185 protein-coding genes, 1 tRNA gene and 2 riboswitches (1 of these 188 cut by a window edge) are annotated in these 190,651 nt (G+C 71.9%); of the genes, 96 read left to right on the forward strand and 90 right to left on the reverse strand.

Annotated features, from left to right (window positions below; genetic code table 11):
- Positions 1–884, reverse strand: the 5' end (the start) of a protein-coding gene (locus AB4K12_RS22590; protein ID WP_368435926.1) for a sacsin N-terminal ATP-binding-like domain-containing protein. Its footprint begins 2,344 nt before the window's first position; the window shows 884 of its 3,228 coding nt (coding positions 1–884); the start codon lies at positions 882–884; the stop codon falls past the left edge of the window.
- A 571-nt stretch (positions 885–1,455) separates the two neighbouring features.
- Positions 1,456–2,349, reverse strand: coding sequence for a DUF3027 domain-containing protein (locus AB4K12_RS22595; protein WP_368435927.1), 894 nt, complete (start codon positions 2,347–2,349; stop codon positions 1,456–1,458).
- Between the two features lie 326 nt (positions 2,350–2,675).
- Between AB4K12_RS22595 and AB4K12_RS22600 the strand changes: the two genes are divergently transcribed.
- Genes AB4K12_RS22600 through AB4K12_RS22615 form a run of 4 tightly spaced genes read left to right on the forward strand, consistent with a single transcriptional unit; the run spans position 2,676 to position 6,146 of the window.
- Positions 2,676–4,058: an MFS transporter gene (locus AB4K12_RS22600; RefSeq protein WP_368435928.1), complete on the forward strand. Its 1,383-nt coding sequence runs from the start codon at positions 2,676–2,678 to the stop codon at positions 4,056–4,058.
- Between the two features lie 26 nt (positions 4,059–4,084).
- Positions 4,085–4,561, forward strand: coding sequence for a DUF2771 domain-containing protein (locus tag AB4K12_RS22605; protein ID WP_362253280.1), 477 nt, complete (start codon positions 4,085–4,087; stop codon positions 4,559–4,561).
- 11 nt (positions 4,562–4,572) lie between these two features.
- Positions 4,573–5,298: a futalosine hydrolase gene (locus AB4K12_RS22610; protein ID WP_368435929.1), complete on the forward strand. Its 726-nt coding sequence runs from the start codon at positions 4,573–4,575 to the stop codon at positions 5,296–5,298.
- Positions 5,295–6,146, forward strand: coding sequence for a 1,4-dihydroxy-6-naphthoate synthase (locus tag AB4K12_RS22615; RefSeq protein ID WP_368435931.1), 852 nt, complete (start codon positions 5,295–5,297; stop codon positions 6,144–6,146). The genes AB4K12_RS22610 and AB4K12_RS22615 overlap by 4 nt, the downstream gene beginning before the upstream one ends.
- Before the next feature lie 25 nt (positions 6,147–6,171).
- Here AB4K12_RS22615 and AB4K12_RS22620 read toward each other — a convergent pair whose 3' ends face one another.
- A complete protein-coding gene (locus tag AB4K12_RS22620) occupies positions 6,172–6,555 on the reverse strand; it encodes a cold-shock protein (protein WP_190064580.1) in 384 nt (127 codons plus the stop codon).
- A gap of 227 nt (positions 6,556–6,782) precedes the next feature.
- Between AB4K12_RS22620 and AB4K12_RS22625 the strand changes: the two genes are divergently transcribed.
- Positions 6,783–7,031, forward strand: coding sequence for a hypothetical protein (locus tag AB4K12_RS22625; RefSeq protein ID WP_190064579.1), 249 nt, complete (start codon positions 6,783–6,785; stop codon positions 7,029–7,031).
- Here the strand turns inward: AB4K12_RS22625 and AB4K12_RS22630 are convergent.
- Positions 6,998–7,663 carry an HAD family hydrolase gene (locus AB4K12_RS22630; RefSeq protein WP_368435932.1) on the reverse strand — a complete coding sequence of 222 codons (666 nt, stop codon included), beginning with the start codon at positions 7,661–7,663 and terminating at the stop codon, positions 6,998–7,000. The two genes, AB4K12_RS22625 and AB4K12_RS22630, sit on opposite strands and share 34 nt — an antisense overlap.
- Positions 7,664–7,791: 128 nt before the next feature.
- On the opposite strand from AB4K12_RS22630, the gene AB4K12_RS22635 reads away from it, so the two are divergent.
- The 3 genes from AB4K12_RS22635 to AB4K12_RS22645 are packed head-to-tail and all read left to right on the forward strand — an operon-like array spanning position 7,792 to position 10,717.
- Positions 7,792–8,826 (forward strand): FecCD family ABC transporter permease, encoded by a 1,035-nt coding sequence (locus AB4K12_RS22635; RefSeq protein ID WP_368435933.1) that lies wholly within the window; start codon positions 7,792–7,794, stop codon positions 8,824–8,826.
- Positions 8,823–9,908, forward strand: a complete 1,086-nt coding sequence (locus AB4K12_RS22640) for a FecCD family ABC transporter permease (protein WP_368435935.1) — start codon at positions 8,823–8,825, stop codon at positions 9,906–9,908. The genes AB4K12_RS22635 and AB4K12_RS22640 overlap by 4 nt, the downstream gene beginning before the upstream one ends.
- Entirely contained in the window at positions 9,905–10,717 is an 813-nt protein-coding gene (locus AB4K12_RS22645; RefSeq protein ID WP_368435937.1) for an ABC transporter ATP-binding protein, read from the forward strand. The genes AB4K12_RS22640 and AB4K12_RS22645 overlap by 4 nt, the downstream gene beginning before the upstream one ends.
- Positions 10,718–10,758: 41 nt before the next feature.
- Here AB4K12_RS22645 and AB4K12_RS22650 read toward each other — a convergent pair whose 3' ends face one another.
- Positions 10,759–11,730, reverse strand: coding sequence for a hypothetical protein (locus AB4K12_RS22650; protein ID WP_368435938.1), 972 nt, complete (start codon positions 11,728–11,730; stop codon positions 10,759–10,761).
- 100 nt (positions 11,731–11,830) lie between these two features.
- Between AB4K12_RS22650 and AB4K12_RS22655 the strand changes: the two genes are divergently transcribed.
- Positions 11,831–14,281: a helicase-associated domain-containing protein gene (locus AB4K12_RS22655; protein ID WP_368435939.1), complete on the forward strand. Its 2,451-nt coding sequence runs from the start codon at positions 11,831–11,833 to the stop codon at positions 14,279–14,281.
- 57 nt (positions 14,282–14,338) lie between these two features.
- Here AB4K12_RS22655 and AB4K12_RS22660 read toward each other — a convergent pair whose 3' ends face one another.
- The 3 genes from AB4K12_RS22660 to AB4K12_RS22670 form a co-directional block, all read right to left on the reverse strand.
- Positions 14,339–15,754, reverse strand: coding sequence for a PTS transporter subunit EIIC (locus AB4K12_RS22660; RefSeq protein ID WP_368435940.1), 1,416 nt, complete (start codon positions 15,752–15,754; stop codon positions 14,339–14,341).
- A gap of 32 nt (positions 15,755–15,786) precedes the next feature.
- A complete protein-coding gene (murQ, locus tag AB4K12_RS22665) occupies positions 15,787–16,722 on the reverse strand; it encodes an N-acetylmuramic acid 6-phosphate etherase (RefSeq protein WP_368435941.1) in 936 nt (311 codons plus the stop codon).
- A gap of 93 nt (positions 16,723–16,815) precedes the next feature.
- Entirely contained in the window at positions 16,816–17,721 is a 906-nt protein-coding gene (locus AB4K12_RS22670; protein ID WP_368435942.1) for a MurR/RpiR family transcriptional regulator, read from the reverse strand.
- Between the two features lie 54 nt (positions 17,722–17,775).
- On the opposite strand from AB4K12_RS22670, the gene AB4K12_RS22675 reads away from it, so the two are divergent.
- The gene (locus AB4K12_RS22675) at positions 17,776–18,147 is read left to right on the forward strand and encodes a hypothetical protein (RefSeq protein WP_368435943.1); all 372 of its coding nucleotides are present in this window, start codon (positions 17,776–17,778) and stop codon (positions 18,145–18,147) included.
- Complete coding sequence (locus AB4K12_RS22680) at positions 18,144–18,419, forward strand: DUF4031 domain-containing protein (protein WP_368435944.1); 276 nt, start codon at positions 18,144–18,146, stop codon at positions 18,417–18,419. The genes AB4K12_RS22675 and AB4K12_RS22680 overlap by 4 nt, the downstream gene beginning before the upstream one ends.
- Before the next feature lie 22 nt (positions 18,420–18,441).
- On the opposite strand, the gene AB4K12_RS22685 is transcribed toward AB4K12_RS22680, so the two are convergent.
- Entirely contained in the window at positions 18,442–19,092 is a 651-nt protein-coding gene (locus AB4K12_RS22685) for a hypothetical protein (protein ID WP_362253320.1), read from the reverse strand.
- 58 nt (positions 19,093–19,150) lie between these two features.
- Here AB4K12_RS22685 and AB4K12_RS22690 point away from each other — a divergent pair, with 58 nt between their 5' ends.
- Entirely contained in the window at positions 19,151–19,849 is a 699-nt protein-coding gene (locus AB4K12_RS22690) for a copper homeostasis protein CutC (protein WP_368435945.1), read from the forward strand.
- A 203-nt stretch (positions 19,850–20,052) separates the two neighbouring features.
- Here AB4K12_RS22690 and AB4K12_RS22695 read toward each other — a convergent pair whose 3' ends face one another.
- Positions 20,053–22,119: an ATP-binding domain-containing protein gene (locus tag AB4K12_RS22695; RefSeq protein WP_368435946.1), complete on the reverse strand. Its 2,067-nt coding sequence runs from the start codon at positions 22,117–22,119 to the stop codon at positions 20,053–20,055.
- A 282-nt stretch (positions 22,120–22,401) separates the two neighbouring features.
- Here AB4K12_RS22695 and AB4K12_RS22700 point away from each other — a divergent pair, with 282 nt between their 5' ends.
- Both AB4K12_RS22700 and AB4K12_RS22705 read left to right on the forward strand, forming a co-directional pair.
- Positions 22,402–22,542 carry a hypothetical protein gene (locus tag AB4K12_RS22700; RefSeq protein WP_368435947.1) on the forward strand — a complete coding sequence of 47 codons (141 nt, stop codon included), beginning with the start codon at positions 22,402–22,404 and terminating at the stop codon, positions 22,540–22,542.
- A 93-nt stretch (positions 22,543–22,635) separates the two neighbouring features.
- Positions 22,636–23,016: a hypothetical protein gene (locus AB4K12_RS22705; RefSeq protein WP_368435948.1), complete on the forward strand. Its 381-nt coding sequence runs from the start codon at positions 22,636–22,638 to the stop codon at positions 23,014–23,016.
- A 48-nt stretch (positions 23,017–23,064) separates the two neighbouring features.
- Here AB4K12_RS22705 and AB4K12_RS22710 read toward each other — a convergent pair whose 3' ends face one another.
- The 5 genes from AB4K12_RS22710 to thrC all read right to left on the reverse strand — a co-directional run bounded on the left by AB4K12_RS22710 (position 23,065) and on the right by thrC (position 29,272).
- Positions 23,065–24,714, reverse strand: coding sequence for a DNA repair helicase XPB (locus tag AB4K12_RS22710; protein ID WP_368435949.1), 1,650 nt, complete (start codon positions 24,712–24,714; stop codon positions 23,065–23,067).
- Positions 24,715–24,888: 174 nt separating this feature from the next.
- A complete protein-coding gene (groL, locus tag AB4K12_RS22715) occupies positions 24,889–26,511 on the reverse strand; it encodes a chaperonin GroEL (RefSeq protein ID WP_086568505.1) in 1,623 nt (540 codons plus the stop codon).
- A gap of 430 nt (positions 26,512–26,941) precedes the next feature.
- The gene (locus AB4K12_RS22720; RefSeq protein WP_004929928.1) at positions 26,942–27,145 is read right to left on the reverse strand and encodes a cold-shock protein; all 204 of its coding nucleotides are present in this window, start codon (positions 27,143–27,145) and stop codon (positions 26,942–26,944) included.
- A gap of 489 nt (positions 27,146–27,634) precedes the next feature.
- The gene (locus AB4K12_RS22725) at positions 27,635–27,910 is read right to left on the reverse strand and encodes a MoaD/ThiS family protein (RefSeq protein ID WP_368435950.1); all 276 of its coding nucleotides are present in this window, start codon (positions 27,908–27,910) and stop codon (positions 27,635–27,637) included.
- 66 nt (positions 27,911–27,976) lie between these two features.
- Entirely contained in the window at positions 27,977–29,272 is a 1,296-nt protein-coding gene (gene thrC, locus AB4K12_RS22730; protein WP_368435951.1) for a threonine synthase, read from the reverse strand.
- Positions 29,273–29,289: 17 nt separating this feature from the next.
- A riboswitch (SAM riboswitch) is annotated at positions 29,290–29,433 on the reverse strand.
- A gap of 234 nt (positions 29,434–29,667) precedes the next feature.
- On the opposite strand from thrC, the gene AB4K12_RS22735 reads away from it, so the two are divergent.
- Together AB4K12_RS22735 and AB4K12_RS22740 are read left to right on the forward strand one after the other, a co-directional pair.
- Positions 29,668–30,615: a glucosyl-3-phosphoglycerate synthase gene (locus tag AB4K12_RS22735; protein WP_368435952.1), complete on the forward strand. Its 948-nt coding sequence runs from the start codon at positions 29,668–29,670 to the stop codon at positions 30,613–30,615.
- A 41-nt stretch (positions 30,616–30,656) separates the two neighbouring features.
- The gene (locus AB4K12_RS22740) at positions 30,657–32,132 is read left to right on the forward strand and encodes a trehalose-6-phosphate synthase (RefSeq protein WP_368435953.1); all 1,476 of its coding nucleotides are present in this window, start codon (positions 30,657–30,659) and stop codon (positions 32,130–32,132) included.
- 78 nt (positions 32,133–32,210) lie between these two features.
- Here the strand turns inward: AB4K12_RS22740 and otsB are convergent, their stop codons facing one another.
- The 3 genes from otsB to AB4K12_RS22755 form a co-directional block, all read right to left on the reverse strand.
- The gene (otsB, locus tag AB4K12_RS22745) at positions 32,211–33,050 is read right to left on the reverse strand and encodes a trehalose-phosphatase (RefSeq protein WP_368435954.1); all 840 of its coding nucleotides are present in this window, start codon (positions 33,048–33,050) and stop codon (positions 32,211–32,213) included.
- Between the two features lie 119 nt (positions 33,051–33,169).
- On the reverse strand, positions 33,170–33,388 hold the full coding sequence (locus AB4K12_RS22750) for a DUF3263 domain-containing protein (RefSeq protein WP_086568521.1): 219 nt from the start codon (positions 33,386–33,388) through the stop codon (positions 33,170–33,172).
- 199 nt (positions 33,389–33,587) lie between these two features.
- A complete protein-coding gene (locus AB4K12_RS22755) occupies positions 33,588–34,853 on the reverse strand; it encodes an extracellular solute-binding protein (protein ID WP_368435955.1) in 1,266 nt (421 codons plus the stop codon).
- 227 nt (positions 34,854–35,080) lie between these two features.
- Between AB4K12_RS22755 and AB4K12_RS22760 the strand changes: the two genes are divergently transcribed.
- From AB4K12_RS22760 to AB4K12_RS22780, 5 genes are all read left to right on the forward strand, one after another.
- A complete protein-coding gene (locus tag AB4K12_RS22760) occupies positions 35,081–36,103 on the forward strand; it encodes an SIS domain-containing protein (RefSeq protein WP_368435956.1) in 1,023 nt (340 codons plus the stop codon).
- Between the two features lie 70 nt (positions 36,104–36,173).
- Positions 36,174–37,166, forward strand: a complete 993-nt coding sequence (locus AB4K12_RS22765; RefSeq protein ID WP_368435957.1) for an ROK family protein — start codon at positions 36,174–36,176, stop codon at positions 37,164–37,166.
- Positions 37,166–38,320, forward strand: coding sequence for an N-acetylglucosamine-6-phosphate deacetylase (gene nagA / locus AB4K12_RS22770; RefSeq protein ID WP_368435958.1), 1,155 nt, complete (start codon positions 37,166–37,168; stop codon positions 38,318–38,320). The genes AB4K12_RS22765 and nagA overlap by 1 nt, the downstream gene beginning before the upstream one ends.
- 125 nt (positions 38,321–38,445) lie before the next feature.
- On the forward strand, positions 38,446–39,375 hold the full coding sequence (locus AB4K12_RS22775) for a 1-phosphofructokinase family hexose kinase (protein WP_368435959.1): 930 nt from the start codon (positions 38,446–38,448) through the stop codon (positions 39,373–39,375).
- Positions 39,376–39,465: 90 nt separating this feature from the next.
- The gene (locus AB4K12_RS22780; RefSeq protein WP_368435960.1) at positions 39,466–40,314 is read left to right on the forward strand and encodes a class II fructose-bisphosphate aldolase; all 849 of its coding nucleotides are present in this window, start codon (positions 39,466–39,468) and stop codon (positions 40,312–40,314) included.
- On the opposite strand, the gene AB4K12_RS22785 is transcribed toward AB4K12_RS22780, so the two are convergent.
- Both AB4K12_RS22785 and cdgB read right to left on the reverse strand, forming a co-directional pair.
- Positions 40,295–41,278, reverse strand: a complete 984-nt coding sequence (locus AB4K12_RS22785; protein WP_368435961.1) for a carbohydrate-binding protein — start codon at positions 41,276–41,278, stop codon at positions 40,295–40,297. The genes AB4K12_RS22780 and AB4K12_RS22785 overlap by 20 nt on opposite strands.
- 179 nt (positions 41,279–41,457) lie before the next feature.
- Positions 41,458–43,263, reverse strand: coding sequence for a diguanylate cyclase CdgB (gene cdgB, locus AB4K12_RS22790; RefSeq protein WP_368435962.1), 1,806 nt, complete (start codon positions 43,261–43,263; stop codon positions 41,458–41,460).
- 466 nt (positions 43,264–43,729) lie between these two features.
- Between cdgB and AB4K12_RS22795 the strand changes: the two genes are divergently transcribed.
- Positions 43,730–44,281 (forward strand): flavin reductase family protein, encoded by a 552-nt coding sequence (locus tag AB4K12_RS22795; protein ID WP_362253379.1) that lies wholly within the window; start codon positions 43,730–43,732, stop codon positions 44,279–44,281.
- Between the two features lie 210 nt (positions 44,282–44,491).
- Here the strand turns inward: AB4K12_RS22795 and arfB are convergent, their stop codons facing one another.
- Positions 44,492–44,920 (reverse strand): alternative ribosome rescue aminoacyl-tRNA hydrolase ArfB, encoded by a 429-nt coding sequence (gene arfB / locus AB4K12_RS22800; RefSeq protein WP_086567008.1) that lies wholly within the window; start codon positions 44,918–44,920, stop codon positions 44,492–44,494.
- A 198-nt stretch (positions 44,921–45,118) separates the two neighbouring features.
- Here arfB and AB4K12_RS22805 point away from each other — a divergent pair, with 198 nt between their 5' ends.
- Positions 45,119–45,694 carry a TerD family protein gene (locus AB4K12_RS22805; RefSeq protein WP_086567006.1) on the forward strand — a complete coding sequence of 192 codons (576 nt, stop codon included), beginning with the start codon at positions 45,119–45,121 and terminating at the stop codon, positions 45,692–45,694.
- 86 nt (positions 45,695–45,780) lie between these two features.
- On the opposite strand, the gene AB4K12_RS22810 is transcribed toward AB4K12_RS22805, so the two are convergent.
- From AB4K12_RS22810 to AB4K12_RS22820, 3 genes are all read right to left on the reverse strand, one after another.
- Positions 45,781–47,343: an MFS transporter gene (locus AB4K12_RS22810; RefSeq protein WP_368435963.1), complete on the reverse strand. Its 1,563-nt coding sequence runs from the start codon at positions 47,341–47,343 to the stop codon at positions 45,781–45,783.
- Between the two features lie 71 nt (positions 47,344–47,414).
- Complete coding sequence (locus AB4K12_RS22815) at positions 47,415–48,122, reverse strand: tRNA-dependent cyclodipeptide synthase (RefSeq protein ID WP_086567003.1); 708 nt, start codon at positions 48,120–48,122, stop codon at positions 47,415–47,417.
- A 7-nt stretch (positions 48,123–48,129) separates the two neighbouring features.
- Positions 48,130–48,912, reverse strand: coding sequence for a 2OG-Fe(II) oxygenase (locus AB4K12_RS22820; protein ID WP_368435964.1), 783 nt, complete (start codon positions 48,910–48,912; stop codon positions 48,130–48,132).
- 252 nt (positions 48,913–49,164) lie between these two features.
- Here AB4K12_RS22820 and AB4K12_RS22825 point away from each other — a divergent pair, with 252 nt between their 5' ends.
- The 5 genes from AB4K12_RS22825 to AB4K12_RS22845 all read left to right on the forward strand — a co-directional run bounded on the left by AB4K12_RS22825 (position 49,165) and on the right by AB4K12_RS22845 (position 53,148).
- Positions 49,165–49,545, forward strand: coding sequence for a hypothetical protein (locus AB4K12_RS22825; protein ID WP_368435965.1), 381 nt, complete (start codon positions 49,165–49,167; stop codon positions 49,543–49,545).
- 301 nt (positions 49,546–49,846) lie between these two features.
- Positions 49,847–50,365 carry a hypothetical protein gene (locus tag AB4K12_RS22830; protein ID WP_368435966.1) on the forward strand — a complete coding sequence of 173 codons (519 nt, stop codon included), beginning with the start codon at positions 49,847–49,849 and terminating at the stop codon, positions 50,363–50,365.
- A 90-nt stretch (positions 50,366–50,455) separates the two neighbouring features.
- A complete protein-coding gene (locus AB4K12_RS22835; RefSeq protein ID WP_368435967.1) occupies positions 50,456–51,298 on the forward strand; it encodes a DUF4097 domain-containing protein in 843 nt (280 codons plus the stop codon).
- A 78-nt stretch (positions 51,299–51,376) separates the two neighbouring features.
- Positions 51,377–52,360: an ATP-binding cassette domain-containing protein gene (locus tag AB4K12_RS22840; RefSeq protein ID WP_368435968.1), complete on the forward strand. Its 984-nt coding sequence runs from the start codon at positions 51,377–51,379 to the stop codon at positions 52,358–52,360.
- Positions 52,357–53,148 (forward strand): ABC transporter permease, encoded by a 792-nt coding sequence (locus AB4K12_RS22845; RefSeq protein WP_368435969.1) that lies wholly within the window; start codon positions 52,357–52,359, stop codon positions 53,146–53,148. The genes AB4K12_RS22840 and AB4K12_RS22845 overlap by 4 nt, the downstream gene beginning before the upstream one ends.
- Before the next feature lie 23 nt (positions 53,149–53,171).
- Here AB4K12_RS22845 and AB4K12_RS22850 read toward each other — a convergent pair whose 3' ends face one another.
- Complete coding sequence (locus AB4K12_RS22850) at positions 53,172–53,378, reverse strand: DUF397 domain-containing protein (RefSeq protein ID WP_368435970.1); 207 nt, start codon at positions 53,376–53,378, stop codon at positions 53,172–53,174.
- On the reverse strand, positions 53,362–54,213 hold the full coding sequence (locus AB4K12_RS22855) for a Scr1 family TA system antitoxin-like transcriptional regulator (RefSeq protein ID WP_368435971.1): 852 nt from the start codon (positions 54,211–54,213) through the stop codon (positions 53,362–53,364). Before AB4K12_RS22855 ends, AB4K12_RS22850 begins: the two co-directional genes overlap by 17 nt.
- Positions 54,214–54,324: 111 nt before the next feature.
- Between AB4K12_RS22855 and AB4K12_RS22860 the strand changes: the two genes are divergently transcribed.
- Positions 54,325–54,675, forward strand: a complete 351-nt coding sequence (locus AB4K12_RS22860) for a hypothetical protein (RefSeq protein WP_368435972.1) — start codon at positions 54,325–54,327, stop codon at positions 54,673–54,675.
- A 119-nt stretch (positions 54,676–54,794) separates the two neighbouring features.
- On the opposite strand, the gene AB4K12_RS22865 is transcribed toward AB4K12_RS22860, so the two are convergent.
- Positions 54,795–54,980, reverse strand: coding sequence for a hypothetical protein (locus AB4K12_RS22865; protein WP_368436094.1), 186 nt, complete (start codon positions 54,978–54,980; stop codon positions 54,795–54,797).
- Positions 54,981–55,147: 167 nt separating this feature from the next.
- Entirely contained in the window at positions 55,148–55,450 is a 303-nt protein-coding gene (locus tag AB4K12_RS22870; protein WP_368435973.1) for a hypothetical protein, read from the reverse strand.
- Positions 55,451–55,669: 219 nt separating this feature from the next.
- On the opposite strand from AB4K12_RS22870, the gene AB4K12_RS22875 reads away from it, so the two are divergent.
- Positions 55,670–55,861: an antitoxin gene (locus tag AB4K12_RS22875; RefSeq protein WP_368435974.1), complete on the forward strand. Its 192-nt coding sequence runs from the start codon at positions 55,670–55,672 to the stop codon at positions 55,859–55,861.
- A 7-nt stretch (positions 55,862–55,868) separates the two neighbouring features.
- Here the strand turns inward: AB4K12_RS22875 and AB4K12_RS22880 are convergent, their stop codons facing one another.
- Positions 55,869–56,315, reverse strand: a complete 447-nt coding sequence (locus tag AB4K12_RS22880) for a GNAT family N-acetyltransferase (protein WP_368435975.1) — start codon at positions 56,313–56,315, stop codon at positions 55,869–55,871.
- Positions 56,316–56,796: 481 nt separating this feature from the next.
- On the opposite strand from AB4K12_RS22880, the gene AB4K12_RS22885 reads away from it, so the two are divergent.
- Together AB4K12_RS22885 and AB4K12_RS22890 are read left to right on the forward strand one after the other, a co-directional pair.
- A complete protein-coding gene (locus AB4K12_RS22885; protein ID WP_368435976.1) occupies positions 56,797–58,413 on the forward strand; it encodes a M4 family metallopeptidase in 1,617 nt (538 codons plus the stop codon).
- A 79-nt stretch (positions 58,414–58,492) separates the two neighbouring features.
- On the forward strand, positions 58,493–58,987 hold the full coding sequence (locus tag AB4K12_RS22890) for a hypothetical protein (RefSeq protein ID WP_368435977.1): 495 nt from the start codon (positions 58,493–58,495) through the stop codon (positions 58,985–58,987).
- A gap of 36 nt (positions 58,988–59,023) precedes the next feature.
- Here the strand turns inward: AB4K12_RS22890 and AB4K12_RS22895 are convergent, their stop codons facing one another.
- Entirely contained in the window at positions 59,024–59,728 is a 705-nt protein-coding gene (locus tag AB4K12_RS22895; RefSeq protein WP_368435978.1) for a pentapeptide repeat-containing protein, read from the reverse strand.
- Between the two features lie 173 nt (positions 59,729–59,901).
- Here AB4K12_RS22895 and AB4K12_RS22900 point away from each other — a divergent pair, with 173 nt between their 5' ends.
- The 3 genes from AB4K12_RS22900 (at position 59,902) to AB4K12_RS22910 (ending at position 63,163) form a co-directional block, all read left to right on the forward strand.
- Complete coding sequence (locus AB4K12_RS22900; RefSeq protein ID WP_368435979.1) at positions 59,902–60,912, forward strand: zinc-binding dehydrogenase; 1,011 nt, start codon at positions 59,902–59,904, stop codon at positions 60,910–60,912.
- Positions 60,913–61,043: 131 nt separating this feature from the next.
- Complete coding sequence (locus AB4K12_RS22905; protein WP_368435980.1) at positions 61,044–62,603, forward strand: DHA2 family efflux MFS transporter permease subunit; 1,560 nt, start codon at positions 61,044–61,046, stop codon at positions 62,601–62,603.
- Between the two features lie 71 nt (positions 62,604–62,674).
- On the forward strand, positions 62,675–63,163 hold the full coding sequence (locus AB4K12_RS22910) for an N-acetyltransferase family protein (RefSeq protein ID WP_368435981.1): 489 nt from the start codon (positions 62,675–62,677) through the stop codon (positions 63,161–63,163).
- 39 nt (positions 63,164–63,202) lie between these two features.
- Here AB4K12_RS22910 and AB4K12_RS22915 read toward each other — a convergent pair whose 3' ends face one another.
- On the reverse strand, positions 63,203–64,306 hold the full coding sequence (locus AB4K12_RS22915; RefSeq protein WP_368435982.1) for an aminopeptidase P family protein: 1,104 nt from the start codon (positions 64,304–64,306) through the stop codon (positions 63,203–63,205).
- Positions 64,307–64,546: 240 nt separating this feature from the next.
- Between AB4K12_RS22915 and AB4K12_RS22920 the strand changes: the two genes are divergently transcribed.
- A complete protein-coding gene (locus AB4K12_RS22920) occupies positions 64,547–66,721 on the forward strand; it encodes an MMPL family transporter (protein ID WP_368435983.1) in 2,175 nt (724 codons plus the stop codon).
- 91 nt (positions 66,722–66,812) lie between these two features.
- On the opposite strand, the gene AB4K12_RS22925 is transcribed toward AB4K12_RS22920, so the two are convergent.
- Positions 66,813–66,886: transfer RNA gene (locus tag AB4K12_RS22925), tRNA-Thr, on the reverse strand.
- 216 nt (positions 66,887–67,102) lie between these two features.
- Between AB4K12_RS22925 and AB4K12_RS22930 the strand changes: the two genes are divergently transcribed.
- From AB4K12_RS22930 to AB4K12_RS22945, 4 genes are all read left to right on the forward strand, one after another.
- Entirely contained in the window at positions 67,103–68,497 is a 1,395-nt protein-coding gene (locus AB4K12_RS22930; protein ID WP_368435984.1) for an RNA-guided endonuclease InsQ/TnpB family protein, read from the forward strand.
- 356 nt (positions 68,498–68,853) lie between these two features.
- Positions 68,854–69,978: an ABC transporter ATP-binding protein gene (locus tag AB4K12_RS22935; protein ID WP_368436086.1), complete on the forward strand. Its 1,125-nt coding sequence runs from the start codon at positions 68,854–68,856 to the stop codon at positions 69,976–69,978.
- A 212-nt stretch (positions 69,979–70,190) separates the two neighbouring features.
- Positions 70,191–70,607, forward strand: coding sequence for a hypothetical protein (locus tag AB4K12_RS22940; protein ID WP_086575080.1), 417 nt, complete (start codon positions 70,191–70,193; stop codon positions 70,605–70,607).
- Between the two features lie 53 nt (positions 70,608–70,660).
- Positions 70,661–71,383, forward strand: coding sequence for an NDP-sugar synthase (locus AB4K12_RS22945; RefSeq protein ID WP_368435985.1), 723 nt, complete (start codon positions 70,661–70,663; stop codon positions 71,381–71,383).
- A gap of 105 nt (positions 71,384–71,488) precedes the next feature.
- Here the strand turns inward: AB4K12_RS22945 and AB4K12_RS22950 are convergent, their stop codons facing one another.
- The 3 genes from AB4K12_RS22950 to cysS all read right to left on the reverse strand — a co-directional run bounded on the left by AB4K12_RS22950 (position 71,489) and on the right by cysS (position 75,681).
- Positions 71,489–73,105, reverse strand: a complete 1,617-nt coding sequence (locus tag AB4K12_RS22950; RefSeq protein WP_368435986.1) for a DoxX family membrane protein — start codon at positions 73,103–73,105, stop codon at positions 71,489–71,491.
- Positions 73,106–73,260: 155 nt separating this feature from the next.
- Positions 73,261–74,214 carry a 23S rRNA (guanosine(2251)-2'-O)-methyltransferase RlmB gene (rlmB, locus tag AB4K12_RS22955; RefSeq protein ID WP_368435987.1) on the reverse strand — a complete coding sequence of 318 codons (954 nt, stop codon included), beginning with the start codon at positions 74,212–74,214 and terminating at the stop codon, positions 73,261–73,263.
- Between the two features lie 75 nt (positions 74,215–74,289).
- Positions 74,290–75,681, reverse strand: coding sequence for a cysteine--tRNA ligase (cysS, locus tag AB4K12_RS22960; RefSeq protein ID WP_368435988.1), 1,392 nt, complete (start codon positions 75,679–75,681; stop codon positions 74,290–74,292).
- A 245-nt stretch (positions 75,682–75,926) separates the two neighbouring features.
- Between cysS and AB4K12_RS22965 the strand changes: the two genes are divergently transcribed.
- Positions 75,927–77,084: an acyltransferase family protein gene (locus AB4K12_RS22965; protein ID WP_368435989.1), complete on the forward strand. Its 1,158-nt coding sequence runs from the start codon at positions 75,927–75,929 to the stop codon at positions 77,082–77,084.
- Between the two features lie 217 nt (positions 77,085–77,301).
- Positions 77,302–78,453, forward strand: a complete 1,152-nt coding sequence (locus tag AB4K12_RS22970; protein WP_368435990.1) for an acyltransferase family protein — start codon at positions 77,302–77,304, stop codon at positions 78,451–78,453.
- A 202-nt stretch (positions 78,454–78,655) separates the two neighbouring features.
- Here AB4K12_RS22970 and AB4K12_RS22975 read toward each other — a convergent pair whose 3' ends face one another.
- The 4 genes from AB4K12_RS22975 to AB4K12_RS22990 all read right to left on the reverse strand — a co-directional run bounded on the left by AB4K12_RS22975 (position 78,656) and on the right by AB4K12_RS22990 (position 81,323).
- A complete protein-coding gene (locus AB4K12_RS22975) occupies positions 78,656–79,063 on the reverse strand; it encodes a PPOX class F420-dependent oxidoreductase (RefSeq protein WP_368435991.1) in 408 nt (135 codons plus the stop codon).
- A 216-nt stretch (positions 79,064–79,279) separates the two neighbouring features.
- Positions 79,280–79,780: a 2-C-methyl-D-erythritol 2,4-cyclodiphosphate synthase gene (ispF, locus tag AB4K12_RS22980; RefSeq protein ID WP_368435992.1), complete on the reverse strand. Its 501-nt coding sequence runs from the start codon at positions 79,778–79,780 to the stop codon at positions 79,280–79,282.
- Complete coding sequence (gene ispD / locus AB4K12_RS22985) at positions 79,770–80,555, reverse strand: 2-C-methyl-D-erythritol 4-phosphate cytidylyltransferase (protein WP_362261683.1); 786 nt, start codon at positions 80,553–80,555, stop codon at positions 79,770–79,772. The genes ispF and ispD overlap by 11 nt, the downstream gene beginning before the upstream one ends.
- 285 nt (positions 80,556–80,840) lie before the next feature.
- Positions 80,841–81,323: a CarD family transcriptional regulator gene (locus tag AB4K12_RS22990; RefSeq protein WP_003953493.1), complete on the reverse strand. Its 483-nt coding sequence runs from the start codon at positions 81,321–81,323 to the stop codon at positions 80,841–80,843.
- 611 nt (positions 81,324–81,934) lie between these two features.
- On the opposite strand from AB4K12_RS22990, the gene AB4K12_RS22995 reads away from it, so the two are divergent.
- Positions 81,935–82,606, forward strand: coding sequence for a DUF461 domain-containing protein (locus AB4K12_RS22995; protein WP_368435993.1), 672 nt, complete (start codon positions 81,935–81,937; stop codon positions 82,604–82,606).
- A 78-nt stretch (positions 82,607–82,684) separates the two neighbouring features.
- Here the strand turns inward: AB4K12_RS22995 and AB4K12_RS23000 are convergent, their stop codons facing one another.
- Positions 82,685–83,365, reverse strand: coding sequence for a response regulator transcription factor (locus tag AB4K12_RS23000; protein ID WP_086575133.1), 681 nt, complete (start codon positions 83,363–83,365; stop codon positions 82,685–82,687).
- 91 nt (positions 83,366–83,456) lie between these two features.
- The gene (locus AB4K12_RS23005; protein WP_368435994.1) at positions 83,457–84,782 is read right to left on the reverse strand and encodes a sensor histidine kinase; all 1,326 of its coding nucleotides are present in this window, start codon (positions 84,780–84,782) and stop codon (positions 83,457–83,459) included.
- A 230-nt stretch (positions 84,783–85,012) separates the two neighbouring features.
- Between AB4K12_RS23005 and phoU the strand changes: the two genes are divergently transcribed.
- Entirely contained in the window at positions 85,013–85,708 is a 696-nt protein-coding gene (gene phoU, locus AB4K12_RS23010) for a phosphate signaling complex protein PhoU (RefSeq protein WP_368435995.1), read from the forward strand.
- A 326-nt stretch (positions 85,709–86,034) separates the two neighbouring features.
- Here the strand turns inward: phoU and AB4K12_RS23015 are convergent, their stop codons facing one another.
- Complete coding sequence (locus AB4K12_RS23015; RefSeq protein WP_086571261.1) at positions 86,035–86,796, reverse strand: phosphoglyceromutase; 762 nt, start codon at positions 86,794–86,796, stop codon at positions 86,035–86,037.
- A gap of 138 nt (positions 86,797–86,934) precedes the next feature.
- On the opposite strand from AB4K12_RS23015, the gene AB4K12_RS23020 reads away from it, so the two are divergent.
- A complete protein-coding gene (locus AB4K12_RS23020) occupies positions 86,935–88,215 on the forward strand; it encodes an MDR family MFS transporter (protein ID WP_368435996.1) in 1,281 nt (426 codons plus the stop codon).
- 31 nt (positions 88,216–88,246) lie between these two features.
- On the opposite strand, the gene AB4K12_RS23025 is transcribed toward AB4K12_RS23020, so the two are convergent.
- Positions 88,247–88,750 (reverse strand): YbjN domain-containing protein, encoded by a 504-nt coding sequence (locus AB4K12_RS23025; RefSeq protein ID WP_368435997.1) that lies wholly within the window; start codon positions 88,748–88,750, stop codon positions 88,247–88,249.
- Entirely contained in the window at positions 88,743–90,104 is a 1,362-nt protein-coding gene (gene mshA / locus AB4K12_RS23030; protein ID WP_368435998.1) for a D-inositol-3-phosphate glycosyltransferase, read from the reverse strand. The genes AB4K12_RS23025 and mshA overlap by 8 nt, the downstream gene beginning before the upstream one ends.
- 246 nt (positions 90,105–90,350) lie before the next feature.
- Between mshA and AB4K12_RS23035 the strand changes: the two genes are divergently transcribed.
- Complete coding sequence (locus tag AB4K12_RS23035; RefSeq protein WP_368435999.1) at positions 90,351–91,148, forward strand: class I SAM-dependent methyltransferase; 798 nt, start codon at positions 90,351–90,353, stop codon at positions 91,146–91,148.
- Positions 91,149–91,188: 40 nt separating this feature from the next.
- Here AB4K12_RS23035 and AB4K12_RS23040 read toward each other — a convergent pair whose 3' ends face one another.
- The 7 genes from AB4K12_RS23040 to mshD form a co-directional block, all read right to left on the reverse strand.
- Positions 91,189–91,623 (reverse strand): NUDIX hydrolase, encoded by a 435-nt coding sequence (locus AB4K12_RS23040; RefSeq protein ID WP_368436000.1) that lies wholly within the window; start codon positions 91,621–91,623, stop codon positions 91,189–91,191.
- Complete coding sequence (locus AB4K12_RS23045) at positions 91,620–92,792, reverse strand: CHAD domain-containing protein (protein WP_368436001.1); 1,173 nt, start codon at positions 92,790–92,792, stop codon at positions 91,620–91,622. The genes AB4K12_RS23040 and AB4K12_RS23045 overlap by 4 nt, the downstream gene beginning before the upstream one ends.
- Entirely contained in the window at positions 92,752–94,989 is a 2,238-nt protein-coding gene (locus AB4K12_RS23050; RefSeq protein ID WP_368436002.1) for an RNA degradosome polyphosphate kinase, read from the reverse strand. Before AB4K12_RS23050 ends, AB4K12_RS23045 begins: the two co-directional genes overlap by 41 nt.
- 353 nt (positions 94,990–95,342) lie before the next feature.
- On the reverse strand, positions 95,343–96,401 hold the full coding sequence (locus AB4K12_RS23055) for a hypothetical protein (RefSeq protein ID WP_368436003.1): 1,059 nt from the start codon (positions 96,399–96,401) through the stop codon (positions 95,343–95,345).
- Positions 96,398–97,339, reverse strand: coding sequence for an ABC transporter ATP-binding protein (locus AB4K12_RS23060; RefSeq protein ID WP_368436004.1), 942 nt, complete (start codon positions 97,337–97,339; stop codon positions 96,398–96,400). Before AB4K12_RS23060 ends, AB4K12_RS23055 begins: the two co-directional genes overlap by 4 nt.
- Complete coding sequence (locus AB4K12_RS23065) at positions 97,336–97,764, reverse strand: GntR family transcriptional regulator (RefSeq protein ID WP_368436005.1); 429 nt, start codon at positions 97,762–97,764, stop codon at positions 97,336–97,338. The genes AB4K12_RS23060 and AB4K12_RS23065 overlap by 4 nt, the downstream gene beginning before the upstream one ends.
- A 161-nt stretch (positions 97,765–97,925) precedes the next feature.
- Positions 97,926–98,849, reverse strand: a complete 924-nt coding sequence (mshD, locus tag AB4K12_RS23070) for a mycothiol synthase (RefSeq protein WP_368436006.1) — start codon at positions 98,847–98,849, stop codon at positions 97,926–97,928.
- 148 nt (positions 98,850–98,997) lie between these two features.
- Here mshD and AB4K12_RS23075 point away from each other — a divergent pair, with 148 nt between their 5' ends.
- Positions 98,998–100,818: a bifunctional UDP-sugar hydrolase/5'-nucleotidase gene (locus AB4K12_RS23075; RefSeq protein ID WP_368436007.1), complete on the forward strand. Its 1,821-nt coding sequence runs from the start codon at positions 98,998–99,000 to the stop codon at positions 100,816–100,818.
- 61 nt (positions 100,819–100,879) lie between these two features.
- On the opposite strand, the gene AB4K12_RS23080 is transcribed toward AB4K12_RS23075, so the two are convergent.
- Positions 100,880–103,543 (reverse strand): hypothetical protein, encoded by a 2,664-nt coding sequence (locus tag AB4K12_RS23080; RefSeq protein ID WP_368436008.1) that lies wholly within the window; start codon positions 103,541–103,543, stop codon positions 100,880–100,882.
- Between the two features lie 164 nt (positions 103,544–103,707).
- On the opposite strand from AB4K12_RS23080, the gene AB4K12_RS23085 reads away from it, so the two are divergent.
- Positions 103,708–103,908: a hypothetical protein gene (locus tag AB4K12_RS23085; RefSeq protein WP_368436009.1), complete on the forward strand. Its 201-nt coding sequence runs from the start codon at positions 103,708–103,710 to the stop codon at positions 103,906–103,908.
- 78 nt (positions 103,909–103,986) lie between these two features.
- Positions 103,987–104,529 carry an N-acetyltransferase family protein gene (locus AB4K12_RS23090; protein ID WP_368436010.1) on the forward strand — a complete coding sequence of 181 codons (543 nt, stop codon included), beginning with the start codon at positions 103,987–103,989 and terminating at the stop codon, positions 104,527–104,529.
- A gap of 42 nt (positions 104,530–104,571) precedes the next feature.
- Here AB4K12_RS23090 and AB4K12_RS23095 read toward each other — a convergent pair whose 3' ends face one another.
- Positions 104,572–105,213 carry a TetR/AcrR family transcriptional regulator gene (locus AB4K12_RS23095; protein WP_086573128.1) on the reverse strand — a complete coding sequence of 214 codons (642 nt, stop codon included), beginning with the start codon at positions 105,211–105,213 and terminating at the stop codon, positions 104,572–104,574.
- Positions 105,214–105,322: 109 nt separating this feature from the next.
- On the opposite strand from AB4K12_RS23095, the gene AB4K12_RS23100 reads away from it, so the two are divergent.
- Both AB4K12_RS23100 and AB4K12_RS23105 read left to right on the forward strand, forming a co-directional pair.
- The gene (locus AB4K12_RS23100) at positions 105,323–105,712 is read left to right on the forward strand and encodes a VOC family protein (RefSeq protein ID WP_368436011.1); all 390 of its coding nucleotides are present in this window, start codon (positions 105,323–105,325) and stop codon (positions 105,710–105,712) included.
- 186 nt (positions 105,713–105,898) lie between these two features.
- Positions 105,899–106,795 carry an MBL fold metallo-hydrolase gene (locus AB4K12_RS23105; protein ID WP_368436012.1) on the forward strand — a complete coding sequence of 299 codons (897 nt, stop codon included), beginning with the start codon at positions 105,899–105,901 and terminating at the stop codon, positions 106,793–106,795.
- Positions 106,796–106,832: 37 nt separating this feature from the next.
- On the opposite strand, the gene AB4K12_RS23110 is transcribed toward AB4K12_RS23105, so the two are convergent.
- Positions 106,833–107,696: a LysR family transcriptional regulator gene (locus AB4K12_RS23110; RefSeq protein WP_368436013.1), complete on the reverse strand. Its 864-nt coding sequence runs from the start codon at positions 107,694–107,696 to the stop codon at positions 106,833–106,835.
- A 68-nt stretch (positions 107,697–107,764) separates the two neighbouring features.
- On the opposite strand from AB4K12_RS23110, the gene AB4K12_RS23115 reads away from it, so the two are divergent.
- Positions 107,765–108,673, forward strand: coding sequence for a DMT family transporter (locus AB4K12_RS23115; RefSeq protein WP_368436014.1), 909 nt, complete (start codon positions 107,765–107,767; stop codon positions 108,671–108,673).
- A gap of 51 nt (positions 108,674–108,724) precedes the next feature.
- On the opposite strand, the gene AB4K12_RS23120 is transcribed toward AB4K12_RS23115, so the two are convergent.
- Entirely contained in the window at positions 108,725–109,156 is a 432-nt protein-coding gene (locus AB4K12_RS23120; protein ID WP_368436015.1) for a hypothetical protein, read from the reverse strand.
- Between the two features lie 388 nt (positions 109,157–109,544).
- Here AB4K12_RS23120 and AB4K12_RS23125 point away from each other — a divergent pair, with 388 nt between their 5' ends.
- Entirely contained in the window at positions 109,545–110,828 is a 1,284-nt protein-coding gene (locus AB4K12_RS23125) for a DUF2993 domain-containing protein (RefSeq protein WP_368436016.1), read from the forward strand.
- A 126-nt stretch (positions 110,829–110,954) separates the two neighbouring features.
- Here the strand turns inward: AB4K12_RS23125 and AB4K12_RS23130 are convergent, their stop codons facing one another.
- From AB4K12_RS23130 to AB4K12_RS23160, 7 genes are all read right to left on the reverse strand, one after another.
- Positions 110,955–112,349 (reverse strand): sensor histidine kinase, encoded by a 1,395-nt coding sequence (locus AB4K12_RS23130; RefSeq protein ID WP_368436017.1) that lies wholly within the window; start codon positions 112,347–112,349, stop codon positions 110,955–110,957.
- Positions 112,346–113,080 (reverse strand): response regulator transcription factor, encoded by a 735-nt coding sequence (locus AB4K12_RS23135; RefSeq protein WP_368436018.1) that lies wholly within the window; start codon positions 113,078–113,080, stop codon positions 112,346–112,348. Before AB4K12_RS23135 ends, AB4K12_RS23130 begins: the two co-directional genes overlap by 4 nt.
- An 85-nt stretch (positions 113,081–113,165) precedes the next feature.
- Positions 113,166–114,170, reverse strand: coding sequence for a S1C family serine protease (locus AB4K12_RS23140; RefSeq protein ID WP_368436019.1), 1,005 nt, complete (start codon positions 114,168–114,170; stop codon positions 113,166–113,168).
- Positions 114,171–114,286: 116 nt separating this feature from the next.
- The gene (locus tag AB4K12_RS23145; protein WP_086569311.1) at positions 114,287–115,312 is read right to left on the reverse strand and encodes a LacI family DNA-binding transcriptional regulator; all 1,026 of its coding nucleotides are present in this window, start codon (positions 115,310–115,312) and stop codon (positions 114,287–114,289) included.
- A 24-nt stretch (positions 115,313–115,336) separates the two neighbouring features.
- Positions 115,337–116,176, reverse strand: a complete 840-nt coding sequence (locus AB4K12_RS23150) for a response regulator transcription factor (RefSeq protein WP_368436020.1) — start codon at positions 116,174–116,176, stop codon at positions 115,337–115,339.
- Positions 116,177–116,578: 402 nt separating this feature from the next.
- Positions 116,579–118,483, reverse strand: coding sequence for an ABC transporter ATP-binding protein (locus tag AB4K12_RS23155; protein WP_368436087.1), 1,905 nt, complete (start codon positions 118,481–118,483; stop codon positions 116,579–116,581).
- 119 nt (positions 118,484–118,602) lie between these two features.
- Positions 118,603–120,336: an ABC transporter ATP-binding protein gene (locus AB4K12_RS23160; RefSeq protein WP_368436021.1), complete on the reverse strand. Its 1,734-nt coding sequence runs from the start codon at positions 120,334–120,336 to the stop codon at positions 118,603–118,605.
- 165 nt (positions 120,337–120,501) lie between these two features.
- On the opposite strand from AB4K12_RS23160, the gene AB4K12_RS23165 reads away from it, so the two are divergent.
- The 7 genes from AB4K12_RS23165 (at position 120,502) to AB4K12_RS23195 (ending at position 125,036) form a co-directional block, all read left to right on the forward strand.
- Positions 120,502–120,789 carry a MoaD/ThiS family protein gene (locus tag AB4K12_RS23165; protein ID WP_368436088.1) on the forward strand — a complete coding sequence of 96 codons (288 nt, stop codon included), beginning with the start codon at positions 120,502–120,504 and terminating at the stop codon, positions 120,787–120,789.
- A 10-nt stretch (positions 120,790–120,799) separates the two neighbouring features.
- On the forward strand, positions 120,800–122,131 hold the full coding sequence (locus AB4K12_RS23170) for a hypothetical protein (RefSeq protein ID WP_368436022.1): 1,332 nt from the start codon (positions 120,800–120,802) through the stop codon (positions 122,129–122,131).
- A gap of 181 nt (positions 122,132–122,312) precedes the next feature.
- On the forward strand, positions 122,313–123,023 hold the full coding sequence (locus tag AB4K12_RS23175; protein WP_368436023.1) for a DUF2993 domain-containing protein: 711 nt from the start codon (positions 122,313–122,315) through the stop codon (positions 123,021–123,023).
- A 199-nt stretch (positions 123,024–123,222) separates the two neighbouring features.
- Positions 123,223–123,303, forward strand: a complete 81-nt coding sequence (locus AB4K12_RS23180; protein WP_356454418.1) for a putative leader peptide — start codon at positions 123,223–123,225, stop codon at positions 123,301–123,303.
- A gap of 184 nt (positions 123,304–123,487) precedes the next feature.
- Positions 123,488–124,330, forward strand: a complete 843-nt coding sequence (locus AB4K12_RS23185) for a sulfurtransferase (RefSeq protein ID WP_368436024.1) — start codon at positions 123,488–123,490, stop codon at positions 124,328–124,330.
- Positions 124,331–124,362: 32 nt separating this feature from the next.
- Positions 124,363–124,653 (forward strand): DUF1416 domain-containing protein, encoded by a 291-nt coding sequence (locus tag AB4K12_RS23190; protein ID WP_368436025.1) that lies wholly within the window; start codon positions 124,363–124,365, stop codon positions 124,651–124,653.
- A gap of 110 nt (positions 124,654–124,763) precedes the next feature.
- The gene (locus tag AB4K12_RS23195; RefSeq protein WP_190064484.1) at positions 124,764–125,036 is read left to right on the forward strand and encodes a DUF3099 domain-containing protein; all 273 of its coding nucleotides are present in this window, start codon (positions 124,764–124,766) and stop codon (positions 125,034–125,036) included.
- Between the two features lie 72 nt (positions 125,037–125,108).
- On the opposite strand, the gene AB4K12_RS23200 is transcribed toward AB4K12_RS23195, so the two are convergent.
- On the reverse strand, positions 125,109–125,474 hold the full coding sequence (locus tag AB4K12_RS23200) for a DsrE family protein (protein ID WP_362261819.1): 366 nt from the start codon (positions 125,472–125,474) through the stop codon (positions 125,109–125,111).
- A 259-nt stretch (positions 125,475–125,733) separates the two neighbouring features.
- On the opposite strand from AB4K12_RS23200, the gene AB4K12_RS23205 reads away from it, so the two are divergent.
- From AB4K12_RS23205 to AB4K12_RS23230, 6 genes are all read left to right on the forward strand, one after another.
- Entirely contained in the window at positions 125,734–126,330 is a 597-nt protein-coding gene (locus AB4K12_RS23205) for an FABP family protein (protein ID WP_368436026.1), read from the forward strand.
- A 23-nt stretch (positions 126,331–126,353) separates the two neighbouring features.
- Positions 126,354–126,437: riboswitch (cobalamin riboswitch) on the forward strand.
- 133 nt (positions 126,438–126,570) lie between these two features.
- Positions 126,571–127,593, forward strand: a complete 1,023-nt coding sequence (locus AB4K12_RS23210; RefSeq protein WP_368436089.1) for a FecCD family ABC transporter permease — start codon at positions 126,571–126,573, stop codon at positions 127,591–127,593.
- The gene (locus AB4K12_RS23215) at positions 127,593–128,360 is read left to right on the forward strand and encodes an ABC transporter ATP-binding protein (RefSeq protein WP_368436027.1); all 768 of its coding nucleotides are present in this window, start codon (positions 127,593–127,595) and stop codon (positions 128,358–128,360) included. The genes AB4K12_RS23210 and AB4K12_RS23215 overlap by 1 nt, the downstream gene beginning before the upstream one ends.
- A gap of 7 nt (positions 128,361–128,367) precedes the next feature.
- Complete coding sequence (locus AB4K12_RS23220; protein WP_368436028.1) at positions 128,368–129,417, forward strand: ABC transporter substrate-binding protein; 1,050 nt, start codon at positions 128,368–128,370, stop codon at positions 129,415–129,417.
- Between the two features lie 19 nt (positions 129,418–129,436).
- Positions 129,437–129,874 (forward strand): Fur family transcriptional regulator, encoded by a 438-nt coding sequence (locus AB4K12_RS23225; protein ID WP_086569287.1) that lies wholly within the window; start codon positions 129,437–129,439, stop codon positions 129,872–129,874.
- 10 nt (positions 129,875–129,884) lie between these two features.
- Complete coding sequence (locus tag AB4K12_RS23230; RefSeq protein WP_368436029.1) at positions 129,885–130,865, forward strand: folate-binding protein YgfZ; 981 nt, start codon at positions 129,885–129,887, stop codon at positions 130,863–130,865.
- A gap of 36 nt (positions 130,866–130,901) precedes the next feature.
- Here the strand turns inward: AB4K12_RS23230 and dtd are convergent, their stop codons facing one another.
- A complete protein-coding gene (dtd, locus tag AB4K12_RS23235; RefSeq protein ID WP_368436030.1) occupies positions 130,902–131,327 on the reverse strand; it encodes a D-aminoacyl-tRNA deacylase in 426 nt (141 codons plus the stop codon).
- A 207-nt stretch (positions 131,328–131,534) separates the two neighbouring features.
- Between dtd and AB4K12_RS23240 the strand changes: the two genes are divergently transcribed.
- From AB4K12_RS23240 to AB4K12_RS23255, 4 genes are all read left to right on the forward strand, one after another.
- Positions 131,535–132,107, forward strand: coding sequence for an AmfC protein (locus tag AB4K12_RS23240; protein ID WP_368436090.1), 573 nt, complete (start codon positions 131,535–131,537; stop codon positions 132,105–132,107).
- Positions 132,108–132,158: 51 nt separating this feature from the next.
- Positions 132,159–133,166, forward strand: coding sequence for an asparaginase (locus tag AB4K12_RS23245; protein WP_368436031.1), 1,008 nt, complete (start codon positions 132,159–132,161; stop codon positions 133,164–133,166).
- Positions 133,167–133,306: 140 nt separating this feature from the next.
- Positions 133,307–134,557, forward strand: coding sequence for a GNAT family N-acetyltransferase (locus AB4K12_RS23250; protein ID WP_368436032.1), 1,251 nt, complete (start codon positions 133,307–133,309; stop codon positions 134,555–134,557).
- Positions 134,558–134,615: 58 nt separating this feature from the next.
- Positions 134,616–135,206 (forward strand): NADPH-dependent FMN reductase, encoded by a 591-nt coding sequence (locus AB4K12_RS23255; RefSeq protein ID WP_368436033.1) that lies wholly within the window; start codon positions 134,616–134,618, stop codon positions 135,204–135,206.
- A gap of 72 nt (positions 135,207–135,278) precedes the next feature.
- Here the strand turns inward: AB4K12_RS23255 and AB4K12_RS23260 are convergent, their stop codons facing one another.
- Positions 135,279–136,040: an SDR family oxidoreductase gene (locus AB4K12_RS23260; RefSeq protein ID WP_368436034.1), complete on the reverse strand. Its 762-nt coding sequence runs from the start codon at positions 136,038–136,040 to the stop codon at positions 135,279–135,281.
- 85 nt (positions 136,041–136,125) lie between these two features.
- On the opposite strand from AB4K12_RS23260, the gene AB4K12_RS23265 reads away from it, so the two are divergent.
- The 3 genes from AB4K12_RS23265 (at position 136,126) to AB4K12_RS23275 (ending at position 141,363) form a co-directional block, all read left to right on the forward strand.
- The gene (locus AB4K12_RS23265; protein WP_368436035.1) at positions 136,126–139,377 is read left to right on the forward strand and encodes a BTAD domain-containing putative transcriptional regulator; all 3,252 of its coding nucleotides are present in this window, start codon (positions 136,126–136,128) and stop codon (positions 139,375–139,377) included.
- Positions 139,378–139,389: 12 nt separating this feature from the next.
- On the forward strand, positions 139,390–140,331 hold the full coding sequence (locus AB4K12_RS23270; RefSeq protein ID WP_368436036.1) for an LAETG motif-containing sortase-dependent surface protein: 942 nt from the start codon (positions 139,390–139,392) through the stop codon (positions 140,329–140,331).
- 231 nt (positions 140,332–140,562) lie between these two features.
- Entirely contained in the window at positions 140,563–141,363 is an 801-nt protein-coding gene (locus AB4K12_RS23275) for a putative protein N(5)-glutamine methyltransferase (protein WP_368436037.1), read from the forward strand.
- 91 nt (positions 141,364–141,454) lie between these two features.
- Here AB4K12_RS23275 and AB4K12_RS23280 read toward each other — a convergent pair whose 3' ends face one another.
- A complete protein-coding gene (locus tag AB4K12_RS23280; RefSeq protein WP_368436038.1) occupies positions 141,455–141,949 on the reverse strand; it encodes a cupin domain-containing protein in 495 nt (164 codons plus the stop codon).
- A gap of 184 nt (positions 141,950–142,133) precedes the next feature.
- Here AB4K12_RS23280 and AB4K12_RS23285 point away from each other — a divergent pair, with 184 nt between their 5' ends.
- The 3 genes from AB4K12_RS23285 to AB4K12_RS23295 all read left to right on the forward strand — a co-directional run bounded on the left by AB4K12_RS23285 (position 142,134) and on the right by AB4K12_RS23295 (position 143,612).
- On the forward strand, positions 142,134–142,529 hold the full coding sequence (locus AB4K12_RS23285; protein ID WP_086568554.1) for a helix-turn-helix domain-containing protein: 396 nt from the start codon (positions 142,134–142,136) through the stop codon (positions 142,527–142,529).
- Positions 142,530–142,545: 16 nt separating this feature from the next.
- Positions 142,546–143,166: a hypothetical protein gene (locus tag AB4K12_RS23290; protein WP_368436039.1), complete on the forward strand. Its 621-nt coding sequence runs from the start codon at positions 142,546–142,548 to the stop codon at positions 143,164–143,166.
- Positions 143,167–143,267: 101 nt separating this feature from the next.
- Positions 143,268–143,612, forward strand: coding sequence for a DUF2516 family protein (locus AB4K12_RS23295; RefSeq protein WP_368436040.1), 345 nt, complete (start codon positions 143,268–143,270; stop codon positions 143,610–143,612).
- Between the two features lie 22 nt (positions 143,613–143,634).
- Here AB4K12_RS23295 and AB4K12_RS23300 read toward each other — a convergent pair whose 3' ends face one another.
- A complete protein-coding gene (locus AB4K12_RS23300; protein WP_368436041.1) occupies positions 143,635–144,897 on the reverse strand; it encodes a PP2C family protein-serine/threonine phosphatase in 1,263 nt (420 codons plus the stop codon).
- Positions 144,898–145,177: 280 nt separating this feature from the next.
- A complete protein-coding gene (locus tag AB4K12_RS23305; protein WP_368436042.1) occupies positions 145,178–146,374 on the reverse strand; it encodes an NlpC/P60 family protein in 1,197 nt (398 codons plus the stop codon).
- Positions 146,375–146,850: 476 nt separating this feature from the next.
- On the opposite strand from AB4K12_RS23305, the gene pstS reads away from it, so the two are divergent.
- From pstS to pstB, 4 genes are all read left to right on the forward strand, one after another.
- Positions 146,851–147,981 carry a phosphate ABC transporter substrate-binding protein PstS gene (pstS, locus tag AB4K12_RS23310; protein WP_368436043.1) on the forward strand — a complete coding sequence of 377 codons (1,131 nt, stop codon included), beginning with the start codon at positions 146,851–146,853 and terminating at the stop codon, positions 147,979–147,981.
- 127 nt (positions 147,982–148,108) lie between these two features.
- The gene (pstC, locus tag AB4K12_RS23315) at positions 148,109–149,095 is read left to right on the forward strand and encodes a phosphate ABC transporter permease subunit PstC (RefSeq protein WP_368436044.1); all 987 of its coding nucleotides are present in this window, start codon (positions 148,109–148,111) and stop codon (positions 149,093–149,095) included.
- Between the two features lie 11 nt (positions 149,096–149,106).
- Complete coding sequence (gene pstA, locus AB4K12_RS23320; protein ID WP_368436091.1) at positions 149,107–150,174, forward strand: phosphate ABC transporter permease PstA; 1,068 nt, start codon at positions 149,107–149,109, stop codon at positions 150,172–150,174.
- Between the two features lie 32 nt (positions 150,175–150,206).
- Positions 150,207–150,986 (forward strand): phosphate ABC transporter ATP-binding protein PstB, encoded by a 780-nt coding sequence (gene pstB, locus AB4K12_RS23325; protein ID WP_086568564.1) that lies wholly within the window; start codon positions 150,207–150,209, stop codon positions 150,984–150,986.
- A gap of 112 nt (positions 150,987–151,098) precedes the next feature.
- Here the strand turns inward: pstB and AB4K12_RS23330 are convergent, their stop codons facing one another.
- Positions 151,099–152,097, reverse strand: a complete 999-nt coding sequence (locus AB4K12_RS23330; RefSeq protein WP_368436045.1) for an anion permease — start codon at positions 152,095–152,097, stop codon at positions 151,099–151,101.
- 6 nt (positions 152,098–152,103) lie between these two features.
- On the reverse strand, positions 152,104–152,724 hold the full coding sequence (locus AB4K12_RS23335; protein ID WP_086568540.1) for a DUF47 domain-containing protein: 621 nt from the start codon (positions 152,722–152,724) through the stop codon (positions 152,104–152,106).
- A 289-nt stretch (positions 152,725–153,013) separates the two neighbouring features.
- Here AB4K12_RS23335 and AB4K12_RS23340 point away from each other — a divergent pair, with 289 nt between their 5' ends.
- Positions 153,014–153,388 carry a metal-sensitive transcriptional regulator gene (locus AB4K12_RS23340; protein WP_086568539.1) on the forward strand — a complete coding sequence of 125 codons (375 nt, stop codon included), beginning with the start codon at positions 153,014–153,016 and terminating at the stop codon, positions 153,386–153,388.
- A gap of 3 nt (positions 153,389–153,391) precedes the next feature.
- Here the strand turns inward: AB4K12_RS23340 and AB4K12_RS23345 are convergent, their stop codons facing one another.
- Together AB4K12_RS23345 and AB4K12_RS23350 are read right to left on the reverse strand one after the other, a co-directional pair.
- Positions 153,392–153,580 (reverse strand): hypothetical protein, encoded by a 189-nt coding sequence (locus AB4K12_RS23345; RefSeq protein ID WP_086568537.1) that lies wholly within the window; start codon positions 153,578–153,580, stop codon positions 153,392–153,394.
- A 111-nt stretch (positions 153,581–153,691) separates the two neighbouring features.
- A complete protein-coding gene (locus AB4K12_RS23350) occupies positions 153,692–154,732 on the reverse strand; it encodes a hypothetical protein (RefSeq protein ID WP_368436046.1) in 1,041 nt (346 codons plus the stop codon).
- 88 nt (positions 154,733–154,820) lie between these two features.
- Between AB4K12_RS23350 and AB4K12_RS23355 the strand changes: the two genes are divergently transcribed.
- Positions 154,821–154,997 (forward strand): hypothetical protein, encoded by a 177-nt coding sequence (locus AB4K12_RS23355; RefSeq protein WP_179198844.1) that lies wholly within the window; start codon positions 154,821–154,823, stop codon positions 154,995–154,997.
- 135 nt (positions 154,998–155,132) lie between these two features.
- On the forward strand, positions 155,133–156,674 hold the full coding sequence (locus AB4K12_RS23360; protein ID WP_368436092.1) for an FAD-binding oxidoreductase: 1,542 nt from the start codon (positions 155,133–155,135) through the stop codon (positions 156,672–156,674).
- A gap of 30 nt (positions 156,675–156,704) precedes the next feature.
- Here the strand turns inward: AB4K12_RS23360 and AB4K12_RS23365 are convergent, their stop codons facing one another.
- Both AB4K12_RS23365 and AB4K12_RS23370 read right to left on the reverse strand, forming a co-directional pair.
- Complete coding sequence (locus AB4K12_RS23365; RefSeq protein WP_368436047.1) at positions 156,705–157,457, reverse strand: phosphatase PAP2 family protein; 753 nt, start codon at positions 157,455–157,457, stop codon at positions 156,705–156,707.
- Between the two features lie 193 nt (positions 157,458–157,650).
- Positions 157,651–158,661: an NlpC/P60 family protein gene (locus AB4K12_RS23370; RefSeq protein ID WP_368436048.1), complete on the reverse strand. Its 1,011-nt coding sequence runs from the start codon at positions 158,659–158,661 to the stop codon at positions 157,651–157,653.
- Positions 158,662–158,868: 207 nt separating this feature from the next.
- On the opposite strand from AB4K12_RS23370, the gene AB4K12_RS23375 reads away from it, so the two are divergent.
- Entirely contained in the window at positions 158,869–159,090 is a 222-nt protein-coding gene (locus AB4K12_RS23375) for a DUF397 domain-containing protein (RefSeq protein WP_368436049.1), read from the forward strand.
- A 27-nt stretch (positions 159,091–159,117) separates the two neighbouring features.
- On the opposite strand, the gene AB4K12_RS23380 is transcribed toward AB4K12_RS23375, so the two are convergent.
- The gene (locus AB4K12_RS23380; RefSeq protein ID WP_368436050.1) at positions 159,118–160,575 is read right to left on the reverse strand and encodes a serine/threonine-protein kinase; all 1,458 of its coding nucleotides are present in this window, start codon (positions 160,573–160,575) and stop codon (positions 159,118–159,120) included.
- A 327-nt stretch (positions 160,576–160,902) separates the two neighbouring features.
- Between AB4K12_RS23380 and AB4K12_RS23385 the strand changes: the two genes are divergently transcribed.
- The 7 genes from AB4K12_RS23385 to AB4K12_RS23415 all read left to right on the forward strand — a co-directional run bounded on the left by AB4K12_RS23385 (position 160,903) and on the right by AB4K12_RS23415 (position 169,704).
- Positions 160,903–161,214 (forward strand): hypothetical protein, encoded by a 312-nt coding sequence (locus AB4K12_RS23385; RefSeq protein WP_086568524.1) that lies wholly within the window; start codon positions 160,903–160,905, stop codon positions 161,212–161,214.
- Positions 161,215–161,441: 227 nt separating this feature from the next.
- Positions 161,442–162,317 (forward strand): hypothetical protein, encoded by an 876-nt coding sequence (locus AB4K12_RS23390; protein WP_368436051.1) that lies wholly within the window; start codon positions 161,442–161,444, stop codon positions 162,315–162,317.
- Entirely contained in the window at positions 162,307–163,686 is a 1,380-nt protein-coding gene (locus AB4K12_RS23395) for a hypothetical protein (RefSeq protein WP_368436052.1), read from the forward strand. Before AB4K12_RS23390 ends, AB4K12_RS23395 begins: the two co-directional genes overlap by 11 nt.
- Before the next feature lie 2 nt (positions 163,687–163,688).
- Positions 163,689–165,245 carry an SCO6880 family protein gene (locus tag AB4K12_RS23400; protein WP_086567085.1) on the forward strand — a complete coding sequence of 519 codons (1,557 nt, stop codon included), beginning with the start codon at positions 163,689–163,691 and terminating at the stop codon, positions 165,243–165,245.
- A 10-nt stretch (positions 165,246–165,255) separates the two neighbouring features.
- Positions 165,256–166,683 carry an ATP-binding protein gene (locus AB4K12_RS23405; protein ID WP_368436053.1) on the forward strand — a complete coding sequence of 476 codons (1,428 nt, stop codon included), beginning with the start codon at positions 165,256–165,258 and terminating at the stop codon, positions 166,681–166,683.
- Between the two features lies 1 nt (position 166,684).
- On the forward strand, positions 166,685–168,163 hold the full coding sequence (locus AB4K12_RS23410) for a type IV secretory system conjugative DNA transfer family protein (protein WP_368436054.1): 1,479 nt from the start codon (positions 166,685–166,687) through the stop codon (positions 168,161–168,163).
- A gap of 149 nt (positions 168,164–168,312) precedes the next feature.
- Positions 168,313–169,704 carry an amidohydrolase family protein gene (locus AB4K12_RS23415; RefSeq protein ID WP_368436055.1) on the forward strand — a complete coding sequence of 464 codons (1,392 nt, stop codon included), beginning with the start codon at positions 168,313–168,315 and terminating at the stop codon, positions 169,702–169,704.
- Here the strand turns inward: AB4K12_RS23415 and AB4K12_RS23420 are convergent.
- The 12 genes from AB4K12_RS23420 to AB4K12_RS23475 all read right to left on the reverse strand — a co-directional run bounded on the left by AB4K12_RS23420 (position 169,701) and on the right by AB4K12_RS23475 (position 182,559).
- A complete protein-coding gene (locus AB4K12_RS23420; protein WP_368436056.1) occupies positions 169,701–170,921 on the reverse strand; it encodes a zeta toxin family protein in 1,221 nt (406 codons plus the stop codon). The genes AB4K12_RS23415 and AB4K12_RS23420 overlap by 4 nt on opposite strands.
- Before the next feature lie 24 nt (positions 170,922–170,945).
- Entirely contained in the window at positions 170,946–171,413 is a 468-nt protein-coding gene (locus AB4K12_RS23425; RefSeq protein WP_368436057.1) for a hypothetical protein, read from the reverse strand.
- Positions 171,414–171,445: 32 nt separating this feature from the next.
- Positions 171,446–172,627 (reverse strand): zeta toxin family protein, encoded by a 1,182-nt coding sequence (locus AB4K12_RS23430; protein ID WP_368436058.1) that lies wholly within the window; start codon positions 172,625–172,627, stop codon positions 171,446–171,448.
- Positions 172,628–172,648: 21 nt separating this feature from the next.
- Positions 172,649–173,131: a hypothetical protein gene (locus AB4K12_RS23435; RefSeq protein ID WP_368436059.1), complete on the reverse strand. Its 483-nt coding sequence runs from the start codon at positions 173,129–173,131 to the stop codon at positions 172,649–172,651.
- 35 nt (positions 173,132–173,166) lie between these two features.
- A complete protein-coding gene (locus AB4K12_RS23440; protein ID WP_368436060.1) occupies positions 173,167–173,781 on the reverse strand; it encodes a hypothetical protein in 615 nt (204 codons plus the stop codon).
- On the reverse strand, positions 173,778–175,607 hold the full coding sequence (locus tag AB4K12_RS23445; RefSeq protein ID WP_368436061.1) for a type IV secretory system conjugative DNA transfer family protein: 1,830 nt from the start codon (positions 175,605–175,607) through the stop codon (positions 173,778–173,780). The genes AB4K12_RS23440 and AB4K12_RS23445 overlap by 4 nt, the downstream gene beginning before the upstream one ends.
- Entirely contained in the window at positions 175,604–177,193 is a 1,590-nt protein-coding gene (locus AB4K12_RS23450) for an ATP/GTP-binding protein (protein ID WP_368436062.1), read from the reverse strand. Before AB4K12_RS23450 ends, AB4K12_RS23445 begins: the two co-directional genes overlap by 4 nt.
- 91 nt (positions 177,194–177,284) lie before the next feature.
- Entirely contained in the window at positions 177,285–178,823 is a 1,539-nt protein-coding gene (locus AB4K12_RS23455) for an SCO6880 family protein (protein ID WP_368436063.1), read from the reverse strand.
- Positions 178,813–180,261, reverse strand: coding sequence for a hypothetical protein (locus AB4K12_RS23460; protein WP_368436064.1), 1,449 nt, complete (start codon positions 180,259–180,261; stop codon positions 178,813–178,815). The genes AB4K12_RS23455 and AB4K12_RS23460 overlap by 11 nt, the downstream gene beginning before the upstream one ends.
- On the reverse strand, positions 180,261–181,034 hold the full coding sequence (locus tag AB4K12_RS23465; protein WP_368436065.1) for a hypothetical protein: 774 nt from the start codon (positions 181,032–181,034) through the stop codon (positions 180,261–180,263). Before AB4K12_RS23465 ends, AB4K12_RS23460 begins: the two co-directional genes overlap by 1 nt.
- Positions 181,035–181,075: 41 nt before the next feature.
- A complete protein-coding gene (locus AB4K12_RS23470) occupies positions 181,076–181,333 on the reverse strand; it encodes a hypothetical protein (protein ID WP_362262163.1) in 258 nt (85 codons plus the stop codon).
- Positions 181,330–182,559 (reverse strand): DUF6668 family protein, encoded by a 1,230-nt coding sequence (locus AB4K12_RS23475; RefSeq protein WP_368436066.1) that lies wholly within the window; start codon positions 182,557–182,559, stop codon positions 181,330–181,332. The genes AB4K12_RS23470 and AB4K12_RS23475 overlap by 4 nt, the downstream gene beginning before the upstream one ends.
- 207 nt (positions 182,560–182,766) lie before the next feature.
- Between AB4K12_RS23475 and AB4K12_RS23480 the strand changes: the two genes are divergently transcribed.
- From AB4K12_RS23480 to AB4K12_RS23495, 4 genes are read left to right on the forward strand one after another with little or no spacing between them, the layout of a single operon-like run.
- Positions 182,767–182,973 (forward strand): helix-turn-helix domain-containing protein, encoded by a 207-nt coding sequence (locus AB4K12_RS23480; protein ID WP_368436093.1) that lies wholly within the window; start codon positions 182,767–182,769, stop codon positions 182,971–182,973.
- 5 nt (positions 182,974–182,978) lie between these two features.
- A complete protein-coding gene (locus tag AB4K12_RS23485) occupies positions 182,979–183,995 on the forward strand; it encodes an NlpC/P60 family protein (protein ID WP_368436067.1) in 1,017 nt (338 codons plus the stop codon).
- Positions 183,992–184,618 carry a hypothetical protein gene (locus AB4K12_RS23490; protein ID WP_368436068.1) on the forward strand — a complete coding sequence of 209 codons (627 nt, stop codon included), beginning with the start codon at positions 183,992–183,994 and terminating at the stop codon, positions 184,616–184,618. Before AB4K12_RS23485 ends, AB4K12_RS23490 begins: the two co-directional genes overlap by 4 nt.
- The gene (locus AB4K12_RS23495) at positions 184,615–186,225 is read left to right on the forward strand and encodes a PQQ-binding-like beta-propeller repeat protein (protein ID WP_368436069.1); all 1,611 of its coding nucleotides are present in this window, start codon (positions 184,615–184,617) and stop codon (positions 186,223–186,225) included. The genes AB4K12_RS23490 and AB4K12_RS23495 overlap by 4 nt, the downstream gene beginning before the upstream one ends.
- A 27-nt stretch (positions 186,226–186,252) precedes the next feature.
- Here the strand turns inward: AB4K12_RS23495 and AB4K12_RS23500 are convergent, their stop codons facing one another.
- From AB4K12_RS23500 to AB4K12_RS23510, 3 genes are all read right to left on the reverse strand, one after another.
- Entirely contained in the window at positions 186,253–187,599 is a 1,347-nt protein-coding gene (locus AB4K12_RS23500; RefSeq protein WP_368436070.1) for a serine hydrolase domain-containing protein, read from the reverse strand.
- A 176-nt stretch (positions 187,600–187,775) separates the two neighbouring features.
- Positions 187,776–188,429: a response regulator gene (locus tag AB4K12_RS23505; RefSeq protein ID WP_368436071.1), complete on the reverse strand. Its 654-nt coding sequence runs from the start codon at positions 188,427–188,429 to the stop codon at positions 187,776–187,778.
- Positions 188,426–189,619 carry a sensor histidine kinase gene (locus AB4K12_RS23510; protein ID WP_368436072.1) on the reverse strand — a complete coding sequence of 398 codons (1,194 nt, stop codon included), beginning with the start codon at positions 189,617–189,619 and terminating at the stop codon, positions 188,426–188,428. Before AB4K12_RS23510 ends, AB4K12_RS23505 begins: the two co-directional genes overlap by 4 nt.
- A gap of 26 nt (positions 189,620–189,645) precedes the next feature.
- Between AB4K12_RS23510 and AB4K12_RS23515 the strand changes: the two genes are divergently transcribed.
- A complete protein-coding gene (locus AB4K12_RS23515) occupies positions 189,646–190,629 on the forward strand; it encodes a hydroxyacid dehydrogenase (protein WP_368436073.1) in 984 nt (327 codons plus the stop codon).
- The last annotated feature ends 22 nt before the right edge of the window (positions 190,630–190,651 follow it).

Raw genomic sequence — 190,651 nt, forward strand, 5'->3', positions numbered from 1 at the left:
CAGGTCACCGACCAGTGGGGGCGCAGCCGCTCCTCGACGGGGCGGTCGGCCAGCAGCGCGGCGTCCAGCGGGCCGCCGGCCTGCTCCACGCGCCAGCGCGTAGGAGCCGGGCGGGCGGAGTCGTCGATGACGACGTACGGGCCCTCCTGGCGGCGCGTCAGCGTACGGACGACGCCGTCCGGCGTCTCGACGACGACCTCGGCCAGCCCCGGCAGGGTCAGCAGCAGCGCGTCGTCGACGCCCGCGAGCAGGCGCGCGGTCAGATCCTCGGCCGCGCCGTCGCGCAGCGGAAGGACGACGACGGTGTCATAGCCGTCCGGCGCCGTGCCCTCGGCCGGGAAGGGCATGCGCAGCAGCGGCACATGGCCCTCGCGGCGACGCAGCTCGCCCCCGAGTCCCGGGCTGCCGAACGCCGCGTCCTCGGCGAGGGCGCGGGCCTCGGTCAAGGACCAGCGGACGCCGCCGGTGCGGCCGACGATCGCGGGTTCGTCACTGACCGCCAGCACGGCGGCGAAGCCGACGCCGAAACGGCCCACAGCCCGGCTCTCGTCGTCGCGCTTGGCCGACGCGCGCAGCGTGGACAGCGACTCGACGCCCGTGGCGTCCAGGGGCACGCCGGTGTTGGCGGCGGCCAGGGTGGCGGGCGCTCCGGCGCCCGCCGCGTGCAGCGTGAGGCGCAGGCGACCGGGCACGCCGGCACGGGCCGCCGCGTCCGCGGCGTTCTGCGCGAGCTCCACCACGAGGCGGTCGCGGTACCCGCCGAGGGCGAGATCCTCCTCGGCGTTGGCGTCCTCCCGGAACCGCGCGGGCGAGGTCACCCACGCGTCCAGCACGCCGCGCCGCAGCCGCGCGGTCCCGAACGGATCCACTCCGGTGCCGGTCACGTCTTGTCGTCTCCCTGTGGAGTGGGGTGCCGTTTGCCTTGCGGCTGAACGTACAGCGCGGGTGGGGGTGCGTGGTGGGGCGGGGCCGGGTCGGTGTGGGCCGGGCCCTTCCGGGGCTGGATTATTTACGGCCCGGAGCCCCTGACGCATCGATCACCCCGCACTTGGGCCGCAAATAACCCTTACGCCCCTACCAGGGCCCGTCCCACCCCGCCCCGGCCCCTCACGCACCACGCGGGGGGAGGGGAAGGGGCCCAAGTCCAGGTCACCGCTCCAGTGCGTACCCGGAGGCCCCTGGTCGGTGACCGGCCCGCCCACCCTGGGGACCGGACCTCCCGCCCGCCCTGGGGACCGGCCCACCCCACCCTGGTGGCCGGCCCGCACCGGGTCGGCGACGTGACGGGAGGGGGCCGGGGGCGCAGGAGGGTGTTCCGGAATGCTGCCGGATATTTGTGGGCCCAATGTGAGGGCACGCATCACGTGAGACGGTGCCGGGCCCGTAAATATCCGATTCCGGAACACCCTCCGGAGCCCCCGGCCCCCGCACCACGCACGACGGCGATCAGACGACTCAGGCGTGCCCGAGGTCGTCCTCGTCCTCCGCCTCCGACGGCGCGGATTCCCGCAGCGGAAACTCGTCCACCAGCGTCTCGTCCACAACCGGCGGCGCCGGCCGCGGCGCCTTCGGCATCACGGCCGCCTCCGAGTGCCCACCGCACCCGTACGCCAGGGACACCACGTGCCCGTCCGCCGGACCGAACTCGTTGCCGCAGATGCCGAACGCCTGGCCGAGGGAGCCCCCGATCGGCACGAGGAAGCCGCAGCTGACGCAGGGGGCCGGGGCGGCCTGGGCCATGGCGGTCTTGGTGCCGTGGGTCTCGTCCCAGCGGTCGGCGGCCGTGTGCAGTCCGTAGCGGGAGAGGACCCGGGCGCGGCGCAGGCCCAGTTCCTCGGCGAGGGCGGTGATGGAGCCGCGCGCGGGGGCGGTCGGCTGGGCGGAGGGCGGGCCGGCGGAGACCTCGGCGTCCTCGGAGTCGGCGAGCGCGGCCATCTCGTCGGAGACGGCGGAGTTCGGCGGCGGGGTCTCGTCGCCGGTCCAGCCGGGTTCCAGGCGGGGGTCGTCGGCCTGGGTGGGCAGGAGGTCGCCGGGGCCCATGTCGCCGGGGCGCAGGCGTTCGCTCCAGGGCACCCATTCGGGGGCGAGGAGGGCGTCGGAGCCGGGCAGCAGGACGGTCTCGTCGAGGGTGACGTGCTTGGCGCGGGAGGCGCGGGCGACGGTGACGGCCCAGCGCCAGCCGCGGTAGCCGGGGTCGTCGCAGGCGAAGTAGTGGGTGACGACACGGTCCCCGTCGGCGACGACCTCGATGTGGTCGCCGACCTTTCCGGGCAGCGCGGCTTCCTCGGCCGCCGCCCGGGCGAGTTCGACCGCCTCGGCGCACAGGCGGTCCGGGGTACGGCTTCGCATCGCAGCACTCACAAGAATCGATTCTCTCTTCCACGCCGTCTCACGAGTGCGCCAGCCGAACGGTCGGGGCCGCGGACGGAGCGGACCGGGGGACCGCGTCGACGTCCGCGCCCGAACGGCCTCGGGCGCACCTGTCATCACCCATTCTGCGGGATCTGGACTCGGGGTGCGGCCAAAGCGGCGACCGGTGGCGCGCTACGCACGCTACCCCGCGCGGCCGCCCGGGGGATACCCGGGCTTCGGCGAGCCCCCGACAAGGTGCCGGGCACGCCCCGCTGATACCCCGAAAGTGCCCTGCCCGGTGCCAGTTGGGGCAGTATGGCGTGGTGGGAGCCATCCGGTCAGCCGAAGGCGGTCCGCTCCGCCGTACGGTCCGGGGCGTCGGCCGGGTGCTGCGCGCGCCCTTCGCGGGGGCGGCCCGGGGGGTCCGCCGGGCGACGCACGCGCATGGCGCGGGCGAGTCCGGGCTGGGGAAGCTGATCGAGCTGCACGCCGTGAATTCGGCGGGCGACATGATGATCACCATCGCCCTGGCCTCGACGGTCTTCTTCTCGGTGCCGACGGACCAGGCGCGCGGGCGGGTGGCGCTGTACCTGGCGGTGACGATGGCGCCGTTCACGCTGCTGGCGCCGGTGATCGGCCCGCTGCTGGACAGGATCCCGCACGGCCGCAGGGCGGCGATGGCGGGCTCGATGCTGACGCGGGCGCTGCTGGCGCTGATGATGTCGGGCGCGGTGGCGAGCGGTGGGCTGGAGCTGTATCCGGCGGCGCTGGGCGTGCTGGTGGCGTCGAAGGCGTACGGGGTGGTGCGCTCGGCGGTGGTTCCGCGGCTGCTGCCGCCGCGGATCGCGCTGGTGAAGGCGAATTCCCGGGTGACGCTCGGGGGCCTGCTGGCCACGGGCGTGGCGGCCCCGCTGGGTGCGGGGCTGCATCAGCTGGGGCCGGCGTATCCGCTGTACGGGGCGTGCGCGGTGTTCGCGTTCGGTACGTATCTGTCGTTGTCGCTGCCGCACAAGGTGGACTCGGCGAAGGGTGAGGCCCGGGCCCGGCTGACGGCGGACGGGCCGGCGCGGCAGCCGGCCCGGCGGCGCAAGGCCGGCAGGCGGCCGCGGCCGGGGCTGCGCACGGTGGGGTCGTCGGTGCTGCACGGGCTGCAGGCGAACAGTTCGCTGCGGATGCTGTCGGGGTTCCTGACGTTCTTTCTGGCGTTCCTGCTGCGGGTGCATCCGCTGGGCGGGCTGAGCCCGGCGTTCTCGCTGGGGGTGGTCGCGATCGCGGCGGGCGCCGGCAACGCCCTGGGCACGGCGATAGGGGCGCTGCTGCGTTCGCGGGGGCCGGAGAAGATGATCGCGCTGGTGCTGACGGCGGCGCTGGGGACGACGATAGTGGCGGCCGTGCTGTACAGCGCGTTCTTCGTGGTGGTGGTGGCGGCGGTCGCGGGGATCTCGCAGGCGCTGGGCAAGCAGTCGCTGGACGCGTTGATCCAGCGGGATGTGCCGGAGGAGGTACGGACGTCCGCTTTCGCCCGTTCGGAGACTTTGCTGCAGATGTGCTGGGTGGTGGGCGGGGCGATCGGGATCCTGCTGCCGCTGAACGGCGTGGTGGGGATGTCGGTGGCGGCGGGCTTCCTGGCGCTCGGCGCGGCCACTGCCGTACGGGGCCTGCTGACGGCGGCCCGGCGCGGCTCGCCGCACCCGCGCGTGGCCTGAGCGGAGGGGCCCGATAGCCTGCCCGCATGACCGCTGCGATTTTCCGGGGCAAGCGCCGCCGCGCCACTGCCGCCGTCGGTGCCGTGACCTTCGGGCTCATCGCCCTCTCCGCCTGCGACAAGCCGACTCCGCTGGCGACCGTGACCGTCGGTTCGACGACGGTGACCTCCGAGGCGGCCTGCTACAACGAGGGCGAGGCCGTGGCCAACGACAAGATCATTGGCTGCATGAAGGAGGACTCCGGCAAGACCGTCAAGGCGGCCTTCGAGGACAAGGTCCGCTTCGGCGTCGACCCGAAGATCGCCGAAGAGGGCTGGACGATCTTCATCAACGGCCAGCCGGCCGAGCAGGAGCCCAACAAGAAGACCTACCGGACGATCCCGGCCAGCGCCTTCTTCTCCGGCGGCCAGGGCGGCGCCACCAAGGAGACCAAGGTCAGCATCGTGGAGACCAACTCGGGCAAGGCCCTGGGCGTCTGGAACTTCACCCTCGAGCGCGACTGACGCCGCCGCTGATGCGTGTTCTCGTCGTCACCGCCGTCCCGGCCGAACGTGACGCCGTGACGGCCGTGGCCGGACCGCCTCCCCGGGAGGTCCGGCTGCCCGGTGGCACCCTGCTGCACCGGGTGCGGCCGGGCGACGCCGACGGGCCGGTGCTGGACGTGCTGGCCGCGGGCGTGGGCCCCGCCGCCGCCGCGGCCGGGGCGGCGACGGCGCTGACGGCCGCCGCGGTGACCGGCGAGCCGTACGAGCTGGTGATCGCCGCCGGCATCGCGGGCGGCTTCGCGCCCCGCGCGGCGCTGGGCGCCGTGGTGGTCTCCGACACGATCGTGGCCCCGGACCTGGGCGCGCAGTCGAGCGACGGCGGTTTCCTGTCCCTGGACGAGCTGGGCTTCGGTGTGATCGAGCACCGGGTGCCCGAGCGGCTCGCGCGAACGGTGGCCGAGGCGACCGGCGGAGTGCGCGGCGCCGTGCTGACCGTGACGTCGGCGACCGGCACCGCCGAGCGGGCCGCGGAGCTGACGGCACGCCACCCGGACGCGGTGGCCGAGGGCATGGAGGGCTTCGGCGTGGCCGAGGCGGCCGTGGCGCACCGGGTGCCGGTGGTGGAGCTGCGCGCGGTCTCGAACGCCGTGGGGCCCCGTGACCGGGGCGCGTGGCGGATCGGCGTGGCGCTGACCGCGCTCACCGGCGCCTTCCGCCGGCTCTCCCCCGTACTCGAACCGGAGGTGCTGACGTGAGCGACCCGATCAAGATCGCTTATTCGCCCTGTCCGAACGACACGTTCGTCTTCGACGCCTGGGCGCACGGCCGGGTTCCGGGCGCTCCGGAGCTGGACGTGACGTTCGCCGACATCGACCTCACCAACGGGATGGCCGAGCGCGGCGAGTTCGACGTACTGAAGGTGTCGTACGCCGTCCTGCCGTGGGTGCTGGACGAGTACGCGCTGCTGCCGTGCGGCGGGGCGCTGGGACGGGGCTGCGGGCCGCTGGTGCTGACCCGTGAGGCGGCGAGCCCGGCGGATCTGGCCGGGAAGACCGTCGCGGTGCCGAGCGAGCGCTCGACGGCCTATCTGCTGTTCCGGCTGTGGGCCGCGGCCGAGGTGCCGGGCGGTGTCGGCGAGGTCGTCGTGCTGCCGTTCCACGAGATCATGCCGGCCGTGCGGGACGGCAAGGTGGACGCGGGCCTGGTCATCCACGAGGCGCGGTTCACGTATCAGGACTACGGGCTCACCCGCCTCGCCGACATGGGCGAGCACTGGGAGGACACCACCACGCTGCCCATTCCGCTGGGCGCGATCATCGCCAAGCGGTCGCTGGGCGATGAGACGCTGCGCGAGCTGGCCCGGGCGGCGCGGACGTCCGTACGGATGGCCTGGGACGATCCGGAGGTCTCCCGCCCGTATGTGCTGGCGCACGCGCAGGAGATGGATCCGGCGGTCGCGGACGCGCACATCGGGCTGTACGTCAACGAATTCACGGCCGACCTCGGCGAGGCCGGCTACGCCGCGGTGCGCGGGCTGCTGACCCGCGCCGCGGCCGAGGGGCTCGTACCGCCCCTCGGGCCGGGCGCGCTCGGCTTCGTCTGACGGTCTAGGACCGTCCTGAACGGTCCTAGACGTCCAGCTGGTCGGCGACCGCGCGCAGCATGCCGGCGATCTTCGAGCCGTGGGCCTTGTCGGGGTAGCGGCCGCGCTCCAGCTGCTGGGTGACGTTCTCCAGGAGCGTGGTGAGGTCCTGGACGATGGAGGCGAGTTCGTCGGGCTTGCGGCGCTGGGCGGCCGCGACCGACGGAGTGGGGTCGAGCAGAGTCACCGTCAGCGCCTGGTCACCGCGCTGGCCTGCCACGACCCCGAACTCCACGCGCTGGCCGGGCTTGAGGGCGTCGACCCCGTCCGGGAGCACCGAGGAGTGCACGAAGACGTCTCCGCCGTCGTCGCGGGAGAGAAAGCCGAAGCCCTTCTCGCTGTTGAACCACTTGACCTTGCCGGTAGGCACGTCTGTCCTCGTCCTCGTGTCTCGTCGGAATACCGAAAAAGCGAAAATTCTGCAATCAACAGAAAAACTGCTCTGGATAGCACTACAGCGGGCCGCAAGACCCGCCACCCCCAAGGCTAATGGTCCCGGGCCCGGTGACAAGACGTCCTCGGGCCGTACCGCCGCGCGTCCGGTCCGCCGCCGTCAGCCGGACGCCATACCGCCGCCCAGGGATCTACCCTGGTCAGGTGAGTAGCGAAACGCCCCGAGCCGGGGATCTGCTGGTACGGGCCGGTGCCGTCGTGTTCCTGGTGGGCGCGGTGGCCACGCTGGCCACCGTCGCGCCGCTGTTCCTGGGGGCCGATCCGCTGCCGCCCGCGGCCTACTTCGTGTGCATGCTGATGGGCGTCGGATTCCTGGTCTCCGGGGCCGGAGTGCTGCGCTCGATCGCCGAACAGCGCCGTCAGGCGCGTGGAACGGCGGATTCCGCGGCATAGCCGGCGCGGTGGGCGCGCAGCCAGGCGGGGAATTCCGCCAGGCCGCCCTCCAGCACCACGTCCGCCCCTTCCGCGCGGAGTTCCGCCGCGTCGTACGGGCCGGTGGGCACCGCCACGGCGACCGCTCCGGCGGTGCGCGCCCCGCGCACGTCCCCGACGTGGTCGCCGACGTACACCGACGCGCCGTGCTCGCGCAGCGCGACCGCCTTGGCCTCAGCCCACAGGTCGCCGACCAGCTCGTCGGCCCGGATGTCGAGGTGTTCGAGGTGCAGACGGGCGTTGCGGGGGTTCTTGGCCGTCACCACGATGGCCCGCCCGCCCAGTTCGCGTACGGCCGCGACGGCCTCGCGGGCGCCGGGCATGGCGGGCGAGGGCAGGATGCCGTGCTCGGGGTAGCCGGCCAGGTAGACGGCGTTGGCCCGCTCGACGTCCTCCTCCGGGAACCAGTTGCGCAGCTCCTGCTTGAGCGGCGGGCCGAGGCGGCCGATGACGAGGTCGACGTCGATGGGGGTGCCGGTGGCGGCCACCAGCGCCTCGTACGCCGCCCTGATGCCGGGGCGGGAGTCGACCAGCGTCAGGTCGAGGTCGAAGCCGACCGTGAACCGGTGGTCCGTGCGCGCGAGCGGGGTCATGCCCCACATTGTGCCTGCCACCCCACCCGTACACTTAGGCTTGCCTCACCACGGCTTGATCCCGCAGGAGCGGCTTGTTCCGGCCGTAGTCACGCGCCGCAACCGCAGCCGTCGCCGAAGTGGAACTCATGCAAGCCGCCGTCCCGACCAGCAACCCGAGAACGCCTTCGGGCGCCCGCCGCCGCGTCGGCTGGACGGTGGCCGCGGTCGCCGCCCTGCTGCTGGCGGCCCTGCTCAGCCTGGCGGTCGGCAGCCGGCCCGTGGCGCCCTCGCAGGTGCTCCACGCGCTGCTGCACGACGGCGACGACCCGGCGACGACCATCGTGCGGAGCATGCGACTGCCGCGCACGGTCGTCGGGCTGATGGTCGGCGCCGCGCTGGCCATGGCGGGCACGGTCATGCAGGGCATCACCCGCAACCCCATCGCCGAGCCGGGCATCCTCGGCATCGGCCAGGGCGCCGCGCTGGGCGTGGTGCTCGCCATCACGGTGGCCGGGACGCACGGGCCCGGCGGCTATGTGTGGTTCGCCTTCGCCGGCGCCGCCCTGGCGTCGGTGGCCGTCTACGCGATCGCCTCGCGCGGCCGCGGCGGGGCCTCTCCCATCAAGCTGGCGCTCGCGGGGGCCGCGCTCAACGCCCTGATCACCTCCGTCGTCAACGGCGTGCTGACCACCCACGCCGCCACCCTGGACGAGTTCCGCTTCTGGCAGATCGGCTCCATCGCCGGGCCGGGCGCCGGCACGGCCTGGAAGATCTGGCCGTTCCTGCTGGCGGGCACGGTGCTGGTGCTGTCGGTGGCCCGCGGCCTGGACGCGCTGGCGCTCGGCGAGGACGTCGCCCGGGGGCTGGGGCAGAACGTGGGGCTCGTACGGATCGTCGGCGGCGTCGGCGCGACCGTGCTGACCGGCGTCGGGGTCGCGGCCGCCGGGCCCATCGTCTTCCTGGGCCTGGCCGTCCCGCACCTGGCCCGCGCGCTCGTCGGCACCGACCACCGCTGGGTGCTGCCCATGGCGGCGCTCCTCGGCCCGGTGATGCTGCTGGGCGCCGACGTCCTCGGCCGGGTGCTGTACGAGGGCAGTGAGGTGCCGTCCGGCGTGATGACCGCGCTGATCGGCCTGCCGTTCCTCGTCACGCTCGTCCGCCGCAAGGCGGTGGCGGCGTGAGCGCGATATCCCCGGCGAGGACCGCACCCCCGGCGAAGACCGCCGCGCGACCGGCCGGCTACGCCCTCGTCCGGGCCGGGCGCGGGTCGTTCCTGGTCCACCGGCGCGGCGCGGCCGTCGCGGCCGGGCTGGTGCTGCTGCTGGCCGCCGCGTGCCTGACCTACCTGTGCGTCGGCACGACGTACACCGCGCCCGGCGAGGCGCTGAAGGTGCTCTTCGGGCAGCCGTCCGCGGAGGAGTTCACCGTGGGCACCGCGCGGCTGCCCCGGATGACCGTCGGTCTGCTGGCCGGCGCGGCCTTCGGCGTCGCGGGGGCGCTCATCCAGACCGTCGCCCGCAACCCGCTGGCCAGCCCCGATGTCATCGGCGTCAGCCAGGGCGCGAGCGCGCTGACGGTGGGCGCGATGACCTTCGGGGTCACCTCCTACGCCGCCCTGCCCTACGTGTCGGTGGCCGGCGGCCTGCTGGCCGCGGCCCTCGTCCACGCCTTCGCCTGGCGGGGCGGGCTGCGGGCCACCCGCTTCGTGCTGATCGGCATCGGCTTCGCGGTGGCGCTGCGCTCGGTCACCCACCTCTTCCTGACCAAGGGCGACTACCTCGTCGCCCAGCAGGCGAAGGTGTGGATGACCGGCTCGCTCAACGCGCGCGGCTGGGACGAGGCGGCCCCGCTGGCGTGGACGCTGCTTCTGCTGGCACCGTTCGTGTGCTGGGCGGCGCGCGCGCAGCGCACGGTGTCCATGGACGACGACACGGCCACCGCGCTGGGCGTGCGCCTGGGGCGGGTGCGGGTGGGGCTGGCGCTGCTCGGCGTCGTCCTGGCCTCGGTCGCCACGGGCGCGGCCGGGCCGGTGGACTTCGTGGCGCTGCTGGCCCCGCAGATCGCCCGCCGGATGACGCGGACCGCGCAGATCCCGCTGCTGTGCTCGGCGCTGCTGGGTTCGGTGCTCGTGGTCGTGGCCGACCTGCTGGCCCGCAAGCTGTTCGAGCCGACCGAGCTGCCGGTGGGCGTGCTGACCGCCGCCGTCGGGGCCCCGTATCTGATCTGGCTGATCGCCCGCGGCCGTACCGGAGGAAAAGCGTGACCGTCGAAACCGCCGCCGGCAGCCGGCTCGGCGCCCGTGACCTGACCCTGTCCTACGAGGAGCGCACGGTCGTCGAGGGCCTCGACCTGGACGTCCCCGACGGCGAGGTCACCGTGATCGTCGGCCCGAACGCGTGCGGCAAGTCGACGCTGCTGCGCGCGCTCGGCAGGCTGCTGCGGCCCGCGCGCGGCGCGGTGCTGCTGGACGGCGAGGAGCTCGCCCGGATACCCACCCGGCGCGTCGCCCGGTCGCTGGGGCTGCTGCCCCAGACGCCCGTCGCGCCGGAGGCCATCACGGTCGCGGACCTCGTGGCGCGCGGCCGCCAGCCGCACCAGCGGTGGTGGCGGCAGTGGTCGGAGGAGGACGAGCGGGCGGTGGCCGAGGCCATGGCCCGCACCGACGTCGCCGCCCTCGCCGACCGGGCGGTGGACGAGCTCTCGGGCGGTCAGCGGCAGCGCGTGTGGATCGCGATGGCCCTCGCCCAGGACACGGACCTGCTGCTCCTGGACGAGCCGACCACCTACCTGGACATCTCCCACCAGGTGGAGGTCCTCGACCTGTGCCGCCGGCTCAACCAGGAGCGGGGCCGGACGGTGGTGGCGGTGCTGCACGACCTGAACCAGGCGGCGCGCTATGCGGACCACCTGGTGGCGATGAAGGCGGGCCGGATCGTGGCGCGCGGCCGGCCGGCGGACGTGGTGACGGCCGAGCTGGTGCGCGAGGTCTTCGGGCTGGAGTCGGTGGTGGTCGCCGACCCCGTGACGGGCGGTCCGCTGGTGGTCCCGGGGAGGCCGTGGGAGGCGGCGTAGCGCCTCCCCGAGCGTATGCGCGTACGCGCGCGTACGGGCGCTCAGCCCGGGCGGCGGGCCCGCCACAGGACGAACGCCGCCGACGCGACGGCCGCGGCCTTGACCACCACCGGCCAGGTGTCGGCCAGCGCCCCGGCCATCTCCCCCGGCGGTATCGGGTCGCCCCAGCGCCCGTTGAACCGGCCCCACAGCCACACCACTCCCCCGGCCGCCGCGAGGCCCGGGACGCCCATGACGGCCCACTTCGACTCCGCCTGGGTGAGCCGGCGGGTGACGTAGGCCAGGGCCCAGCCCACCGCGAGGACGATCCAGTTGCCGAGCACGGCTCCGGCGACGAGGAGGACGGCCACGATCAGCAGCAGCGGGCTCATGGGGACGCCGGCGCGGGAGCGCCAGAAGCTGAAGCGGGGCTCGGCGGAGCCGTTCTCCGCGCCCGCGTCCTTGTCCGCCTCCTTGGCAGGCCCCTTGGCAGGCTCCTTGGACGGCTTGTCCCCCCGCGTCCCCCCGCCGTCCTCCGTCCGCGGGACCTCGGGGGCGGGGGGCGGCGGAGGCTTGAGCATGTCGGGGATCTCGATGCCGCCCGTGAACCCGTGCACGGCGTCGCCCGCCGTGGCCGGCGCCGGCCCCACGCTCCACCAGCCGGCCTCGCCGCCGCCGCGCGGCCGCAGCTCCTCCTCGGTCGCCAGGTGCGGCGGCGACGCGGCCCAGGGGGCGCGGGCGGCGGCCGCCGGAAGGTCGTCGCGGCGCTGGACGGGCACCCGCCCGGCGGCCTCGGCGGCCCCCAGGACGCCGTCCGCGTCGGCGACGGCCTCGGCCGGGGTGCCCAGGCCGTCCAGGATGCGCTGGACGGCGGCCGGGGTGTCGGCCGCCTCGGCCGCCCGGCGCCGCTCGATCTCCGCCCGCAGCCGGGAGACCAGCCGCATCCGGTCCCCTGAGGTGAGCGACTGTCTCTGGGCGAGGTCGCCGACCCTGCTCAAATAGTCGTAAACAAGCTGATCGCTCTCGATCCCCACCAGAACCCCCAAGGCCACACGAGCCGCCGAACCCCACCGAAGGTACCGAACCCGGGCCGAAGCCGGGGCCCATCCGCACCGACCCGGTACCGTAAGCAGAATGACCACTTCGCGGGAGACCGGCAGTACGGGCGGCGGCACCGCCGCGGAGCCGCGCACGCTCGCCGAAGAGCTGCGCGCCAGCCCCGACGACGCCCTCGCCGGACTGCTGCGCGCACGCCCGGACCTGCTCAACCCCGTGCCGGGCGACCTCACCCAGCTGGCCACCCGGGCCGCCACCCGGGCCTCGGTGGTGCGGGCGCTGGACCACCTCGACCGGTTCGCCCTGCAGGTCGCCGAGGCGCTCGCGGTGGCCCCGGACCCCTGCCCCTACGGCACCCTGGCCGCGCTGATGACGGGCGACGAGCCCGCCGGCGCCGAGGGCGCCGCCATCGCCGCCGAGCTGCCGCGCGCCGTGGCCGCCCTGCGCGACCAGGCCCTGGTCTGGGGCGGCGAGGACCGGCTGCGCCTGGTGCGCACCGTCCGCGAGCTGCTCGCCCCCACCGCGACCCGCCCCTCGCCCACCGGCCTGGGGCCCGGCGTCGCCGAGACCACGGCGGGCATGTCGCCGGGCCGGCTGCAGGAGATCATCGCCACGGCGGGGCTGCCCGCCACCCACGACCCGGTGACGGCCGTCACCGCCCTGACCGAGCTGTTCGAGGACCGTCGGCGGATGACGGCGCTGCTGGCCGGCGCGCCCGAGGAGGCCACGGCCGTCCTCGGCAGGCTGCTGTGGGGCCCGCCGCACGGCACGGTCACCGCCGAGCCCGCGGCCCACCTGCGCTGGCTGCTCGACCGGGGCCTGCTGCTGCCCACCGGCCCGGGCGCCGTGGTGCTGCCCCGCGAGGTGGCCCTGCACCTGCGCGCCGGCCGGGCGCACCGCGCGCCGGAGCCGCTGGCCCCCGAGCTCGCCCCGGTCACCGCACACGAGCCCCGGACGGTCGACGCGACCGCCGCCGGGCAGGCCTTCATGGCGCTGGCGACGGTGGAGGACCTGCTGCGGGAGTGGGAGAGCGCGGGCCCGCTCGTCCTGCGGGCCGGCGGCCTGAGCGTGCGGGACCTCAAGCGCGCCGCGACCGTCCTCGAGACCACGGAGGCTGCCGCCGCCTTCTGGGTCGAGCTCGCCTACGCGGCCGGGCTGCTGGCCTCCGACGGCGACGTCGACGAGCGCTACGCCCCCACCCCCGCCTACGACGAATGGCTGCTGCTGCCCGCCGAGCGGCGCTGGACCGCCCTGGCCACGGCCTGGCTGACGGCCACCCGCACCCCGGGGCTGGCCGGCGGGAAGGACGCGAAGGGCCGCACGCTGGCGGCGCTGGGCCCGGACCTGGACCGCGGCCCCGCCCCCGAGGTGCGCCGCCGGGTGCTGGACCTGCTCGCCGAGCTGCCCGAGGGCTCCTCCGTGCCCGCCGACGCCCTGCTGGAGCGGCTGCGCTGGGAGCGCCCGCCGCGCTCGGCCGCCGACGACCTGCGCACGCGGCTGGCGACCTGGACGCTGGCGGAGGCCGAGCAGCTGGGCGTCACCAGCCGGGGCGCGCTCTCGGCGCACGGCCGCGCCCTGCCGGCTGACCCGGAGGCCGCCGCGGCGGCCCTGGCGCCCCTGCTGCCCGAGCCGCTGGACCACGTCCTGTTGCAGGCCGACCTCACCGCCGTGGCGCCCGGCCCGCTGCGCCGCCCGCTCGCGCAGCTGCTCGGCGTGCTCGCGGACGTCGAGTCCAAGGGCGGCGCGACCGTCTACCGCTTCACGCCGGAGTCCGTACGCCGCGCCCTGGACGCCGGCCGCACCGCCGCCGACCTGCACGCCTTCCTCGCCGAGCACTCCCGTACGCCCGTTCCGCAGCCGCTGGCCTACCTCGTCGACGACGTGGCCCGGCGGCACGGCCGGCTGCGGGTGGGTGCGGCGTCGTCGTACGTCCGCTGCGACGACGAGGCCCTGCTGGCCGAGATCCTCGCCGACCGCCGGTCGGCGCCGCTGCGGCTGCGCCGCCTGGCGTCGACGGTGCTGGCGGCGCAGGCGGCGCCGGACACGCTCCTCGAGGTGCTGCGCGCGATGGGCTACGCGCCCGCCGCCGAGTCGGCGGAGGGCGACGTGGTCGTCGCGCGCGCCGACGCCCACCGCACTCCGCCGCGCACCGCCCCGGCCCCGGTGCCCGAGGGCCCGCCGGTGCCGGACGCCACGCTGCTGGGCGCGGCCGTGCGCGCCGTCCGGGCCGGTGACATGGCCTCCACGGCCCAGCGCAAGCCGGTCGCCGATCCCGCCCCCACCAGCGGCGGTCTGCCCCGCACCTCCTCGGCCGACACCCTGGCCACGATGCAGGCGGCGGTGCTGACGGGGGCGGCCGTGTGGATCGGCTACGTCAACGCCGAGGGGGCCGCCAGTCAGCGCGTCATCGCCCCGATCCGCGTCGAGGGCGGTTTCGTGACGGCGTACGACCACACGGCGGACGAGGTCCGCACCTATCCGTTGCACCGGATCACGGGAGTGGCGGAGCTGGCGGACGACCTGGCGTGAGGCACGCGTGCGTGAGGCGTACGGGCGTGGGGCGTACGAGCTGAGGCGCCCGGGCGTTCACCCCGCCCGGGCCGCCGTCTCCTCGTTCACTCCGAAGAGGTACGTCGCCACGAACCCGACCACGTACCCCACGAGCAGCCCCGCCCCGTAGACGGCCGCCGCCCGGAGGGGCCCGTGGCCGCCGTGCAGCAGGGGGAAGAGGGCCCAGCCGGAGGGGCCGATGGCCGTGGCGCCGACCGTGTCGCCGAGCTGGCCCATGAGGCCCACGAACGCGCCCCCGGCCGCGCCGCCCGCGCACGCGGTGACGAACGGGCGGCCCAGCGGCAGGGACACGCCGTAGATGAGGGGTTCGCCGATGCCCAGCACGCCGGCCGGCAGCGCGGACCGGATGGTCCGGCGGATCGAGGTGGCGCGGGCGAGCCGCAGGTAGACGGCGAGGGCGGCCCCGACCTGGCCGGCGCCCGCCATGGCGAGGAGGGGCAGCAGGACGGTGTGGCCCTGCTCGGCGATGAGGGTGGTGTGGATGGGGATCAGCGCCTGGTGCAGTCCCAGCATCACCAGCGGCAGGAACAGGCCGCCCAGCGCCAGGCCCGCCGGCGCGCCCCCGCCGTCCAGCAGCCCGTCGGCGAGGCGCCCGATGGCGGTGGAGACCGCGCCGGCCGCGTACATCAGCCCGTACAGCGTCACCAGGCCCGGCAGCAGCACCGTCAGGAACGGTGTGACCAGCGCGTCCAGCGCCTCCGGCACCACGCGCCGGCAGCCCTTCTCCACGGACACCGCGAGCAGTGCGGCGGCCAGCGCGCCCAGCACCCCGCCCTGGCCCGGGGAGAGTTCGAGGCCGAAGGCGTCCACTCGGGCGACGCCGGGGTGGACGACGACGGCCGCGACCGCGCCGCCCAGGATGGGCGTGCCGCCGAACTCCTTGGCCGTCGCGTAGCCGACGAACACGGCGATCAGCGACATGAAGCCGCCGGAGATCGCCCCGAGGGCCGTCACCAGCGAGGGCGCCCAGCGCAGGTTGGCGAGCAGGCCGGCGAGGCCGGCGACGATGCCGCAGCCGATCAGGGCGGGGATCAGCGGCACGAAGACCTGGGCGACGCGGCGCAGGAGGAGTTTGCCGGGGGTGGCGTTGCGGGCCCGCTGCCCGGCCCGCAGCGCGGCCCCGCGCTCGGCGAGGGTTCCGGCGGCGGGCGCCGCCTCCCGCATGCGCTCGAGCTCCGGCGCGACCCGGGCCACGACGCCCGGTCCCAGCACGATCTGGTACGCCGCCGGGGTGGACGCGGCGTCCTCCACCAGGCCCAGCACGCCGGGCACCGCCCGCAGCTCGGCGCCGCGCACGAGCGCGCTGTCGCGGACCTCCACGCGCAGGCGGGTCATGCAGTGGGCCACGGAGGCGAGGTTGGCCGCGCCGCCCAGCAGGGGCAGCAGGGCGGCGGCCGTCGCGGCGGGCTTGCTGTCGTCTGCCGGTGGCATGAGGCCGTGCTTCATCAGTGCATGACGGTATGTCAGCCGGAGGCCGCGCGCAGGGCGGCGCGCAGGTGGCCGTGGGACTCGGCGAGCAGCCGGGCGGCGGTCGGTCCGTCGACGTCGCCGAGGAGCACGAGGATGGCGTTCTTCACCTCGCCCCCGGTCTCGGCCAGCGCGGCCTCGATCTCGCCGTCCGCCGCGCCGGTGGCGTGGGCGACGATGCGCCGCGAGCGGGCCCGCAGCTTCTCGTTCGAGGCCCGGACGTCGACCATCAGGTTCCCGTACGTCTTGCCGAGGCGGATCATCGTGATGGTCGAGAGCATGTTGAGGACGAGCTTCTGCGCCGTGCCGGCCTTCAGCCGGGTGGAGCCGGTGAGCAGTTCGGGGCCCACGACGACCTCGATGGCGTGCTCGGCCGCCTCCCCGAGCGCCGAGCCGGCGTTGCAGGACAGCCCGATGGTCAGCGCCCCGGCGGCGCGGGCGTGCCGCACGGCGCCGACGGCGTAGGGGGTGCGGCCGGAGGCCGAGACGCCGACGACGGTGTCGTCGGGGCCGACGCCCAGCGCCGCCAGGTCGGCCGCCGCCAGCTCCTCGCTGTCCTCGGCCCCCTCCACGGCCCGCACCAGCGCCTCGGGGCCACCCGCTATCAGCCCGACGACCCTCCCCGGGTCGGTGTTGAACGTCGGCGGGCACTCGCTGGCGTCCAGCACGCCGAGGCGGCCCGCGGTGCCGGCGCCCGCGTAGACCAGGCGGCCGCCGCGGGCCATGCGGTCGGCGGTCGCGTCGACGGCGGCGGCGATCTCGGGCAGCCGCTCGGCGACGGCGGCGGCCACCGTCGCGTCCTCGGCGTTCATGATGTTCGCGATGGCCCGGGTGGGCAGCCGGTCGATGTCCGCGAGGTCGGCGCGGAACTCCTCGGTGGTGAGCGTCGCCAGCTGGGCTCGCAGTGCGGCGAAGGCGGCGGTCGAGGTCATGGCGGGCGGCCCTTTCCGTCAATGTTCCGTCGGTTTCCGTCGGCTGGGGCAACGAGGTCGGGGTCTGCGAGATCGGGGTCTGCGAGGGTCGGTTCAGCGCCGGTCGCGCGGGGCGTGCCGGTGCGCCAGCGCCTCGTACGAGGCGGACAGGGCGGGTGCCGCGCTCGCGTACGTGCGCTGGGCGACGCCGATGAACAGGCAGTCCACCACGAGGAGCTGGCTGGTGCGGCTCGACATGGCCGCGGGCCGCAGCTCGCTCTCCCGTGCGGAGGACGTGGCGAGGATGTGGTCCGCGTACTGGACGATGTCCCCGTCCGGCCGCCCGGTGACCGCCACCGTCGTCGCGCCGTGCTCGAAGGCGACCCGCAGCGGCTCGATGACGTCGGCGGTGCGGCCCGAGTGGGTGATGGCGACGGCCACGTCCCCCGGGCGCAGCTGTACGGCGTTGGTGACGGCCAGGTGGGGGTCGGCGGGCGCGTGCGCGATCAGGCCGATGCGCAGCAGCTTCTGGGTCAGGTCCTGGGCGACGAGGTTGGAGGCGCCGATGCCGTAGACGTCGACGCGCCGGGCGGCGGCGAGCGCGCCGGCGGCCGCTTCCAGGGCGGCCGTGTCCAGCCCGGCGGCGGTGTCCGCCAGGCACTGCGCCTCTTCCTGGGCGAGCTTGGCGACGACGCCGTCCATGGGGTCGTCCACGGTGATGTCGGCGGTGACGGCGGGCGCCCGGCCGGCGGCCTGCTCGGCCGCGAGGGCGGCGAGCGCGAGGCGCAGGTCGCGGTAGCCGGGGTAGCCCAGGACGCGGGCGGTGCGCACGACGGTGGCCTCGCTGGTGCCGGTGCGTTCCGCGAGTCCGGTGACCGTGAGCGCGGCCGAGCCCGCCGGGTCGTCGGCCACCGTCTCGGCCACGCGCTGCATGGATCGCGTCATGGAGGGGGCGAGCGTACGGACCTTGGCGGCCAGCGCGGCCGGGGAGCCGAAAGTTTCCTTCGCGGTGCCGCTCACATGCTGAAAGGTATTTTCGGGCTGGTGTGCCGTCAACCCTCCACGCCCCCGACAATGGATGCCATGGAGCTCGAACAGGCACTGCACACGGCACGGGCGCTCGTCCTCGCCGACCTCGTCGCCGGCGACGTCGCGGAGGCCGACGTGGTCTCCCTGGTGGAGGACGCGGTCGCGCACCGGCGGTGGTGGGTCGAGCAGTGGCCGGAGGGTGCCGGGTTCCTTCCCGGGCTGGTCGCCCAGGACGTCCAGGACGCCCTGCTGGACCGGCACGGCCGCTGGCCGCTGTGCCCCGTCTGCACCGACGGCGGCGACCCGCACGCCCTCGAGGTCGAACCGGAGCTGGGCCCCGACCCGCACTGGGCCTGCACCAAGCAGGCGGTGTTCGTGGCGCGGGTGGGCTCCCTGGGGACGGCGCTCGGCCGATGACGCTGTACATCGACCCGCCCAACTGGCCGGGCCACGGCCGGATGTGGTCCCACCTGGTCAGCGACGTGTCGTTCGACGAGCTCCACGCCTTCGCGGCCCGCATGGACGCGCCGCCGAGGGCGTTCGACGGCGACCACTACGACATCCCCTCGACGTCGTACGAGGCCGCCGTGCGGCTCGGGGCGCGCGAGGTGAGCAGCCGCGAGGTGGTCCGCCTGCTGAAGGCGGCGGGGCTGCGCCGCCCCAAGCACCCCGTCCGCCGCGCGGGCTGAAACCCTTCCCGGACCCTCGTCCTCATCCTCGGGCGGTGAGCAGCTCCAGCTCCGTGGTCAGGTTCCGGCGCGCGAGCAGCTCCCAGCGGTCGTGCCCCTGCGGGGAGCGGAACAGCCGCGGCAGCTCCAGCAGCCGGCGCAGCACGTCGGCCCGCCCCTCGCGGAACGCGTCGTCGGGCACGAACCCGTACTCCTCGCGGACCGCCGCCGCGTAGCGCGCGTACTCCTCGGGCGTGCCGCCCAGCACGGCCAGGTCGGCGTCGCACAGCACCTCGCCGTCCCGGTCGCCGGGCCCGGGGTCGTGGCTGACGGTGAGCCGCACCAGCCGGGCGACCTCGGCCGTACGCCCCCGGTCGACGCCCAGCTCGGGCAGCGCCCGCTCGGCGAGGTGCGCGGAGCGTTCCTCGTTCTCCGAGCGGTCGGGGCGGTAGACGGCGTCGTGGAACCAGGCGGCGAGGCGGACGGTGTCGATGTCGTCGGCGTGGGCGGCCAGCGTGTCGAGGTGCCCGAGGACGGCGGCCAGGTGCGCGACGGTGTGATAGCGGCGCTGCGGCTCGGACCACCGGGCCAGCAGGTCGTCGGCGTAGGGGCCGGGATCGGGTACGGGGACGCCGCGGACCCGGTCCACGGTCTGCTGCCAGCGGGCGCGGAGGTGCTCGGGCGTGACGACCATGCGTCCAATTGTGGGGCACGGCTTCGTGCGGGGCGGCGGGTGTGGCAGGCTTGACTACATGTCTAGACCAATTCTTGAGGTGATCGCCCTCGACCCCGAGGACGCCGTGGCGGCGCAGGCCGGAGGTGCGGACCGGCTCGAACTGGTCAGCGACATGGCCGCCGACGGCCTCACCCCCTCCCTCGAGACCTTCGCGGCGGTACGGGCCGCCGTCGGCATCCCCCTGCGGGTGATGCTGCGCGCCGCGGACGGCTTCGCCGCCGGGGGCGCCGCCGCGCTCGAGGCGCTGTGCGAGCGGGCGCGGGCGCTGCGGGCGGAGGGCGCGGAGGAGTTCGTCCTCGGCTTCCTCACCGACGACGGGCGCGCCGACCTCGCGGCGGTGGCCGCCCTGACCGACGCCGTCGGGCCCACCGCGCGCTGGACCTTCCACCGCGCCATCGACCGGGCCGCCGACCGCGACGCCCTGCGCAAGCAGCTCGCCGACCAGCCGGGGCTGGACACCTACCTCACCGCCGGCTCCGCCTCCGGCGTCGACGACGGCATCGCCACGCTCCTGGCCGAGGCGGCGCGCGCCGACGAACCCGGCTACGAGCCGCGGATCCTCGTCGGCGGCGGCCTCGGACTCAAGCACGTCCCGGTGCTGCGCGCGGCCGGCATCTCCGGCTTCCACATCGGCGGCGCGGCGCGACCGGCGGGATGGGACGCGCCGGTGGACGCCGCGGCCGTACGGGCCTGGCGCGAGGCACTGGACGGGTAGGGGCCGAGGCCGTGCCCGGGGCTCGCCCGGGCAGGCGGGGGCCCTGGGGGCCCGGGGGCTCGCCCCCGGTTACGGGAAGGGGCGGGACCGGGGAAGACACCCCGCCGTGACGGCGCGCGACCCCCACCGGCGATCCCGGCGGTGCCGCACCACCCCGGCCGTGCCCGCCGCCCCGGCAGCGCCGGCCACCCCGGCCGTGCCCGCTACCCCAGCAGCTGCGCGGGAAGCGGCTGCGCGTGGACGATCGTCAGCCCCGACACCGCCCGCGTCAGCGCGACGTACAGCCGCCGCAGGCCGGTCCGTTCGTCCGGTTCCCCGGCCACCACCGCGGCCGGCTCGTCCAGCACGACGTGGTCGTACTCCAGGCCCTTGGCCAGCGGCGCGGGGACCAGCGTCAGCCGCGCCTCGGCCGACGTCTCCTCGCCCGGGTGGAGCCAGGGCAGACCGGCCGCCGCCAGCGCCGCGGCCAGCTCCCCGAACCGGTCGTCCGCCGCGATGAGACCGATCGAGCCCTCGTACGACAGCGCCCGCCGGCACGCCTCGACGACCGCCGCGTCCAGGGCGTCCGCCGCCACCTGCCGCACCGCGAAGTCGCCCGGCGACTCGCGGACCGACGTCGCCGCCGCCAGGCCGGGCGCGATGGCCGGCAGCAGCCGCGAGGCGTAGGCGATCACTTCGCGCGGCACCCGGAAGCCCAGCGTCAGCTCCTCCACGGCCGCCTCCGGCTTGCCCAGGTGGGCCAGCGCCTCCCGCCAGCTGCTCGTCGCCCACGGCGTGGTGCCCTGCGCGAGGTCACCCAGGATCGTCGCCGACCCGGTCGTACAGCGGCGGCCCACCGCGCGGTACTGCATGGGCGACAGGTCCTGCGCCTCGTCCAGCACCACGTGCCCCAGCGAATGGGTGCGGGCGACGAGGTCGGACGCCTCGTCGATCAGCACCGCGTCGGCGGCGGACCACTTCGCCGTCCGCACCGACCGCGCGGGCTTCGCCCAGCGGATCTCCCGCTGCTCGGCCGGCGAGAGCACCCCCTCGGCGTGCTCGGCCAGGAACTCCTTCTCCGACAGCAGCCGCAGCACCAGCTTCGCCGGGTCGACCGCCGGCCAGATCGCCTTGACCGCCACCTTGACGGCCGTGCTGCGCGCGACGGCGTCCTGCACCCGGTCGTCGGGCGCCTCGCCGGCCTCCTCCATGCGCACGAGCACGGCGTGCGCGATGCGCTGCGGCAGGGCCTCGCGCGCGGCCCCGTAGCGGATGTCGCGGGCGAGCAACTCCCGCACCATCTCCTCGATCTCGTACGCGGGAACCCGCCAGCGCCGCGAGCCGCGCACGACGACCACCGCCTCGTCCGGCATCGTCACCCCCGACCGCACCGCGCGCCGCAGCACCTCGGCCATACGGGCGTCGCCCTTGATCAGGGCGGCGGCGGGCGAGTCGTTCCCCCACACGTCGACGTGCGCGACGAGGTCGTCGACGGTCGCCTGGGCGACGTTCAACTCGCCCAGGGCGGGCAGGACTTGCTCGATGTAGTGCAGGAAGGACCGGTTCGGGCCGACGACCAGCGTGCCGGTGCGGGCCAGCCGCTCGCGGTGGGCGTAGAGGAGATACGCGACGCGGTGCAGGCCGACGGCCGTCTTCCCGGTGCCGGGGGCTCCCTGGACGCACACCGTGCCGCCGATCCCGGCGCGCACGATCTCGTCCTGCTCGGGCTGGATCGTGGCGACGATGTCCCGCATCGGGCCGACGCGCGGCCGTTCGATCTCGCTCTGCAGCAGCCGGCTCGCCTGGTCGTCGCCGGCGGCGTCGGTCAGGTCCTCGTCCTCGTAGGCGGTCAGCTCCCCGCCCGTGTAGCCGAACCGGCGACGCAGACCCACGTCCTGCGGGTCCTTCTTCGACGCCCGGTAGAACGGCTGCGAGACCGGGGCACGCCAGTCGATGACCATCGGATCGCCGTCGGCGTCGTGAACGTGCCGCCGCCCGATGTAGAACTGCTCGCCCTCGGCCCCTTCCGCCCCCTCCACGCCCGGCGCGTGCAGATAGTCGAGGCGGCCGAAGAACAGCGGGGTGTGCGCGAGATCGGCGAGCGCGGCGATGCGGTCCTCGATCTGCGACTGGAGGACGACGGCGTTGACCCAGTTGGCGGTGACGTCCTTGATGTCGAGGGCCTCGACATCGGCCCGCATCGCGCGCAGCGCGGAACGGGAGGCGGCGAGGTGGGCGCGCTCCCGCTCGAGGGGGTCGTGGGGGTGCGGGGGCGGTACGGGCGCGGGCACGGCAAGTCCTCCTGGCGTACGGCGTGCTGAGCGGTGAGCCGTCCGGTTACCGACCGGGCGGCGGCGCTCCCGTAGGCGAAAGCGGGAGGCGGCGGGAAGGGGGGATTCTAGTCAGCCGAAAAGGGGCGCGCGAATGGTTTTCCCGCGCGCCCCCGGGGGTCCTCGGGGTCGCCGTCCACCTCCCGTAGGGGACGCCATGATCCTTGGGTCGTACGGCCGCACCCACCCGTTTACACCGGCAGACCGATGCCCGGGGCGCTTCCGCCGACCATCATGGAAGACATGACCTCAGCATCCATCTCCCCGGACGGCTCCCCGGCCGCCTCGCCCCTCGCCACCGCCCTCCGGGCGATCAAGGCCTTCGCCGGTGCGGCCGTCAGCGTCGTCGTCCTCGGCGAGTACGCCGACAAGCGCACGGCCTGAGCCTTCACGCTCCGCACCTGAGTACCCGGACGGCCCCGGAATGAGTACGCGCCCCGAGGCCCGCCCGCCCCGCCGGCTGGTTCGCTGGCGACCATGAAGAACTCCGCACCCACCGCCTGGCAGCCGGGCGCCCTCCCGCCGCCGCGCGACCCCGCCACGTACGACCGCCGGGCCGGCCTCCTGCGCGGCGTGGCCACCGTCGTGATGGTGCCGCTGCTGATGATCGACCTGTTCTTCCTCGGGCTGTCCCCCATGGCGACCGACAGCTGCGGGCCCGACCACTGCTCGGCCGCGCTGAACCGGTCCCTGGCGACCGCGCCGGTCGTCTGGCTCGTCTCCGCCGTCCTGTTCATCGCGACCTGGGCCCTGCCCGCGCGCCCGCGCTTCCGTCAGGCGCGCGCCTGGACCTTCGTCGCCGCGCTGGTCTCGGGCCTGATGGTCATCGCCATCCTGGCCGACCTGCCGACGGGCTGACCCGCCGAGCGTGCTGACGATGCGGCGTCCGGCCGCCGGGGCGGACCGTCAGGCGTCCTCGCCCGCCAGCAGCGAGTCCGCGTCCACGATGCGGTACGCGTACCCCTGCTCGGCCAGGAAGCGCTGCCGGTGCGCCGCGAAGTCCTGGTCGACCGTGTCGCGGGCGACCACGGAGTAGAAGCGCGCCTCATGGCCGTCGGCCTTCGGGCGCAGCACCCGGCCCAGCCGCTGGGCCTCCTCCTGGCGCGAGCCGAAGGTGCCCGACACCTGGATGGCGACCGTCGCCTCCGGCAGGTCGATGGAGAAGTTGGCGACCTTGGAGACGACCAGTACGGAGATCTCCCCCTGCCGGAAGGCGTCGAAGAGCTTCTCGCGCTGCGCGTTGGTCGTCTCGCCCTTGATGACGGGCGCGTCCAGGTGCTCGCCGAGCTCGTCGAGCTGGTCGATGTACTGGCCGATGACCAGCGTCTGCTCGCCCTGGTGCTTGCGCACCAGCGCCTCGGTGACCTTCCGCTTGGTGGCGGTCGTGGAGCAGTAGCGGTACTTGTCCTCCGTCTCGGCCGTCGCGTACGTCAGCCGCTCGGAGTCGGTGAGGTTCACGCGCACCTCGACGCAGTCGGCCGGGGCGATGTAGCCCTGGGCCTCGATCTCCTTCCAGGGCGCGTCGAAGCGCTTGGGGCCGATGAGGGAGAAGACGTCGGACTCCCGCCCGTCCTCGCGCACCAGCGTCGCGGTCAGCCCCAGCCGCCGCCTGGCCTGCAGGTCGGCGGTGAACTTGAAGACGGGCGCGGGCAGCAGGTGCACCTCGTCGTAGACGACCAGGCCCCAGTCGCGGGAGTCGAACAGCTCCAGGTGCGGGTAGATGCCCTTCCGCTTGGTCGTCAGCACCTGGTAGGTGGCGATGGTGACCGGGCGGATCTCCTTGCGCGTACCGCTGTACTCGCCGATCTCGTCCTCGGTCAGCGAGGTCCGCTTGACCAGCTCGTGCTTCCACTGGCGCGCGGAGACGGTGTTGGTGACGAGGATCAGCGTGGTCGCCTTGGCCTGCGCCATGGCGCCCGCGCCGACGAGCGTCTTGCCGGCGCCGCACGGCAGCACGACCACGCCGGAGCCGCCGTGCCAGAACCCGTCCACGGCCTGCTTCTGGTACGGCCGCAGCGCCCAGCCGTCCTCGCGCAGATCGATGGGGTGGGCCTCGCCGTCCACGTACCCGGCCAGGTCCTCGGCCGGCCAGCCCAGCTTCAGCAGCGTCTGCTTGATCTGGCCGCGCTCGGAGGGGTGCACGGCGACGGTGTCGGGGTCGATCCGGGCGCCCACCAGCGGCTGGATCTTCTTCGAGCGGAGGATCTCCTCCAGCACCGGCCGGTCGGTGCTCTCCAGCACCAGCCCGTGCGTGGGGTGCTTGACCAGCTTCAGCCGCCCGTAGCGGTCCATGGTCTCGGCGATGTCGACGAGCAGGGCGTGCGGCACGGGGTAGCGGGAGTACGACACCAGCGCGTCGACGACCTGCTCGGCGTCGTGCCCGGCGGCGCGGGCGTTCCACAGGCCCAGCGGGGTCACCCGGTAGGTGTGGATGTGCTCCGGCGCCCGTTCCAGCTCGGCGAACGGCGCGATCGCCCGGCGGCACGCGTCCGCCCGGTCGTGGTCCACCTCCAGCAGCAGGGTCTTGTCGCTCTGGACGATGAGGGGTCCGTTCACGCCTCGGCCTTCCGCTCGCATCGGTCCCGTCCGTGTGCGGGACAAGCTTCCAGTGTCCCTCATGCACCGCCGTACGTGCCGTCCCGCCCGGAAAACGCCACCGGGGCGGCACCCCCCGTGAGGAAGGTGCCGCCCCGGTGTCCAAGAGGACGGTTGATCAACCCGAGGGGTCGATCAGAAGTCCATCTCACCGCCCGGCATGCCGCCCGGAGCGGCCGCGGCGGCCTTCTCCGGCTTGTCGGCGATGACGGCCTCGGTGGTCAGGAAGAGCGCGGCGATGGACGCGGCGTTCTGCAGGGCGGAGCGGGTGACCTTGGCGGGGTCGATGATGCCCTCGGCGATCATGTCGACGTACTCGCCGGTCGCGGCGTTCAGGCCGTGGCCCACGGGAAGGTTGCGCACCTTCTCGACGATGACGCCACCCTCGAGACCACCGTTGACGGCGATCTGCTTGAGCGGGGCCTCCAGGGCCAGCTTCACGGCCTTGGCACCGGTGGCCTCGTCGCCGTCCAGCTCGAGCTTCTCGAAGACCGCGGAGGCCTGCAGCAGGGCCACGCCACCACCGGCGACGATGCCCTCCTCGACGGCCGCCTTCGCGTTGCGAACGGCGTCCTCGATGCGGTGCTTGCGCTCCTTGAGCTCGACCTCGGTCGCGGCACCGGCCTTGATGACGGCCACGCCGCCGGCCAGCTTCGCGAGGCGCTCCTGGAGCTTCTCGCGGTCGTAGTCCGAGTCGCTGTTCTCGATCTCGGCGCGGATCTGGTTGACGCGGCCCTGGACCTGGTCGCTGTCACCGGCACCGTCGACGATGGTCGTCTCGTCCTTGGTGATGACGACCTTGCGGGCGCGGCCGAGCAGGTCGAGACCGGCGTTCTCGAGCTTGAGGCCGACCTCCTCGGAGATGACCGTGCCACCGGTGAGGATGGCGATGTCGCCCAGCATGGCCTTGCGGCGGTCGCCGAAGCCCGGAGCCTTGACGGCGACGGACTTGAAGGTGCCGCGGATCTTGTTGACGACCAGCGTGGACAGGGCCTCGCCCTCGACGTCCTCGGCGATGATCAGCAGCGGCTTGCCGGACTGCATGACCTTCTCGAGGAGCGGCAGCAGGTCCTTGACCGAGCTGATCTTCGAGTTGACGATCAGGATGTACGGGTCGTCGAGCGACGCCTCCATACGCTCCATGTCGGTGGCGAAGTACGCCGAGATGTAGCCCTTGTCGAAGCGCATACCCTCGGTGAGCTCCAGCTCCAGACCGAAGGTCTGGGACTCCTCGACGGTGATGACGCCTTCCTTGCCGACCTTGTCCATGGCCTCGGCGATGAGCTCGCCGATCTGGGTGTCGGCGGCGGAGATGGAGGCGGTGGAGGCGATCTGCTCCTTGGTCTCCACGTCCTTGGCCTGCTCGAGCAGGGCGGCGGAGACGGCCTCGACGGCCTTCTCGATGCCGCGCTTCAGCGCCATCGGGTTGGCGCCGGCGGCCACGTTGCGCAGACCCTCGCGGACCAGCGCCTGGGCGAGGACGGTCGCGGTCGTCGTGCCGTCACCGGCGACGTCGTCCGTCTTCTTCGCGACCTCCTTGACCAGCTCGGCGCCGATCTTCTCGTACGGGTCCTCGAGCTCGATCTCCTTGGCGATGGACACACCATCGTTGGTGATCGTGGGGGCGCCCCACTTCTTCTCGAGGACGACGTTGCGGCCCTTGGGGCCAAGGGTGACCTTGACGGCGTCGGCGAGCTGGTTCATCCCGCGCTCGAGACCGCGCCGTGCCTCCTCGTCGAACGCGATGATCTTGGCCATGTGAAGTGGTCCTCCCAGGACGGGGTGGAGACTGCTCCGGACCGCGCTGGCGCCCGCGACGGACGGCCCGTGCACCGCGCGGTTCCTTGCCCCGCTTGGCTCCCGGACCTCACCGACGGTCCAAATCTGTCACTCTCACCAGGAGAGTGCTAAGCCCAATGATTAGCACTCGACCACCTCGAGTGCAAGCGGTCCACGAGGTACACGCCTCAGGTGGCAGCAGGGGCACCTCCCGGCGACAGCCGGGGGCGCAGGCCAACCCGAGGCATGCCCAAGTTCGCGAGGGTGCATGCGCGGCCGCTCCCCCGAACCGCGCATCCACCCTCTGACCCGCGCGTACGCACGCGCCCGCCCGGGCACGCGCGAGGGGCCCGCACCGGTGACGGTGCGGACCCCTCGGCGAGCCGATCGAGCCGGTCGATGCGTGCGATCAGGCGCTGAGCCTCACCATGTCCGCCTGCGGCCCCTTCTGGCCCTGCGAGATCTCGAACTCGACTCGCTGCCCCTCCTCGAGGGTGCGGTAGCCGTCCATCTGAATCGCGCTGTAGTGGACGAAAACATCCGCACCACCGTCGACCGCGATGAAGCCGTACCCCTTCTCCGCGTTGAACCACTTGACGGTGCCCTGAGCCATGCCTAACTCCCCTATTACTGGCCCTTGCACAGGACCGCACTTCGCGGACCCGGGTCAGACCTCACCCCCAGACAGGATGGGAGTGTGCGCCGGAACGCGTCGACCGCGGCTGAATGTATCCGCACGGATGCCGTCTGCAACAGGTCAGTCGGACGAGAATTCCAGGTGCGGCCGATCGGTTATTCGTACCGATTTCCGCAGCTTCCCGGGCAAGTCGGACCGGGCATAACGCAACCAACCCGACAATTCGTGCACATGTTTCGCGCACAACTTGACGGGTTCTCATATGCGTTCGGTGCTGACACCGGAGGGGGAACGCCCCAACTGTATCGCGCTTCAACAGACGGAATAGCCCCGTCCGTTTTACGGGCGGGGCTATTCCGGGGACATGCACAGGAACGCTGAGAAAAGCTCAGGCCATTGATTAACGGTCCATCGACGGCCTGTCGACGCCTGTCGACGCCTCTCGACGGTCCGCCGCAGGCCGGCTCAGCCGCCGGCGACGGCCGGAATGATCGAGACGCCGGCCCCCTCGGGCGTGGCGGCGTCCAGCCCGCCCTCGAAGCGGACGTCGTCGTCGTTGACGTACACGTTGACGAACCGGCGCAGCTTGCCGGCGTCGTCGAGCACCCGCGCGGCGATGCCCGGGTGGTTCTGCTCGAGGGAGGCGATGACCTCGGCGAGGGTGGCGCCCTCGGCGGGGACCTCGGCCCGGCCGCCGGTGTAGGTGCGCAGGATGGTGGGGATGCGGACGGAAACGCTCATGGTGACGTCACCTCATGGGTCGGTGAAGGAGTGCGGGCTACGGGCTGCGGGCTGTGGATCTACGAGCTATTGCTCGCGAAGCCCGGCGGCGCGGAACGCCTCGAGCGACGGCCGGATCGTCGCCGTCGGCCCGGCCGCCACGGCGTCGAGCGTCTTGAGCCCGTCCCCGGTGTTGAGCACGACCGTGGTCAGCGCCGGGTCGAGCACCCCGTTCTCCAGCAGCTTGCGCGTCACGCCCACCGTCACGCCGCCCGCGGTCTCGGCGAAGATGCCCTCGGTGCGCGCCAGCAGCCTGATCGCGTCCACGATCCGCTCGTCGTCGACGTCCTCGACGGCCCCGCCCGTGCGCCGGGCGATGTCCAGCACGTACGGCCCGTCGGCCGGATTGCCGATCGCGAGGGACTTCGCGATCGTGTCGGGCTTCACCGGGCGCACCACGTCGTGCCCGTCCTTGTACGCCCGCGAGACCGGCGAGCAGCCCTGCGCCTGGGCGCCGAAGATCCGGTACGGCCGGTCCTCGACCAGCCCCAGCGCGATGAGCTCCTTCAGCCCCTTGTCGATCTTCGTCAGCTGCGACCCCGACGCGACCGGCACCACGATCTGGTCCGGCAGCCGCCAGCCCAGCTGCTCGCAGATCTCGTACGCGAGCGTCTTGGAGCCCTCGCCGTAGTACGGGCGCAGGTTGACGTTGACGAAGCCCCAGCCCTCGCCCAGCGGGTCCCCGATCAGCTCGCTGCAGAAGCGGTTGACGTCGTCGTACGTTCCCTCGATGCCCACGAGGTCGCCGCCGTAGACGGCGGCCATGACGACCTTGCCGGCCTCCAGGTCGTGCGGGATGAAGACGCAGGAGCGGAAGCCCGCGCGGGCCGCCGCCGCGCCGACGGCCCCGGCGAGGTTGCCGGTCGACGAGCAGGACAGGGTGGTGAAGCCGAAGGCGCGGGCGGCCTCGACGGCGATGGCCACGACGCGGTCCTTGAAGGAGTGCGTGGGGTTGCCGGAGTCGTCCTTGACGTACAGCTCCCCCGTCACGCCCAGTTCGGCGGCGAGGTTGTCGGCCTTGACGAGCCGGGTGAGACCGGGTTCGAGGTTCGGCCGGTCCGCCACGTCGGCGGGGACGGGCAGCAGCGGCGCGTAGCGCCAGATGTTCGCCGGCCCGGCCTCGATCCGGCGGCGCAGCGCCTCCGGGTCGCCGGCCGGCAGCTCGTACGCGACCTCGAGCGGACCGAAGCAGGAGGTGCAGGCGAAGGAGGGACCGAGTTCGAAGCGCTCGCCGCACTCGCGGCAGGACAGCGCGACGGCGGGTCCGAAGGGGGCGGCGGCAGACGGTACGGAGGTACGACTTTCAACGGCTTGGACAGCCATGGAGGCGAGGCCCTTTCTCCTCATCTTCCTCGCGGCGTACGTCGCCACGAGACGGAATTGGCACCTTCCCCGCCGGGAGCCTCGCCGAATGAACGGTGAGACCGGCTGGAGGGTTGCCGGGGCTTCAACGGGCCGTGTCCCTCTGCCCCTCTGGATGAGCGGTATGGCGCTGGGCGGGGCCCAGGCGTTTGTGCGCGCGACGACCCCGACATGCATCGGGCGCCTGCGTTGTTCAAGACTGTAACGGAAGGGATGGCCGCGTTGGAGGGCCGTCCCGCACCGCGAGACATGGCCCGGCGACGACCGGAACGGTCCCGTCGGCGAGCGACATGCCGGTCGACGTGCCGGTCAACATGCCGGTCAACACTGACGAACAACACTGAGGAGTCGTACACGTGCTGGAAGAGGTGGAGCGCTGGCTCGCCCGGCGGTCCTGGTCCGCCACCGACCGTCCGCTCGACCAGCTGCTCGCCGCGAAACGCGGCGCGGGCACCACCGTCAGCGTGGTGCTGCCGGCGCTCGACGAGGAGGCGACGGTCGGCGCCATCGTGGCGACGATCCGGCGTGAGCTGATGTCGGACGCCGTCCCGCTGGTGGACGAGCTGGTGGTGGTGGACTCCGGCTCCACGGACCGCACCGCCGAGGTCGCGGCGGCGGCCGGCGCCCGGGTGGTGCACCGCGACGAGATCCTGCCGCGGCTGCCCGCGCTGCCCGGCAAGGGCGAGGTGCTGTGGCGGTCGCTGCTGGTCACGACCGGCGACGTCGTCTGCTTCGTGGACGCGGACCTGAAGGACTTCTCCGCCGACTTCGTCTCGGGGATCGTCGGCCCGCTGCTGACCGACCCGGACGTGCACTTCGTCAAGGCGATGTACGACCGTCCGCTCGGCGAGGCGCCGGGGCAGGGCGGCCGGGTGACGGAGCTGGTGGCCCGGCCCCTGCTCAATCTGCACTGGCCGCGGCTGGCGGGCTTCGTCCAGCCGCTCGGCGGCGAGTACGCCGCCCGCCGCGAGCTGCTGGAGCGGCTGCCGTTCCCGGTGGGGTACGGCGTCGAGCTGGGCCTGCTGGTGGACGCGCTGCACACGGTGGGCCTGGACGCGCTCGCCCAGGTGGACGTGGGCGTCCGGCGGCACCGGCACCAGGACGGCCGGGCCCTGGGCCGCATGGCGGCCGCGATCTACCGCACCGCCCAGCTCCGGCTGGCCCGCGGCCATCTGGTGCGCCCGGTGCTCACCCAGTTCGAGCGGACCGAGGAGGGATTCGTGCCGCGTACGTACGCGGTGGACACCGAGGAGCGGCCCCCGATGGCCGAGATACCGGAGTACGCGCAGCGGCATGCCGCGTAAGCGTACGTTTGAGCGGTTCTTCGAAGGGCAAGGCTGCCGTCATGGTCGTTGAGCACACGCACCACGCACCGGAACCGGACGCCGCGCCGATCGTCGTGGCCTCCAACCGGGGGCCCGTGTCGTACCGCCGGGGCGAGGACGGCTCACTGCTGGCGGGGCGGGGCGGCGGCGGGCTGGTCTCGGGGCTGAGCGCCATAGGCCAGGACGCCGGCGCGGTGTGGGTGTGCGCGGCGCTCGGCGACACCGACCGCGAGGCGGCCCGGCTCGGCGGCCGGCGGCTGCCCGAGGCCGACACCGGCGGCCACCGGGTGCGGATGCTGGACATCGACCCCGCCACGTTCGCCGCCGCGTACAACGGCGTGGCCAACTCCGTGCTGTGGTTCGTCCATCACATGCTGTGGCAGACGCCGCTCGAGCCCGTCTTCGACGGCGCGTTCCGGGCCCAGTGGGAGGCGTACGAGGCGTACAACACCGCCTTCGCGGACGCCATCGCCGAGGAGGCCGCGGAGGGCGCCTCCGTCCTGGTCCAGGACTACCACCTCGTCCTCGTTCCCGGCCTGCTCCGCGCCCGCCGCCCCGACCTGCGCATCGGCCACTTCTCCCACACCCCCTGGGCCCCGCCGGACTACTACCGCCTGCTGCCGGACGACGTCGCCGGGCAGGTCCTGCGCGGCATCCTGGGCGGCGACCGCGCGGGCTTCCTGACCCGGCGCTGGGCGGAGGCGTTCGCCGCGTCCTGCGAGGTCGTGCTGCCGGGCGCGGAGGTGGCGCGCGAGGACGGGGTCGCCACGTCGGTGACCTTCGAGGGACGGACGACCCGGCTCGGCGTGCACGGACTGGGCGCGGACGCGGAATTCCTGCGGGAGCGGGCGCACCGCCCGGACGTCGAGGAGCGGCTGGCGGCGCTGCGGCGGCAGATCGGCCCGGGCCGCCGGACGATCGTGCGGGTGGACCGCACCGAGCTGTCGAAGAACATCGTCCGCGGCCTGCTCGCCTACCGCCGCCTGCTGGAGGACCACCCCCACTGGCAGGGCGAGGTCGTGCACATCGCGTTCGCCTACCCCTCCCGGCAGGACCTCGCGGTCTACCGCTCGTACATGGCCGAGGTCGGCCGGGTCGCCCACGAGATCAACACCACGTTCGGTACGGCGGACTGGACGCCGGTCGCCCTGCAGATGGAGGACGACTTCCCCCGCTCGCTGGCCGCCTACCGGCTGGCCGACGTGGCCCTGGTCAACCCGATCCGCGACGGCATGAACCTGGTCGCCAAGGAGGTCCCCGTCGTCTCCGACCACGGCTGCGCGCTGGTCCTCTCGCGCGAGGCGGGCGCGGCGGCCGAGCTGGGCGAGGACGCCCTGACGGTCAACCCCTACGACGTGGCGGACACCGCCCGCGCGCTGAACGCCGCCCTGCTGATGGACCCCGCCGAGCGCCTGGAGCGCACGAAGCGGCTGGCCGCCGCGGCGACGGCGCTGCCTCCGGCCCGGTGGTTCGTGGACCAGCTGCACGCGCTGTGACGGGTGGGCCCGCCGCCGCTTCGGCGGGCCCCGCACGGGCCGCGGCGCGGGTGAGAGCGTACGTCCGGGCGCGCGTGGTCAGCCGAGCTTGTCGGCCAGGGCGGACAGCAGGCCCACCACGCCCGCCGGCCCGTCCACGACGAGGTCGGCCCGTTCGGCGAGCGCGGTGACCTCGGCGCTGCCGCTGCACACGAGCGTGCCGGGCACGCCCTCGGCGCGCAGCTTCTCCACCGCGGCGAAGGCGGCGAGGTCACCGAGGTCGTCGCCGGCGTAGAGGACGGATCCGGCGCCGGACTCGCGGACGTACGCGGCGAGGGCGACGCCCTTGTCCATGCCCGGCGGGCGCAGCTCCAGCACCAGCCGACCGGGCTCGACGATCAGGCCGTGCCGGGCGGCGAGGCCGGCGAGCGGGGCCCGCAGGGCCTCGAAGGCGCGCTCGGGGTCGTCGGCGCGGCGGGTGTGGACGGCCACGGCCCGGCCCTTGTCCTCGACCCAGGTGCCGTGCCAGGCGCCCGAGTCGTCGAGCACGCCGGGGAGTTCCGCGCGGACGGCGGCGACGCCGGGGTGCGGGGCGGGGGCGCGCACGGTGCCCGTCACGGCGTCCCAGCGCTCGGCGCCGTAGTGGCCGAGGACGACGAGGCGCTCCAGTCCGGGGGCCCCGGCGAACCCGCCGAGGCGCACCGCGGCCCCGGCCGGGCGGCCCGTGATCACGGCGACGGAGCCCAGGCGCGGCGCCAGCCGGGCGAGGGCCTGGACGGCGCCGGGGTGGGCGCGGGCCCGTTCGGGGTCCGGGACGATGGCGGCGAGGGTGCCGTCGAAGTCGAGTGCGACGACCGCCCGTTCGGGTCGCGCGAGCAGCGCGGCCAGTCCGTCGCGGCCGGCGGCGGTCACGGGTTCCGGGAGGGGGTGGCTGCCCATACGGCCGACCCTACCGGGGCGTCCGCCGCCGGGACGGGCAGTTGTACGGGTTCGCAACGTCGGCCCGGATCTCGCCTGGCCCGGATCTCAGCCGGCCCGGATCTCAGCCGGCCCGGATCTCAGCGGCGCGCGCGCCGCTCGTCCCGCAGCCGCCGCAGCCGGTTGACCGTGACGGGGTCGTGGGCGAGGGCGCGCGGGTCGTCGAGGAGGGCGTTGAGCAGCTGGTAGTAGCGGGTCGGGGTGATGCCGAGGCGCTCGCGGACGGCGCGTTCCTTGGCGCCGGGGCCGGGCCAGGACTGCCGCTCGAGGGCGAGCACGGCACGGTCCGCCTCGGGCAGCCCGCCGGACCCGGCGTCGGCCGGGGCGTCGGCCCCGGCCTCGTACTCGGCCTCGTGCTCGGCCTCGTGTCCGGCCTCATGTCCGGCCTCGGCCTCATGCCCGTGCCGGGGCTCGTCCTCATGCCCGTGCCCGGGATGCCCGTGCCCGGGCTCGCGCTCGTCCTCGCGCCCGGGCTCGTCCTGTGCCATACCGGCCAACCTAGCGGTCCGAGCGGTCCGCGAGCTCGGTGGCGTTCGCCTCGCGCTGGATCTCGCCGAGCACGGCGGCGGGGTCGCCGCCCTTCTGCACGGCCGCGCCGATCTTCTCCTTGACCGTCTTGCTGACCGAGGCCCAGGAGGTCTTGCTGACGGGGTAGAGCTCGGCGGCCTGGCGCAGCGGCTTGAGGAACTGCCACAGGTCGCTGTTGGCGCGGCTCTCCTCCATCGCGTCGGCGGCACTGGTGGTCACCGGCAGCAGCTTGTACTGCGTGGTGAACGACAGCACGTTGTCCTTGCTGAAGATGAAGTCGAGGAAGGTGCCGATCTCGTCGCGGTGGCCGTTCTTCTTGAACGCCATGATCCAGTCGGCGACGCCCATGGTCGACTTGGAGGGGCCCTTGATGCCCGGCAGCGGCGCCATGTCGAATTCGATGTGCCCGGCCTGGGCCTGCTGCATCAGGGTGGGGTGGCCGTTGAGCATGCCGACCTCGCCCTTGCAGAAGGCGTCGAAGACCTCCTGCCGGTTGGTGCGCGCGGGGTTGCCGGGGCCGGTGAGGCCCTGGCCGACCATCTCGTCGCGCAGCCAGGTGAAGGCCTTGACGTTCTCCGGCGAGTCGATCAGGTAGGAGCCGTTCTGGTCGGTGTAGCCACCGCCCGCGCTCAGCATCCACATCATCGCCTCGGCGGGCGCCTCCTCGGGGCCCAGCGGCAGGCCGAAAGGTATCTTCACGCCGAGCGCCTTGAGCTTCTTCGCGGCGGACTGGATCTCGTCCCAGTTCTCCGGCGCCTTGGCGATGCCGGCCTTGGCGAACAGCTTCTTGTTGAAGAAGAGCAGGCGGGTGCTGGAGACGAACGGGATGCCGTACTGCACCCGGTGCACCTCGCCGGCCTTGGCGAGGGAGGCGATGATGTCGGCCTGGGTGGGGATGGAGAGCATCTGGTCGGCGCTGTAGAGCTTGCCGGCCGCGGCGAAGTCGGCGTACGCGCCGATCTGCGCGAGGTCGGGGGCCTTGCCCTTGGCCACCATGTCGGCGACCCGCTTGTCGACCTCGGTCCAGCTGTAGACCTCGACGTCGACCTTGATCTTGCTGTGCTTCTTCTGGAACTCACGGACCAGGCTCTCCCAGTACTTCCGGGAGCTGTTGGCTTCCTTGTCGCCGTAGTCGGCGGCCACGAGCTTCAGCCGCGTGTCGCCACCGGGAGTGTCGGTCCCGCACCCGGTCAGCACCGGTGCCAACGCCGTCGTGGCGGCTCCCGCCGCCGTCATGCCCAAGAACCGCCGCCGCTGCACTACTGCTACCCACCTTGTGGTTCGTGTGTTCGTGTGTTCGCCCGTGGAGACCGTGAGTCTCTCCCGCGCGCCACCTTACGGTCTACGCCGACGGGGTTGCGCTTCGGTATCGCCGTAGGGCTCTTCCCCCAGGTCACAGGCGACTGCTATGCACGGGGCGACCGCTTTCGTCGCACGACCGCACCGCGAGGAGCACCCAGCGCATGAAGCCGTCCCCTTCTCCGGCCTCTTCTCCGTCACCTTCTCCGGCCCCTTCCTCCTCCCCCTCCCTGACCGCCCGGGAGCTGGCCACCCAACCCGGCAGCTGGCGCCGCGCCGCCGAGGCCGCGGCGAGCGCCCCGGGGCTGCCGCGCCCGGACGAACGGGTCGCCGTGACCGGCTGCGGCACGTCGTGGTTCATGGCGCAGGCCTACGCGGCGCTGCGCGAGGCGTCCGGGCAGGGCGAGACGGACGCCTTCCCCGCCTCGGAGTTCCCGGTCTCGCGCACGTACGACCGGCTCGTGGTGATCACCCGGTCCGGGACGACGACCGAGGTGCTCGACCTGATCGACGAGGTGCGCGAGCGGTGGGAGGTGCTGGCGCTGACCGCCGACCCCGCGACGCCCGTGATGCGGGCGGCGGACGACGTGGCGGTGCTGGACTGGGCGGACGAGGAGTCCGTCGTGCAGACGCGCTTCGCGACCACCGCGCTCGCCTTCCTCCGCGCGGGCCTGGAGAGGGACGGCCGGCTGCCGGCGGGTGTGCGGACGGTGACCGAGGCGGCGGACGAAGCCGAGCGCGCCCTCGCCGAGGCGCTGCCCGCCGCCGCGCTCGCCGCCGAGCAGTGGACGTTCCTGGGCGCCGGCTGGGCGTACGGGCTCGCGCAGGAGGCGGCCCTGAAGATGCGCGAGGCGGCGGGCGCGTGGACGGAGGCGTACCCGGCGATGGAGTACCGCCACGGCCCGGTGGCGATCAGCGCCCCGGGGCGGGTGACCTGGGCGTTCGGCCCGCTGCCGGACGGGCTGGCGGACGACGTCGCGAAGGCGGGCGGCACGCTGGTCGGGGGCACGACGGTCCGGGGCGCGACGGTCGGGGGCACGACGGTCGGCGGGGGTGCCGACGACGCCGAGGACCCGATGGCGTCGCTGGTCCGCGCCCAGCGCCTGGCGGTGGCCGTCGCCGAGGCCCGCGGCCTGAACCCGGACGCGCCCCGGAACCTGACCCGCAGCGTGATCCTCACCCCCTAGCGCCACCCGCCGCGCCGCCCACCGGCGAGTGGACTAGACCTTTCGCGCCCCGACGGGCGAGACTACCGGGGTGAAACACGTCATCGCCCTCGATGTGGGCGGAACCGGAATCAAGGCCGCCCTCGTCGGCGCCGACGGCGCGCTCCTGCACGAGGCGCGCCGCCCGACCGGCCGTGACCGGGGCCCCGACGCCGTCGTGGCCGGCATCCTCGACTTCGCGGCCGAGCTCCAGGCGCTCGGCCGCGAGCGCTTCGGCACCGCCGCCCGCGCCGCCGGCGCGGCCGTCCCCGGCATCGTGGACGCCGCCACCGGCACGGCGGTCTACTCCGCCAACCTCGGCTGGCGCGACCTGCCCCTGCGGGACCTCCTCGCCGCCCGGCTCGGCGGCATACCCGTGGCGCTGGGCCACGACGTGCGCACCGGCGGCGTGGCCGAGGGCCGGATCGGCGCCGGCAAGGGCGCCGACCGCTTCCTGTTCGTCCCCCTGGGCACCGGCATAGCGGGCGCCATCGGCATCGACGGCCGCATCGAGGAAGGCGCCCACGGCTACGCGGGCGAGATCGGCCACATCGTCGTACGCCCCGGCCCGGACGGCGCCGCCTGCGGCTGCGGCGGCCGCGGCTGCCTGGAGACGCTCGCCTCCGCCTCCGCCGTCTCCCGCGCCTGGGCGGCGGCGAGCGGCGACGCCCACGCCGACGCCGCCGACTGCGCCCGGGCCGTCGAGTCCGGCGACCCGCGCGCCCGCGCGGTCTGGCAGCACGCGATCGACGCCCTCGCCGACGGCCTGGTCATCGCCGTCAGCCTGCTGGACCCGCGCACGCTGATCATCGGCGGCGGGCTCGCCGAAGCCGGCGAGACGCTGTTCGCGCCGCTGCGCGCGGCGGTCGCGGAACGCGTCACCTTCCGCAAGCTCCCCCACATCGTCCCCGCGGCCCTCGGGGACGCCGCCGGCTGCCTGGGCGCGGGCCTGCTCGCTTGGGACCTTCTCGCCACGCGCACGACGGCCTCGCGCACGACGACCACGCACACAACGGCCACGCACACAACGGAGGTATCCCCCTGATGGTCGAACGAACGGTTCTCGCCGGCGCCCGCGTGGTGCTGCCGACCGGCGTCGCGGAAGGGGGCCGCGTCACGATCGAGGGCGGGCGCATCGCGCACGACGCGCCGGCGGAGGCCCCCACGCTGGACCTCACCGGCCACACGATCGTCCCCGGTTTCGTCGACACCCATGTGCACGGCGGCGGCGGGGCGTCCTTCTCCGCCGGCACGGCCGAGGAGGCGCTCACCGCGATCCGTACGCACCGCGCGCACGGCACCACCACGATGATCGCCTCCACCGTCACCGGCGACCTGGACGACCTCGCCCGGCAGGCGGCGGTCCTCTCCGAACTGGCCGAGCAGGGCGACCTCGCGGGCATCCACTTCGAAGGCCCCTTCATCTCCCCCCACCGCTGCGGCGCCCACCAGCCGGGCCTCCTGCGCGACCCGGACCCGGCGGACGTGCGCAAGCTCGTCGACGCGGCGCGCGGCGCGGCCCGCATGATGACGCTCGCCCCGGAGCTGCCCGGCGGCCTGGACTCCGTCCGCATGCTCGCCGACCACGGCGTGATCGCCGCCGTCGGCCACACCGACTCCACCTACGAGGCGACCCTCGAGGCCATCGACGCGGGCGCGACCGTCGCCACCCACCTCTTCAACGCCATGCCCGCGCTGCAGCACCGCGCCCCCGGCCCCATCGCGGCGCTGCTGGAGGACGAGCGCGTCACCGTCGAGCTCATCAACGACGGCACCCACCTCCACCCCTCCGTCCTGGAGCTGGCGTTCGCCCGGGCCGGCGCCGACCGGGTCGCGTTCATCACCGACGCGATGGGCGCGGCCGGTATGAACGACGGCATGTACTTCCTCGGCCCCATGGGCGTGGAGGTCAAGGACGGCGTGGCCCGCATCGCCGACGGCCCGACGGCCGGCTCGATCGCCGGCTCGACGCTCACCCTGGACACGGCCTTCAAGCGCGCCGTGACCGTCGACCGGCTCCCGCTCGAGGACGCGGTACGAGCGCTGTCCACCACTCCCGCGCGCCTCCTCGGCCTGTCCGACCGCATCGGCTCGCTCGAGCCGGGCAAGGACGCCGACCTGGTCGTCCTCGACGACTCGTACGACCTGGTGGGCGTCATGCGCAAGGGCGAATGGCTGGTCGGTCCCGAAGTGCGGTGATTGTCCCCCGATTTGGGGCACGGCGGCAGGTCCGGAGGTCTGGGCCTGCCGCCGCTGTTTTGGCATGATCGCTGGCGCGGTCCGTCCCGTGACCCCATGTCCCCCGGTCGAGAAAAGAGGCGCCGATGATCCTCACGGTCACCCTCAACGCCGCGCTCGATCTCACCTACCGCGTACCGCACCTGCGCCCACAGGCCGAGCACCGCGTCCCGCCCGCCGTCGAACGCCCCGGCGGCAAAGGCCTGAACGTCGCCCGCGTCCTGGCCTCGCTGGGCCACGAGACCGTGGCCACCGGCCTCGCCGGCGGCGCGACCGGAGAGACCGTCCGCACACTGCTCGCCGAGACCACCGTCACCGACGAGTTCGTCCGCATCACCGGCCCCACCCGCCGCACGGTCGCCGTCGTCGACGCCTCGGCCGGCGACACCACCCAGCTCAACGAGACCGGCCCCGACGTCACCCCCGCCGAATGGGCCGCCTTCGACGACCGCTACACCCATCTCCTGCGCGACGCCCGGGCCGTGGCCCTGTGCGGCAGCCTCCCGCCGGGCGTTCCCGTGGGCGCGTACGCCCACCTCGTACGCGCCGCCCGCGCCCGGCGCATACCGGTGCTGCTGGACACCAGCGGCGAACCGCTGCGCCGCGGCATCGCCGCCCGCCCCGACGTCGTCAAGCCCAACGCCGCCGAACTCGCCGCCCTCACCGGCACCACCGACCCCCTGCGCGCCGCCGTCGCCGCCCGCCGCCGGGGCGCCCACGCCGTCGCCGCGTCCCTGGGCCCCGACGGCATGCTCGCCCTCACCCCCGACGGCACCTGGCGCGCCACCCCACCGAAGCCCTTGCCGGGCAACCCGACGGGGGCGGGCGACTCGGCGGTGGCGGGCCTGCTCTCGGGCTGGGCCGAAGGCCTCCCCTGGCCCGAACGCCTGGCCCGGGCCGTGGCCTTGTCGGCGGCGACGGTGGCCGCACCGGCGGCGGGCGAGTACGACGCGACGATGTACGAGAGGCTGCTGGGGCAGGTGAAGGTCAGCCCCCTTAGCCCGTCCGGCGCCTGACCATTTAGCCCGTCCGGCGTTTGAGGACAAAGGGGGTCCGGGGCGCAGCCCCGGTTACGGGAAGGGGCGGGGTGGGGGAAAGAAACCCTCATGCCACTCACCCGCACCGCAGACCTCATGACCGCCGCCCGAACCGCAGGCGAAGCCGTCGCGGCCTTCAACGTCATCACCCTCGAACACGCCGAGGCAATCGCCACCGGAGCCGAAGCCGCAGGCGCCCCGGCCATCCTCCAGATCTCCGAGAACGCCGTCCGCTTCCACGGCGGCGACCTCGCCCCCCTCGCCGCCGCCACGGCCGCGGTGGCCCGCGCCTCGAGCGCCCGTCTCGCGCTCCACCTCGACCACGTCGAGAGCACGGACCTGCTGCACGCCGCATCGGCGCACGACTTCGGCTCGGTGATGTTCGACGCGTCGAAGCTCCCGTACGGAGACAACGTCAAGGCCACGGCGGCGGCGGTCCGTTGGGGCCGTGAACGCGGCATCTGGGTCGAGGCGGAACTGGGCCGCATCGGCGGCAAGGCGGGCGACGCCCACACCCCGGGCGTACGCACGGACCCGGCCGAGGCGGCGGCCTACGTCGCGGACACCGGCGTGGACGCCCTGGCCGTGGCGGTCGGCAGCACCCACGCGATGACCGAGCGCACGGCCACCCTCGACCACGCCCTGATCACCGCCCTACGCGAGGCGGCCGGCGTACCGCTCGTCCTCCACGGCTCCTCGGGCGTACCCGAGGCCGAGCTCCGGCGCGCGGTGGCGGCCGGCATGACGAAGATCAACGTCGGCACGGCCCTGAACACGGCGTACACGACGGCGGTACGGGCCCACCTGGCCGCCCACCCCACCACGGTCGACCCGCGCAGGTACCTGGTCCCTGCGCGGGAGGCGATGGCGGAGACGGTGGCGGCCTACCTGGAGGCCGTCAGGCTCCGCCCTTGGTGAGCCAGAGCTGGTCGAGGTGTACCTCGCACGCGTTGCCCGGCTCACAGGAGACCTTGATGGTGTTGGTGCCCTTGTTCAGCCTGATGACGGACCAGGTGTTCTTCCACCCGGCCTCCCAGTCGCCATCCTTCGTGCCACCGAAGTTCTTCATGCTGATCGGCCGGGTGTCGCCCTTGCCGTTGGTGGAGATGGTGAGGTTGGCGTCCTTGCCGGGCACGCCGTACCGGGCGTTCAGGCGGTACTCGCCGGCCGAGTCGACGTCGACCGTCCACTCCACGGCGGCACCGACCGTGTTCATGTTGGTGATGTACAGCCCGTCGTCGGCCTCCGCGCCCTTCACCGTCTTCTCGGTGGTGGCGCCCCCGCTCAGCCGCAGGCTGGCCGCGTCGCGCTTCTTCAGCCCGTTGGCGGAGGGATTCTTCGGCTGGTCGTCCTTCTTTTCTTTTTCCTTCTTCTTCTCGGAGTCGTCGGGCTTACCCGAGTCGTCCGTGACGACCTTGCCGCTGTCAGCGCCGGCTTTGGCGCCCTTGTCGTCCGAGCTGTTGGTCATGACCGCCACGCCGATGCCGCCGGCCACGACCGCGACGACGGCTATCGCCGCTATCAGCAGCCCGCGCCGCTTGGGCCGGTCGGACGCGCCGTGGCCGCCGTGGGAGCCACGGCCGGTGCCCGCGCCCGCGCCGGTGCCCGGGCCGGAGGGGGCGGGTGCGCCGCCCGGCAGGGTCTCGGGGGCGGAGTAGTGGGGGTGCGACTGCTGGGCGCGCTGCGCGGCGGGCTGCTGGCCGTACTGGCGGGAGCCGACCGGGCGTACCTGGTTGTACGACGTGCGCGGGACACCCGGCTGGCGGGCGGCGGTCTGCTGCTGGCCGCCCTCGGTGGCCCCGTCGCCGCCTTCCGAGCGGTACAGGTAGCCGAACGGGTCGTCGTTCTCCGGCGTACCGGTGCCGTTGTTACCGGCCGTCATCCCCTGTCACTCCCCACATGGTGTGCCCATCGGCGCCCACGCTCCTGTGCGCCGAAACCGTGGCTTTCGAGGCCGGGGCGGCGACCACGGTCGGCGGCGGTGCCGCATCGGCGCAGCCTACCTCGAGCCGACGGGATCACGCCGTGGTCCAGACCTCACGAAGAGGTGCAAACCAGCCCTCACCCGGCGCGTCTGCCCGCCTTCGCACGCGACCGTTTCTCTATGTACATCCGCTGGTCGGCGGAATGCAGCACCTCGTCGGCGGACATTCCGCAACCGGCCCAGCCGATTCCGAAACTCGCCCCCACCCGGACGGCCCGCCCGTCGACCCTTATGGGTGGAATGATCGCGTTGCGCAGCCGGGCCGCGAGGTCCTCGGCGTCGGCCTGGCCCAGGCCGTCGGCCAGCACCACGAACTCGTCGCCGCCGAGACGCGCCACCGTGTCGCCGTCGCGGACGCCGTTGCTCAGCCGGTGGGCCACCTCGATCAGGACGGCGTCGCCGGTGTGGTGCCCGAAGCGGTCGTTGATCGACTTGAAGCCGTCGAGGTCGCAGAAGAGGACGGCCAGCCCCTTGGCGCCGTCGTCGGTACCCTCGTCGGGGGCGATGGTGTGCTCGTGGTGGTCGTACGCCCCTGCGGTCATCCCGGGCAGGCTTCCGAAGTCGTCCGGCACGAAGTCGGGACCGGTGTCGGAGCCGAAGCCGTGCCCGTGCGGTACGGGGCCGTGCCCATGCGGTACGGGCTCGCCGACGCGGCCGAGGGCGGAGGCGGGGGCGGCGTGTCCGGCGTGGGCGTGCCCGGCGTAGGCCGCCACGCCCGCGGCGCTCTCCACCTCCGCGAAGGCGTCCAGGTGGCCGTACGGGCCGACGGCCGCCGTGGCGTGCGCCTCGCTGCCGGGCGGGCGGGCGCACAGCCGGCTGCTGAGGCGGGAGCGCAGCTCGGCGCTGTTGGGCAGGCCGGTCAGGGAGTCGTGGCTGGCGCGGTGGGCGAGCTGCAGCTCGTGCCGCTTGCGCTCCTCGATGTCCTCGACGTGGGTGAGCAGGAAGCGCGGCCCGTCGGCGGCGTCGGCGACCACGGAGTTGCGCAGCGAGACCCAGACGAACGTGCCGTCGCGGCGGGCCAGGCGCAGCTCCGCGCGCCCGCCCTCGGCCGAGGTGCGCAGGAGGGTGCCGACGTCCTCGGGGTGGACCAGGTCGGAGAACGAGTAGCGGCGCATCTGGGACGCCGAGCGGCCGAGCAGCCGGCACAGGGCGTCGTTCGTGCGGTGCAGCCGGCCGTGCTGATCGCCGCCCAGTTCCGCGATCGCCATGCCGCTGGGCGCGTACTCGAATGCCTGGCGGAAGCTTTCCTCACTCGCGCGCAGCGCCTGCTGTTCCCGCTCGAGTCGGACCAGAGCGCGTTGCATATTTGCGCGTAGACGAGCGTTACTGATCGCAATCGCGGCCTGCGACGCATACATCTGGAGAGCCTCTCGCCCCCAGGCCCCCGGCCTGCGGCCGTTGGTCGGTTTATCGACCGAGATCACGCCGAGCAGCTCTCCGCCGGACGGCCCGGTCGTGTACATCGGGGCGAACAGGCGGTCCATCGGATGCCACTCGTGGACGAAGCGCGGGGCGCTGCCGCCGGTGTGCCACTGAGGCACGTCGTCGTCGTCGAGGACCCAGCCCTCGGTGTACGGAATGAACCGCAGATCGCCCCAGTGCTCGCCCATCGCCAGGCGCCGCTCCCAGGACACCCGGGAGCCCACCCGGCCCGCCATCAGGGCCTCGGCGCTGGCGCTTCCCGCCACCGCCGCCACGACCAGATCACCGTCCGGTCGTACGAGATTCACGGCCGAGAGCTCATAGCCGAGCCCGGTCACGATGCCGTCGGCAACGGTCTGCAGTGTGTCCGCGAGGCTGCGCGCGGTGTTCAGTTCCGCGATCGCCCGGTGCACCTGTCGCAAGGTCGCCAGGCGGACGTACGGCTCCGACTCGGTCTCCATAGCTCGCTCTCCCCCGAGACCTCGACAGCAACTCCAGGCTTCTTGTTCGTCCGTTTACCGGGCCACTGAATCACAGCGAGCTGACCACTCGGTACACAGGGTCAACAATTACCGCCCTCTGTGACTCATGTCACATGATGTGATGGTGTTCCAATACTGGCGTTCGACTGCAGCTCTATGCTTCCTGAACGCAAATCCGGCGGCCCATTGATGTCACTTCCGGGGCGATTTCCTGATCCATTCGCAGCAGTTCGACGGCACCTTACCGGCGGTTCCCAGCCGCTTTCCCGCCGCTTTCCGGGGCCTTGTTGGCCTCCTCGCGACCGCTCGGCCCGGCTTCCCGATCATTTCCGCAGGTAACGGACGCCTCGCCGCGCTCCGCCGCCGTACGGTGCCTGCGACCTAGGACCCGTCTGGTCCCCCAGCCCGATGCGGGCCGCACCCGGGTGCGGCTAGCGTGCTGAGCGTGTTGCAGACGACTTCGCCCACAGAGACCGGCATAGCTCATCCTGAAGGGGTGACCGCCGACGAATTCCGTGCCGCCCTCGCCCGCCTCGCCGCGGGCGTCGTGCTGGTGACCGCGCACGACCCCGAGGACGGTCCGCGCGGCGAGGACGTCGGCATGACGGCCACCGCCTTCCTGTCCGTCTCCCTCGACCCGCCGCTGGTCATGGTGAGCGTCCGCGACGGCTCGCGCATGGACGACCTCCTCGAGCGCCAGGAGCTGTGGGGCGTCTCGGTGCTCTCCGAGAGCCAGCGCCACATCGCGGGCCGCTTCGCCATGAAGGGCCGCATCAGCGACCGGCTGCTCTTCGAGGACATCCCCTACGAGCGCGGCAAGGAGACGGACGCGCCGCTGGTGCGGGGTGCGCTGTCGGTGCTGGAGTGCCGGACCGAGCAGCGGGTGGCGGCCGGGGACCACACGCTCGTCATCGGCCGGGTGCTGCGGGCGGACACGCCCAGCACGGAGAGTGGGCCGCTGACGTACTTCCGGGGGCGGTACCGGCAGTTGGGCTGATCGCCGTTGTCGTGGTGCGGGGGCCGCGGGCTCCGGAGGGTGTTCCGGAATCGGATATTTACGGGCCCGGTGCCGTCTCACGTGATGCGTGCCCTCACATTGGGCCCACAAATATCCGGCAGCATTCCGGAACACCCTCCTGCGCCCCCGGCCCCCTCCCGTCACATCGACCAGACGGTGCGGGTGGGACACCAGGGCTTGGGGTGCGCCCTAGCCCCAGTCGCGTCCCGTGCGGCCTCGCTTCGTCTCGCCGCGGGCCTTCTTCTCGCGGAGACGTCGTTCGTTGATGCCGCGCGGAATCTTCGTGGGGCGCCGCGGCTTCGGCGGGGGTGCCGTCGCCTCGGCCAGCAGGGACGCCAGGCGTACGGCCGCTGTCTCGCGGTTGCGCCACTGGGAGCGGTGCTCCGAGGCCCGTACGGTCACCACGCCGTCGACGAGCCGGCCGGCGAGGCGCTCGAGCGCGCGCTCCTTCCATACCGGCGGGAGGGCTTCCGTGGCGGCGAGGTCGAAACGCAGCTCGACCTGACTGTCGCTCGTGTTCACGTGCTGTCCGCCGGGCCCGGAGGAACGCGAAAAACGCCACATGAGCTCCGCCTCGGGAAGCGAGACGGAACCGCGGATGACGTGGGGACCGGACATGCCCCCATGATCCCGCGCCCCGGGCGGCCCCGTCACCTCGATTTATGGGGCGGGTGCCACGGCCGGCGTCAGGAATGAGCAAAGAAAGTAAAGGGAGCTGGAACCCTCCCTCCCCTTGTTCGCGTTATCCGGGGTGACTGTAACTTCGAGTGCGCGAGCCGCCAGCGGGCTCGCGAACCGACGAAAGGGACACATCCGATGGCTGTAAGCCTGTCCAAGGGCGGCAACGTCTCCCTCACCAAGGAGGCCCCGGGCCTGACGGCCGTCACGGTCGGCCTCGGCTGGGACGTGCGCACCACCACGGGTACGGACTTCGACCTCGACGCCAGCGCCATCGCGGTCAACGGCGGCGGCCGGGTCTACTCCGACTCGCACTTCGTGTTCTTCAACAACAAGTCCACCCCGGACCAGTCCATCGTGCACACCGGTGACAACACCACCGGCCAGGGCGAGGGCGACGACGAGCAGATCAACGTCAACCTGGCCGCGCTGCCCGGCGACATCGAGAAGATCGTCTTCCCGGTCTCCATCTACGACGCCACCGCGCGCTCGCAGAACTTCGGCCAGGTCCGCAACGCCTACATCCGCATCATCAACCAGGCCGGCGGCGCCGAGATCGCCCGCTACGACCTGAGCGAGGACGCCGCCACCGAGACCGCCATGGTCTTCGGCGAGCTCTACCGCCACGGCGCGGAGTGGAAGTTCCGCGCGGTCGGCCAGGGCTACGCCTCGGGTCTCGCGGGCATCGCCCAGGACTTCGGCGTCAACGTCTGAGCCACGCAGGCTCGGTAAACGCGTGCGTGGGGGCCGCCGGGATTCCGGCGGCCCCCACGCGTCGTATCAGGCGGTCCGTGTCGTCGTCAGACGGTCTCCTTCGTCACCGCGGCTTCGGGGGCGGCGCCGGTCGTGGCCGCGGCTCGCCGGCCGGCGAGGCCCAGCAGTCCGACGACTATGAGCGCGGCGAACGAGGTTCCGGCCACCATCCACATCGCGGCCTGGGTGCCGTCCGAGAACATCCGGTCGAAGACCTCGCCGACCTGTCCGGAGGTCAGCGACGTGTGCTCCCGCAGCAGATCGGCCGCCCGCTCCGGGTCGGCCACCACGTCGTGCGTCCAGTCCCCGGCGGGCGCGTGCAGCCGGGCCAGCGCCGAGGTCAGACCGTCCTCCGCCTGGGCGCGGTAGAGGACGATGCCCACCGCGAGGCCGATGGCCCCGCCGAGGTTGTGGAACGTCCACGAGGACCCCATCGCGAGCCCCGCCTGGCGTTCGGGCACGGACGACAGCGCGGACACCGTGGCCGGACCCAGGATGCAGGCCCAGCCGAGCCCCATCGCCACCAGCGCGACGGCGACGTACGCGAGCGACGTGCCGCCCTCCAGGCGGGTGAGCAGCAGCGCCGAGACCGTGAACGCCGCGAAGCCCACGAGCAGGAGGCGGCGCGGGCCGAAGCGGTCGGTCAGCCGGCCCACGAACGGCGACAGCACGGCCATGACGGCGGTGCAGGGCAGCAGCAGCGCGCCGGTCGCGTAACCGCCGTAGCCGTGCACCTCGTGCAGGTAGAGCGGCATCAGGAAGAGGACGGTGGTGTAGAAGCAGGCCAGCGCGAAGTCGGAGACGATGGCCGTGAGGAACGAGCGGTGCCGGAACAGCCGGAAGCTGATGATGGGGTCGGCGGCGCGGCGCTCCACCGCGTAGAAGGCGATCAGGACGACGAGCGCGAAGGCCAGCAGCCCCAGCGTGCGTCCGCTCGACCAGCCCCATGAGCCGCCGAGGGTGAAGGCGAGCACGACGGCCGGGATGCCGAGGCTGATCAGGACGAGGCCCGGCCAGTCGACGCCGGGTCCGGCGTCCTCGTTACGGGACTCGCGGACGCTGAACGAGCACAGGGCCAGCGCCAGCGCGACGAGCGGGACGTTCACCCAGAACACCCAGTGCCAGCCCAGGGCGGAGACGATGACGCCGCCGAGCAGGGGGCCGATGGCGAGGCCGACGCCGTTGACGCCGTAGAGGGCGCCGATCGCGCGGCCGCGCTGGGACTCGGGGAAGGCGTTCTGCACGATGGCGCCGGTGGAGGTGTACAGGATGGCGCCGGCCGCGCCCTGGAGGAAGCGGAAGGCGATGAGCCAGCCCGTGCTGTCCGCGAACCCGGCCCCCAGCGAGGCCAGGCCGAAGACGACCGTCCCCGCGTAGAGGACACGACGCCGCCCGTACGCGTCGGCCAGTCGGCCCATGGTCACCATGAACATCGACAGGGCGACGATGAACATGTTGACGATGAGCTGCAGGTCGGTCACGGAGGCGCCCAGATCCGACTGGATCTGGGGGGCGGCGGTGTTGACGATGGTCAGGTCGATACAGCCCAGGAAGCTGATCAGCCCGACCCCGGCGAATGCCCACCATTTACGGTCGGTTGATGTCGTCACAGTTCGTGTCCTCTACACGTATAGCGGCGTTGCTAAGCGGGGGGATGTGCGATGCCCGCTGAGTGCCGTGTTTATGCCGCGGCTTCGGGCACGGCGGCCCGCTTCTTGAACCTCAGGGACAGCCACCCGCCCTTCCCGGGGTATTCCCCGGTGACGAACTGTCGCTGCGTTTCAGCCATCGCGGTGGTCATGGGCTGGGGATATATGACGTAGTCGTACCCCTGATGAGCCCACATCGGCATGATGATGGGACATTCCTCGATGAGGTAGGACAAGCAGTTCCTGAAGGCGAGTTCGGTATCGGCCTCCGGGTCACGGGCGGTGAGCCGGTCGATGAACTTGCCGATGGTCGCGTCGACCGCCGCCCGATAGCCGGGATCCTCGGCGTAGGCCCGCTCCACCCGCTCCCGGAACGCCCCGTACTCGGGATCCTGCAGCGTCTCGTCCCAGCGCAACACCTCATTGCTCACGGACAACTGTCCGAGAACCTTTTCGTTGCGTTCCAGCCATTCGTCGCCCTCCCTGAGAGCCCTTTCGTAGGCCTCCTCGGGAGAGAGGTGCAGGTAGTTGGTGCGCTGCAGGGTGTCGGCGACGGCGATGGTCAGCTGCTTGAATCCGCTGCGGTTGACCAGTTCCACGGTCGCCCGCAGCTTGTCGCCCTCGTGATAGCGCTGGCCGACGCTCACCAGCAGAATGGCCCGGGTTCCGGCCAGCGTCAGCTTCTTGGCCTCCTGACCGAAATTCGCCTTGGTCCGGCCGTCGATGATGTAGTCGTTCATCAGGGTGTCAGCTCCACAGCTCGAGGGGCCGGTCGGTGCCGTAGTAACCGATGAAGTGCCCCAGCGTGATGCGCGGTTCGTCGCCGGACGGCCGTACGGCGTGGATCTGCCGCGGGTTGAGCAGCAGCAGATCGCCGGGCTCCGGCTTGATGACCTCGACGGGCGGGCCGAGCTTCTCGCGCTCTATGCCCCAGACCCGCTCGCCCTTGAGCTCGTTGTAACTCTCCTCGCCCGGCTCGGTCCCCCACAGCTCCAATTCGCCGCCGACCCGGGGAATGTTGACGTAGATGTTGACCGAAAGCTGCGCCGTGAGCCCCTGCGCGTGGTCGGGCGGCAGGTTGCGCTCGAGAGCGTCGGTGTGCGGGTTGAGGTCGACGTCCTTGTGCTGATAGCGGCAGATGCCGATGAAGGCCTTTCGGCCATCGACGTGCATCAGGTTCGCGCCGGCGTTCCAGGTCTCCTCCAGCAGCAGCCGGAGAACATCACTGGGCGAGGCGTAGGGCGCGAACAGATCCCGCATCCGCTGGATATTGGCGCGCGCCTCGGAGTGATAACGGTCCCTGGACCGCTCGTCGCTGATCTCCGAGTAGGCGAAGCCGACCCGCTGGAACGCCGTGTCCTGGCTCAGTCCGCCCCGATCGGGGTGGTCGTAGAGCTGGGCGCGTGCGGACGCCAAGGCTTCCGGATGAATAAAGCCGGGTATGTGCACGGCCAATGCGGTGCCTTCGACGATGGCAAGGATGTCGTCGTGGGACAGCTCGGCCGCACTTTTTCTCGTGATGACAGTCATAAGACCTTCTCCGTATGCAGGTGGGCAGGCAAAAGAGACCGCCGGCACATCCGAGACGCACCTCGGGACGATCGGTGGCCACTACATCCGTGTTAACGCGTTAAGGTCAAAGGCAGTTGATCGGCAAAGCGTTGAGTTTCGGCAAGCCTGGCTCGAAGGCTTCCCCGCCCGTCGAGGGCGTCTGTCGGGGCCGCGCGCATCTGAGTACGCGTACGGATGCGCGACGCCCCCACGCCCGTCGACGCTGGCCTCATGACGACAGCGGACGCAGGCCAGAAGCGGGACCAGGACGGTACGGCGGGTGGGCAAGGGCCCTACATCGTGGCCATGCTCGTCCTCACCCTGATCTTCCTGAGCCCGGCGATCTGGCTCTGGACACTGCAGCTGCAGACTGTCCGGAACCCATCGGGTTCGGACTGGGCGGGCAACCACGAGGCCAACGTCCACTTCGCCCAGCTCACAGGCCTCATCGCCGGCGTCCCCGTCGCAGGCGGCTTCCTGGGCGCCATACTGGCGGCGGGCTTCCGCCGCCACGCGGGCGCGGGCGCGGCGACCGGCGCCTTCCTGGCCGCGGTCGGCCTCATCGCCTTCGGCGTCTACGAGTTCGCCGTCCACTTCCAGCTGGCCCCATAAGGCCCGAAGGGCCGACACCCGGAGGACCGACACCCGGAGGACCGGCGGCCGAACGGCCCGGGCAGGGAGCCGCATGGCATCGCTTGGCGTCACGTGGCGCCGGGTGGTGCCACGTGATGCCACGTGATGCCACGCGGTGCCATTTCTCGCTCCGGGAAGCGCGCGGGCGGGCGTGGCGCCACAGTGACTCAGGTCGATTTCTTGGCGTTTGCACAGGTCAGGGCGGTCAGCGTCGCGCACGCCACACGCATGGCGCCACCCGGGCTTGCAGGTGGCGCCACCGTGGTGCCATCATGGCGTCATGGACTTGACCCCGTATGTCGACACCCTCCGCCGCGAACTTGCGGTGGCCGCCGAAGCCGGCGGGGAGGAAGCTCGTGAGCTGGCCGAGCGGCTCACCGCTCCTTTGGAGTCGGCGACCCGTCTGACCATGCTCAATGTGCTCTCCGCCGCGATGGACGAGATCACCCGCGAGCTCGCCCCCGGCTCCGTCGACGTACGGCTGCGCGGGCTCGACCCCGACTTCGTGGTGACGCCGCCGCCCGCCGGCCCCGGCGCCATGGAAGTGGCCGCCGCGCCCGCCGAACTGCTCAAGGCGCACGCGCCCGCCGAAGGCGACGAGGGCGGCACCGCCCGCGTCAATCTGCGTCTTCCCGCCCACCTCAAGGCGCGCGCCGAGGAGGCCGCGAGCCGCGAGGGCCTGTCGGTCAACGCCTGGCTGGTACGAGCCGTGTCGGCCGCGGTCGACGGCGGCACCCGGCCGCGTACGCCGGAGAAGACCCGCACCGTCGGACAGAGCTTCACGGGCTGGGTGCGCTAGCCGCGCCCCCGCCCGCCCACGAAAAGCGCGGCACCCACACCACGTCCCACCTGCGGGGACGACCCGAAGACCCAAGAGGACGGTACAGCCATGCCTTCTTTCGACACTCCCGAGCCGATTTCGACCACCGCCCGCGTGGAGGCCGGCTCCATCCAGTTCATCGCGAGCGACCGCCTCGACACGGTCGTCGAGGTGCGGCCCCGCGATCCGAAGAAGGACCTGGACGTGCGCACGGCCGGCCAGACCGAGGTCAGCTACGCGAGCGGCGTTCTGGCGATCAGGACGCCCAAGTCCAACCTCTTCGGGCGCACCGGCGTCGTCGACGTGACGGTCGAACTGCCCACGGGCTCACACATCGACATGACCGGCGCCTGGACCCAGGTGCTCGGCGAGGGCCGGCTCGGCGAGGTCCGCATGAAGACCTCGTCCGGTGACGTCCGCCTCGACGCGACCGGGCCGCTGAACCTGACCGCCTCCCACGGCTCGATCACCGTCGACCGCATCGAGGGCGCGGCCGAGATCACCACCAGCACCGGCAGCCTGCGCGTCGGCACCGTCAACGGCTCCGCCGTCCTGAAGAACTCGCACGGCACCACGACCGTGGGCGCCGCGACCGGCGACCTGCGGGTGAGCGGCGCCCACGGCGACATCGACATCGCGCGCGCCGAGGGCTCGGTCACCGCCACCACCGCCCACGGCACGGTGCGCGTCGCCGACGTCGCGCGCGGCACAGTGCAGCTGGAGACCTCCTACGGCGCCATCGAGGTCGGCATCCGCGAGGGCACCGCCGCCTGGATCGACGCCAACTCCGGCTCCGGGCAGGTGCGCAACAGGCTCACCCCCTCCGAGACCCCCGAGCAGACCGAGGACACCGTCGAGGTTCGCGCCCGGACCCGCAACGGCAACATCGACGTGCTCCGCGCCCGCGTCTGAGCACCGGCCCCCGCCAACTCCTCCACTCCCCCAGCCACTTCAGCCTTCGAACGGGAGGGCCCCATGCGGTCTCTTGTCATGCCCACATCCAAGCGGAGCGGTCCGCAGTCCCCCACCGCCGTCTCCACCATCGGTCTGCGCAAGTCCTACGGCGACAAGACCGTGCTCGACGGCATCGATCTGCACATCCCGGCCGGATCCGTCTTCGCACTGCTCGGCCCCAACGGCGCCGGCAAGACCACCACCGTGCAGATCCTCTCCACCCTCATCTCCGCCGACGCCGGGCAGGCCCAGGTCGCCGGTCACGACGTCGCCACATCACCGGACGGCGTACGCGCCGCGATCGGCGTCACCGGACAGTTCTCCGCCGTCGACGGCTTGATCACCGGCGAGGAGAACATGCTCCTCATGGCGGACCTGCACCACCTCTCCAAGCGCGAGGGGCGGCGGGTCACAGCAGATCTGCTGGAGCGGTTCGACCTCACCGAGGCGGCGAAGAAGCCCGCCTCCACCTACTCCGGCGGCATGAAGCGCCGCCTCGACATCGCGATGCCCCTGGTCGGCGATCCGCGCATCATCTTCCTCGACGAACCCACCACCGGCCTCGACCCGCGCAGCCGCCACAACATGTGGCAGATCATCCGCGAGCTCGTCTCCGACGGCGTCACCGTCTTCCTCACCACCCAGTACCTGGACGAGGCCGACGAACTCGCCGACCGCATCGCCGTGCTCAACAACGGCAAAATCGCCGCCGAAGGCACCGCCGACGAACTGAAGCGGCTCGTCCCCGGCGGACACGTCCGGCTCCGCTTCACCGACCCGGCCGCGTACCAGGCCGCCGCCTCCGCCCTGCGCGAGGCCACCCGGCACGACGAATCCCTCACGCTCCAGATCCCCAGCGGCGGCAGCCAGCGCGAACTGCGCTCCATCCTCGACTGGCTGGACGCTGTCGACGTCGAGGCCGACGAGCTCACCGTCCACACCCCCGACCTCGACGACGTGTTCTTCGCCCTCACCGGCGACGCCGACACCCCCGAACAGCCCAAGGAGATTGCCCGATGAGCTCCCTGTCCCTGGCCCTGCGCGACTCGTCCACGATGCTGCGCCGCAACCTCCTGCACGCCCGGCGCTACCCGTCCCTCACCCTGAACCTGCTGCTCACGCCAATAATGATGCTGCTCCTCTTCGTCTACGTCTTCGGCGACGTGATGAGCGCGGGCATCGGCGGCGGCGGTGCGGACCGCTCCGCGTACATCGCGTATCTCGTCCCCGGCATCCTGCTCATGACCATCGGCGGCACCGTGGTCGGGACCGCGGTCTCCGTCTCCAACGACATGACCGAGGGCATCATCGCCCGCTTCCGCACCATGGCGATCCACCGCGGTTCAGTGCTCGTCGGGCACGTCGTCGGCAGCGTGCTGCAGTCGATCGCGAGCGTGGTCCTCGTCGGCGCCGTCGCCGTGGCCATCGGCTTCCGGTCCACCGACGCCACACCCCTGGAGTGGCTCGCGGCGTTCGGACTGCTCGTGCTCTTCGCCACGGCGCTCACCTGGATCGCGGTCGGCATGGGCCTGATCAGCCCGAACGCCGAGGCCGCCAGCAACAACGCGCTGCCGATGATCCTGCTGCCGCTCCTGTCCAGCGCCTTCGTCCCGATCGACTCCATGCCCGGCTGGTTCCAGCCGATCGCCGAGTACCAGCCGTTCACACCCGCCATCGAAACCCTGCGCGGCCTGCTCCTCGGCACCAAGATCGGCAACAACGGATGGCTCGCCGTCGCCTGGTGCCTGGGCCTCGCCGTCCTCGGCTACTTCTGGTCCACCGCGAAGTTCAACAGCGACCCGAAGTAAACCGCGTAACCGCCATGCGGCCTCTACGCCTTCACGTCGGCGACGAAGGCCGCCCAGGCAGGGGCCGTGAAGGTGAGGGTGGGGCCGGTGAGGCGCTTGCTGTCCCGGACAGGGACCAAGGTGGGTATGTTGTCGGCGACTTCGACGCAGTCGTCAGTGCCACCAGCGCCGGGACCGCTGTACGAGCTCTTGCGCCATACCCAGACGCCAGGATCATTCTCGGTTGCCATCCGCGTACTCCTCCGCAGCCGCTTCGATCAAGGTGAGCGAGGAGTCGCGCGGCAGTGCGGCGGCCCTCGCGAAATCGTAGGCACGCTGCAGCTTGGCAACGAGGGCGGGACCGTCCATCAAGCTGCCGCTCATGGCGCCTTCCGAGTAGGCGACGGGCGGAGCGTCGTCAAAGGTCATGAGCTTCAGCATCCCGCCGAGCACAGGAGCACCGGAACTGTACGGCAGGACCTGCACGACCAGGCGATCGCTGCGCGCCAGTGATGCCAGGTGCTCCAACTGCTCCCGCATCACAGCAGCTCCGCCGGTGGGGCGCCGGATCACATTTTCGTCGATGACCACCCACAACAAGGGCGTTGTTGGCTGCGCGACGATGCATTGTCGCTCGAGCCGCGCGGCTACCCAGGCGTCGATGTCGTCATTCGGGGCCAGCGGAAAGCCACCCTTGAACACCGCCCGCGCGTAAGCCGCAGTCTGCAGCACTCCCGGCACGAACATCGGCGCGTACGCATGAATCTCGGTGGCGATTCCCTCGAGGTAGGCCACGTCCGCAAAGTAGGGGACGTTTGTCGTGCTGTTGATGAGCTCCTCGCACATCCGCGCGAAGAACCCGTCCGTCCCCAGCTCCGCGTCGATCCGCTCGGCGACATCCAGCTGCGGTTTACGCACCCCGGTCTCGAACTGTCCGATGTACGTGCCCGAGCAGAACACGCGTCTGCCCAACTCCTGCTGTGACAGCTCGGCAGCCTCCCGTCGCCGCTTCAGTTCCGAGCCGAAGAACTCCCAGCCCACCTTCGACTGCCCGTAGCGGCCCGAGCGACGTGAATCCTTGGCCACGGCATAACTCCCTTTAACAACAGGCGTTTTGCGGCGGGGCACCCCCTCCCGAAGCCTAGCCCCGCACGGTCACGCTCTCTGTACAGCCAGTGAAAAAGCGAAGGGAACGCCGTGCGCGACAACACCCCCACCCCGCCGGAGGCGATGACGTACCGCGAGGGCACCTACGTCGTCGACACCCGCAACGCGACGCTCGCTCAAGTCATGGGCACCCTCGGCCCCCACGTACAGGTACGACGTCCCGGTGGCGGCCGGGAGTGGGAGGTGCCGCCGCAGACGTTGCGGCTGGCGACGCGGGAGGAGCGGGCGGCGGCCGTTCGGGGGCCGGCGTGCGAGGAGTGCGCCAGGCTGCAGGCGGCGCAGCGGGCGGCGGTGGACGGGGGCCGCAGGGATCAGGCGGTCGCGGCGACCGTGAGCCTGCGCACCCATGTCCGTAAGACCCACCTGGGGCGTACGTCATGACCGTCTTCACCACGGGCCGTATGCGGGCCGACTGTCGTCATCAGGCGGGCTGGACGCACGCCGGCGGGATGTCGACATGCCGGCGGTGCGGGGTGCGGCGGTTCACGGAGTACGGGGCACTACGGCCGCCCGGCCTGCCGCAGGCCGTGGCTGTCGGGGCAGAAGGCGAGCCAGTAGACCAGGAAGACGAAGACCGCGATGAAGGGCGAGGCCAGCAGCAGGTTCCACTTCCTGGTGCCTCGTCGGGATCGTTTGATGCCGTCGGCGATCGCCCGTTCCAGATCCCGCTTCTCGCACCAGTCCATGCGCCGCTCGCCCACTCGCACAACCCGTCGGCTACAAGGAACCGCACGGTAGCGCCGCCGGCTCCGACGCTCAAACGATATTGCCCCGGCCGGCGGTGCTCGCCGAGGCGGCCGGGTTCAGAGGCCGGTGACACCGTCCACGTACTCGCGCCGGTCGGGACACCCCCTCAGCCAGGGGCGTCCTGGCCGATCGCCCGGATGACGTCGGCAAGCCACACCAGGTGGTAGCCCAGGGCCCGGTCCTGGTGAGCGAGCAGGTCCTCAATGCGCTGCCATGACTCCGACAGCTGCCCGATCGTGAGTGTCTTCGGCTCGTCGAGGACGTCGTAGAGCTCATCGCCCGGGACGGACCAGAAGTACTCCTCGTCGAGCGTCACGGTGGGGCCGGCGGACGCTTCCACCTGACGGAGCACCACATCGAAGGCGTGGCGAAGTCGATCGAGCGGGATGCGCAGGGGTTCACCGGTCATGAGCGAGATTGTCACAGCCGCCCTGAGGTCGGACTCACCGGACAGGCACGGGGGCGGGCACCGGGGCGGCCTCGGGGCATCGGTCATGCGCGCGGTTCGTTCCGCCTGGGCCGCGCCACGCGCCCCCTGGGGGCTCCCGCGCGCCCCCGGCCTGGGATGCGGACGGACGTGATGGCGGCGATGCTGAGGGGGTCAGGCGTTCCCCCAAGGAGGACGAACATGTCCATGCTCGACAAGCTCAAGGGCCTGATCAAGGGCCATCCGGACCAGGCCAGGCAGGGCGTGGAGAAGGCCGGCGACGCGTTCGACGCGAAGACGCAGAACAAGTACCAGAGCCAGGTCGACGCCGTGCAGCGGAAGATGAACGAGCAGATCGACGCGGACCGTCCGCCCACCGACGAGCAGCGCTGACCCGCTCTCACCAGAGCCGGTCGATCTCGCCCGGGTACAGCGCGATGCGGCTGCGCCGGAACTCGGCCGCGTGCCGCGTCGCGCGCTCGGTGAAGAAGCCGGCCATGGTGACCTTGTCGAAGCCCGGCTGGTCGCTGGGGAAGGGGGCGTGCGGGGTACCGCCGATCAGGGCGGTCCCGTCCAGGTGCTCCCATCCCGCGCTCTCGTAGAAGGCCCGCAGCGGACGGTCGCAGGTGAAGAGCGCCAGGTCCGCCTTCGGCATCGGGTTGGCCTTCGGCGCGGACGGAAGCGATCCGCTTCCCGCGATCAACTCACGGGCGGCAGCCACGAGCTGTCGCCCGTTTCCCTTGCCCCGGTGGGCCGCCGCCGTGACGACGGCGCTCAGTCCGGCCGCCCGGTAGGAGCGTCCGGCATGGGTGATGTCCTTGCTGAGAATGTCGAGTGCGGCGGTCACGACGCCGTATTCGACTCCCCCTGTCGCGGAGGGGGTTACCAGTAGTACGGTCACAGGACTCAGTAGCGGATCATGGGCGTCATCGCCCGCTCCCGGCCATGCCTCGTCGCGCAATGCGTCGACTTGTGCGCGAAGTTGTTTCGGAACTTCCGCTTCCGGGTAGTGCCTGATCTTCATGCGCTTAGCCTCATCTCCGGCCCCATTAATGCCGTTTCGCCGCACCCGGAAACCTTCCGTGTGCGATCCGGTGGGCCAACACGCCCTGGCGAACAGTTGAACACCTCTTCGATTCTGCTCAACTCGCCGCATAGCGGACTCAATCCACCGGTCATCGGTTACCGGCAAGTCAATTCCTTGTTGCGCCCCTGTCAAAGTCGATCGATCGATGGCACTCTCTCCTCAATTCACTCCTGCACAACTCCTGCATCAACGGGCGGCCTCACTCCAGGGTTGCCCGTAACCCCCCTCATAGGAGACTGAGTTGAGAAGCTTCACCGCCACCTCCCGCAAGAACTCCCTGCGTGCCGCCGCCCTGGTCGCCTCGGCCACCATGGTCGTGATCGGTGTGCAGACGGGCTCGGCGAGCGCCTCGGCCACCAAGAGCGACGGCGGGCAGCAGCTCGCGCTCTCCGCCGGGCAGCGGGCTTCCGCGATCAAGGACGCGCAGGGCGCGACCTCCTCCGTCGCCTCGAAGATCGGCCTCGGCGGCAAGGAGAAGCTGGTCGTCCGTGACGTCGTCAAGGACGCGGACGGTACGGTGCACACGCGCTACGAGCGCACGTTCGACGGCCTGCCGGTCCTCGGCGGCGACCTGGTCGTGCACCAGAAGAAGAACGGTGACCGCGACGTCACCAAGGCGACCGACGCCGACATAGCCGTGCCCAGCACGTCGCCCTCGCTGGCGCCCTCCGCCGCGAAGAAGAGCGCGCTCGGCGTCGCCGCCGACCAGAAGACCGCCAAGGCGGACGCCGGCCAGGCGCGCAAGGTGATCTGGGCCGCGCAGGGCAAGCCGGTCCTGGCGTACGAGACGACCGTCACCGGCGTCCAGAAGGACGGCACGCCGAGCAAGCTGCAGGTGATCACCGACGCGAACACCGGCAAGAAGCTCTTCCAGAACGAGACCATCCACACCGGCTCGGGCACCAGCACCTACAGCGGCACCGTTCCGCTGACCACCACGCAGTCGGGCTCGAGCTACACCCTCACCGACGGCGCCCGTGGCGGCCACAAGACGTACGACCTGAACCAGGGCACCGACGGCACCGGCGCGCTCTTCACCAACTCCAGCGACGTCTGGGGCGCGGGTCGCCAGAAGGCCGCCGTCGACGCGCACTACGGTGCGGCCGTCACCTGGGACTTCTACAAGAACGTGCTCGGCCGCACCGGCATCAAGGGCGACGGCGAGGGCGCGTACTCGCGGGTCCACTACGGCAACGGCTACGTCAACGCCTTCTGGGACGACGAGTGCTTCTGCATGACCTACGGCGACGGCGAGAACAACGCCAACCCGCTGACCTCGCTCGACGTGGCGGCCCACGAGATGAGCCACGGCGTCACCTCGCACACCGCCAACCTGCGCTACAGCGGTGAGTCGGGCGGCCTCAACGAGGCCACCTCCGACATCTTCGGCACCGCCGTCGAGTTCTACGCCAACAACTCGACCGACGCGGGCGACTACCTCATCGGCGAGAAGATCGACATCAACGGCGACGGCACCCCGCTGCGCTACATGGACAAGCCGAGCAAGGACGGGTCCTCGCGCGACTACTGGTCCTCGTCGCTGGGCAGCGTGGACGTCCACTACTCGTCCGGCCCCGCCAACCACTTCTTCTACCTGCTGTCCGAGGGCAGCGGCAGCAAGGTCCTGGGCGGCGTGAGCTACAACAGCCCGACCTACAACAACTCCAAGATCGCGGGTATCGGCCGGGACAAGGCCACCAAGATCTGGTACAAGGCGCTGACCACGTACTTCACCTCCACCACCAACTACAAGGCCGCCCGCACCGCCACCCTGAAGGCGACCGCGGACCTCTACGGCTCCACCAGCAACGAGTACAAGACGGTCGCCAACACCTGGACCGCGATCAACGTGAAGTAACCCCCTCACGGGTCTGCACCCGGTGCCCCCGCCGCCCCTGTGGCAGCGGGGGCACCGTTGTCGTACGTACCATCGAGACGTGATCGACCTCGGCTACTCCCTCTCCCGCCGCTTCCCCGACCCCCCGCAGACGGACTACCGCACCGCGGACGTCCACACGCTGCGGCACGACCTCTTCTGCGGCGACGTCTACCTCGCCGACGTCAAGGAAGACCGGGAACTGTCCACAGCCTGGGGATGGGTGCCGGTGCTCGACTTCGCCTGGGCCCTGTGCGACATCGTCGAGAAGGTCGACCAGGACCCCCGGGGCAGCCGTTCGGCGGCCACGCAGTTCGCCGAGCTGGACTTCACCGAGTCCACCGACTGCCTGGTCTTCGAACGCCGCTTCGGCTGGGTGGACGTCACCGCCGACTGGGCGCCGGACGAGCCCCCGCTCACCTTCGACCACCGGGCGCTGCGCCGCGAGGCGCGCGACTTCCTGCAGGACCTGATCGCCGACCTGGCCGACATGCACGAGGGCCTCGCCGACAACCCCGTCATCTGGGACCTGCAGAGCCGCTACCCGCGCGTGTGACCACGGAGGCGCCCGGGCGCCGGGGCCCCGCCGGCGTCAGTCCGCCGGCGGCGCCTCGACCCGGATGCCTATCGCCGCCGCGAAGGCCGGGGCGAGATCGAGGAGTTGGGCGGGGCTGACGATCGCCCCCGACAGCCGCTCGACGCCCCGGGCGATGTCCAGCTCCGCGACCGCCCGCAGGTCCACGTCCTTCATCTGCGTCCCCGTGAAGTCCACCCCGCGCAGCACGCAGTCACGGAAGACCACCCGCTCCAGCCGGGCGCCGCCGAAGTCGGCCTCGGACAGCACACAGCCGTCGAACGTGACGTCCTTGAGCACGGCCTTGCGCACGTTCAGATAGTCAATCTTTCCGCCCTTGACGAGGACCCGCTCCAGGACGGCGCCGTGCAGCTGCACGCCGCCGAACCGGCCGTCGCGCACCTCCACGTCGCGCAGCGACGCCCCCGCCAGGTCCGTGCCCACGCCGCGCACGCCCTCCAGCACGCAGTCCACCATCCGCACCCGGCTCAGCAGGGCCTCGTCCAGCACGCAGCGGTACAACCCGCAGTCGCCGAAGTACGCGCCCTCCCCGCTGCGGCCGGTGAAGTCCGCGTCCGTGAACGCGAGCCCGTCGTAGTCCCCCTCGGGCTCCGGCTCCCCGCCCTCGAACGGCCGCAGCTCCGGCAGCCGCACCTCCGGCAGCCTGGCCACCGGCCCCGCCTTGCCCGCCTGCCGCCGCCCGCCGCCTCGCGTCGTCCCCATGACACCCGCACCCGCTTCCCCGTAGCCACCCGTCGACCCGCCGGACCGTCACTGTCCGTGAACACACACTGGCACACCCCACTGACAACCGCCCCGGAACGCCTTGACCTCAAGCGCGGTTCAGGTTGAAGACTCAAGGTCATCGGCATCACCGACCCGCCCTGGAGCCCGCCATGCACGCCGTCCGACTGCACGCCTTCGGCCCCGCCGAGAACCTCGTCCACGAGCGGACCGGCGACCCCGTCCCCGCCCCCGGCCAGGTACGGGTCGCCGTCGCCGCGGCGGGCGTCCACCTCGTCGACGCCGCCCTGCGCTCCGGCGACCCCAACGGCCCCTACGGCCTGCCCGAGCTGCCCACGATCCCCGGACGGGAGATCTCCGGCACCGTCGACGCGCTCGGCGAGGGCACCGACCCCCGGTGGCTCGGGAAGCGCGTCGTCGCCCACATGGGCCCCGACAACCCCGGCGGCTACGCGGAACTCGCCGTCGTCGACGCCGACCGGCTGCACGAACTCCCGGAAGGGCTGGCCGAGGACCAGGCCATCGCCATGATCGGAACGGGCCGCACCGCACTCGGCATCCTCGGCTTCACCGAGCTGACCGGCGACGACGTGGTCGTGGTGCTGGCGGCGGCCGGCGGCATCGGATCGCTGCTCGTGCAGTACGCCAAGCGGGCCGGGGCCACCGTCGTGGGCCTGGCGGGCGGCCCGGCCAAGGTCCGGCACGTCCGCACGCTCGGCGCGGACGTCGCACTCGACTACGACGACCCGGCCTGGGCCGACGCCGCCCGTACGGCCCTGGACGGGCGCGCCGCCACCCTCGTCCTCGACGGCGTCGGCGGGCCGGCCGCGCGGGCCGCCGTCGACCTGCTCGGGCCCGGCGGCCTCCACCTCGTCTACGGCTGGTCCTCACAGGGAGTCACCGGCGGCGGGCCGCTGGACCTCACCCCCGAGGAACTCGCCGAGCGCTCGATCACCTCCCGGGGCGTGCTGGGCCCGGCCATGCTGGAACGATTCGGCGGCGGCCGGACCGGCCTTCGACGGCTCGAGGAGGAATCCCTCGCCCACGCCGCCGCCGGCCACGTCGTCCCCGCCGTACAGCGCTTCCCGCTCACCGAGGCCGCCGCCGCCCACCGGGCGCTCGAGACGCGCGGCACGATCGGCAAGGTCGTCCTCGTCCCCTGAGGCCCGTCACCGAAGAACCCCCCTCCCGCCAGGGGGCGCGCATCACCCGCCGGGCCTACCCTGGACTGCGAGTTTCTGCACGCTATCGGCCCGCCGCGCCCCCCGCGGCGGCCGCGAGGAGCAGATGCACCATGAGCTCGACGAGCGAGCCCTCGACGGCACCCGCGGCACCCCCTCCCCCCGCCGACCCACGCCGCTGGTGGGGGCTGGTGATCATCGCCCTCGCGCAACTGATGGTCGTCCTCGACGCCACCATCGTGAACATCGCCCTCCCCTCGGCGCAGCGCGAGCTGCACATGTCCGACGCCAACCGCCAATGGGTGATCACCGCCTACAGCCTCGCCTTCGGCGGCCTCCTGCTGCTCGGGGGCAGGATCGGCGACCTCGTCGGGCGCAAACGCACCTTCATGATCGGCCTCGTCGGCTTCGCATGCGCCTCCGCCCTGGGCGGCGCCGCCCACAGCCAGGGAATGCTGTTCGCCGCCCGCGCCCTGCAAGGCGCCTTCGCCGCCGTCCTCGCCCCGGCGGCGCTGTCCCTGCTGACCACCACGTTCACCGACCTCAAGGAACGCAGCAAAGCCTTCGGGATCTACGGCGCCATCGCCGGCGGCGGCGCCGCCATCGGCCTCATCGCCGGCGGCGTCCTGACCCAATACCTCGACTGGCGCTGGTGCCTCTACGTGAACGTCCCCATCGCCCTCATCGCCCTGCTCGGCGCCACGTGGCTGCTCCACGACCGCCGCCCCGCAGCCGCCGAACGGCCCAGCCTCGACCTCCCCGGAGTGCTGCTCGGCTGCGGCGGCCTGGTGGCCATCGTCTACGCCTGCAGCGAGGCCGTGCCACGCGGCTGGAGCGACGCCCTGGTACTCGGACTGCTGTGCGGCGGCGTCGCATTGCTCGCGGTCTTCGCCTGGTGGCAGAGCCGTACCACCAGCCCCCTGCTGCCCCTGCACATCATCCGCAACCGCAACCGCGCCGGCGCGCTCATCGTCATGGCACTGGCCGTCGTGGGCATGTTCGGCATGTTCCTGTTCATGACCTACTACCTGCAGGTCGTCCTCGGATACTCACCGCTCAAAGCCGGACTGGCCTTCCTGCCGATGACGGCCGCCATCGTCCTGTCCTCCACCCAGCTCTCCGCACGGCTCATGAACCGCCTGCCCCCGCGCCTGCTCATGACACCCGGCGCGGTCGTGGCCGCCACCGGCCTGTTCCTGCTCACCTTCCTGACCGTCGACCCCGCCTACGCCTCCCACGTACTGCCCGCCATGATCCTCCTCGGCCTCGGCATGGGCCTGGTCTTCATGCCCGTCGTCAACGTCGCCACCAGCGGAGTCGACCAACGCGACTCCGGCGTCTCCTCCGCCACCGTCAACACCGCCCAGCAGGTCGGCGGTTCCATCGGCACCGCACTGCTCAACACCATCGCCACCTCCACCAGCGCGACCTACATCGCCGCCCACCTGCAGGCCGCGGCCGCCGCCGGCACCACCGGACCGGCCGTACGGGACAGAGTCGTCAAAGAAGGCGTCGTCCACGGCTTCGGCATCGCCATAGCCTGGGGCACGGGCATCATGCTCCTCGCGGCCGTCGTCGCCTGGACCATGGTCACCGCCCGCGCCCCCGAACACGGACCCGTCGCCCCCGAATACGCCCCCGCCTACGACCCCCACCGCATGCGGGCCGTGTGAGGGCGCGCCCGTAGGCCGCCGGAGCGGAAAACCGGTGGCGGCCCCCGCACCCCCCGGCCATGCTGACGCCCATGCCGATCAGAACCGCCCACGCGGACGACTGGGCCTCCATCTGGCCCTTCTTCCACACCATCACCGCCGCCGGGCAGACCTACACCTACCCCCGCGACCTCACCTCCGAGCAAGGCCGCGGCATGTGGATGCTCACCGCACCCGCCCGCACGGTCGTAGCCGTCGACGACGACGGAACCGTCCTCGGCAGCGCCAAGATGAACCCCAACCAGATGGGCCCGGGCGCCCACATCGCCAGCGCCAGCTACATGGTCGCCCCCGAACACGCCGGCCGCGGCATCGGCCGGGCCCTGTGCGAGCACACCCTGGACTGGGCACGCGCCGAGGGCTACCACGGCATGCAGTTCAACGCCGTCGTGGAATCCAACACCCGAGCCGTCTCCCTCTGGCGCTCATGCGGCTTCACCATCGTCGGCACCGTCCCCGGCGCCTACCGCCTGCCCGACGGCACGTACACCGGGCTCCACATCATGCACCAGGCCCTCTGAGCCAGGACACCGCCCGCCTACCAGGACACCGTCCGCCTCCTAGGACACCGTCCGCAATTCCCGCGCCGTGTTGTTCAACCGCCGGGCCCCGGAATCCGTACAGGCCACAATGTCCTCGATACGCACCCCGAACCGGCCCGGCAGATAAATCCCCGGCTCGATCGAGAAACACATCCCCGGCACCAGCGGCAAATGCTCGCCCTCCACCATGTACGGCGGCTCATGCGTGGTGACACCGATCCCATGCCCCGTGCGATGGATGAAGTACTCGCCGTACCCCGCCTTACGGATCACCTGACGCGCCACCCGGTCGATCTCCTGACACGCCACCCCCGGCCGCACCGCCTCGAACGCCGCCTGCTGCGCCTCACGCACCAGATCGTGCACCTTGCGCTCCTCCGGCGTCGGCTCACCCACGTGCACCGTGCGCGTCGTGTCGGAGCCGTAGCCGCCCTTCAGGCCGCCGAAGTCCAGGACGACCATGTCGCCCTCCTCGATCATCCGGTCGCCCGCCTCATGATGCGGGTTGGCGCCATTGGGGCCCGATCCGACGATCGTGAAATCGACCTGGCTATGCCCGTTCTCGCGCAGCAACCGCGCCAGGTCCGCCGCCACCTCGGCCTCCCGGCGCCCCGCGAACGGCAGTTCGACGATCGCCTCGTACGTGGCATCCGCCGCCGCCCCCGCCGCCGCCAACCGCTCCAGCTCGTACGCGTCCTTCACCGCACGCAGCATCGGCATCGCCTCCGTCAGCGCCGCATACGCCGAACCGGGAAGCGAACGCTGCAGCGCCAGCAGATGCAGCGCCCAGGCGTTGTCCGAGACGCCGTAACGACCCCGCGGATCCAGGGCCTTGACGATCTCCGCATACGGATTCTCGCCGTCCGCCCAGCCGGTGATCCTCAACGCACCCGCGCCCGGCGCCTTTTCGGCGTCCGGCCGCTCCAAGTTCGGGACGACCAACCACGGTTTGCGATCCGGGAGCAGCAACAGCGCGGTCAGGCGCTCGGTGGTCACCGGCTCATAACCGCACAGCCATACGAGGTCGGGGCCCGGCGCGACGACCAGACCCGCCAGCCCCTCCTGCACCGCCGACCGGACGGCACGATCCATGCGCGCGGCATGGAAATCCACATCGCTCATGGGGGCAGAGTAATCCCGACGAGGGCGGTCGGCAGGGCGGCCTCTACCCCACGGGTGAGAAGGCCCTCCTCCCCAGGGCTGAGAGGCCCCCCACCCCAGGACCGATTTCCCCCTGACTCCCCCGGAAATCGTTGTGCCCGCGGAACTCCGATGCCTAGCGTGTTCATGCCCGTGCCGAACGCCCGCACGACATCCTCCCCGCGTCCGACGCCTGAAACACAGCGAAGTTGAAGGAGCACCATGTTCCGACGAGTCGGGCGGTTCGCCGTCCACCGGCCCTGGCTCACGATCGCGGGCTGGATCATCGCAGCCGTGGCCCTCGCCATGCTGGCACCGGGACTGAAGTCCACCACCGACGAAACCGAATTCCTGCCCTCGCACTACGAATCCGTACGCGTCGGCAAACTCCAGCAGAAGGCCTTCCCGCAGACCGAACAACCCGCCGCCATCGCCGTCTTCCAACGCGCCGACGGCGGCAAGCTCTCCCCCGACGACCAACGGGACATCGCCAAGGTCGCCGCCGGACTCGAGAACAAGCACCGCGAGAAGATCGGCAAGGTCGTCACCGGCCCCCAGGCCGTATCGCCCAACGGCGAGATAGCCCTCGCCAACATCATCGCCACCACCAAGAACTCCTACGACGACAAGCTGCCCGCCTCCGTCAAGAAGCTCCGCGAGGACGCCAAACCCCTCCTCAAGGACACCCATCTGAAGATGGGCATCACCGGCCAGGCCGCCAGCAACCTCGACTCCCAGGAGTCCTCCGGCGACACCGACGCCGTGATCATGATGGCGACGCTGGTCCTCATCGTCGTCCTGCTGCTCGTCATCTTCCGCAGCCCGCTCATCGCGATCCTGCCGGTCCTGATCATCGGCGTCGTCTTCTCCGTCGCCCTCGGCCTCATCGGCACCGCCGCCGACCTCGGCGGAATGAAGGCCGACAGCTCCATCTCCGCGATCCTCATCGTCGTCCTCTTCGGCGTCGGCACCGACTACATCCTCTTCCTCCTCTTCCGCTACCGCGAACACCTGCGCAACGGCCAGGAACCCAAGCAGGCCCTCGTCGACGCCGTCGCCAAGGTCGGCGAAACCATCGCCTCCGCCGCCGGCGCCGTCATCGTCGCCTTCCTCGCCCTCCTCCTGTCCACCATGGGCATGATGCGCGCCATGGGCCCCTCGCTGGCCATCTCCGTCGCCGTCACGCTCGTCGCCGCGCTCACGCTCGTACCCGCCGTCTTCTCCCTCCTCGGCACCAAGGCCTTCTGGCCCTCCAAGGCCTGGAAGAAGACCCCCAGGAACCGCTTCGCCAACGCCGTCGGCGGCGTCGTCGCCCGCCGCCCCGCCCTGGTCGCGGTCCTGTCCACCGCCGTACTCGCCGTCCTCGCCGTCGGCACCTTCAGCTTCCGGGCCGAGTTCGACACCTCCAGCCAGATGCCCCAGAAGCTGGAATCAGTCCAGGCCATGAAGGACATGCAGCGCGGCTTCTCCGCCGGCCAGTCCGACCCGGCGATGGTCTACCTCAAGTCCAAGGACGGCTCCCGCCTCGACAAGACCGCCCTCGAGACCTACCGCACCCGCCTCGAGGCCGTCGAAGGCGTCGGCAAGGCCGCACCCGCCGTCACCAACCCCGACGGCTCCGTCGCCCAGTACAGCGTCGTCCTCAAGTACGGCCCCACCGCCGACAAGGCCATCGCCCTAGCCGGCGGCCCCCTGCGCGACAACGCCCACAAGGCCGCACCGGCCGGCACCGAAGCCCTCGTCGGCGGCACCTCCGCCGTCCTGTCCGACGTCAAGGACGCCGTCGCCCACGACTACCGCGTCGTCTTCCCCGTCGCCGGACTCGCCATCATGATCATCCTGGGTCTGCTGCTGCGCAGCCTCGTGGCACCCCTCTACCTGATGATCGCCGTGGCCCTCGGCTTCGGCGCCACCCTCGGCTCCACCGTCTGGCTCTTCCAGGACTACAAGGGCGAGAGCGGCCTGCTGTTCATGCTGCCGGTCATCGTCTACCTCTTCGTCGTCGCCATCGGCACCGACTACAACATCCTCATGGTCGCCCGCCTCCGCGAAGAGGTCCGCCGCGGCATCCCGCCCCGCGAGGCCATCCGCACCGCCGTGGCCCAGTCGGCCCCCACCATCGCCTCCGCCGCGATCATCCTCGCCGGCACCTTCGGCGTCCTGATGCTGGCCGACAACTCCATGCTCCAGCAGATGGGCTTCGCCGTGGCCTTCGGCATCCTGCTCACCGCCTTCGTCATGGCGATGCTGCTCGTCCCCACGGTCACCTCGCTCCTGGGCCACAAGGCCTGGTGGCCGGGCCACCAGGACGCCCCCTGGCAGCCGGCCGTGGCGGCGGACCCGCAGGGCGCGGACACGGTGACGTGGAGCAAGGAGGGCGAGGAGGCGCGGCGATAGCCGTACGACCTGTTCGCCAGAGCAAAAACGTAACGGCCCTCCGGGATCGCTCCCGGAGGGCCGTTACGTGCGCTGAGCTGCGCTTTTACCGAGCCGCCTGTCGGAATCGAACCGACGACCTGAGTATTACAAGTACTCCGCTCTAGCCAACTGAGCTAAGGCGGCAGCGCCCACGGGTTGATGCCCGTAGAGGCGAGACCACTCTACACAGGGCCCAGTTCCACCATCCACAAAGCAGGCGAGCGGCCATCGCGCCCGGCCCCGGAATGCACTGCCCCATTTATGCCGAGAAAATGACTTAGCCCTTCATCCGTGTCTTTATCAGCTCTTCGCCGTTGACACTGATGTGCTGGTCCGATCGTCAGCACATGGGAGGGGTTGATGGCAGGGCAGGAGGGATCGCCCGCCGAGCGGCCGACCAGGGTCACCGGCGACGAGGCGCGGCGCATCAAGCGTGAAGATCTCGGGATACCCGGGCGCAGCAAGCACGAGAAGCGGGCCGCTGGGCCCATGAGGGGGCGTACGAAGGCGGCGGGCACGCGGGAGCGTACCTATCGTTTCCGTTTCTATCCGAGCCCTGGTCAGGCGGATCAGTTGGTGAGGACCTTCGGTGCCTGTCGGTGGGTCTACAACCGGGGGTTGGACCTTCGCCGGGAGGGTTGGGAGCGGCATCGTGTGTCGATCGGTTATGCGGAGACGTGCCGGGCTTTGACGGGGTGGCGGCGGGCCGAGGAGACGTCGTGGTTGCGGGAGGTGTCGTCGACGGTGTTGCAGCAGTCGTTGCGGCATCTGGACGGTGCGTTCAAGCGATTCTTCCGGGAGGCGGCCAGGTATCCGCGGGGGAAGAAGAAGGGCCGGTCGAGGGATTCGGCTACGTATGTGCGGACGGGGTTTCGTTGGGTGGAGGACCCGGAGCGGCCCGGTACGGGGCTGGTGACGCTGGCCAAGCAGTCCGAGCCGTTGGATGTGCGGTGGTCGCGTGCGCTGCCGTCGGGGGCGCATCCGGTGAAGGTCACGGTGACGCGGGACAGGGCGGGGAGGTACTTCCTGTCGGTTCTCGTCGAGGAGAGCGTCTCCCGGCTCTCCCCTGTCGTCGGTAAGGCCGTCGGCGTGGATGTGGGGATCACGTCGCTGGTGACGCTGGACGACGGCAGCAAGGTCGACCATCCGCGTCTGCTGCGGCGCTACCGCGCCCGGCTGGCGCGGCTGCAGCGGCAGTTGCATCGCAAGCGGAGGGGGTCCAGGAACCGCGAGAAGGCGCGGCTGGCCATCGCCCGCCTGCATGCCCGTATCGGTGACGTACGCAGAGATCTGCTCGATCAGCTCACCACCCGCCTCGTGCGCGAGAACCAAGTGCTCGTGGTGGAGGGTTTGGACATCGAGGGGTTGAAGCGTCGTCGGTCCGGCATGGACAAGCGGCTGCGGGCCAGGCTCAACGAGGGGATCACGGATGCGGGCTGGGGTGCGTTGCTGCGCCGGCTCGCCTACAAGGCCGAGTGGTACGGCCGGACGCTGGTCGTCGTCGACCCGCGTTATCCGTCCACGAGGATTTGTTCTCATTGCCGAGCCGTGGAAGGCCCAACCGATTTGTCGGTACGCATCTGGGCCTGTGCGGCATGCGGTGCGACTCACGACCGGGACGGGAACGCGGCGGTGAATCTCCGGGAGGAGGGGCTGCGCCTGTATCGCCTGGTGGTGGGTGCCGAGCCGGGCGAGCGGGCGGCACCGCCCCTGATCAGGGCCGTGGACCTCGCCACGTACGGGCAAGCAGTTTGAGATAGACACTCCGCACCGGACCGACGGGCCGTCGGCCGTAACGCCTGTGGAGCCTGCGCAAGACCAGCCGGGGCATTCCTCAAGGATGCCGCCGCGAGCGGAGAATTCCGCTCGTTGCTGGCTGCGGGCGGAAAGCACCCCATTGCGGGTGAAGGAAGCAGGAAGCCCAAGCCAGTGAGGGCACGGTCAAAAAGCCGTTGCTCTACCTCCATCTCCACCCACATCGTGACCCGTCACCTGCTGACAACCGCCCTTCGCGCGGGTACCGTCACCAGCACCCCAGCCCAGATGGACTGGACCACTCCCTCTACTTCGGATCGTCCGGCACGTTCCTGCCGGTGAAGGGACTCATCACCATGGCCACGGTCACGTACGACAAGGCAACCCGCATCTACCCGGGTTCCGACATGCCCGCCGTCGATCAGCTCGACATCGCGATCGAGGACGGCGAATTCCTCGTCCTGGTCGGCCCCTCGGGCTGCGGCAAGTCCACCTCGCTGCGGATGCTGGCGGGGCTCGAGGACGTCGACGGCGGGGCGATCCGCATCGGCGACCGCGATGTGACGCACCTGCCGCCCAAGGACAGGGACATCGCGATGGTGTTCCAGAACTACGCGCTGTACCCGCACATGACCGTCGCCGACAACATGGGCTTCGCCCTGAAGATCGCGGGCGTCAACAAGACCGAGATCCGGCAGAAGGTCGAGGACGCGGCCCGCATCCTGGACCTCACCGAGTACCTGGGCCGCAAGCCCAAGGCGCTCTCCGGCGGTCAGCGTCAGCGTGTGGCGATGGGGCGTGCGATCGTCCGTGAGCCTCAGGTGTTCCTGATGGACGAGCCGCTGTCGAACCTGGACGCGAAGCTGCGCGTGCAGACCCGTACGCAGATCGCGGGGCTGCAGCGGCGGCTCGGCATTACGACGGTGTACGTCACCCACGACCAGGTCGAGGCGATGACCATGGGCGACCGGGTGGCGGTGCTCAAGGACGGGCTGCTGCAGCAGGTGGACTCGCCGCGCAACATGTACGACCGCCCGGCCAATCTCTTCGTGGCGGGTTTCATCGGCTCGCCGGCGATGAACCTGGTGGAGGTGCCGATCACGGACGGCGGCGTGAAGTTCGGCAACAGTGTGGTGCCGGTCTCGCGCGAGGCCCTGGCGTCCGCCGCCGACAAGGGCGACCGGACGGTCACGGTCGGCGTCCGGCCCGAGCACTTCGACCTGGTGGAGGGCGCCGGCTCGGTGGGTTCGCTGAGCAAGGACGCTCCGGCTGGCGTGGCCGTGACCGTGAACGTGGTCGAGGAGCTGGGCGCCGACGGCTACGTGTACGGGACCGCCGAGGTCGGCGGCGAGGACAAGGACATCGTGGTCCGCGTCAACGGGCGGAACGTCCCGGCGAAGGGTTCCGTGCTGCACGTGGTGCCGCGGCCGGGCGAGCTGCATGTGTTCTCGACGTCCTCGGGCGAGCGTCTGAGCGACTGATCGCGGGGCGGTCCGGGCGGCCGGCGCACGGGGGCCGGAGGTGAGTGGGGCGGTGCTGTCGCGGGGGTTTCCGCTTGGGCGGTAAATACCCCGGCAGACCCCTCATTTCGACTCCCGTGCGTCAACCCGGTACCTGCATACGGGCGCGGCGGCATCACTCGACCGGGTGACTAGATGTCGCCGCGTCATTACGCCTCGCTACCATCTGCGGCATGAACCAGGCCGCCCGCCGCATCGGCAGAACCCTCGCTCTCGTCCTCCCGGTCGTTCTTGTGCTCTCGGGGACTCTCGCGGTGACGCGCGTCCCCTGGGCGGCGCCGAACGCCGAGTCGCAGGTGCTCACCGCGTCCTCCGACAACGCCTCGACCGTCGCCACGGCGCGCGCGCCGCACGAGGTGCTGCGCGACCGGCTGCTGAGCGAGCTCCAGGAGAAGAACCCCGGCGTCGCGCTGACGCATCTGCAGGAGGCGACCAACGGCCGCCCCTCGCTGGCCCGTCACTGCATGGACATCGCTAAGGCGCTGGGTCAGGCCGCGGTCCGTAAGTACCGTTCGGCCAAGGTGGCCAACGCCTACTCCCGCCCGGTCTGCGACACGTCCTTCGCCACGGGTGTCGCCCAGGGTCACTGACGGGGCGTCCACCGGCCGCACCTCCGCTCGCGGCACGGCATATCGTGCGGAGCATGACCGGCACCCAGCCCTCTCCGTACCCCGCGCAAGCCGTGATCCTGGCCGGAGGCCAGGGGTCGCGGCTGCGCCCGTACACCGACGACCGTCCCAAGCCGATGGTCGAGATCCCCGGTACGGGGGTCCCGATCATCGGCCATCAGCTTGCCTGGCTGGCCGCCGAGGGCGTCACGGACGCCGTGGTCTCGTGCGGCCATTTGGCCGAGGTGCTGCAGGAGTGGCTCGTGTCGGCCGATCTGCCGCTGCGGGTGACCACGGTGGTCGAGAAGGAGCCGCTCGGCCGTGGTGGCGGTCTGCGGCACGCCGCCGCCTCGCTGCCGCGCCCGGACGAGCCCTGGTACGCCACGAACGGCGACATCTGGACGCGGTTCTCGCTGCGCGAGATGGCCGCCTTCCATCATGAGCGCGACGCCACGGCGACGCTGGCGCTGGCCCGGCCGCGGATCCCTTGGGGTGCCGTGGAGACGGACGAGTTCGGGCATGTGCTGGACTTCATCGAGTCGCCGCCTTCGCCGTATCTGATCAACGCGGGCGTGTATGTCTTCTCGCCGGGGTTCACGGCTCTGCTGCCGGAGCGCGGGGACCATGAGCGGACGACGTTTCCGCGGCTGGCGCGGGAGCGGCGGCTGGCGGGCTTCCCGCTGCCTCAGGGGGCGTACTGGCGGGCCATCGACACGGCCAAGGACCTGACGGAGGCCGCCCGGGAGCTGGGGCGTTAGAGCCGACGTTGGAGCGGGCGGTAGAGCGGGGACGGGAGAACGGGGCGGGTGGGCTGCGGTCGCAGCCCACCCGCCCCGTTCGTCGCGGTCGGAGAGGTGTCGGCTCTACCCCAGGAGGCCGCCGAGGGCGCCGCCGCCCGAGGAGCCGCCCGAGGAGCCGCCGGACGAGCCGCCCGAGCCGCCGCCGGTGCCGCCGCCCGTGGAGCTGCCCGTCGACGAGCCCGAGGAGCTGTGCGGCGGGGCCGCGGGCGCCTGGCGGGGGGTGTGGGGGGCGGGGCGGACGCTGCCCGTGCCGCTGCTGGACTGTCCCGTGCCGGCGGTGGCGGCGGGGGTACGGGCGGTGCCGGCGGGCGCGGAGGGGGTGGCGCCGGGGATGGGTGCCTTGTGGGTGGAGGCGCTGGGCTTGGGGGTGCCCGCGACGGCGGGGCCGTGGGAGCCGCGGGGGGTGGAGGAGGAGGGCCGCTGCGGGAGCGGGGAGCCGGGGAGGCTGTTGGCGGGCGGGGTGGGGATTCCGGGGGCCTGGGCGACCCGGGAGGAGCGGACGGCGCCGCCGAGCATGGAGCCGGTGATGAGGGAGAGGCCGATGAGGACGGTCGCCATGACCGTTCCGCGGCGCAGGACGCGGCGGCGCAGGGCCCACAGTTCGGCGCGGGGGCCGAGGCGTCGCCAGGCTTCGCCGGCGAGTCGGCCGTCGACGCTGTAGAAGGGGGCGCCGGCGATGACCAGCGGGCTCCAGGCGGCGAGGTAGATGAAGTCGGGGGCTTCGTAGACGGGGACGCTGTGCCAGCTGACGGTGACGATGAGGACGGCGGAGAGCAGCGCGCCGATGGAGGCGGCGAGTCGCTGCCAGAGGCCGAAGATGGTGAGGATGCCGACGACGACCTGGAGGAAGGCGACGGTGAGTCCGGCGCCGACGGGGTGGGCGAGGGCGAGATCGCGCAGCGGTGCGGCGGCGGACCAGGGGTGGAGCTGGGTGAGCCAGGCGACCATGGAGCCGCGTTTGCCGCCGTCGAAGTAGACGGGGTCGCAGAGCTTGCCCATGCCGGCGTAGATGGAGATCAGGCCGAGGAAGATGCGTGGCGGGAGGAGGACGACGCCGAGGTTCATCCGGCGGCCGGGGTAGTAGGCGTGGCGGACGGAGTCGCCGCGGCGGTCCGCGGTGTCGTCCTCGTCGTCCTCGAGGTCGTGGTCGTCGTAGGCGTCGTACTCGGGGTCGTCGGGGTCGTCGTCGTACGCGCCGCGGGCGGGGCGTACGCCTTGGAGGAGCCTGTCGCCGGGGTGGGTGTCCTCGGCGGGGCCGCGGGGGGCGATGACGGTGGTGGGTGGGCCGTCGTCGACGGCGATGCGGGGCAGGACCTGGGTGGCGCCGGCGTCCCCGCCTCCGGTGGCCGTGTGCAGGGGTGCGGCGGTGCCGTTGTCCCTGACGGCCTGGAGGAGTTGGGTGGAGGCCGAGTCGCCGGGGCCGGTCCGCCCGCTCCACACCAGAGGGGCGCGGCGCTTGGCCGCGCTCTTGACCGTGGGCAGCTGGGCCGTGTCCGCTCCGCCGGCGTAGTGCCGGGAGGTGCGTGGGGGCCGGGCGAGCTGCACCCGGAAGCTCAGGTGGTTGACGATGACCTGCGCCGGGTCCGAGGGGACCTTCACCGTACTCAGCGCGGGCTGGTCGTCGTACCCGGAAGAGCTTCCCCCCGTAGGTGTGCGGGGTGTTCTGGTGTCCACACTCATCTAACCGAGTGACCGGAGATTAGGACACTGCCTTGACCGGTTCGATGTGTCCGAGACCCGTCAAGATCACCAAGTGAACGTCCGATGGCCGGGGTTGATCACCCCGGCCATCGGACGAATCGTTTTGCGTCGGAACGTGTCGGACGCCTCGGGCGTCACGCCCGGCGGCGCGCCGCCTCGTAGAGGACGACACCGGCGGCGACGCCGGCGTTGAGGGACTCGGCGCCGCCCGGCATCGGGATGCGCACTCGGAAGTCGCAGGTCTCGCCGACGAGGCGGGACAGGCCCTTGCCCTCGCTGCCGACGACGATGACGACCGGGCCCTCGAGGGCCTCGAGCTCGTGGAGCTCGACGTCGCCGTCCGCCGCGAGGCCGACGACCATCAGGCCTTCCTTCTGGTACGCCTCGAGCATGCGCGTCATGTTGGTGGCGCGGGCGACGGGCGTGCGCGCGGCGGTGCCGGCGGAGGTCTTCCAGGCGCTGGCGGTCATGCCGGCCGCGCGGCGCTCGGGGACGACCACGCCGTGGCCGCCGAAGGCGGAGACGGAGCGGACGACGGCGCCGAGGTTGCGCGGGTCGGTGATGCCGTCGAGGGCGACGATCAGCGGGTCCTCGGCGTTGTCGGCCGCGATCGCGGTGAGGTCCTCGGGGTGGGCGTAGTCGTACGGCGGCACCGACAGGACCAGGCCCTGGTGGTTGAGGCCGTTGGTCATGCGGTCCAGCTCGGGGCGGGGGGCCTCCATGAGGTTGAGGCCCTTTTCCGTGGCGAGCTGGAGCGCCTCGCGCACGCGCTCGTCGTTGTCCAGGAACTGCTGGACGTAGAGCGTGTTCGCGGGCACGCCCTCGCGCAGCGCCTCGACGACCGAGTTACGGCCGACGACGAGCTCGTTGGTGCCCTTGGGGCCGCCGCGGCGGGGGGCGGGGCGGCGGCTCTCGGTCCGCCGGGCCTGGGCGGCGGCGACACGGTTCTTCTTGTGTCCCTTGCGCATGCTCGCGGGCGGGGTCGGGCCCTTGCCCTCCAGGCCTCGGCGCCGCTGGCCGCCGCTGCCGACCGTCGCGCCCTTCTTGTTGGACGTGCGGCGGTTCCTGCGCTGGCTGTTGCCGGCCATGGGGGTCACCTATCTCTTTACTGCTCAGAACCGCATGGGGTGCGGCTCAGTAAACGTACGTACGAAAAGTGTCCCTCAGGACAGGGACCAGCGCGGGCCGGACGGGGTGTCCTCGATGGCGAGGCCGGAGTGCTGGAGCTGGTCGCGGATGGCGTCGGCGGTGGCGTAGTCCTTGCGGCCGCGGGCCGCCTCGCGCTGTTCGAGGACCAGCCTGACCAGCGAGTCCACGACGCCGTGCAGGTCCTCGCCGCGGCCGTCGCCGCCGGTCCACCGCTCGTCGAGCGGGTCCAGGCCCAGCACGCCGAGCATGGCGCGCACCTCGGCCAGCCGGGCGACGGCGGTTTCCTTGTCGTCGGCGGTCAGCGCGGAGTTGCCCTGGCGGACGGTGGTGTGGACGATCGCGAGGGCCTGCGGGACGCCCAGGTCGTCGTCCATGGCCTCGGCGAAGGCCGGCGGCACCTCGGCGGCGGGTTCGACCGGTCCGGCCTTCTCCACCACCCGCTGGATGAAACCTTCGATGCGGGCGAAGGCGGACTCCGCCTCGCGCAGGGCTTCCTCGCTGTACTCGATCATCGAGCGGTAGTGCGGGGTGCCCAGGTAGTAGCGCAGGACGATGGGGCGCCAGTGCTTGACCATCTCGGAGACGAGGACGGAGTTGCCGAGCGACTTCGACATCTTCTCGCCGCTCATGGTGACCCAGGCATTGTGGGCCCAGTACGCGGCGAAGTCGTCGCCGAAGGCCTTGGCCTGGGCGATCTCGTTCTCGTGGTGCGGGAAGATCAGGTCGATGCCGCCGCCGTGGATGTCGAAGGCCTCGCCCAGGTACTTGTGGGCCATGGCCGAGCACTCCAGGTGCCAGCCCGGGCGGCCGCGGCCCCAGGGGGTCTCCCAGCTGGGCTCGCCGGGCTTGGAGGCCTTCCACATGGCGAAGTCGCGGGGGTCGCGCTTGCCGGTCTCGCCCTCGCCGGAGGGCTGCAGGAGGTTGTCGAGCTCCTGGTTGGACAGGCTCAGGTAGCCGGGGAAGGAGCGCACGTCGAAGTAGACGTTGCCGTCGGCGGCGTAGGCGTGGCCGCGCTCGATCAGGCCGCGCATCATTTCGATCATCTCCGGCACATGGCCGGTCGCGCGCGGTTCGACGGTCGGGCGCAGGCAGCCGAGGGCGTCGTACGCGGCGTTGAACGCGCACTCGTTCTCGTAGCCGATCGACCACCACGGGCGGCCCTGCTCGGCGGCCTTCGTGATGATCTTGTCGTCGATGTCGGTGACGTTGCGGACGAACGTCACGTCGTAGCCGCGGTAGGTGAACCAGCGGCGCATGATGTCGAAGTTGAGGCCGGAGCGGATGTGGCCGATGTGCGGTGCGGCCTGCACGGTGGCACCGCACAGGTAGATCGAGACGCAGCCCGGCCGGAGCGGGGTGAAGTCGCGGATCTGCCGGGCGCTGGTGTCGTACAGGCGAATGGTCACGGCACAAGGGTAGTGGCCCGAAGAGGGTGCCACCGCAATCGCCCGGCTTCAATCATTCACCAGCTGGCGGAGGGCGAGATTCCGCAGGGCACCCTGGGCGAGCACGGTCGCCGGGGCGGCACGTTTTGCTCCTTATTTGCTTTTTGCACGATAAATACCATCGCTTCTGGTAGCTTCCCCGGCACAGCCCGGCCGGGGCCCGCCGTCCCCGCGCCGGGACGCCGCGGAACCCCAGGAGAGGCGCGTTGCACTCCACTCTGCCGGTACAGCAGGAGCACCCGGGACAGCTGCCCGCCCCCGCGGACGACAGAGCCGGGGACGGCGGCGCGCGGACCGGGGGCGACGGCGGGCGGCGGGACCGGCTCGCGGCGCTGGACGGGCTGCGGCTGGTGGCCGCGCTGATGGTGGTGGCCTACCACTACGTCGCCTTCGACAGCGGCGCATGGAGCGTTCCGGCGCGGACCCTGTTCCCCACCGCCCACCTGCCCGCCTCCTACGGCTGGCTCGGGGTGCAGCTGTTCTTCCTGATCAGCGGCTTCGTGATCTGCATGAGCTGCTGGGGCAAGAGCGCCGGGGACTTCGCCCTGGCGCGCGTGGCGCGGCTGTACCCGGCGTACTGGTTCGCGGTCCTGGGCGTCGCCCTGGTCGTGCGGCTGTGGCCGTCGGTGAACGACGCCCCGGCCCTGCGGAGCGTGGCCGTCAACCTGACGATGCTCCAGGACCCCCTGGGGGTGGAGCCGGTCGACGGGGTCTACTGGACCCTCTGGGTCGAGCTGCGCTTCTACCTGCTGTTCGCGCTCGTCGTCCACCGGGGGCTGACCTACCGGCGGGCGGTGGGCTTCTGCGTGGCCTGGGCCTTCGCCGCGGTCGTCGCCGAGGCGTCGGGGAACGGCACGCTCCGGCAGATCCTGATGCCGGACGACTGCTGGTACTTCATCGCGGGCATCGCCTTCTATCTCATGCACCGCTTCCGCCCCAATCCGGTGCTCTGGCTGCTCGTCGGCGGCAGTCTGTTCATCGCCCAGTACGACCTGATCGCGGCGCAGGCGCGGGCCGAGGTGCACATGGGACACCGGGTGCCGCAGTGGCCGACGGCGGTGCTGGTGACGCTGTTCTTCCTGGCGGTGATGGCCATCGCGCTCGGCTGGACCCGGCGCGTGGACTGGCGGTGGCTGCCGGTGGCGGGAACGCTGACCTATCCCCTCTATCTCCTCCACGAGCGCGTCGGCTGGGTGGTCATCAAGCACGCCGACGGCCGGGTGCCGCCCCACGTCCTCCTGCCCGCTCTCGTCGCGGCCATGCTGCTGGCCGCCTGGCTGGTTCACCGCTGTGTCGAGCGGCCGCTGGCGCGGAGGATCAAAGACGGTATGCGCCGGGCAGTGAGGGAGATCCGTAATGGGTGAGATGGAGGAATTAAAAAGAAAATCGCAGCGGAAGAGAGAACCGTCACGGCCCGCGGACGGCATTTATGTGTCAGCATCTCTGCGCGAACGCCCCGCGTAGGATGAGCCGACTAGGGCAATGGGAGAGGACGACATGCGCTTCGCCAGACGAGGTGACCTCGATGGCGGCCGGACAGCCGTCCGGCAGAAGTCGGCAGCCAGGCCCAGACTCTACGTATTGGACGCGCTTCGTCTCGTAGCCGCGCTGATGGTCGTGGCCTTCCACTACACCGCCCTCAAGGGCGGCTGGGGCCGCAGCCCCAAGCAGGTCTTCCCCAACCTGGAGATCGTCACCCGGTACGGCTGGACGGGCGTCGAGGTCTTCTTCCTCATCAGCGGATTCGTCATCTGCATGAGCACCTGGGGACGCACGCTCGGCGACTTCGTCGTCTCCCGGGTCACCAGGATCTATCCGGCCTACTGGGTCGCGATCTTCCTGACGGCCGGCGTCGTGGCGCTGTGGCCGCAGGTGCGCACCGTGAAGAACTGGGACGTCGTGCTCACCAACCTCACGATGCTCCAGCAGGGCATGGGGGTGTGGGACGTCGACGGCGTCTACTGGACGCTGTTCGCCGAGCTCAAGTTCTATGTGCTGTTCGCGGTCGTGGTGGCCACGGGCGTCACGTACCGCAAATGCGTCCTGTTCTGCGGCGTGTGGACGGTCGCGGCGGTCACCGCTCCGTCCGTCGACAACGAGATGCTGACCCTGTGGGCGATGCCGTTGTTCGCGCCGTACTTCATCGCGGGCATCGCCTTCTATCTCATCCACCGGTTCAAACCCACGGCGCTGCTGTGGGGCATCGTGATCATGTCGCTGCTGCTGGCCCTGCACAGCGTGCCCAAGCGGGTGCACGACAACGCCGAGGGCGTCATACCGACCTGGCCGGCCACGCTGATCGTCTTCATCGCGTTCGGGCTCATGGCCCTGATCTCGACGGGCGCCTTCGACCGCGTGCAGTGGCGCTGGCTGGCGACGGCGGGGGCGCTGACGTACCCGCTGTACCTGCTGCACCAGTACATCGGCATGACGATCATCTACGCGCTGCGGGAGCGGGTGACCTCGGGATGGCTGGTGAGCGGCCTGATGGTGGTCATGCTGGGGGCCGCCTACGTGATGAACCGCTGCGTGGAGCGGCCGCTGGGCAAGCGGCTGCGGAGCGCGCTGCAGAAGGGCGTGGAGGAGATGCGGCGCCACTCGGTGGCGCCGGAGCCCGCCGGGACGGCCCGCAAGCCGGTGACGTCCGCGCTGCCGCTGATGAAGGAAGCGCGCCGCTACGAGCCGGAGCCGGACCGCGTGGGCGCGGCCGCGAAGTCCTCCGACGGCGCCTGAGCCCGGGTGCCCCCGGCGACGGGGGCACCCGGGCCCCGGGCTAGGGCGTGTCCGATGGGTCGGCGCGGGCCCCGCGGCGTCTGGCGCGGTGCATCGCAAGGCGGAGCATCTCCCTCGGACTGGGCGTCCTTGGGTGATGCGACAACGCGGCGAGGTGCCGTGCCAGGCGTCGTGGGGTCTGTGCTGACCCATCGGACACGCCCTACAGCGATCCCACCGTCCTGCGCGGGCTGACGCGCACCACCACGCGCTGGGCGTCCTGGCCCGCCGCCGGGTTGAAGTCGGCGTAGTCCTTGCCCGTGTACTTGCGCGAGAGCTCGTCGATGAGCTCGTTCCCGCCCTCGGTGGTGATGTCGGCGGTGCCGCGCACCTCGACGTAGGTGTAGGGCGCGTTCGGCGGGTTGATCATGATCGTGGCGCGTGGGTCGCGGCGGAGGTTGCGCTCCTTGCGGCGGCCCACCGTCGTCGAGATCAGCAGATCGTCCCCGTCGCGCTTGATCCAGGTGACCGACAGCTGGGGGCTGCCGTCGGGCTGGACCGTCGCCACGGTCGCGAAGACGGGGTTGTCGTCGATGTACTTCTTCAGGTCCTCGGACAGCTCGGCTGACACGGTCGGTCCCTTCCCTCGGCTCGGTACGGCGCGCCCCCTAGGGCGTGTCCGATGGGTCGGTGCGGGTCCTGCGGTGTCTGGTGCGGTACATCGCAAGGCGGAGCGTCGCCCTCGGACTGGGCGTCCTTGGGTGATGCGACAACGCAGCGAGGTGCCGTGCCAGGCGCCGCAGGGCCCGTGCCGACCCATCGGACACGCCCTAGCACCGTACTGCGGCTACGCGCCGGGCGCGGGGAGGACCAGGGCCGTGGCGACGGCCGCCAGGCCCTCCGCCCGGCCGGTGAGGCCCAGGCCGTCGGTGGTGGTGCCGGAGACCGACACGGGGGCGCCGACGGCCGCGGAGAGGGCCTTCTGGGCCTCCTCCCGCCGCTTGCCGATCTTCGGGCGCACGCCGATCACCTGGATGGCGACGTTGCCGATCTCGAAACCGGCCCCCCGTACGATCCGGGCCGCCTCGGCCAGGAGGGTGACGCCGGACGCGCCGGACCACTCGGGCCGGTCGGTGCCGAAGTGCGCGCCGAGGTCGCCGACGCCGGCGGCGGAGAACAGCGCGTCACAGGCGGCGTGCGCGGCGACGTCGCCGTCGGAGTGGCCGGCCAGGCCGTGGCTCTCGCCCTCCCACAGCAGGCCCGCGCACCACAGCTCGCGGCCCTCCTCGAAGGCATGCACGTCGGTGCCGATGCCGACCAGGGGCAGCGGCGGGCGGTCAGAAGCCATCGTTGGCCCTCCTGCGGGCGAGTACGGCCTCGGCCAGGACCAGGTCCAGGGGCCGGGTCACCTTGAAGGCCTCTTCGTGGCCGGGGATGAGGACGACGGGGACGCCGAGCCGCTCGACCATGCCGGCGTCGTCGGTGGCGCCCTCGCCCTCCAGGGCGACCTTCTCGTGCGCCTCGGCGAGCGTGTGCCGGTCGAAGCCCTGCGGGGTCTGCACGGCGCGCAGCACGGCGCGCTCGGGCGTGGCCACGACGGGCTCCGGCTCGCCGGCCCGTTCGCCGGTGCGGGGCTCGACCTGCTTGACGGTGTCGGCGACGGGGAGCGCCGGTACGACGGCGGGGGCGCCCTCCCGGACGGCCGCGGCGACGGCGTCGACGGTGTCGACGGGCACCAGGGGCCGGGCGGCGTCGTGGACGAGGACGGCGGTGATGTCGTCGGGCAGGGCCGCCAGGCCGAGCCGTACGGACGCCTGGCGGGTCTCGCCGCCGGGGACGACCACGACGTCGGTGCGGGTGCTGTCACGGTCGGCGAGGGGGTACTCGTCGAGGAGGTGGCGGACGTCCGCGGCGCCGTCCGGCGGGGCCACGACGACCACGAGGGAGACCGCGCGGGAGGCGGCCATGGCCCGTACCGCGTGGACGAGCATGGGCGTGCCGCCGATGGCCCGCAGGGCCTTGGGGGCGCCGGGGCCGAGCCGTACGCCGCGGCCCGCGGCCGGGATGACGGCGGCGGTGCGCGAGGGGGCTCCGGAGGCCGGTGCGGTGGCTCGATCAGACATTGGTTTGGCGTTCAGGTTTGCTTCCTCGGCCGAATTGGGTATGGCCTCAGCGTGCCGGGCACGATGCCCCGACCAGCCCCTTCCGTGACGACTGGTCGGGCCGGCTGCCCGGGCCCGGCACGCCAAGTACGGCGTGTCACCGGAGCCAGAGATGCCGCAGCGCCCGGCGGATGACGATCGTCACCCCGCGGGCACCGCGGCACTTCTTTACGTCCGGTCGCGGCCGACTGCCGGTGTCCGGAGTTGTTCTTCAGGACTTCGGCGAAACGGCCGGCACCTGTTGCGTCAGGACGCGAGAACCTCGTCGAGCAGGGCCTCGGCCTTGTCCTCGTTGGTGTTCTCCGCGAGAGCCAGCTCGCTCACCAGGATCTGCCGCGCCTTGGCGAGCATGCGCTTCTCACCTGCGGAGAGACCGCGCTCACGCTCGCGCCGCCACAGGTCGCGAACGACCTCGGCGACCTTGATCACGTCACCGGACGCGAGCTTCTCGAGATTTGCCTTGTAGCGACGGGACCAGTTCGTCGGCTCTTCCGCATAGGGTGCGCGCAGCACCTCGAAGACCCGGTCAAGCCCGTCCTGGCCGACCACATCGCGAACTCCGACGAACTCCGCGTTGTCCGCCGGCACCCGAACCGTCAGGTCACCCTGGGCGACCTTCAGCACCAAGTAGGTCTTGTCCACGCCTTTGATCTGGCGAGTTTCGATGGCCTCGATCAGCGCGGCCCCGTGATGGGGATAGACCACGGTGTCGCCAACCTTGAACGTCATGTGACAGGTACCCCTTCCGTGGCTATCCAGTCTAACACGGGGCCCGACCGTTCTGAATGGCGTTTCCGCAGGTCAGGGCATATCTCGGGGCTTGACAACAGTAACCGGAACGTGCTGCGGAAGGCTTCCGGAAGCAGGTATTCGCAGGTCGGAGCGGTTGTCCGGGTGGGGTGAAACGCGCACGTTACACGTGTCGGACAGGCCCCGCGAGCGGCCGATCGTCCCGTTTTGCCGGGGTCCGGTCGGCGCGGTTCCGGTACTCCGTTCGGGGCGCATGGGGCTTGTGTGCTCTCATTCCGGAATTGATCAAGTCGAACTTGATCAATTCCGGAACGCGTTCCCGCGCGAGCGCGCCGCATTCATTCCGATAATCCCCCGCGCGCCGGGTCTCCGCTGTTCTCGGACGGTTCATGATCAACGGAAGGCGCGCGCGGGACCGGTGGGTGAGCGGGGGGTGACGGAGAGCCGAGTTGACCATGGGGGCGGGTCGGGTGCGGCGCCCTGACGGCGGCTCGGTAACCTAAGCCCGCTGACGCAACCCTTATCCCGTACGTACCCCAAGTGATCTCGTACGCTCCGCGTACCACCTCGTCCAAGGAGATGCCGCCGCCGTGAGCAGCAGCCTTCGACGCGGCGTTCTCGCCGCTTCCGCCCTCGTGCTCTCGATCGCCTCGCTCTCCGCCTGCGCGGCGGGCAACAGCGCTCAGACGCTCGAGGTCAAGCCGGACAACGCCGCCACCTCGGTCGGCGACATCAAGCTCCAGAACATCAACGTGATCACCCAGCCGGACCAGAAGACCGAGGGTCCGGCCGTCATCACGGGCCGGGTGTTCAACAACGGCCGCACGGACCAGGAGCTGCGCTCCATCACGCTGGCCGGCAAGAACGTGCCCGTGAAGCTGTCCGGTGCCAAGGGCGCCGGCAAGATCGTCGTGCCGGCCGGCGGGGCCGTGACGCTGGGCGGCAAGGACAACGCGTCCGCCGTGCTGCCCAAGGGCCGCGAGGGCCTGAAGGACGGCGAGTCCCAGAACCTGTCGTTCGGCTTCAGCTCCACGGGCGAGGTCAAGATCTCCGCCTACGTCGTCCCGGCGAAGAGCTACTTCAAGGAGTGGGGCCCCAGCGCGGCCGCCTCCCCCGCCCAGCCGGCCGGCAACGCCAAGCCGGGCGCCTCCGCGCCCGCGTCGCCCGCGAACCCCTCGGGCGCGCCCGCGAAGCCCGGCGCCACGCCGGCCGCGACCGGCTCCCCGGCCCAGAACGGCCAGCAGCAGCCCGCGGGTCACTGAGCACGCGCGAGGGGCCCGGAAGCATCCGCTTCCGGGCCCCTTCGCACATCACCGTCGCGACGATCGCGGCTTGTCGGCCTACGGCTCGAACTTGTAGCCCAGGCCGCGCACGGTGACCAGGTAGCGCGGCGCGCCCGGGTCCGGCTCGATCTTGGCGCGCAGGCGCTTGACGTGGACGTCCAGGGTCTTGGTGTCGCCCACGTAGTCGGCGCCCCAGACGCGGTCGATCAGCTGCATGCGGGTCAGTACGCGGCCCGCGTTGCGCAGCAGCATCTCCAGGAGGTCGAACTCCTTCAGCGGCAGGTCCACCTTGGCCCCGGAGACGGTGACCACGTGCCGGTCAACGTCCATGCGGACCGGGCCGGCCTCCAGCGCGGCGGGGGTGACCTCCTCCGGCTCGCCGCGGCGGCGCAGCACGGCGCGGATGCGGGCGACCAGCTCGCGGGAGGAGAAGGGCTTGGTGACGTAGTCGTCGGCTCCTATCTCCAGGCCGACGACCTTGTCGATCTCGCTGTCCTTGGCGGTCACCATGATCACGGGCACGTTGGAGCGGCCGCGCAGCTGCCGGCAGACCTCGGTGCCGGGCAGGCCCGGCAGCATCAGGTCGAGCAGGACCAGGTCGGCGCCGTTGCGCTCGAACTCGTCCAGCCCGTCGGGCCCGGTGGCCGCGATGGCGACCTCGAAGCCTTCCTTGCGGAGCATGTAGGACAACGCGTCGCTGAAGGATTCCTCGTCCTCGACGACGAGCACTCGGGTCACGGGTCGACCTCCGGTCGGGTCTCAGGGTTGCACAGCGGGTGACGCGGCACGGTTGAGCGAGGGGCCGCGGTCCCGGCCGGGCCGGCGCCGGTCACGGAAGGACCTGCCGGGTGGGACGGGCGGGGAGGGATTCGTCGGGGTAGGTCTCGTCGGAGTGGGTCTCGTCGTCCTCGCGGTCGTCCGGCTCGCGGTCGTCCGGGCCGATCAGCGGGTGGTGGCGGTCGCGGGCGTTCCGCGCGCGGTCGCGTTCACGGTCGCGGTCGCGGCCCGCGCCCGCCTCCGGCAGGCGCAGCGTGAAGGTGGAGCCCTGGCCCTCGGCGCTCCAGACGCTGACCTCGCCGCCGTGCGAGGCGACCACGTGCTTGACGATCGACAGGCCCAGGCCCGTACCGCCGGTGGCGCGCGAGCGGGCGGGGTCGACGCGGTAGAAGCGTTCGAAGACGCGTTCGCGGTCCTTCTCGGAGATGCCGATGCCCTGGTCGGTGACGGCGAGCTCGATGAGGTCGCCGCCGGGCGCGGCGACGCGGCGGGCCGCGATGCCCACGCGCGTCCGGGCGGAGCTGTAGTTGACGGCGTTCTCCACGAGGTTGCCCAGGGCGGCGGCGAGCTGGCCGCGGTTGCCCCAGACGCGCAGGTCGGCGGTGCCTCCGGCGGCCATGGTGATCTGCTTGGTGCCGGCCTGGTGCCGGCAGCGGTCGATGGCCTCGGCGACGAGTTCGTCGACGCGGATGGGCTCGGCGTCCTCCAGCGGGTCGTCGTTCTGCACCCGGGAGAGGTCGATGAGCTCCTGGACGAGGTTGGTCAGCCGGGTGGCCTCGACCTGCATGCGGCCGGCGAAGCGGGTGACCGCCTCGGGGTCGTCCGAGGCGTCCATGACGGCCTCGGAGAGCAGGGACAGGGCGCCGACCGGCGTCTTGAGCTCGTGGCTGACGTTGGCGACGAAGTCGCGGCGGACGGCCTCGATGCGGCGGGCCTCGGTGAGGTCCTCCACCAGCAGCAGGACCAGCCGCGAGCCCAGCGGGGCGACTCTGGCGGAGACGGCGAGCGCGTCGCCGCGGCCCGTGCCGCGCCGCGGCAGGTCGAGCTCGACCTGGCGTATCTCGCCGTCCCGGCGGGTGTCGCGGGCCATCTGCAGCATCGGCTCGACGGCGAGCTTGCCGCCGCGCACCAGGCCCAGGGCGTACGCGGCCGAGCTGGCCTTGACCACGGCGTCGGCCTCGTCGAGGACGACGGCCGAGGAGCGCAGGACGGACAGGACGGTGTCCACGCCGGGCGGCAGGACGGCGTCGGTGTGCAGGGAGCTACGGGTGGGGCGGGCCTGGTCACGCTCGCTCCAGCGGAACGCCAGCATGGCGATGACGCCGGTGCACACTCCGGCGATCGCGGCCGCTGCGGCGAGGGCCGCGTCCAGGTTCATGTCTCCAGGTTATGCGGGTGAACGGTCCCGGCCACAGCCAAATGGGTACCGCCTCGAACATACGTTGCCGAGAGTTCACCTTGAGGTCGGCGCCGGTTCACTCCTGCGGTCTTCGGCCGTCGGGTTCCGGCCGGAACGTGGAGACTACGGGGAAGGCTGCCGGACGAACCACGGACGCAGCCCTCTCCACGGCAGTACCGGTAGTACTCGAAGCGAGAGAAGGTCGACCAATGCGGGACGCGTACCACGAGGAGCTCGATTCGATCGGCGAAGGCCTGGTCGAGATGGCCCGGCTCGTCGGCTCCGCGATCGGGCGCGCCACCACGGCGATCCTGGACGCGGACCTCAAGCTGGCGGAATCGGTGATCGCCGCGGACACCAAGGTCGACGACCTGCAGCGGGACCTCGAGGCGCGGGCGATCGCGCTGCTGGCCCGCCAGCAGCCGGTCGCCACCGACCTGCGGATCGTCGTGACGTCGCTGCGCATGAGCGCGGACCTGGAGCGCTCGGGCGACCTCGCCCAGCACGTGGCCAAGCTGGCCCGGCTGCGCTTCCCCGAGACGGCGGTCCCGCGCGACCTGCACGCCACGATCCTGGAGATGGGACAGCTGGCGCAGCGGCTGATGGCCAAGGCCGCCGAGGTGATCATCACCAAGGATGTCGACCTGGCGCTGCAGCTGGAGCACGACGACGACGCGATGGACCTGCTGCACCGGGCGCTGTTCCAGCACCTGATGGACGACCGCTGGCAGCACGGCATCGAGACGGCCGTCGACGTGACGCTGCTGGGCCGCTACTACGAGCGCTTCGCCGACCACGCGGTCTCGGTCGCCAAGCGCGTGGTCTACCTGGTCACCGGCGAGCACGCGGACGAGCTCATCCAGGACGGCGGCCGCCCGGGGGCGGGCCAGACGGAGCCCGCGTAGCGGCGCGCGCCCCCGTCGCCCGGGACGAATGCTCCAACGCGCCCCCGGCGCGCCCGTACATGCGTACGCGAGGGGCATTGACGGTCGGAGCGAGCGGTCCTTGACTGGTGGTCAGGCAGACACCCTTCTAGGAGGTAACCGAATGAGCGGCTGTCAGTGTGGTCCCGGGTGCTCGTGCGGCTGCCAGAGCGGCGGCTCCTGCCAGTGCGGCGGCAGCTGCCACTGACGCTTGACGCATGTCACTCACGGGCAGGGCCCCCGACCGGTAGCGCACCGGCCGGGGGCCCTGTCCGTCCACGCGGCGGCACGCACGCCGCCCGCGGGGACTACTTCTTCTTGCCCTGGTTCTTCACGGCCTCGATGGCGGCCTTGGCGGCCTCCGGGTCGAGGTAGGTGCCGCCGGGGACGACCGGGCGGAAGTCGGCGTCGAGCTCGTAGGCGAGCGGGATGCCGGTGGGGATGTTCAGGCCCGCGATGTCGGCGTCGGAGACGCCGTCGAGGTGCTTGACCAGGGCGCGCAGGCTGTTGCCGTGCGCGGCGACGAGGACCGTGCGGCCGGCGAGCAGGTCCGGGACGATGCCGTCGTACCAGTACGGCAGCATGCGGACGACGACGTCCTTGAGGCACTCGGTGCGCGGGCGCAGCTCGCTGGGGATGGAGGCGTAGCGCGGGTCGTCGCTCTGCGAGAACTCGGTGCCGTCCTCGAGCGCCGGCGGCGGGGTGTCGTAGGAGCGGCGCCAGAGCATGAACTGCTCCTCGCCGAACTCGGCCAGGGTCTGGGCCTTGTCCTTGCCCTGCAGGGCGCCGTAGTGGCGCTCGTTCAGGCGCCAGGAGCGGTGGACCGGAATCCAGTGGCGGTCGGCGGACTCCAGGGCGAGCTGCGCGGTGCGGATGGCGCGCTTCTGGAGGGACGTGTGGACCACGTCCGGGAGCAGGCCGGCGTCCTTGAGCAGCTCACCGCCCCGGACTGCCTCCTTCTCGCCCTTCTCGTTGAGGTTGACGTCCACCCAGCCGGTGAACAGGTTCTTTGCGTTCCACTCGCTCTCGCCGTGGCGGAGGAGGATCAGCTTGTACGGTGCGTCGGCCATGCCCTTGAGCGTAATCGACGCGCCGAGACGCCCGCGCCCGGGACGGTTGACGGCATTCGTCAATTCATTGGCGTGCACACGCCCACGTGAGTAAGTTGCGGAGAGTTAGAGAGCCACTTACACCCGGGGGGCCGCGGAATGTCCGTAGCAAGCGTCAGACAGGCCGTGAGAAGGAGCGTCGCGGGGCTGCCCCGCGAGTTCTGGTGGCTGTGGACCTCCACGCTGATCAACCGGATGGGCGCGTTCGTCGCCACCTTCCTGGCCCTCTACCTCACCCTCGAACGCGGCTACTCGCCCGTCTACGCCGGCCTCGTCGCGGCCCTCCACGGCCTGGGCGGGGTGATCTCCTCCCTCGTCGCCGGCGTGATGACCGACCGGCTGGGGCGGCGGCCCACGCTGATGATCTCCCAGCTCTCCATGGCCGTCACCGTGGCGCTGCTGGGCTTCATGGAACACCCGGTGGCCATCGCGGCCGTCGCCTTCCTGGTGGGCATGGCCAGCACCTCCTCGCGCCCGCCCGTGCAGGCGATGATGGCCGACATCGTCGCCCCCAAGGATCGGGTACGGGCCTTCGCCCTGAACTACTGGGCCATCAACATCGGCTTCTCCATCTCCTCGCTCGTCGCCGGCCTCGTCGCCGAGCACAGCTACCTGATCGGCTTCCTCGGCGAGGCCACGCTGACCTTCGCCTGCGCCCTCCTGGTCTTCTGGAAGCTGCCCGAGTCCCGGCCGGAGCCGACGGCCGGCAAGGACGACGCCGCGGCGGACGAGGAGCCCGTCAGCCTGATGACGGTGCTGCGCGACCGGCGCTACATGGGCGTGGTGTTCCTGTCGTTCCTGATGGCCTTCATCTTCATGCAGCACTCGGTCGCCCTGCCGATGGCCATGGGCGCCGACGGCTTCTCCCCCGGCGACTACGGCACCGTCATCGCGGTCAACGGCGTGCTGATCGTGGCCCTGCAGATCCCCGTGACCCGCTTCATCGAACACCGCGACCCGCGCACGCTGCTGATGCTCTCCGCGCTGCTCGCGGGGTACGGCTTCGGGCTCACCGCCTTCGCCGGATCGGTCGGCGTCTACGCGCTGACCATCGTCGTCTGGACGCTGGCCGAGATCATCAACTCCCCCACCCAGATGGGCCTCGTCGTGCGGCTCTCCCCGGCCCAGGGCCGCGGGCGCTACCAGGGCATGTTCTCGCTGTCGTGGCCGGCGGCCGCGCTCGTCGCCCCGCTGGTGGGCGGCTGGCTGATCGATCAGTACGGGGCGGACACCCTGTGGGCGACGTGCGCCGCCGTCGGCACCGTCGCCGCCGCCGGGTACTGGCTGCTGATGCGCGACCTTCCGCCGGCCGACGCCGCTGCGGGCGACACCACCGAGAGCCCGGCCGCCGCGGGGGAGGCGGAGCCGGCGGCGGTCTGAGCCGCCACGCCGTACGAGGAGGGCGACGGGCCTACGCCCCGTCGCCCTCCTCGCGCGTCAGGCGCGCGAAGGCGTCCAGGTTGCGCGTCGACTCGCCGCGCGCCGTACGCCACGCGTACTCCTTGCGGATCGCGCTCGCGAAGCCCATCTCCAGCAGGGTGTTGAAGCTGCCGTCCGCGTGCTCGAGCACCTGGCCCAGGATCCGGTCGATCTCCGGCGCGGTCACCGCGGCCAGCGGCAGACGGCCCACCAGGTAGATGTCACCGAGCCGGTCGACGGCGTAGGCCAGGCCGTAGAGCCTGGTGTTGCGCTCCAGCAGCCAGCGGTGCACCGCCTCGTGGTTCTCGTCGGGCCGGCGCACGACGAAGGCGTTGACGGACAACGAGTGCTTGCCGACGACCAGGGAGACGGTCGTCGAGAGCTTGCGCGTGCCGGGGAGCTTCACGACGTACGTGCCGTCGGCACCGGCCGGGCTCTCCCACTCGAGCCCCGCCTCCTCCAGCGCGTGCTCGATGGTGGTCTTCGCGTCAGACATGAGCCGAGCGTAGGCGACGCCGCCGCTCGGCCATCGCCGCGGTGTACACCTCGGCCGTCCCGGCGGCCGCCGTGTCCCAGCCGAAGGAGCGCGCGTGCCGGGCGGCCGCGTCGCCCATCCGGTCCACGAGACCGGGCTCGTCGGCGAAGCGGCCGAGGGCGGTCGCGTAGTCGGCGGGGTCGTGCCCCTCGACGAGGAAGCCGCTCACCCCGTCCCGCACGGCCACGGGCAGGCCGCCGACGGCCGCCGCGACGACCGGCGTGCCGCAGGCCTGCGCCTCGGCCGCCACCAGCCCGAAGGACTCGCTGTGGGAGGGCATCACCAGCACGGACGCGGCCCGGTACCAGTCGGCGAGCCGCTCCTGGCCGACCGGCGGGCGGAAGCGGACGACGTCGGCGATGCCGAGCCGGGCGGCCAGCTTCTGCAGGCCCTCGGGCCTGGCGAGGCCGCTGCCGCTGGGGCCGCCGACGACGGGCACCACCATCCGCGCGCGCAGCTCGGGCCGCCGGTCCAGCAGCTCGGCCGTCGCGCGCAGCAGCACGTCGGGGGCCTTGAGGGGCTGGATGCGGCCGGCGAACAGGGGGATCAGGGCGTCGGCCGGCAGCCCGAGCCGCTCGCGGGCGGCGGCGCGGCCGTCGGCGGGACGGAAGCGGTCGAGGTTCACGCCGGGGTGCACCACGGCGACCCGGGCGGGGTCGGCCTGGTAGTGGTGGACGAGCTCGGCGGCCTCGCCGTCGGTGTTGGCGATGAGCCGGTCGGAGGCGCGGACGATCTGGGTCTCGCCGATCACCCGGGCGGTGGGCTCGGGGGTGTCGCCCTCGGCGAGGGCGGCGTTCTTGACCTTGGCCATGGTGTGCATGGCGTGGACGAGCGGCACGCCCCAGCGCTCGGCGGCGAGCCAGCCGACGTGGCCCGAGAGCCAGTAGTGCGAGTGCACGAGGTCGTAGTAACCGGGCCGGTGGCCGGCCCAGGCCCGCATCACGCCGTGCGTGAAGGCGCACAGCTGGGCGGGCAGCTCCTCCTTGGCCAGCCCCTCGTACGGGCCCGCGTCGATGTGCCGCACGAGCACGCCGGGGGCCAGCTCCACGGTGGGCGGGAGGGCGCCGGTGGTGGCGCGGGTGAAGATCTCGACCTCGATGTCGATCGCGGCGAGCCGCTTCGCCAGCTCCACGATGTACACGTTCATGCCGCCCGCGTCGCCCGTACCGGGCTGGTGCAGGGGCGAGGTGTGGACGCTGAGCATCGCCACCCGCCGAGGGCGGCGGTGACCGCCCAGACGCAGCAGCTGGGGCTTGGGGAAGGGGCCGAGCGTACGGCCGCGGCGGGCGCCGAGCCGGGTTGCGTACTGGCTCACCGTGCGTATCCTCCGTCCACCGTCGAGGGCTCTTCCGCCCCTGGGGACGTGCTCTGGCCGTGCTGCGTGCTGGGTACTGCCTGCTCTCCACCCTGCCAACACGACGAGGGCGGGTGCCATTTCCACTTTGCCAAAGCGTGATGAAGCCCGGCGCACCGGCCGCCCCTACGGCCCTCCCGGCGGCCCTCCCGGCGGAGGCCGTCCGGCGCGACGAGGGGCCGTCCGGAGGCCCGGTACGGTGTTCGCATGATGTCCGTCCGGTCCCGCCCGATCGGTTCCGCCACCCGGGGGACCACCAACCCCAACCGGCTCCGTCGCATGGACCGCTGGATCGCCGCCGCCCACGCGGGCGTGCTGCGACGGGCGGCCGACCCGGTCGCCGTGGACCTCGGGTACGGCGCCGCGCCCTGGACGGCCGTCGAGCTGCTCGGGCGGCTGCGGACCGTCCGGCCGGACGCCGAGGTCGTGGGTGTCGAGATCGACCCGGCCCGGGTCGCGGCGGCCAAGCCCTACGAGCGGGACGGCCTGTCCTTCGCGCACGGCGGCTTCGAGGTACCGCTGCCGGCCGGTCGGCGACCGCTGCTGATCCGGGCCGCGAACGTCCTGCGGCAGTACGACGAGGACCAGGTCGAGGAGGTCTGGGCGCGGCTGTGCGCGCGCCTGGCACCGGGCGGCCTGGTCGTCGAGGGCACCTGCGACGAGATCGGCCGCCGCCACGTATGGGTGGCGCTCGGCCCGGAGGGCCCCCGCACCCTGACCTTCGCGGCACGCCTGGGCTCCCTCGGCACCCCCTCCGACCTGGCCGAACGCCTGCCGAAGGCGCTCATCCACCGCAACGTCCCCGGCGAGCCCGTGCACGCCTTCCTGCGCGACTTCGACCGGGCGTGGGCGGCGCTGGCCCCCTACGGGGCGCTCAGCGCGCGGCAGCGGTGGATACGGACGGCCGCCACGCTGCGGACCGACTGGCCCGTCGTGGACGGCCCCCACCGGTGGCGCCAGGGGGAGCTGACCCTCCGCTGGGACGCGCTGGCGCCCAGAAGCTGAGGCCGGGGACCAGGCGGGAGCGCCGGGGCCGGGCGAGGGCTCAGCCCAGCTCGGCCAGCAGCGCGTCGACCAGCGGCCGGTCCCGGTCGTGGGTGAGCCGCAGCCGCGCGTCGGCCGGCGGCAGCCACACCACCTCGTCCACCTCCTTGTTCGGGGCGAACGCCCCGCCCACCGCCTCCGCCAGCCAGTAGTGGACCTCCTTCGGCCGCCCGTCCACCATGTACCGCGACGTCTCCAGGGCCGCCCCCGGCACGCACCGCATGCCGGTCTCCTCCAGCACCTCCCGCACCGCGCCCCGCAAGGGGTCCTCGCCGCGCTTGAGCTTGCCTTTCGGCCAGGACCAGTCGTCGTACTTCGGCCGGTGCACCAGTGCCACCTCGACCGGGTGCCGCTCGCCGCGCCGCCACAGCACGCACCCCGCCGCGCGCACCACGTCGCCGCCCGGCCCGGGCGGCTCGCGCCGTCGTCCGTTCACGGCGTCACCCGCTGCCAGATCCGCCCGAAGGCGTAGCGCGCCGACTCCACCTCGTGCCGCTGGTCGGCGTGCAGCACGCCGAGGGCGTACGCGGTGGCGGGGGCGATGCGCGGGGTGCGGGCGGCGGACGCCGCGGCCGCGGCCGCCTCGGCGGCGTCGCGGTGCCGGTCCAGCGCCTGCCCCGCGCCCAGCAGCCGTACCGACAGCGAGGGCTCCGCCTCGCCCTGCTCGTGCTCGTCGAGCACCTCCTGGGCGTAGCGGCGCAGCCGTACCAGCCGTCGGGCCTGGTGCCAGGGCGCGTCCTGGCGGGACTCGGCGGGCGGCGAGTCGGCGGCCCGCGTCGCCGCCAGGCCGTGCGCGAGCGCCTCCGCGTTGTACGGCCGGCCGGCCACCCCCAACGGCAGCGTCTCCACGGCGTCGGTCAGCCGCCGGTGCGTCTGCTCGACCAGGCAGGGCAGCGCCTCCCGGGCGAGCAGGTCCCGGGCCGCCGGGTCCAGCGGCACCTCGGAGGCCAGCACGGCGACCGCGTCGGCCAGGGCGTGGAAGCGGGAGGATCCCAGGGCCTGCAGGGCCGCCGAGTGGGAGCGGGTACGGGCCAGGCTGAGCTGCCGGTCGAGCAGGGCTCCGGCCCGGGCAGCCCCCACCGTCAGCGATCCGGTGCCCTCCGGCTCCCCCTCCGCCCGCGACAGCCGGTGCAGCGCGCCCCGCAGCCGCGCGAGCCGCGCCGCGTAAGCGTGCTCGTGACCCAGCACGCCGGTCAGCCACACCAGTTCGGTGCGGAGCTGGTCCGTCCACGCGGTGTCGGTGAGCGGGCGGTAGACCTGCAGCACCCCGGCGACGCGGCGCGCGGAGCGGCGCAGCAGCCGGGCGGCCTCGCCGGCGTCCTCCGCGTCCGCGCCGCTCTCCGCGTGCAGCCGCAGGCTGCGCAGGAAGTCCGTCGCCTGCCCGTGCAGATATCCCGCGAGCACGTCCCCGGCGGTCGCCGTGCCCACGGCCACGGACACGGACACGGACACGGGTACCCCCACCGGCCCGGCCGGACCGGACGGATTCGTCATCATCATTTCCTGCCCCCCAGCGGCAGCGGCCGGTACGGCGACCGTAACCGGCGCGTCATGAACCGGCGGGTCATGAGGTCGCTGAGCCACGCCGGCGCCTCCGGGCGTCAATGAGCATCTCCTGCACGTTCCGCAGCGGCTGCCCGTCGGCGTCCGTGGCGTGCCGCGTCCAGTTGCCGTCCGGGCCCAGGTGCCAGGAGGCGGTGCTGTCGGACACCCCGAGCTCCAGCAGCTTGCTGAGCGAGGAGCGGTGCGCGGGGTCGGTGACCCGCACCAGCGCCTCGATGCGCCGGTCGAGGTTGCGGTGCATCATGTCCGCGCTGCCCAGCCACACTTCGGGCTCGCCGCCGTTGCCGAAGGCGAAGACGCGCGAGTGCTCCAGGAACCGTCCCAGCACGCTGCGCACCCGGATCTTCTCCGACAGCCCCGGCACGCCCGGCCGCAGCGCGCAGATGCCGCGCACCCAGATGTCCACCGGCACCCCGGCCCGCGCCGCGCGGTACAGGGCGTCGATCACGGCCTCGTCCACCATCGAGTTGACCTTGACGCGCACGTAGGCGGGCCGCCCGGCCCGGTGGTGCGCGACCTCTTTGGCTATCCGGGAGACCAGCCCGTCGCGCAGCGACCGGGGCGCGACCAGCAGCCGCCGGTAGGTCTCGCGCCGCGAGTAGCCGGAGAGCCGGTTGAACAGGTCGGAGAGGTCGGCGCCCACCTGCGCGTCGGCGGTCAGCAGGCCGAAGTCCTCGTAGAGCCGGGCCGTCTTGGGGTGGTAGTTGCCCGTGCCGACGTGGGAGTAGCGGCGCAGCGTCTCGCCCTCTTGCCGCACCACCAGCGACAGCTTGCAGTGCGTCTTGAGGCCCACCAGTCCGTAGACCACGTGACAGCCGGCCTCCTCGAGCTTGCGGGCCCACTTGATGTTGGCCTGCTCGTCGAAGCGCGCCTTGATCTCGACGAGGACGAGGACCTGCTTGCCGGATTCGGCGGCGTCTATCAGCGCGTCGACGATCGGCGAGTCGCCCGAGGTGCGGTACAGCGTCTGCTTGATCGCCAGTACGTCCGGGTCGGCCGCGGCCTGCTCGAGGAAGGCCTGCACGGAGGTGGAGAAGGAGTCGTAGGGATGGTGCAGCAGCACGTCCCGCTCCCGCAGCGCCGCGAAGATGTCCGGCGCGGAGGCGGACTCGACCTCGGCGAGGTCACGGTGCGTTCCGGCCACGAACTTGGGGTACTTGAGCTCGGGCCGGTCCAGCGAGCCGATGGCGAAGAGCGCGGTGAGGTCGAGCGGCCCGGGCAGCGGGTAGACCTCGGCGTCGGAGATCTTCAGCTCGCGCACCAGCAGGTCCAGGACGTACGGGTCGATGGTCTCCTCGACCTCCAGCCGCACGGGCGGGCCGAAGCGGCGGCGCATGAGCTCCTTCTCCAGGGCCTGCAGGAGGTTCTCGGCGTCGTCCTCCTCGACCTCGAGGTCCTCGTTGCGCGTCACCCGGAACATGTGGTGCGCGAGCACCTCCATGCCGGGGAAGAGCTCCTCGAGATGCGCCGCGATGACGTCCTCCAGCGGGACGAACCGCTGCGGGGAGGTCTCCAGGAAGCGCGGCAACACCGGCGGCACCTTCACGCGCGCGAAGTGGTCGTGCCCGCTGACCGGGTTGCGCACGACGACCGCGAGGTTGAGCGAGAGCCCGGAGATGTACGGGAAGGGGTGGGCCGGGTCGACGGCCAGCGGCGTCAGCACGGGGAAGATCTGCTGCCGGAACAGCGTGAAGAGCCGGCCCTGCTCCTTGTCGGTCAGCTCGGGCCAGCGAATCAGGTGGATGCCCTCCTCGGCGAGCTCGGGGGCGACGTCCTGGTGGTAGCAGGCGGCGTGCCGGGCCATGAGCTCGCGGGAGCGGGTCCAGATCAGCTCCAGCACCTCGCGCGGCTGCAGCCCGGAGGCGGAGCGGGTGGCGACGCCGGTGGCGATGCGGCGCTTGAGTCCGGCGACGCGGACCATGAAGAACTCGTCGAGGTTGCTGGCGAAGATCGCCAGGAAGTTGGCCCGCTCGAGGAGGGGGGTCGCCGGGTCCTCGGCCAGCTCCAGCACCCGCTCGTTGAAGGCCAGCCAGCTGCGCTCGCGGTCCAGGAAGCGCCCCTCGGGCAGCGCCTCGGCTGGCCGGTCCTCCCCCGGGGCCGCGCTCTTGAGTTCGTACGCGTCCAGCTCGTCCCCCAGCTGTGGCACGCCCGCCACGACAGCCGCGTTCGGCCGGTGGGCCGCGATGAACCCTACCGAGTCGGTGTTGTCGTGCGCACGTGCGCCGGACGACCGGTCCATGTCTTCATTGTTCCGCGCCGCGGGCCGCACCGGCGCGTCGGGCGAGAACGCGGGGGCGGCGCGAAGCCGTCGTTCGGTCGCGCGAGACGTTGCGGGCTGCATTGGGCAAGGCTCGCAACCGAGGTTGAATCACGGGTAACGCGCACGTGACGTGGAGGAATCGTCGGACGGGCGGACGGGCCGGACGCGGGCCCCCAGAGGCCCGTTCCGGCGACCGGGCGGGCTGCGGCGCCCCCGGAGGCCCGTGCGGCGCGCCAGGGGCCCTCCAGCGCCTCAAAGGCCTCCAGCACCTCAGGCCCGTCCGGCGCGCCAGGGGCCCGTCCAGCGCGCGTTCACGGGCGCGTGCGGGCGCCTCAGGGGTACGTCCGGCGGATCAGCCACATCGCGGCTCCCGCCGCCAGCGCGGCGAGCGCCAGCGCGATCGCGGCCTCCGTCCATTGCAGGGTCCACAGGTGCGAGGACGGGTGGTAGTCGAGATACCACCCCGTGGCGTCGTGCTGCTCGGCGCACCGCTGGGGGCTCACGCCCACCTTGCAGTCCGGCTCGGGAACGCGGCCTCCCGACCGGGCGATCAGGCCGCGCTCGAGGATCCAGGCATCCCCCTTGATCAGGCCCGGCATCTCCGGGGAGAGCTCGGTGACCGGGCCGGTCAGCCGGGGCCGCAGCGACTCCAGGCCCCCCGCCAGCACGAGGTACGTCACGAGCGTGCCGCCCATGGCCGCCAGGGTGCGCTTGAGCGCCAGCCCCACCAGCGCGCCCACGGTCAGCGCGAGCAGCGCGTGGGCGACGGGGACGGCCCCGAGCATGTCGTACGACCGGGACCACCACTCCTCCGGCAGCGTCCGCGCGGGCACGGCCCGCCAGGTCCAGGTGTAGGCGGCGGACAGCAGCGAGAGCCCGGCCAGCGCGGCCACGGCCGGCACCGCCATCCTGACCGCGAGCCAGCGCCCCGGCGAGACGGACTGGGTCCAGGCGAGCCGGTACGTACCGCTCTCCATCTCCCGCCCGATCATGGGTCCGGCGACGAACAGCCCGACCAGCAGCGGCAGCAACTCGACGAACAGGCCGATGAAGTGCAGCGGATCGCCGAAGTCGGCGCGGAAGGTGTTGACGGCGTCGTTCGAGAAGCCGCAGCCCGACTCCTCGGCGCAGGCGGCCTCGAGGCCGTGGGAGCGGACGTAGCCGGTGATCGCCGCCCGCAGGAACCCCAGCGTCACCAGGAGTGCGACCAGCACGCCCAGGGCGGTCCACGCCGTGGCGCGGTGCCGACGCAGCGTCAGCCGGACGAGCCCGGCCGTCCCGGAGCCCCCGTCGCCGCCGGTGCCCGTCCGTACGCCCGGGGAGGACTCGCCCGGGGACTCGCCCGGGGACTCGCCCGGGGAGGACGCGCCCGGTTCGGCCGCCGCCCTCATGCCGCCCACCTCGAGACCGGCATGCGCGGCTCGGCGCTCGGCGCGAGGAGCGCGGGGGCCCCGGGCGCGCGCAGATGGCCGAGGAGCAGCTCCTCCAGGGACGGTTCGGTGATCTCCCACGTGCCGCTGATGGGGCCCTCGGGGCGTATGAGCGCGGTGAGCTGACGGCCCGTCGTGCGCGCCTCGACGATCGTGTGCGCGGCGAACTCCCGTGGTGTGCCGACGTCCTCGTAGCGGCCCATGACGAGCCGGTGCACGGAGATGAGGTCCTCGACCTCGCCCGCGAGCCGGACGCGCCCGTCGGCTATCAGCAGCAGGTAGTCGCAGACGCCCTCGAGCTCGCTGAGGATGTGCGAGGCGATGACGACGGTGGTGGCGCGCTCGGCGGCCTCGGCCATCAGGGCGGCCATCATCCCGTGCCGCACGAGCGGGTCGAGGTCGCTCATCGGCTCGTCCAGCAGGAGCAGTTCGGGCCGCTTGCCGAAGGCGAGGGCCAGGGCCACGCACGTGCGCTGGCCGCCGGAGAGGGTGCCCACGCGCGCGTCGGGCGAGAGGTCCCCCTGGCGCACCAGCCGCTCGGCGACGGCCTGGTCCCAACGGCCGGGGTTCAGGGCGGCGCCCATGCGCAGGGTCTCGGCGATCGTGAAGTGCGGGTAGAGCGGCTTGTCCTGGGCGACGTAGGCGACGCGGGGGCGGACGGCGGGGTCGCCCGGGGCCCCGCCGAGGACGCGCAGTCGGCCTCCGGAGGAGCGGCGCAGCCCGGCCGCGAGGGTGAGCAGGGTGGACTTGCCCGCGCCGTTGGGGCCCACCAGGGCGCACACCCGGCCGGCCGGTACCCGGAACGTGCATTCGCGCAGCGCCTCGCGCCGCCGGTGCCTCGCCCGCAGCCCGACCGCCTCCAGGGCGGTCCGGTCGGGGAGGAAGGTCAGTTCGTTCATGCAGTCCCCTCAGTCGCATGGTGGTCCGCCGGCGCGTGGTCCCCGAAGGTCTCGGCCAGGACGGCGGCGGCCAGCGCGGCCACGTCCTCCCGGTCGAGCCCGGCCGCGCGGGCGCGTGTCATCCAGTCGGCCAGCTCGGCGCGCAGCGGGGAGTCGGCGGCCGCGCCCGGGCGTGCCAGCGACTTCCGTACGAACGTTCCCAGTCCGGGACGCGCCTCGACCAGACCCGCGCGGTCCAGCTCGCGGTAGGCCTTCAGGACGGTGTTGGGGTTGATGGCGGTGGCCGCGACGACCTCTTTGGCGGTGGGCAGCTTGTCGCCGGGGGCGAGCAGGCCCAGGCGCAGGGCCTGCTCGACCTGGTGCACGATCTGGAGGTAGGTGGCGACTCCACTGCGCCGGTCGATGCGGAACTCGACCACGCACATCACCCTTTCACTACTTGACTAGTGAAAGGGTGATGGAGGGGGGATGGGCCTGTCAATCAGCGTCCGCGGCGCGCCCCTTCGGCCCGGGGCGCGCCGCTTCGGCCCGGGGCGCGCCGCTTCGGCCCGGCGCGCGGAGTCAGCTCTCGGCCCGGGGCGGAGGCTCAGCTCTCGGTCCGGTACATCAGGTCCGTCTCGTGCGTCGTGAAGCCCAGCCGCTCGTAGACGCTGACGGCCGCGGAGTTGTCGGCGTCGACGTAGAGCATCGCCGTCGGCAGTCCCTTGTCCGCCAGATGCCGCAGCCCGATCGTGGTCAGCGCCTTGCCGAGGCCGCCGCCCTGGGCGCCGGGCCGCACGCCCAGCACGTAGACCTCGCCCAGGCCCTCGTCCGCGTGCACCTTCGTCCAGTGGAACCCGACGATCTCCCCGCCCTTCTCGGCCAGGAAGAAGCCGTCCGCGTCGAACCAGCCCTCCGCCTTGCGGTCGTCGAGGTCCCGCTGCGTGAGCGACCCCTGCTCCGGGTGGTGCGCGAACGCGGCCGCGTTCACCGCCAGCCACGCCTCGTCGTCCTCGCCGGGCCGGAACGCCCGTACGGTCACGCCCTCGGGCAGCGCCGGCTCGGGCAGCGCCAGGTCCGTCAACGGCCTGCGCATCTGGCGCAGCTCACGGAACAGGCTCAGCCCGAGCACCTGCGCCAGGTGCCGGGCGGCCGGGTGACCGCCGTGCGCCCACACCCGCAGCCGCTTGCCGGACTCGGTCAGCAGGGCGTTGCCCAGCGCCCGCCCGTGCCCGTGCCCCCGGTGGTCGGGGTGCACCACGAGCTCGCCGGCCGGCGCCTCCACCGGGTCGTTCGCCTCCAGCTGGCCGTACCCCACCAGCTCCTTGTCCATGGCGCGCAGCAGGACGTGCAGCACGCCCGCGCGCCGCCCCTTGAGCTGCAGGCGCCCCTGCTCCGAGACGGCCGGCTGCCCGTCCGCGGCGGCGGCCTCGCCGATCAGGCGCAGCACGTCCTCCGCCTGTCCGGGCGCCAGCTCCTCCAGCACCTCGATGCGCCGCTGTCCGCTCACGTCGTTCACCACGTCACTCATGAGGCGAGCCTACGACCTGTCCGCGGCAGGGGATGCGGCACAAGTCACCCTTCCTTTACCTCACCCCTCCTGCCGGGCTACGCGCGTCAACCGTATGCTGCGCCCGACCTGATACACCCCCAGCACATTGACCGAAAAAGGGGAACACATGCCCGCGAAGCCGCCGCCGCGCAAGCGCAGCACCATCAGACGGCTGACCGCCACCACCGCCGTGCTCGCCGCCACCGCCGGCGTCCTGACCGCCGGAACGGCCCCGGCCGGCGCCTCGGACGCGTACGGAAAGCGCCACGGCCGCACGGTGGACGTGCAGCTGCTCTCCTTCAACGACCTGCACGGCAACCTCGAGCCCCCGCAGGGCTCCTCCGGCACCGTGACCGAGAAGCAGGCCGACGGCACGACGAAGGTCATACCCGCGGGCGGCGTCGAGTACCTCGCCAACTCGCTGCGCACGGCCCGCAAGGGCCACGAGTACTCCATCACCGCGGCGGCCGGCGACATGATCGGCGCGAGCCCCCTGATGACCGGTCTCTTCCACGACGAGCCGACCATCGAGGCCCTCAACAAGATCAAGCTGGACGCGACCTCCGTCGGCAACCACGAGTTCGACGAGGGCCGCGCCGAACTGCTGCGCATGCAGCGCGGCGGCTGCCACCCCAAGGAGGGCTGCTTCGAGAAGGGCAAGACCTTCAAGGGCGCCGACTTCCCCTACCTCGCCGCGAACGTCGTCGACGAGAAGACCGGCAAGCCGATCCTCAAGCCGTACACGATCTGGCAGCACAAGGGCGTGAAGATCGGCATCATCGGTCTCACCCTCGAGGGCACCCCCGACGTCGTCACGGCCGAGGGCGTCAAGGGCCTGAAGTTCCGCGACGAGGTCGAGACGATCGACAAGTACGCCAAGGAGCTCGACCGCCAGGGCGTGAAGTCGATCGTCACCCTCGTCCACGAGGGCGGCATGCCGGCGTCCGGCTCGTACAACTACGACTGCGACACCCCCGGCGCCGGCGCGGGCATCTCCGGCCCGATCGTCGAGATCGCCAAGAAGGTCACGCCCAAGGTGGACGCCTTCATCACCGGCCACACCCACCAGGCCTACGCCTGCACCATCCCCGACCCGTCGGGCGCCCCGCGCACGGTGACCTCGGCCGCCTCCTTCGGTCGCCTCTACACCGACACCACGCTGACGTACGACCGTCGCACCAAGGACATCGTCCGCACCAGCGTCAAGGGCCCCCGCGCCACCAACCACGTCGTGAACCGCGAGCAGCCCAAGGCCGCGGACATGACCCGCCTCATCGACCGCTGGAAGACCCTCGCGGCCCCCGTCGCCAACAAGCCCGTCGGCTACATCAGCGCCGACATCAACGGCCGCGGCTCCGAGGACTACGAGAAGCCGCTCGGCGACGTCATCACCGACGCCCAGCTCGAGGCCCTCGCCCCGAAGGACAAGGGCGGCGCCCAGATCGCCTTCATGAACCCCGGCGGCATCCGCTCCGACCTCGCCCACAAGGCCTCCGGCAACGAGGGCGACGGCGTGGTGACCTACGGCGAGGCCTTCACGGTCCAGCCCTTCACCAACCTCATGCAGCTCAAGGACCTCACCGGCGCCCAGGTCATCGCCGTCCTGCAGCAGCAGGTCAGCGGCCCCAACGAGCCCAGCCCCAAGATCCTGCAGGTCAGCAAGGGCCTGACCTACACCCTTGACCTGACGAAGAAGGGCGCCGACCGCGTCGTCGCCTCCTCCGTCAAGCTGAACGGCACCCCCATCGACCCGGCCAAGACCTACCGCGTCGCGGGCAACGAGTTCCTGATGGGCGGCGGCGACGGCTTCCCCGCCTTCAAGGAGGGCACCAACAAGCTCGTCGCGGCCTCTGACCTCGACGTCTTCGTCGCCTACCTGCAGGCCCACTCCTCCAAGGAGTCCCCGCTGGCCCCGCCGAAGGCGGAGCGCATCACGGTGGTGAAGTAGCACCAAGTAGCGCCGTGAGGTGCCCGCTCGCCGCGCGCGCGGCGAGCGGGCACCTCACGGTTCAGGAGGCGGTGAGGCCGTACGCGGCCCACCGCGGCCTCCGGAGGTCCTTCAGCGCCCGGTGAAGGACCAGGGGGTCCTTGTCCGGGTCGAGCTGGTCGTCCAGAGCGCGCCATGCGCATTCGTAGTCCCGGCACACCACCTGCCAGGCCGCCCGCCGCGTCGGCAGCCGGGAGACGGCCTGGTCCTTCCTGACGGCGGCGTACCACTCCTCGCTGCGCCGGATCGGGGAGAGCTCGGGCGCCCAGGACCTGTCCCCGTCCACGGGCTCCAGGTCCCATCTCACGTATTCCAGGCGCCGCTCCGTCGCCTCACTGGCGGTCCGGACGCGTTCCTTGCTCCCGACCGGGGCGACCCATGCGGCCTCGTCCAGGAGGTCGTCCAGTTCGGGCAGACCGGGCGGCAGACCGTGCCGGACCGACAGGTCGGCAGCCGCGATGTCCCGCAGCACCCGCAACAGTCTCTCCCGGTCACGCCAGTCGTTGCCCCCGTTCTTGACGACCTGGTAGACGCACTCCCAGGCCTCGCGGTCGCCGCTGAACCACTGGGCCACCGTGTCCTCTCCGCTGAGCAGCTGATTCCCCCTGTCGCGCCAGGTGTGCTCCATGACCCGTGCCGCGTTCTGGAGAAGCCGACGGTGATAGGCCCTGAGTTCGGCCGGCACGGAGTGCTGCGGACGGTGGCGATCGGGAAAGGCGTGGGGGTAGGTCTCACGCTCGAACCGAATGAATCGCGGATGAGGGCGCAGTGCGTTCAGGTCGGGGTCCTGGATCAGCAGCCACGACCGCTTGAGGGAGTACGAACCGCTCCCGCCCGTTCTCGCCGCGTCCTCGAGTTCCCCCACCGCCAGGGCCGCGAGCCGATCGGCTTCCTGCGAGAAGTCCGGGTGGCTCATGGCGGCGGCGTAGACGCAGGCCGCGTTGTAGCTGTCCTGCCACGGCCTGCGGGGGCGCGGGAGTCGCCGCTTCACCCAGTGGGGTATCGGCCGGTCGAGGACGTGCTGGACACGCTGGTCGAGCCTGCGCGCGTCGCCGATCCACGACGGCGCCGGTGGCATCGCCGCCAGGGGCACGTTCTCCCCGTCCGGGCCGCTGGGCCCATCCCTGTCGGAATCCGCCCAGGACAGCCGCAGAGGCGCCAACACCTTGACGTTGAGCCGGAGCGAGGCCCGGGTGAGGGTTCCCCGGGAGCGCGCGCCCACGAAGGGGAGCAACGTGGCCCAGGGCGAGTCCCGGGCGAGCTGTCGCATCTCCTCGAGGCAGGCGCGCTGGAAGATGAGGCGTACGAGCCATATCTTCCGCTCCTTCTGGAGGGCTTCCATCAGCCAGGCCGTGATCCTTTCCCTTTCGGTCGCCTCCGTCCGGCCGCTGGTCCACCCCTTGAAGGCCCGCCAGTAGCGGTCGGCGAAGGCCGGCGCCATCGCGGCGCGGATCTGGTCACGGGCGCAGGCCCGCCGTGGGAAGTGGCCGTTGTCCGAAGAACTCACGCACCACTGCCGGGCGGTCTGTTCGCCGACACCGAGGACGACGGCGTAGCGGTACCGGACCTCCAACAGGCCTTTGCTCCACCACCGGTACCGTCTCCGGAAGAATCGCCGGGGGTCGCCGTATCTCATCGCCAGACGCGCTTCCCGCTGCCGATTCGTGCACCCGTCCAACAACATCGCGCCGTAGTACGTCTCGAGAGCGTCGAGGTGCAACCAGAGCTTCTCCTGTATGCCCGCGATCTGAGTGCGCAGGTACAGGTTCGAGGGGTCGAGCCGGAGAGCGGTGTAATAGCGGTCCAGGGCGTCGTCGAACTTCCGTTCCCTGCTGAGGCGACGCCCCTCCTGATAGGCGGCGAACAACTCGGGATCCAGGTCCCGCCCGTGCCACTCCTGCCAGGGCGGCCGTCTGCCCGCCCGTGTCACGGGCACGATCGCGGCCATGACCCAGTTCCCGCCCGACCTCACCACGTCGTCCCACGTATCGCCCCACAGCGTCTCCGTGCGGCTGCCCCGCATGGCATAGGACGTGACCGTGATGGTCATCCCGCAGCGCGGCTCGCCGGCCCGGGCCCGCAACACCCCGCGCACCGTGTAGGCGACCTTGGGCCGAAGCCGGCTGAAGAGCCGGAGCAGACTCGTGCCGAACTTCTTCGGTTCGAGGTCCACGTCCCCGAGCAGGTCGATGAAGTTCTCGGCGGGGGTTTCGGCAGGCAGGGCGCTCGGCGGATAGAGGTTGGTCTCCGAGAGATATTTGCGCAGCTGGGCGGTCAACCCCTCGAGTTCCTGCTCGACTTCCGGGCTGGACGCGACGAGCTTCTGCACATCGACCGGACCGGGCCGGTACGCGTTGCGGGCGAGCATCCACCGACGCCAGAACACGAACGTGAGCAGGAGGAGCAGCAGACAGCCGAGGCGCACGCTCAGCGGCGCCCCGTCCTTGCTGGTGGTCACCAGGCGCGCCACCCCGGCGACGCACTGCATCACGAACGCGAAAAGCCCCTCGAAAGGCCCCCACCAGTCACCCGTGACGTGCCAGGCGGGCTTCCGCATCCCGACGGCGTGCACCGCGAGCAACAACGCCAGTGCCGCGAGCCCCGTCAGAACCGCCGTCCGCTTCACATGCGGAACCGGCAGCAACGAAGCCTCGGTGGCGGCGTGTCTCTCCGGCCGAGAGGACATGTCGACCCCCAACTCACCCGGGTCGACCGCTCGGGTCGTCACTTCCAGTCTTCTACGGATCCCCGCCCCGGCAAGTCGGCTGCGGCGGGGCGCGTGGGGGTGCGGGGTGGCGCTCGTGCGCGGAGGAGGCTTGGGAGGGGTTCCACGCCGGTAGAGAGCACCGCATGAAACTCTTCCACCGCGCCCTGACCACCCTCACCGCGACCGCCCTGCTCTGCGTGGCCGGCGCCATGCTGGCGGCACCGGCCCAGGCCGACGTCGACCTGCACCTGGTCCTGGTGGACGCCCACGCCGACGGCACCATCGATCTCGACGTGGCGGGGAGCCGGGTGATCTCGATTCCGGACCCGGTGGATCTCGGATGACCGCCCGCGATGCCCGACACGTACGTGTAACAGGCTCCCGGTAGCGTCCAGCGCCAGGTCCAGGGCAAGGGAGCACCGATGCGCGACAGCACCGACAGCACCACGGCGATACGGGTCCGGCCGGGGGCGCACGACGACCTCGTCGCCCTCACCGGCATCTACAACCACTACGTGGTCCACACGCCCGTCACCTTCGACATCGCCCCCGTCGACGTCGACGCCCGCCGCGCATGGCTGGACGCCCACCCCGCGACCGGCCGCCACCGGCTCCTGGTCGCCGAGGAGGCCGGCACGGTCCTCGGCTACGCCACGAGCGGCCCCTTCCGCGACAAGCAGGCCTACGAGACCTCGGTCGAGACCAGCGTCTACCTCGCCCCCGGCCATACGGGCCGAGGCCTCGGCGGTCTGCTCTACGACGCCCTTTTCGAGGCCCTCGCCACCGAGGACGTCCACCGGGCGTACGCCGGCATCACCCAGCCCAACGCGGCGTCCATGCGACTGCACGAACGATTCGGTTTCCGCCCGGCCGGGGTGATGGAGCAGGTCGGGCGGAAGTTCGGCGCGTTCTGGGACGTGGCCTGGCTGGAGAAGCGGCTCGGCCGGCCGGAACCGGGCAGGTAGCCGGAACCGGGCGGGATCAGGGTCGTTCCGGCCTCGGACGGATCACTCGGCCCGGGTGGCGTAGTGGGCGAGGGACGGCTCGAGGAGCCCGAAGACCCGGGCGGCGTCCGCGGCGACGTGGACGGCGATCCGGGCGTTGTCGCACCCGGCGAGGGTGAGTTCCTGGATCCGCTGGAACAGGACCCGGTGAGCGGCGCCGAGTTGGGCCGCCGCGGCCCTGGGGACGATGTCGCCGGGGTCGGCGCCGGTGGCGGCCGCCAGGGCCTGGGCGAGGGCTTCCTCGCGTTGGTCGTGGAGGTCGCGAACCCGTGCCGTGAGGGTCGGGCTGTCGGCGATCATGCGGGAGAAGTCGGGGCCGGCGAAGCCCGCGACGGGGTCCTGGTCCTGGACGGCGCCGTCGAAGGCTCGGCGCAGCGAGTCCAGTGCCGATTCGCCGGGGTCGCGGTCGGCGACGGCCTGGGCCAGGCTCGTCACGAACTCCTCGTGGTGGTCGAGGGCCAGGTCCTCCTTGCGCGGGAAGTAGTTGGTGACGGTCTTCTTCGCGACCCGGGCGGCGGCGGCGATCTCGGCGATGGTGGTGCTCTCGAAGCCCTGCTCGATGAAGAGCCTGGTCGCGTGAGCGGAGATCGACTGCCTGGTCTCCTGCTTCTTGGACTCCCGGAGGCCCATGGGTTCGCTGCGCATGGAGAAATCTTACATCCGACGTATCTTTTCGCTTGACGCACTCACTGCGCTTGGCTTAAGTTTACGTCGGTAGCAAGTTTGCTCAGCATGTACGAATCCGAGGAGCCGCATGAACATCACCGCTTCCGCCGTGTCCCTGACCGTCGACGACGTGGCCGCCTCCCGGGACTTCTTCATCACGCACTTCGGCTATGCGGAGGTCATGGCCGCGGACGGCTTCGTCTCGCTGTCCCGCGAGGACGCGGCCGTCGACCTGGTCCTGCTGCGGCGCGGCATACCCGTACTGCCCGTCGAGCAGCGCGACCAGCGCGCCTCCGGCCTGATCGTGGTGTTCACCGCGACCGGCATCGAGGAGCAGGAGCGCCGGCTGCGCGCCGAGGGCGTCACCATCACGATGCCACTGCGCGAGGAGCCCTGGGGCGAGCGGCTCTTCCAGGTCACCGACCCCAACGGAGTCGTGGTCCAGCTCGTCGAATGGGTGACGCCGGCCGGTGCCTGACCGGCAGCCCGGGCCGATCACGGCCGATCGGCCACTGATCGGCGGCTGATCTGCGGCTGATCGGAGAGAGACGACCGGGGCGTAAAGCACAAGGCGGGCCACTCTTCCTCTTTGCGGGCGGCGGGAGTTATCACTGAATGGCGCGTGCGGCCACCCCGCGACCCGCACGCCGAGGAGGAGCTTCCCGTGGACATCGAGTCAGCCCCGGCCACCGGCTGGTACGTCGACTCCCGCTGCACCAACTGCGACGTCGCCCGGCAGCTCGCGCCGGACCTCATCGCGGAGGTGGACGGGCGCGCCGAAGTGGTCCGTCAGCCGCGCACCGAGGAGGAGGTGCGGCAGTTGCACACGGCGGCGTACGCCTGCCACACCCGTTCCATCCGCCACACCGAACACCGCCTCGACCCCGCCCTGGACCCGTTCCCCCTCGCCCTCGACGACACCGTCTCCCTCTGCGGGCACAACTCGCCCCACACCGCCGCCGCGAACGCGTATCTGCTGCGGCGGCCGTCCGGCACCACGATGATGATCGACACCCCGCGCTGGAGCGCCACCCTGGCGGACCGCTACGAGGCGGCGAGCGCCGGGCCCATCACCGACGTCCTGCTCACCCACCGGGACCACGCGGCGCACGGACGCCAGTACGCGGATCGGTTCAGCGCCCGGCTGTGGATCCATGAGGGCGACCTCGACGCGTCCCCCGACGCCGACCACGTTCTGCGCGGGACCGATCCCGTCGAGATCGCCGAGGGGGTGGTGGTCCACCCGCTCCCGGGGCACACGCTCGGCAGCGTGCTCTACGTGGCCGACGAGCGGTACTGCTTCACCGGCGACAGCATCTACTGGTCGCGTACGACGGGCGACCTCGAGGTGGCGGAGAGCGTGGTCTGGTACTCGATCACCGAGCTCGCCGCCTCCCTGGCCCGTACGGCCGAGAGGCTGCGCTTCGAGTGGGTGCTGCCGGGCCACGGCGACCGCAAGCGACTGCCCGCGCCGGAGATGGCCCGGCGGCTGCGGGGCCTGACGGCGCGTACCCAGGCGCTCGAACCCCAGCCCGTCGACTTCACCGCCCTGCGCTGGTAGCGCGCCACCACGACAACGCGCCACCAGCACAAGAGGCTCAGGGCTTTCCCGTCGCGAGGATCCGGTGTGCGAGGGCCACCAGGTCGGGGAGGGCCGGGTGTCCCAGCCCCTCGCGCCAGGCGAGGACGACGGGGACGGTCGGCGCGTCCGCGAGCGGGCGGTAGACCAGCGAGGGGTGCATGTGGTTGCTCGGGGTGGCCGACGTGGAGACCCCGACCGCGCGGCCGGCGGCGATGACCATGAGCCACTCGTCGGTGTTGGTCACCTCGATGGTCGCGACGGGCCGGGCCGCCGGCGGCCAGAGGTCCATGGTCGTGGTGCCGGAGACGGTGTTGAGGGCGATCGGACGGTCGGCGAGGTCCGCCAGGGTGACCTCGGGGAGCGCCGCCAGCGGGCTGCCGGCCGGCATGACCACCACCCGCGTCTCCGACAGCAGCGGTTCGGTGCGCAGCCCGGGCGAGGTGACCGCGCCGCGCAGCAGGGCCGCGTCGACCTTTCCCTGGGTGAGGCCGGCCGTGCGGTCGTCGACGCGGAGCAGTTCCAGCGCGATGCCGGGGTGCGTCTCGTCCCAGCGGCGCAGCAGGGGGACGGTGTGATCGCCGAGCGCCGCCCAGGTGTGGCCCAGGCGCAGGGGCCGGTCGGTCAGCCCTCGGGGGTCGAGGGCGGTCTCGACGGCGGAGAGGGCGGCTTGGGCCCGGTCGCGGAAGGCGCGGCCTTCGGCGGTCAGTTCGAGGTGGTGCGTGGAGCGGTCGACGAGGCGGGCGCCCAGGTGGTCCTCGAGCTGGCGCAGGGTGCGGGAGAGCGCCGGCTGGGTGAGGTGGAGGCGGGCGGCGGCGCGGGTGATGGTGCCCGCCTCGGCGATGGCGACGAAGGCCCGCAGGTGCCGCAGCTCGATGGTCATGCCTCCGAAGCATAACCGCACGGCAAAAGGCATTTCCCACGGCGTTGCCGGGTTTCTAGCGTGGGGGCATGACATCCACCGCGCACGCCCACACCTCCTCCGCGACGGCGGCGGAGCCCGTCGTTCTTCGCCATGCCGCCGGGCGCGGCACGCTCGGCGGCGTCGGCCTCGTCCTGGCCGGGACGGTGTCCGTCCAGTTCGGGTCGGCCTTCGCCGCGCTGCTGTTCCCGCGGGCCGGGGCGCTCGGCACGGTCGCGCTGCGGGTGACGCTGGCCGCGGTGGTGCTGCTGGTCGTCACCCGGCCCCGGCTGCGGGGGTACTCGCGCGCGGACTGGGCGGTGGCCGGCGCGTTCGGCCTGGCCCTCGGCGGCATGAACATCCTCTTCTACCAGGCGATCGACCGTATCCCGCTGGGGGCGGCGGTCACCCTGGAGGTGCTCGGGCCGCTGCTGCTGTCGGTCGTCGCCGCGCGCCGCGTCGCCGGCCTGCTGTGGGCGGCCCTCGCGCTGGCCGGGGTCTTTCTGCTGGGCCGCGGCGGCTTCGGCGAGCTCAACGCCGGGGGCGTGGCCTTCGCGCTCGGCGCGGGGGCGATGTGGGCGGCGTACATCGTGCTCAACGCCCGTGCGGGCGCCCGGTTCCCGCGGCTGGACGGTCTGGCGATCGCGATGACCGTGGCCGCGCTGGTCGCCCTGCCGCCCGGCGTCGGCGCATCGGGCGGGACGCTGCTGGAGCCCGCGGTGCTCGGCCTGGGCCTGGCGATCGCGGTGATGAGTTCGGGCGTGCCCTACGCCCTGGAGCTGCTCGCCCTGCGCCGGCTGCCCACCGCGACGTTCGCGGTGCTGACGGCCCTGGCGCCGGCCGTCGCCGCGCTGGCGGGCTATCTGGTGCTGGGCCAGGGGCTGTCGCTGCCGCAGTGCGCCGCGATCGCCATGGTGATCACGGCGAGCGCGGGCGCGGTGCGTACGGGCAGGCGGTGAGCGAATCGCCCGGAACCGCCCGCCCATGGCTACAGGGCGACAGGGCGACGGCTACAGGGTGACGACCTTGTCCTGCTTGAAGGAGATGAAGCCGTCGCCGTCGAAATAGAAGACGGTGAACTTCACCCGGTCGCCCTTCGCGAACCGCGAGCCGGTCTGCGTGCGCAGCGTCACCGTGGTGCTGTGGCGGGTGTAGTCGCAGGTGAGCTTGTCGGCCTTGATGAGTCCCGCGGCGTTCGACTCGTCGTGGCCGGTGACGTTGAGCTTGGTGGCGTTGACGACGAGCGCGTTGTCGTTGTGCTCGTCGCAGGAGTACGTGACCTTCGCCGCCAGGGCGTTCTGCCCGGTCAGCGAGCCGCTGTCGAACGCCAGGTCGTAGCCCTTGGCGGCAGCCGGAGACGCGCTGGTCAGCGCGGCGGCGCCGGCCAGGACGACGGCGGCCGCGGCACCCGCGGCGCGACGACCGAAACGGGATGACGTCATCAGGATTCCCTCCCCCTGCGCCGCCGTCCCGGCCCGCCTCGTCGGGGTCTACGACGATTCGGGCGACAACGGCGTTCGCGAGTTATTGATCTTGATGTGGAATCCTATGGGGTGCTCGCGCAGAGATTCGAGCACATTCGAGCCTTCATTCGGGCCCACCGCTACCGCACATGTCGCGTGGTCGTCGCGACTCCCCCGAGCGCGTGTCATGGGGCCACGCTAGAGGGCCCGGTCGGCCGAGGGGAAAAACCCCGGCCCAACGGCCGAAAACCGCCCCGCTTTTTGCTCGTATTGATGCTAAGACGCACGTTCGAACCGGTGCAAGTAATCCGCAAGTACCAGGAGTAACCCTTGCGTTCGAGGGCATTCACCGTGTTGGGATAGAGCGATGCGGACCCCCACCGGCATATCCGCCCACCCCACCGGCCACCACGATGACCTGGTGTCATTCGCCGACCCCGAGTACGAGCAACCCGCCGAACCACCCCTCTTACTCGACGAAGTCGCCGATCCGGCCCTCGAACCGGCCCTCGAACCGGTCCCCGAAACACCCCCCGGCCACCGCCACCGCCACCGTCGCCGGCGCCCCAGCCCCCGCCGGCACGCCGCCCGCAGGCAACGCCGCGGTCGCGGCCGCCGCCGCCCGCCCAGCCCCCTGCGGACCTACCGCCGGGCCACCAAGCTCCTCCTCGCCCTCCTCTTCGGCACCGCCTTCCTCCTCCTCGCGGACCGCTGCGCGGTGATGTACGCCGAGAAGAAGGCCCAGCAGAAGCTGCAGCAGGCGCTGCACCTCGAGGCCCAGCCGCAGGTGGACATCCGGGGGTTCCCCTTCCTCACCCAGGTGCTCACCAAGCGCCTGCGGCAGGTCGACGTCACCGTCCCCGACGTCGCCGCCGACCGGGTCTCGCTCGCCAAGGTGCGGGCGAGCGCCCGCGACATCCGGCTCACCGGCAGCCTGCCGGCCGGCATCCACGGGGCCGTCGTCGGCCGGCTCGAGGGCAACGTCCTGCTGGCCTTCGACGACATGAACCGCGAGCTCGGCGCCTCCCAGGTCAGATTCAGCGACCTCGGCGGCAACACCATCGGCGCCAAGGGGCGGCTGTCCGTCGCCGGGCAGGAGCTGGTCCTGCGGGCCCGGGCCCGGCTGCGGCGCGACGGCGACCGGGCCGTCTCCACCGCCGTCGAGGACATGAGCCTGGACCTCCCCCGCGTCGCCACCTACCGGCCCGGTCCGGGCGAGGGCCGCACGCTCACCCTGCATCCCGAGGCGGCCGAGCTCCTCAGCCGCGACGCCGCCCGGGTGAAGGCGCTGCTGTCCGTGCCGGCGATCGCCGCCCGGCTCGGGGTGAGCGAGGAGGACGTCGCGCTCGCCCTGCGCAGCGAGGAGCGGCTGCACGAGCTGACGGGCGCGCCACGCTTCGTCGAGCGGCTCACGAAGGTCAACCTGGTCGACGTGGTGCTCGACAACCCCTGGCTGCTGGAACGGCTCGGCATCGACCCGCAGTTGATCACCGCCCTGACCCGTCTCCAGCCGCCCGCGCTCGCCGACCGGCTCGCGCTGTCCTTCCGGCTCCCGAAACAGGCCGACGATCTGCACCTGCACGCGGTGTCGGTGCGGAGCGACGGCATCCGGGTGGAGCTGACGGCCGCCGGGCTGCCGATCGGCACATGAGGCGAAGGCGGCCCCCGCCACCGCCCCACGGCTCACCCGCCACGGCTCACGGCCAGGCCGGCTCACAGCCGGGGCGGCTCACAACCGGGCCGGTTCATAGCCAGGCCGGCTTACAACCAGGCCGGCTCACAGCCGGGGCGGCTCCGTCGCCGCGCCCGGCAGCCGGACGGAGGCGATGGTGCCGCCGTCCTCGGCCGGGGCCAGCGTGACCTCGCCGCCCGCCTGCCGGACCGTATGGGCGACGATGGCGAGCCCCAGGCCGCTGCCGGGCAGGCTGCGGGCGGTCGGCGAGCGCCAGAAACGGTCGAACACGTGCGGGAGTTCGTCCGCCGGAATGCCCGGTCCGTGGTCCCGAACGGTCAGTTCACCATTCACCAGGCGCACCTCGATCACACCACCCGGAGAGCTGAACTTCACGGCGTTGTCCAGGAGATTGACCACCGCCCGCTCCAGCGCGGCCGGTTCGGCGCGTACGTACCAGCTGCCGAGCTCCGCGTCGATCGAGAGGTCCGCTCCGGCGGCACGCAGCCGGGCCCGGCCCAGCGCCCGCCCGACGGCCTCGTGCAGCGCGATCACCTGCAGCGGGCCGCCGCCGCTCGGGCCGTCCGGACGTGAGAGTTCCTGCAGGTCGCCGATCAGCCCGGCCAGCTCGGCCATCTGCGCCGTGACGCTCTCCAGCAGTTCCTTGCGGTCCTCCGCCGGGATCGCCCGGCCCGTCGCCTCGCTCCGCACCAGCAGGTCGATGTTCGTCCGCAGCGACGTCAGCGGGGTGCGCAGTTCGTGCCCGGCGTCCGCGATGAGCTGCTGCTGGCGGTCGCGCGAGGAGGCGAGGGCGGCGGTCATGGCGTTGAAGGACGCCGAGAGCCGCGCGATCTCGTCCTCGCCCTCGACGGGGATGCGGACGGCCAGGTCCTCCGTGCGCGCGATGTGCTCGACGGCGCCGGTGAGCCGGTCCACGGGCTTGAGCCCGGCCCGGGCGACCCACAGGCCGGCCGTCGCGGCCCCCAGGGCCCCGAACCCGCCCACTGCCGCCAGCACGATGGCCAGCGCGTTCAGCGGCCGGTCGATCTCGCTGAGCGGCTGTGCGATGGACACGGCGGTGCCGGGCACCGGTCCCGGGGACGTGGCGACGCGCATCGAGGTGCCGTCGTTCGCCCGGGCGTCGTGCAGCGCCTGCCCCCGCTGCTGCCGGGCGACGAGGAGGTCGTCGTCCTCGACCTTGATCGGGGAGGTGCCGACCGTGCTGCAGATGAAGCCCTCGCTCGTGATGATCTGCACCGTGTAGGGGCGGAAGAGGGCGGACGGGCCGGTGGGCGCGGTGCCGCAGCTGCGCAGCAGCCCCTTCACGGTGGTGTCGTCCGCCCGCACGCTGGTCAGCGTCGTGTCCCGCTGGTGCTCCAGCTCCTGCCGGGTGACCAGCCAGCACGCGATCGCCGCGACGGCGACCGCGACGGCCACGGCGGCGGCGGTCAGCAGCGCCAGCCGCGAGCGCAGCGGCAGCCGCCGGAATCTTGTGATCATTCGGCTCCGCCGTCCGCTCGCAGGACGTATCCCACCCCGCGCACGGTGTGCACCAGTCGTGCCTCCCCGCCCGCCTCCGTCTTGCGGCGCAGGTACATCACGTACACGTCCAGCGAGTTGGACGAGGGCTCGAACTCGAAGCCCCACACCGACTTCAGGATCTGCTCCCTGGTCAGCACCTGCCGGGGATGGGCCATGAACAGCTCCAGCAGCGTGAATTCCGTGCGCGTCAGCCCCACCGGGCGTTCGCCGCGCGTCACCTCGCGGGTCGCCAGGTCCATCCGCAGGTCGGCGTAGGCGAGCGTCCGGGCGTCGGCCGTGGCCGGGGCGGGCGCCGCGTAGGAGCTGCGGCGCAGCAGGGCGCGGATGCGGGCCAGCAGCTCGTCCAGGTCGAAGGGCTTGACCAGGTAGTCGTCAGCGCCGGCGTCGAGTCCGGTGACCCGGTCCCCCACGGTGTCGCGTGCGGTCAGCATCAGGATCGGTACGGTCACCCCGGAGGCGCGCAGCCGGCGGGCGGCGGTGAGGCCGTCCATGCGCGGCATCAGCACGTCCAGGACGATCAGCTCCGGGTCGTACGTCCCCACCTTCTCGACCGCGTCCAGCCCGTCGACGGCGGACTCCGTCGCGTAGCCCTCGAACACGAGGCTGCGGCGCAGCGCCTCGCGGACGGCGGGCTCGTCGTCCACGATCAGGATGCGGGCGGGCTGGTCGCCGTGCTCGGCGGGGCTCATCGGCGGTACCTCACGGGTGTACGTCATGGGCGGCGGACGCTCTCAGCGTCGCACGCGACCGGTCGGCGGGAACGGGTCCGGCGGCTCAGCCGCCGACGCCGCCCGCCCGGAGCTTGGCCAGGTCCGCCTTGACGGTGTTGACCGGGATGGCGAAGCCGAGCCCCACGCTGCCCGCGGAGTCGCTCGAGCCGCTGCCCGAACCGGAGGCGTACATCGCCGAGTTGATGCCGATGATCTCGCCGCTCATGTTGATGAGCGCGCCGCCGGAGTTGCCGGGGTTCAGCGAGGCGTCCGTCTGGATGGCCTTGTACGTCGTCTTGGACGAGCCCGTGTCGCCGTTGTACTGGTTGCCGCCGAACTCGAACGGCCACTGCGGGACGCCGCGCTGCTGCTTGCCGCGGCCCTCCTCCTTGGAGACGGTGACGTCGCGGTTGAGGGCGGAGACGATGCCGCTGGTCACGGTGCCGGTGAGGCCCTCGGGGGAACCGATGGCGACGACCTGCTCGCCGACCTTGAGCCTGCCGGAGTCACCGAGGGTGGCGGCTTTGAGGCCCTTGCCGCCCTGGATCTTGATCAGGGCGAGGTCCTTGTCCGGGTCGGTGCCGACGACCTTGGCGGTCTTCGCCGTGCCGTCGCTGAGCGTGACCTGGACGGTGTCGGCGCCGGAGACGACGTGGTTGTTGGTGACGACCTCGCCGTCGCCGGTGACGATCACGCCGGAGCCGGTGGACTGACCGGTGCCGGTGGCGGCCTTGATCTCCACGATGCTGGGGCTGACGGCGCCCGCCACGGCCGCGACGCCGCTGCCCTTGGCGGAGACGTTCTGCACGGGCGTGGCCCGGTCGCCGCCGTGGGAACCGCCGGTCAGCTCGCCGACGAGCGCGGCGGAGCCGCCGCCGACCAGGGCCGCGACGAGGGCGCAGGCCGCGATCAGCGTCACCGGGCGGCGGGCCCGGGGTGCTCGGTGGGCGTGGGGCTCCGGCGCCACGGCCGGTGCGGGCCCGGCGACGTGGGCGTACGGGGCGTACGCCGGGGGCGCCGGGTAGGGCCGTGGCTGCGGCTGCTGGTGGGCGTCAGGGGTTTCCGTCATGTCTATGACTGTGCTCCGGGTTCATGAGAACAGTCTGAGTGCGCCCTGAAAAGGTGAGCAAAAGCGCGTTCGTACCGGATAAACACCGTCCTGCTCCCCCTGCCCGGCGGGCGGCGTCAGCCGCCGCAGCCGCAGGACCTGCGGATGACCAGCCGGGACGGGAACTGCTTCAGGCGCTCGCGCCTGCTGCCGGCCACCCGCAGCCCGTCGTCCAGGACCAGGTCCACCGCCGAGCGGGCCATGGCCTGGCGGTCCGAGGCGACGGTGGTCAGGGGCGGGTCCGTCAGGGCCGCCTCCTTCACGTCGTCGAACGCGGCGACGGCCAGCTCGCCCGGCACGTCGATGCGCAGCTCGCGGGCGGCGCGCAGGACGCCGATGGCCTGGTCGTCGGTGGCGCACATCAGGGCCGGCGGCCGGTTGGGTCCGGCCAGCAGCTCGAGGGCGACCTTGTAGGCGTCGTAGCGGTTGTACGGGGCGGGGAAGAGCCGGCCCTCGATGGACTTTCCGGCCTCGCGCATGGCGCGCCGCCAGCCCTCGACGTGGTCGGTGACGGGGTCGCCCACCGTGGGGGTCTCCTCCGTGCCACCGAGGCAGGCCACGTAGGGGTGGCCGTGCTCGAGGAGGTGGCGGGTGGCGAGCTGGGCGCCGCCGACGTCGTCCGTGACCACGGCCACGTCGTCGATGGCGTCGGGCCTGCGGTGCATCAGGACCACGCGGGCGTCCCAGGCGTCGATCTCCAGCGCCGCGGTCTCGCTCGGTCCCTGGCTGATCAGGATCAGGCCCGAGACGCGCATGCCCAAGAAGGCGCGCAGATAGTGCACTTCGCGCTCGTCGAGGTAGTCGGAGTTCCCGACGAGGACCATCTTCCCGCGCTCGGCCGCCGCCTGCTCGACCGCGTGCGACATCTCCGCGAAGAAGGGCTGGCGCGCGTCAGGGACGATCAGGCCTATGAGGTCCGTCCGTCGCGACGCCATCGCCTGGGCGACCCGGTCGGGGCGGTACCCCAGCTCCTTGATCGCCGCCAGCACCCGTTCCCGCGTCGCCGGCGCCACCGGACGCGGTCCATTGTTGATGACATAGCTGACGACCGCGGTCGACGTCCCCGCAAGTCTCGCCACATCGTCCCGCGTCACCTTGGCCACGCGCGGCAGTCTACGCGGGTCCACCTACCGTTTCACCGGGCGTACGGCCTCGGCTTCGGCCGCCTCCGCCTTCCCGGGCCGCGCCCGGTCGCCCGCGTCCCGCGCCACGGACCCGTCCCCCGGGCGGTCGATCTTCTCCGGCATCTTCTCCGAGGACTTCTCCGAGGACTTCCCGGACGCCTTCTCCGGCGCCTTCTCGGGCACCACGAAGCGGTAGCCGACGTTGCGGACGGTGCCGATCAGCGACTCGTGCTCGGGGCCGAGCTTGGCCCGCAGCCGTCGCACGTGGACGTCCACGGTGCGGGTGCCGCCGAAGTAGTCGTAGCCCCAGACCTCCTGGAGCAGCTGGGCCCGGGTGAAGACCCGGCCGGGGTGCTGGGCGAGGTACTTCAGCAGCTCGAACTCCTTGAAGGTCAGGTCCAGGACCCGGCCCTTGAGCTTGGCGCTGTAGGTCGCCTCGTCCACGGAGAGGTCGCCGCTGCGGATCTCCATGGGGCTGTCGTCCATGGTGATCTGCTGGCGGCCCATGGCCAGCCGGAGCCGGGCCTCGACCTCGGCGGGTCCGGCGGTGTCGAGCAGGACGTCGTCGACGCCCCAGTCGGCGGTGACGGCGGCCAGGCCGCCCTCGGTGACGACGAGCAGCAGCGGGCAGCCGGGGCCGGTGGAGCGCAGGAGCTGGCAGAGGCTGCGGACGTGCGGCAGGTCACGGCGGCCGTCGATCAGTATGACGTCGGCGCCGGGGGTCTCCACCAGGGCCGGGCCCTCGGCGGGGGCCACGCGCACGCTGTGCAGCAGCAGGCCGAGCGCGGGCAGCACCTCGGTCGACGGCTGGAGCGCGTTGGTCAGGAGCAGCAGGGAGCTCATCGGCCGCCACCCGCCTCGGTCGTCGTCGGCCCCGTACGGCCGGCACGGGGATCGGTCTCTTGTCGTGCGCTTCGCTCGCCCATTACGTCGGTTCCTCCTCGGTCCCTGCGAGGACGGTTGGGGCACTGCTCGTCGTCCGAATGCACAAAAGGACCCGGGGGCTACTCTGCCCGGATCCTCTCTGCCCAGCAGAATAACCCACCCGACTTTCGGAGGTGCCGACGATTTTGCACGACCTTGTGTTTCGTCGATCACTTCGAGTGGTGATCGCACCCCACTCTTGACGGCTCCCCGCGGCTCTCGGATGGGACCAGTCTGCCCCGGCGCCGGCCCGTCCGGCCAGCGGCACGGGGGGCCTCCGAAACGGAAGCCCCCCGGTCGCTCGGTGCGTGCGTACGGCGCCTAGCGCACTTCCTCCGCCACCGGCTGGGCGAACTGCGCCTCGTACAGACGGGCGTACGCGCCGCCCGCCGCCAGCAGCGCGTCGTGCGTGCCCTGCTCCACGATCCGGCCGGATTCCATCACCAGGATCACGTCGGCGTCCCGGATGGTGGACAGGCGGTGCGCGATGACGAAGCTGGTACGGCCGGTCCGCAGGCGGCCCATGGCCTGCTGGATGAGCACCTCGGTGCGGGTGTCGACCGAGCTCGTCGCCTCGTCCAGGATCAGGATCTCGGGCTCGGCGAGGAAGGCGCGGGCGATGGTGATCAGCTGCTTCTCGCCCACACTGACGTTCGACCCCTCCTCGTCTATGACCGTGTCGTAGCCGTCGGGCAGTGTGCGCACGAAGCGGTCGACGTGGGTCGCCCTCGCCGCCTCGACGATCTTGTCCATCGAGATGTCCGCAGCGGCGCCGTAGGCGATGTTCTCCGCGATCGTGCCGCCGAAGAGCCAGGTGTCCTGCAGCACCATGCCGATGTGGGAGCGCAGCTCCTCGCGCGAGATGGCGGCGGTGTCCGTGCCGTCGAGCGTGATGCGGCCCCCGCCCACCTCGTAGAACCGCATCAGCAGGTTGACCAGCGTGGTCTTGCCCGCGCCGGTCGGCCCGACGATGGCGACCGTCTGCCCCGGCCGCACGGTCAGCGACAGGTCCTCGATGAGCGGCTTGTCCGGCTCGTAGCGGAAGGAGACCTTCTCGAAGGACACCTCGCCGCGCACCCGCTCCGGGACGACCGCGTCGGCGGCTTCCGGGGACTGCTCCTCGGCGTCCAGCAGCTCGAAGACCCGCTCGGCCGAGGCGACGCCCGACTGCACCAGGTTGGCCATGGACGCCACCTGCGTGAGCGGCTGGCTGAACTGGCGCGAGTACTGGACGAAGGCCTGCACGTCACCGATCGACAGCGAGCCGCTCGCCACCCGCAGGCCGCCGACCACGGCGACCAGCACGTAGTTGAGGTTGCCGATGAACATCATCGCGGGCTGGATGATGCCGGAGATGAACTGCGCCTTGAAGCCGGCGGCGTAGAGGTCGTCGTTCTCCTTGCGGAAGGTCTCCGCGGACTCCTTCTGGCGGCCGAAGACCTTCACCAGCGAGTGGCCGGTGTACATCTCCTCGATGTGGGCGTTGAGCGTGCCCGTCGACTTCCACTGCGCCACGAACTGCGGCTGCGCCCGCTTGCCGATCTTCGTCGCCACGACGATCGAGACCGGGACGGTGATCAGCGCGACCAGCGCCAGCAGCCAGGAGATCCAGAACATCATGGACAGCACGCCGACGATCGTCAGCAGCGAGGTCATGATCTGGCTGAGGGTCTGCTGCAGCGTCTGCGCGATGTTGTCGATGTCGTTCGTGGCGCGGGAGAGGACCTCGCCGCGCTGCTGCTTGTCGAAGTAGCTCAGCGGCAGCCGGCCCAGCTTCTCCTCGACGTCCTCACGCAGCCGGAAGACCGCGCGCTGGACGACGTTGGTGGCGATGCGGGCCTGGATGAACATGAACAGCGAGGCGCCGACGTAGATCAGCGTCACCCACAGCAGCACCCCGCCGACCGCGTCGAAGTCGATGCCCTGGCCCGGGGTGAAGTCCACGCCGGAGAGCAGGTCGGCGATCTTGCCGTCGCCCCGCTGCCGCATCCCCTCCAGCACCTGGGCCTTGGAGAGGCCGGATTCCCACTGCCGGCCGATGACACCGGCGAAGATCAGGTCGGTGGCATGGCCGAGGACCTTGGGCCCGACGACGCTCAGCGCGACGCTGGCGACACCCAGGAAGAGCGCCACGGCGATGACGGTGCGCTCGGGGCGCAGCAGGGACAGCAGGCGGCCGCCGGAGCCGCGGAAGTCCATGGACTTCTCCGTCGGCTGTCCGCCCATGAAACGCGCGATGCCGACCGCGGGGGCCGGTCCTCTGCGCTGCCCGGCGCCCTGGCCGGGGCCCTGGGCGTCGCCGCCGGGCTTGCCGCCGGGCCCGCCGGCCGGCTTGTCGGGGGACGTCACGCCGCCTCCTCCTCGGTGAGCTGGGAGAGCACGATCTCCCGGTAGGTCTCGTTCGTCCCCATCAGTTCCGTGTGGGTGCCGGTGCCGACGACGCGCCCTCCGTCGAGGACCACGATGCGGTCGGCGTCGCGGATCGTCGAGACCCGCTGCGCCACGATGAGCACCGTCGCGTCCTGCGTCTCGTCGGCCAGCGCCGCCCGCAGCCGGGCGTCGGTGGCGTAGTCGAGGGCGGAGAAGGAGTCGTCGAAGAGGTAGATCCCGGGCTTGCGCACCAGGGCCCGCGCGATCGCCAGGCGCTGGCGCTGGCCGCCCGAGACGTTGGAGCCGCCCTGGGCGACGGTCGCGTCGAGCATGCCGTCCATCGCCTCGACGAAGTCACGGGCCTGCGCGGTCTCCAGCGCCTGCCAGAGCTCCTCGTCGGTGGCCTCGGGACGGCCGTAGCGCAGGTTGGAGGCCACGGTCCCGGAGAAGAGGTACGGCTTCTGCGGTACGAGCCCCACGGCGTCGGACAGCAGGACCGGCTCGAGCTCGCGCACGTCGTGGCCGTCGAGGAGGACCGCTCCGGCGGTGGCGTCGAACAGGCGCGGGATCAGGCCCAGCAGCGTGGACTTGCCGCTGCCGGTGGAGCCTATGACGGCGGTGATCTCGCCGGGCCGCGCGACGAGGGAGACGTCCTTGAGGACCGGCTCCTCGGCGCCCGGGTAGCGGAACTCCACACCGCTGATCTCCAGGTGGCCGCGGCGGCGCAGCTCGGTGACCGGCGCGAGCGGCGGGACCACGCTGGAGTCGGTGGTCAGCACCTCCTGGATGCGCTCGGCGCACACCTCGGCGCGGGGCACCATCATGAACATGAAGGTGGCCATCATGATGGCCATCAGGATCTGCATGAGGTAGCTGAGGAACGCGGTGAGCGCGCCGATCTGCATGCCGCCGTCCTCGATGCGGTGGCCGCCGAACCACACGACGGCGATCGAGGAGAGGTTCACGACCAGCATCACGGATGGGAACATGGTCGACATCAGCCGGCCGGCCCGCAGCGAGACGTCCATCAAGTCGTCGTTGGCGGAACGGAATCGTTTCCGCTCGTGCGTGTCCTTGACGAACGCACGGATGACGCGGATGCCGGTGATCTGCTCGCGCAGCACGCGGTTGACGACGTCGATACGGTCCTGCACACCCCGGAAGACCGGGCGCATACGCCAGATGATCACGCTCACGATGGTCGCCAGCACCGGAACGATGACCAGCAGCAGCGCCGACAGCGGCACGTCCTGCTGAAGCGCCAGCACGATGCCGCCGACGCACATGATCGGCGCCGAGACCATCAGCGTGAACGTCATCAGCACCAGCATCTGGACCTGCTGGACGTCATTGGTGGTGCGCGTGATCAGCGAGGGGGCGCCGAACTGCCCCATCTCCCGCGAGGAGAAGGACTGCACGCGGTCGAAGACCTCGCCGCGCAGGTCACGGCCGACCGCCATGGCCGTACGGGCGCCGTAGTACACGGCGCCGATGGCGCAGACGATCTGCGCCAGGGTCACGGCGAGCATCAGCCCGCCGGTGCCCAGGATGTAGCCGGTGTCGCCCTTGACGACGCCCTTGTCGATGATGTCCGCGTTGAGGGTGGGCAGATAAAGCGTCGCGAGCGTCTGCACGAGCTGCAGCAGAACAACCGTCGCGATCGCTCCGGAATAGGGCCGCACATAAGCCCGGAGAAGTCGTACCAGCACACAGGCAGCCTATGCGAGCACCCCTCCGCACGGCCCCACCTTTAACGGCTGGGGACCGCGCCCCGCGCGGCACCCGTCATCATGGAGGACGGCAAGATGCCGGAAAGAACGGAAGGGGTCGCCGTGGCGACGACACACACGGCACGACCGGCGCGGCCGGCTCGGCTGCCGGCACAGCCGGGGCCGCCGGTACCACCGGTCGGCACCATCCGGTACTGGGCCGCGGCCAAGGCCGCCGCCGGCACGCCCGAGGAGCCGTACGCCGCGTCGACGCTGGCGGACGCCCTCGCGGCGGCCCGTGGTCGGCACGAGGGGAAGCCGGAGTTCGCGCGGGTGCTCTCGCGCTGCTCGTTCCTCGTGGACGGCGACCCCGTCGGCACGCGCGACCACTCGACGGTCCAACTGGCCGAGGGCGGCACGGTCGAGGTGCTCCCGCCCTTCGCAGGAGGGTGACCCCGGCAGCATGAGCGATCAGCACCACCACAATCCGTACGAGCCGTACGAGCGGCACGATCAGTACGCGCCGTACGAGCCCTACGCGCCCTACGACCCCCAGGCGGCCGACGGGCAGGCCCCGCCGGCGTACGACTACGGCTACGACGCCCAGGGCCAGGACCCGCACCACGCCCAGGGTCAGCACCAGGCACCGCACCAGCACCAGGCCCCGGCGCAGCCCGCCGCCCCCGCGTGGCCGCAGCCGCAGCACGGCTTCCCGGCGCACGAGGAGCCGGACACGCAGACCTGGCAGACCCAGAGCTGGGACGCCCGGGCCTGGCAGCAGCAGGCGGAGCCGGCGCCGGTCGCCGAGCCGGCGCACGACGCGCCGTGGGCCGGCGGCGGCACGGGCGCCGCGGCCTGGGACCGGCCGCAGCCGCAGGCACCGCGGTCGCAGACGCCGCAGCCGTACCACTCCACCGGCACCCCGGCGCCGGTGGCCGAGCCCATGCCCGTGGCGGGGATGCCCCCGTCCGCGGCCGCGCTGTCGTACCCCTCGCACCCCGAACTGGACGCCGAGCCCGCGCCCGTCGCCGACCGGCCCCTGACGGCCGCCGAGAAGGCGAAGGCCGAGGGCCGGGCGCAGATCCTCTCCCCCGGCTTCCGGCCGGCGCTGATCACGGCCGTGCTGGCGGCGCTGCTGGCGGCCGCGGCTCCGCTGGCGGAGGCCGCGCTGGCCGTGCCGGTGGTGCTGCTGCAGGCGGTCACGGCGGCGGGCTGGTTCCGGCTGAACGGCATGTGGCCCGCCCGGCAGGGCATCGCGCTGGCGTTCCTGGGCGGCGTGGTCGCCGACGCGGCGCTGCTGGCCACGGAGGCGAGCAAGGCGCCGACCGTGCTGCTCGGCACGCTGGGCGTATGGATTCTGCTGGTCATCGTCCTTCAGCTGCGCAGCCACGCCTCACCCGACGAGCGGCTGTACGGGCTGACGGCGGCCACCGCCTCGGCGGCCCTCGCGGTGGTGGCGGCCGGTCACCTCGCGGCGGACCCCGACGCCGTGGTCGTGGGCGCGGCCGGCGTGGCCGCGGCCGTGCTGGCGCGGGCCCTGCCGCTGCCGTCGCTCGCCGCTCCCGTCGTCGCCCTGGTGGCGGCCGCCGGCGCGGGGATCGCGGGCGGCCAGCTGACCGGCATGGGCACCACGGGCGCGCTGCTGGGCCTGGCGGCCGGGGTGTGCGCCCTGGTGGGCCTGCGGGTGGCGAGCTACGACTACCCCTCGCGCTTCGTGCACATGACGGCCGGCGTCGCCCTGCCGCTGGCGCTGGCGGCACCCGCCGTCTATGTGCTGGGCAGGGCCCTGGGCTGACGGACCACTTCCCCTGCTGATCAATAATGATCAACACGCGCCGGATCGGTTACAGAGGAGTTACGTGACCGGCCCGGCGTTTGTCCGATCGGCCCGGTTAGGCTCGCGGGGCAGGCCAGGGCGGCCTGACCCGAACCGGGCCGACCGGCCTGCCGATCTACTTGTGGGGGGACCGACAGCCGTGCGCGCTCTACGGATAACTCTGATTGTCGCCATAGTCCTCGGCGGCCTGTTCGTGGCCGCCGACCGGGCGGCCGTCTACATCGCCGAGAACCAGGCGGCCGAGAAGATCCGCAGCAGCCAGGGCCTCTCCGGCACCCCCAGCGTCTCGATCAAGGGCTTCCCCTTCCTGACCCAGGTCGCCGGCTCCGAGCTCGAAGAGGTCGACATCAAGCTCGACGGCGGCATCACCGCCAACGCGGGCGACCGCTCGATCAAGGTCAGCGGCTTCGACGCCAAGCTGCACGACGTCCGCATCGACAGCAGCTTCACCTCCGCGATCGCGGGCCGCGCGACGGGCACCGCGCACATCTCCTACGAGGACCTGACCAAGGCCACGGCCGACCCCGGCGTCAGCGTCGCCTACGGCGGCAAGGACGGCTCCGGCGGCAACCAGGTGAAGGTGACGGGCACGGTCCCGGTGATGGGCCAGCCGGTCACGCGCAGCGTGGTCTCCACGGTGACCGTGGTGAACGGCACCACGATCCGGGTGCGGGCCGACGAGATCCCGGCGCAGGGCATTCCGGGGCTGGAGCAGGCGGTCCGCGCGAAGACCGACTTCGACCGGCAGCTCACGGGCCTGCCCAAGGGCCTCAAGCTCGACAAGGTGGTCACCACGCCGACCGGCGTCGACGTCACGCTGACCGGGACGGACGTCAACCTGGCCGGCTGAGCCGGACGGCCCCTGGTCCCACGTTCCGAGACGCTCGCGTCCGTACATCAGTCCATGGGGCCGGATTCCGGGCCTCGCGGGCCCCGGAAGGGCCTGCGGGGCCCTTTGAGCGTTGACCCCGTCCCGAAATGCGGAATTCAACGTCTCACTATCTGGCGCCCCCGTGACAGGGCCCGCTGCCCTCCCTACGATCGCCCCTATGAAGCGACAGGCGGATCTGACGAAGCGGCGGGCAGTCGACCTGTGCCGCGTTGCCGCCATGCTGTGTCGCCGTGTCTGACAGGAAGCCGTTCTTCCGGTTTCCTTCCGGCCTCTCCGGCCGCCTCCCCGCACCACCCGCATCACCCGTTGCGCGGCGCGGCGCTCGATCGACCGCCGCGCACCCCGCACACGCTGGCGCGCATCCTCCCCCATGGCCCTGACCGGGAGTGGGGGCGCCCCCATCTGCCCCGGAGGAGAACAGCATGAGCCGCAGTGACGTCCTGGTGGACGCCGACTGGGTCCAGGCCCGCATCGACGCCGAAGACCCCAAGACCGTCATCGTCGAGGTCGACGAGGACACCTCCGCGTACGACAAGAACCACATCAAGAACGCCATCCGCATCGACTGGAAGTCCGACCTCCAGGACCCGGTCCGCCGCGACTTCGTCGACCAGGCCGGCTTCGAGAAGCTGCTGTCCGACAAGGGCATCGCCAACGACGACACCGTCGTCCTCTACGGCGGCAACAACAACTGGTTCGCGTCCTACGCCTACTGGTACTTCAAGCTCTACGGCCACCAGGACGTCAGGCTCCTCGACGGCGGCCGCAAGAAGTGGGAGCTCGACTCCCGCGACCTCGTCGCCGAGGTGCCCAAGCGCCCCCGCACGGAGTACCGGGCCCAGGCCCAGGACACCTCGATCCGCGCCTTCCGCGACGACGTCCTGGCCGCCATCGGCAGCCTCAACCTCGTCGACGTCCGCTCCCCCGACGAGTTCAGCGGCAAGCTGCTCGCCCCGGCGCACCTCCCGCAGGAGCAGTCGCAGCGCCCCGGCCACGTGCCGAGCGCCCGCAACGTCCCGTGGTCGAAGTCGGCCAACGACGACGGCACGTTCAAGTCCGACGACGAGCTCAAGGAGCTCTACGAGGGCGCGGGCGTGGACCTCGCCAAGGACACCATCGCCTACTGCCGCATCGGCGAGCGCTCCGCGCACACCTGGTTCGTGCTGCACGAGCTGCTCGGCCGGCCGAACGTCCGCAACTACGACGGCTCCTGGACCGAGTACGGCTCGCTCGTCGGCGTGCCGATCGAGCTCGGCGCCAACTGACCCCTCGCCCGCGACAGTTAAGGATCACGCACATGTGTGGAGCAAAGGCCGGCGGCCCGGACGCCTCGAACGCCAAGCCCGGTGAGACCACCATCCAGGGGTCGGTGACCCGCGACGGCGAGCCCGTCACCGGTTACGTGCGGCTGCTGGACTCGACCGGCGAGTTCACCGCCGAGGTGCCCACCTCCGCCACCGGACAGTTCCGGTTCTACGCCGCCGAGGGCACGTGGACGGTCCGGGCGCTGGTGCCGGGCGCCACGGCCGACCGTACGGTCGTCCTCGCCGAGAAGGGCGCGCTGGCGAACGTCGCCATCGCCGTCTGAGCCGCGCCGCCGCGCGCGCCTGAGGTCCGCGAAGGGCCGCACCCCGGGTTGGACGCCTGAGGGGGGTGCGGCCCTTCGCCTCGCACGGGCCGGCGTCGTACGGTGAAGATGTGTACGCGCGGCGCAGGCACCTCTACTTCGCCATGATGGGCACCTGTATCGGCATGTTCGTCCTGGCCTGGGCCGTGGTGCGCCTGTGGTCGGTGCCGGCGGCCGTCGGCATGTGCCTCTTCGCCATGGTCATCCCGCCCGTCGCCGCCATCGTCGCCAACCGCCGGGGCCCGGACGACCGCTGGTGGGACGACCCCTCCGGCGACCCCAAGTCGGACGAGTGGTGGGACGAGCTCGACGGCAAGCGCCGCCCGCGCTCGCACGACCAGTAGCCGCCCGGCCGCGCGCGAGCCGCGATCAACGTGCTCGCCGGGCGAGCCCCGTCAGTAGACGAGCGAGCCCTGTCAGTAGACGAGCGCCTGCACGCCGTCGGCCATGGCCTCGCTGACGAAGACCTGCGCACCGGCGATCCGCGCGCCCTCGATCAGGTCCTTCTCCTCGATGTCACGACGCGCCGCGCACTGCGTGCACACCGTGATCATCCCGCCTCCGGCGCGGATGCCGTCGATCAGATCCGGCAGCGGCGCGGCGTGCGGCAGCTCGAACTCCGCCGCCTTCCCCGGCAGCGCGAACCACGACGACTCGCCGGTCAGCCACAGCGACACCTCCACCCCGCTGGCCACCGCCACGGCCGCCACCGTGAACGCCTGCGAGCACCGCTCGGGAGCGTCGGCCCCCGCCGTCACCTTGATTACGAGCTTCTTGGCCATGCGCGCCACTCTAGGCGCCCGGGGCACGGCCAACCTCACAGCGCCTCTCGTGACCCGGCCGACTAGACTCGACCCGGTCCGTAAACACATCACCTCACTCCGACCGAGGAGCGCGCTCGTGCTTGAGGCAGTCTTCACCACCCTGCTGGTCCTGGTCGCCGTCGGCGTCATCGCCTTCGCGGGTCTGACCTGGAAGAAGCTGTACCAGGGCCAGCGCTGACCCGTTTCGTTCCGCACCCTCTACAGATCGCCTGAGCTCATGATTGAGATTCCGTCCGACCTCCATCCCGACCTCGTGCCCCTGGTCTTCCTCCTCGGCAAGTGGGAAGGCGCCGGCGTCGCGGACTTCCCCGGCGAGGAGAAGTGCAACTTCGGGCAGGAAGTCACCTTCTCCCACGACGGCCGTGACTTCATCGAGTACACCTCCCACACGTGGGTGCTCGACGGCGAGGGCAAGATGGTCCGCCCGCTGGAGACCGAGGCCGGCTTCTGGCGCATCGACAAGAACCGCAACGTCGAGGTCGTCATGACCCGTCACTCCGGTGTCGCCGAGGTCTGGTACGGCGAGCTGGCCGACCAGAAGCCGCAGATCGACCTCGCCACGGACGCCGTCGCCCGCACCGATGCCTCCGGCCCGTACTCCGGCGGCAAGCGCCTGTACGGCTACGTCAAGGGCGACCTGATGTGGGTCGGCGAGAAGGCCACCCCCGAGGTGCCGCTGCGCCCCTACATGTCCGCCCACCTGAAGAAGGTCGGCACGCAGCAGAGCCTGCAGGAGTGGGCCGAGAGCCTGCCCGAGGACCTGCCGGACGGCGTGTCCTTCTTCCGTCAGGACGGCACGCCCTACAACCCGTAGGCACCGCCCCATCTCGCCCCGCGGGGGAAGTCCGGTCGAATTCCGGCGCTGACCCGCAACGGTAGGCGGAGGGCCCTTCCGGGGGTCCTCCGCGAGCCCGATCGCCCGCGGCGGTGAGCGTCCCTGCCCGCACTCGCCGTGGACTGCGAGAGGACCCTCCCCGTGCCGACCGACACCCCGGCCGTCCCCAGGACGCCGGGACCGGCGCCCGGCGCCGCCGCGACGCCCCGGCGGTTACCCCTGCCGCCGCTCATCGCCGGGCTCACCGCCGCCCTGCTCCTGTCCCTGCTGTGCTGCGTCGCGCTCGGATCCTCCGGCATCGGCTGGGCCGGGACGCTGCGCCATCTGCGGGCGGGGCTGACCGGCGGGACCATCGCGCCGGACGAGGTCTCCGCGTACACGATCGTCTGGGAGCTGCGCTTCCCGCGCGCCCTGCTGGCCGCCGTCGTCGGCGCGGGGCTGTCCGCGATCGGGGTGGGCGTGCAGGCGATGGTCCGCAACGCCCTCGCCGACCCCTTCACCCTCGGCATCTCCTCCGGCGCCGCCGTCGGCGCCAACGCCGTGCTGCTCTTCGGGGCCTTCGCCTCGCTCGGCGTCTGGGCCCTGTCGGGCGCCGCCTTCGTCTCCGCGCTCGCCGCCATGGCCCTGGTGTACGCGGCGGCCCGCACCGCCCAGGGGCTGACCCCGCTGCGGCTGGTGCTGACCGGCAGCGCCCTCTACTACGGCTTCTCCGCCGTCACCACGCTCATGGTCTTCAGCGCCTCCCGGGGCGAGGCGGCGCGCTCGGCGATGATGTGGCTGCTCGGCAGCCTGGGCGGCGCCACCTGGTCGTCCGTGCCCATCGCCGCCGCCGTCGTGCTGGCCGGGCTGGGCTACCTGCTGTGGTCGGCGCGCGGCCTGAACGCGCTGGCCATGGGCGACGAGACGGCGGCCGCGCTGGGCGTGGACGCCGAGCGGCTGCGCCGGGTGCTGTTCGTCGTGACGGCGGCCGTCACCGGGGCCGTGGTGGCCGTCAGCGGCGCCATCGGCTTCGTGGGGCTGATGGTCCCGCACGTCACCCGCATGCTCGTCGGCGCCGACCACCGCCGGGTGCTGGCCGTGGCGCCCCTGCTGGGCGCCGTGCTGCTGCTGTGGGTCGACGTCGTCTCCCGGCTGCTGCTGGCGCCCGTGGAACTGCCCGTGGGGGTCATCACCGCGCTCATCGGGGTGCCCTGCTTCGTGGTGCTGATGCGGCGGCGCGGCTACAGCTTCGGAGGTGCGTGATGCGGGTCGACGTCGAGGACCTGTCGGTGGAGATCGCCGGTGCCCGGCTCGTCCACGACATCACCCTCCGGGCCGGCGACGGGCAGGTCGTGGGCCTGGTCGGGCCCAACGGCAGCGGCAAGTCGACGCTGCTGCGCTGCGTCTACCGCGCGCTGCGGCCGGCCGCCGGGCGGGTGCTGCTGGACGGCGACGATCTGCACGCCCTGACCGCCCGGGAGGGGGCGCGCAGGCTGGCGGCGCTGCCGCAGGAGACGGCGGGCGAGTTCGGCTTCACCGTCGACGAGGTGGTGGCCATGGGGCGGCTGCCGCACCAGAGCGCGGCCGGGCGGGTCACGGCGACGGACCGCGAGCGGTGCGCGGCGGCGCTGCGGCGGGTGGGCGCGGACCACCTCGCCGGCCGGGTCTTCCTCACGCTCTCGGGCGGTGAGAAGCAGCGCGTCCTGATCGCCCGCGCCCTGGCCCAGGAGCCGAAGGTGCTGGTGCTGGACGAGCCGACGAACCACCTGGACATCGCCCAGCAGCTGGAGGTCCTGTCGCTGGTGCGCACATCGGGCCTGACGGTCCTGGCCGCGCTGCACGACCTCAACCTCGCCGCCACCCACTGCGACGCCCTGTACGTGATCGCGGGCGGCCGCATCGTCGCCTCCGGCCCGCCGCACGACGTGCTGACGCCCGGGCTGCTCGCCGAGGTCTTCTCCGTACGGGCGCACCGCGTGCCGCACCCGGCCTCCGGCGCGCCGCAGCTGCTCTTCGACCGCCTGCCGTAAGGACACCATGCGTACCGCCGCCGCCCGTACCGCCCGTCTCGCGCTCGCCCTGCTCGCCGCCGTCACCCTCACGAGCTGCGGTGCGAAGGTTTCGGACGGTCCCGACGACAAACAGAGCGAGGCTTCGGGCTCCCCGGGCCACTACCCGGTGACGATCTCCAACTGCGGGGTGAAGACGACGTACGACAGGGCACCGCGGCGCGTGGTGACCAACGACGTCGGCATCGCCGAGATCATGTTCGCGCTCGGCCTCGAGGACCACATGGCCGGCTATGTGGCGCCGGACTACCGCGCCGGCCGCGACGACCGGGGCGCCGCGCCCTGGAAGAGCGGCTACGACAAGGTGAAGCGGCTGTCCACGAAGGAGATCAACAAGGAGCTGGTCCTGGACGCGAGGGCGGACCTCGTCTTCGCGGGCTGGAACTACGGCTTCGGCGAGGGCACCGGCTTCACGCCCGAGGCCCTCAAGAAGCTCGGCGTCGGCTCGCACGTCCTCACCGAGTCCTGCCACAACGGCGGCAGCGGCACGTCGCGCGGCGTGATGCCGCCGCTGGAGGCGCTGTACACGGACCTCAGGACGCTGGGGAGGATCTTCGACGTCGAGGACCGGGCGGAGAAGCTCGTCACCCGCTTCCAGCGGCGCGTCGCCGAGGTGCGGGCGACGGTGCCGGAGGACGGCCCGCGGCCGCGGGTGTTCCTGTACGACGACGGCCGGGACAAGCCCTTCACCTCGGGCGCGTACGCCGGGCCGCAGGACATCATCACCCGGGCCGGCGGCGACCACGTGATGAAGGACCTCAAGGACTCGTGGGTCCAGGTCGGCTGGGAGACCGTCGTGGACCGCGATCCCGAGGTCATCGTGATCAACAACTACGGGGACGTCACGGCCGAGGAGAAGAAGAAGTTCCTGCTCTCCTACCCCCCGCTGGCGAACGTCTCGGCCGTCAAGAACAAGCGCGTCTTCGTCCTCGACTACGTCGACCTCGTCGAGAGTCCGCGCAACCCCGAGGCGGTCGCCGCGCTCGCCGGGTACCTGAACGGGGTACGGAAGGGCTGACGCTGCCTAGACTGGGAGCGTGGTGGACACCGACTGGCAGAGCGATCTCCGTAAACGCGGCTACCGGCTGACCCCGCAGCGCCAGCTCGTTCTCGAGGCCGTCGACCGGCTCGAGCACGCGACGCCGGACGACATCCTCACCGAGGTCCGCAAAACCGCGGGCGGGGTGAACATCTCGACGGTCTACCGGACGCTGGAGCTGCTGGAGGAGCTGGGCCTGGTCAGCCATGCCCATCTCGGGCACGGCGCGCCCACGTACCACCTCGCCGACCGCCACCACCACATACACCTGGTCTGCCGGGACTGCACGAACGTCATCGAGGCCGACCTGGCGGTGGCCGAGGCCTTCACCGCGAAGCTGCGCGAGGACTTCGGCTTCGACACGGACATGAAGCACTTCGCGATCTTCGGCCGGTGCTCCGGCTGCCGTTCGAAGGCCTCGCCCGGCGCGCCGTAGGCTGGTCGGCATGCTGCGTCATACGAAGAGCCCTCTGCTGTCGCTGCCCGGCGCCGTCCCCGCCGAGGGCCCGGACGAAGGCGTCGCCGCGCACTACGGCGACCTGTTCCGCGAGCAGCGCACGCTCGCGGACGGTTCCGGGTTCGTCGACCTCTCCCACCGCGGTGTCATCACCGTCACCGGCCCCGGCCGGCTGGCCTGGCTGCACCTGCTGCTCACCCAGCATGTGAGCGAGCTTCCGCCCCACCAGGCCACGCAGGCGCTGATCCTCTCCCCGCACGGCCACATCGAGCACGCGCTGTATCTGGTGGACGACGGGGAGACGACCTGGGCGCACGTGGAGCCCGGCACCCAGGACGACCTGGTCGCGTACCTGGAGAGCATGAAGTTCTTCTACGAGGTCGAGGTCGCCGACCGCACGGCCGACATCGCGGTGGCGTACCTGCCCGCCGGCTCCATCGCCGCGACGCCGGAGGGCGTCGTCGCGCGCGAGACGGCGTACGGCCGGGACCTGTTCCTGCCCCGTGAGCGGCTGGCGGAGTTCGCGGCGGAGCACGGCCCGGCGGTGGGCGTCCTGGCGTACGAGGCCCTGCGCGTCGAGGGCCACCGGCCCCGGCTGGGCCTGGAGACCGACCACCGCACGATCCCCCACGAGCTGGGCCTGATCGGCGAGGCCGTCCACCTCCAGAAGGGCTGCTACCGCGGCCAGGAGACGGTCGCCCGTGTCCACAACCTGGGGAAGCCGCCGCGCCGCCTGGTCTTCCTGCACCTCGACGGCAGCGTGGTGACCATTCCGGGCCACGGCACCCCCGTCCGCCTGGCCTCGGACGGCCCGGAGGGCCGTCAGCTGGGCTTCGTGACGACGGCCGTCCGCCACCACGAGCTGGGGCCGATCGCCCTGGCGCTGGTCAAGCGGAACGTCCCGGTGGACGCGACGCTGCTGGTCGGCGAGGGAACCGCCGCCTCGCAGGAGACGGTGGTCGAACCGTAGGCGGCCGGGCGGGAGCGGCGCTTCGCTCCCGCCCTTTCAGACCTCGATGAGCACGGTGAAGGGGCCGTCGTTGGTCAGGGACACCTTCATGTCCGCCCCGAACCGGCCCGTCTCGACGTGCGCGCCCAGCTTCCGCAGCTGTGCCACGACCTCGTCGACGAGCGGCTCGGCCACCGGGCCGGGGGCCGCCGCGTTCCAGGTGGGCCGCCGTCCCTTGCGGGCGTCACCGTAGAGGGTGAACTGCGAGATCACCAGCAGCGGCGCCCCGATGTCCGAGCAGGACTTCTCGTCCTTGAGCATCCGCAGCGACCACAGCTTGCGGGCCAGCTGGGCGCATCGCTCGGGGGTGTCCTCGTGCGTCACGCCGACCAGCACACACAGGCCCTCGCCGATGATCTCGCCGACCACCTGGCCGTCCACGGCGACGCTCGCCCCGTCCACCCTCTGCACCACAGCACGCATACGGACCATGATGCCCTGCGCCCGTACGGGTTCGTTGCGGTGGAGAGACCCTGCGGCCGGGGCATGCCCAATGGCACGATGCGTGCAGGCGGTGCCTTTTGCGGGCAACGGCGGGACGCTCCGGCCGCACACCGCCCGAGGGGACGGAACCGCATGACCACACCGACCGAGGATGGCCGAACGCTCACGGCCGCGGACCGAACGGCCATGGAGCTCCGCGCGGGCGGAGGTGAATCGTTGCACGCCAGACCACCGACCCAGCGTTCCGGACGGTTGGCGGACGTCCCCGGTCGCCGGATGAACGAGCTGAGCCTCGCGGAGCTGCGCACGATGCGCCGGGAGGCCCAGCAGGAGGAGGCCGACCTCAGCTACGTCCGCCGGCTCCTGCAGGGCCGTATCGACATCCTGCGGGCCGAGCTGGCCCGCCGGGCGGCGCCCGAGTCCCCGGCGGTGGAGCGGCTGCTGGTCGACCGGCTGACGGAGATCCTCTCCGACGGGCCCTCCGCGCAGCGCTCCTCGGCCCGTCACGTGACGCTGCGCACCCCGCACAGCGAGGAGCACCGGCGGGTGGTGGAGGACATGCTGGCGGAGGTCGGGCTGTCGGACCTGGCGGCCCGCACGGACGGCGAGCTGCGGGACGGCATGGCCCGCCTGGCGGGGTACGAGCGCCAGGTGTCCCTGCGCCGGCAGGGGGTGCAGCGCACGGCCGACGATTGCAGTGCCGAGATCGCACGCAGGTACCGTGAAGGAGAAGCACAAGTAGACGACCTGCTCTCGTGATCTCCTGACAGAACCACCGGGGCGGTCGCGCACCACCCCGGAAGGCCGACGATGACCTCCTCGACCCCTGTGTCGCCCGTGTACGCCGCCGTCCCGGCCGAAGGCGCCCGTATACCCGGCCTGTCCCCGGTCCTCGCCGAGGTGGTCCGCTCGGGCTTCGTCGAGGGCGTGCACCGCGGCTCGCTGGTCGTGCTGGCGGCCGACGGCAGCGTCGAGTTCGCGCTGGGCGACCCCGCGGCCCCGGTCTACCCGCGCTCGGCCAACAAGCCGATGCAGGCGGCGGCCGTGCTGCGCGCCGGGCTGGAGCTGTCCGGGGAGCGGCTGGCGCTGGCGGCGGCGAGCCACTCCGGCGAAACGTTCCACCTCGACCTGGTGCGCACGATGCTCACCGAGTTCGGACTCCCCGAGGACGACCTGCAGACCCCGCCGGACCTCCCGCTCGACCCCGTCGAGGCGGAGGCCTACCTGGCCTCCGGCCAGGTGCGCGACCGGATCACCATGAACTGCTCCGGCAAGCACGCGGCCATGATCGCCGCCTGCGCGGCCAACGGCTGGCCCACCGACTCCTACCTCGACCCCGAGCACCCCCTGCAGCTCCTGGTGCTGGACGTCGTGCAGCGGGCGAGCGGCGAGGACGTCGCCCACGTGGGCACCGACGGCTGCGGCGCGCCCCTGATGGCGCTCTCCCTGACCGGCCTGGCCCGCGCCTTCCGCAGCTTCGTGACGGCCGCCCCGGGCACCCCCGAGCGCGCGGTCGCCGACGCCATGCGCGCCCACCCCGAGTACGTCGCCGGCACCCGCCGCCCCGACACCTGGCTGATGCGCGAGGTGCCCGGCGCGCTGTCGAAGATGGGCGCCGAGGCCGTCCAGGCCGTGGCCCTGCCCGACGGCCGGGCCCTGGCCTTCAAGATCGACGACGGTGCCCTGCGGGCGCTGGGCCCGGTGCTGGCCCGCGTGCTGCGGATGATGGGCGTCGAGGCCCCCGTCCTCGACCGCATCGCCGCACAGCCGCTGCTGGGCGGTGCGCGGCAGGTCGGCGAGATACGCGCCGCGTTCTGACACCGGCGCGCCGTGCGGACCGTGCGCGCCGTGCGGACGGGCGCGCACGGCGCGGACGCCGCCATGCGCTGCGTATCGCCCTCCTGACGACCGTAAGAAACCGCGTGCGTCCTGCTTTGGGCGGCACCTAACGTGCTGTCATGAGCCTCGACGTGCGGACGATCGACGACACCGACCTGCCCGGCTGGCTGCGCGCCATGCGCATCGGCTTCCTCCAGACCCCCGCGGTGTCCAAGGAGGAGATCGAGATACGCCGGGCGGGCATGGACTTCGCCCGCACGCAGGGCGCGTTCGACACCGCCACCGGGGCGTGCGTCGGCACGTTCCGCAGCTTCACCCAGCACATGTCCGTGCCCGGCGGCGCGTCCGTGCGGACGAACGCCGTCACCAACGTCACCGTCGCCCCCACCCACCGCCGGCGCGGGCTGCTCAGCCGCATGGTGGAGCGCGACCTGCGGGCCGCCAAGGAGCGCGGCGACGCCGCCGCGACGCTCCTCTCCGCCGAGTACCCGATCTACGGACGGTACGGCTACGGCCCGGCCACCTGGGTCACCGAGTGGGAGGTGGACGTCGCCGCCACCGGCCTCGACGCGCGCTACGCCGGCCCCGGGAGCGGCGGCCGCGTCGACCTCGTGGACGGCACGACCGTCCGGGAGCTGGGCCCCGGCCTGCACGAACGGCTGCGCGCCGGCCGGCACGGCGTCGTCGACCGCACCGACCGCTGGTGGCGGTTCGCCACCGGCGATCTCTTCATCAACAGCGGGCCCGCCTGGACCGAGCCGTACTACGCCCTGTACCGGTCCGCCGACGGCACCGTGGACGGCCTGCTCACCTACACCGCCGACGGCGTGTGGGAAGCCAAGAGGTCACGGACCACCGCCACCGTGCGCAGCCTGATCGCCGTCTCGGCCGAGGCCGAACGCGCCCTGTGGCACTACCTGTTGTCGGTCGACTGGGTCACCCGTGTCCTGTCCGGACTGCGCGCCCCCGACGACCTCCTGCCGCTGCTGCTGCCCGACCCGCGCGCCGCGAGGATCACCACCCACGCCGACCACCTGTGGCTGCGCCCCCTCGACACCCCCGCCCTGCTCGAGGCCCGTACGTACTCCGGCGCCGGCTCGCTCGTCCTCCAGGTCGTCGACCCCGCCGGTCTGGCCGGCGGCCGCTTCCTGCTGGAGGCGGGCCCCGACGGCGCGAGCTGCGTGCCCACCTCCCGGCCGGCCGAACTCACCCTGGACGTCGGCGAGCTGGGCGCCCTGTGTCTCGGCGACGAGTCGGCGGTGCGTCTCGCGACGCTGGGACGCGTCGCCGAGGAGCGGCCCGGGGCGGCGGAGCGGGCGGAGCTGATGCTGCGCACGGCGCGTCGGCCGTGGTGCCCCGATCAGTTCTGATCATGCATCACAGGAAAAGCTTGACCTCAACCAAGCTTGAGGTAGGAGAGTGTTCCCCATGCAGACCACTTACCGCCTCGCCGTCATCGTCTCTTCCACCCGTGAGGGCCGCTTCGCCCCCACCGTCACCAACTGGCTCGCCGAGCAGACCGCCCAGCACCCCGAGATAGAGGTCGACGTCATCGACCTCGCCGAGAACCCGCTGCCGGTGAACCTCTCGGGCAAGCCCGGCCCGGAGGACGCCGCCATCCTCGCCGCCGTGTCCCCGCGGCTGGAGGAGGCCGACGCCTTCATCGTCATCACCCCCGAGTACAACCACAGTTACCCGGCGAGCCTGAAGCACCTCATCGACTGGCACTACACCCAGTGGCGGGCCAAGCCGGTCGCCTTCGTCTCCTACGGCGGACTCTCCGGCGGCCTGCGCGCCGTCGAGCACCTGCGCCCGGTCTTCGCCGAGCTGCACGCCGTCACCATCCGCGAGACGGTCAGCTTCCACAGCCCGTGGGGCAAGCTGGACGACTCCGGCCGCCACCTGGACGAGGAGGCCGGCACCTCGGCCGCCGGCGCCGCGAAGGCGATGCTCGACCAGCTCACGTGGTGGGCCCTGTCCCTGCGCGAGGCCCGCGAGAAGCGCCCGTACGGCGCGTGAGCGGCCGATGCGGCGGCAGGGGCTCGAGGCGGCGGGGGCCGGTCCCCCGCACCGGCCCCGGCGCCCTCGCCACTACCCCGCCGGCGTGAGGCGCTGCCCGAGCCCGCCGTCGACCGGCAGTTTCAGGCCGGTGGTGAACGTCGCGTCCGCGGCCAGGTACAGCGCCGCACGGGCCACCTCGTCCGGCGAGCCGTGCCGCCGCATCGGGGTGACCGTGTCGCCCACCCCCCTGAAGTACGCCTGCTCCTCGGCGGACAACCCGGCCACGCCCATGGTCGGGGTGTCGATGAAGCCGGGGCTCACCGCGTTCACCCGGATCCCCGCCCCCACCAGCTCGGCCGCGAGCACCTGGGCGAACGACCACAGGGCGGACTTCGTCCCGGAGTAGACCGACATCCCCGCGAAGCCCCCGGAGTCCGCGATGGACGTGGTGAAGGTGATCGCACCGCCCTCGCGCAGCAGCGGCAGCATCCGCTGCACGGTGAAGAACGCCCCCTTGGTGTTCACCGCGAACATCCGGTCGTAGGACTCCTCGGTGACCTCCGCCACCGGGGTCAGCTCCGCGATGCCGGCGTTCACGAAGAGGTAGTCGACGTGCCCGAGGGTCTCCTCCACCGTCGTGCCGAGCGCCGCGATGTCCTCGAGGTCGGCGGTGTCGGAGCGGACGATGCGGGCGCCCGGTCCGAGCTCGTCGCGCGCGTCCCGCAGGTTCTTCTCGTTGCGGCCCGTCAGCAGCACCTCCGCGCCGCCCTCGACCAGGCGCTTGGCGATGGCCAGGCCCATACCCATGGTGCCGCCGGTGATCACGGCCTTCTTGTTCGCGTAAGTCGTCATGCCCCGCACTCTGCCGAGACGCTCTGACGATCCGCTGTGGACCGGCTGATGATCCACTGTCAGACCCCTGGGTTACGGTCCGGTCATGCGATTCGGGGTGCTCGGTCCACTGACGGTGTGGGACGAGGCGGGGGATCCGGTCACGGTGCGCGAGGCGAAGGTCCGCGCGCTGCTGGCCCTCCTTCTCGCGCACGAAGGCCGGCCGGTCTCCGCCGACCGGCTCCTCGACCACCTGTGGGGCGGGACGCCGCCCGCCGACCCCGCCAACGCCCTCCAGGTCAAGGTCTCCCAGCTGCGCCGGACCGTGGGACGCGACCGCGTCCCGCGCCAGCCCCCGGGCTACCGCCTGCCGGTCGCCGCCGAGGACACCGACGCCGGCCTCTTCCGGGCCCTCGCCTCCCGGGCCGGGGCGGCCGCCGGCCCGCGCGAGCGGGCCCGGCTGCTCACCGAGGCGCTCGGGCTGTGGCGGGGTCCGGCGTTCGCCGACTTCGCCGACGAGGAGTACGTACGCCCCGCCGCGCTCCGGCTGGAGGAACTGCGGCTGGCCGCCCTCGAGGACCAGGCACAGGCCCGCCTGGAGCTCGGCGAGCACGACGCCCTCGCCGGGGAGCTGACGGCCCTCGTGGCGCGGCACCCGCTGCGGGAGCGGCTGCGCGCCCTCCAGCTCCGGGCGCTGTACGCCGCGGGCCGCCAGAGCGAGGCTCTGGCCTCCTACGACGAGCTGCGCACGCTCCTGGCCGAGGAGCTGGGCCTGGACCCGGGCCCGGAGCTCGCGGCGCTCCACCGGGCCATCCTCACCCAGGCCCCCGAGCTGTCCCCCGCGCCACAGGCCCCGCCGCGCACGAACCTGCCCGCTCCCCTCGGCGAACTCGTCGGCAGACAGCGGGCGGTGGCCGACACGGTCGCGCTGCTGGCCTCGGGCAGCCGCATGGTGACGCTGACCGGGCCGGGCGGGGTGGGCAAGACCGTCCTCGCGACCGAGGTCGCCGCACGGCTGCGGGACGGAGAGGGCGGAGGCGGCGCGGACGGCGTGTGGCTGGTGGAGCTGGCGGGTCGGCACGGCGACCGCGACAGCCTCGCGGAGGTCGTCGCCGGCACGCTGGGCATCCGGGACGACGGGGCGCCGCCCGGCCGGCCCGCCCCACCGGCCACGGACCGGCTGGCGGCGGCGCTGCGCGACCGTGGCGCCCTGCTGATCCTGGACAACTGCGAGCAGGCCGTCGACGCCGTCGCCGACCTCGCGGACCGGCTGCTGCGGGCCGCCCCCGGCCTGCGGCTGCTGGCCACGAGCCAGGAGCCGCTGGGCCTCGCGGCCGAGGTCGTACGGCCGGTCGAGCCGCTGAGCGGCGACGACGCGGTGCGGCTGTTCGCGGCCCGCGCCGCGGCCGCCGCCCCGGGCTTCGCCCTGGACGCGTCCACCCGGGACGCCGTCGAGGTGATCTGCCGGCGGCTCGACGGACTCCCGCTCGCCCTGGAACTGGCCGCCACGCGCGTACGGGCCCTGGGCGTACGGCAGCTGGCGGACCGCCTCGACGACCGCTTCCGGGTCCTCACGGGCCGCCGCCGGGGCGCTCCCGCCCGCCAGCGGACCCTGCGGGCGGTCATCGACTGGAGCTGGGAGCTGCTGACCGCCCCGGAGCGCATCGTGCTGCGGCGCCTCGCCGTGCACACCGACGGCTGCACGCTGCGGGCCGCCGAGGCCGTCTGCGCGGGCCCCGGGGTGCCGCCGGAGGACGTGCTCGACCTGCTCGCCCGCCTCGTCGACCGGTCCCTCGTCGTCATGGCCGACGGCCCGCTCGGCCCCCGCTACCGCCTGCTGGAATCGGTCGCCGCCTACGCCACCGAGCGGCTGCGCGAGATGGCGGACGAGACCGCCGCGCGCGAGCGCCATGTGCGCTACTACACCGCCCTCGCCGAGCGCGCCCGCCCCGGCCTCCAGGGCCCCGGCCAGCACGACTGGCTGCGGCGCCTCGACGCGGACGGCGGCAATCTCCGTACCGCCCTCGAGACGGCGGTGCGCGGCGGCATGCGGGAGGAGGCGCTGCGGCTGGTGGCGGCCCTGTCCTGGTACTGGCTGCTGCGCGGCCGTCTGGGCGAGGCACGGCGATGGGCCCGGGCCGCGCTGTCGGCGGGGGACACGGGCCCGGCGGACGGCGAGCCCGGCCTGGAGGACGTACGGGCCGAAGTGCGCGCCCTGCACCACGGATTCGCGTTGCTGACCGGCCGTCCCGCGCCCCTCGCGGCGCCCGCCGGCCCGGAGCCGGCGGACCCCGGCGTCCGGGCCAGGACGTGGTGGTTCCAGGCCTACGCCCTCTTCAACACCGGCAACACGAGGGCCGGCGAGGAGCTCACCGGCCGCGCCCTGGCCGGGTTCCAGGAGATCGGCGACCGCTGGGGCGTCGCGGCGGCCCTGGGCCTGCGGGCCACGCACGCGCTGATCCGCGGCGAGCTGTCGGCGGTGCGGTCCGACGGCGAACGCAGCGCCGCCCTCTTCCGCGAACTGGGCGACAGCTGGGGCGCGTTGCAGAGCGTCGGCCCGCTGGCCACCCTCGCCGAGATCAGCGGCGACTACGCGCACGCCGAACGGCTGCTCCACGACGCGCTGGAGCTGGCCGAGGGCCTCCATCTGGCCACGGAGACCAGCCGGTTGCTCTCCCGTCTGGGGCGGATCGCGCTGCTCACCGGCGACCGGGACCGGTCGCGGGAGCTGCACGAACGGGCCCGGAGCGGCGCCGTGGAGCAGGGCTTCGGCTTCGGGGAGATCCACGCCGAGCTGGGCCTGGCCCTGACGGCCCGCCGCTCCGGGGACCTCGCCACCGCCGAGGCGCTGCTGCTGCGCATCCGCGACTGGTACACCGAGGTCTCCTCCGAGCCGGGCAACTCCCTGGTCCTCGCGGAGCTGGGGTTCGTCGCGGAGCTGCGCGGCGACGCGGAGGCCGCGCGCGCCCGCCACCGGGAGGCGCTGGCCATAGCCGTCCTCGGGGGCGACCCCCGGGAGATGGCCCTGCCGCTCGAGGGGCTGGCGGGCGCCGAGTCCCTCGCCGGCCGTCCGGAGCATGCCGCACTCCTGCTGGGCGCGGCGGCCGCCGCCCGCGCCGGGGCGGGCGCCCCGCTGCCCGCGGGCGAGCGCGGCGACGTCGACCGCGTGACGGAGGCGGCGCGCGCGGCCCTGGGCGGGCGCGCGTTCGACACGGCCTTCGGCCGGGGCGCCGGGCTGCGGCCGCGGGAGGCGGCGGAGGCGGTGGGGGCGGGCCCGTCCGGCGCGCCGGACGACGGCAGGGGGCTGCACGGCGTCACCCACCCGCCACATACGATTACGGCACATTCATACGAATAGAGGTCGCCCTCCATGAAGTTGTCCCGGATCACGGCGGTGGCCGCCGCTGCCGTCATAGCCCCGGCCGCTTTCCTGGCCGCCCCCGCCACCGCCGCCACGGGCACCACCACCGACGTCCAGAAGCCCGCCGTGACGGCGCCGGACGCCACGACCCCCGACCACGCCACCGGCCCGGCCCCCGCCGACGGCACGAAGAAGACCGACCAGGCCCCGGTCAAGGCCACCGTCAAGCTGCTCGAGTACCCCCGGTCGTTCACCGCCGGCGGCGACTGGACGGAGTTCGGCTTCATCGTCGACAACACCGCCGGCAGCCAGGCGATCGAGCCGCTCCGCCTGACGTTCATGCTCAGCGGCAACGGCGAGAAGAAGATCAAGAGCACCCAGCGGATCGAGTACCGCGCCAAGGACGGCTCCTGGATCCGGATCGACGACAAGACCCCCGGCTCGACGTTCGTCGGCAGCGTCACGGGCGGCAAGGTCGAGAAGGGCCAATCGGCCACCGTCGAGCTGCGCGTCAAGCTCTCCGCCGACTACCCCACGGGCCCCGCCCACGCCCTGGTCGACATCTCGGGCACGTCGGTGCGCCGGCTCTCCCCGATCGACGTCGTGGCCAAGGGCGGCGCGGCCAAGCCCTCACCGTCCACCGGCGGGGAGACGAAGTCCCCGACCCCGAGCGGCAGCGCCAAGCCGTCCCCCTCCGGGACGCCGAGCGCGAGCACCTCGGTCAAGCCCTCCGCGTCGGCCTCGGCGCGGGTGTCGGCCGCTCCCTCCGCCTCGGCCTCGTCCCCGGCGGCGGCCGCCGTCGCCGACACCTCCGCCCAGGGCGGCGGCGACTCGCTCGCCACCACCGGCGCCGGGAACTCCACCCCCTGGGTCGTGGGTGCCGCCGCCCTCGCCGTCGCGGCGGGCGCGGGCCTGGTCGTCATGACCCGCCGCCGCCTGTCCGGCCGCTGAGCGACCATCGGACCGAAGGGGGCCGGGCGGCGGCGAGCCGCCCGGCCCCCTTTCGGCCGGAGTGAAGCGGCGTCAGGTCGGGTACAGTGACCGCCGTCAGCAGTACCCGACCGAGGAGGTGAGACCCATTACCGCTGCAGCAGGCTGGGTGCTCTCACCACACGGTCGTACGGTCCCTCAGGCGTAGGTGACCGCGAGAGCACCCTTCGGTAACCCCGGAAGGCTCTCTCCATGTCGGCATCACCCTCCCTCGCCTCCTCCCTCTCCACCATCGTCACCAGGCTTCGCGCCGCCGGCTGCGTCTTCGCCGAGGACGAGGCGGAGCTGCTCCTCGCCACGGCCCGCACCCCGGACGAACTCGACGCCATGGTCGGCTGGCGCGTCGCGGGACTCCCGCTCGAACACGTCGTGGGCTGGGCCGCGTTCTGCGGCCTGCGAATAGCCGTGGACCCGGGGGTCTTCGTCCCCCGCCCCCGCACCGAGTTCCTGGTCCACCAGGCCACGGCCCTGGCCGGGCCGCGCGCGGTCGTCCTCGACCTGTGCTGCGGCTCGGGCGCGGTGGGCGCCGCGCTGGCCGCTTCCCTGGACCGGCCGGAGCTGTACGCCGCCGACATCGACCCGGCCGCCGTCCGCTGCGCCCGCCGCAACCTGGCCGGCACCGGCGGCCTGGTCTTCGAGGGCGACCTCTACGATCCGCTGCCCGCGACCCTGCGGGGCCGCGTCGGCATACTCGTCGCCAACGCCCCGTACGTTCCCACCGAGGCCATCGGCCTGCTGCCTCCCGAGGCGCGCGTCCACGAGGCGCGGGTCGCGCTCGACGGCGGCGCGGACGGCCTCGACGTACAGCGCCGGGTGACGGCCGAGGCCCCCCGGTGGCTGGCCCCGGGCGGGCACCTCCTGGTCGAGACCAGCGAACGTCAGGCCCCGCTGACGGCCGCCGCGTTCGCCCGCGGCGGCCTGGTCCCCCGGGTCATCGCCTGCGAGGACCTGGACGCCACGGTCGTCGTCGGCACCCTGCCCGCCCGCACCTGACGGGCCCGGGGCGATCGGGGCGTCCGGCGTACGGACTCCCCGGCCGCCCCGGTCTCCCCGGCCGCTCCGGTCTCCCCGGCCGCCCGCCGGCTCACTGGGCGGCTTCGAGGGCGGCGCGCCACACCGGGCTGTCCACGTAGTGGTTGTCGAAGCGCTCGGACGACTCCTTGATCTCCTGCGGGCTCGCCTCGCCCCGCATCACGCGGTTGAGCAGCCGGAGGTAGTCGAAGCGCGGCATGCCGGGGGTGAAGACGAAGAGCACGTCGGCCTCGGCGCCGGGAGCCGCCGCGAAGGCGTGCGGCGTGTGCGGCGGCACGAGCAGGAAGTCGCCCTCGTTCAGGACCTTGACCTCGTCGTCGACGAGCACCCGCAGGGAGCCGCCGATGACGAAGAAGAGCTCGGAGGCCCGGGTGTGGAAGTGCGCCGGGGCGCCCACCGCCCCCTTGGCGAAGGACGAGCGGTAGCTGGTGAGCGAGCTGCCGTCGGTGCCGCAGTCGGCGAGCAGGGTCATGACGCTGCTCGGGTCGCTGACGGTCTCGGCGTCGGCGGCGCGGGTCAGAACCGGCGTGAGTGCGCTGGCGTTCATGAGTGTGCTCCCCCTCGTGTGCGACCGCGGCGGGTTTCTTCCGCGGCCTTGTCGATCACCAACCTATGGCGCCGACAGACCTGCCGAGGGGTGCATTTCCCTGCGGAAATCAAAGGTCAATTGACGTGGCTACTTTTGCAAGCGTCTGCTTGCAAAAGTTAGCAACCTCGGGCAGGATCGCCGCATGGCATCACTCAACGTCGGCAATCTCGGCGAGTACCTGCGGGAGCAGCGGCGCACCGCGCAGCTGACGCTGCGACAGCTCGCCGATGCCGCCGGAGTGTCCAACCCGTACCTCAGTCAGATCGAGCGCGGCCTGCGCAAGCCGAGCGCCGAGATCCTGCAGCAGCTGGCCAAGGCCCTGCGGATCTCGGCCGAGACGCTCTACGTGCAGGCCGGGATCCTCGACGAACGGGACCGGGACGAGGCGGAGGTCCGCAGCGTGATCCTCGCCGACCCCTCGATCAACGAGCGGCAGAAACAGGTGCTGCTCCAGATCTACGAGTCCTTCCGCAAGGAGAACGGGCTCGCGACGGACGAGACGGACAAGACGAACGACCGCAGCACACCTTCGAGCTGATCCGGGAGACCCTCGCATGGCCATCACTCAGGACATCCGCAAGGCCGCCACCGACACCGCCTACGCCGCGGCCGGCGCCGCCGACCTCACCGCGGAGAAGATCGGGCAGCTCGTCGTCGAGGCCCCCGAGCGCATCGAGAAGCTGCGCAACACCGACCCCAAGGCCCTCGGCGACCGCTTCACCCAGCGGGCCAAGCAGGTGCAGACGCAGGTGACCACCAAGGCCGGCGAGATCGCCGGCACCCTCGACGCCGACGCCAAGAAGCTCGGCCAGGCCGCGCAGGACCTGACGCTGCAGGCCGTCGGGCAGGCCGTCGCGCTCGCGGCGCAGGCGGGCGAGAAGTTCGAGGAGCTGGCCGAGCGCGGCCGCGAGGCCGTGAAGACGTGGCGCGGCGAGGCCGCCGAGGAGCTCTCCGAGATCGCCGTCGCCGTCGAGCCGGACAGCGACGAGCAGGCGGCGCGGGACAAGCAGGCCAAGGACGAGCAGGCCAAGGACGAGCAGGCCAAGGACGAGCCCGCCGCCAAGCAGGAGCCCGCCGCCGAGGGCGACGCCGACGCCAAGCCGGCCGGCCGCAAGACCCCGGCCCGCAAGCCGGCCGCCACCGCCAAGAAGGCGGACGCCAAGACCGGCGAGTGACGACCGGCCATTAGCGAGAGCCCGTTCCGGGCACGCCCGGCGTGCCCGGAACGTTCTCCCGGTACCGTGGGCGACAGGCGATCCGACAGAAGGTGAGCGGCATGCTGGTAGAAGGCTTCGGCGAGGTCCTTTCCTGGGTGTCGGTCGGCTTGCTGCTGTTCACCCTGTTCGCGCTGATCGACGCCGCCGTCCGCCGCGAGGACGCCTATCGGGCGGCCGACAAGCAGTCCAAGCCCTTCTGGCTGATCATCCTCGCCATCGCGGCCGCGGTGAACATCTTCTTCGGCATCCTGAGCTTCCTGCCCGTCCTGGGCCTGATCGCCACGATCGTCTACATGGTCGACGTGCGCCCCGCCCTGCGCCAGGTCTCCGGCCGCGGCGGCCCCCGCCGGCGCGGCGGCTCCAGCTCGGACGGCCCCTACGGCCCGTACAACGGCGGCCGCTGAAGGCTCCCGGAGACCTCCGGAGTCAGCCGCGCTCGAGGAGCAGCACGGCGAGGTCGTCGGTCAGCTCCTCGCCGTTGAGCGCCCGCACCTCCGCCACGGCCGCTTCCAGCAGGCCCTCTCCCCGCAGCCCTTCCTTCACCTGGCGCGTGACCATTTCGATCATGCCCTCCTGGCCCAGCCGCCGGGTGCCCGCGCCGATCCGGCCCTCGATGAGGCCGTCGGTGTACATCAGCAGGCTCCAGGCGTCGCCGAGCTCCACCTCCTGGCGCGGCCAGCGGGCCTGCGACAGCAGGCCGAGCGCCGGTCCGCCGTCGTCCTGCGGCAGCAGGGCCGGGGCGTGTCCGGGGCGTACGAGCAGCGGGGCCGGGTGGCCGGCCAGGCACAGGGCGGCCGAGCGGCCGTCCGGCGCGATGTCGACCGTGCACAGCGTCGCGAAGATCTCCTCGTCGGCCCGCTCGTGCTCGAGCACCTGCTGCAGGGTGTCGAGCAGCTCGTCGCCGCACAGCCCGGACAGGGTCAGGGCGCGCCAGGCGATGCGCAGCGAGACGCCGAGGGCCGCCTCGTCGGGGCCGTGCCCGCACACGTCGCCGATCATGGCGTGAACCGTGCCGTCGGGGGTGCGGACGGTGTCGTAGAAGTCCCCGCCGAGCAGGGCGCGGCTGCGGCCGGGGCGGTAGCGGGTGGCGAAGCGCAGCTCCGAACCGGCCAGCAGCGGGTGGGGCAGCAGGCCGCGCTCGAGGCGGGCGTTCTCCTGGGCCCGCAGCCGGGTCTCGGTGAGCTGGCGCTGGGCGAAGTCGGCGCGCTTGCGCTCGACGGCGTAGCGGATGGCCCGGCTGAGGACCCGCCCGTCGAGCTCGTCGCGGAAGAGGTAGTCCTGCGCCCCGACCCGTACCGCCTCCGCGGCCCGCTCGGCGTCCGCCTCGGCGGTCAGGGCGAGCACGGCCTGGTGCGGCGCGAGCCGCAGCACGCGCCGCAGCGTCTCCAGCTCGTCGGACGGGCCGGCCTCGTCGGACGGGTCGGCGAACCGCGCGCCGGGAGCCTGCTCGAGGGGTGGAAGCGCCAGGTCCAGGAGGATGCACTGGACGTCGTCGGTGAGCAGCCGGGCGGCCTCGGTGAGGTTGCGGGCGGTGCGGATGCGTACGGGCTTGCCCGACGCTCCCGTCATCGCCGCCATGTCGGGGCCCGACAGGGCGCCGCCGGGGTCGTCCTCGATCACCAGCAGGGTCAGCCCGCCGTCGGGCAGGGCGGCGGGCGGTTCCGCCGGCCTGGGCGCGGGTACGGGCATCACTTCGGTTCCTTCCTCCCCCAGCGACCGCTGGGCGGGACCCCACCCCCCAAGGGCACGGCGTCTCACCGGGAGGCGAGTACCGAGGGTGACCCTAGCGCCAGAGCCCGACGAAACGGAATGGTACGGAGCCACCCGCCTCTGTCATATGCCCCGGCCACAAAGGGAATTGACGCGAAACGCGCCCCGAAGGGGTGAACGCGCGATGACGAACATCACGCCTTGTCGTCCTACGTTCCTATGATCACGCGAGCCCCGTCCGGCGACGGCCGCGCGGCGGCTACCCGGGCCGTACGACCCCCAGGATCGGCATCGAACCGGCCCCCGCGAGGGTCACCTGCCGCCCCGGCCGGGGCGCGTGGACGATCATGCCGTCGCCCGCGTACACCCCGACATGGCTGGCGTCCCCGAAGTAGATCACCAGGTCGCCCGGGCGCATGTCCTTGACCTCGACCTTCGGCAGCTGCCGCCACTGCTCCTGCGAGGTGCGCGGGATCGCGCGCCCGGCCGCGGCCCACGCCTTGAGCGTGAGCCCCGAGCAGTCGTAGGTGTCCGGGCCCTCGGCGCCCCAGACGTAGTTCTTGCCGATCTGGGCGGACGCGAAGTCGACCGCGCGCCCGCCGTCGCCGGTGGCGGCCGAGCCCTTGACGTTCATGAGGCCCTTGCCGGCGGCGCTGGAGAGCCAGGTCTGCTGCGCCTGGCGGGCCCGGTCCTCCTCCATCTGCCGCAGCCGCTCGCGCTCCTTCTCCGCCAGCTTCGACTCCAGCTTCTTCGCGGCCTCCAGCCGGCTCTCGATCTCCTTCTTCGCCGCTTCCTTCTTCTTGCGGTCGCCCTCGAGCGTCTTGCGGCGGTCCTCGGCGGCCTTGGCGTAGCGCCCGAGGTCGGCGCGCGTGCTCGCCAGCTGCGTCAGCAGGTCATGGGTGGCCTGCTCGCCCTTGCGGGCGAGGCTGACGCCGTTGAGGAAGGTCTCGGGCGAGTCGCTGAAGAACAGCTGGGTCGGCGGGGTCAGCGCGCCGCTGCGGTACTGGGCGCGGGCGAGGGCCCCGGTCCGGCCGCGGAGCAGGTCCAGCCGCTGCTGGGTGGCGTTCACCCGGCGGGTGAGGTCCGCGACCGCCTTCTCCTGCAGGCGCTGCTGCTCGTTCGCCGCGTTGTAGTCGTCGGTGGCGGACTCGGCCTTGCGGTAGAGGTCCTCCACCTGCTTGTGGACCGCCTCGAGGGAGCCGGCGGCCGGCGCCTGGGACGACGGCGCCGGTGACGGGGGGCCGGGGTCCGCGTGGGCGACGGCCGGGACGGCGAGCGCGCCCGCGCCCAGGGAGCAGACGAGCGCGACCGCGACCGCGAGACGCCGGGCGGCCGGGCCGGTGGCACCGGAGACGCCCGCGGCGCCGGACGCGGCCGTGGTACCGGAGACGCCCGCGGCGCCGGACACGCCCGTGGCACCGGACGATCTCGCGGTCACCCCGGGGCCCACGCTCATGGCGCCGAGCGGGCCCCTCGCGGCAAGGGAGCCCGTAGCACCGGCCGAATCGGCCCCTACGGAATCACCAGCCGCATCAGCCACACCCACCGCGCCGCCTGCGGGGCTTCCCACCCCGCCGGACGTGCCACCGTTCCGCCTCACAGAACCCCTCCGCGACTCCGCCCCCGCGCCTGACGTGCCGTCACGCGCTTTGGGATGCTGCCACGGCTGCCCGTAAATCGACAGAGAGCTACGTCACACTAGGGGGCGGAATCCGGCCGTCCGCCGAGCTACCACCCCGACGGGTGAGGTTCACCCTCCGTTCACTCTGCCCCATCGACCGCTTCACCTGATCTGCCTAATTTCGGCCGTGGAGGGTGGGAGACACACCGTTCAGGTGAACCACCCGCCATTCCGCCCCGTCACTGGCGGAACAGCTCCACAAACCTCTCGCACGCCGCCCGAGCGGCGGCTCCCGGAAGGAACACCCGAAAGTGAAGCTTCAGCGCAAGAACCGGCTTCGCACAGTCGCCCTCGGCGCCATCGCCGTCTCCGGTGCCCTGGTCCTGACGGCGTGCGGTTCCGACGACAACGGCGGCGGCGCGTCGGGCGGCAGCGGTTCGACCAAGGCGGCCGGCAACATCAAGTGCGAGGGCAAGGGCCAGCTGCTGGCCTCCGGCTCGTCCGCGCAGAAGAACGCCATGGACCTGTGGGTGAAGAACTTCTCCCAGGCCTGCAAGGACATCCAGGTCAACTACAAGGCCACGGGCTCCGGCGCCGGCATCCAGGAGTTCCTCCAGGGCAAGACCGCCTTCGCCGGCTCCGACTCCGCGCTCAAGCCGGAGGAGGTCGCCAAGTCCAAGGACGTCGTCAAGGGCGGCCAGGGCATCAACCTGCCCATGGTCGGCGGCCCGATCGCCATCGGCTACCACGTGCCGGGCGTGGACAACCTGGTCCTGGACGCCGACACCCTCGCCAAGATCTTCGACTCGAAGATCGAGAAGTGGAACGACGAGGCGATCAAGAAGCTCAACCCGGACGCCAAGCTGCCGGACCTCAAGATCCAGGCCTTCCACCGCTCCGACGAGTCCGGCACCACGGACAACTTCACCAAGTACCTCAAGGCGGCGGCCGACAAGTCCTGGCCGTACGAGCCCGCCAAGGCCTGGAAGGCCAAGGGCGGCCAGTCCGCCGACGGCTCGGCCGGTGTCTCCTCGCAGGTCAAGCAGACCGCGGGAGCCATCTCCTACTTCGAGCTGTCCTACGCGACCGCCAACTCGATCAAGACGGTGAAGCTCAACACCGGCGCCTCCGCCCCGGTCGAGGCCACCTCCGACAACGCCTCCAAGGCCATCTCCGAGGCGAAGATCGTGGGCACCGGCAAGGACCTCGCCCTCAAGCTCAACTACACCACCAAGGCCGACGGCGCCTACCCGATCACCCTGGTGACGTACGAGATCGTCGGGGACAAGGGCAACAAGGCCGAGACGCTGCCGGCCACGAAGTCCTTCCTCACCTACATCGCGAGCGAGGACGGCCAGTCGGTCCTGAAGGAGCTCGGCTACGCGCCGCTGCCCGCCGAGATCGCCAAGAAGGTCCGCGAGACCGTCGCGACCCTCTCCTGACGCGGATGCGGCCGGCCCCGGCCCACACCCCGGGGCCCGGCCGCACCGTCCGGTGCACCGCCGCGCCAGAAGCCCCGCCGCCGCCGTGAGGCGGCCCCCGGCAGGACTTCGCAGACCGGAGAAACCCATGGACATAACCCCAGCCACCGCAGCTCCGCCGCCCCTCGGCGCCGCCCCGGCCCCCGCCGAGCAGAAGGCCACCACCCGGCCCGGCGACCGGATCTTCCTCGCGCTCTCGCGCGGATCCGGCATCCTGCTCCTGGTGATCATGGCCGCCATCGCGGTCTTCCTCACCGTGCGGGCCACCAACGCCCTCTCCCACAACGAGGGCGACTTCTTCACGACCTTCGAGTGGAGCGCCAACTCCACCCCGCCGGTCTTCGGCATCGCCGTGCTGGCCTTCGGCACGGTCGTCAGCTCGCTGATCGCCATGCTCATCGCCGTGCCGGTCGCCATCGGCATCGCGCTGTTCATCTCCCACTACGCGCCGCGCAAGCTGTCGACGCCGCTGTCGTACGTCATCGACCTGCTCGCCGCCGTGCCGTCCATCGTCTACGGCCTGTGGGGCGCCCTCTTCCTGGTGCCGCACCTGGGCGGGCTCTACACCTGGCTGAACGACTACTTCGGCTGGACCGGCATCTTCGAGTACCACGACGGCGCCGCCCGCTCGCTCTTCACCATCGGCATCCTGCTGGCGATCATGATCCTGCCGATCGTCACCAGCGTCAGCCGCGAGGTCTTCCTGCAGGCCCCGAAGATGCACGAGGAGGCCGCCCTCGCCCTCGGCGCCACCCGCTGGGAAGTCATCCGGATGTCGGTGCTCCCCTTCGGCCGTTCGGGTGTCATCAGCGCCTCGATGCTGGGCCTGGGCCGCGCCCTGGGCGAGACGATGGCCGTCGCCACGGTCCTCTCCCCCAGCTTCGAGATCGGCAAGAGCCTGCTGGACCCCGGAGGCGGAACGTTCGCCCAGAACATCGCGAGCAGCTTCAAGGAGTCCGGCGAGATAGGCAAGGACGCCCTGATCGCCTCCGGCCTCGTGCTGTTCGTCCTGACCCTCCTGGTCAACGGCGCCGCCCGGCTGATCATCGCGCGCCGCAAGGAGTACACGGCATGAGCGGAGTGACCATGAACGAGCAGCTGGTCGCCGACAGCGCCCCGCGGGCCGTCTCCGGCCTGTACCAGCCCCGTCTGCCCCGCTGGGCCCCTGCGGCCCTCGCCCTCGGCGCGGCCGCCGTGGCCATCGCGATCGGCCTCGGTGCCGGGCTCGGCAGCCGGGTCCAGTGGGGCCTGCTCGCCGGCGTCCTCTACGTCGCCGCGACGTTCGTCGTCGCCGCCCGCGTCGAGGGCCGCCGGCAGGCCAAGGACCGCCTCGCCACCAGCCTCGTCTGGGTCTGCTTCCTGATCGCCGTCGTCCCGCTGGTCTCCCTCATGTGGGAGACGATCGCGCGCGGCATCAAGGTCCTCGACGGAAACTTCCTCAGCCACTCCATGGCCGGCGTCCTGACCATCCAGCCCGGCGGCGGCGTCTACCACGCCATCATCGGCACCCTGGAGCAGGTCGGCATCGCCACCGTCATCGCGGCCCCCATCGGCCTGCTGACGGCGATCTACCTGGTGGAGTACGGGCGCGGCCGGCTGGCCAAGGCCGTGACCTTCTTCGTCGACGTCATGACGGGCATCCCGTCGATCGTCGCGGGCCTGTTCGTCCTCAGCTTCTGGATCCTGATGATGGACAACGGCTACTCCGGATTCGCCGGCTCCATGGCCCTGGCGATCCTGATGATGCCGGTCGTCGTCCGCTCCACCGAGGAGATGCTCAAGCTCGTCCCCAACGAGCTGCGCGAGGCCTCCCTGGCGCTGGGCGTGCCCAAGTGGCGCACCATCCTCAAGGTCGTCCTGCCCACCGCCATAGGCGGCATCGCCACCGGCGTGATGCTCGCGGTCGCCCGCATCGCCGGCGAGTCCGCCCCGATCGTCCTGCTGGTCTTCGGGTCGCAGCTGATCAACAACAACCCCTTCGAAGGCGCCCAGTCCTCTCTGCCGTACTACATCTACGAGCAGTGGGCAGCCGGCAACGAGGCCAGCTACGACCGCGCCTGGGCCGCGGCCCTGGTCCTCATCGCCTTCGTCATGATCCTCAACCTGGTGGCCCGCGGTATCGCCCGCTGGAAGGCCCCCAAGACCGGTCGCTGACCGTCGTCCGCACGAAAGAAGTAGTGATCCCCATGGCCAAGCGAATCGACGTCAGCGGCCTGAACGCCTACTACGGCGCCCACAAGGCCATCGACGACATCTCGATGACCGTCGAACCCCGCTCCGTGACCGCCTTCATCGGCCCGTCCGGCTGCGGCAAGTCCACCTTCCTGCGCACCCTGAACCGCATGCACGAGGTCACCCCCGGCGGCCGCGTCGAGGGCAAGGTGATGCTGGACGACGAGAACCTCTACGGCCCCGGCGTCGACCCGGTCTCCGTGCGCCGCACGGTCGGCATGGTCTTCCAGCGGCCGAACCCCTTCCCCACCATGTCGATCTTCGACAACGTGGCCGCCGGCGTCCGCCTCAACGGCGGCCGGGTCCGCAAGGACGAGCTGGACGGCATCGTGGAGAAGTCCCTCAAGGGCGCCAACCTCTGGAACGAGGTCAAGGACCGCCTGAACAAGCCGGGCGCCGGCCTCTCCGGCGGCCAGCAGCAGCGTCTGTGCATCGCGCGGGCCATCGCGGTCGAGCCGCAGGTCCTGCTGATGGACGAGCCCTGCTCGGCGCTCGACCCGATCTCCACGCTCGCCATCGAGGACCTGATAGGCGAGCTGAAGGAGCGGTTCACGATCGTCATCGTGACCCACAACATGCAGCAGGCGGCCCGCGTCTCGGACCGCACCGCCTTCTTCAACCTGGCCGGCGTCGGCCAGCCGGGCAAGCTGGTGGAGATCGACGACACGGAGCGCATCTTCTCCAACCCCTCGGTCCAGGCGACGGAGGACTACATCTCGGGCCGCTTCGGCTGAGCCCGCCCCCGGAACCGCCTCGCGGTGCTGCTTGGCGGTGCCACCGCAAGGCGAAGGGCCCGCCCCCTGTTCGTACCAGGGGGCGGGCCCATTCGTTCTGCGGCGCGTTCGGCTAGCCGAACGCGAGGTTCACCAGCCAGAAGCTGAACGCGGCCACGATCGCCGCGGCCGGCATGGTGATGAACCAGCCCATCACGATGTTCTTCGCGACGCCCCAGCGCACCGCGCGCGTGCCCTTGGTGGAGCCCACGCCCATGATGGCGGAGGTGATCACGTGCGTGGTGGAGATCGGCGCGTGGAACATGAACGACGCCGTGTACATGACGGAGGCGGCCGTCGTCTCGGCGGCGAAGCCCTGCGGCGGGTCCAGCTCGATGATGCGGCGGCCGAGCGTCCGCATGATCCGCCAGCCGCCCGCGTACGTACCGAGCGAGAGCGTGATCGCACAGGCGAGCTTCACCCACAGCGGGATCGCCTCGTCCATGCCCTGCACATCGCCGATGACCAGGGCCATCACCACGATGCCCATGGTCTTCTGCGCGTCCTGCAGACCGTGACCGAGCGCCATGCCGGCGGCCGAGACGGTCTGCGCGATGCGGAAGCCGCGCTTGGCCTTGTGCGGGTTGGCCCGCCGGAACATCCACATGATCGCGACCATCACCAGATAGCCGAGGATCAGGCCGACGAACGGCGAGAGGAACATCGGGATGACGACCTTCTCGACGACGCCCGACCAGATGACCGTCGTACCGCCCGCCAGCGCCGCGCCCACCATGCCGCCGAAGAGGGCGTGCGAGGAGGACGAGGGAAGGCCGAAGTACCAGGTGACCATGTTCCAGACGATCGCGCCGACCAGCGCGGCGAAGAGGATGCCCATCCCCTTGTCGCCCACCGGCGTCTCGATCAGGCCCTTGCTGACGGTCTTGGCGACTCCGCTGCCGAGGAACGCACCGGCGAGGTTCATCACCGCCGCCATCGCGAGGGCCGCGCGCGGGGTCAGCGCCCGCGTGGAGACCGAGGTCGCGATGGCGTTCGCGGAGTCGTGAAAGCCGTTGGTATAGGTGAATCCGAGCGCGACCGCGATGGTCACGACAAGTGCGAAGGTGTCCACCGGAGGTCAGGACTCCTTGACCGCGATGGTCTCGACCGTGTTCGCCACGTGCTCGAACGCGTCGGCGGCCTCCTCGAGCACATCGACGATCTGCTTGAGCTTGAGCACCTCGATGGCGTCGTACTTGCCGTTGAAGAGGTGGGCGAGAAGCTTGCGGTGAATCTGGTCGGCCTGGTTCTCGAGGCGGTTGACCTCGATCCAGTACTCCGTGAGGTTGGTCATCGTCCGCAGGTTCGGCATCGCCTCGGCGGTCAGCTCGGCCGCCCGCGCGAGAACCTCGATCTGCTGCTCGACGCCCTTCGGCAATTCCTCGATCTGGTAGAGGACGACCAGGTCGACGGCCTCTTCCATGAAATCCATGATGTCGTCGAGCGAACCGGCGAGGGAGTAGATGTCCTCACGGTCGAACGGCGTGATGAAAGAGGAGTTCAGCTGGTGGAAGATCGCGTGCGTCGCGTCGTCCCCGGCGTGCTCCGCTGCCCGCATGCGCTCGGCGATCTCGGCCCGGGCGGAGCTATCCGCTCCGAGCAGTTCCATCAGGAGCTTGGAGCCCGTGACGATGTTGTCCGCGGAGGCGGCGAACATGTCGTAGAAGCTCGTCTCCCTGGGGGTCAGACGAAAGCGCACGTGGGATCCTCGGGGTGCAGCGGATTCGGTCTCGTTGATGCTAGGCGCATCACCCAGCCACAGCTAACTGGCATTCCCTCAGTGTCGCCCATCGGGCAGAGTGCTCATGAAGGCGGTACGAGCCTCCGGCGAAGATTTTGGGTACGATATACCCGCCCGGGGTATGCGAAAAGGGGTATCGCCGCCCAGCGGACCCCGGCGGACCCGGCACCGCCCGTACGCTCGTCATCCCGCTGACGACCGGCCCCGGCGGCACGGGCAAGCACCCCGCAGGACAACGGAGGACGCCATGACGGCCACGGATGCCACAGTGACCAGCACCACTGAGCCCCCCGCGGCCTCCTGCCACGGCGAGGCGTCCACGCCCGGTGACCACCCCGGGCCGCACGGTTACAGCAAGCAGAAGGACCAGCACCTCAAGCGACTGCGCCGGATCGAGGGCCAGATCCGCGGCCTCCAGCGCATGGTCGACGAGGACGTCTACTGCATCGACATACTCACCCAGGTCTCGGCGAGCACGAAGGCCCTCCAGTCCTTCGCCCTCCAGCTCCTCCAGGAACACCTGCGCCACTGCGTGGCCGACGCGGCCCTCAAGGGCGGCGCGGAGATCGACGCGAAGGTGGAGGAGGCCAGCGCCGCGATCGCGCGGCTGCTGCGGACGTAGGGTTCAGCCGTCCGCGTCCCCTTCCGGCCCGGACGGCCGGCGCCGGACGACCCGCAACACCTCATCGATCCGGTCGAAGCTGAGGCGTTCCTCCACCGCGCTGGACGCGGCGATCATCAGCTCGCCGTAGAGATCGATCTCGATGAGGGCCACGGGATCCGGCCCGCCGGACGAACCGCGTCGCGAAACCACGTGATTCACCTCCTCGGGGCTCCTCGGGACCGCTTTCCAGCGTAGTGATCGGTACACACGCCGCGCATGGCACAGAAGGACCATTTCCATGGCCAACTACGCCGTGCCGCGCTATTTCTGCGGCGAAGCGACCGTGCCCGCATAGATTTCGGCGGGTGCGGGCAGGGAGATGTCCGGCCGGAATCCGAACGAGGAAAGTTCGACCGTGGAGACCACGGTCATCGGTGACGGCGGGGCCGAAACGGTGGCCGACGCCGTCGCCGGCGCGGCCGCCACGGCGGAGGCGGCGGCCGAGGACGCCGACGCCGCGGAGGCCACGGCGCGATGGCCGACGCCCACGTCCGCCCGCCCGGCGCGGTCCCGGTCCGCCACCCCGAAGCGGTAGCGCAGCAGCCGCGGTCTGCCCTGGCGGTCGAGATAGGCGTCGAACGCGACGGTCCCACTGGAGAACCCTTTCGCCGCCGCCTCCAGTGCCGCCCGGTCCCGTTCGGGCGCGGCCCGCGCGGCCCGGGACAGGTCGACCGTGCCCCAGTAGTGATCGACCCGCTCCCCGCCCAGCCGCTCCTCGCCCGCGTACGCCGCCTCACGCGCGCCGCCCAGCAGCTCGGCCGCCGCGAGGGGGTCCGTGGCGCCGCTGGTGAGGAGGTCGCCGTCGGCCAGAGTGCCCGTGTCGAGGCGCACCCACTTGCCGGCGGGCACACCCGCGCCGCGGTTCTTCATGTACAGCGCGCCCGGCGCGAACACCTCGGTGATCGGCCGGTGCCCCGCGCTGCCCGCGCCGCCCTCGGGCAGCATCACCGTCAGCCGCCCGACGGGCCGCGCGAAGTCGTAGGCACCGCGGCCGTGAATGGTCAGCCGCGTGCCGCCGCTGACGGTCTCCATGGACGTACGGACCTTCGCACCGCCCGCCCGGGCCAGCGCCGCGGACGCGTGCCGCACGGCGGCGAGCGCCCGCACGGGATCCGCGGCCGCGGGAACGGCGGCCTCGCGGGCCTGCCGCACCAGACTGCTGCCGCCCGCGCCGGAGGCCGCGCTCTCCCCGGCCGGCTCCTTCTCGGCGCAGCCGGACACCACGAGCAGACCGAAGGCGAGGCCGCCCGCCACCGCACCGGCGACGACCGCGCTACCGCGCCTGTGCCTGGGCACAGCCATGTCCGTAAGCCCCCTGCCGCACGCTAGTGGAACCCGTTCCTTCAACGACCGCCCCGGGGTGGCCGTCACGGCCCGGTAGCGTGGACCCGTGTCCGATCCATCCACCGCGCCGCACCGCGCGGACCACACCACCAGCACCAGCGAGCGCGGTTCCTTCTGCACGGCCCGCTGCAGCTGCGGCTGGTACGGCCCCGCCCGCCGGGCGCGCTCCCTGGCCCGCGCCGACGCCGACGCCCATCTGACCGACGCGTCGGCCACCGGCTAGACCGTCCCGCCCCACCCACCGCCCCAGGCCGGAACCACCCGCCCCGCCGACCCATCTGTTTGATCAACGGGGACTCGGCAAGGCGCACCAGGCGCACACACGCAAGGGCACCAAGGGGCAGGGATCGGCATGGCCATCGACAGGCGGACACTTCTGGCAACGGGCACCGGACTGGCGGCGGCGGCCGCCGTGGGTGCCACGGTGACGACGGGCACGGCGGCGGCCGCCGGAAAGGCCGCCAAGAGCGACTGGACCGCCCTCGGCAAGGGCCTCGCCGGCGGCCTCGTACGCCCCGGCGACGCCGACTACACCGCCGCCCGCCGGCTCTACAACACCCGCTTCGACGGGCTGCGCCCCGCCGCGATCGCCTACGTCGCCGGCACGGCGGACATCTCCGCGGCCCTGGCCTTCGCCCGCCGCTTCTCCATACCCGTCTCCATACGCAACGGCGGTCACAGCTACGCCGGCTGGTCCAGCGGCAACGACCGGCTCGTCCTCGACGTCTCGCGGCTCAGGGGCGTGCGGACGCCGACCGCGTCGACGGCCGTCATAGGCGCCGGCGCCAAGCTCGTCGACGTCTATACGTCCCTGGCCGCGCACGGCGTCACCATCCCCGCCGGCTCCTGCCCCACCGTCGGCGTCTCCGGGCTCACCCTGGGCGGCGGCCACGGCATCCTCTCCCGCGCCTACGGCCTCACCTGCGACAGCCTCACCGGCGCCACCCTCGTCACCGCCGACGGCAGGACCGTCGACTGCGACGCCACCCACGAGCCCGACCTCTTCTGGGCCCTGCGCGGCGCCGGCAACGGCAACTTCGGCGTCGTCACCGAACTCCGCTTCCGCACCCGCGCCGTGGGCGAGGGCGTCACCGGCTACGTCTCCTTCCCCTGGTCCAAGGCCGCGGCCGTCATCAAGGCCTGGCAGGAGTGGGGGCCGAGCCGGCCGGACGAGATCTGGTCGGCCTGCGACCTGTCGGCCGCGGCGGGCGGCTCCCCCCGCATCTCCGTCGCCGCGTTCACCATCGGCTCCTACGGAGACCTGGAGAACGCCTTCGACGAGCTGACCGGCAAGGTGGCCAAGGCGAGCGGCGGCAGCGCCGGCATCGGCACCGTCCGGCTGCGGCGCCACTCCTACCTCGACACCGTCCGCGCCTACGCCGGCTGCGGCGACAAGACCACCGAGCAGTGCCACCTCCCGGGCGGCACGCCCGGCCGGGAGTCCGCCGGCAAGCTGGAGCGCGAGACGTACGCGGCGCGCTCGGACTTCTTCGACCGCTCGCTGGACGCGGCGGGCGTACGGGCGCTGCTCGAGCAGGTGGAACGCTTCGCGCGCGGGGTCAAGGGCGGCGGCGCCTCGGTGCAGCTGACGGCCCTGGGCGGCGCGGTCAACCGCGTACAGCCGCTGGCCACGGCCTTCGTGCACCGGCGCTCGCGGATGCTGGCGCAGTACCTGACCTCGTGGGCGGCCGGCGGCGCGGGCACGGCGCAGACGGCCTGGCTGGACGGCGCGCACACGGCGATGCGCCGGTACGCCTCGGGCGCCGCGTACCAGAACTACACGGACCCGGGCCTGAAGGACTGGCGCAAGGCCTACTACGGGGACGCGGCGGACCGTCTGACGAAGCTGAAGCGGCGCTACGACCCCAAGCGCGTCTTCGACTTCCCGCAGGCGCTCTGAGGGTCGCGGCAGGGGCCGGCCAGGCGGCCGTCAGGCCGCCAGGTCGCGGTCGTGGTCGTGGTGGCGCGGCCGGCCGGAACCGGTGAGGGCGCCGCCGTCGGTGTCCTCACCGGACCCGGCGGCGGGCACCACGGCCACGGGCGCGCCGGCCGACCGGACGAGCCGGCCCGCCCGCGTGCCGGCGATCCTCCGCGTCAGCGGCGTCAGCAGCATCATCGCGAGCGGGGCGAGGAGAAGGGTGACGGCGGTGCCGAGGGCGAAGCCGCCGATGACGTCCGTGGGGTAGTGCACGCCCAGGTAGACCCGGGAGAAGCCCTCGAGCAGGGCCAGGCCGATGCCGATGAGCCCGTACTTCCGGTTGGCCACGAACAGGCCCACGCCCAGGGCCATGGCCAGCGTCGAGTGGTCGCTGACGAAGGAGAAGTCGGTCTTCCCCTTGACCAGGACCTCGAGCCCCTGGTGGTCGAGGAAGGGCCGGGGGCGGCGGACGAAGCCGCGGATGGGGATGTTGACCAGGAGCGCGAGCCCGGCCGCGACCGGCGCCCACAGCAGCGCCGCCGTCCCGGCGGGCGCGTCGTCGCTCCGGCGGACGCTCCACCACGCGCAGAGCATCAGGACGGCGAGGCCGACGATGATTCCGTACTCGCCGATGAACTCCATCGCGCGGTCCACCCCGTGCGGCGCGGACTTCGCCAGACCGTTGATCTCGTAGAGCAGGCTGTCGTCGGGGTTCGAACCGCCCCCGGCCACCGGCATGGAGTCTCCCGTCACGAGTCCAGCCATTGCCCCGGCCCCTATCTGTCGCCTGTCGCCACGTCCAGCCACCGACCCCCGTGGTCCGTGCGCCGCAGCCTGCGGCGCTGCTCACCCACTTCATTAGGAACGCCCTACTCCAGTAGAGCGTTCCACCCTCCACCCGATGATCACCAGGACGTTATCGAAGGGTGACCCATGGTCCCAGCCCAGGCCCTTCCGGTCAGGCCGACTTGGGCTTGGGGAGCGCTTTTGCGCCATCCTGCGTCACTCGTGTCGCACCGATGTAATCCGGTGAATCAATCTTGTCGAACCTGATCACAGCTCCGGTGTACGGAGCGTTGATCATGTACCCTCCGCCCACGTACAGGCCCACGTGGTGGATGCTGCGCGGATCCTTCAAGTCATGTGCGAAGAAGACCAGATCGCCCGGGAGCAGCTCGTCCCGCTTGGGATGCGGGCCGGCGTTCCACTGGTCGTTGGCCACGCGCGGCAGTTCGATGCCCACGGTCTCGTACGCCGCCTTCGTCAGACCCGAGCAGTCGAAACGCCCGTTGTCCTCCTTGGTGCCGTCACCGCCCCAGAGGTAGGGCGTGCCCAGCTTCTCCTGGGCGAAGTAGATCGCCCCGGCCGCCGCCTGTGAGGGCGCGACCCTGCCGACCGGCCGCGCGAAGCTCTTCTCCAGGCTGCGGATCGACTTCACATAGCCCTGCGTCTCGTTGTACGGCGGAATGCCGCCCGCCCTGATGACGGCGTACGAACCGGCGTTGTACGAAGCGAGCATGTTGTCCGTGATGTCCCCGGGTACGTTCTTGACGTACTTGGCGAGGTCGCAGTCATAGGTGGCGGCGGACGGGATCGCGTCCTGCGGATCCCAGATGTCCCGCTTCCCGTCGCCGTTGCCGTCGACCGCGTGCCCGGCCCAGGTCTCCGGGATGAACTGCGCTATCCCCCGGGCGTCGGCGGGACTGACCGCCCTGGGGTTCCAGTTGCTCTCGGTGTAGAGCTGCGCGGCGAGGATCGCCGGATTGAGCGCGGGGCAGAGGTTGCCCCACTGGGCGACCAGCGCCTGGTACTGATCCGGCACCGCCCCCTTGGCCAGCCCTACCGTCCCCCGGCCCCCGCCACCGCTCACGGTGTTCCCCGCGGCCACGTACACACCGACCACGAGCAGCCCGACGAAACTCAGGCACAAGCCGACACCGGCACCCACGCCCACCCAGAGCTTCCGCACCCCGCAATCCTCCCCCAAGGGCCCACCACGTATCCGGACTTCCGTACGGTCCGTCAGCCTCCGCCGAACCTCCGACGGTTCAGCGTGCATCACCCTACGAGCGGGAACCAGACGGCCTCGCCCGGCGCCGGGCCCCCACACGGTGCCGCGACGCTAGGGTGAGCGCCGGCGTTCATCCGAACATCCCATCTCAGGAGGGGGCGGCTCGTGCCCGAGATTCCGGCTGATCTCACATGGATCCCGGCCACCGACGACGAGAAGATGACCGAGTATCTGGAGGTCGCCTTCGGGAACGACGGCAGCGTCTACATCCGGGAGAACATCAACCCCGAGAAGGTCGTCGTGACGACCGACGCCAAGTGGGACGCGTTCGTCCTGGGCGTCCAGGCGGGCGAGTTCGACCACTTCGTCGAGGGCATCGAGGGCTGACCCCCCGCGCTCGTCCCAGGCTCTCCGTCAGAAATCGGGCAGGTCCACCTTGTCCCGATCGCGCGGCTTCTTGAGCTTGCTCGCCGAGGAGGAGGGCCGGGGCGAGGGCGACGAGGACGGGTGCGCGGAGCTGTCCGCCGGCCCCGCCGACTTCTTCGGCTTCGCCGACTTCCCGGACTTCGGCGAGCGGGTGGGGTTCGCGACCTGTGAGGGCACGGCGTCGGCGTCGGCAGCCGGCGGCTGCGTGTCCCCGCCCTGGCTCGCCTCGGCGGCCGGGACGGCCGGGGGCGTGGAATCGCCCTTGCCGCCCCCGCCGCCTCCGGACTCGAACATGGAGACCCCGATCAGAGCCGCCACCACGAAGGCGACCCCACCGGCGACCACACCGAGCAGCGTCTTCCGCTTCCGTGCGGGCGGCGCCACCGCGGCATAGGTGGTCGTACTCTCCCGCTGCGGCCCGGACCGGCCGGGCGGCGGGCCCGGCGCGAACGGCGGCGGACCGCCCGGAACCGGCGGGACGGCGGCCGACACGGCCGTCGGGGCCATGCCGGCCGGGCCCATGCCGGGGGACCTCATTCCGGAAGACCTCATGCCGCCCTGCGGGCCCGTGGCGTGGGGAGCCGTGGCATGCGGACCCGTGGCGTTCGGCAGCGGCTGCGCGCGGTCCTCCCAGGAACCGTCGGCGAAGAAGTCCTCGACCTCCTGGGCCGACGGCCGCTCCTCCGGCCGCTTGGCCAGCATGCGCAGCAGGAAGGCCTCGAACGCGTACGGGATCTCGCCCCGCTGCAACCGCGGCGGCTCGGGCGTGCTGTCCACGTGCATGTAGAGCAGCGTCGTCGGGCTCTCGGACCAGAAAGGCGGCCGGCCGAGCAGCAGCTGGTACAGCACGCACCCCAGGGCGTACACGTCCGACTCCGGGCCGGCCGTCCGCCCCAGCGCCCGCTCGGGGGCGAGGTAGGTGCTCGTACCGACGATCTGCCCGGCCCGGGTCAGCTGGGCCGAGGTCTCGTCGACGAACCGCGCGATGCCGAAGTCGCCGATCTTCAGGGCGCCGCTGGCGGCGTCCACCATCAGGTTTCCGGGCTTCACGTCGCGGTGGACCACCCCCTGCGCGTGCGCGGCCGCCAGGCCGGACGCCGTCTGGGCGGCGATGTCGGCGACGCGGCGCACGGCGAGCGTCCCCTGGGCCCCGAGCTCGCCCTGCAGGCTCGGTCCCTGGACCAGCTCCATGACGAGGTAGAAGCGGCCGTCCCACTCGCCGAAGTCGTACACGGCGACGACCTGAGGGTGATTCAGGCGGGCGGCCGTCTGGGCCTCCATCCGGAAGCGCATCGCGGAGGACTCGTCGGAGTCGTCCCCCAGAAGCAGCTTGACCGCGACCTGACGGCCCAGCACCTCGTCGTGCCCCTGCCAGACTTCGCCCATTCCCCCACGGCCGAGCGGCTCCCCCAACCGGTAACGACCGGCAACCAGCACGCGTACCACCCTTGATCTCGAACCGTGCGCGGCTCCATGCGCAGATCAGGAAGAGTACCCACCGAACACACTGTCGTTTGAACATCTCCGCGCCCCCCTGTATCGCCGACGATTGCTCGGCGTCCATACGCGTGATACACAGAGTCACCCTAGGACCCCCCACTGACAACGGGGCTTCACCGCAGGTCAGAGCGGCACCACCGCGCACTCGTACGGGTTCCGGCAAAAAATGCCGCCAAATCGACATGCGGAGCGGCATCGTCGGCGAAGATAGGTCCTGACCTTTGCCGTGCGGCAAGGGGGATACAACTACCCATAAGGGGCGGTGAGTTAGAAATGTTTTTGGCTGCCGGCAACAAGGGCGACATCAACACCATCATTGGCGGAATCGCCCCGAAATGGGGTCCGTTCGGCGAACTCGGGCGCGAAGCGCGCGTGATGATCGAGGTCATCATGGCAGCGGCGATCCTGCTCTGCCTGGCCATCGCCATCTGGGGGGCAGCGAAGCAGCGGATCGGCGCCACGGCGCTCCGGGACACGTTCAGCGCCGAGCAGGGCAAGGGCCTGATCGTGGCGGGCCTGACGGGAGTGTTCATCATCGGCTCGCTCGGCACGCTGTTCACGATCGTCTACGGCATGGCGGTCTGAGCCCCCTTACGCGCCCCCTCCTCCGCCCGTTCGCTTCCATCCGCTTCCATCCGGTCCCGCCGCGCATCGCTCCCGCGCAGACCCTCTCGTCCCCGAGTCCCCCCGCACCGAGGCTGCCACCTGATGCCCCCTCACACCCCTTCGCCCACCCCCCGGATTCCCTTCCCACCGCTACCGTCATATACGGGCGGCAAGCCGGCCACGACGTATGAGGGAGCAGGCGGAGCATGAGTCTCGGCGACGACGGCTACGGCAGCGGCCACAACGACTACGGCGACGACCGCCACCACGGCACGCGCACGCGCCTCCCGGAGGGCGAGGTCGACCCCTACGCCCCCACCCGCCGCGGAAGCGGCCGCTCCGGCAGAGCGGGCCGCCCCTCCGGCCGGAACCTGATCACTGTCGTGGGCGTCGTGGTCCTGCTCATCGCCGCCATCGCCTTCGCCAACCGAGGCGACGGCTCCGGCTCCTCGTCCGACGACGACGGCTCCCCCCGCACCCCCACCGGCGCCCGCGCCACGGCCCCCACCGGCACCAAGCCGGTCGACGGCAAGACCGGCGGGATCGCCTCGGGGTTCGCCCATTCGGAGCAGGGAGCGCAGAGCGCCGCGGCGAATTTCGCGGTGGCGTTGGGGGGTGACGGGATGTTCAAGACGGACAGCCGTCACGCGATCGTCAACGCCGTATACGCCCCGGACGTCGCCGCCGCCCGCCAGGGCGACCTCGACAAGGTCTACTCCGACCCGGAGTTCCTGAAGAAGATCGGCTTGGACGCCAACGGCGGTACGCCCAAGGGCATGACGTTCGTGTCCAGGACGAGCCCCGTCGGAACCAAGGTCGTCAAGTACGAGGGCGACACCGCGAGCATCGCCGTCTGGTTCTCCTCGCTCTTCGGCCTGGCCGGCGAGAGCTCGACCAATCCGGTCTCCGAGAGCTGGTACACCAACACGTTCGTGCTGAAGTGGACCGGGGACGACTGGAAGGTCACCGACTTCACGCAGAAGGACGGCCCGGCTCCGGTCGGCCGGGACCAGGCCGCCTCATCGGCCAAGGAGATGTCCGACGCCGTTGAAGGGTTCGGAGGGTTCACCTATGCCCGCTAGTCGCCGCCGTGCGCTCACGATCCCCGCCGCGTTTGCGGCAATGCAAGCGACGATCGTCGTGCTCTCCGCACGGGCGTACGCCGCGCCGACACCGACACCCGCGCCGTCGGGATCCCAGGCGAGCCCCACGCCCTCGGCGACCCCGAGTGGCAGCGCCGCCCCGACGCCCACGCCGAGTGGCAGCAACACCAACGACCCGTGCGAGCTCATCCGAGGCCCCGCCAAAGAGTTCTGCAAAGGCGGCACCGGAACCGGCAAAGGCACCGGAACCACCCCCGCCGACCCCCCCAACGCCCTCGACCCCCTGGCCTCACTGGCAAAAGGCTGTGCCGAAGCCGGTTCCTGGATCGTCAACAAGCTCTCCGAAGCCGTCCAGAACACCGGCAACGTCGATTTCACCAACGCGCCCTTCCTCCGCCAGTACGCCGTGGTGTTCGCGGCCTCGACGTTCCTGACGCTCATCCTGTGGCTGCTGGCGGTCGCCAAGCGGGCCGTGCGCGGGGTGCCGTTCTCGGAGGCGGTCACCGAGGCGGTCGGTTTTCTGTGGTTGACGGTGCTGGCGTCGGCGTTCACGCCGTTGATCCTGTACACGGTCGTCTCGGCGACCGATGCCGTCACCGACGTGATCGCCGCCGGTTCGGGGACGAACAACGACGCGTTCTTCGGCGGGTTCGCGGCCGCCCTCAAGAAGGGCGACGGCATCGGCGGCGGGCCGATCATGCTGATCGTGGTGTCGCTGGTCTCGGTGCTGGCCGCGGGCGTGCTGTGGCTGGAGCTGGTGATCCGTGCGGCGCTGCTGTACGTCGGGGCGATCCTCGGTACGGCGGTCTACGCGGGGCTGGTCGACAAGAACATGTGGGGGCATGTCCGCCGCTGGGCCGGCATCATGATCGCCGTCATCCTCGTCAAGCCGATCATCGTGATCGTGCTGGGCCTGGCGGGGGCGCTGTCCAGCGGGAAGGGCCCGACCGCCTTCTCGGCGGTCGTGTCCGGCCTCGCGATCATCATCCTCGCCATCTTCTCCAGTGCGATGATCTACCGCTTCGTGCCCGGCTTCGGCGACGAGATCGTCAGCAGCCGCAACGCCAGCAACGACGCGGCCTCCCGCCGCGCGGCCGCGGTGATCTCCTCGCCGGCGGCCCTGGTCAAGCAGGGAATCACCACCCACAGCGCCCGCGGCAACGGCGGCGGAGGGGGCCAGGCGGCCCGTCCGGCCAGTGCCATGTCCGGCGGTGTGGCCGCTCACAGCGCCCGCCCCGCGGCCCCGAGCGGCGGCGGCAACGGAAGCGCTCCCTCCTCCGCACCGGTCCCGGCGCCCCGCGCACAGAACAACGGCAAGAGCAATACATCCGGAGGTGAGCGGAGTTGACGATCCCGGCCCAGTCCCAGCCGATCGCGGCCCGCCGTACGTATTTGATCGGACGCGCGCGCCCCAACGCGGTCGTGGGCAAGAACCGGGAGACCGGCGAGATCGCGCTGATCATCGCCGGGGCGTTCCTGGGCATGATGTGCGGCCTCCTGGTGCCCCTGCTGCCACTGCGGATCGTCACCCTCACCGGCTTTCCCGCGCTCTCGCTCGCCGCCGTCTACGTGCCGTACAAGAACCGCACGTTCTACAAGTGGTTCGAGATCAACCGCTCGTACAAGCGCAGCCTCCGCCGCGGCACCACGTACCGCTCCTCCGCGATCGAGGCCGGCACCCGCCTGGACGGGCGGGAGATCGAGGTCGGCCCGCCGCCGGGCATCGGGCGGATCAACTGGCTCTCCGCGCCCTTCGGGCCGGACGAGATCGCCGTGCTGCTGCACGCCGACCGCCGCACCGTGACCGCCGCGATCGAGATCGAGGGGCCGGGCGTCGGGCTGCGCGACTCGGAGGACCAGGAGGCGCTGGTCGAACGGTTCGGCACGCTGCTCAAGCACGTCGCCAACGGCGACGGCTACGTCACCCGCATCCAGATGCTGGCCCGTACGCTGCCCGCCGACCCCGACGCGCACGCCAAGGACGTCGAGCGGCGCGGTGACGACAACGCCCCGGACTGGCTGAAGGAGTCGTACGACCAGCTGCAGTCGATGGTCTCGACGTCGTCCGAGCAGCACCGCGCGTACCTCGTGGCGTGCATGCACTACAGCCGTGAGCTGGCCGCCGAGGCGCAGGCCATCGCCAGGGCCTCCCGGCACGAGGGCGGCGGCAGGCAGCGGCTGGACCGCGACGCGGGCCTGGCCGTGGTCATGGCGCGCGAGCTGACGGACATCTGCGCCCGGCTCGCCGAGGCCGACATCCGGGTGCGGCAGCCGCTCGGCCAGGGGCGGCTGGCGTCGCTCGTGCACTCGATGTACGACCCGGACCACCCGATCGACCACATCCAGGCGATGACCAAGCGCAACGCCTGGCCGGCCGAGCTGGACGCCATGGAGCCCACCTACCTCCAGGCGAAGACCCGGGAGTCGTCCACGCGCGCGCCCTGGTGCCATGCGACGGCGTGGGTGAAGGAGTGGCCGATGACGCCCGTGGGCGTCAACTTCCTCGCCCCGCTCCTCGTCCACACCCCGGACGTGATCCGTACGGTCGCGGTCTGCATGGACCTGGAGCCGACCGACGTGGCCATCGAGCGGATGCTGACGGAGAAGACGAACGACGACGCGGACGCCTCGCGCGCCGCCAAGATGAACCGGGTCGTCGACCCCCGCGACGTCGCCCACCACTCCCGCGTCGACCAGCGCGGCGAGGACCTCGCCAGCGGCGCGGCGGGCGTCAACCTGGTCGGGTACATCACCGTCTCGTCGCGCTCGCCGGAGGCGCTGGCGCGTGACAAGCGGACCATAAGAGCTTCGGCGGGCAAGAGCTACCTCAAGCTCGAGTGGTGCGACCGCGAGCACCACCGGGCGTTCGTCAACACGCTGCCGTTCGCGACCGGCATCCGACGATAGGGGCAATGCCGTGCTCGATCCCCTGGCCACCCTCACCGACGCCTTCACCAGTTTCCTCTTCGGGAAGGTGGAGACGACCCGGCTGCCCGTACGGACCTCCACCGGTCAGGCGCAGGCCGTCTACCTCCCCACCGCGGCCCCCGGCCTCGGTGACTCGGGCGTGGTCATCGGGCGCGAGGTGTACTCCGGCAAGGGCTACATCTACGACCCCTTCCAGCTCTACGGCCAGCAGCTGCCCGCCCCGCACTGGCTCGTCCTCGGCGAGTCCGGCAACGGCAAGTCGGCGCTGGAGAAGACGTACGTCCTGCGCCAGCTGCGCTTCCGCGACCGGCAGGTCGTCGTGCTGGACGCCCAGGGCGAGGACGGCGTCGGCGAGTGGAACCTCATCGCGCAGCAGCTGGGCATAACCCCCATCCGGCTGGACCCGACGGCCGCGCTCAACGGCGGCATCCGGCTCAACCCCCTCGACCCGGCGATCACCACGACCGGCCAGCTCGCCCTCCTCCGTACGATCATCGAGGTCGCGACGGGACGAGGACTGGACGAGCGGGCCGGTTTCGCGCTCAAGGTCGCGCACGCCTACGTGAACGAGACGATCGTGGGCCGTCAGCCGGTGCTGACGGACATCGTCGAGCAGCTGCGGCATCCGGAGGCGGAGTCGGCGGAGTCGATGAACGTCGACATAGACGATGTACGGGCCTGGGGCCTGGACGTCGCGCTGGTGCTGGACCGGCTGGTGGACGGTGACCTGCGGGGCATGTTCGACGGGCCGACGACGGCCGGCATCGACCTCGACGCACCGCTGATCGTCTTCGACCTCTCGCACATCGACCGCAACTCCATCGCCATGCCCATCCTGATGGCGATCGTGGGCGTCTGGCTGGAACACACCTGGATCCGGCCCGACCGGAAGAAGCGCATCTTTCTGGTCGAGGAGGCCTGGCACATCATCAACTCACCGTTCGTCGCGCAGCTCTTCCAGCGGCTGCTGAAGTTCGGCCGGCGGCTGGGCCTGTCGTTCGTGGCGGTGGTCCACCACCTGTCGGACGTGGTCGACGGGGCGGCGGCCAAGGAGGCCGCGGCGATCCTGAAGATGGCCTCGACGCGGACCATCTACGCCCAGAAGGCCGACGAGGCGCGGGCCACGGGCCAGGTGCTGGGGCTGCCGCGCTGGGCGGTGGAGATCATTCCGACGCTCACCCCCGGCATCGCGGTCTGGGACGTCAACGGCAACGTCCAGGTCGTCAAACACCTGATCACCGACGCCGAACGGCCGCTGGTCTACACCGACCGGGCCATGACCGAGGACGGCGACGACCTGGCCCGCGAGCTCGCGGCGGAGGCGGCGGCCGCCGAACGGGCAGCGGCGGCGATGGAGGTGTACGGGCCGGGCGATCCGGCGGGCGCGGCCGAGCCCTCCGAGTCGACGGTGGCGTGACATGACGCCCGTACGGGACCGGGACGACCGGAACCGCGGCTCGGAGCGCGGCATTCCGGACGGCCTGCTGGTCAGCGTCATCGCCTTCCTGCTGGGCATGACGCTGCTGGTCTGGACGGCCACCGGCATCGCCGCCTTCTTCGCCAACGGCGCGTGGCCGAAGGGCGTGACCTTCGTCGGTACCGCGCAGGCGCTGCGGCATCTCATGACCCAGCCGCGCGACCTGCCGGCCGCGTGGCCCGAGGCGGCCCCGGAGGCACTGTCGGGGTACGGGCTGTTCTGGGGCGTCCTCATCAGCGAGGTGCTGGTGGCCGTGGTGCTGATGACGTTCGCGATCGGGACGGTGGCCCGGTGGCGGGCGGTGCGGGCACGGAAGGGGGAGGGGGCGGTGGTTGCCGCGTCCGTGGCGACGGTGGCTTCGGTGCCGGCGCAGGCGGCGCCGGTCGAGGCCCCTGTGACGGAGCAGGGGGCTCCGGTGTCCGTCCCCGAGCCACGTACGCCCACAGCCGCCACCGCCACCGCCACCCCTGCCACCGACGTCCCTTCCACCCCTCGGCGCCTCGTCTACGCCACGGACCGGGCCGTTCTGAGCGCTCTCGCCACCCAGGCCGTCCTCGAGGCCGCCGGGCCCGTGCTCGTCGTCACCAGCGACCCCGCGCTGTGGGCCGGCACCAAGGCCGCCCGCGCCAAGCTCGGGCCTGTGCACGTGTTCGACCCGACCCATCTCCTCGACACCCCCGACCGTCTCCGCTGGAACCCGGCCGCCGGCTGCGAGGCCCGCGACACGGCCGCCGCCCGCGCGACCGCGCTGCTCGCGCCCGTACGCCCCCTCAGCACCCTCGACTCGGCCACCGCCGACACGGCCGAGACCCTGCTGCGCTGCTGGCTGCACGCGGTGGCCGTCGACGGCCGCCCCTTCCGTCAGGTCCACCGCTGGGCGCAGGGGACGTCGGCCCATGAGCCCGTACGGATCCTCCGTACGAACCCCAAGGCGGTCGGCGGCACGGCGGGCGAGCTGGAGTCGGCGCTCACGGGACACCCCGAACGGCGTGACATGGCCTTGCAATTGGCCGCGAGCGCGCTCACCGCCCTCACCTCCGTTCACATCCGCGACGCCTGTAACCCGAATCGAGCCAATTCGTCGGCACTGGAATCATTCGTCCCCGAAGGGGGAACCCTGTACGTGGTGGGTGAGGCGATTGAGGATCCCCGCACCCGCCCGGGTGCGATGCCGCTGCTCACCGCACTCGCCTCAAGCGTGGTCGAGCACGGCCGCCGCATGGCCGCACGGTCATCCTCCGGCCGGCTCGACCCACCACTGACCCTCGTCCTCGACGACGTGGCCGCCGTGGCCCCGCTCCCGGCCCTGCCCGACCTCCTGACGGCCGGTGAGGCACAGGGCCTGCCCACGGTCGCGCTGATGCGATCCGAGGAGCAGGCACGGGCGCGCTGGCCCCGGCACACGTTGTCAACTGGGTAGAGCTGCCTACAGCCCCCGCGCCCTCCGCTCCGCCACAGTGGGAAGCGAGGACGTCACAGCGAACGGGGGCACGTCGGATGTGCGGACAACACCCAGGGCCGGACGCAACACCTGTGCCGACGGGGGCGGCAACCCCGGCGGCGGACCGGATGCTCGCTCTCACCCACGCCACACTGATCGCGGCACCCGGTTCCCGGCCGGCCGAGCCCGACCGGACCGTGCTCATCCGCGACGGCCGCGTCCTGGCCGTGGGCCGGACCGCCGACACGGCGGTGCCGGAGGGGGCCCGGACGGTGGACCTCACGGGCAAGTACGTCATTCCGGGCCTGATCGACGCGCATACCCACAGCAGCGGCCTGACGGCGTTCGCCTCGCCGCTCTACCCCCTGGCGGGGGTGACGACGGTCCGTGAGATGTGGGGCACGCCCGAGATCCGCGCCTGGCGCGACAGGGCCGAGCGGGGCGACGTGCTCGGCCCGCGCTGGGTCGTCGCCAGCACCTTCGTCGACGGCACGCCCAGCCTGTGGGCGGGTGACCTGGCCCCGGCGCCGGTCCTCGAGGTGGACACGGAGGCGGAGGCCCGCGAGGCGGTGCGCCGGATCGCGGCGGACGGTTCGGCGGACTTCATCAAGGTCTACTCCCGCCTCACGCGCCGGACCTACCTCGCCCTCGCGGCCGAGGCCCGCCGCCAGGGCATCCCGTACGCCGGCCACTGCCCCGACGACGTCCCGGTCACCGAAGCCTCCAACGCGGGCCAGCACACCGTCGAGCACCTGAACCCGCTGCTGCTGTCCACGTCCGGCCGCGAGGAGGAGATCCGGCGCGCCCTCGCCGCCGTCCGCGTCGACCCCGCCGACCCGAGCTCGGCGAGCCGCTTCCGGGACTACTTCCGCCGGCTCCTCCCCGTGGAGTCGGCGGCCGCACGCTCCTACGACCCCGCCCGCACCCGGCGCGTCTTCGACCACCTCGCGCACAACGGCACCTACGTCACCCCCACCCTCGGGATGCACCACACCTTCGAACGCCAGGACGCGCTGCCGGACCGGAAGGAGGAATGGAAGTACCTCCCGGCCTGGTACACCAGCGCCTGGCGGCAGCAGCTCACGGAACTGACCGGCAGCCGGACCCCGGAGGAGACCGCCCGCGTCCGCGAACTCGACGACCACCGGCAACGCCTGGTCGACGCCCTGCGCGCCCAGGGCGTCCCCCTGCTCGCCGGCACCGACTCCGGCACGCCGTACATGGTGCCGGGCTTCTCCCTGCACGACGAGCTCCGCCACCTGGTCGCCGCCGGCCTCAGCCCCGCCCACGCCCTGCGGGCCGCGACGGTGGAGGCGGCGGCCGCCCTCGGCCAGGGATCGGTCCTGGGCGCCATCGCCCCCGGCCGCGCCGCCGACCTGGTGGTCCTGGGCGCGGACCCCCTGGCCGACATCGCCAACACGCGCCGCGTGGAGGCCGTGGTCACCCGCGGTCGGCTGATCGACAGGGACGAGCGGGAACGGCTGCTCGAGGCCGTGGCGAGGGCGGCGGCCGCCGCCTAACGCTCCTGGCCGCGCGTACGGTCCTCGCGGCGCTTGTCATCGCGCTGCGGGGACACCTTGCCCTGCGCCTTCGCCTGCTGCGGGACGGAGTTCGCCTTCGTCCCGGCGGCGCCGGCCGTCGGCCCGGCAGCCTCCCGGCCCCCGACCTTGCCGCGCAGCGCCTCGATCTTGCTCTGGCCGGCCGTGCTGCGGACGTCCGCCGTCCGCTCCTGCGGGGCCTGCTCCTTCGCCTGCTGCTGAGCCCGCTGCTGGGACTGCTGCTGGGACTGCTGCTCGCGCGTCTGCCAGCCCTCGTGGGTCCGGTGCGTGACCTTGCCGTCGTCACCGCGCTGCCAGCTCTCCAGCCGCTCCGCCCCGCCCTTGGCGTGCGGGGTGTAGTAGCGGTCGACTTCCTGGACGGCCGGATGCTTGTCGATCAGCGCCTTGGCGTTGTCGGCGCAGATGCTCAGATCGTTGTCCTCGCGGCCGCGGTACATGAAGTCGACGACTTCACCGTTCACCCAGCGGCCGCCGAGCTCCTTCGAGACGTCCTGGCCCTGAGCGGCCTTGTCCTGGACCTCCTCGTACGGCCCCTGCCAGCGGCCCATGACCCGCTCGCGGGAGACGTCGGCGGTGGTCTCGACATCGACGACGTGGATGGTGTAGCCGGCCGCGGTCAGCCTTTCGGCGAGTGCGTCGGGCTTGGCCCGACCGGCGAGCGTGCCGTCGATGACGACGTTCTCACCGGCCGCTATCGCCCGTTCCCGCGCCTTGTCGGCGAGCATGGTGGACTCTTCGTGCACCAAGGGGGCCAGCTCGCGCGGGTAGAACCGCTCGTCGGGCTGCTCCATGCTCGCGGCCATCCGCTGGAAGCTGCCGTCTTCCAGCGCCTCCTTGAGCAGCTCGTCCTTGAAATCGTCCGGGTCGATGACGTGCCAGCCATCAGGGCTCAAGCGCTGCTGCACCGCTGTCCGCGCCGACGTCTTGCCCGCACCCGGCGGGCCGGCGGTCATGATCGCGATCTTGTCCCGGCCCGGATTGGTGGTGGCGTTCTGCCAGTCGTCAAGGATGCGATCGTGCAGCGCACTCCGCTCCGGGGTGGGGATGGCGTCGTTTCCCAGCCTGATGAACCAGTCCGGGTTGTTGGTTGTGGCGCTCGCCGCCTTGGCGCTCAGCAGCCCGTCGCGTTCGGCCTGCTTCAGCGCCTCGCGATGAGCGGCGACCTTCTCGGAATCCACGGTGTGTCTCTCCCCCCGCCCTCGTTACCGCTGTGCCGCGAGGTGACGCACGATCGTGTAGAACGCCTCGTCGTCGATGTACCGCTGATCCCGCGCGATCTGCACCTCGTCGAAGGTTCCCTCCTCGACCACCGCCAGGTCGTCGTGCATTCCCTCGACGATCGGGCCCCGCTCACGGTAGGGCCACGTGGACAGCGCCTGGACCATCTCGTCACGGCTGATCTCGCCTGCCGCGTAACGGTCGATGACGTGCCGGGGGCTGCGGCCGAGCCGGCCGGGAGGTACGGGCGCCAGCCGACGCGCCTCCTCCACGAGCTCGTCGACCGCCTGCGGGTTGAGACCGAGAGCGGTGCGCTCCTCGCCGGCCTCCACCGCGGCGAGAACCGCGAGTGCCTTCCGCTCGTGGGCGAGAGCGGCGCGCGCGTTGTTGGCCGCGAGCACTCGTCGCTCGGCCTCGCGGGCCTCCTGAATCCGCTCACGATGAGTGGACATGTTTCCTCCGGTGATGCCTGTGGTCATGGGCCTCAGCGCGCCTGACCGCGGTCGCGATCCTGTCGGCGCTTGTCGTCGCGCTGCTGCGCGCCGCGCTGCGCCTGGGGCAGATTCTTGCTCTGCGCCTGCGTCTGCGTCTGCTGGGTGGAAGCCTTGCCGCCGACGACCGCCTTGGACTCCGTCTCCCGGCCGCCGACCTTGTCGCGCAGCTGCTCGATCTTCGACTGCCCGGCGACGCTCCGCGCTTCCTTCGACTTCTCGGTCGACTGTTCCCTGGTCTGCGAGTTGTCGTAGGTCCTGTGGTTGACCTTGCCGCCCGCGTCGCGCTGCCAGCTCTCCATGCGCTCGGGGGCGGCCTTGGAGTGCGGCGTGTAGTAGCGGTCCACTTCCTTGACCGCGTCGTGGTTCTGGATCAGCTTCTCGGCGTTGTCGGCGGATACCGCCCGGCCGCCGTTGCCGTCCGGGTACATGTACCCGACGACCTCGTTCGGCACCCAGCGGCCGCCGAGCTCCTTCGAGACGTCCTGGCCCTGTGCGGCCTTCTCCTGGACCTCTTCGTACGGGCCCTGCCAACGACCGTTGACGCGCTCCTGGGCGACGTCCTGGGACGTCTCGACGTCCACGACGTGAACCGAGTAACCGTTCTTGTCGAGCATGTCGACGAGCTGGTTGGACCACTGCTCGTTGGCCAGGGTGCCGTCGATGACGACGTTCTCGCCGGACTGGAGCGCCATCTCCATGGCCTTGTCCGAGATCATGCCGGACTCGTGGTGGACCAGCGCGGCCATCTCGCGCGGGAAGAACTGCTCGCCCGGCTGCCCCATGCCCTCCGGGACCATCCGGCTGAAGCTGCCGTCTTCCAGCGCCTGTTCGAGCAGCTTGTCCTTGAACGCGTCGGGGTCGACCTGTCGCCAGCCTTCGGAGCTCAGGCGCTCCTGTACGCCCGGCAGGACCGACGACTTGCCCGCCCCGGGCGGACCCGCCGTGACGATGGCGATCCTGTCCTTGCCGGGGTCGGGTACCTGGTTCTTCCAGTCGTTCAGGATCTTGTCGTGCACGGCCTGACGGCCGGCGGTGATGCGCGCCTCGCCGCCGACGCGGACGAACCACTCCGGATTGTTGGTGGTGGCCGTCGGCGCGTTGAGGCCGATCCGCCCGTCGCGTGCGGCCTGCTCCAGGGCTTGGCGATGCGCGGCTGTCTTCTCGGGATCCACGATTTCCTGCCTGCCTCTGCCTTACTGGTTCCGCTGCGCGTAGCGCCGCAGGATCGTGTCGTACGCGTCGCCGTCGATGTACTTCTGGTAGAGCGCCGACTCCACCTCGTCGAAACTCCCCGACACCCGCGGCCGGAAGTCGTTCAGCAGGTTCTCGGCGATCGGCCCGGCCGGTGCGTAGGGCCAGGTCGACAGGGTTTCGATCATCTCGTCGCGGCTGATCTCGCCCGCCGCGTAGCGCATGACGACGTGCTGGGGGCTGCGGCCGGGGCGGCCGGGCAGGGCCGGCGCCAGTCGGCGGGCCTCCTCGACCAGCTCGGCGACGTTCGTGGCGTGCAGCCCGATGGCGCCGCCGATCGCGTCCAGGGTCTCGCCGGCGTCGGCGGCGGCCAGGGCCGCGAGGGCCTTCCGCTCGTGGGCGAGGGTCTCCCGGGCCTTGTTGGCCGCGTGGACGCGCCGCTCGGCCTCGTAGGCCTCGCGGGCCTGGTCAAGGTACGCAGACATGGTTCCTCCAATGTGGTGCTGTACGAGTGGTCACGTCACCGCGGTCGCGGTACCGGCTGCGGCAGCATGCCGCGGTCCGTGACCGGCAGCGGGCGCGCCGCCGTGTGGCCGGTGTTGCGGCAGGCGTTGGGGACCGCTTGGCTGACGCGGCCCAGCGTGTCCCACAGGCTGCGGTCGTGCCAGTAACCGGACTGGTCGCCCGTGCCCTCGGCCCGCTCGTCGGCGAGCATCGCGGCCTTCCAGGACGAGTGGAGCCCGGCCAGCTCCTCGATCGCCCCGCCGTGCTGCGGCCAGCAGACGGCTATCTGGTTCTCGCCCTTGAGCTGGTAGTAGTTCTGCAGCCAGTCGACCCAGTCGGCGAGTTCCGTCCACTCGGCCGCCGTGGCGCGGACGGCCCAGGGGCGCGGCTGCGGGGAGTCCTCGGCGCCGTCCCCGGTGCCTGCTCCGGCGCCGCCGCCGGCTTGCGGGGAGAGCGCGGCCGCCCCGCCTCCGCCCCCGCTCCTCAGCTCGTCGAACTGCTCCTGCAGCCCGTTGATCATTTCTTCGAGCCGCTGGGCGCGGTCGTAGTCCTGGTCGGCGATCTGGCTGACGAGGTCGACCACCTCGATCAGCTGGGCCTCGAGGCCGCCGATCGTCACTTCCTCGCTCACAGCTGCTTCTCCATGGGGAAGGGCGGTACGGGGGGTCCGGGCGGTACGGGAGGTGCCGCGGCCGGCGTCTGCGGGATCACCGGCGCGGCCTGGGCCCCGTACAGCCGCTTCGACTCGTCGACGATGGCGCCCTGGTCGGTCTCCCAGTACGGCTCGGCCTCGATGATCATCGGGCGGATGCCGTGCATCATGACGACCATCCGGCGCTCGGGCAGGGCCGCCAGGTCGGCGACGGACAGGATGTCCTCGAGGCGGGTGGTCTCGGAGGTCGACTGGCTGCCGATGAACGAGCGGCTGTCCCTGTTGCGGGTGGTCTGCGGGGCCTCCCACTGGCCGACGAGTTCGGAGACCTTCTTCAGCAGGCCGTCGGTGTCGGACGAGCCGCCGCCGTACGTCTTGCACGCGGCCGCGTCCCACAGCGTCTTCATGCCGAACTCGCCGAAGGTGTCGACGCCCTGGGCCCAGGACTGCAGCCAGGCCATGACGATGATGCCCTTGGAGCGGTAGTGGGTGTAGAGGTCGGGCAGCTGGCTCCAGCGGCAGGTGTTGGCGACCTCGTCCAGGGCGGCCAGCAGCGGCGGGTTGAGCCGCCCGCCCGGGATCTTCTCGGACGTGCGGTCGGCGGTGGTGAGGATCGCGGCGGACAGCGCGGTGGTCAGCGGGGCCGCCGAGCCGACGCCCTTGCGGGAGAGGAGGTAGATGGTGTCGGTGGACAGCACGAACTCGTCCGGGCGGAACTCGCGGCGCGTGGCGAGCTCCTCCGGCCGGCAGGTCACCCATCGGGTGATCTGGTCGTTCGTCAGCCAGCGGACGAAGATCTCGGCGGTCGCGAAGATGGACTCGCGGGTCTTGTCCGGCAGGCGCCGCATCGTCTCCAGGCCGGTCGCGGCGACCGTGGCGCCGTGGGCGCGCAGGATCTCGTCGGGCTCGGAGTTCTGCGAGTCGGCGAGCCAGAGGTAGACGTTGGTCATCTGCTGCCCGTCGAGGGCCGCGGCCAGCAGGCACCAGCTCAGCAGTTGCTGGCCCTTGGGGTCGAAGAAGCCGTCGGAGCGGGCCTTGGCCTCGGCGTCCTTGCCCGCGTCGACCAGGGTGCTCATCAGCTCTTCGGCGTCCGAGAGGGTGCGGATCTGGCGCAGCGGGTTCCACCACCAGGTCGCCGGTTCCTCGGCGATCTGCTGCGGGTCGAAGACCCAGGTGTTGCCCTTGTAGGAACGGGCGAGGCGGGTGAGGGTGACGATGTCGTTCTTGTTGGAGGAGGCCACGCAGGCGCCGGGGGCGCTGAGGATCGCGGGGATCACCTGCGCCACGGACTTGTGGCGGCCGGGACCGGCGATCGTCAGGTGCAGGTACTCCCACGGCGCGTAGACGCGCTGCCCGGTCGTCACGGAGCGGCCCATGCGGATGCCGGGCTCGGCGGTGTCGATCGACAGGCGCTGGGCCGTGCGCTCGGCGGCCGCCTGGAGGGCGACCTGGTCACGGCGGGTGGTCATGCGGCGGGCGGCGTCGTCGCTGGACTTCTTCGAGACGCCGCCGCGCCAGCTCTGCCGTACGCCCCGTACGACCACCAGGGCGATGCCGGCCACCACGGCCAGCTCGAGGAGGACGATCACGGTGGCGGCGGTCGTCCAGTGCCAGTCGCCGGTGGCCAGGCCGAACAGCGGCGCGAAGGGGCCCACGGCCTCCCAGGTGCCGGTGGCCCACCACTGGGCGCCGACCAGGGCGAGGTAGCTGCCGCCGACGAGCAGCAGGAGGGCTCCGACGCCGGCGAGAGCGAGGGCCGGGCCGGAGCCGTTCTGGCCAAGGCCGCGCGCCTTCAGCGGGCTCATCGCTTCGCTCCCGCCGCGGGCATGCCCCGGAGGCCGGCGGCCGGCTCGTCGTCGTCGGCGATGCGGTTGGCCCAGCGCTCGTTGGTGTCGTTGAGCTTGATCTCGGCCTGGGTGAGCGCGGTCTGGATCGGGATGCCGGCGTTGGCACCGGCCTTGACCAGGAACTTTCCTCGGCCGGGCGGCGGCATCTCCTTACCGGTCTTGTTGTCGATGCCCGGCGGGATGGACCATTCCACGATGAGCTCGCGCTCGCGGCTGGAGAGCGGGACGATCGCGTTCAGCGAGTCCATCTCCGCGCGCGGCAGGCCGCCCAGGAAGACCATGCCGCTTCGCTCGACGAAGCCCTTGGCCTTCTCGCGGTCCTCCGGGTTGGGGAGGGAGAGCAGGTCGGCGGTGGAGTGGGTGGTCATCGACTGGCCGATGCCGATCTGGCGGTTGAGTCGGGTGAGCTCGTCGACGCGGTCGACGAGGCCGACGCCGGCGCGCAGGATGCGCCAGAGCTCGTCCAGGACGAGGAAGAAGTTCCGGCGGGGCTCGAGCCCCGCGGCGGTGAGCCGGTCGTGGGCCTCGATGGAGGCGAACGCCTCGGCCCAGCAGGTCAGCAGGACGGCGCCCTCGAGCGTCTTCTCGCTGGCCGGGATGGAGGACAGGTCGATGGAGACCGGCCGGTCCAGCGAGAGGCGCTCGCTGGTCTGGCGGTTGAAGGTGTTGGCGAGCGGGCCCTCGACCAGCGACATCAGCGACTTGAGCAGCGGCTCGATGGCGAGCCGGTACTTGTCGTCGTTGCCGTCGGCCAGCACCATGCGGCGCAGCGCCTCGGGGCCGTCCTTGAGCAGCTGCGCGAGGTCGCCGAGGATCGGCGGGCGGCCGAGGTCGGTGTCGTCGAGCAGCTCGATGGCGCGGCCGAGGAGGGCCTCCTCGTCACCGGTGATCAGCGACTTGCGGACGATCGCGATGAGCGCGGCGACCATGGTGGAACGGCGGCCGGTGGCCTCTTGCAGGAGGCTGTACCGGGCGCTGCCGACGAGCCGGGAGGCGGCCGAGCCCATCTCGCCCAGGTCCAGCGGGTTGAGCGCGCCCATGCCGCGGCCGAGCTGGATGACCTGGCCGCCCAGGGCGCGCATCAGGGCGGTGTACTCGCCCTTGGTGTCGCCGGGCACGAGCGAGACGGTGCCCCGGAAGTCCAGTCCGACGATCATGCGCCGGTTGATCGTGGACTTGCCCAGACCCGGCTTGGCCAGGGTGAACATCGACGGGTTGGAGATCAGGTTGGCCCGCTCGAACCACGCGATGGGGTCGCAGCACAGGGTCGCCCCGGTGATGATGTTGCGGCCCAGGGGCACCCCCACCATGGGGGTGCCCGCGCCGACGACGTACGGCCACAGGCCGCACACCTGGCGGCTGGTGCCGCGGTATTCGGTGGGGATGTCCAGATAGGAGACACGCCCACCGCCCTCCCCGTGCATGCCACGGCTGCCGATGCGGGGCACCTGGCCCCAGTTGCGGCCGCTCAGCACCGGGCCGCCGGCCATTGCGCCGGAGCCGGTTCCGGCCACCTCGTCGGACTTCTTCGAGCGCCGGAACATCAGCGCACTCCCCCTTTGCGTACCTGCACGTCGTTCCCGTACTTCGCGACTTCGTACTTCGTGCTCTGCTACTTCGACTGCCTCTTCGACGTCACTTGAGCGTCTTGGGCAGCTTCATCGTCATGTGCTCCGGAAGAATCACGCCGATCGGCAGGGCGGCGAGGAATCCGGCGTCCTGGCTGCCCCAGGCGTAGCGCAGGGCGATGCGGGCGGGTGCCGAGAGGTTCTCGACGGCCACCTCGGCGGCCTGCATCCGGCTCTTGCCGCCGCCCTCGCCGTTCCGCTCGTCCGCGTCGTCGTCGTTGTCGAGCACGGTGGCCGTGACGACCATGCCGAAGAGGGTCAGGCCCGCGCCGCGGGCCTCCTCCTGGCGGGTCTGGGCGGCGGCGATGTACTCGGCCTCGGCGTGGGCCTGGCCGTTGCGGGTGGTCTCCGTACGGCTGCGGGCCGCGCGGAAGTCCCGGTCGGCGATGGTGGCGGCCTCGGCCGGCGAGTGCGGGCGGTAGATGAGGCTGACCCGCTTGCGGTCGATGTCGCCGTGGGCGGAGAGCAGGTTGCGCAGCACGTCGGAGAAGACCTCGCCGCGCGGGGCCTCGCCCATCATCCAGGTGACGCTGGTGGCGCCGTCGTGCCAGTACGACTTGGACTTGGCGACGTGCGTCGTCGGACCGGCCTGCGACCAGGTCAGCCCCGAGTCCCGGCCGGCGGCACGCGCCTGGTCGATGAGCTGGGAGACCCCCGGCTCATAGGCCGTGCGCACGACCTCGGCGATCTCCGTCGCCGACAGCGGCGCGCACGCCCCGGCGCCCGTGGTGGCCAGGCGCGCGGTCAGCGACGGCAGACGGCGGCCGATCTCGACGGCCATGTCGCTGGCGGCCCGCTTGCTGCGGCCGATCGCCGAGGAGGCGTCGTACACCAGCGAGAGGTAGGTGTTGATGGTCGGCGAGCCGGACGGGTAGTCGCGGTCGATGTCGGCCATCACCTGGCGGGCGAGCCGCGAGGCGGTGTCCGCGGCCTGGTGGGTGATCTCGTTGTGCAGCTTCTCGCCGCTGTCCGGGGCCACCTCGACGACGACCTGGAAGCCGACGAGGCTGGGCTCGCCGCTCATGGTGCGCATGAACTGGCCCCAGTTGGCGACCCAGGAGTCGATGTCGCCCTGGTCGACGAGGCTGCCGCCCTGGGAGCTGCAGGCGATGGTGACCGCGTAGTGCTCCACCTCGTGGTAGTGGATCATCCCGAAGGGACGGCCGAGGCCGTCCGTGGCCTCGTACATGTCACTGGCCATCGCCAGGCCCGGCAGCAGCGACTTGCCGCCGGGGACCTTGGAGAGCACTCCGGAGCGGTACACGTTCTGACCTTTCATCACTCCCACGCCCCACGCGAGGCGCGAATACATCAGCGTGCCCAGGTGCCGCCCGTACCGGTCGCGCACGGCGAGCGGTACGAGCACGACGGCACCGATGAGGGCGACGACCGCGGCCATCAGCATGTCGAGCGGGGCGAGGGTGCCCGCGATCGCCATGAACACGAACAGCACCGCGGTGGGGACGAGCCCCAGCCCGCCGAGGCCGGCCGAACGGGGCCGCCGGAAGTTGCCGTAAGTGCGAAGTTGCTGCACTTCAGGAGCCACTGGGGCCTCCGTCCAGTTCCTGATGCAGGCCTGCCGCTGAATCGTTCAGGCCGTTGATCATCTGTGCCTTGGCAGTGTCGACCGCCTTCTTGGCGACCACGGCCGCCGCACCGACGGGACCACCCGCGGCACCCGCACCGGCACCGGCCGCGGCACCCGCGCCCGCGCCCGCACCGGCACCCGCACCGGCTCCGGCGGCCGCGCCGCCACCACCAGCGGCAGCGCCCGCGCCTCCTGCGCCGGCACCGGCACCCGCGCCTCCGCCCATGCCACCGGCGGATCCGCCCGCGGCACCGGAGGCGCCGCCACCGAGGCCACCGCCACCCGAGATGCCGGACGATCCTCCGGACAGACCGGCCTGTCCGGCACCGCTCGGCGAACCTCCGCCGGACGACGCCTGGCCGCCGGAGGGGGACGACGAGGAGCCCGAGGGGCCCTTGCCGGAGGAGCTCGAGGAGCTGCTGTCGCCGCCCCCGCCACCGCCGCCGAAGCCGCCGCCACCGGCCATGGCGACACCGGCCGGCTGGAAGAGCTTGAGCAGCGCGGGCAGCACGGCCACGGCACCGGCCAGCAGGACGAAGCCCGTGATGCCGGACCCGAGGTCCTTGTCGACGCCCGAGCCCAGGAGCCGGTAAGCAGCCGCGTAGATGGTCGCGGCGGCGGGCTTGAGGCACAGGAACGCCAGCACCCAGGTCAGCCAGCGGCTGAGCCAGCGCGAGCCCATGCTGGTGAACGCGGTCGCGGCCGGGATCGCGATGGTCCCGGCGAGCAGCACCAGGATGGCGGCGCGGAAGTACATGAGGATGAGCTGCAGAAGGGAAGCGCAGACGCAGACGATCACCAGCAGCAGCGGCACGACCGGCCCGCCGAGAGCACCCGACAGTCCGCCGATCGCCGCGACAGCGGCACCCAGTTTCGCGTCGGCATCCCCGCCGAGCGACTCCTTGATGATCCACTTGCTGTAGGCGTCACCCGCCTCGATGGCGAGCTGCACACCCAGGGTGAAGGTGCCGTTGAGCAGCACCAGCTTGACCATTCCCTGCGCGATGTTGCGCAGTTGGTCCCCGGACCCCTTCAGCTCGATCGCCATCCTGACTCCGGCGAACGTCAGGGACATGATGGTAAGGATGAGGGTGAGCCACAGGGTGTGATCAGCCAGCCACTTGGCCACATCGGCGGCCCCGGTCGGATTGATCGGCTTACCCTCGCCGTCCGTCGAGGCCACACCGGGAGTCGGGGCGTAGACCCAGAACGAGGTCATGGCGGCGACGATCTTGCCGAGGCCCGCGGCGAACATCTTCAGCAGGTCCTCGACGAAGCCGCCGACCACGCCGCCGACGGCGTCGGTGACCGTGTCGACCGCACCGCCGACGACTTCCTTGACCTTCTTGCAGCCGGACTCGACGTACTTCCAGTCGCAGGGATTCAAACTCGGCATCACAGCCCCCTGAACTGGGTGTAGCCGGTCATGTCACTGATGGCGTTGCTCGACGACGTCAGATGGCCGTCGTCGGCGGGAACCACCTTCCAGTCCCCGTCCGCCCAGCGCACCGTCACCTGGAAGACCTTCAGCGTGCGGCCTGCCGCCTCCCCGTTGACCAGGGACACGACCGCGGTCTCCGCGGTGTACGTCACCATCTGAAAACCGGCGAGCTGCGCCAGGTCGCCGGTGGGAACAGGCTGCGTGATCTGCTTCGCGCCTTCCAGCAGCTTGTCGCGGCCGGGACCGGGGAGCAGCATCTCCTTCATCGGCTTGCTGTCCGGCAGCGCGACGATGCTGCGGTAGTGACCGTTGATGGACGCCATCAGGGCACCCCGCGGGGTATGCGCGTAACAGCTGGCTGTCAGGCCGTCGAACTTCATCGGCCCCGCACTCTTCGAGCGCGGCAGCACCGCAGAGTTGACGATCTCCCAGGTGACGTCCTTGGGAGCCACCGTGGGCACCTTGGTGTCGGTGTCGGTGGGCGTGCAGCTGCCGTCCGCGGGCTTCTGCGGCGCGGATGACGAAACGCTGCCGCCCCCGGTAGCGGGCGCCGCCGGCGTGGCGGGCGTCTTCGAAGCGGCGCTGTCGGCTCCCTTGGTGTCTTCGTCGCCACCGGTGACCGCCACGAACACACCCATGACTACCACCAAAAGGATGAACACGGCGCTTGTGATGAACAGGGTGCCGCCGAGCTTGCCCTTGTCCTGTCCGTCGTTCCTGTCAGCCATCTGAACTCAGAACTCCCCCTGAGGAAAACGCTTGGTGCCGCCTAGGCCAGCAGGGCGTTGGCCAGGGCGGACGCGGCCGAGATGACGATGCTGCCGCCGCAGGCACCGCCCAGCGCCTTCATCGCGCGGGACGAGCCGTGGCCCGAGAAGTAGGCCCAGCAGAGGATCGCGCCGGAGATCACGAACGCGACACCGGCGGCCCAGGCCGCGAGGTAGGTGATCCAGGAACCGATGGTGGTGATCTTGTTGCAGGCGCCGGGCGGGCAGGAGCCGAGGGCCAGGGCGATCTTGTCGTTCAACGCTTTCCTTCCGAGGTCGGGTTGTTGGCGGGCCAGGCGCCCAGACGGGTCGCCGGGTCCGGTGGAGGCAGCACGGCCTCGTCGGCCGCGGGCGGCGCGGTACGCGCCGGGGGCACCGAGGCCAGTGGATGCTGGGGCTGTTGGGGGTGCGCCTGCTGTGCGGGCTGCACCGGCGGCATCGGCTGCGGCACGTACACGGCCGGCGCGGGCTGCGCCGGAGGCGCGGCCGGGCCGGGCTGTACGGACTGAGCCTGGTGCACCTGCTGCTGCACCGGCGGGCTCTGGTAGGCCGGTTGGTGCTGAGGCATGGGCTGCGGCTGATACACCGGGCGCGTCTGCTGAGCCGGGTGCGACGCAGGTTGCTGCGTTCCCGGCTGCGGCAGGTAGTAGTCACCAGGGTTGGCGTGGGGTACGACCGGCTGCGCGGGCGCGGGTGTCGGCGCCGGGCCCGGCATCGGGCTCGGCATCGGGCCGGGCACGTGTCCGGCCGACGGGCCGGCGGTGCGCTCGGTCACGGACGGGCCGGCGGCGTGTTCGGCCACGGACGGGCCGGGGGTGCGTTCGGTGGCCGACGGGCCGGGTGGCAGGGCCAGGGTGATGTGCGGCGGCGGCAGTTGCAGCAACGTTTGTTCAAGGACTTCGAGCTCCTTGACGCGCTTGCGCGCCTTACCGCCCTCGCGCCACTCCTCGATCCACGGCACCTGCCAGCTCTGCGGGACGGCGCCGGTCAGCACCCGTATCCGGTCGCGGACCGAACGCGGAAGCTTGGTCGGCGCATCGGCCATGAGCACCAGGCCCACGACGTTCGTGCTCGCCGGGGCCTGCCCCGAGTGCCATTCCTGCAACGCGGCCTGAGCGGCCGCCAGTCCGTGCGCGTCCGCCCGCGCCACCAGCACGACATGGACGCCCGAAACGGCGCCGTGGATGTCCGGCCAGCGCCTCTGGGCGTCGCCGCCACCACCGACGGTGCGCAGCAGCGTCGAGACACCGGCACCCCCGTGCACGCCGAGCGCCCACCAGAGCACGCCCTGGGCGGGCCGCATCGGCAGTGTGCCGAGCTGCGTCTGCGGGGCCTGGACCGAACCGAGCTGACGTCGGCTCGGAACCGGCGGCGGCACCGTCGGACCGGCCGCCTGGTGCGCGGCGAACTGCTGGTGCTGCGCCACGGACTCGGGCTCGGCGGTCGCCTGTGGTGTGACCCAAAGGTTCGGTATCTCGTCCGCCATCCCCGTTTTCCCCCTCTCCGCGGTCACCAGGCTGGATCGCGGAGGTTTACAGTACCTGAGCAGTCGTCAATGTGTGCCATAAATTCGAACAGCTGCGAACAGTAGTTGATAGCGTGCGATCTTCCTCGACCAGAGGATCGCCCGGGGGGAGGTTGGGTGGAGCGGCCGAGCGCCTACGGAGATCCGCTGGCAAAGTATCCGGACGTCATGAAGCCCCGAGAGGTTGCAGATGTCCTGCGAGTCGAGGCTTCGACCCTGGTCAGGTGGTTAGGGGACAACCACATCCCAGGGTTCCAAATCGGACCAAAGCAGGAATGGCGGATCTGGCGGGAAGAGTTGCGCGAATACCTGCATTCGCAGCGGAACATCCCGACCTATTCGAACGATTCAAGCAAGTCGACTAAATACACCTAGATCACATGGCATTCGAACGGGGGGTCGTGAGGATGCGTCTGCGCCGTAAGGCTCGGGCGGGCTGGGCGATAGCGCTGAGCCTGGTTCTGGCCGGCTGTGGAGTAGGCGGCGGTGGCGGCTTCGGGAGCGTCGGCGGCGGCCTGAAGGACGGTTCCGTACCGTCCCAGTACGTCTCATGGATATTGAAGGCCGGGGCCATCTGTCCGCAGATACCCCCGGCCATCATCGCCGCCCAGATCGAGGCCGAGAGCTCCTGGAACCCCAAGGCCGTCTCACCGGCCAACGCGAAGGGCCTGAGCCAGTTCATCCCGGACACATGGCGCGCCTACGGCGTGGACGGTGACCACGATGGCGTCGCCGACCCGTTCAACCCGTTCGACGCGATCATGTCGCAGGGCACCTACGACTGCGCGATCGCCAAGGACCTGGCGCCCGAGATAGCAAGCGGGAACGTCAAGGGCGACATCGTCGCGATGACACTCGCCGGCTACAACGCCGGTCCGTTCCGCGTCACCCAGTTCCACGGCATGCCGCCGTACCACGAGACCCAGAGCTACGTGGCCTCCATCCTCCAGAGCGCCTCGAAATACCAGGGATCCCTGAGCGGCGGCGGAAACGTTCCTTCGAGTGGCGTCGGAGGCAGCATCGTCGCTGCCGCGCGCCGGGCCCTCGGTCTCCCCTACATCTGGGGCGGCGGAGGAAGCAACGGCCCCACCGGCGGCGGTTTCGACTGCTCCGGACTCACCCAGTACGCCGTCTTCGCCGGCACCGGCGGACGCGTCGAAATTCCGCGCACCTCGCAGACCCAGCGCGGCGCCGGACATTCCATACCCTCCACCCCTGAGGCGATGCAGCCGGGCGACGTCATCGTCATCAACAACGACGGCAACTGGGGCCATGTCGGCCTCTACATCGGCCGCGGGCAGATGATGCATGCCCCCAGGCCGGGCAAGACGGTCGAGATCGTCGACCTGGACCCGTACTGGACACAGTTCCCGTGGGATGTCAGGAGAATGGCATGAGTAAACGATCCCGTTGGGCCGTGGTCGTGACGAGCACCACCATGGCTGTCGCATTGACCGCCTGCGGAAGCGACAACACCCCCAAGGACTCCGGCGCCACCGCCAAACCCTCCACTCCCCCGCCCACCGCGCGCCCCAACGCCACCTACTCTCCACCCAAGCCCCTCCCCAAGGGCAAGGAGGGCACCCCCAAGGCGGGCCTGCCCCAGGGCGTCGACGAGAAGGACGCCACCGCCGTCGCCGAGGCGATCGCGGTGACCGACTGGACCTTCGACACCGACCTCGACTCCAGCCCCTCCGACGCCCAGCGCCGCACCACGCAATGGCTGGCCGACTCCCTCGCCAAGGACGTTGCGAACGCACAGCCGCTGGCTCAGCCAGACGCCGCCTGGCGGACCATGGCCGAGCATCACGGCTACACCACCGCTACTGCCAAACGCGCCTACGACGACCAGCAGATGGACCTCGACACCGAGGCCTTCCGCCAGTTCGAAGTCACGGTGAAGACACTCGGCCGGGACGACTGGAAGGGCCCGACCGACACCTGGGTGACGTGGATCCATCTGACCCGCACCGACAAAGACCAACCGTGGAAAGCCGACACGATGCGAGTGGCCAAGTGACGACCGGCACCGATCCCAGCACCGTCCCCGACTGGCCCGCCCCTGTCGTACGCCTCACCGGCCAGGGCACCGTCGAGGTCGACGGGGCCGTGCTGCCCCTGCCTCCGGGCCTCGACGGCGCCGACGCCCGCCAGTGGGCGGTCAAGAACGTCGCCGAGCGCTACGCCCGCCTCGGCCGCGCCATCCGGGTGACGGCCGTGGAGGCCGACGGCACCAGCTTCCCCCTGATCGTGCACCCCGACGGAACCGTCGAGGCGCTGGCCGTCGAGGCCGCGGGCGGCCGGCGTGGCAAGCGCCGTCCCCGCCCAGCGTCGGCCACGGCCAAGAGCGACACCCCCCGGGGCGGGAAGAGCGCACCGGGCGCGAAGGGTGCGAACGACCGAAGCCAGGAGGGGAAGTCGCAGGCCAAGGGTCTGATCGCGATGGGCGTCTTCCTGGGCGTCATCGTGCTCGGCGGCGTCGTCGTCTTCTCGGGCGGCGGCGGTGATCCCGACACGGCCCCGCACTCCGTCGCCACCACCCCGTCCGCCAAGCCGACGCCTCCCCCGCCGGCCAACCTCCCGCGCCCGGCCCCCGACGGCTGGACGACGCGGGCCGCCTGGGCCCTGAAGATCAGCGGGCAGATCGGCCCGGCGGTCGACGAGGACGGCACGATCGCCGCGGTCACCGACAAGGGCCAGCTCGTCGTCCTCGACGGGGCCTCCGGCGTGACCAAGTGGTCCGCGGGCGTCCCCAACGACGCCTCCGGCAGCCTGGTCTTCACCCGGATCGACGGCCAGCGCGTCGTCGCCGTCTCGACCGGTCAGGCCCTGCACTACTGGGGTATCGACGGCGACGAGCACCCCCACCACAGCGTCAACATCCCCAACTCCGGCACCGTGACGTTCCTGGGCCCCTCCCCCCTGATCTCGCTCCGCGACGCCACGGCCGCCGTCATCGCCGACGGCAAGGTCCAGAACGTCGACCTGCCCGTACGCACCACCGCCCTGGCCGCCGACCAGCAGACGGTCCTGGCCGCCGACCCGTCCGGCCACTGGTGGCGCCTGGCCCCCGGCAAGCAGCCGGACAAGGGCCTGGAGATGAAGTCCCCCGCCGACAAGGCCCAGCTCAACACCGTGCTCGGCGTGGACGGCGGACGGCTGGTCGGTGTCTGGAAGAAGGACGACACCACCTGGGCCACCGCCTACGACGCCGCCACGGGCAAGCCCCTGGCGACCGGCAAGGCCGCGAAGGACCCCGGCACCCTGACCGTGCGCGCCGCTGGCCCGCTCGTCGCCGTCGGCCCGCTCCTGCTGGACACCCAGCGTGGCAGCAGCCGTGAGGTCACGGGTGCGACCCCCAGGAGCGCCGCTGCCGGGCGCATCTACGCCGTCGACCCGCAGCAGCGCTGGCACACCCTGACCACGGGCGCCGACGTCGTGATGAACAGCAAGGACGTGGCGATCCCGCTCGGCGTCTCCGCCAAGCGCGCCCTCGTCGTCGCCGACAAGCTCGGCGAGAAGCTGCTGTACGCGCTCTCTCCCAGCACCAACGGGGAGCAGCAGCCAGCCCCGGACGGCTCGGGACAGGTCGCGGCACCGGAGCCGCCCGGCCAGGGCACGTCCTGACCCTGCGGCGGAGGGAGCCCCCTCGGGTTACTTCCGCCGCTCTGCGACCTCAGCCCTGTCGTCCGCCTTGGTGTCCGCCTTGTCGTCCGCCTTCGCCGCGAAGGCGGTGATTATCTTGACGACGGTCGGGTCCATCTTCTTCTCCGGGCCCTTCGCGTGCGTGGAGGCGACCGAGTAGACGATGGTGCGGGAGAGATTCCGGGTGGCGGCGAAGCCGCTCAGGTAGCCGAAGCGGCCACCCGTCTTCCCCCAGACGACCGTGCCGTCCGGGAGCCTGTCGGTGCTCAGGCCGCTGGAGTACTTCGCCTCCGCCGTGTCATCGCCGTACACGGGCACCTTGGGCACCGTGAACATCAGCTCCAGCTCGGGTCGCGGGACGATGCGCCCGTTGAAGAGGGCGGTGGTGAAGCGCTCCAGGTCCGGGGCGGTGGTGACGAGGTCGCCGGAGGCCCAGGTCACCGACTGGTTCCAGTCGGTGACGTCGACCAGCGTTCCCTTGTCCTGCTGATAGCCGCGCAGGTGGCGGCCGTGGATGCGGGGGTCGTTGCCGGGGCTGTAGGTGTCCTTGAGCCCGGCGCGGTTGATAACCCGGACCCGTACCTCCTTCTCGTACGAGTGGCCGGTCACCTTCTCTATCAGCAGGCCGAGCACGTTGTAGCCGATGTTGGAGTAGTGCTGGCAGGTGCCCGGCGTGAACTCCATGGGCTTGTGGAAGCCGCTCTGCACCATCGTGCGGTGGTCCCACGTCGTGTACCGGCCCTTGAGCTGCTCCGGGAAGTCGCTCTGGTCGTCGTCGGAGCTCGGCAGTCCGCTGGTGTAGTTCAGCAGGTGCCTGACCTTCACGTCCGGGTACGCGGCGGGCAGCAGACCCGGCAGGTAGTGCTGCACCGTCCCGTCCAGGTCGATCTTCCGCTCGTGGACCAGCTGCAGCACGGCCGCCGCCGTGAACGCCTTGGTGACGCTGCCCGCGCGGAACCGCTCATCCCCCGTCGGCGCGCGCCGCGTACGGATGTCGGTCACGCCCGAGGTGGTCTGCCATCTGCCGTCCTCCCCGCCGAGCCGGACATGAGCGGCGGTGGCGGTGTCCGCGTCCGGCAGCCCCGCTATGGCCTCGCGCATGGCCTTCCGCACGGCCTCGGTATCGGCGGACACGGCACCGGTCGGCACGGCACCGGCCGACGCGGTCGAGAACGACGCCTGCCCGGCGCTCTTCCAGGTGCACTGCGAGGCGTTCTGCGCAGTGCCGGACGGAACGGCGGCGACTGCCGGGGCGACCGCCCCGATGCACAGGGCGGCGACGGCGGTCGCGATCACGGCGATCGCGGGACGACGACGGAGGCGGCGGTGGATATGGAGGTGGTGATGCTGAGGCATGGCGGCTTCCCCCGGAACTCGAGCGGATCACTGCTGACGTGTTCCATCCTGGATTCCGGCGCGCTCCGGCGAATCGCCGACGCGAGTGGTCTTGTCAACCGCCGTACTCCCCCGCACGAGTGAGTCCGACGAGGCTCCGCTCATCAGGCCGCTCGTCGCACCTCTCATCGGGCCGCTCAGCGCACACCCGGCGCGATCAGCCCACTTTCGTACGCGCAGATGACCGCCTGGATACGGTCCCGCAGGCCCAGCTTCGACAGCACATTGCTCACATGCGTCTTCACCGTGTGCTCGCTGACCACCATCTCGGCGGCGATCTCCGCGTTCGACAGCCCCCGCCCGAGCAGGACGAGCGTCTCGCGCTCGCGCGCGGTGAGCGTCGCGAGCTCCGGACCCGCGCCCACCTGCCCACGACTGGTGAAGTCCGCGACCAACCGCCGCGCGACCGGCGGCGCCAGCAGCGAGTCGCCGGCGACCACCACCCGTACCGCGTGCACCAGATCGTCCCGGCGCACGTCCTTGAGCAGGAAGCCGCTCGCCCCGGCGTGCAGCGCCTCGTAGACGTAGTCGTCCTGGTCGAAGGTGGTCAGCATGACGACCTTCGTGTCCGTCTCCGCGCACACCACACGCGCCGCCTCGATGCCGTCCATGCGGGGCATCCGGATGTCGAGCAGGACCACGTCGGGCGCGTACCGCCGCACGGCCTCCACGGCCTCGATGCCGTCACCGGCCTCGGCCACCACCTCGATGTCGGGCTGCGCCCCCAGGATCATCGCGAAGCCGCCGCGCACCAGCTCCTGGTCGTCCGCCACCACCACACGGATCGTCAACTCCCCACCTCCGCCGGTGAGGAGATCACGACGGGCAGCTCGACCGCAACGCGGTACCCGCGCCCCTCCGGGCCCGGACCGGCCGTCGCCGTCCCGCCGTGAGCCGCGGCTCGCTCCCGGATACCGATCAGTCCTCGTCCGCTTCCGGTTCCGGCGACGGCCCACGGAAGTGCCACACCCTCCCCGTCGTTCTCCACGTCGACGGTCAGACGCCCGGGCGCCCAGGCAAGACGCACGGACACCAAGGTGGCGTCGGCATGCTTGAGCACGTTCGTCAGCGCCTCCTGGACCACCCGATAGACCGTCACCTGAACATCGGCCACGAGGGGCTGGGGCACGCCCTTGGTGGTGAGGGTGACGGCCAGGCCGGTGCGCCGCACGTCGGCGACCAGGTCCTCGAGGCCGGCGAGAGTCGGCTGGGGGGTACGGGCAGCCGGGCCCGGCTCCTCCTTGAGCACCCCGAGCATCCGCCGCAGCTGCACCATCGCGTCACGGCCGGCGCCCGCTATGGCGTCGAAGGCCGCCTCCGCACGGTCGGGGTCCGACCGTACGACGAGAGGCCCGGCCTCCGCCTGGACGATCATCAGGCTGACGGCATGGGAGAGAACGTCGTGCATCTCGCGCGCGATCCGCGCCCGCTCCCGCTCGGCCGCCCGTTCCACCTCCGCCTGCCGCGCCTTCTCCAGCTCGGCCGCGCGCAGTTCCACCGCCTCGGTGTACGCCTGGCGGGTACGGGCGAGCACGCCGAGGACGTAGACCATGCCGAAAAGGAAGAAGGCGAAGAGGTACTCGCGCGCGGTGTTCGTACGAAAGGCCACGGCCAGGGCTACGAGCGGCAGACCGATCACCACCGTGACCCGCCGCTGCCGCAGCCCCGCCTGGGCGGCGACGGTGAAGAGCGCGACGAGCGGACTGTAGGGCATCGGCTGCCCGGGCCCGTCCAAGGGGAGATACGCGATCCCCGCCGCGGTGATCAACAGCAGAACGGTCAGCGGCATGCGGCTCCGCCACAGCAGAGGCAGAACGGACAGGGACGTCATCGCGTACGACGACCAGGTGGCGGGCGGTACGTCCGCCGCGCGCGGCACGACGAACGGGATCGTCACCGCCGCCTGGACGACGCCGGTGATGATCGCGTCGACGGTCCGGGGGCCGACTGCCCGGAGTCTGTGTATGAGGGACGCGGGCACGGTGTTTTCTCTCTCCAGGGACGGGCATGTGGGTGCGCGTGAGCGATGGCGGACCGGTGGTGGTGACGGCGCTGGATCCGGGGACGGCGGCAGCCGTTCTCCCGCGGGATCTGCGCAAGCGGCTCGGGGAATTCACCGAGCCGGGTGGTTCCGTGGCACGGGAAGGGCCGGCGGGACTGGCCCGAGCCGACCTTCTCATCACCGGGTGGGGAAGTCCGGTCCTGACCGAGGAATTCCTCGCGGCAGCACCTCGGCTGCGTGCGGTCTTCCATGCCGCGGGGTCCGTCAAGGGGCTGGTCACACCGGCGGTGTGGGAACGGGGCATCGTCGTCTCGTCGGCCGCCGAGGCCAATGCGGGGCCGGTGGGCGATTACGCCTTCGCCTTGATCACTCTCGCGGCGAAAAGGGCCCTCGCCACAGGCGCCGTCTATAAGGCACACGGCCGCCACGGCTGGCCCGGCTTCCAAGAGCGTCGCGGTGGCGACGGTCTGACGGTCGGCGTCATCGGAGCCTCGCGCATCGGCCGGAAAGTACTGGACCGGCTGCGCGCATCGGATGCCGGGTACCGGATTCTGCTGTACGACCCCTACGCGGCGGGCTCAGTGGACCTCGAGACGCTGTGCGGAAAGAGCGCGATCATTACGCTCCACGCTCCCGAACTCCCCGAAACGCGGCACCTGCTGAACGCCGAACGCCTCGCCCTGATCCCGGACGGCGGCACGGTCGTCAATACGGCGCGGGGCTCTCTCATCGATACGGACGCTCTGACGCGGGAATGCGCTTCCGGCCGGCTCGACGCCTTCCTGGACGTCACCGAACCCGAGCCGCTGGAACAGGGCCATCCGCTGCTGGCACTGCCCAACGTGATGGTTACACCGCATATCGCGGGCGCACAGGGAAGCGAGGTGCGGCGGCTTGGAGCATGGGTGGTGGAGGAAATCGAACGCTGGGTACGGGGATTGCCGCTGTCGGGACAAGTGGAAGGCAGTGAGCTTCACCGGCTCGCCTGAGACCTCGCACATGAATAAAGAC

It is taken from the genome of Streptomyces sp. C36 (genome assembly GCF_040932295.1).
GTDB classification, from domain to species: Bacteria; Actinomycetota; Actinomycetes; order Streptomycetales; family Streptomycetaceae; genus Streptomyces; species Streptomyces triculaminicus.

What these genes read in the sequence shown, in the direction of transcription:
- AB4K12_RS23050 (WP_368436002.1), bottom strand. Translation starts at nt 94,989, where the DNA reads ATGGACCGGTCGTCCGGCGCACGTGCGCACGACAACACCGACTCGGTA.
- pstC (WP_368436044.1), top strand. Translation starts at nt 148,109, where the DNA reads ATGGACATAACCCCAGCCACCGCAGCTCCGCCGCCCCTCGGCGCCGCC.
- AB4K12_RS22605 (WP_362253280.1), top strand. Translation starts at nt 4,085, where the DNA reads ATGACCGCTGCGATTTTCCGGGGCAAGCGCCGCCGCGCCACTGCCGCC.
- AB4K12_RS23485 (WP_368436067.1), top strand. Translation starts at nt 182,979, where the DNA reads ATGGCATTCGAACGGGGGGTCGTGAGGATGCGTCTGCGCCGTAAGGCT.
- nagA (WP_368435958.1), top strand. Translation starts at nt 37,166, where the DNA reads ATGGTCGAACGAACGGTTCTCGCCGGCGCCCGCGTGGTGCTGCCGACC.
- cdgB (WP_368435962.1), bottom strand. Translation starts at nt 43,263, where the DNA reads ATGGAGACCGAGTCGGAGCCGTACGTCCGCCTGGCGACCTTGCGACAG.
- AB4K12_RS22740 (WP_368435953.1), top strand. Translation starts at nt 30,657, where the DNA reads ATGGTCGTTGAGCACACGCACCACGCACCGGAACCGGACGCCGCGCCG.
- AB4K12_RS22815 (WP_086567003.1), bottom strand. Translation starts at nt 48,122, where the DNA reads ATGAACGACTACATCATCGACGGCCGGACCAAGGCGAATTTCGGTCAG.
- AB4K12_RS23120 (WP_368436015.1), bottom strand. Translation starts at nt 109,156, where the DNA reads ATGACGTCATCCCGTTTCGGTCGTCGCGCCGCGGGTGCCGCGGCCGCC.
- AB4K12_RS23215 (WP_368436027.1), top strand. Translation starts at nt 127,593, where the DNA reads ATGCGGGTCGACGTCGAGGACCTGTCGGTGGAGATCGCCGGTGCCCGG.
- AB4K12_RS22690 (WP_368435945.1), top strand. Translation starts at nt 19,151, where the DNA reads ATGTCTAGACCAATTCTTGAGGTGATCGCCCTCGACCCCGAGGACGCC.
- AB4K12_RS22900 (WP_368435979.1), top strand. Translation starts at nt 59,902, where the DNA reads ATGCACGCCGTCCGACTGCACGCCTTCGGCCCCGCCGAGAACCTCGTC.
- AB4K12_RS22895 (WP_368435978.1), bottom strand. Translation starts at nt 59,728, where the DNA reads ATGGGGACGACGCGAGGCGGCGGGCGGCGGCAGGCGGGCAAGGCGGGG.
- ispD (WP_362261683.1), bottom strand. Translation starts at nt 80,555, where the DNA reads ATGTCTGATCGAGCCACCGCACCGGCCTCCGGAGCCCCCTCGCGCACC.
- AB4K12_RS23515 (WP_368436073.1), top strand. Translation starts at nt 189,646, where the DNA reads ATGTGGGTGCGCGTGAGCGATGGCGGACCGGTGGTGGTGACGGCGCTG.
- AB4K12_RS23185 (WP_368436024.1), top strand. Translation starts at nt 123,488, where the DNA reads ATGAGCCGCAGTGACGTCCTGGTGGACGCCGACTGGGTCCAGGCCCGC.
- AB4K12_RS23150 (WP_368436020.1), bottom strand. Translation starts at nt 116,176, where the DNA reads ATGAGCTCCCTGCTGCTCCTGACCAACGCGCTCCAGCCGTCGACCGAG.
- AB4K12_RS22820 (WP_368435964.1), bottom strand. Translation starts at nt 48,912, where the DNA reads ATGACTGTCATCACGAGAAAAAGTGCGGCCGAGCTGTCCCACGACGAC.
- AB4K12_RS22675 (WP_368435943.1), top strand. Translation starts at nt 17,776, where the DNA reads ATGGATGCCATGGAGCTCGAACAGGCACTGCACACGGCACGGGCGCTC.
- AB4K12_RS23075 (WP_368436007.1), top strand. Translation starts at nt 98,998, where the DNA reads ATGCCCGCGAAGCCGCCGCCGCGCAAGCGCAGCACCATCAGACGGCTG.
- groL (WP_086568505.1), bottom strand. Translation starts at nt 26,511, where the DNA reads ATGGCCAAGATCATCGCGTTCGACGAGGAGGCACGGCGCGGTCTCGAG.
- AB4K12_RS22950 (WP_368435986.1), bottom strand. Translation starts at nt 73,105, where the DNA reads ATGAGTGTGGACACCAGAACACCCCGCACACCTACGGGGGGAAGCTCT.
- AB4K12_RS22835 (WP_368435967.1), top strand. Translation starts at nt 50,456, where the DNA reads ATGCCTTCTTTCGACACTCCCGAGCCGATTTCGACCACCGCCCGCGTG.
- AB4K12_RS23425 (WP_368436057.1), bottom strand. Translation starts at nt 171,413, where the DNA reads ATGTCCACTCATCGTGAGCGGATTCAGGAGGCCCGCGAGGCCGAGCGA.
- AB4K12_RS23475 (WP_368436066.1), bottom strand. Translation starts at nt 182,559, where the DNA reads ATGGCGGACGAGATACCGAACCTTTGGGTCACACCACAGGCGACCGCC.
- AB4K12_RS23275 (WP_368436037.1), top strand. Translation starts at nt 140,563, where the DNA reads ATGTCGGCATCACCCTCCCTCGCCTCCTCCCTCTCCACCATCGTCACC.
- AB4K12_RS23245 (WP_368436031.1), top strand. Translation starts at nt 132,159, where the DNA reads ATGACCTCCTCGACCCCTGTGTCGCCCGTGTACGCCGCCGTCCCGGCC.
- AB4K12_RS22840 (WP_368435968.1), top strand. Translation starts at nt 51,377, where the DNA reads ATGCCCACATCCAAGCGGAGCGGTCCGCAGTCCCCCACCGCCGTCTCC.
- AB4K12_RS23015 (WP_086571261.1), bottom strand. Translation starts at nt 86,796, where the DNA reads ATGGCCGACGCACCGTACAAGCTGATCCTCCTCCGCCACGGCGAGAGC.
- AB4K12_RS23365 (WP_368436047.1), bottom strand. Translation starts at nt 157,457, where the DNA reads ATGGCTGGACTCGTGACGGGAGACTCCATGCCGGTGGCCGGGGGCGGT.
- AB4K12_RS23115 (WP_368436014.1), top strand. Translation starts at nt 107,765, where the DNA reads ATGACATCCACCGCGCACGCCCACACCTCCTCCGCGACGGCGGCGGAG.
- ispF (WP_368435992.1), bottom strand. Translation starts at nt 79,780, where the DNA reads ATGGCTTCTGACCGCCCGCCGCTGCCCCTGGTCGGCATCGGCACCGAC.
- AB4K12_RS22830 (WP_368435966.1), top strand. Translation starts at nt 49,847, where the DNA reads ATGGACTTGACCCCGTATGTCGACACCCTCCGCCGCGAACTTGCGGTG.
- AB4K12_RS22685 (WP_362253320.1), bottom strand. Translation starts at nt 19,092, where the DNA reads ATGGTCGTCACGCCCGAGCACCTCCGCGCCCGCTGGCAGCAGACCGTG.
- AB4K12_RS23460 (WP_368436064.1), bottom strand. Translation starts at nt 180,261, where the DNA reads ATGCCGAGTTTGAATCCCTGCGACTGGAAGTACGTCGAGTCCGGCTGC.
- AB4K12_RS23035 (WP_368435999.1), top strand. Translation starts at nt 90,351, where the DNA reads ATGATGTCCGTCCGGTCCCGCCCGATCGGTTCCGCCACCCGGGGGACC.
- AB4K12_RS23290 (WP_368436039.1), top strand. Translation starts at nt 142,546, where the DNA reads ATGGCCATCACTCAGGACATCCGCAAGGCCGCCACCGACACCGCCTAC.
- AB4K12_RS22760 (WP_368435956.1), top strand. Translation starts at nt 35,081, where the DNA reads ATGAAGCCGTCCCCTTCTCCGGCCTCTTCTCCGTCACCTTCTCCGGCC.
- AB4K12_RS22990 (WP_003953493.1), bottom strand. Translation starts at nt 81,323, where the DNA reads ATGACGTTCAAGGTTGGCGACACCGTGGTCTATCCCCATCACGGGGCC.
- AB4K12_RS23005 (WP_368435994.1), bottom strand. Translation starts at nt 84,782, where the DNA reads ATGAACCTGGACGCGGCCCTCGCCGCAGCGGCCGCGATCGCCGGAGTG.
- AB4K12_RS23130 (WP_368436017.1), bottom strand. Translation starts at nt 112,349, where the DNA reads ATGATCACAAGATTCCGGCGGCTGCCGCTGCGCTCGCGGCTGGCGCTG.
- AB4K12_RS23350 (WP_368436046.1), bottom strand. Translation starts at nt 154,732, where the DNA reads ATGGCTGTGCCCAGGCACAGGCGCGGTAGCGCGGTCGTCGCCGGTGCG.
- AB4K12_RS22940 (WP_086575080.1), top strand. Translation starts at nt 70,191, where the DNA reads ATGAACCAGGCCGCCCGCCGCATCGGCAGAACCCTCGCTCTCGTCCTC.
- AB4K12_RS23305 (WP_368436042.1), bottom strand. Translation starts at nt 146,374, where the DNA reads ATGAGCGTGGGCCCCGGGGTGACCGCGAGATCGTCCGGTGCCACGGGC.
- AB4K12_RS22635 (WP_368435933.1), top strand. Translation starts at nt 7,792, where the DNA reads ATGCAAGCCGCCGTCCCGACCAGCAACCCGAGAACGCCTTCGGGCGCC.
- AB4K12_RS23200 (WP_362261819.1), bottom strand. Translation starts at nt 125,474, where the DNA reads ATGGCCAAGAAGCTCGTAATCAAGGTGACGGCGGGGGCCGACGCTCCC.
- AB4K12_RS23340 (WP_086568539.1), top strand. Translation starts at nt 153,014, where the DNA reads ATGACGGCCACGGATGCCACAGTGACCAGCACCACTGAGCCCCCCGCG.
- AB4K12_RS22865 (WP_368436094.1), bottom strand. Translation starts at nt 54,980, where the DNA reads ATGGACTGGTGCGAGAAGCGGGATCTGGAACGGGCGATCGCCGACGGC.
- AB4K12_RS23020 (WP_368435996.1), top strand. Translation starts at nt 86,935, where the DNA reads ATGTCCGTAGCAAGCGTCAGACAGGCCGTGAGAAGGAGCGTCGCGGGG.
- AB4K12_RS23180 (WP_356454418.1), top strand. Translation starts at nt 123,223, where the DNA reads ATGAAGCGACAGGCGGATCTGACGAAGCGGCGGGCAGTCGACCTGTGC.
- AB4K12_RS23295 (WP_368436040.1), top strand. Translation starts at nt 143,268, where the DNA reads ATGCTGGTAGAAGGCTTCGGCGAGGTCCTTTCCTGGGTGTCGGTCGGC.
- AB4K12_RS22805 (WP_086567006.1), top strand. Translation starts at nt 45,119, where the DNA reads ATGGCTGTAAGCCTGTCCAAGGGCGGCAACGTCTCCCTCACCAAGGAG.
- AB4K12_RS23260 (WP_368436034.1), bottom strand. Translation starts at nt 136,040, where the DNA reads ATGACGACTTACGCGAACAAGAAGGCCGTGATCACCGGCGGCACCATG.
- AB4K12_RS23255 (WP_368436033.1), top strand. Translation starts at nt 134,616, where the DNA reads ATGCAGACCACTTACCGCCTCGCCGTCATCGTCTCTTCCACCCGTGAG.
- AB4K12_RS22725 (WP_368435950.1), bottom strand. Translation starts at nt 27,910, where the DNA reads ATGAGCGTTTCCGTCCGCATCCCCACCATCCTGCGCACCTACACCGGC.
- AB4K12_RS23140 (WP_368436019.1), bottom strand. Translation starts at nt 114,170, where the DNA reads ATGACGGAAACCCCTGACGCCCACCAGCAGCCGCAGCCACGGCCCTAC.
- AB4K12_RS23385 (WP_086568524.1), top strand. Translation starts at nt 160,903, where the DNA reads ATGTTTTTGGCTGCCGGCAACAAGGGCGACATCAACACCATCATTGGC.
- AB4K12_RS23415 (WP_368436055.1), top strand. Translation starts at nt 168,313, where the DNA reads ATGCTCGCTCTCACCCACGCCACACTGATCGCGGCACCCGGTTCCCGG.
- AB4K12_RS23390 (WP_368436051.1), top strand. Translation starts at nt 161,442, where the DNA reads ATGAGTCTCGGCGACGACGGCTACGGCAGCGGCCACAACGACTACGGC.
- AB4K12_RS22785 (WP_368435961.1), bottom strand. Translation starts at nt 41,278, where the DNA reads ATGACGGCCGGTAACAACGGCACCGGTACGCCGGAGAACGACGACCCG.
- AB4K12_RS23300 (WP_368436041.1), bottom strand. Translation starts at nt 144,897, where the DNA reads ATGCCCGTACCCGCGCCCAGGCCGGCGGAACCGCCCGCCGCCCTGCCC.
- AB4K12_RS22595 (WP_368435927.1), bottom strand. Translation starts at nt 2,349, where the DNA reads ATGCGAAGCCGTACCCCGGACCGCCTGTGCGCCGAGGCGGTCGAACTC.
- AB4K12_RS23445 (WP_368436061.1), bottom strand. Translation starts at nt 175,607, where the DNA reads ATGAGCCCGCTGAAGGCGCGCGGCCTTGGCCAGAACGGCTCCGGCCCG.
- AB4K12_RS23280 (WP_368436038.1), bottom strand. Translation starts at nt 141,949, where the DNA reads ATGAACGCCAGCGCACTCACGCCGGTTCTGACCCGCGCCGCCGACGCC.
- AB4K12_RS22780 (WP_368435960.1), top strand. Translation starts at nt 39,466, where the DNA reads ATGCCACTCACCCGCACCGCAGACCTCATGACCGCCGCCCGAACCGCA.
- AB4K12_RS22935 (WP_368436086.1), top strand. Translation starts at nt 68,854, where the DNA reads ATGGCCACGGTCACGTACGACAAGGCAACCCGCATCTACCCGGGTTCC.
- AB4K12_RS23155 (WP_368436087.1), bottom strand. Translation starts at nt 118,483, where the DNA reads ATGGGCGGACAGCCGACGGAGAAGTCCATGGACTTCCGCGGCTCCGGC.
- dtd (WP_368436030.1), bottom strand. Translation starts at nt 131,327, where the DNA reads ATGCGTGCTGTGGTGCAGAGGGTGGACGGGGCGAGCGTCGCCGTGGAC.
- AB4K12_RS22705 (WP_368435948.1), top strand. Translation starts at nt 22,636, where the DNA reads ATGAAGAACTCCGCACCCACCGCCTGGCAGCCGGGCGCCCTCCCGCCG.
- AB4K12_RS23220 (WP_368436028.1), top strand. Translation starts at nt 128,368, where the DNA reads ATGCGTACCGCCGCCGCCCGTACCGCCCGTCTCGCGCTCGCCCTGCTC.
- AB4K12_RS23480 (WP_368436093.1), top strand. Translation starts at nt 182,767, where the DNA reads ATGAAGCCCCGAGAGGTTGCAGATGTCCTGCGAGTCGAGGCTTCGACC.
- arfB (WP_086567008.1), bottom strand. Translation starts at nt 44,920, where the DNA reads ATGTCCGGTCCCCACGTCATCCGCGGTTCCGTCTCGCTTCCCGAGGCG.
- AB4K12_RS22700 (WP_368435947.1), top strand. Translation starts at nt 22,402, where the DNA reads ATGACCTCAGCATCCATCTCCCCGGACGGCTCCCCGGCCGCCTCGCCC.
- AB4K12_RS23060 (WP_368436004.1), bottom strand. Translation starts at nt 97,339, where the DNA reads ATGAACGAACTGACCTTCCTCCCCGACCGGACCGCCCTGGAGGCGGTC.
- AB4K12_RS23435 (WP_368436059.1), bottom strand. Translation starts at nt 173,131, where the DNA reads ATGTCTGCGTACCTTGACCAGGCCCGCGAGGCCTACGAGGCCGAGCGG.
- AB4K12_RS23490 (WP_368436068.1), top strand. Translation starts at nt 183,992, where the DNA reads ATGAGTAAACGATCCCGTTGGGCCGTGGTCGTGACGAGCACCACCATG.
- AB4K12_RS23465 (WP_368436065.1), bottom strand. Translation starts at nt 181,034, where the DNA reads ATGGCTGACAGGAACGACGGACAGGACAAGGGCAAGCTCGGCGGCACC.
- AB4K12_RS22825 (WP_368435965.1), top strand. Translation starts at nt 49,165, where the DNA reads ATGACGACAGCGGACGCAGGCCAGAAGCGGGACCAGGACGGTACGGCG.
- otsB (WP_368435954.1), bottom strand. Translation starts at nt 33,050, where the DNA reads ATGGGCAGCCACCCCCTCCCGGAACCCGTGACCGCCGCCGGCCGCGAC.
- AB4K12_RS22905 (WP_368435980.1), top strand. Translation starts at nt 61,044, where the DNA reads ATGAGCTCGACGAGCGAGCCCTCGACGGCACCCGCGGCACCCCCTCCC.
- rlmB (WP_368435987.1), bottom strand. Translation starts at nt 74,214, where the DNA reads ATGGCCGGCAACAGCCAGCGCAGGAACCGCCGCACGTCCAACAAGAAG.
- AB4K12_RS23190 (WP_368436025.1), top strand. Translation starts at nt 124,363, where the DNA reads ATGTGTGGAGCAAAGGCCGGCGGCCCGGACGCCTCGAACGCCAAGCCC.
- phoU (WP_368435995.1), top strand. Translation starts at nt 85,013, where the DNA reads ATGCGGGACGCGTACCACGAGGAGCTCGATTCGATCGGCGAAGGCCTG.
- AB4K12_RS22915 (WP_368435982.1), bottom strand. Translation starts at nt 64,306, where the DNA reads ATGAGCGATGTGGATTTCCATGCCGCGCGCATGGATCGTGCCGTCCGG.
- AB4K12_RS23125 (WP_368436016.1), top strand. Translation starts at nt 109,545, where the DNA reads ATGCGGACCCCCACCGGCATATCCGCCCACCCCACCGGCCACCACGAT.
- AB4K12_RS22755 (WP_368435955.1), bottom strand. Translation starts at nt 34,853, where the DNA reads ATGACGGCGGCGGGAGCCGCCACGACGGCGTTGGCACCGGTGCTGACC.
- AB4K12_RS23250 (WP_368436032.1), top strand. Translation starts at nt 133,307, where the DNA reads ATGAGCCTCGACGTGCGGACGATCGACGACACCGACCTGCCCGGCTGG.
- AB4K12_RS23135 (WP_368436018.1), bottom strand. Translation starts at nt 113,080, where the DNA reads ATGAGCCCCGCCGAGCACGGCGACCAGCCCGCCCGCATCCTGATCGTG.
- pstB (WP_086568564.1), top strand. Translation starts at nt 150,207, where the DNA reads ATGGCCAAGCGAATCGACGTCAGCGGCCTGAACGCCTACTACGGCGCC.
- murQ (WP_368435941.1), bottom strand. Translation starts at nt 16,722, where the DNA reads ATGACCTCGACCGCCGCCTTCGCCGCACTGCGAGCCCAGCTGGCGACG.
- AB4K12_RS22660 (WP_368435940.1), bottom strand. Translation starts at nt 15,754, where the DNA reads ATGCCACCGGCAGACGACAGCAAGCCCGCCGCGACGGCCGCCGCCCTG.
- AB4K12_RS22720 (WP_004929928.1), bottom strand. Translation starts at nt 27,145, where the DNA reads ATGGCTCAGGGCACCGTCAAGTGGTTCAACGCGGAGAAGGGGTACGGC.
- thrC (WP_368435951.1), bottom strand. Translation starts at nt 29,272, where the DNA reads ATGGCTGTCCAAGCCGTTGAAAGTCGTACCTCCGTACCGTCTGCCGCC.
- AB4K12_RS23285 (WP_086568554.1), top strand. Translation starts at nt 142,134, where the DNA reads ATGGCATCACTCAACGTCGGCAATCTCGGCGAGTACCTGCGGGAGCAG.
- AB4K12_RS23205 (WP_368436026.1), top strand. Translation starts at nt 125,734, where the DNA reads ATGATTGAGATTCCGTCCGACCTCCATCCCGACCTCGTGCCCCTGGTC.
- AB4K12_RS23395 (WP_368436052.1), top strand. Translation starts at nt 162,307, where the DNA reads ATGCCCGCTAGTCGCCGCCGTGCGCTCACGATCCCCGCCGCGTTTGCG.
- AB4K12_RS23055 (WP_368436003.1), bottom strand. Translation starts at nt 96,401, where the DNA reads ATGAGGGCGGCGGCCGAACCGGGCGCGTCCTCCCCGGGCGAGTCCCCG.
- AB4K12_RS23450 (WP_368436062.1), bottom strand. Translation starts at nt 177,193, where the DNA reads ATGTTCCGGCGCTCGAAGAAGTCCGACGAGGTGGCCGGAACCGGCTCC.
- AB4K12_RS22875 (WP_368435974.1), top strand. Translation starts at nt 55,670, where the DNA reads ATGTCCATGCTCGACAAGCTCAAGGGCCTGATCAAGGGCCATCCGGAC.
- AB4K12_RS23270 (WP_368436036.1), top strand. Translation starts at nt 139,390, where the DNA reads ATGAAGTTGTCCCGGATCACGGCGGTGGCCGCCGCTGCCGTCATAGCC.
- AB4K12_RS23410 (WP_368436054.1), top strand. Translation starts at nt 166,685, where the DNA reads ATGACGCCCGTACGGGACCGGGACGACCGGAACCGCGGCTCGGAGCGC.
- AB4K12_RS22655 (WP_368435939.1), top strand. Translation starts at nt 11,831, where the DNA reads ATGACCACTTCGCGGGAGACCGGCAGTACGGGCGGCGGCACCGCCGCG.
- AB4K12_RS23265 (WP_368436035.1), top strand. Translation starts at nt 136,126, where the DNA reads ATGCGATTCGGGGTGCTCGGTCCACTGACGGTGTGGGACGAGGCGGGG.
- AB4K12_RS22870 (WP_368435973.1), bottom strand. Translation starts at nt 55,450, where the DNA reads ATGACCGGTGAACCCCTGCGCATCCCGCTCGATCGACTTCGCCACGCC.
- mshD (WP_368436006.1), bottom strand. Translation starts at nt 98,849, where the DNA reads ATGAGTGACGTGGTGAACGACGTGAGCGGACAGCGGCGCATCGAGGTG.
- AB4K12_RS23090 (WP_368436010.1), top strand. Translation starts at nt 103,987, where the DNA reads ATGCGCGACAGCACCGACAGCACCACGGCGATACGGGTCCGGCCGGGG.
- AB4K12_RS23025 (WP_368435997.1), bottom strand. Translation starts at nt 88,750, where the DNA reads ATGTCTGACGCGAAGACCACCATCGAGCACGCGCTGGAGGAGGCGGGG.
- AB4K12_RS22610 (WP_368435929.1), top strand. Translation starts at nt 4,573, where the DNA reads ATGCGTGTTCTCGTCGTCACCGCCGTCCCGGCCGAACGTGACGCCGTG.
- AB4K12_RS23230 (WP_368436029.1), top strand. Translation starts at nt 129,885, where the DNA reads ATGCTGCGTCATACGAAGAGCCCTCTGCTGTCGCTGCCCGGCGCCGTC.
- AB4K12_RS23500 (WP_368436070.1), bottom strand. Translation starts at nt 187,599, where the DNA reads ATGCCTCAGCATCACCACCTCCATATCCACCGCCGCCTCCGTCGTCGT.
- AB4K12_RS23080 (WP_368436008.1), bottom strand. Translation starts at nt 103,543, where the DNA reads ATGTCCTCTCGGCCGGAGAGACACGCCGCCACCGAGGCTTCGTTGCTG.
- AB4K12_RS23065 (WP_368436005.1), bottom strand. Translation starts at nt 97,764, where the DNA reads ATGTGCGTGGTCGAGTTCCGCATCGACCGGCGCAGTGGAGTCGCCACC.
- AB4K12_RS23100 (WP_368436011.1), top strand. Translation starts at nt 105,323, where the DNA reads ATGAACATCACCGCTTCCGCCGTGTCCCTGACCGTCGACGACGTGGCC.
- AB4K12_RS23095 (WP_086573128.1), bottom strand. Translation starts at nt 105,213, where the DNA reads ATGCGCAGCGAACCCATGGGCCTCCGGGAGTCCAAGAAGCAGGAGACC.
- AB4K12_RS22910 (WP_368435981.1), top strand. Translation starts at nt 62,675, where the DNA reads ATGCCGATCAGAACCGCCCACGCGGACGACTGGGCCTCCATCTGGCCC.
- AB4K12_RS22930 (WP_368435984.1), top strand. Translation starts at nt 67,103, where the DNA reads ATGGCAGGGCAGGAGGGATCGCCCGCCGAGCGGCCGACCAGGGTCACC.
- pstA (WP_368436091.1), top strand. Translation starts at nt 149,107, where the DNA reads ATGAACGAGCAGCTGGTCGCCGACAGCGCCCCGCGGGCCGTCTCCGGC.
- AB4K12_RS22920 (WP_368435983.1), top strand. Translation starts at nt 64,547, where the DNA reads ATGTTCCGACGAGTCGGGCGGTTCGCCGTCCACCGGCCCTGGCTCACG.
- AB4K12_RS22850 (WP_368435970.1), bottom strand. Translation starts at nt 53,378, where the DNA reads ATGGCAACCGAGAATGATCCTGGCGTCTGGGTATGGCGCAAGAGCTCG.
- AB4K12_RS23240 (WP_368436090.1), top strand. Translation starts at nt 131,535, where the DNA reads ATGGAGCTCCGCGCGGGCGGAGGTGAATCGTTGCACGCCAGACCACCG.
- AB4K12_RS22845 (WP_368435969.1), top strand. Translation starts at nt 52,357, where the DNA reads ATGAGCTCCCTGTCCCTGGCCCTGCGCGACTCGTCCACGATGCTGCGC.
- AB4K12_RS22775 (WP_368435959.1), top strand. Translation starts at nt 38,446, where the DNA reads ATGATCCTCACGGTCACCCTCAACGCCGCGCTCGATCTCACCTACCGC.
- AB4K12_RS22630 (WP_368435932.1), bottom strand. Translation starts at nt 7,663, where the DNA reads ATGACCCCGCTCGCGCGCACGGACCACCGGTTCACGGTCGGCTTCGAC.
- AB4K12_RS22945 (WP_368435985.1), top strand. Translation starts at nt 70,661, where the DNA reads ATGACCGGCACCCAGCCCTCTCCGTACCCCGCGCAAGCCGTGATCCTG.
- AB4K12_RS23085 (WP_368436009.1), top strand. Translation starts at nt 103,708, where the DNA reads ATGAAACTCTTCCACCGCGCCCTGACCACCCTCACCGCGACCGCCCTG.
- AB4K12_RS22680 (WP_368435944.1), top strand. Translation starts at nt 18,144, where the DNA reads ATGACGCTGTACATCGACCCGCCCAACTGGCCGGGCCACGGCCGGATG.
- AB4K12_RS23170 (WP_368436022.1), top strand. Translation starts at nt 120,800, where the DNA reads ATGAGCGATCAGCACCACCACAATCCGTACGAGCCGTACGAGCGGCAC.
- AB4K12_RS23110 (WP_368436013.1), bottom strand. Translation starts at nt 107,696, where the DNA reads ATGACCATCGAGCTGCGGCACCTGCGGGCCTTCGTCGCCATCGCCGAG.